Source organism: Bradyrhizobium oligotrophicum (assembly GCF_051168495.1).
In the GTDB taxonomy this organism is placed as follows: domain Bacteria; phylum Pseudomonadota; class Alphaproteobacteria; order Rhizobiales; family Xanthobacteraceae; genus Bradyrhizobium; species Bradyrhizobium oligotrophicum_A.
The window spans coordinates 395,331-626,016 of the sequence record NZ_JBNPVB010000002.1 but is presented as its reverse complement, the minus strand read 5'-3'; the positions used below and the strand labels follow the sequence as shown (position 1 = coordinate 626,016).

Sequence of the window (230,686 nt, the reverse complement as noted above, 5' to 3'; positions counted from 1 at the left end):
TCGGGCGTCCGCTCGGCATGTTCACCAGCGCGGTCGGCCCATTGAACCAGATCGTGCATCTCTGGGGCTTTGCCGACATGGGCGAGTTCGAGCGCCGGCATGCAGCGCGCGACAGGGATCCCGATTGGCCCGCCTATCTCAAGGCATCGGAGGATCTGATCGTTGCGCAGGAGAACCGGCTGATCCGCAGGATCGCGCTGCCGTCGCTTGCCGGCCTGGCGAGCTGAAGCACGCATTCTTCCATCTTCACGCTTTCGGGGTTTGCCATGGCATGGATTGATCTCGCCGCGAAGGTCGCGGTGGTCACGGGGGGCGGCGCGGGCATCGGACGCGGCATCGCGCTGGGGCTCGCCGCGGTCGGTGCCGATGTGGTCGTGCTGGATCGCGACGAGGCAGCATCGGCAGTTGCAGCCGAGATCCGAGACCAGGGTGGCCGCGCGGCGTTCTTCCCCTGCGATGTCACGAGCGATGACGAGGTCGCGCGCGTCGCCGAGCAAATGGCGGCAAAGGTCGGGCCGCCGGCGATTCTGGTCAACAATGCCGGCACGATGCTGCCCGGCGGCCTCGACGGCATGACCATGGCGGAATGGGATCGTGTTCTGTCGCTCAACCTGACCGGCTATCTGCGCTGCGCGCGGGTGTTCGGTGAACCGATGTTGGAACGGAAGGCGGGGGCAATCGTCCACGTCGCCTCGATCTCGGCGTCCTGCCCGCAGAGCTACAGCGGCGCCTACAGCGTCAGCAAGGCCGGTGTCGTCATGCTGTCCCGCCAGCTTGCCGTGGAATGGGGGCCGCGCGGCGTGCGCAGCAACGTCGTGAGCCCCGGCATGATCCGTACGCCGATGACCGAGGGAATCTATCAGGCACCGGGCGTTCTGGACGCGCGACGCAGGCTGGTGCCTGCGCAGCGCATCGGCCGGCCGGAGGACATTGCGGATGCCGTGGTGTTCCTCGCCAGCGAACGTGCGAGCTACATTACCGGCGAGGAGATCATCGTCGATGGCGGTTTCACCAAGACGCTGATGGGCGTCATTCCCCGCCCCGGTTTCGAGCCGGGCTGAATCTCGGGCAATGCCCGCCGCGGCCATGGAGTGAAATCGATGCTGCTGAAGGACAAGATCGCCGTCGTCACCGGGGCCGGCTCCGGGATTGGAGCTGCGATCGCGCGCCTGTTCGTGTCCGAGGGCGCCAAGGTCATGATCGGCGATCTCGCTGACAGCGGCGGAGTCCTTGCAGCAGACCTCGCGGCGCAAGGCTTCGAGGCCGCCTTCCAGCGCGTCGATGTGACCGATGAGGCGAGCGTCGCCAGATTGATCGAGACGGCAGTGTCGCGCTTCGGCCGGCTCGATTGTCTCGTCGCCAATGCCGGTATCCCCGAGTGCAAGTCGCCAATTCACGAGCTCGACCTCGCGAACTGGCGGCGCGTGATCGACATCGATCTCACGGGGGTGGCGATCTGCAACAAGTTTGCCGCCCGCGCCATGCGCGCGACCGGCGGAGGCGCGATCGTCAACATGGCCTCGATCCTCGGCCATGTCGGCCAGGAGAACAGCAACGCCTATTCGGCCGCGAAGGCCGCGGTGGTCAATCTCACACGCTCGGTCGCGCTGACCTATGCGCGCAGCGGCATCAGGGCCAATTGCGTCTCGCCGGGCTATGTCGACACGCCGTTGCTCGCGAGGCTTCCGGAGGCGACGCGCCAAGCCATGCTGGTGCGCCAGCCGATCGGGCGCCTGGCCCGGCCCGAGGAGATTGCGGAGGTGGTCGGTTTTCTGGCGAGTGACCGCGCCTCGATCGTGACCGGCGCGTGCATCAACGCCGACGGCGGCTATACGGCAATCTAGTTCGCGCGCCATTGCCGGCGCCGATTGGATGTTGATGATCGAGTTGGGCGATCGCGACGGCGCGCCGCTCACGCCTTCCAGATCACCGATTGCTCGTGGCGCCGGATCAGGTCCGAAAGGCTCGCGAAGCCTTTCGCGACGGAGTCGGAGAACGCCGCCACGGCCGGTGATTGCGGGCTGCCGGCGAGCCGGAGAATGCCGAGCGCGCGTTCGGGGTGAGGCACGCGCAGCGGCAGCGCGGTGATCTCGCGCTCCTTGCGATAGGCGAAGACGACGCCGTGCGGCAGGATCGTGAGCGCGTCGGTCCGTTTCAGGTAGTTCATCGCGCTCGCCAGCGAGCCGCCGACATAGGGGACGCTGACGCCGGTCGATCCGAACGACAGCAGCAGCGCGCGCATGTCGGCCTGCAGCGGACTGTTCGGCGGCGGCGCGATCCAGGGATAGTCCAAGATCTCCGATCCCCTGAGCTTGCGCTTCAGCAGCAGCGGGTGGGTGACGCGGCAGGCGACAACGTTGCGGCCGGGCAGGATGCGCTGGAATTCGAGATCGTCGCCGTCGAGGACGTCGACCGGGCAGATCGCCAGATCGATCCGGTCGGCGCGGATCGCCTCCTGCAGGTCGGGCATGTAGCCGTAGCTCTGGATCACGCGTACGTCGGGATGGGCGTTGTGGAACTCGGCGATCAGGCCCGAGATCAGCCCGTCCATGAAGAACTGGGTGCCCGCGACCCGCACGGTGCCGGCGCGGCCGAGGCGGAAATTGTCGACGAGCTCGGAGGCCTTGCGGGAGGCGAGCAGCATGGCCTGGCCGTGATCGGCCAGCGCGCGGCCGAACGGCGTCGGGCGCAGCGGCCGCCGGCCTTTCACGAACAGCGGCTCGCCCAGCCGCTTTTCCAGCGCGGCGAGCGTGCGGGAGACGGCAGGCTGCGTCATGCCGAGCAGCGCAGCGCCCTCTGTGACCCCGCCCGCATTGATGACGGCCGCGAGCTGGACCAAATGGCGTTCGTCGATCTTCATAGCGATTCGCTATATTATGTCACAGATAAATCATCAATGCTCCAGCCGCGCCCTGCTACCGTGCCTCAAAATGGGAAACGCGTTTGGGGAGGAGCGATGCGGCAGGAACTGCCCATCGATCGTGGCGGCGAGCGGTCGAGCGACGCCGTGGCGGAGCGCATTGCGCGCGCCGGCAGCGGGAGGCTCGCGACCGGCTTGATCGCCGTCGTCGGCCACGTCCATCAGCTGATCCGCGAGCTGCGCCCGACCAGGGCCGAGTGGCGCGAGGTGATGGCCTATCTGGCCGCCGTCGGCGATGCGACGACCGACAATCGTCAGGAATGGGTGTTGCTGGCCGATCTGATCGGCGCGACCGCGCTGGTCGAGGACATCAACAGCCGCCGTCCTCCGGGCGCGACGCCGAACGCACCGCGCGGGCCGTTCTATCGTGCAGACGCGCCGCGCCGGGCCAATGGCGCGAACATCTGTCTCGACGGGGTCGGCGAGCCGCTCGCAGTTCAGGGCCGGGTGGTCGATCTCGACGGCCACCCGATTGCCGGTGCTATCGTCGAGACGTGGCAGGCCAACGGGCAGGGCTTCTTCGAGAACCAGCAGCCGGACGAGCAGCCCGACTGCAATCTCCGCGGCATTTTCACCACCGATCCCAATGGCTCGTTCAACTATGTCACCATCAAGCCGGCGAGCTACGCAGTCCCCACAGACGGCCCTGCGGGCAAGCTGCTCGGCAGGCTCGGCTGCCCGCTGCGCCGGCCGGCCAACATCCACTTCATCATCTCGGCGGACGGCTTCGAGCAGATCACGACCCAGCTGTTCGACCGGGCCGAGGCTGCGGCCACCGAAGATGCGCTGCATTGCGTGAAGCCGACTCTGCTCGCCGATTTCGAGCGCACCAAGCGCAAGGACGTTCCCTGGCGCCTTTCTTTCAGCTTCGTGATGGCGCGCGCGCCGAGGACGAGGAACATGATATGACCAGCGCCCGCGCCTTCGTCTTTCCTGGCATCCGGTCGCGTGTCGTGTTCGGATCCGGCACGCTGGCGCAACTCGCTTCTGAAATGGATCGGCTGGGCCGCAAGCGCGCGCTGCTGCTCGCGACGCCGCAGCAGCGCAAGGACGTCGAAGCGCTGGCCGATCGCCTCGGCAGCGCGACCGCCGGCGTGTTCGCCGGCGCGGTGATGCATACGCCGGTCAACGTCACGCGCGCGGCGATCGCCGCTTTCGAGCAGAGCAGGGCCGACTGCGTCATCGCGCTCGGCGGCGGCTCGTCGATCGGCCTCGGCAAGGCGATTGCGTTGCGCACCGGCGCCGATCAGATCGCGATCCCGACCACCTATGCCGGATCTGAGATGACCGACATCCTGGGCGAGACAAGCGGCGGCGAGAAGACCACGCGGCGCGATCCAGCGATCCTGCCGGAAACGGTGATCTACGACGTCGACCTGTCCCTGACGCTGCCGAAGGAGATGACGGTGTCGTCGGGCCTGAATGCGATCGCGCACGCGGCGGAGGCGCTCTATGCGGCCGATCGCAATCCGATCCTGTCGCTGATGGCCGCCGATGCGATCAGGGCGTTCGCCAGCGCGTTGCCTGCGATCTTGGCAAACCCCGCGGCCAAGAGCGCCCGCGCCGACGCGCTCTATGGCGCGTGGCTCTGCGGCGCTGTGCTCGGAGGCGTCTCGATGGCGCTGCATCACATGCTCTGCCACACGCTCGGCGGCGGCTTTGATACGCCGCATGCGCAGACGCATGCGATCCTGCTGCCGCACACCATCGGCTTCAACGCTGCTGCCGTCGGTGATCTCCTGAAGCCGGTGTCCGACGCGCTCGGCGGCGCCACGCCCGGCAAGGCACTGCATCGCTTTGCGGCTCGGCTTGACGCGCCAACCAGGCTGCGGGATCTCGGCCTGACCGAGTCCGATCTGGATCGCGCCGCCGCAATCGCGGCGCGGAATCCTTATTTCAACCCACGCCCGTTCGGCATGGCCGAGATTCGCACAGTGCTGCAGGATGCGTGGGCAGGCACTGAACCACCGTTCTAGAACGACCGGCATCCAACAATAAAACAGGAAGGAAACGAGACATGATCACGCGACGAAGGCTCCTCGAGACGGCCGCCGTGGGCGGCCTGCTCTCCGCCACCGATACGCTCTTCCAGCCCGCGCTCGCCGCGGGCAAGGCGGCGAAGATCGGCTATGTCAGCCCGCAGAGTGGGCCGCTGGCTGCGTTCGCCGAGGCCGACAAGTTCATCATCGACGGCTTCCTCTCGGCAGCGAAATCGGCCGGGCTTCAGGTCCAGGTCGTCGTGAAGGACAGCCAGTCCAATCCCAACCGCGCTGCCGAGGTCGCCAAGGAGCTGATCGTCAGCGACAAGGTCAATCTGATGCTGGTCGCCTCGACGCCGGAGACGACCAATCCGGTGTCGACGACCTGCGAGTCCGAGGGCCTGCCGTGCATCTCCACTGTCGCGCCTTGGCAGCCCTGGTTCATCGGCCAGCAGGGCAATCCCGGCGATCCGGCATCATGGAAGCCGTTCAGCTCCAGCTATCATTTCTTCTGGGGCCTCGAGGACGTGATCGCCGTCTTCACCAACATGTGGGCGCAGCTCTCGACCAACAAGCAGGTCGGCGGTCTCTTTCCCAATGACGGCGACGGCAATGCCTGGGGCGACGGCAAGGTCGGCTTCCCGCCGGTGCTGACCGAGAAGGGCTACAAGCTGATCGACCCAGGCCGCTACCAGAACCTGTCGGACGACTTCTCCGCGCAGATCAACGCGTTCAAGTCCGGCAATGTCGAGATCGTCACCGGCGTGATGATCCCGCCGGATTTCACCACGTTTTGGAATCAGGCCAAGCAGAAGGGCTTTACGCCGAAGATCGCTTCGATCGGCAAGGCGCTGCTGTTCCCGCAAGCCGTGGAAGCCTTGGGCAAGCAGGGCCACAACCTGTCCTCCGAAGTGTGGTGGACGCCGAGCCATCCATTCAAGTCGTCGCTGACAGGCGCGTCGGCCAAGGAGCTCGCCGACGGCTTCACGGCGGCAACGAAGCGGCCCTGGACGCAGCCGATCGGCTTCGTACACGCGCTGTTCGAGATCGCGGCCGACGTGCTCAAGCGGGTCGATGATCCGACCAATGCCGACACGATGATTGCGGCGGTCGCGGCGACCAAGCTCGATACGATCGTCGGCCCGATCGCTTGGAACGGCGCCAAGCTGCCGCCCTTCGCGGCGAAGAACGTGTGCAAGACGCCGCTGGTCGGCGGACAGTGGCGCCTCAAGGACGGCGGCGGCTACGACCTCGTCATCACCGACAACAAGACCGCGCCGAACATCCCCGCGGGCGGGAAGATGGAGCTGATCGCCTGACGATCGAATGCGGAGCATCCGACGTGCCCATCCTCGAGCTCGATCATGTCGCCAAGCGTTTCGGCGCGCTGAAGGTCACGGACGACGTGACCTTCAGCGTCGCGCCGGGCGAGGCGCTGGGCATCATCGGGCCGAACGGTGCCGGCAAGTCGACGCTGTTCAACCTGATCACCGGCAATCTCCGCGTCGATGCCGGCCGCGTCGCCTTCGACGGGGCCGACGTCACGCGGATGCCGCCGATGGCGCGTTGTCACTCCGGCGTCGGACGCACCTTCCAGATCCCGCAGCCGTTCGAGAAGCTCACCGTGTTCGAGAATCTCGTGGTGGCAGCAAGCATGGGATCACGCAAGGCAGAGTCGGAGGTGACCGACCGTTGCGCCGAGATCCTGGTGAAGACCGGACTGATCGATCGCGCCAATATGCTCGCCGGCGGCCTCGGCCTCCTGCAGAGGAAGCGGCTCGAACTGGCCCGCGCGCTCGCCACAGATCCGAAGCTGCTGCTGCTCGACGAGATCGCAGGCGGTCTGACCGAGGCCGAATGCCAGTCTCTCGTCGAGACGGTGCGCAGCATCCACGACACCGGGGTCACCATCGTCTGGATCGAGCACGTGCTGCATGCGCTGAACGCCGTGGTGCAACGGCTGCTGGTGCTCAATTTCGGCAAGGTCATCGGCATCGGCAAGCCTGAGGAGATCATGGCCTCCAGCGCGGTGCGCGAGATCTATCTGGGGATCGAGGTCTGATGGCGCTGCTCGCAACCCATGGGCTGACGGCGTTCTACCGCGATTTCCAGGCGCTGTTCGGCGTCGATTTGATGCTGGAAGCCGGTGAGACGATCGCCATCGTCGGCGCCAACGGGGCCGGCAAGTCGACCCTGATGCGTTCGATCTCCGGCGTGCTGCGCAATGGCGCGGATCAGATCCTGTTCGAGGGCCGTCCGATCGGCGCGATGAGCGCGCCGCAGGTGATGGGGCTCGGCATCGCGATGGTGCCGGAAGGACGCAAGCTGTTTCCGTCGCTCTCGGTAGAGGAGAACCTGCTGATCGGCCGTTACGGCCGCGCTACCGATGGGCCGTGGTCGCTGGAGACGATCTACCAGCTGTTTCCCGTGCTGAAGGAACGGCGCAATACGCCGGGCACCGCGCTGTCCGGTGGCCAGCAGCAGATGGTGGCGATCGGGCGGGCGCTGATGTCGAACCCGCGCGTGCTGCTCTGCGACGAGCTCAGCCTCGGGCTGGCGCCGATCATCATCAAGGACATCTACGCGGCATTTCCAGCGATCCGCGCCAGCGGCGCATCGATCGTGATCGTCGAGCAGGATATCGGCCAGGCGATGAAGGTTGCCGACCGGCTGTATTGCATGATGGAGGGGAGGGTGACTCTGACCGGGCGCCCGGCGGAGTTGAGCCGCGACGCGATTCATGCCGCCTATTTCGGAGCGCATGCATGAACTGGGCGGACACCATCCTGCAGGGCGTGCTGCTCGGCGGCCTCTACGCGCTGTTCGCCGCTGGCCTGTCGCTGGTGTTCGGCATCATGCGGCTGGTCAATCTGGCGCATGGCGACCTGATCGTGCTCGCGGCCTATCTGATCCTCGTGCTCGTCAGCACGCTCGGCCTCCACCCGTTCGTCGCCGTTCTGATCGCAATGCCGGTGATGTTCGGCATCGGCTGGCTGCTGCAATCCTACGTGCTCAACCGCACCCTCGGTCCCGACATCCTGCCGCCGCTGCTCGTGACCTTCGGTCTTTCTGTCGTGCTTCAGAACGGGCTGCTGCAGGCCTCCTCGGCGGACAGCCGTCGCATTCCTTCGGGTGTTCTGGAGACCGCATCGGTCGCCATCGGGCCCCTCAATATCGGCGTGATGCCGATGCTGACCTTCGCGTCCGCCGTCGCCGTGATCCTGATCCTGAACCGTGTGCTCTACGGCACCGAGCTCGGCCGCGCCTTCCGTGCCACGTCGGATGACGCTGTCACGGCCGGCCTGATGGGGATCAAGCCGCATCGCACCTTCGCCGTCGCAACCGGCATCGCCATGGCGATCGTCGCCATCGCCGCGGTGTTTCTCGGCACCCGCGCCAATTTCGACCCGACCATCGGTCCGGCCCGCCTGATCTACGCCTTCGAGGCTGTCATCATGGGCGGCCTCGGCTCGCTCTGGGGCACCTTGGCCGGCGGCGTCGTCCTTGGCGTCGCGCAAACGATCGGCGGCGCGATCAATCCGGAATGGCAGATCCTCGCCGGACATATCGCCTTCGTGCTCGTGCTGTTGGTCCGTCCGCGCGGCTTCTTCCCGCGCGCGGTCGATTAGGAGCACGACGATGCACGGACGGACCATCCCCTGGCGCGTCGAGACGAGGACCAAGGCCTCGACGGTCTTCGCTCTGATCGCAACGCTGATCGTCGTCGCCGGCGCAATCGCGCCGGTCTATCTGTCGCGCGCGATCCTGCAGGATCTGTTCTTCATCCTGACCATGCTGGTGCTGGCGCAGAGCTGGAATCTGCTGGCCGGCTACGCGGGGCTGGTCTCGGTGGGTCAACAGGCGTTCGTCGGCGTCGGCGCCTACTTGATGTTTGCCGGCGTCATCCTGCTCAGGCTCGATCCGCTCCTTGCGATCCTGCTCGGCGGCGTCGCCGCGGCGCTGCTCGCCATCCCCGCGGGCTTCTTCGTCTTCCGCCTGCAGGGCGCCTATTTCGCGATCGGCACCTGGGTGGTCGCCGAGATCGTTCGTCTCGTCGTGGCGCAGTGGAAGACGCTCGGCGGCGGCACCGGCACCTCGCTGCCGGGCACGGCCACGCGGGCCATGTTCGGCACCGATTTCGTGCAGCGCCTGCTGGGCGTCCGGCCGGCGCAGGCGGTGGACGTGATCTGCTATTGGCTGGCGCTGCTGCTCGCTGTCGCGACGATCTTCACGGTCTATCGTCTGTTGCGCTCGCGCCATGGCCTCGCGCTGGCCTCCGTGCGTGACAATCAGGAGGCCGCGCGCGCGATCGGCGTCGATGCGCGGCGGCTGAGAGCGATGGTCTATCTGACCAGCGCCTTCCTGACCGGACTGGTCGGCGCGCTGATCTATGTGCAGAAGGCAAGGATCTCGCCGGACGCCGCGTTCTCGGTGATCGACTGGACGGCCTATGTCATCTTCATCGTCGTCATCGGCGGCATCGGTACCATCGAAGGCCCGATCGTCGGCGTGCTGATCTTCTTCGCACTGCAGAAGCTGCTCGCCGATTTCGGCTCGATCTATCTGCTGGCGCTGGGGCTGATCGGCATCGTCATCATGCTGTTCGCGCCGCAAGGATTGTGGGGCCTGTTCGCGAGCCGGACCGGCATCCAGCTGCTACCGGTCCGCCGCCTGCTGCGCGGCGGATCATTCGACAACTGACAACAAACGACAGGGAGGGCCCGATGGCCGACATCACGACAGACGTTCTCATCATTGGCACCGGCCCGGCCGGCTCTGCGGCTGCGGCGCTGTTGTCCACCTACGGCGTCGAGAACATGGTGGTCAACCGCTACCGATGGCTGGCGAACACGCCGCGCGCCCACATCACCAATCAGCGCACCATGGAAGTGCTGCGCGACCTCGGCCGCGACGTCGAGGACGAGGCCTACATGTTCGCCTCGGAGCAGGACATCATGGGCGAGAACGTGTTCTGCACCTCGCTGGCCGGCGAGGAGATCGGCCGGCTGAAGACGTGGGGCACCCATCCGCTGTCGCGCGCCGAGCATCAGCTGTCCTCGCCGACTGAGATGAACGACCTGCCGCAGACCTATATGGAGCCGCTGCTGTTCAAGACCGCGTGCTCGCGCGGCACGCAGGCGCGCATGTCCACGGTCTACGAAAGCCATGTGCAGGATGCGGACGGCGTCACGACGACGCTGCTCGATCGCCTGACCGGCAAGACGCTCACGGTGCGTTCGAAATATCTGCTCGGCGCCGACGGCGGCAATTCGCTGGTGGCTCAACACGCCGAGCTGCCGTTCGAGGGCAAGATGGGCGTCGGAGGCTCGATGAACATCCTGTTCAAGGCGGATCTGTCGCGCTACGTCGCGCATCGGCCGTCCGTGCTGTATTGGGTGGTGCAGCCCGGCGCCGATGTCGGCGGCATCGGCATGGGGCTGGTGCGCATGGTCCGACCCTGGAACGAGTGGCTGATCGTGTGGGGCTACGACATCAACCAGCCGGCGCCCGACGTCGACGAAGCCTTCGCGATCAAGGTGGCGCGCGACCTCGTCGGCGACCAGGAGCTCGAGATTGAGCTACAATCGGTGTCGACCTGGACCGTCAACAACATGTATGCGACGAAGACCTCGAACGGACGCGTGTTCTGCATGGGCGATGCGATCCACCGCCACCCGCCGTCGAACGGGTTGGGGTCCAACACCTCGATCCAGGACGCCTTCAACCTCGCCTGGAAGCTCGCTTATGTGATCAAGGACCGCGCCGGCCCGAAGCTGCTCGACAGCTACACGGTTGAGCGCGCGCCGATCGCCAAACAGATCGTCACCCGCGCCAACAAGTCGATCGAGGAGTTCGGCCCGATCTTCCAGGCGCTGGGCCTGCTCGACTCGATTGATCCGGTGAAGATGCAGCAGAACATGGATGCGCGCTGTGACCGCACCGACAACGCCGAGCAACAGCGCGCCCGGATCCGCGAGACCATCGCCAGCAAGGTCTACGAGTTCGATGCGCACGGCGTCGAGATGAATCACCGTTACCGCTCCGAGGCGATCGTGACCGATGGTCAGACGGAACCAGGGTTCAGCAAGGACCCCGAGCTGCATTTCCAGCAGACGACGTGGCCCGGCGCCCGGCTGCCGCACGCCTGGCTGTTCGGCAGGGATGGCGAGAAGATCTCGACGCTCGACCTCGCCGGGCACGGCAAATTTACGGTGCTCACCGGCATCGGCGGCGAGGCCTGGGCCGCGGCGGCCAAGACGGTCGGCAAGGAGCTCGGCATCGAGATCGACGCCCATGTGATCGGGCCGCGGCAGACGTGGCAGGATCTCAACGGCGACTGGTGTCGGCTGCGCGAGGTCAGGGACGGCGGCATCGTGCTGACGCGTCCGGATCAGCACGTGGGCTGGCGGCGCGAGACCCTGGCCGAGGATCCGGTCGCGGAACTGCGCCGTGTCTTCAAGCAGATTCTTTCAAACTGAGGCGGAAAGGAAAAACTCATGGATGATCATGAGCAGGGCTATTTCACGGAAGAGAACTCTGCCGAGATCGTGATCGGACGCAACAAGAACGCCAAGGACGCCCGGCTCAAGGAGGTGATGGCCGTCATCACCCGCAAGCTGCATGAAGCGGTGAAGGAGATCGAGCCCACGCAGAAGGAGTGGTTCGAGGCGATCATGTTCCTGACCCGGACAGGGCAGATGTGCACCGACTGGCGCCAGGAGTTCATCCTGCTGTCCGATACGCTCGGCGTCTCGATGCTGGTTGACGCAATCAATCACCGCAAGCCGGCTGGCGCCTCGGAGAGCACCGTGCTCGGGCCGTTCTATGTGCACGATGCGCCGGAACTGCCGCTCGGCAGCAACATCTGCCTCGACCACAAGGGCGAGGACATGGTGATTTCCGGCATCGTCCGCGACACTGCAGGACGCCCGGTCCCGAACGTCAAGCTCGACGTCTGGCAGACCAACGATGACGGCTTCTATGACGTGCAGCAGAAGGGCCTGCAGCCGGACTTCAATCTGCGCGGCGTGTTCCGCACCGACGATGCCGGCCGCTACTGGTTCCGCGCGGTGAAGCCGCGCTTCTATCCGATCCCCGACGATGGCCCGGTCGGCCAGCTGCTGGGCAAGCTCGGACGGCATCCCTTCAGGCCCGCGCACCTGCACTTCATCATATCCGCGGACGGCTTCGAGACGCTGACGACCCACATCTTCGATCCTGACGATCGCTACATCGACTCGGACGCGGTGTTCGGCGTCAAGAAGAGCCTGCTCGCGACGTTCGAGAAGGTCGATGATCCCGAACGGGCGCGGCAGTTCGCGTTTGCCAATCCGTTCTGGGAGACGCAGTTCGACTTCGTTCTCGCGGCCGAAAAGTCATAGGCCCGAGAATTGCCCTCTGCGTCCTGCTCGAACGCTGCGTGACAACCAGCGCATTCGGGCAGAGACGTCCTGCAGCTTGCCGCTTTTCCGTCCGGCGGAAGTTCGCATTGCCGGGTTTCCAACAATCCGCCCCACGCCGAACACCGAAGCGCTCGCCTTGCGCATGTGACGTGCGCCGGGGCGGCCATATTTCATGCGCTACCTTAAAGGTATTCCAGTCGTGACAGCCCCGAATCCATTTGATGCGTTGCGCGAGGCTCAGCATGATGCAGGCTCACGATTGATTTGAGCGGCGGACGTCCTTGTCGTTTTGACAGCTCCAGGACACGCCATCAGCGCCTCAGAGGAGGTCGAGCGTCCTGCGCCTGTCGGGCGCAGGATTTTGCTTGTCTGCTCGTTTCCGGATCTTGCCGTTTTTCAATCGTGGCCGACGGATCGATATCGAACGAGTCGACTGGCGCGGTCTGATCCCAGGCGGCGTGGTGGTGAAGCAGGGTGGGTTCGAGCGCAATGCGGCTGTGGGTTCAGGTTCATACATGGACGTCGCTGATCAGCATGGTGTTCATGCTGATGTTGTGTCTGACAGGGCTTCCGCTGATCTTCCATGAGGAGATCAGTCACTATCTCGAGGACGAGATCTCCGCGCCTGCGATGCCGCCGGGCACGCCGGTGCTGCCGCTCGATCGCCTGATCGCCTCGGCCAGGCAGCAATTGCCGGACCAGCATGTGATGTTCGTGGCCGTGAAGCAGGCCGAGCCAGTGGTGGTGGTCGCGATGTCGCCGACGGCCATCCCGGTGCCGGGCCAGTTTCATCGCCTGACCGTGGATACGCGCACGGGCGCCATCCTGGGCGAAGAGGCGCCGCACCAGGATGTCATGGACGTCATCCTGCGCATCCACCGGGATATGTTCACCGGCCTTCCGGGTGAACTGTTTCTCGGCCTGATGGGGTTGATCTTCGCAGCGTCCATCGTCTCCGGCATCGTCGTCTATTGGCCGTTCATGCGGCGCCTGCAGTTTGGAACGGTCCGTGATCGCTCGGCGCGGCTGAAATGGCTCGACCTGCACAATCTGCTCGGCATCGTCACGGTGAGCTGGGCGCTGGCGGTCGGCGTGACCGGCACCATCAACACGCTCGCCGTTCCGCTGTTCGATCTCTGGCGTGCGCAGACCCTGCCGGCGCTGCTCGCGCCCTATCAGGGCAAGCCGCTCGCCGAAGCGAAGTCCGTCGAAGCCGCGGTCGCCGCCGTCCGCGCCGCTTTGCCGGATCGATTGGTCGCATCCGTGACCATGCCGACCACGGCGCGGTTCGGCAGCCCGCAACATCTGATCGTCTGGACCAAGGGCAGGACGCCGTTCACGGCGCGCATGTTCACGCCCGTGCTGGTCGACGCCCAGGACAGCACCAAGATGGTCGCGCCGGGATTGGCATGGTATCTGCGCGCCCTGCAGGTGTCGCGGCCGCTGCATTTTGGCGACTACGGTGGGCTCCCGCTGAAGATCATCTGGGCCCTGCTCGACGTGATCACCATCATCGTGCTCTGCAGTGGTCTCTATCTGTGGGTGGCGAAGCGCCGGGGCAGCAGGCGCAAGGTTGCGGCCGTCGTTGCATCCGGCGCGCCGGCCGTGGTGTCGCCATGAGGTCTTCGGCAGAGCCGTCGCGCGTTCCGCAGCTCTCGACATGGCAGGTGTTTCGCGCGCCGCTGCTGGTCGGTCTCGTCGCGGCGGCCGGCCTGGCGTTCGGGTTGTTCGGTGATGGTGTCTGGGACGGTCTGTGCTGGCTCGGGCTATCAATTCCGATCGTGCTGTCGTTGATCTATGGCGCGAGGCGGAAGGTCGGCCTCAAGTCGGCGCCGTCGAGCGTTCAGGCCGAGGCAAGGGACGCTCCGCTCCGGGTGATCGGGCCTTCCCGCATTGAAGGCAAGCATCCGTAGCCTCGTTGGCGCCTCGTCGCAGCGCTCCGGCCTTGCGACGAAGCTCGGCGCGACCGCGTGCCGCAGGCAAAGGCATGGCGATCGATCCGTCGAACTCCCTTGCTCGATCGATCATGAGCGGATGCGCGCCGTCGTGCGTCGCCGGCCGCGGTGCGGCCTCGTCAATCGATTCCACGAGCGCTCCGTCCCGAAAAAGGGGGCGATTGCTCGTGTCTGTTCGTGGCCGCGAAACAATCAGAAACGTCGGATGCCTCCTACCGTCGCAATGGTGAGCGCGGCTGATCGGGTGTGTGGCGCGCGCGAAGCAAAATTCAATCAGAAATGTGTGGACTGATTAGTAAAAAGGGTTCAGGAGACTTGCGCCCCTGATCCTGATCGATCCGACGCGCACTCGCGAATTTGAGTGATGACGGATCGTCGCCGAGTGATGCCCGAGAGACGCGGCGATGTCGCTGGTCTCTGCGCTTCTTTGGAAGGCTTCGAAGAACGATCTGCGGCAAAAATCTCGCTTTAACTACAATCTCTTGAATCGCATGCGCGTACTATGCCGTCTCTCGTTAGACGAGTTCTACGCGCCGTGACGCCATCCTCGATTACCTGTGTGTTAGGAGCGCCGACGAACCAAGTTGGAACTTGGAATGATGGGGTGTCGGAATGATTTGTCGCGTGAAGGATAGAGACGTCAGATTGACGATTTCGTTGGGCGTCGTGAGTTCATTGGCGCTCACGCTGGGTATCGGGGGCGTTCAGCAGGCATTCGCTCAGACCCAGCTTCCTGACGTGACGGTTGACGCACCGAAACCCAAGACCCGGCAGACCGTCCAGCGAGCACAGGCGACGCCGACCCGCAACGCGCAGCGGCGCGTCGCCACCCGCAATCTGCCTCCCAGAGCTCCGGTTCCCTACGTGACGCCGTCGACAGGCACGATCGGCGCCCCGCCGTCACCCTATGCCGGCGGCCAGGTCGCCAGCGGCGGCGGGCTCGGCCTGCTCGGCAATCGCGGCGTGATGGATACGCCCTTCAACCAGACGAGCTTCACCTCGCAGCTGATCCAGAACCAGCAGGCCCGCACGATTCGCGACGTGCTGATCAATGATCCCTCGGTACGCACGATCATGGCCGCCGGCGGTGGCGCGGACGGCCTCTTCATCCGCGGGTTTCAGTATGATAGTGGCGACTATGCGCTCAATGGGCTGGCCGGCATCGCTCCGAATTATTCGACGTCCGCCAACTTTATCGAGCGGGTGGAGTTGCTCAAGGGACCGGCAGCTTTGCTCAACGGCATGACCGTGGGTGGCACGGGCGGGTCCAGCGGTGGTGCCGTCGGCGGAAGCGTCAATCTGGTGACCAAGCATGCGCCTGAGGCGGATATCACGCAGTTGACGACGACCTACGTCTCAAAGTCGCAGTTCGGCGAGCAGATGGACGTCAGCCGCCGGTTTGGTGAGCGCAAGGAGTGGGGTGTCCGGTTCAACGGCGGCTACTCGAACGGAGACACACCTTGGAATCGGCAGACCGATGAGTTGGGCAACGCTCATCTTGCGGTTGACTATCATGGCGAAAACGTCCGCATTGATGCCGATGTGGGATATCAGGCCCACAATCTGAGGCCGCCGCTGAGATTCTTTGGCGTGGACACAACCAGAGTTACCAGCATTCCGGCGCCGCCCGCAGCGGAAACTAACGTCCAAGTGCCGTGGGCGTACTACGTACCGACGGATTTCTATTCGACGGTTAAAGGAGAGGTGGATCTAAACGACAAGATCACGGCCTATGCCTCGTTCGGGTATCACGATAGTAATATCAACTACAGATTTCCGTCGCCGAATCTGGTCAGCAACACAGGCAACCTTACCGTACTGAATCCCGGAACGGGCAGCGAACGGTATGAAACGCTGGCAGGCGAGGCAGGGATCCGCGCGACCGTAGATACGGGACCTGTGAACCATGCGGTCAACGTAGGCTATTCCGTCACCGATCGCACCTACGGTCAGCACCTTGTGACCGGCTCTTCGCGTTCGTGGAACCTCTACACCGAACCGACCAGCGTGACCATGCCGGCTTTCACGAACCTGACCGAACAGATCATCGGCGCGAATCTCTGGAGTATCGGTGTTTCCGATACAATGTCCATCCTCAACAAGCGGATCCAGCTGACGGTGGGTGTGCGTCGCCAGACCGCAGGGACCGAGGTGACGAACCTGGTCTCGCCGAATGGAAGCCGGCCGTTCTCCGATACGTCCGTCTGGACGCCGGCCTACGCGCTGGTCGTAAAGCCGGTTGAGCATGTTTCGCTTTATGCCAACTATATCGAGGGTCTGCAGACGCCTGTCGTGGTCCCCGCCACCGGCTATTCGAATTCCGGCACGGTGTTTCCGCCAGGGCAGACCAAGCAGGTCGAGACCGGCATCAAGGTCGACTTCGGTCGCATCACCACGACGGTTAGCGCTTTCGATATTTCAAAGCCGAGCGTCATTACCACCTCGACGGCTGGAGTGCTCACTCAGGAAATGAACGGGATCCAGCGCAACACCGGCGCCGAGTTCAACGTCTTCGGCGAGGTGATGCCCACGCTGCGGCTGCTCGGCGGCGTCGCCTATATCCACGGCGTGCAGGAGAAGACTTCGGGCGGCGCCACCGACGGCAAGCGCGCGGTCGGCGTGCCAGAACTCACGGTGAATCTCGGTGCCGAATGGGATACGCCGTTCGTGAGAGATCTCACCTTGACGGGGCGCGTCGTCTACACGGGGGCGCAATATGTCGACACGAAGAACACGCTCTCTCTTCCCGATTGGACGCGCGTCGACCTTGGCGCGCGCTACACCTTCACCTCGCCCTGGAACGGCAAACCGATCGTGTTGCGGGCGAGCGTCGAGAACGTCTTCAACAAGGCGTATTGGGCGTCCGCCTATAGCGGCGTGATCACCTTGGGAGCGCCGCGGACCTACCTCGTGTCCACGACGTTCAATTTCTAAGTCGGCGATGTGAGTTGACGATGAGGAGGCCGCCGCAAGGCAATGTGCGGCGGCCCCGTTCGTCCGATCGACGCGAGTGTGTTTGATTTAAATTTTTAGTAAGAGCGGCGCGATCGAGGTCGATCGCATTGGTGTGACCCGCAATCGTCGACGCAACGTGGGGACGGTCGGAGCGATGTATCATTGGGTTGGCATCGATACATCCTCATGTTGAATCGTCGTCGACGCCTCACCTTGGAGGGATTAAAAACTTGGATCGACGGTATCCTTTTGACTGTCACTATCAACTGCATTACTCGTAGTTAACCGCCGTCGCTTGTTAGTAGGAGTAGCCGGGCATGATGGTCTTCGACAGAGACGACGTCACCTTCACCGTCGTCGTGAACCACGAAGAACAATATTCCATCTGGCCGACGTTCAAGGACGTTCCCAACGGGTGGACGGCCATAGGCGTCACCGGAAGCAAGAAAGAGTGCCTGGACCATATCGAGCAGGTATGGACCGACATGCGGCCGCTGTCGCTGCGCAAGTTCATGGAGGACAGCTCTCTCGCATCGGCCGGGTCCTGACGAGAGGGAGACGGCTGCGATGCGGCTCATCTGTTTGCCCTATGCCGGCGGCAGCGCCACGATCTACGCGCGCTGGAAGCGAAGCCTGCCGTCCTGGATCGATGTCGTTCCGCTGGAGCTGCCAGGGCGCGGCGCGCGGATGGACGAACCGTTGCACGAGGATCCTGCTGCGTTGGCCGATCAGCTTGCGGCCGAACTGGTGGATGCAACGCTGGCGTCGCCCTTTGTCCTGTTCGGGCACAGCCTCGGCGGCCTGATCGCCTTCGAGATCGCTCATCGTCTGCTCGGGCTCGGCGTTCAGACGCCGCAGATGCTGCTGGTGGCAGGAACGGAAGCGCCGGCGATGCGCGACGACAGCCGATGGCGCGTGCCGCTCGGCGACGACGCCTTGCGGGCCGAACTGCTGCGGCTGAACGGAACGCCGCAGGAGGCGTTGCAGAGCCGGGAGATCATGCAAGCGGCCTTGCCGGTTCTCCGGGCCGACTTCCTGATGTGCGGAAACTACGTTCATCGGCGACGGCGGCCTTTGCCTTGTCCGATCCGCGTCTTCGGCGGCGATCGCGACGAGACGCGCGCGGAGGCATTGCAGGCGTGGCGTGGCGAGACGTCGGCGTCATTCGGGCTCGACATGCTGGCGGGAGACCACTTCTTCATCCATGGCCGGCAGGCCGAGCTGTTGAACCTGATTGCTGCCGTGCTGGCGCGTCAGGAGCGGCCGCAACTCGCTGCCGCCGGCGTGTGACATCGCGCAGCGTGCGCTGAATGAAGGGCCGGCCGTCGGCCGGTGACGGGACTTCGGTGCTGAACAACCAAGGGCGAGGAGACATCATGTTCGCGACACAACTTAAGATAGAGGATGACGCGTTGCCTTTCGTCCTGCGGGCGAAGCGCAAGCAGGAGCCGTTGACGGAGGCCGTTGCGGAGGTCCGTGACATGATCGAGCGTCAGCTATCCATCTGCGGCGGAATTCTGTTTCGCGGCTTTCACCTCGGCGGCGCCGAAGCATTCAGGGCCTTCGCCGGCAGCTTCGGCCATCCGCTGCTCTCCTACGAATTCGGTTCGACGCCGAGATCGCAGGTCAGTTCAGGCGTCTACACATCGACGGAATATCCGCCGCATCAGCGCATTCCGCTGCACAACGAGCAGGCCTATACGCGCGATTGGCCGATGAAGATCTGGTTCTATTGCGAGCAGGCGGCGCAGCAGGGCGGCGAGACTCCCGTCGCCGACAGCAGGCTGATCTACCGTGACATGCCCGCCGCAATTCGCAACCGGTTCGCCGAGCAGGGAGTCATGTATGTCCGCAACTATGGCAGCGGACTCGATGTCGACTGGCGGCAGGTGTTCGGCACCGACTCGAAGGCCGAGGTCGAGGCCTATTGTGCGGCTCATGCGATCGTCTGCGAATGGAAGGATGGCGACGAGCTGCGGACGCGGCAGGTCTGCCAGGGCACCGCGGTGCATCCGTTCACGGGGGACGCGGTCTGGTTCAACCAGGCGCATCTGTTCCATGTCTCCAGTCTTGCGCCGGAGGTGCGTGAAAGCCTGCTCGACATCGTCGGCGATCCGCTGGAATTGCCGCGCAACGCCTTCTATGGCGACGGCTCGCCGATCGATGACGAGACGCTGGCCGCGGTCCGCGGCGTGCTCGACCGGCACAAGATCATCTTTCCTTGGCAGACGGGCGACGTCGTGATGCTCGACAACATGCTCACGGCGCATGCGCGCGAGCCGTTCAAGGGGCCGCGCCGGGTCATCGTCGCGATGGCGCAGGCGCATCGGCTGAATTGAGCGCACGGGATCGTCGACCTCCTGATCGAACGCCAAGTTACGACCGGATATCCAGAACATGACGCCAGACACTCTCGTCGAACGGCTGCGTGAGCACGCCACTCTGCGCGCCGACCATCCGGCGCTGCGCTTTATCGCAGGCGATGATGTCGTCGAAGAGCTGAGCTACGCGGCACTGGATCGGCGCATTCGCGCGCTCGCCGCTCATCTGCAGGATCTGGCCGGCGCGGGTGAACGTGCGCTCATCCTGCTGCCGAGCGGCCCGGACTATGCCGTGGCGTTCTACGCCTGTCTCTATGCAGGCGTCATCGCGGTGCCGGCCTATCCTCCGGAAGGCGCCAAGGAGCGCTACGCCGGCCGCCTCGACGGCATCCTGCGCGACGCCGCGCCACGGTTCATCCTGACGCTCGCGAGCCTTCGCGACAGCATTGCTGCTTCGCTTGAACCATCCGTCTCCCATGTGGTTGCGGTGGACGCCATCGGAAGCGATGCCGCCGACTTGTGGCGGGAGACGGAACTGAAAGGCGACGCGATCGCGTTTCTTCAATACACGTCCGGTTCGACGTCGCAGCCGAAGGGAGTCTGCGTTACCCATCGTAACCTCGTCGCGAACGAGACGGCGATGGAGGCCGTCCTTGGTGGGACCCGCGAGGACGTCTTCATCAGCTGGTTGCCGCTGTATCACGACATGGGGTTGATGGGCGGATTGCTCAATCCGCTGTTCACCGGCTTCACGGCGGTGCTGATGTCACCGCGCAATTTCCTGGAGCAGCCGCGGCGCTGGCTCGAGGCGATCCATCGCCATGGCGGCACCTGCAGTGGCGGGCCGGACTTTGCCTTCGCGCTCTGCGCGGACCGTGTGTCCGACGAGGCAATTGGGCGCCTGGATCTTAGCCGATGGCGGTTGGCGTTCTCAGGCTCGGAATTCGTGCGCCGTGCGACGCTCGACCGGTTCGCGGAGCGCTTCGAGCCGGCGGGGTTCGATCGACGCGCATTGACGCCGTGCTACGGGCTTGCCGAGGCCACACTGCTGGTCACCGCCAGCAGCTGCGCGAGCGAGGCCGCGTGCCACACACTCGATACGGCCATGCTTGCCAGCGGGCGCGTGGCCGATGCCAGCGAAGGCTCGGATCTGATGGAGTGCGGCGCCGTGCCCGAAGGCCACGCCGTCAGGATCATGAGATCGGATGGTTCGCGCGACGCTGATGCGGACGAGATCGGCGAGATCTGGGTCGCAGGCCCGAGCGTGGCCCAAGGCTATTGGAATAACGCTCAGGCGACGCGGCAGACGTTCGTGGAGAGAGATGGCGCGCGCTGGCTGCGGACCGGTGACCTCGGCTTCATCCGTGACGGCGCATTGGTCGTCACCGGCCGGCTCAAGGATCTGCTGATCGTTCGCGGCCAGAACATCTATCCGTTCGACCTGGAGCAGGCGGTCGAGACGGAAGTGAGTTCGGTTCGGAAGGGACGCGTCGCGGCGTTTCCGGTCGAGGTCGATGGTGCCGAGGGCATCGGCATCGCCGCGGAGTTCAGCAGGACGGTCCTGCGGCGGACTCCATCCGATGTCCTGATCAAGGCCATCCGTGACGCGGTCATGGGGCAGGCACAGCAGCATCCGGCGGTGGTCGTGCTGCTGAACCCGCAGGGCATGCCGCTGACCACCAGCGGTAAGCTGCAGCGCTCGGCCTGCCGCACCGGTTGGATGCAGGGGACGCTCGACAGCTTCATGGTGTTCGAGCGGCGCCGAGAGGCGCCCGGCGCATCGCCGGAATCCGACCTCATCACGGAGACCGAACGCCGTCTCGCGATGATCTGGCAGGAAGTGCTCCGCATCGCGAAGGTGGGGCGCAACGACGACTTCTTCATGCTCGGCGGCAATTCGATCGCGGCCGCGCAGATTGCTGGCATGGTGCGCGAGCGCCTGCAGGTGGACATCGATCTGCACAGCTTCTTCGATGTGCCCACGCTCGCTGCTCTGGCGGCTCATGTCGATGCCGCGGGCAGCGTCGTCGAAGCCTTGCCGCCGCTGCAGCCCGCGGCGCCCGGCTCGCGCCTGCTGCTGTCGCCCGCGCAGGAGCGGCTCTGGTTTCTCTGGAGCATGGACCCGGCCAGCACGGCCTACACGGTCGCCTGCACCCTGGCGTTCGAGGGAGCGCTCGATCAGGGGCTGCTGGTGCAGGCGCTGACCGAGATCGTCGCCCGCCACGAGGTCCTGCGCACGACCTTTGCGTCTCACGACGGCCGGGCCATACAAGTGATTCACGACGCGCCGGAGTTGCTGGTTGCCGTCGACGACCTGCGGCGCTGCGCCCCGGCAGATCGCGCCGCGCGGACCGCGGCGCGCCGCCGGGAGGAACTGGCGAGGCCGTTTGACCTCATCAACGGCCCGCTGCTGCGCGCCGTCCTGATTCAGCTCGCCGACGATCGGCACGAACTGCTGCTCTCGGCCCATCACATCGTGGCCGATGGCCTGTCGCTCGACGTGCTCGTGACCGAACTCTCGGCGCTCTACGACGCGCTCCGGCGCGGTGCCGGAACGTCGCCTCCGCCGCCGTGCATCCAGTACGCGGACTATGCGGCCTGGCAGCGGACGTGGCTCACGACTCCCGAGGCGGATCGGCAGCTCGCTTATTGGTGCCGACGGCTCGGCGAGACCCATGCGCCGCTCGCGCTTCCATTCGATCGGCCGCGCCAACCCGTGCAGAGCTATCGCGGTGACACGATCCATGTCGAGATTCCGCGGGATCTGGCCGCGAAGCTGCGGGCGCTGGCCGGGCAGCAGCGTGTCAGCATGTTCATGCTGCTGCTCGCAGCCTATCAGTTGCTGCTGTTCCGCTACTCGGGCCAGTCGGATCTGCGGGTGGGCGTGCCCGTCGCCGGCCGACGACAGGCCGAACTGGCGCCGCTGATCGGCTGCTTCGTCAACACCCTCGTCTTGCACGCCGACGTTGCCGACGACATGAGCTTCGCCGATCTGCTGAGGCAGGCGAGGGAAGAGGTCATCGCCGCACTCGCGCACCAGGATCTGCCGTTCGACCGGCTGGTCGATACGCTGAAGCCGGCGCGCTCGGGCGCTTACAACCCGCTGTTTCAGGTCAAGTTCAACTATATGGCGGAACCGCGCGGCTTCAGCGCCGTGGATGGCCTGCGCGCCGAAACCCACATCATGGATCTCGCCGGCTCGCATTTCGACCTCGCGCTCGACGTCGTCGACGGGGCTGCGGCGATGAGCGCAAGCCTCAACTACGCAACCGACCTGTTCGATGCGGCCACCATCGAACGGATGGCCAGCCAACTCGTCGCATTCCTGCAGCAGGTCACCGACGGCATTGACCGGCCGCTGGCCGATTTCGCGCTCGCGTCTGATGTCCGTCAGGTGGTGGCCCAGGAGGTCCGGAGTTTTCCGTTCACCGATATCGTTGATCTGATCGCCGCGGCGGCGGTCGGGGGTGGCGATCACGTCGCGCTCCGGCAAGGAAACGTCGAGGTCAGCGTCGCTGAGCTCCAACGCTGGTCGGATCGGATCGCTGCCATGCTCGCGGCCCGCGGTGTCGGCCCCGAAGTGCCGGTGGCGCTGTGGATCGAGCGGTCGCCGGCTTTCGTTGCAGCGCTGCTCGGCGTGTTGAAGGCAGGCGGCGCCTATGTGCCGCTCGATCCGGCCTGGCCCGTGGCGCGCGTGCAGCGCATCCTCGGCGATGGTGGCATCCGGACGCTGATCGCGGCCGGCGATCGCCTCGATGCGGCGCGGGATCTGGAGTGCGTTTCGCTCGACGCCGAACTGAGCGACGAGGCGAGCTCCGAGCGGTTCGTTCGCCGCGCAGCTCATCCCACGCAGACCGCCTACATCATCTACACATCGGGCTCGACCGGTGCACCGAAGGGCGTTGCCGTGTCCCACGGCGCGCTGGCGAACTATGTGCAGGCGCTGCTGACGCGGGTAGAGCCGAAGGCCGGCGCCGGCATGGCGATGGTCTCGACCGTTGCCGCCGATCTCGGTCACACCGTGCTGTTCGGCGCGCTGGCGGGCGGCGTGACCCTCAACCTGGTGTCCGCTGATGCAGCCTTCGATGCCGATGCTTTTGCGCGGGCCATGCGCGAGGGGGAGGTCGGCATCTTGAAGATCGTCCCGAGCCATCTGCGCGGTCTGCTGCAGGCGCGCCGTGCGGCCGACATGCTGCCGAGAGACGTGCTGGTGCTCGGCGGCGAGCCCTGTGATCCGCGGCTGATCGCAGACGTCCGTCAACTGCGCCCGCAATGCCGGATCATCAATCACTACGGTCCGACCGAGACCACGGTGGGCATCGCCACCCATGAATGGACGGAGTCCACCGGCGGCGCGGCAGTCCCCGTCGGTCTGCCCTTGGCGAACATCCGCGCGTATGTGCTGGACGATGTGTTGAACGTGGTGCCGTGCGGGGTCGCCGGAGAGCTCTATGTCGGCGGCGCAGGTGTCGCGCGGGGCTATCGCGGTGCCCCCGGCCAGACCGCGGAGCGCTTCATTGCCGATCCATTTGGACCGGAGGGCGAACGCCTCTATCGCACCGGTGATCGCGTACGCTGCGATCAGCAGGGGCGGATCGTTTTCCTCGGCCGGCGCGACGATCAGATCAAGCTCCGCGGCTACCGCGTCGAGCCGGCCGAGATTGCGCGGCTCGTCACCTCGCTGAACGGCATTGCCGATGCAGCGGTCGTGACGCGCGCGATCGATGTGGACCAGGATCGCCTGGAGCTGGTGGCGTATTGCGTACCGGCGCCGGGCGCGAAGCTGCTGCCGGAGACGCTGCGTGAGCAGCTGTCGGCGCTGGTGCCCGACTACATGGTGCCGTCGCGATTCATCATGCTCGATCGCCTGCCGCTGACGGCCAACGGCAAGCTCGACCGGGCAGCACTTCCGGAGCCCGCCGATGACGTCGCCGTTTCCTACGCCGATCCCGTCGGAGAGGTCGAGCAGACCATCGCCTCCGTCTGGCAGGAGGTTCTCGGGCGGGATCGCGTCGGCCGCGACGACAATTTCTTCGAGCTCGGCGGCGATTCCATTCTCAGCCTGCAGATCATTGCACGGCTGCGCAGGCGCGGCGTGGTTCTGACGCCGAAGCAGATGTTTGCGCAGCAGACGATAGCGGCCCTGGCCGGTGTGGTTGCGACCACCTCCGCACCTGCCGTGGCGCCGCTGGCAGCAGCACGCAGCGCCGTGAACGCCGGCGCTGCGGAGCTGCTGCCGATCCAATTGCGATTTTTCGCCGAGACGATCACCAACCGCGATCACTTCAATCAGGCGGTGTTGCTGATTCCGCGCGATCGGATCACATGGAGCATGCTGCAGGGCGCGCTCGCGGCGGTCGTGATGCATCATGATGCGCTCCGCATGACCTATCGTCGGGTGGGAGAGCTTTGGCAGGCGTTTTCGTCCGGAGGGCCGTTGGCGTCGGACCTGCTGTGGATTCGAAGCGGCGTCCAGCCGGATGGAATCGGCGCGATCGCGTCCGCGGCCCAGGCCAGTCTGTCGCTGGCGTCGGGGACCTTGCTGCGTGCTGTCGGCTTTGAGCTGATGGACGGCAGCCAACGTCTGCTGATCGCAATTCATCATCTCGCCGTCGATGGTGTGTCGTGGCGTATCCTGCTCGAAGACATCGCTTCGGCGTACGCGCAACTTTCCAGCGGAGTGGTTGCGGTCAGCCTCCCACCGAAGAGCGAGCCGCCATCGTCCTGGGCGCAGCGGCTGCGCGCGCATGCAGACTCCGAGCGGCTGGCGGCCGAGATGCCGTTCTGGCTCGCGGCGTCCGCGCGCGGCGAACTGCCCTGCGATGACGACCATGGCGGCGTCGATGTCGAAGCCGAGGCCGAGGAGGTGGAGCTCAGCGTCGATGCCGAGTTGACGCGGCGGCTGCTGGAGGCCGCCCCAGCGACCTACCGCACCCGGATCAACGACCTGCTGCTCGCCGCGCTTTCGCGCGCGGTCTGGAACTGGAGCGGTCGCGATGACGTCGTGATCGAGCTCGAGGGCCACGGCCGCGAGGATATCTTTTCCGATGCGGACATCACGCGGACGGTGGGATGGTTCACGAGCGCGTTTCCGTTTCGTCTGGACGGGGGCGCCGAGGCCGACGGCGCGCTCATCAAGCGCGTGAAGGAAGCGCTGCGCGCCGTTTCCGATCACGGTCTCGGTTATGGCGTCCTGCGCTATCTCGGCAGGCCGGAGCATCGCGAGGCGTTGTCGCGGACCGCGAGCCCGCGCATCGTCTTCAACTATCTCGGCCGCTTCGATCAGGAGCTGGGCGCTTCGGCCCCGTATCGGATCGCAGCGGAAGATCCCGGCCCGATGCGGGCCAAGGACACGCCGCTGCGGGCCTGGCTCACGATCACTGGAGAGGTGCGCGACGGCCGGCTTCGCCTGGCCTTCCGCTATGGCCGGCAGCGCTATCGGCGCCCGACCGTCGAACGGTTGGCGGAGCTCTACGGCGCAGCGCTGCGCAGTCTGGTCGATCATTGCATGGACGCCGCGGGAGGGCTCACGCCCTCCGACATACCGCTCTCGAAACTCGATCAGGCGACGCTCGATCGTCTCTGTGCGACGCTCGATGTCTGCAACGTCGAAGACATCTATCCGCTGTCGCCGATGCAGCAGGGCCTGCTGTTTCACGCGCTTCGCGACGGCAAGGACGATGCCTATGTCAACCAGCTCGCGGTCGAGCTGCGCGGCGTGACGCCGGCGCAGGTGTCGGCGGCGTGGCAGGCGGCCAGTGCGCAGCATGCCGTGCTGCGGACCGGATTTGCGTGGCAGCAATTATCAGACGCGGCGCAACAGGTCGTCTATCGCCGGCTGGATGTTCCCATCGTCGAGGAGGATTGGCGCGGCCGCGTTGCGTCGTTCCGCGAGGGGGCCGATCTCGATGCCGCACTCGTCGAGGTGGGACAGCGCGAGCGTGCGCTCGGCTTCGATGTCACTCGGCCGCCATTGCAGCGATTGCGCCTGATCCGGCTCGACGACAGTAGGCTGTGGCTGATCTGGACGCACCATCACATCGTGCTCGATGGCTGGAGTTCGGCACGGCTGCTTGCCGACGTGCTACAGCGGGCCGGCGGCTCGACGGCGCCCGCCCCGCAAGGCAGATATCGCGACTACATCGCCTGGCTCCAGACGCAGGATCGGATTGCGGCGACCGATTTCTGGCGCAGCGCCTTGAGCGATCTCGGCGAGCCCACGCTGCTCGCTGATGCGCGGCGCGCGAGAGGCCCGATCGTCCCGGATGTCGGACATGGAAGGCTGACGCTGGCCGTGGACCGCGACCTCGCTGCACGCCTGAGGCGGTTCGCCACGCAGCAGCGGCTGACGATGAACACGCTGCTGCAGGGAGCCTGGTCCCAACTGCTCCGGCACGAATGCGGACAGGACACGGTTTGCTTCGGTGTGACCGTGGCCGGGCGCCCGGCCGAGCTTGCCGGCGCAGAAGACATGGTCGGTCTGTTCATCAACACGCTGCCGCTGATCGACGCACCGCATCCGCAGGCGGCCGTCGGCGACTGGTTGCGCGCGCTGCAGGCGCGCAATCTCGCAGCGCGCGACTATGAGTGGATGCCGCTGCACGAGATCCAGCGCCTCGCCGAACATGGCGGCCGGCAGCTGTTCGACAGCATCATGGTGTTCGAGAACTATCCGATCGATCGATCGCTTGTGGACCGCGGCGGCGCGGGGCCGCGCGTGGGGCGCGTCGAACATGTGACGCCGACGAACTATGCGATGGCCGTCGCCGTGTTCGATGGACCCGAAGGCCTGCGGCTCGACTTCAACTATGATCGGACACAATTGGACGAGCGCGCAGTCCAACAGCTGAGCGCGGCGATGCAGGACTGGTTGGCACGGATCTCGGCCGATGCAGCTCGCGCGACCGGGACCTTGCGAGCGGTCAGTGGCGATACGCTCGCGCGCGTCCTGTATTGGGGCAGGGGAGCCGCCGCCGACCTCACGTCCGGACGAGCGTTGAGCCTCGTGGAGCAGATCGAGGCGCAGGCGGCCCGAAAGCCCAACGCGGTCGCGATCGTCTGCGGCGAGCGACGGATGAGCTACGCCGAGCTGAATGCGCGGTCGAACCGGCTGGCGCAGCGTCTCAAAGAGCGCGGGATCGGCCCTGACGTCGTGGTCGGCCTGGCGCTGGAGCGCTCGCAAACAATGATGATCGCGCTGCTCGCCGTGCTGAAGGCGGGTGGAGCCTACCTGCCGCTCGATCCGGACTATCCGGCTGATCGGCTCGCGCACATGCTGCGCGACAGCGGCGCGAGGCTGCTGCTCACACAGGCGACGCTGCGCGATCGGTTTGCGCCGGCGCTGGCCGACGGCGGAGCCGAGGCCTGGCTGCTCGACGATACGACCGGTCGAGGTGACGACCACGCCGGCAATCTCGGCCTTTGCATTCATCCCGAGAGCCTCGCCTATCTGATCTACACCTCCGGCTCGACTGGGCTGCCCAAGGGCGTGATGGTGCGCCACGGCGCGGTCACGAATTTCCTGGCCACCATGGCGGAGCAACCGGGGATCACGGCCGATGATCGCGTGCTCGGCCTGACGTCGTTGTCGTTCGACATCGCAGTGCTGGAACTGTGGCTGCCGCTGGCGCACGGCGCCAGGATCGTGCTGGCCGATCGCGCCACGGCGCATGATCCGGCGGCGCTGAAGGCGATGGTGACCGAACATGGCGTGACGACGATTCAGGCGACGCCATCGAGCTGGCGGATGTTGCTCGATCACGACAGTGAGCAAGCTTGGCTACCCGAGCGCTGCCGGGTGCTGAGTGGCGGTGAGGCGCTCGCGCCGGATCTGGCGCAGCGGCTGCGTGCGATCAGCAAGCAGGTGTGGAATCTCTACGGTCCGACCGAGACCACCGTGTGGTCGGCGCGCCGCCGTCTCGATGCAGCAGAGTCGGCGCCGTCGCTGGGCGGCCCGATCGGCAACACGGCGTTATATGTGCTCGATGCCAACTTCAACCCGGCGCCGGTCGGCGTAGCCGGTGAGCTCTTCATCGGCGGCGAGGGGCTCGCACGCGGCTATTGGGGCCGCGAGGGGCTGAGCGCGGAACGCTTCGTCCCAGATCCGTTCGCAGCCGCCGGTGCGCGGCTGTACCGGACCGGTGATCTCGTGCGTTGGCGTCCCGATGGCATGCTCGACTATGTCGGCCGCGCCGATCACCAGGTGAAGATCCGGGGCCATCGGATCGAGCTGGGCGAGGTCGAGGCGCGACTGCGCGCGCAGCGCGGGGTGCGCGACTGTGTCGTCGTGGCGCAGGAATTCGTCGGGGGCCCGCAACTGTTCGGCTATGTCAGCGGCGATGATGCGCTCGATGGCGCGGACCTGCGCGCGGCCCTCAAATCGGTGCTTCCCGACTACATGGTGCCCTTGCAGGTGATGGTGCTGCCGCAGCTGCCGCTGACGCCGAACGGCAAGATCGACCGGCGCAAATTGCCAGCGCCATTTCAAGGCCAAGCGGGCGGGCGCGATCACGCGGTTCCCGTGGGCGAGATCGAGATCACGCTAGCGGCCATCTGGGAGGAAGTGCTCGGCGTCGATCGTGTCGGCCGCAACGATCGCTTCTTCGACCTTGGTGGTCATTCGCTGCTGGCGGTGCGGCTGATGAGCCGCGTCTCGCAGGAATTCGGCACGTCGATCGCGTTGTCGAAGCTGTTCGCTCATCCGGAATTGGAGGAGTTCGCGCGGGTCGTCTCGATCAGCCTGATCGAGCAGCAATTCGAGGAGCGTGAGCTTCAGGAACTGATCGAGGCAGAGTTGTGATGAGCGGACAATCAGCCAGGCCGAGCCTGCGGGATCTCGATCCGGAAGCCTTGCAACGCTTGGCGCTGGCGGCGCGAGCCCGCGGCCGCAACGCCGGCAGGCGCGAGGCCGATGCGATCCCGGTCGTCGATCGCACGGGCATGCTGCCGCTGTCCCACGCCCAGCGGCAGCTATGGCTGGTGACGCAGCTCGACGGCGCGAGCACGAACTATCATATCGAGGTCCTGCTGCGGCTGCGGGGACGGCTCGATGTCGCCGCATGGCGCCGCAGCCTCGATCATCTGCTTGCGCGCCACGAGGCGCTGCGGACGGTGTTCGTCGCAACGCAGGGCGAGCCGCATGTGCAGCTGTTGCCGCCCGACACGGCGCTCCCGGTGGCGCTGCATGATCTGCGTGGCAGGCCGGATCGCGAGCAGTACTTGCGCGACCTGCTCGATGAAGCCCGACGCGTGCCGTTCGATCTTGTCCGGGGACCGCTGATCCGCAGCGACCTGGTCCGGCTCGATGACGACGAGCATGTCGCGCTGCTCTGCCTGCATCACATCGTCGCCGACGGGTGGTCGATGGGCGTGATCATGCGCGAGCTCCAGGCGCTGTATGGTGCGTTCGCCGCGGGCGAGGCGAATCCGTTGACGCCGCTCGCGATCCAATATCCGGACTACGCCGCGTGGCAGCGCCAGTCGCTGACGCAGGAGCGGATGAAGCGTCAGCTCGATCATTGGACGACCGCGCTGGCCGGGGCGCCGCTATTGTTGACCCTGCCGACGGATCGTCCGCGAACGGCGCCGCGATCCGTCGCTGGCGCCTCCGTGCCCGTCGAGATCGACCATGAGCTGTCCGGCGCGATCCGGCAGCTTGGCCTGACGCTCGGCGTCACGCCGTTCGTGATCGTGCTGTCCGCCTGGGCGGTCGTGCTGTCGCGGCTTGCCGGTCAACAGAATCTGGTGGTCGGTACGCCGACCGCAAACCGCACCCAGGCGCAGGTCGAAGGGCTGGTCGGCTTCTTCGCCAACATGCTGGCGCTGCACGTCGACCTCTCGGCGGCACCGAGCGTCGCCGAGTTGATCGAGCGCGTGAACAAGACGGTTCTTGCGGCTCAGGACCGTCAGGACCTGCCCTTCGAACATCTCGTCGAAGCGCTTCAGCCGGCGCGATCTCCGCAATACACGCCCATCTTTCAGGTCGTCTTCGCGTGGCAGAGCAACGACGTCGGCCAGCTCACGCTTCCCGGTATCGACGTCGAGCGCCTTGCGCTCGATCAGCGCGAGATCAAGTTCGACCTCGAACTCGATCTCAGCGAGTCGGCCGGTCGCATCGCCGGGAAGCTGAACTATGCGACGGCCCTGTTCGACACAGAGACCGCGTTGCGCTACAGCTCCTATCTGTTGGCCGCACTGCGGGCGATGGTCGTCGATGTCGGCCGGCCGGTGCATCGGATCGATCTTCTGTTGCCGGCGGAGCGGTCGCTGCTCCTGGACGATTGGAACCGAACGGATCTGTTCACCCCGCCCGATCGCTGCATCCAGGAGCTGATCGCCGACCAGGCCCAACGGCGGCCCGCTGCCGTGGCGCTGGTCCACGGTGACGAGCGATTGACCTATCGCGAGCTCGAGGCAAAGGCCAATCGCCTTGCTCATCATCTCATCGCGCATGGCGCAGGTCCTGATCGGCTCGTTGCGATCTGTCAGCAACGCGGCATCGATGTGATCATCAGCATTCTCGCGGTGCTGCGGGCAGGAGCGGCCTATCTGCCACTCGATCCGGTCTATCCAGCACAGCGGCTCCGGGAGATCGTAGCTGATGCCGAACCCGGGCTGCTGCTCTGTGACGAAGCGGGTGCCGGCAGTCTTGGCGAAGTCGCATGCCCCGTGATCGATGTGAAGCGCGATGCGTCGGCTTGGCAGGGACAGCCGGACCTCGCGCCCGATGTCGCCGCATGTGGCCTGACGTCGCGCCATCTCGCCTATGTGATCTACACGTCGGGCTCCACGGGCAAGCCGAAGGGCGCGATGATCGAGCATCGTGGTCTCGTCAATCTGGCGCTGGCGCAGATCGCCTTGTTCGACGTCAGCGAGAATAGCCGTGTCGTGCAGTTCGCGTCGCTCAGTTTCGATGCGAGCGTGTGGGACATCGTCATGGCGCTCTGCTCCGGCGCCGAACTGCATCTGATCGGAAGCGGCGAGCACCGCGACGGATCGGCGCTCTTCGGCTATCTGACCGATCACAGGATCACGCATGCGACGCTGCCCCCTGCGATGCTGCAAGGGCGATCGGACCTGGCGCGTCTCGGTGGGCTTCAGGTTCTCGTGCTGGCCGGCGAGCTGCCGAAGCCGGAGCTGATTGCGGCGGTGCCGCCGGGCGTCACCGTCTTCAACGCCTATGGTCCCACGGAGGCGACGGTCTGCGCCACCGCATGGCGTCGTCCCCCGGGCTTTGCCGACGGCGTCGTTCCGATCGGACGTCCGATCGCCAACGCGCGCATCTATCTGCTCGACGAGGAAGGCCTGCCGGTGCCGCGCGGCACGGTCGGCGAGATCTGGATCGGCGGGGCGGGGATCGCGCGCGGCTATCTGCGCCGGCCTGATCTGTCCACGTCGCGCTTTGCGGCCGATCCGTTTGCTCCGGCCCCCGATGGCCGGATGTACCGCACCGGAGATCTCGGCCGCCATCTTCCCGATGGCAACATCGAGTTTCTCGGACGCAACGATCATCAGGTGAAGATTCGCGGCTTCCGTGTCGAGCTCGGCGAGATCGAGGCGCGCTTGAGTGCGCTGGCCGGCGTGCGTGATTCCGCTGTGCTCGCACAGCGCAATGCCGTTGGCGACACCACGCTCGTCGCCTATGCGGTGCCGGTCGGGGACGTCGACGATGCCGCGCGATGGAGCGCGCAGCTGCGCGCCGATCTGCAAGCCAGCCTCCCCGACTACATGGTGCCATCGGCCATCGTATGCCTCGAGGCTCTTCCGCTGACGCCGAACGGCAAGGTCGACCGCCGCGCGCTGCCCGCCCCGGATGACGACGCCTTCGCGCGCCGGGCCTATGATCCGCCGCAGGGCGAGGTCGAGCTGATGCTTGCGGCGATCTGGAGCGAGCTTCTGGGCGTCGATCGCGTCGGACGGAACGATCATTTCTTCGAGCTCGGCGGGCAGTCTCTGCTGGTCGTGCGGCTGCTGGACCGCCTGCGACGCCGCGGCTTCACGACGAAGGCGCAGACCGTGTTCGTAAAGCCGGTGCTGCGCGAGCTCGCGGCCAGCCTTCGTCGTGCAGACGAGATCGCCGTTCCCGCGAACCTCATCACGGCGCAGACGACGCGGATCACGCCGGAGCTGCTGCCTTTGATTGCGCTGAGCCAGCCGGAGATCGACCGCGTGGTCGCCCAAGTGCCCGGGGGCGTTGCCAACATCCAGGACATCTACGCGCTGTCGCCGCTGCAGGAAGGCATCCTGTTTCATCATCTGCTGGCGGTCGAGGGCGACCCCTACGTGCTGGCGGCGCAGATGGCGTTTCTGTCGCGCACTCTGCTCGACCGCTATCTGGCTGCGGTCCAGCAGGTGATCGACCGGCACGACGTGCTGCGCACATCGATCGTCTGGGACGGCCTGTCCGTTCCGGCACAGGTGGTCTCGCGGCGCGCGCTTCTCGATGTCACGGAGGTCGTGCTCGACGGTGACGGGCCGGCCCATCTGCAGCTCGCCAGCCGATTCGATCCGAGATCGTGCCGGCTCGATCTGACCAAGGCACCGCTGCTGCGGTTCATCGTTGCGCGCGATCCCGAACACGATCGGATGCTGCTGCGCGTCCTGCTGCATCATATGATCGGTGATCATTCGACCCTGGAGGCAATTCATCGCGAGGTGGGGGCCATTCTATCGGGACACGCTGACGCCCTGCCGGCGCCGACGCCATTCCGCAATCTCGTGGCGCGAACCCGTGAGGCCGCGCGGCAGGAAGTGCAGCAAAGCTTCTTCCGCAGCATGCTCGCCGACATCGATGCGCCGACCGCGCCGTTCGGATTGATGGAGGTCCGCAGCGACGGCGACGGTGTTCGCGAAGCTAAGCTCGCGATCCCGCCGGACCTCGACACGCGGCTTCGCGCCCAGGCCCGGCGTGTCGGCGTCGGTCTTGCGACGCTCTGCCACCTTGCCTGGGGACAGGTGCTCGCGCGCAGCAGCGGACGCGAGCAGGTCGTGTTCGGCACGGTGCTGTTCGGCCGCATGCAGGCCGGCACCGAGACCGATCGCAGCCTCGGCCTGTTCATCAATACGCTGGCGCTGCGGCTCGATCTCGACGGCAGCTCGGTCGAGGACAGCGTGCGCGCGGCGCATGCGCGGCTGGCGGAGTTGACGACGCATGAGCACGCATCATTGGCGATGGCACAGCGCTGCAGCGGCGTCGCGCCGCCCGCGCCGCTGTTCTCCGCGATCCTGAACTACCGCCACAGCCGCAGACAGCAGCATCAGGCTGAAACGAGGATCGCGGGCCCGTTGCAGGAGATCGAATGGCTCGGCGCGGAGGAGCGCACCAATTATCCGCTGATGCTCGCGGTCGATGACGACGGCGATGCGCTACGCCTGACGGCCCAGGTCACGGCTTCTGTCGCGCCGGAGCGGATCTGCGCGACGATGCGGCAATCTCTCGCTCAATTGGCTTCGGCGCTTGAGACTGATCCGCACATGCCGGTGCGGCGGCTCGACGTCGTTCCCGCGGACGATCGTGCGCGATTGCTCGAGGCATGGAATGCGACAGCCAGAAAGCTCGACGCGCCGTGCCTGCATCGCCAGTTCGAAACCCAGGCCGCGCGTGCACCCGAAGCAATCGCGCTGGTGCATGGCGAGGCGACGATCAGCTATGGCGAGCTGAACGCGCGGGCGAACCGTCTGGCGTCGCGTCTCAGGGCGCACGGGATCGGCGCCGATGTCGTGGTCGGTCTGGCGCTGGAGCGCAGCGTCACCATGATGGTGGCGCTGCTCGCGGTGCTCAAGGCCGGCGGCGCCTATCTGCCGCTCGATCCGGACTATCCGGCCGAGCGGCTCGCCCACATGCTGAGCGACAGCGGTGCAAAGCTGCTGCTGACGCAGGCGGCGCTGCAGGAGCGCTTCGCGGCGGTGCTGGAGCGCAGTGACGGCGAGGCCTGGCTGCTCGATGCGATGACGGATGAAAGCGACGCATCGAACCCCGACATCGCTAGTGATCCGGAGAACCTCGCTTACGTCATCTACACTTCGGGTTCGACCGGACTGCCCAAGGGCGTGATGGTGCGCCATGGCGCGGTGACGAACTTCCTGGCGACGATGGCCGAGCAGCCGGGGATCATGGTCGAGGACCGTGTGCTCGGGCTGACCTCGCTGTCGTTCGACATCGCGGTGCTGGAGCTGTGGCTGCCGCTGACGCATGGCGCGCGCGTCGTGCTGGCCGATCGTTCTGCCGCGCTTGATCCGGCGGTTCTGAAGGCGATGGTCGCCAAACACGGCGTGACCATGATCCAGGCGACGCCGTCGAGCTGGCGCATGCTGCTCGATCATGACGAGGGCACCGCATGGCTGCCGCGTGGCTGTCGTCTGCTGAGCGGCGGCGAGGCGCTGGCGCCGGATCTGGCGCGCCGGCTGACGGCGCTGAGCGGCGAGGTCTGGAACCTGTATGGGCCGACCGAAACCACGGTGTGGTCGGCGCGCCATCGGCTCGATGCGGGTGATCCGTCGCCGATGATCGGCGGCCCGATCGGCAACACCACGCTGCACGTGCTGGACGCTGATCTCAACCTTGCGCCGGTCGGCGTCGCGGGCGAACTGTTCATCGGCGGCGAGGGCCTCGCACGCGGCTATTGGAACCGCGCGGCGCTGAGCGCGGAGCGCTTCATTCCCGATCCGTTCGGAGCCGCCGGTGCGCGGCTGTACCGCACGGGCGACCTGGCACGCTGGCGAGCCGATGGCGTGCTCGACCATGTCGGCCGCGCTGATCATCAGGTCAAGATCCGCGGCCATCGCATCGAGCTCGGCGAGATCGAGGCGCGGCTGCGGGAATGCCCCGGAGTGCGCGACAGCGTCGTCGTGGCGCAGGACCTCGGCGGCAGCCGGCACCTGGTCGGCTATGTCAGCGGCGACGACGCGCTCGATAGTGCGGCCTTGCGTGCATCGCTCGCCTCCGTTCTGCCGGCCACCATGGTGCCGTCGCGGGTGATGGTTCTGCCGAAACTGCCGCTGACGCCGAACGGCAAGATCGACCGCAAGGCGCTGCCGCTGCCCGACGCCCGGCCTGCCGAGGCGCAGCGGGTCGCGCCGCGCAATCCGACCGAGGCGGCACTCGCTGCGGTCTGGGCCGAACTGCTGCGCCAGCAGGATGTCGGCGTCACCGACAATTTCTTCGAGCTCGGCGGCGATTCCATCATCTCGCTGCAGGTGGTGAGCCGCGCGCGCCGCGCCGGCCTCGTGCTGGAGCCGAGGGATGTGTTCCGGCACCAGACGATCGAGCAGCTCGCGCCATTCTGTCGCGCAGCGCAGAGCGACCAGCGCAGTGCGGTCTTGACCCGCGGCGCGCTGGCGGGCCTCGCGGACGCAGAGCTTGCACGGCTGGGACTCGACTGGGATTGCATCGAGGACATCTATCCGCTGTCGCCGATGCAGCAGGGCATGCTGTTCCACAGCCTGCGCGACGCCGGCAGCGGCGTCTATGTCAACCAGATCAGCGTCGAGATCCGCGGGCTCGATGTCGAGCGCCTGCGCGCGGCGTGGCACGACGTCTCCGCGCGGCACCCGATGCTGCGCACCGGCTTCCTCTGGCGCGAGCTGTCGGGCTCGCCGTTGCAGGCCGTCTATCATCAGGCGATCGTCCCGTTCGAGACCGACGACTGGTGCGGGCAGGCGATCGACGAAAACAGGCTGTCGGCGGCACTGGCCGGCGAGCGGGATGCGGAGTTCGATCTCACGCGGCCGCCATTGCAGCGGGTCCGCCTGCTGCGCGTAGCGGACGATTGTCATCGCCTGATCTGGACCCATCATCACATCCTGATGGATGGCTGGAGTTCGGCCCGCTTCATCGGCGAGATCCTGCAAACCTACGCCGGGCGCATGCCGGCGCCAAACCCGTCGCATTATCGCGACTATATCGCATGGCTCGTGGCCCAGGATGCAAAGGCCGCCGAGCGCTTCTGGCGCGGACATCTGGCCGCGTTCGATCAGCCGACGCAATTGGCCGACGCGTTCGGCGCACGCCGCCACGACGCGCACGGACACCGGCGCTGCTACACGCGGCTCGACCAGGACGCGACCACGGCCGTGAAGGCGTTCGCCCGCCGCGAGCGCATCACCCTGAACACGCTCATCCAGGGCATCTGGACGCTGCTGCTGCAGCGTTACACCGGGCAGCAGACCGTCAGCTTCGGCGTCACGGTGGCCGGCCGTCCCGCAGGACTCGATGGCGCCGAACAGATGATCGGTCTCTTCATCAACACGCTGCCGATGATCGAGACGCCGTCGCCGGCCTCCACCGTCGGGGATTGGCTGCGCGCGATGCAGAGCCGCAACGCCGCGATCCGCAACTACGAGCAGACGCCGCTCTACGACATCCAGAGCTGGGCCGGCCGCCCCGGCGAGACGATGTTCGACAGCATCATCGTGTTCGAGAATTACCCGATCGACCGCGGCCTGTTACAGGCTGACGAGTCGCTGCAGTTCGGCGGCATGCGCAATGTCGACGTGACCAACTATCCGATGGACCTGTCGGTCATGGTCGAAGACACGCTTCAGGTCGAGTTCACCTATATGCCCAGCCATTTCACGCCGGAGCAGGCGGAACGGATCAGGGCGCAGTTCGAGCATCTGTTCGCGGCATTGACGCGGGATTCCGCAGCGCTGGTCGGCGCGGTCGCTGCAGCCACCGTCGAGGACACGGCGCGTGCGCTCGCCTGCAACGCGCATGCGGTGCCCGCGGCATCGAGGCCGCTCGTGCACCAGGCAATCAGCGGGCATGCGCTGGCCGATCCGGAGCGCATCGCGCTGACGATCGGCGGCAACAGCCTGTCTTACGGCGCGCTCGAGCAGCGCGCCAATCGCCTGGCGCATCATTTGATCGCCCGCGGACTCGCGCCGGACCAGCGCGTCGCCGTCGTGGTCGAACGCACCGAGGCGACGATGCTGGCGCTGCTCGCCGTGCTGAAGGCGGGCGGGGCCTATGTGCCCGTTGATCCCGAGCTGCCGCCCGAGCGGATCGCCTACGTGCTGCGCGACAGTGGTGCCGCGTTCCTGCTCGCCGGGGCAGGTGACGTGGCCGCACCGGATGGCGTTGTGCGCATCGATCTCGCCGGCTTCGATTTCGACGAGGGGCCGGATCATCCGCCGCAGCCGCGCCTCCATCCGGAGAATCTCGCCTACGTGATCTATACATCCGGCTCGACCGGACGGCCCAAGGGCGTTGCGGTCGCGCATGGACCGCTGGCCATGCATTGCCGCGCGACCGCTGCGCTCTACGACATCGATGCCCAATCCTGCGAGCTGCACTTCCTGTCGCTCGCCTTCGACGGCGCCCATGAGCGATGGCTCACGGTGCTGTCGCAGGGGGCACGGCTCGTGATGCGCGATGCGGAGTTGTGGACACCGGAGCAGACCGTGGAGACGGCGCGCGCGCACGGTGTCACCCATCTCGGTCTGCCGCCGGCCTATCTGCAGCAGGTCGCCGACTGGGTCGAGCAGACCGGCAATCCGCCGCCGGTGCGGCTGTATTCGTTTGGTGGCGAGGCGATGCCGAAGGCGGGCTTCGACAAGGTGAAGCGGACACTTGAGCCGCAGATCCTGATCAACGGTTACGGCCCGACCGAGACGGTGGTGACGCCATTGGTCTGGAAGGTCGATGGTCGTGCCGAATGCGACAAGCCATATGCGCCGATCGGCGTTCCCGTCGGCAACCGTACGGCCTACATCCTCGACGATCACCTCAACGTCGTTCCAGCGGGCGCGCCAGGAGAACTCTATCTTGGCGGCTTCGGTCTCGCGCGCGGCTATCACGCCAGGCCGAGCCTGACGGCCGAGCGCTTCATACCCGATCCGTTCGCGTCAGATCCTGGCGCGCGCCTGTATCGCACCGGTGATCTGGCGCGTTGGGATGCGGATGGGGTGATCGAATATCTCGGGCGCGGTGATGACCAGGTCAAGGTCAGCGGCTTCCGCATCGAGCTGGGCGAAATCCAGTCGGCTCTGCTCTCGGAGCAGCCGGTCGCGCAGGCCGCCGTGCTCGCCGTGCCTGGCGCCGGAGGCAATCAGCTCATCGCCTATGTGGCGCCGAACAATGCCGCGGATGCTGCAGGCCGCTCGGCCGAGCAGTTGTCCGCGAGCCTCGCGGCGTCGTTGCGCCGGAGCCTGCCGGCCTACATGGTGCCGGCGCGGATCATCGTGCTCGACCATCTGCCGACGCTGTCGAGCGGCAAGGTCGACCGCAAGGCGTTGCCGGCGCCCGACACTGCCGCGCGCGCCTTCATCGCGCCGGAAAGCCCGGCCGAGATCGCGATGGCCCGGTTGTGGTCCGATGTTCTCGGCGTGGCGCAGGTCGGCGTCACCGACAATTTCTTCGAGCTCGGCGGCAATTCGATCCTGAGCCTGAAGGTGATCGCACGGCTTCGCCGGGAGCCGGTGTTCGGCAGCGAGATCAAGCTGCGCGATCTGCTGCAGAAGCCGACGATCCGCGCCTTGCTCGGCACGCCGGCAAGCCAGCCCACGCGCCCATCGGCCCTGCTGCCGCTGAATGCGCCGGTCCCGGGCATGGCGCCTGTGTTCTGCGTTCATGGCGGCTTCGGCACCGTCTTCGACTACGCGCCGCTGGCGCGCTGCATGGAGGGGCGGCGTCAATTGCTTGGGCTGCAATGCCGCAGCTTGATCGCCCCGTCCTTCGCCGATGAATCGCTGGCGGCGATGGCGGTCGACTACGCCGACGAGATCGTGAAAGTCCAGGGCAGCGGACCTTATCATCTGATCGGCTGGTCGCTCGGCGGGCTGATCGCATCTCTGGTCGCGGCCGAACTGGAGCGGCGCGGCAAAGAGGTCGTTTGCCTCGGACTGATCGACAGCTTCGTTCCACATCCGCAGCGCCGCGCGGCGAGAGACAGCGAGCGGCATTGGACCGACGACCTACTTGGACTGCTGTCCGTGGCCGCGCCCGGCGTGAAATTGTTCACGATCAGCTCGCAGGTCGCGGCGCTCCGCGATGCCGATACGCCTGACACCGACGAGGCGATCAGGCGTCTGGTGGCGAGTGCGATCGAAACGGCATCGGCGCAAGTGCGCGATCGCCTGCTGGGCATCGACGACATCGTCGGCGCCTTCAGGGTGGGCCGGCACCTCGCGCGGCTCGCCTCCGCGGCCGACTGGCCTGCAAATCTCGTCGCCGAACCCGCGTGCTGGTGGACCTCCGGGCGCCTGGATCAGCGCGACTTGCTGGAGGCGCGGCTGACCGGGGCGGTGGATCTCGGCGTGGTCGGCGACGATCACTTCTCGATCCTCGGCAACGAGACGTTCCTCTCGGCCATCAGCTCATGGCTGGAGCCGCGCGGCGTAGCGCCGACGGCGCACGCGCTTCAACACGAACCGGCAGAATGAGGTGATCATGAGCGTTCATCCCGACATCGCGGCGCTGCTCGACATGATCCAGCTGGGAACGGAGTCCGGCGCGCGCATTCCGTTTCCTCAGCTCACGCCTGCGCAGGCGCGTGCCGACTTCGAGGCCTCGTCTCCGCTGCTGGATGTCGATCCGCCACCGCTCGCGCATGAGCGACACTTGGCCTTGCCGATGCGCGACGGAACGCAGATAGCTGCGCGGCTCTACGCGGAACGGACGCCTCACTGTGCCGAGCCGCTGCCCGTATTGCTCTACATGCATGGCGGCGGCTTCGTCGTCGGCAGTCTCGATTCGCATCAGCCGCTGTGCCGCGGGCTTGCTGTCGACAGCGGTGCGGCCGTGCTCTCGATCGCCTATCGGCTCGCGCCGGAGCATCGGTTTCCGACGGCGTTCGAGGATTGCGTCGATGCGCTCGCCTGGATCGGACGCGAGGGGCCTGCTGCAGGCCTCGACCCGCAGCGTATCGCCATTGGTGGCGACAGCGCGGGCGGCACGCTGGCGGCGGCGCTGGCCATCGCGGCCCGCGACGATCGCTCCTTGCCACAGCCTCTGCTCCAGGTGCTCGCTTATCCCGGCCTCAGCCCACAGCAGGTCAGCGAGTCCTATGCCAAATACGGCTCCGGCTTTCTGCTCGAACGCGAGACCGTGGACTGGTTCTTCAAGCATTACCTGCGGGAAGACGCCGATCGCCAGGATTGGCGGTTCGCGCCGCTGGCCGCCCCCGACCTCGCTGGTGTCGCGCCCGCGCTGATGCTGCTGCCGGAGTTCGATCCCTTGGTCGCAGAGGGCCGGGACTACGCGGCGCGGCTGCGCGCGGCCGGCGTCGCCGTCGATCTGAAGATCTATCCGGGCATGATCCACGAGTTCCTGCGCATGGGCAACATCGTGCCGGACGCGCTGCAGGCCCGCGCCGAGATCGGCACGAGACTCGCCGACATCTTTGCTCAGCAGATGGGAGCCGGCCGCTCATGACGACCTCATCCGATCCTGGGATCGTTCATGCCGGCAGCCTGTTGCGGCCTTACTGGAAGCTGATTCTCAGCGGAATCCTGCTTGGACTGCTCGGCGGCGGCAGCGTCGCCAGCCTGCTCGCCGTGGTGAACAGGGGCCTCTACGCCGGCGCCGGCGATGTCGGCAGCCTGGTTGCCTCGTTCGCCGGGCTCTGCGTCCTGATCGTGATCGGGTCGGTCGGCTCGGACATCAGCGCCAACGTCGTCGGCCAGCGCATCATTGCTTCGCTGCGCAAATCGCTGGCCGCCAAGATCCTGATGGCGCCGATCGATCAGCTGGAATCCTATCGGGCTCACCGGCTGATTCCGGTTTTGACCAAGGACGTCGATGCGATCAGCGATTTCGCCTTCTTCTTTCCGGCGTTCCTGGTCTCCGGCGTCATCGTCGCCGGCTGCCTGGTCTATCTCGCCGTGCTGTCGTGGCCGCTGTTTCTCATCACGGCAGCGTTGATTGCGCTCGGATCGTTCGCGCACTTCCGGGCGCGTCAGCGCGGAATGTCCGGCTTCAATCTCGCCCGCCAATACGAGGACGATCTGCAGAAGCACTACCGTACCATCGCCGAGGGCGCCAAGGAGCTGCGTCTGCACCGGCCCCGCCGGCATCACGTGCACGTCGACCTGATTCAGCGCACGGTCGAGAAGATCAGCGACGTGCAGATCGGTGCGATCAATCTGCTGGTCACGGCGCGCGCGCTCGGAACGGTGATGCTGTTCATGGTGATCGGGACGGCGCTCGTGCTGCGGCCGCTGCTGTGGCCGGACAGTCCGCCATCGGTCTCCAGCGGCTTCGTTCTCGTGTTGCTGTTCATGCGTGGGCCGATCGATCAGCTCATCGGCATGCTGCCGTCGCTCGGACGGGCGCAGGTCGCGATGCGGCGGATCGCCGAACTGTCGGAGCGGTTCGCCACCGCCGAGCAGGATCTGCTCGGCGACCCGGCCGAAGCCGCTGCCGAGCGGATCGAATCGATCGAGCTGCGTGGCGTCGCTTACGCGTTCCGCGCGGCCGGCGGCGACACATCCTTCGTGCTCGGGCCGATCGATCTGCGCATCCGGAGCGGCGAGACCGTCTTCATCGTCGGCGACAACGGCAGCGGCAAGACGACGTTGATCAAGCTGCTGCTGGGGCTCTACGTCCCCGATGATGGCGTGCTGCTGCGCGACGGCGTGCCCGTCGTCAGCGCGACCCGCGACGACTATCGCCAGCTCTTCACCACTGTGTTCGCCGACTACTTTCTGTTCGACACGCTGCTGCAACATGGCGGCCACACGCCCGAGTTCGCGCAGCGCTATCTCGATCGGCTCGAACTGGCCCACAAGGTCTCGGTCGAGAACGGCGCGTTCTCGACCACGGACCTGTCGACCGGCCAGCGCAAGCGCCTGGCGCTGGTCAACGCCTGGATCGAAGGACGTCCGGTGCTGGTGTTCGACGAATGGGCGGCCGATCAGGATCCGGCGTTCCGTCACGTCTTCTATACCGAGCTGCTCGCCGACCTGAAGCGGCTGGGCAAGACGATCATCGTGATCTCACATGACGATCGCTACTTCCACTGCGCAGACCGGATCGTGCGGCTCCGCAACGGACGGATCGAGGAGGAAGCGTCGGCGCCGCGGCGTGAGAGGTCGCGATCGAAGCGTTCAGCGAAAGCAAAAATGCAAGATGAGGTTGCGTCACACGCGCCATCGAGAGCGTGAGCTGAAACTTGTAACTAATCTAGTCTGCGCCGCGGCGGCCATGCTTGTCTTCGATGCGCCGACACTTTTACATCCTGAGCGGGAGCTGACCGCGGTCACATCAGTGCAAAGGCAATGAGGGGGAGACTCGCATGGATGCGAGCGCGAGCTTCGATGCAAGAGGCCGGACGTTCCGGGCCGGAACCGATACCGTGACGTCGGTCGTCCGCGACAATGAAACGGTTCGCGTAATCGCCGATGGTGCGGTGCTGTCGTCGCTTCGCCTCCATGGCGACCGGCTTGCTGTCGACGGCGGAGATCCGCGAGGGCTGGTCCGCGGTGTCGCGGCCGCGGCCGAAGCGCTGTTCGGCTGGCACCCGTCGCTCGACAGGCTCGTCCTCGAACTCGGAGACAGGCCGGCGGCGGCGGCGGCGCTCGCGCGCGAAGGCCTTGCGGTGATCATGGACGGCAAGCCGGTGCTGTGGCCGGAGATGCTGATGCAGCGGCGCGAGAGCTGGCTCGTGGATGCGGCGCGCCCGGCATTTCCATTGTCCTATGCCGTGACCGACGGCAAACGGCATCCGCGACGGCCGCCGAAGCCGGAAGGCCCTGTCTATTCCCGCTTCATCCCTTGGCTGTCCGACGTCATTAGTTTCCGTGTCGTCGACATCGCGCGCGATCTGGCGCTGGTTCACCGCTGGCTCAACGATCCGCGCGTGGATGCGTTCTGGAACGAGGCGGGCGACCTCGACAAGCACCGTCAGTATCTGTCCAGGCTCCTGTCGGATCCGCATATGCTGCCGCTGATTGGAAGCTTCGGGGAGCGTTCCTTCGGCTATTTCGAGCTGTATTGGGCCAAGGAGAACCGGATCGCGCCGTTCTACGACGCGGCCGATTACGACCGCGGCTGGCATGTGATCGTCGGCGAGGACGCGTTTCGCGGCCGCGACTTCATCACCGCCTGGCTGCCCTCGCTGATGCACTACATGTTCCTCGACGACAGCCGCACCATGCGCATCGTCGGCGAGCCCGCTGCGGCCCATGCCCAGCAACTGCGCAATCTCGACCGCGCCGGATTTGCCCGGATCAAGAATTTCGACTTCCCGCACAAGCGAGCGACCCTTGTCATGTTGCTTCGCGAGCGTTTCTTCGGCGACCGGCTGTGGCAGCCGGCGGCGAAGGACGCGACCCTCGACACCCAACGCTGACGGAGCATCACCCCATGTCGTCTCAACTCGCCCCGGACTATGATGTCGTCGGCGTCGGCTTCGGGCCATCCAATCTGGCGCTCGCGATCGCGCTCGACGACAGCACGAGACAGCGGCGGCTGAATTGCCGCGCGCTGTTCGTGGAGCGGCAGCCGGACTTCAGATGGCACGGCGGCATGCTGCTCCCCGGCAGCAACATGCAGATTTCCTTCCTCAAGGACCTGGTGTCGCTGCGCGACCCGACCAGCCCGTTCACCTTCATCAACTATCTGCACAAATCCGGCCGGCTGCTCGATTTCACCAATTGCAGGACGTTCTATCCGAGCCGGATCGAGTTCAACGACTATCTGCGCTGGGTCGCGGGCCAGTTCAGCGCGATGGTCGAATATGGCGAGACGGTCGTCGCGGTCGAGCCGGTGACCGCCGGCCAGTCGGTGGCGGCGCTGCGTGTGGTGACGCAGACCGGGCGGGGCGAGCAGCAGTCGCGCACGGCACGGAATCTGGTGGTCGCCGTCGGCGGCGTGCCGCATGTCCCGGCGATGTTCCAGGCGATCGCGGCTGACCGGCGGGTCGTGCACACCAGCGGCTATCTCGATTCTACCGTCATCGCCGAGATGAGCGGCCGGGCGCCGCGCGTGGCCGTCATCGGCGGCGGTCAGAGCGCGGCCGAGGTCACCCTCGATCTCAGCGAGCGGCTTCCGGAGGCCCATGTCGATCTCGTCTTCCGCGCGCACGCGCTCAAGCCGTCGGACAGCAGCCCGTTCGTGAACGAGATCTTCAATCCGGACTATACCGACTATTTCCATTCGCGCGAGGAGGGCCAGCGCGCGGCGATCATCCGCAGTTTCCGCAACACCAACTATGCCGTCGTCGATCCGGATCTGCTCGACCAGCTCTATCGCCTGACCTATCAGCAGCGGGTCTCGGGGGCGCGGCGGCTGGCGCTCCATCCCCGCAGCGAGATCGTCGGTGCGGAAGCCGGCCCCGCCGGAATAGACCTCGAACTCCTCAACAAGGACGAGGACGTTCGCCGCCGGGCGTCCTATGACGTGGTGGTGCTCGCTACCGGCTACGAGCGATCGCCGATCCCGGCGTTCCTCGATCCGATCAGCCGCTACGTCGAGTCGAGCGCGCTGGATCGGGACTATCGTCTCCAGACCAGTCCCGCCTTCCGTCCGCAGGTCTACCTGCAGGGATGCGCCGAGGTGTCCCACGGGCTGAGCGACACGCTGCTGTCGGTGCTGCCGATGCGCGCCCAGGAGATCATGGCCTCCCTGGCGTCGACTGCGGCGAAGCAGCGCAGTCCGGAGCAGGATCCGCAACTGACCGAACGCGTGTACTCGTGAGGGCTGGGCATCATGTCGTCGAAGGTGATGAATGACTGAGCCGGAGCAGGGAGCCTCCGTGATGGCCGCGGCGCTGATTGAGCGTCACGGCTGATGAGCATTGTTGATCGTCGTGTTTGCGAATGGTGGAGGGCCGGCGTCGTGGATCGGCAAGCAAGCACGGCGGAGCGTGGGAATGGGAAATGGGTGAGCCGCATTTACCTGAGCGGGTCGTGACTTTATTGGTATCGAGTGATCACGCGCGGCTCGTCGGCCGCACCATGTCGGAGCGTTACGACTACATCGTCGACATCGCGTCATTGCATACGCGCGACGAACTGATGCGGCGTCTCGATCTCGACCGCATCCTGGTGCGGCAGGTCGAGAAGTGGCTCGGCTTCCATGGACGCCGCCTGCGGCGGCCAGCCGAAAGCATCGATATTGCGATGTGCAGCCTGGAGTTTCGCAAGCGCCGCATCCGCCGGTCGCGTCTGGGGGCCCGGCGGCGCCGGCTCGATCCGAAGGCCCCTCCCAAGGAGCCGGGCTGACGATCTGCGGAGCCCGACCGTCGTCCGAAGGGGGATGTGGGGTGTCCGGCGCTCGAAGGTTCGCCGCCGTGGCAAGGCCCCGCTCAAGGGCGCTTCCTCGTCAGTCCGGGTTTTCGGATGGCCGCTGTCGCTGATTTCCGAGAGTCCGGACGCTCGACCGGCCGGCGGACCGGCCCATTCCCGTGATGGCTTGCAAACGGTAGCAAATCGAAGCACATGCGGCCGCCTCACGCCGCATCGCTTCGCTGGCACGAATACTGCTACGAGCCCCTCCAAACGAGCGCCAGCTCCAGAACAGTCGACGCGAGGGGACGTCCCGATGCCAGCCCACAGCCCACCCATTTCCTGAGAACGACCAGACAGGCGAGCCCGCCTGAGCAGCATCGCGCGTCCGCCCCTTTGCTGGCGGTGGCGCTCTTGGATATGGCGACTCGGCTCGGGATGCATTGGAGACGATGATGACGATTGCGGACACGAACACGCCGCCGGCGATCCGCGCATCGTCGACTGCACCGGCGCGGGGCAGCTCACGTCGATTCCGAAGCGTAGGACGGTGATCGGCCTCGGCCCCATGTGGGCGATCTCATCAGCGAGATCTGCCTGGCTGTCGGGATGGGCTGCGAGCCGGCCGAGATCGGCAAGACCATCCATCCACATCCGACGCTCGGCGAATCCATCGGGATAGCCGCCGAGGTCTTCGAAGAGTATTGCACCGACCTGCCGCCGCCGAAGCGGGCGTCGGCGCTTTGAGACGAGACGTAGACCGAGTGAGACCAGGGAGAAAAGATACGATGTCTGCAACCGCCACCGTGGAACCAAAAAAGCCGTTCTACCGCGTTCTCTATGTTCAGGTCCTGGTCGCCATCGTGCTCGGCGTCATCGTCGGATGGGTCTGGCCGGAGTTCGGCAAGAACGACTGGATCAAGGCGCTCGGCGACGGCTTCGTCAAGCTGATCAAGATGGTGATCGCGCCGGTGATCTTCTGCACCGTGGTGTCGGGCATCGCGCATGTCTCCGAGGTGAAGAAGGTCGGCCGCGTCGCCGTCAAGGCGCTGATCTATTTCGAGATCGTCTCGACCTTCGCCCTCGCCATCGGGCTGATCGTCGGCAATTTCATCCAGCCGGGGGCGGGCTTCCAGGGCCAGACCAACGCCGCGGCCGTCGCCAACTACGCCAAACAGGCGAGCGAGATGAAGTCGGTCGACTTCGTGCTCCACATCATCCCGGACACGGTGGTCGGCGCCTTCGCGCAAGGCGAGATCCTGCAGGTGCTGCTGTTCTCGATCCTGTTCGGCATCGCCCTGATGACCCTGGGTGAGCGCGGCCATACGATGCGCGCCTTCATCGACGACGCGGCGCATGCGATCTTCGGCGTCATCGCCATCGTCGTGAAGGCGGCCCCGATCGGCGCGTTCGGCGCGATGGCCTTCACCATCGGGCGCTATGGTCCGCAGGCGCTCGGCAACCTCGCCGGCCTGATCGCGACCTTCTATCTCACGGCGCTCGTCTTCGTCGTGGTCGTGCTCGGCATCATCGCCCGCATCGCCGGCTTCTCGATCCTGAAGTTCCTGAAATACATCAAGGACGAACTCCTGATCGTACTCGGCACCTCGTCGTCCGAGAGCGCGCTGCCGCAGATGATGGAGAAGCTGGAGCGGCTCGGCTGCTCCAAGCCCGTCGTCGGTCTGGTCGTTCCGACCGGCTATTCCTTCAATCTGGACGGCACCAACATCTACATGACCCTGGCGACGCTGTTCATCGCGCAGGCGATGAACGTACACCTCTCGTTCGGCGAGCAGATCACGATCCTCCTCGTCGCGATGCTGACCTCGAAAGGCGCCTCGGGCATCACCGGCGCCGGCTTCATCACCCTGGCCGGCACGCTCGCAGCCGTCAGGCCCGAACTGGTTCCGGGCATGGCGATCGTGCTCGGCATCGACAAGTTCATGAGCGAGTGCCGCGCACTGACCAATCTGTGCGGCAACGGCGTCGCCTGCGTGATCGTGGCGTGGTGGGAAGGCGAACTCGACCGCGACAAGCTGCGCATCGCGCTCGATCGCGACATCGACCCGGCCGACGTCGAGGTCGCGGTCACCACCGGCTAGCGCTGCGTATGTCGAGGAGGATAATGGATCGGGACCTGGGAGAAGCGACACGCGAACATCATCGCCTGCCAACATCTCGCGTCGTCTGTTAAGAATGGCGGCAGGGCTTGGGCCCGCCGTGGGAGGCGTCCTGTTCGTGCCGCAAAGCCGCCGTATATCCTGACGCCATCGTCGACGGTGCGGTGCATCGTCGACATGGCGGCGGGCGGCGTTCGGGATCTGGTGCACCAGCAGGCGTGCGGGCACCACGCGGCCATTCTTGGGGAGGTTGGATGATGGCCGGTGCGCAGTCGGGAGTTCCGCGTGTCGTGATCGTCGGCGGCGGCGCCGGCGGACTGGAACTCGCCACGCGCCTCGGCGACAAATACGGCCGCAAGGGCCGGATCGACGTCACCCTGGTCGAGCGCAACCGCACCCATGTCTGGAAGCCGAAGCTGCACGAGATCGCCGCCGGCAGCATGGACATCTCGGCCCACGAGGTCGACTATCTCGCCCAGGCCTATTGGCACGGTTTCCACTACCGCATCGGCGACATGATCGGCCTCGATCGCGACACGCGCGAGGTGCTGGTCGCGCCCTATCTCGATGCCGAGGGGCGCGAGGTCACGCCAAAGCGTACCATTCCCTATGATGTGCTCGTGCTCGCCATCGGCAGCCAGAACAATGATTTCGGCACGCCTGGTGTGGTCGATCACGCGATCAAGCTGGAATCGCAGCGCGACGCCAGCCGCTTCCACGAGCGCATGGTCAATGCGTGCATCCGCGTCCATGCCCAATCCTCGCCGATCGCCGCGCACCAGCTCAAGGTCGCGATCATCGGCGCCGGCGCGACCGGCGTCGAATTGGCTGCCGAGCTGCACCGCACGACACGGGAGGTGGTGGCCTATGGCCTCGACCAGGTCGACGCCGAGAAGGACATCAGGATCACGCTGATCGAGGCCGCGGGCCGGGTGCTGCCCGCGCTGCCGGATCGCGTCTCGCGCGAGACCGAGAAGCTGCTCGCGCGTCTGGGCGTCGAGGTCCTGGTGGGCGCCAAGGTCGCCGAGGTCGGAGCCGACAAGGTCAGCCTCGCCGATGGCCGTGTCATCCCGGCCGAGCTGATCGTGTGGGCCGCGGGCGTCAAGGCGCCGGACTTCCTCAAGGACATCGCGGGGCTGGAGACCAACCGGATCAACCAGCTCGTGGTCAAGCAGACCTTGCAGACCACGCGCGACGAGCGCATCTTCGCGATCGGCGACTGCTCGGCCTGCTCCTGGGGCGAGCGCGGCAACGTGCCGCCGCGGGCGCAGGCGGCGCATCAGCAGGCCTCGCATCTCACCAAGCAGATCCCGCGCTTCATTTGGGGCGCGGCGCTGACGGATTACCGCTATCGCGATTTCGGCTCGCTGGTGTCGCTCGGCGAGTTCTCAACAATCGGCTCGATGATGGGCGCGCTGGTCGGCGGCAATCTGGTGTTCGAGGGCTTGTTTGCGCGGATGATGTATCTGTCGCTGTACAAGATGCACGAATACGCGCTGCATGGCCTCGCCAAGGTCACCCTGGACACGCTCGCCCGCCTGATCACCCGCCGCACCGAGCCGCACGTCAAGCTGCACTGATGGGCGCCGGCCGGGGCGGGCGGCCGCGCTGCATTGCGGCGTCGCCGGCGGCCGATTTTGCTGTCGCCTATTCCAGCGCAAGTCTCTAGAGTTGCTGGCGAAAAGCGGGCGCGGTCGGCGCGGCCCGCCACACCTCGGATTTGCCTGGCTCAGGAGATGACGGACCTCCCCATCCGGATCCGCCTCGACGGACCTCCCGACGTCGCCGCGGTGGTCCCGGGGCGCATGGGCTGGCTCGTGCGCGGCCTCATGGCCGTGGCGCTGGTCGGGGCGGCGGCCTGGCTCGGCTATGCCATCGCCTTCTCGCGCGGGCTCGACCAGAGGCACGCCGCGGCTCAGCAGCGGCTCGCGGTCGAAGCCGCGCAGCTCGACGGCTATCTCTCCCGCTTCGAATATCTGCCCTCGCTGCTGGAGACCTCGCCCGACGTCGACCGGCTGCTCGGCACGCCGGATGACCGCGCGCTGCAGCAGAGCGTCAGCCTGTACCTGAAGTCCATCAATCTGCTGGCCGGCGCCGACAATCTCTATGTGCTGAACGTCGCCGGCGATGCGATCGCGGCGGCCGACTTCGACCAGCCGGGCACGCCGGTCGGCAGCAATTTGTCCTACCGGCCCTATATGCGCCAGGCGCTGGCGACCGGCCGCGGCGCCTTCTTCGGCATCGGCATCACCAGCGCGCGCGCCGGCTATTATCTGTCCTATGCGGTCAAGCGCGAGGGCCGGACGATCGGCGTCGCCGTGGTCAAGGTCAATCTCGATGCCTTCGAGCGCGAATGGCGCAACCGCGGCAGCGACATGGTGCTGGTCGACGCCCGCGGCGTGACCATCCTCGCCTCGCGCGACGAATGGCGCTTTCGCCCGCTGGCGCCGCTGTCGGTCGAGGCGCTGGAGGAGATCGCGACGTCGAAGCCCTATGGCAGCTCCAATCTCGCGCCGCTCGGCTGGATCTTCACGGAGGCCACCCATCGCCGCGGCGAGGTCGCGATCGAGCGCGGCGCGGTCTACAGCGTCGACGAGCGGCCTCTCAACGAGCGGCAATGGCAGTTGCTGCTGCTCGACGACGAGACGCCGATCCTGCGCACGTCCCTGGTCATCGGCACGCTCTCCGGGCTCGCCAGCATCGTCGCGCTGCTCGCCTTCGGCCTGCTGACGCAGCGCCGGAACGAGATCCGGCAACGTCTCGCGAACCAGGCCGCGCTGCAGGCCGCCAACGACCGGCTCGAGATGCGGGTGCAGGAGCGTACCGCCGAACTGCGCGCCGCGCAGGACGAACTCGTGCACGCCGGCAAGCTCGCCGTACTCGGCCAGATGTCGGCGGGCATGGTGCACGAGATCAACCAGCCCCTGGCGGCGCTGCAGACCGCATCCGACAATGCCGTGCAGTTCGTCGATCGCGGCATGGTTGCCGAGGCGCGCGGCAATCTCGTCCGTATCGGCGACCTCGTGCGCCGCCTCGCGCGCCTGACCGGCCAGCTGCGCGTCTTCGCCTACAAATCGAACGCGCCGCTCGATGCCGTCGCGGTCGAGCAGGCGGTGTCCGAGACGCTCATGATCCTCGGTGCCCGGGTGAAGGACGGCGGCGTCGAGGTGACCATCGATCTCGCGCTGGATCTGCATGTCCGCGCCGATCAGATCCGGCTCGAGCAGCTGCTCTGCAACATCGTCGCCAACGCGCTCGACGCCGTCGAGGGCGCCGCGCAGAAGTCGATCCAGATCCGCGCCGTGCGCGAGGAGGGCCAGTGCCGCATCGCCATCGGCAACAGCGGTCCCGCCATTGCCGCCGATGTTCTCGATCGCATGTTCGAGCCGTTCGTGACCACCAAGCCGGCCGGCAAAGGCTTAGGCCTCGGCCTCGTGATCGCCAACCACATCGCGCGCTCGTTCGGCGGCGAGCTGCGGGCGCGCAATCTCGAGACCGGCGGCGCCGAGTTCGTCGTGCTGCTGCCGCTGGCCGAGTGACGAGGTTTTTGCATGACACATGAGCAGCCGATCGGCGTGATCTATGTCGAGGACGACGAGGATGTGCGCATCGGCGCCGTCCAGGCGCTGCAGCTCGCCGGCCTCGAAGTCACCCCGTTCGGTTCGGTCGAAGCGGCGAGCGCATCCGTCCGCGCCGACATGCCGTTCGTGGTGGTCTCCGACGTGCGCCTGCGCGGCAGGAGCGGCACCGAATGGCTGTCCGAGCTGCACCGGTTCGACCCGGACCTGCCGGTCATCCTGGTCACCGGCCACGGCGACATCTCGATGGCCGTCGAAGCGATGCGCAACGGCGCCTATGACTTCATCGAGAAGCCGTGCTCATCCGAGCAACTCGTCTCGGTCGTGCGCCGCGCGCTCGACAAGCGGCGTCTGACGCTGGAAGTGCGCACCTTGCGCTCAGCGCTGGCCGACCGCCAGGGCATCGAGGCGAGCCTCCTGGGTCGTTCGCCGCAAATCCAGGAGGTGCGCCGGCTCGTCGCCAATCTCGCCTCGACCAATGTCGACGTCACGATCTATGGCGAGACCGGCACCGGCAAGGACGTCGTCGCCCGCTGCCTGCACAATCACAGCGTCCGCCGCGGCGGCAACTACGTCGCGGTGAATTGCGGCGGGCTGCCCGAGTCGCTGGTCGAGAGCGAATTGTTCGGCCACGAGGCCGGCGCCTTCACCGGCGCCACCAAACAGCGCATCGGCAAGATCGAATATGCCCATGGCGGCACCCTGTTCCTCGACGAGATCGAGAGCATGCCGCTCAGCGTGCAGGTCAAGCTGCTGCGCGCCCTGCAGGACCGCTCGATCGAGCGCGTCGGCTCCAACAAGCCGGTCGCGGTGGACTGCCGCGTCGTCGCCGCCAGCAAGGCCAATCTCTACGAGCTCAGCGAGAGCAAGCAGTTCCGCGCCGATCTGTATTATCGTCTCGGCGTCGCCTTCATCGAGCTGCCGCCCTTGCGCGAGCGGCGCGAGGACATCCCGATTCTGTTCGAGCACTTCACGCTGGAGGCCGCCAAGCGGTTCGAGCGCGACGCGCCGATCGTGGACGAGCAGACCATGTCGCTGCTGCTCGGCTATGCGTGGCCCGGCAACGTCCGCGAACTGCGCAACGTCGCCGACCGCTTCGTGCTCGGCGTACTCGACCGCAAGGTCCTCGGTCGCTCGGACGCGGCCGCCTCGGAGCTGTCGCTGCCCCGGCAATTGGAGAACATCGAGCGCTCGATCATCGAGGATGCGCTGCGCCGCAAGCTCGGCGATGTCCAGGCCACCGCGGCGCTTCTGAGCATTCCGAAGCAGACGCTGTACGACAAGATCAAGCGGCTCGCCGTCAAGGTCGAGAGCGTCAGAGAGAAGCACTGATGTTCGGAGGGCCAGCTCGCGGCGCGCCCTATCACGGACGCGAGGAACGAACGCTGCGGCAGCGCCGTTGATCCCCCATGACAGGCAGAGATACCCGCGACCAGCGCTCCGGCGCCTACGACCCCGTCAGCAAGACCGGCTTGCCGCAGCCGCACCAGGTCAAGGACGAAACCACGCCGCGCCAACGCGAGCAGTGGGGCGCCGACGTGCGCGCCGAGCCGCTGCCCGGCACCGAGCCGGTGCTGCCGGAAGGCCTCACGCGCGCGCGGCGCGCGCCGCTCAATCCCCGCACCGGCCGCCGCGACACTGCGTAGAGTGCCGCGGCCGCCTCAGCGGCTTACTTCGCCGCGATTACCATGATCTCGACCGTGAATTGCGGCGCGGCAAGCCCGGCCTCGACGGTGGCGCGGGCGGGCGTATTGCCGGCCGACACCCAGCCGTCCCATACTGCGTTCATCTCGCCGAAAGTCTTGATGTCGGTGAGATAGATCGTCGCGGACAAGAGCTTCGACTTGTCGGTGCCGGCCTTGGCGAGGTGACCGTCGATGATCGAGAGGATCTCTTCGGTCTGCTTGGTCACGCTCTCGCCGGCGGTCTTCTGCGCCACCACACCGGCGAGATAGACGGTATTGCCGTGCACGACGACCTGGCTCATGCGCGGGCCGGTTTCGAAACGCTGGATCGACATTGGAGAACTCCTTGGAAAGGTCAAATCGGGGCCTTTCCCTAGCGCGTGCAACGCGGCAGCGCCAGTCGGCTGAGGCAGGGCCGAGGCCGCAAATGAGCCGTTGTCCAGCGCGGATGTTTGCAGCTTGGCACCAGCGTGCCCTCCACCCGTCCTTCGAGACGCCAGCCTGCGGCGGGTTTCGGAACCCAAACCTCATGGTGAGGAGCGCCGCGCCCGTTCTGTTAATTCGAGGTAGCGTCGTCGATCGCGGCGCGTCTCGAACCATGAGGCCCCGGCGAGGCCTCGCCCTTCGAGACGACCGCCTTGAGGGCGGTCTCCTCAGGGTGAGGAGGGACGGTCGTTCAGGGCGATGGAGCGAGAAGATCCCTTCATGAGTACGCTCTTCGCGTTCATGGTCCGGTGTGCAGTGCCTCGGCTTTTGCCCCTCATGGTGAGGAGCGCCGCCTGCGGCGCGTCTCGAACCATGAGGCCAGAGTCACCGCAGGACGCGACCTTGCGTTGCCGCAGCCGACGAGACACACGGTCGGCGACAGTCTCGATGGCCGCCATCTCGCCGCGCTGCGAAGCTCGCCTTGCCCATGGCTGAGGCAAGGATGGGGCGTTTTCCGCGCTTGCACGGTTATTTGAGACATGAAACATTCTCCGCCAAGTTCCTGTTTTGAGTTCCTGTTTTGATGAGGCGGAGGGGCACGATGCGGAAGAAATTGATGCTGGCGGCATGGGCTGCGATCGCGTTGGGGACGAGCGCAGCGCCGGCGCTGGCGCAGCAGACGATCCGCGTCGGCTGGACCATTCCGGCGGAAGAATCCAAATACTGGATGATGAAGCGCCCGACCGAATTTCCGGATCTCGGCAAGACCTACAATATCGAATGGACCCAGTTCCAGGGGACGGCACCGATGACCCAGGCGCTTGCCGCAGGCGCGCTGGATTGCGCGACGCAGGCGCCGCTGTCGCTGTCGAACGGCGTCGTCGGCGGCGGGCTCAAGGCCTACATCGTCGCCCAGCACGTCTACGAGAAGCCGGGCGGGTTCTCGGTGTATTGGGCGGTCAAGGACGATTCGCCGATCAAGACCATCGCCGATCTCAAGGGAAAGACGGTCGGCATCTCCGTGATCGGCGGCGGCACGCAGGGGCCGTTCAACATGCTCCTGAAGCAGGCCGGGCTCGATCCCGCCAAGGACATCAAGCTGGTCGAGGTCGGCTTCGCGGTGTCGGAGGACGCGCTGCGCCAGGGCCGCGTCGACGCCGTCAACATGAACCAGCCGTTCGCCGCGCGCGCCGAGGCCAAGGGCGGCACCCGCAAGCTGTTCTCGCTGTCGGAGGCGATGCCGAACATCGTGCACATCCTCGAAGCCTGCCGCGCCGATTTCGTCGACAAGAATCCGGAGCTGGTGAAGGCCTATGTGCGCGACATCACCGCCGGCATGAAGAAGGCGCTCGCCAACCGCGACGAGACCTTGAAGGTCGTGTCCGAGGTGATGAAGGCGCCGGTCGCCGTCATCGACACCTATCTGCTCAAGGACAATGATTTCGGCCGCGATCCGGTCGCAGCCCCCAACTTCCCGGCGATCCAGAAGATGCTCGACATCTATGCCGAGACCGGCATGCTGCCGAAGCTCGACGTCGCGCAGTTCAAGCATCCCACGATCGTCGCGCCGATCCAGTAGGCGCTGGCAGCGCGGAGGTTGCCGTCGATGAAGAAGCTGCGCTCGCGCGTCACGGTGGAGGGGCTCGATCGCGCCCCGCACCGCGCCTTCATGCGCGCGATGGGCCTGGATGATGCCGACATCGCCAAGCCGATGATCGGAATCGTCAGCCAGAAGGGCGAGCAGACGCCCTGCAACATGACGCACGACTTCCAGGTCGAGGCGGCCAAGACGGGTGTCTCCGAGGCCGGCGGCACGCCGCGCGAGTTCGCGACCGTCTCCGTCTCCGACGGCATCAGCATGAACCACGAGGGCATGAAGTTCTCGCTGTTCTCGCGCGAGCTGATCGCCGATTCGATCGAGGCCGTGGTCCACGGCCTCGCCTATGACGCGCTGATCGGCTTCGGCGGCTGCGACAAGACTCTGCCCGGCGTCATGATGGGCACGGTCCGCTGCAACGTGCCGTCGATCTTCATCTATGGCGGCAGTGCGCTGCCCGGCAAGTATCAGGGCCGGACGCTGACGGTGCTCGATTCCTATGAGGCCGTCGGCAGCTACATGACCGGCGAGATCGACGCGGCCACGCTCGAAGGCATCGAACGCTCCTGCCTGCCGACCATCGGCGCCTGCGCCGGACAGTTCACCGCCAACACCATGGGCATGGTGTCGGAGGCGATGGGCCTGTCGATGCCTAACGTGTCGATGATCCCCGGCGTCTATGCCGAGCGCGCGCATGTCGCGCGGCACGCCGGACGTCTGATCATGCAGATGCTCCAACATGATGGTCCGCTGCCGCGCGACATCGTGACTCGGAAGTCGCTGGAGAACGGCGCTGCCATCGTCGCAGCCACCGGCGGCTCGACCAATGCGGCGCTGCATCTGCCGGCGATTGCCAACGAGGCCGGCATCCGTTTCACGCTCGATGACGTCGGCGAAGTGTTCGCACGCACGCCGCTGATCGGCAATCTCAGGCCCGGCGGCAAGTACACAGCCAAGGACGTCTATGACATCGGCGGTGCCGCCGTCGTGATCCGCGCGCTGATCGAGAGCGGCCATATCGACGGCTCGTGCATCACCGTGACAGGCCGCACGCTGGCTGAGGAATACGGATCGGCCCACGCGCCCGACGGCGAGATCGTCTTCAGTCCCACCAAGCCGATGATGGCCGATGGCGGCGTCGCCGTATTGAAGGGCAATCTCGCGCCCGATGGCGCTGTCATCAAGGTCGCCGGCCTCAAGAGCCTGGTGTTCGAGGGCCGTGCGCGCGTGTTCGAGGACGAGGAGGCCTGCGTCGCTGCCGTCCGCGCGCGCAACTATCAGGCGGGCGAAGTGCTGATCATCCGCAACGAGGGGCCGGTCGGCGGCCCCGGCATGCGCGAGATGCTCGGCGTGACTGCGCTGATCTACGGCCAGGGCATGGGCGAGAAGGTCGCGCTGATCACCGACGGCCGCTTCTCCGGCGCCACCCGCGGCCTGTGCATCGGCTACGTCTCTCCGGAGGCGTTCGTCGGCGGACCGCTGGCGCTGCTGCGCGACGGTGACCCGATCCGCATCGATGCGAAGGCGCGCACGCTCGACGTGATGCTCGACGAGCGCGAACTGGCGGCGCGCCGCAGCGCGTGGACACAACGGCCGCCGCGGCATCGGGCCGGTGCGCTGGCAAAATACGCCAAACTGGTTGGTCAGGCGCCGCTCGGCGCCGTCACCCATGAGGGGCCGGCCGAATGGCCCTGGTTCGATCAGGAGCAGGAATGAGTTGCGCCGTGGGCCGGTTGGCAGGGTTCTTGCTAATCTGCCACCGATCGTTTTGCCATCCTTCACGGAGCGTTTTCAGCGTGCTGCATCGGAAAGAGAAGCCGACATGGGCGTGACCCCGATCCGACCCGACCAGCTCGAGGGCGTCGCGCTCGGCCGCCATCCGGCTGGTCCGATCATCGAGATCGATCGCGTGTCGCAGGTCTTCAAGACCTCCTCACGCCGCGATCACACCGCGCTGTCGGAGATTTCGCTCGCGATCGAGGAGGGCGCCTTCGTCTCGATCCTCGGCCCCTCCGGCTGCGGCAAGTCGACCCTGCTCTACATCGTCGGCGGCTTCGTCAGCCCCACCAGCGGCACCGCCAAGATGAAGGGCAGGGCGATCACCGGCCCTGGTCCTGATCGTGGCCCCGTGTTCCAGGAGTTCGCGCTGTTTCCCTGGAAGAGCGTTCTCGGCAACGTCATGTACGGCCCGCTGCAGCAGGGGATGAAGCCTTCGAAGGCAGACGCCCTGGCGCGCGCGCTGATCGCCATGGTCGGGCTGACCGGCTTCGAGAAGTTCTATCCGAAGGAACTGTCCGGCGGCATGAAGCAGCGCGTGGCGCTGGCGCGCACGCTGGCCTATGGGCCCGAAGTGCTGCTGATGGACGAGCCGTTCGGCGCGCTCGACGCGCACACGCGCACGCGCCTGCAGAACGATCTGCTGGAGATCTGGGAGCGCGACCGCAAGACCGTGCTGTTCGTGACGCATTCGGTCGAGGAGGCCGTGTTCCTGTCCGACAAGGTCGTGATGATGTCGCGCTCGCCGGGCCGCATCCGCGAGGTGATCCACATCGACCTGCCGCGGCCGCGCCGCCGCGAGGAGCTGCTGCTCGATCCGCGCTATCAGAAATACATCGTCGAGATCGAGCGCATGTTCGACGCGTCCGGCGACAACGAGCTGCCGTCATGAAGGGGCTCATGAAGCCGCTGGCACCGGTGCTGGCCTGCTGCGGCCTGCTCGCGGCCTGGCAGCTCGCCTCGCTCGGGCTGCAGAACGACAGCTTCCCGACCGCGCTGGAATCGCTGCGCGCGATCCCGCCGATTCTCACCGACAAGGAATCGCTGATCAACATCCTGGCGTCGCTGCGGCGGATGGCGATCGGCTTCGCGCTGGCGCTGTCGTTCGCGATTCCGCTGGGGCTCTTGATGGGCCGCAGCCGGTCGACGGCCGCCTTCTTCAATCCGCTCTTGATGCTGATCTACCCGGTGCCGAAGGCGGCCCTGATGCCGATCATCATGCTGTGGCTCGGCGTCGGCGACATCTCCAAGACGCTGGTCATCTTCCTCGGCGTCAGCCTGCCGGTGATCTATCACAGCTTCGAGGGCGCCAAGGCGGTGGAGGAGAAGATGCTGTGGTCGGGCGCGGCGATGGGCCTGTCGCCCGCCGAGCGTCTGCTGCGCATCGTGCTGCCGGCCGCATTGCCGGAGATCCTGACCGGCTGCCGCACCGGAATCGTGCTGGCGCTGATCACGATGGTGACCAGCGAGATGATCGCGCGGCAGTCCGGCGCCGGCAACATCCTGTTCAACGCCCTCGACATGGGCCAGTACGACACGGTGTTCGCGATGATCATCATCATCGGCGCGATGGGCATCTGCCTCGATGCGGCGTTCGAGGTCATCCGGCGCTGGCTGGTGCGCTGGTCGGAGCCGCAGTTCGACATGCCCCTGAGCTTCTCATGACCGCACGCGCCACCAACGAGCTGCTGCTGGGTGCGGTGCCGATCGTGCTGGTGCTGCTGGGCTGGCATGGACTGGTGTCGTTCGGCTTCGCACCGGCGACGTTGCTGCCGCCGCCTGGCCAGGTGTTCCTGCGCATGGGCCAGCAGCTCTCCGATTCCACGTTTCAGCAGGACATCGCGGCGACCTTGTTCCGGCTGTTCGCCGGCTTTGCGATCGCGGTCGTGCTTGGTGTCTCCCTTGGCATTGCGGCAGCCGTGAGCCCGCCCATCAATGCCGCCGTCAAGCCGATCGTGCGGGTGCTGGCGCCGCTGCCGAAGGTGGCGCTCTATCCCGCCTTCCTGCTGCTGCTCGGCTTCGGCCACGAATCCAAGATCATGCTGGTGGCGGCGGACGCGCTGTTTCCGATCCTGCTGTCGACCTATTATGGCGCCACGACCGTCGAGCAGAAGCTGATCTGGTCGGCGCTCGCGGCCGGCACGCCGCCGCGCGACGTGCTGTGGAAGGTGGTGCTGCCGGCCGCGATGCCCTCGATCCTGACCGGCTGCCGCATCGGCCTCGTGATCTCCTGCATCGTGGTGTTCCTGGCCGAGATGATCACCTCCACCGACGGGCTCGGCCATGTGCTGGTCACCGCCGCGCGCACCTTCCAGGCCGTCGACATGTTCGTGCCGCTGATCACGATCTCGCTGCTCGGGCTCATTCTCAACGCCCTGCTGCAGGGCCTGCGCGCTTACCTGCTGCGCGGCTTCCCCTCGGTCTGATACAGAAGAAACAACAATCGGGAGAACGACCATGCTGGCGGATCGCATCGAGGCGAAATGGATCGACGCATTCTGCGAGATCTTCGAGCGCTGCGCCGTAAAGGCCGGTGATACCGCCGCGATCCTGTCCGAGACGCAGTCGCGCGCGCTCAACGTCCACCTCGCGGAATTGGCGCTGCTGCGCATGGGCGCACGTCCGTTCCACGTGGTGGTGCCGACCCCGCGCAACCCTCATCCCGTTCCGGTGCGCTCGACCGGCGCGTCTGAAGCCATCGGCAAGCTCGGCCCCGTCGTGACCGCGCTCCAGCAGGCGGGCTTCGTCGTCGACTGCACCATCGAAGGGCTGATGCACGCGGTGGAGACGCCGGAGATCCTCAAGGCCGGCGCGCGGATTCTCGTCATCTCCAACGAGCATCCCGAGGCGCTGGAGCGCATGCGGCCTGATTCCGCGCTGGAGAAGCGCGTCCGCGCCGCCGCCAAGATGCTCCGCAGCACCAAGCGCATGCGCGTGACCTCCAAGGCCGGCACCGATCTCGACGTGATCATGGAGGGCGCCTCCACCGTCGGCGTCTGGGGCTGGACCGACCGTCCCGGCACCCTGGCGCATTGGCCGGGCGGCATCGTCGTCAGCTTCCCCAAGAGCGGGTCCGTCAACGGCACCATCGTGATGGCGCCCGGCGACATCAACCTCACCTTCAAGCGCTATCTCACATCGCCCGTGACCATGACCATGCGCGACGACTACATCACCGCCTTGGAAGGCGAGGGCGCCGACGCCGCGATGATGCGCGCCTATCTCGCCTCTTGGGGCGACCGCGAGGCCTATGCGGTGTCGCATGTCGGCTGGGGCATGAATCCCGGCGCGCGCTACGAGGCGCTGACAATGTACGACCAGCGCGACACCAACGGCACCGAGCTGCGCGCCGTCCCCGGCAACTTCCTGTTCTCCACCGGCGCCAACGAATTCGCCGGCCGCTACACCGCCGGCCATTTCGACCTGCCGATGATGGGGACGACGATCGAGCTGGATGGCGTGGCCGTGATCAAGGACGGCGTGCTGCAGGACGTGTTCGGGTAGGCTTTCTGTTCGTGGGGGCGCGAGCGGGCGCACGCGGGCAGTCCGCTCCGCTCGCCGCAAGGGCTAGGTTTGAGCACACATCCCGAAGTTGGGATCCGTGTTGTTGAAGGCACGGGCGGTGCGCTCCCTCGCCCCGCAAGCGGGGCGAGGTGAAATCCCCGCGCCGCGAAGATGTGTTCTCACAATAGCCCCGCAAGGGCGGGGGAGCGCACCGTGATCGCAGGCGGCAGGTCGCTTCAAACGGCGAGGTGCGCTCATGTCCCGTTGCGCTCCAACGCATTCCGAAAAAAATAAATATCTTGCCATTTTTCGGAAATCATGGTTCTCTCCCTCCATCCCGCCTCACCGCAGAGGGGCGTTGCGCGCGATCGTCACGACACGCGAGGTGGGGATGCGATGGCCGCGAGAGATCGCAGCGTCTTCGGCAACGAGGGCGCGGACGAACGATCGCTCGCGGACGGTCAAGTCGCGTGGTCCTGGCCTCCCGATGCTGAGGTCAAGTTCGCGCTGGTGCTGACGCATCACGGGAACGACGGTGGCCAACAAGCCCGGCGCACCGGGGAGATCGCGAAGCAGCCGTAAACCCATCGCGCAGGGAAGGCCGGGTGTTTCCGGCTGCACCTGTGGTACCTGCCGCCTGCATTTTTTCAGCAGGCGGGCCGCAGGCGTCAGCCGACGCCTGGCCTTCCCTGCGCCCTCTGCACTCGAAGAGGGCCGACCAGATCGCAGACCTCGGGCGCAACGCGCCGCGAGAACGAGACATCATGCCGGCCGCTGTTTGACCCGTGTATCCGTTCCACCCAACACCGCCGTCCCTGACAAGCCGTGACGCCGCCAGCACGGCATGGCGCCGATCCGGGACGCCTATGCGCGGCAGGTGTTGTTGGCGAGATGAACCGCAGCATGAGGCCAGAGTCTCGCATGCACGCTCTTTTGCCCAGGCTTGACCGAGCGAATCAGTCAGCGTTCTGCTGCGCGATACAGCGCCCTCTCCCTTGTGGGAGAGGGCATGTACGGCCCATCGGCGTACGCGGTTGGGTGAGGGGTATCTCTCCGCGAGCAACGCTTGTGGAGGCATACCCCTCACCCGACCGAGTTTGCCGCGTCGTCCTACATGCCCTCTCCCACAAGGGGAGAGGGCGCATTCACGGGCACTCTGCTCATCGTCCATCTACTCCGAATGATGAGTTCAACTCCGCTGGAAACCGAAAGCGCCGCTGCCGTAGGGTGGGCAAAGCAGCCGCCCGCAGGGTGGTTGCGTGCCCACCGTGCATCTCCGCATGCGGAGCGGATGGTGGGCACGGCGCGTGAGAGAGCTCAGCTTGCAACGCACAGCGTGGCGCGCCTTTGCCCACCCTACGGCGCCTTCCTCAATCCACGACCGGCGGCCGGGCCAGCTTGAAATGCCTGAGCATCTCGACCAGCGCGCCGAGCCGCTGCTCGCGATACGCGGCGACATCCATCCCGGAATAGTCGAGGAAGCCCGCGCCTGTGCGCAGGCCGATGCGGCCTTCGGCCATGTTGCGCTCGATCACGTCAGGCGCACGGTAGCGGTCGCTGTGCAAAGCGCCTTCGAGATAGCGGCTCGCGTAGTACAGGATGTCGCCGCCGCCCCAGTCGATGAATTCGAGCAGGCCAAGCACCGCGTAGCGAAAGCCAAAACCGTAGCGGATCGCCTTGTCGATCTCCTCGGCGCTGGCGACGCCTTCGCCGACCATGCGCGCCGCCTCGTTCATGGCCAGCGCCTGGATGCGCGGCACGATGAAGCCCGGCGTCGCCGCGCAGACTACCGGCACCTTGCCGATGCCTTCGAGCAGCGCCTTCAGCCGCGCCGTGACGTCGGGATCGGTGGCCTTGCCCGGCGAGATCTCGACCAGCGGGATCAGATAGGCCGGATTGAGCCAGTGCGCATTGAGGAAGCGCGCTGGGTTCTCGATCGCGCCGGAGAGATCATCGACCAGGATCGTCGACGTCGTCGAGGCGATGATCACCTCGGGCGCGACGGCGCGCGACGCCGCACCCAGCACCTCGCGCTTGAGGTCGACGATCTCCGGCACGCCTTCGAACACCAGCGTGGTCCCGCCAAGCACATCGCTGCTCGCGCTGGCTGGCGTGACGGCGACCTTGCTCATCAGCCTGTCCGCGTCGGCAGCCTGCAGCATCCCGAGCCGCGCCAAGGTGGCGAACGTGGCCCGGACTTCGCCGAGCGCATCGCTCTCCAGCCTGGCGAACTCCTCCGGCGTGCGCGGCTTGATGTCGATCATCGTCACCGGATGGCCGGCATAGGCGAACGCCACGGCGATGCCGCGGCCCATGCGGCCGGCGCCGAGGCAGGCGATGTGACCGCGTGCGCTCATGCTGCAAATCCCTCGCGCAGCAGCGCCTGCAGCGCGGTCCGATCGAGGCCGCCGAGGCCGAGGCTTTCGAGCGTACGTCCCGTCGCCATGAAGTCCTCGCCGCAGATGGCGCCGCCGATCGACAGGAACGCGCGGGCGAGCGGCGTTGCTGTCCCGGTCAGTTCTGCAACCGAGATCAGGAACGACAGGCCGAGCCTGAGATCCTCGCGCATGTAGCGATGCTGCGTCAGCACCAGCTGCTCGCGCCAGTCGCCGGAATCGGTCAGCCGGTCATGCGAGCCGCGGCCGTACATCCAGATCTCGCCCTCCTTGGCGTAGTGATGCGCCAGCGGGAAATGCGGCGCGCCATAGCCGAGAGCCTCGCGCACCGCGATCCGTTCCGCATCGAGCGCATCGGTGACGCGACGGATGGAGGGCTGCGTGCCTTCCTTGTGGATGTCCCAGCGCTCGAAATGCTCGATCGGCCCCGCGTTCATGACGATCAGCGGCGGATGGATGATGCAGCCGGCATTCATCAGCGCGCCGGACAGCGCGTCGCCGCAGGGCTCGATCACGCCGGGAAAGGCGCGGCCGATGACGGCGAGCGCATGCTCGGCCGTCTTCGCAGGAAACACGCCGACCGGCAGCCGCTTGGCGCGGATGGTGATCGCGACCTCGAACGGGCCGTGCTTGCGCGTCAGCCAGGGCAGAGTGCCGGTCTCCGCGTAGCTGACGAGGGCCTTGTTGCCGGCGTCGCGCGCAGCGGCCGCGAAGATCATGGTGCCGAACGTGGCCGGCGGCAGGAACACGACCTGGCCGTCGGCGAGATGCGGCGCCAGCTGGCGCGCGATGTCGGCTTGCGCGAAGGCCGGCGCCGGGCAGAGGATCAGCTCGGCGCCGCGGACGGCCTCGCCGATGTCGGTCGTGACCAGCGCGAGCCTGGCCTCATGCCGGCCGTTGACGTCCTTGACGATGATCGACGCGCCCGCCGCTCGGTGCTGTGCCACGGCCTCCGCATCACGGCGCCAGAACCGCACCTCGTGGCCGCCAAGGGCGAAATCGCCAGCGGCCGCGAACGAGCCGTTGCCGCCGCCGAGCACTGCTATCTTCAAGAGCTGATCTCCCTATCGGTCATCTGGCATCTGGCGCAGCAGATGATGCTGTACCTTGCCGAGCGCGGTGCGCGGCAGGTCGTCGACGAAGATGATGTCGCGCGGCACCTTGAAACGCGCGAGCTGCGCCTGCAGATGCGCGCGCAGCGTATCGGTATCGAGCGCGCAGTCCTTGCGCTTGACGACGAACGCCACGGGCACCTCGTCCCAGCGCGGATCGGGCCGGCCGATCACGCCGCATTCGACGACGTCCGGATGCTCGCTCAGCACGCGCTCGATCTCGGCGGGATAGACGTTCTCGCCGCCCGAGATGATCATGTTGTTTTTGCGCTCGAGCACGAAGAAGTAGCCCTCGGCATCGCGCTGCGCGATGTCGCCGGTGCGGTACCAGCCGTCATGGATCGCCTGCTGGGTCGCTTTGGCGTTGCCCCAATATTCGAAGAACAGATTGGGCCCGCGCACCGCGATCTCGCCGGCCTGGCCTGCCGGAAGTTCATCGCCGTCGCGGTCGATGATCTTGGCCTCGCAGCACAGCCCGGGCAGGCCGGTCGAGCCGGCACGTGACAGGTCGCCGCCGAGCCGCGTGTAGACCGCGATCGGGCAGGTCTCGGTCGAGCCGTAGACCTGCAGCACCGGCACGCCGCGCGCGGTGATGCGATCGATCAGCGCCGGCGGCACGATGCTCGAGCCGGTCGATACGGCCTTGAGCGAGGACAGGTCCGCGCTGGCCCAGCCCGGGTGCTCGGTGATGGCCTGGATCGTCGCCGGCACCAGAACGGTCAATGTCGGCCTTTCGTTCACGATCGCCGCCAATGTCGTATCCGGCATGAAGCGCGCGTGCAGCGTGACGGTGGCGCCGTGATGCAGCGCCGGCGTGGTCTGGATGTTGAGGCCGCCGACATGGAACAGCGGCAGCACCGTCAGCACATGGTCGTCGGAGGTGAGGCCATGCATGTGCTGGCTCATCACCCCGTTCCACAGCAGCGCCTCCTGCCGCAGCACCGCGCCCTTCGGCCGGCCCGTGGTGCCTGAGGTGTAGACGATCAGGAGCGGGCAGGAGAGATCGATATGCGGATTGCGATCGTCGCCGTGGCCGCGCGCCAGCAGTTCGTCGATGTCAGGTCCGTTGCTTGGCGCAAAGTCGATGCCGACCGGAACGGTCTCCGGTGGCAGCTCTGTGAGCACCGCCGCAAAGGCCTGCTCCAGCGCCAGTACCTTCGCGGCGGCATCCGAGAGGATAAACACCTGCTCGGCGACGGCGAGGCGCCAGTTGAGCGGCACCAGGATCGCGCCGAGCCGGGCGCAGGCATAGAGCAGGACCAGATAGTCCGGCCGGTTGAGACTGAGGATCGCGACGCGATCACCGCGCCCGACACCGAACTCGGATTTCAGCGCCCGCGCCATTGACGCTATCCGCGCGCTGAAGTCGGCGTAGGTCAACGTCGCGCCTTCGAAGCGGATGGCCGGCTTGCCCGGCGTGAACGCAGCGTTGCGCTCGATCAGGCTGCAGAGGTCCACGCTCAGTCGTCCGTCTCGCCGGGCTCGTACAGCGCCTCGCGGCCGATGCGGTCGAGGCACAGCTCGGCCGTCCAGGGCAGCATCAGGGAGCCGCAGCGGCTGTCGCGATAGATGCGCTCCAGCGGCAGCGTCTTCAGCATCGACTGCCCGCCGCAGGTGCGGATGGCGAGCGCGGCGAGCTCGTTGGCGCCCTCCATCACCGAGTACTGCGCCGCATAGGCGCGCAGCACCTGCTCCTTGGTCGGGTTGGCGCGCGCCTCGGTGACCGCCTGGAACCAGATGCCCTTGATCTGCTCCAGCTTGATCTGCATCTGCGCGACCGCGATCTGCTTGGTCGGGTACATCCGCCGCTTGACCGGCGGCATGCCCGGCACCTCGCCACGCAGATATTTCAGGGTGAAGTCATAGGCCGCCTGCGCCAGTCCCATATAGGTCGGCGACAACGTCATGAACATGTGCGGCCAGCGCATCGCCGCCTGGAAGTAGACCCCGCGCGGCATCAGCGCCGCATCCTCGTCGACGAACACGTCCTTGAAGATCAACGTGCGCGACACCGTGCCGCGCATGCCCAGGGGATCCCAGTCACCGACCACGGACACGCCCTCGGTCTTGGCGGGGATCGCGAGGTAGAGCGTGTTGCGCCGAGACGCCTTCTCGCCCTCGCTGATCTCGGTGCACAGCACGCCATAATAGTCGGCGTGACCAGAGAGCGAGGCGAAGATCTTCTTGCCGCTGACCAGCCAGCCGCCTTTGACCGGCCTGGCCTCGGTGCCGAACGCGACGCCGCCAGCCGCCGCCGCGCCGCCTTCGGAGAACGGCTGCGAGTAGATCGCGCCGTCCTCGACGATGCGCTTGTAGTGGATGGCGCGCCGCCGCTCATGCGACGCACGCATCTCGTCGTTCATGTCGAGATCGTCGGCGAGCGGTCCCGACCACAGCGTCGAGCAGACGTGCATGTTCCAGGTCAGCGCGGTCGCGCCGCAATAGCGGCCGATCTCCGCGGCGGCGAGCGCGTAGGTCTGATAGCCGGCGCCAAGACCGCCGAGAGATTTCGGCACGGAGATGCCGAGCAGGCCCGCGCGATGCAGATCCTTGTAGTTTTCGGTCGGAAACGTCGCCTCGCGGTCCCAGGTCGCGGCGCGTCCTGCCAGCACGCTCTGCCCGAGTTGCCGGCCGCGGCTGATGATGTCGGCCTGCTCGGCCGTCAGCCGATACGCGGCCGGATCGAACATCGCGGCATCAAGCGCCTGGCCCGACGCCGCCGTTGTCTTCTGGACCGGGATCGTCATCATGCCTCCGCCGTCATTGCTGCTGAGTGTGCGTTCAGGAACGAAGCGAGCGCGGCGTTGAACGCGCCGGGCTGCTCGAGATTGACGAGATGGCCGGCGCCCTGGAGCTCGACATAGTCGGCCGAAGGGATGAAGCTCGCCATCTTCTCCATCATCGGCGCCGGTGCGTTGCGATCCTTCGAGCCCGAGAGGACGAGGGTCGGCACCTTGATCTCCTTCAGCGCCTGTCGCCGGTCGAAGCCGAGCAGAGCCAGCATGCTGGCGCGATAGCTCGCCTCGGGCACGCCGGCCATGCAGGAGGTCGCGAGCTCGAGACCCTGCGGATCCGGATGATCGCCGACCAGCTCTTTCACGAGGTCCGGCGCCAACGACGCCATCGTGGCGCCGCGGTCGAGCGGTCCGAGACGCGCATCGATGAATGATTTCTGCCAGTCGCCGTCGGCCTTGCCGAATGCCGGGCTGGTCTGTGCCAGCACCACGGCCGAGGCGGCCTGCGGGTGCGTCATCAGCCATTCCTGCACGATCATCCCGCCGATGGAATGGCCGACGAGAATCGGCCTCCTAGCCTCGATCTGAAGCAGGAAGTCGTGAAGCGCGGCGGCGAGCGTCGTGATGCTGACCTGCTCGAGCCGGGCCGATCGGCCATAGCCCGGCATGTCCCAGGCGACCGCATGAAAGCGCTCACCAAAATGTTCGAGCTGGCCTCGCCATGCGCGCGCTGCGCCACCGATGCCGTGCAGGAACACCACCGTCTGCTGCCGGGGCGCCCCCGACGCCTCATAGCCGAAGCGGCCGTCCTTCGTGGTCAGGATTTGCGAAGCAGGCACGCAGACCTCCGAAATACGCCCCACGCCGCAACGTCGCTCGCCCAGGGCTCGTGAACGCTAGCCACGGTGACAGAGGTGTCAAGCGGCTTCGGACGTGTTGTTGCAAAAATTTGAAGTTTAAAATAAATTCCAAACCGCGATCGTGTTGCAAGAGATGAGGAGGCGCGTGCATGTCTGGATTGCCTGCAGCTGTGCATGCAATGGTGACCGGCGGTGGGCGCGGCATCGGCCGCGAGATCGCGCGAACTCTGAAGCTTGCCGGCGCAACTGTGACGATCGTCGGCCGCAACGGCGCAACGCTCGATGAGGCGATCGCAGCCGGCTGCGCCGATGACGCCGCGATTGCCGATGTTGCCGACCAGGCCGCTTTGAATGCGGCGGTGACTGCTGCCGCCGCGCGCCGGCCGATCGATATCCTGATTGCCAATGCCGGAAGTGCGGAGTCCGCCCCGTTCCTGAAATCGGATGCCGCGCTGTTCCGTCGCATGATCGATATCAATCTCATGGGCGTCGTGCATGCTGTCCAGGCGGTGTTGCCCGCGATGAAGGCAAGGTCTTATGGCCGTATCGTTGCGGTCGCGTCCACGGCAGGGCTCAAGGGCTATCCCTATGTCAGCGCCTACACCGCCGCGAAGCATGCAGTCGTCGGCCTGACGCGCTCGCTGGCCCTGGAGCTGGCTGCAACGCCCGTGACCGTCAACGCGGTTTGCCCCGGCTTCACCGACACGGATCTGGTCGCCGACAGTTTCGACAACATCATGAAGAAGACCGGCCGCAGCCGGGAGCAGGCGGTCGCCGAGCTTGCCAAGCACAATCCGCAGGGGCGGCTCATCATGCCGCAGGAAGTTGCTGATACCGTGTTGTGGCTGTGCGGCAGCGGTGCCAGCGCGATCACGGGACAGGCGATCGCGGTCGCCGGCGGCGAGGTGTAGACCGCAACGCCCAACGATAAGATTCGAAGGAAGGACGCTACCATGTCGAGACATGCCAATCCCGTCACCGTGCCGTTGGCCGACTACAAGCCCAGCCATTTCCTGCTGACGGTCAAGGATCGCGTCGCGACCGTGACGTTGAACCGGCCGGAGCGCAAGAACCCGCTGACCTTCGAAAGTTATCGCGAGCTGACAGATTTCTTCCGTGCCTGCGCTTTTGACGATGACGTGAAGGTGGTGGTGGTCACCGGCGCGGGTGGCAATTTCTCGTCGGGCGGCGACGTGTTCGAGATCATTGGCCCGCTGGTCAAGATGGACACCAAGGGGCTGACGGCCTTCACCCGGATGACCGGGGATCTCGTCAAGGCGATGCGCGCCTGTCCGCAGCCGATCGTGGCGGCGGTCGAGGGCATCTGCGCCGGCGCCGGTGCCATCGTCGCGATGGCCTCCGACATCAGGCTTGCGGCAACCGGCGCCAAGGTCGCGTTCCTGTTCAACAAGGTCGGTCTGGCCGGCTGCGACATGGGCGCCTGCGCGATCCTGCCGCGTATCATCGGCCAGTCGCGTGCTTCCGAGTTGCTCTATACCGGCCGCTTCATGAGTGCGGACGAGGGCGAGCGCTGGGGCTTCTTCAGCCGCATCGTCGCGCCGGCCGACGTGCTGGCGCAGGCCATCGTCTTGGCAACCGAGATCGCAAACGGTCCGACCTTCGCGAACACGATGACCAAGCGCATGCTGGCGATGGAATGGGCGATGTCGATCGAGGAGGCGATCGAGGCCGAGGCAGTTGCCCAGGCCTTGTGCATGACCACCGAGGATTTCAATCGCGCGTTCGAAGCCTTCGCCGCCAAGTCGAAGCCGGTCTTCCAGGGCAATTGACGAGGCAATTGAGCAGTCGCAGGAACCGAAGGGGCTTGCCAGGAAATATTTTAGGTCTAAAATAATTTCCATTGGCTCGGCTCTCCAGTGGAGGCGCTCATGAAGATCGCGATCATCGGCGGCGGACCCGCCGGTCTCTATGCGGCGATATTGCTCAAGAAGCAGCGGCCCGGCGCCGACATCGCGGTCTACGAACGCAACCGCGCCGACGATACATTCGGCTTCGGCGTGGTGTTCTCCGACGCCACGCTCGACAATTTCGAGAAGCACGATCTTCCGAGCTATCAGCGCATCACCCAGGAATTCGCCTACTGGGACGATATTGCGGTGCACTTCCGCGGGACGGTGCATCGGGTCGGCGGCAACGGCTTCTGCGGCTGCTCGCGCCGGACGCTGCTGATGATCCTGCAGGAGCGGGTGCGCGAGCTCGGCGTCACCATGCAGTTCGAGGTCGACATCGACAATGAGGAGCTGTTCGAAGGCGCCGATCTCATCCTCCTCTCCGACGGCATCAACAGCCGTTTCCGCGACAAGCATATCGACCACTTCCAGCCCGAGGTCGACCTTCGCGCCAACAAGTTCGCGTGGATGGGATCGACCAAGCCGCTCGACGCCTTCACCTTCATCTTCCAGGAGACGGAGTGGGGACCGTTCATCGCCCACGCCTATCAGTACGAGGCGGGACACTCGACCTGGATCTTCGAGACGGATCCCGTGACCTTCGAAAAGGCCGGCCTGACGGGGCTCGACGAGCGGCAATCTGCCGACCGGATGAAGGAGATCTTCGGCTGGTTCCTCGGCGATCACCCGCTGCTGACCAACCGCTCGATGTGGCGGAATTTCCCGATGATCCGTAACAAGCGCTGGGTCAAGGACAACATGGTGCTGCTCGGCGACGCCAAGTCGACGGCGCATTTCTCGATCGGCTCGGGCACCAAGCTCGCGATGGAGGACGCGATCGCGCTGGCTGACGCCATGCAGCGCGCGCCGAATATTCCGGCCGCGCTCGATCTTTATGAGAATGGACGGCGCGAGGAGGTCGAGAAGACCCAGCATGCGGCCGATGTGTCGCTGGTCTGGTTCGAGCATCTCGACCGGTTCTGGGATTTCGATCCGGTGCAGTTCGCGTTCGGCGTGATGACGCGCTCGAAGGCAATCACCTATGACAATCTCACGCTGCGTGCGCCGGACTTCGTGACCGAGGTCGACAAGGCTTTCGCGCGACAGGTTCGCGCCAAGGGCTTCGATGTTGATGTCGACAAGCCCTTGGCGCCGATGTTCCAGCCGCTCAAGCTGCGCGAGATGGCGATTGCCAATCGCGCGGTGCTGTCGCCGATGTGCATGTACTCGGCCGAGGAGGGCGTGCCCGGCGATTTCCATCTGGTGCACTACGGCTCGCGCGCGATCGGCGGCGCCGGGCTGCTGTTCACCGAAATGACCTGCGTCAGCCGCGATGCCCGCATCACGCCCGGCTGCGCCGGTCTGTGGAATGATGCACAGGAAGCGGCCTGGAAACGCATCGTCGATTTCGTCCATGCCAATTCCAAAGCCAAGTTCGCGCTGCAACTGGGGCACGCTGGACGCAAGGGCGCGTCCAAGCTGATGTGGGACGGGATGGATCGTCCATTGGAGCAGGGCGGCTGGGAGATCGTCTCGGCATCGCCGCTGCCGTATTTCCCGGACAGCCAGGTGCCGCGCGAGCTTGACCGCGCGGCGATGGATGCAATCAAGGCGGACTTCGTCGCTGCGGCCCAGCGCGGCGACGCTTGCGGCTTCGACATGCTCGAGCTGCATTGCGCCCACGGCTATCTGCTGGCGAGCTTCATCTCGCCTCTGACCAACAAGCGCACCGATGCGTATGGCGGCTCGCTGGAGAACCGGCTGCGCTTCCCGCTGGAAGTATTTGCGGCGATGCGCGCGGCGTGGCCGGCGCACAAGCCGATGTCGGTGCGCATCTCGGCGACCGACTGGGCCGAGGGCGGCATCACCGGCGACGACGCGGTGATGATCGCCCGTGCGTTCGCGGAAGCCGGTGTCGATCTCGTCGACGTCTCGACCGGCCAGACCGTGCGCGAGGCCGAGCCGGTCTATGGCCGCATGTTCCAGACGCCGTTCTCCGATCAGGTCCGCAACGAAGCTGACGTCGCTACGATGTGCGTCGGCAACATCACCACGGCCGATCAGGTCAACACCATCCTCGCTGCCGGCCGCGCCGATCTCGTCGCGCTCGGCCGCCCGCATCTGGTTGACCCGGCCTTCACGCTGAAGGCGGCGGCCTGGTATGGCGCTGACATGTTCTGTCCGCCGCAATATCTGCCGGGCAAGGAGCAGATCTTCCGCAACAGCGTGCGGGAGCGGCAGGATTTCGAAGAGCTGAAGACTAAGGCTAAACCGAAAACGCGGGCCGAGCTGAAGGCCGAGGCTGCGAAGCCGCTTGCGGCGGAGTAATCCGTTGTGCAACGCTGCCCGGTACGTCCAGAACGAGTGGAGTAGAGGGCGATGAAGGCGATCATCGTTGGCGGTGGTATCGGCGGATTGACCACGGCGCTGATGCTGCGGGCACGCGGCATCGATTGTGAGGTGTTCGAGCAGGCGGATGCGATCCGCGAGCTCGGTGTCGGCATCAACACCCTGCCGCATGCGATCCGCGAGCTTGCTCAGCTCGGGCTGCTCGACCGGCTCGACGAGGTCGCCATCCGCACCTACGAGCTGTTCTATCTGACCCGGCGCGGCCAGGAGGTCTGGCATGAGACCCGCGGCGTCGACGCCGGCCATGACGTGCCGCAATTCTCGATCCATCGCGGCCGGCTGCAGAGCGTGATCCATCAGGCCGTGATGGAGCGGCTCGGGCCGGAGAAGGTCCATACCGGCTGCCGGCTCGGCTCCTTTACCCAGGACGAAGGCGGGGTCACCGCCTATTTCTTCGACCGCACCGGCGCCCACGTTCACACCGTCCGAGGCGACGTGCTGATCGGCGCTGACGGCATTCATTCCAAGGTCCGGCAGACGCTGTTCCCGAACGAGGGCGCCCCCTGCTGGAACGGTCTGATGCTGTGGCGCGGCGCCACCGACTGGCCGGTGTTCCTGACCGGGCAGTCGATGATCATCGCCGGCGGCCTCAACGCCAAGGCGGTGATCTATCCGATCGCCGAGGGCTCGAGCCCGGCAACGCGGCTCACCAACTGGGCCGTGCTGGTGCGCATCGGCGACGCCAATTCGACGCCGCCGCGGCGCGAGGACTGGTCGCGGCTGGGCCGGGCCGACGAGCTGATGCCGCATGTCAACGGCTTCTCGATTCCCCAGGTCGACTTCGCCGCGATGGTGCGCGCGACGCCGGAGTTCTGGGAATATCCCTGCTGCGACCGCGATCCGCTGCCGTACTGGTCGAGCGGCCGGGTCACCCTGCTGGGCGATGCCGCGCATCCGATGTACCCGGTCGGCTCCAACGGTGCCTCGCAGGCGATCCTCGATGCCCGCGCGCTCGCCGATGCGCTGGCCCGCTCCGAGCATCCGCGCCAGGCGCTGATGTCTTATGAGCAGAAGCGGCTGCCGATGACTGCGGAGATCGTCGCCTCGAACCGCCGTGGCGGACCCGAGGGCGTCATCGATGCCGTCGAGCAGCTCGCGCCGCAGGGTTTCACCGACATCAACACCATTCTCAACTACGAGGCCCGCGAGGGCATCGTGCGCGGCTATGCCAACCGGGCCGGCTTTGCCGCGCGGATGGTGACGCGGCAGGCGTCTTAACCTCGGCTTAAAGGCACACCGTTCGTGGGGCTGCCCCTCACCCCAGCCCTCTCCCCGTGAAGGACGGGGAGAGGGAGCGCTCTGTTTGCTGCGCGCCGGCTCGAGCAATGATGCTAGAGCTTGCTCACGCTCCCGGGGGCGGGGGCAGGAAGTGGATGTTGTGCTCGGCGGCGAGCTTCACGACGTCGTCCGGGTTCTGCTCGCGCATGTTGTGGATCGCCCAGAACAGCTCGTAGAGCCGCCGCGTTGGAGACACCCAGAACAGCGTCTTGGCCGTCTGCTGCGACTTGTTGAAGATGCCGTGCGGCTTGCCCATCGGCAGCCGCACGGTGTCGCCGGCGGTGGCATATTCCTCGGCGCCGTCGAGGAAGAAGTCGAGCCGGCCTTCGAGAATGTAGAGATACTCGTCCTGGTTGGGGTGGATGTGCGGCGGCACGAAGGTGCCGACCGGGAACGTCGCATGCCAGGAGAAGCTGTGCTCGGTGCGGTTCTTCGGCACGTAGATCTGGCCGAGGATGTTCCAGGAGATGCCCTGGATGCCTTCATTGGCCCGGGTGATGCCGGCGATTTCCGGATGGCTCATGGTGGTTTCGCTCCCTTTTCTTACTTGGCCGCGCAGTCCTTGGAATAGCGATCGGCGTAGTTCTCGAACACCTTCTGCACGATCTCGGTCTGGAACTTGCCGTCCGGCCGCTTGGCGACCTTGGTCAGATAGAAGTCCTGGATCGGATAACCGTTGGTGTTGAACTTGAAGTTGCCGCGCAGCGAGGCGAAGTCGGCCTTCTTCAGCGCCGCCGCCACCTTGTCCTTGTTGGAGAGGTCGCCACCGACCGCCTTGACGGCGCTGTCGATCAGCAGCGCGGCGTCATAGGCCTGCATCGCATAGGTGCCGGGCACGGTGTTGTAGGCGGCTTCATAGCCGGCGACGAACTTCTTGCTCTGCGCATTGTCGAAATTGGGCGCCCAGTTGGCGCCGCCGAACATGCCGACCGCCGCGTCCTGCTGCGCCGGCAGGGTGGATTCGTCGACCGTGAAGGCGGAGAGCACCGGAACGCTGTCGGCAAGGCCGGCCTGCTTGAACTGCTTGACGAGGTTTACGCCCATGCCGCCGGGCATGAAGGTGAACACGGCGTCCGGCTTCTGCGACGAGATCTTGGACAGCTCGGGCTGGAAGTCGAGCGTGTTGAGCGGAACGTAGGATTCCTCGACGATCTCGCCCTTGTAGTCGATCTTGAAGCCGGCGACGGAATCGCGGCCCGCCTGATAGTTCGGCACCAGCAGGTACATCTTCTTGTAGCCGCGGTCCTGCGCGACCTTGCCGAGAACCGCGTGCACCTGATCGTTCTGGTAGGACGTCACATAGAAATAGGGGCTGCACTCCTTGCCGGCATAGCTGGACGGGCCGGCATTCGGGCTGATCAGGAAGGTCTTGTTCTCGGTGACCGGGCGGTGGATCGCCTGCAGCATGTTGGAGAAGATCGGACCGACGACGAAGTCGACCTTGTCGCGCTCGAGCAGGCCCTTGGCCTTGGTGATCGCAGCGTCCGGCTTCAGCTCGTCGTCGGCGACGACCACCTCGACCTCCTTGCCGCCCATCTTGCCGCCGAGGTCCTTGATCGCGAGATTGAAGCCGTCGCGGACCTGACCGCCGAGCGCGGCGGCCGGACCGGACAAGGTGACGATGACGCCGATCTTGATCTTGTCGGCGGCCAGCGCCGGCTGGGCGAACAGGCTCGCAACGACGCCAAGACCAGCACCAAGACCAGCCAGTTTCGAACTCACTTTCATGACAACTCCCCGGATGCGGAAATTCAGGTTGTTTTTACACCTGATCAAATGATGGGTCAGGCCGCAGCTTGGTCTCAAGCCTAGTCTGATGACGCCCTCAGCCGCAAGCGAGCAGCCGGCGGCGAGCGGCAGTTTCGGCCGCATGCAAACACCGCGCCAATTGCTTGAAGGTTAAAAGAATTGCCGCTCCTTCTCCGCCATCGCGATGCCGGTACGTTTTTCCTTGCTCCCATGAGGTTCGGAAGGCCAAACTCATGAGCCTCGCCCGACGAGGCTGAACGTACCCCAGTGATTCCGTCATGACGCTTGATTCCGAAACCAAGGCTGTCGAGCTGCCCGAGGACCATGCCGAGGAGCTGCGGCTGTGGCTGCGCCTCCTCACCTGCACGACGCTGATCGAGGGCGAGATCCGCAGCCGGCTGCGCGAGCGCTTCGACGTGACCTTGCCGCGTTTCGACCTGATGGCACAGCTCGACAAGGCGCCTGACGGCATGACCTTGTCCGACGTTTCCAAGCGCATGATGGTGTCGAACGGCAACGTCACCGGGCTGGTCGAGCGCCTGGTCGAATCCGGCCATCTCGACCGCCGCACCTCCGACACCGACCGCAGGGTCCAGGTGATCCGGCTGACCAAGCTCGGCCGCGCCGAATTCCGCAAGATGGCGGCCGAGCACGAGACCTGGATCGCCGACATCTTCGGCGATCTCGCGGAAAGGGACGTGCGCGAGCTGATGCGTCTGCTGGCCAAGACCAAGGGGTCGGCGCAGAAGGCCGTGCAGCGCCGGCAGGAGTGAGAAGGGCCTGACAGCTCGTCGCAGGGCGGGCCACGCCGGCACGCACGTAGCAAACGCTCAAACAATTTGCGGGCAGTGCACAATCTTCGGCTCTCTTCTGCTCTTGCGCCGATATGTTTTAAGTCTAAAATGTTTAGGACTGAAACGTGCCGGACGTCCTTCCCTTCAGACAGGAGCGTGTGATGGCCACTGCCGCCAGTGTTCAGATCCACGACAAGGCTCAATTGCCGGACGGCGCAGGCGCGACGGCGCATAGCGCCCACATCGATACGTTTGCTCAGGACCATCTGCCGCCGCGTGAGCTGTGGCCCGACTTCGTGTTCAGCCGGCCTGAATTCCAGTATCCGGCGCGGCTGAACTGCGTGACGCATTTCGTCGATCGCTGGGTCGCCGAGGGGCGCGGCGATGCGCCCTGCATCATAAGCCCCGAGGTCAGCTACACCTATTCGGAACTGCAGGCGCTGGTGAACAAGATCGCCAACGTGCTGGTAGGCAGGCTCGGCCTCGTGACCGGCGGCCGCGTGCTGCTGCGTTCCGCCAACAACCCGATGATGGTCGCGACCTATCTGGCCGTCATCAAGGCCGGCGGCATCGTGGTTGCCACCATGCCGCTGCTGCGCGCAAAAGAGCTGTCCTATCCGATCCAGAAGGCGCAGATCGCGCTCGCGCTGTGCGACGGCAAGCTGGCCGACGAAATGGAAAAGACCCGTGCGGTCGCGCCGGCGCTGAAGCAGGTGGTCTATTGGGGCAACGGCCAGCCCGACGCGCTGGAAGCGCTGATCGCGGATGCGAGCCCGGAGTTCGCCGCCGTCGATACCGCCTCCGACGATCTCTGCCTGATCGCGTTCACCTCCGGCACGACGGGCGATCCCAAGGGCACGATGCATTTCCACCGCGACATGCTCGCGGTGTGCGACGGCTATGCCCGCAACGTGCTGCGCGCCAGCCAGAGCGACCGCTTCATCGGCACGGCGCCGCTGGCGTTCACCTTCGGCTTTGGCGGCGTGCTGTTCCCGATGCATATCGGCGCGTCCTACGTCGTGCTCGAAAAGACCTCGCCGGACGATCTGCTCGCCGCGATCGAGCGCTATCAGGCGACGATCTGCTTTACGGCGCCAACCGCTTATCGCGCGATGCTGAGCAAGCTCGGGGGACGCGACATCTCCTCGCTGCGCAAATGTGTGTCCGCCGGCGAAACCCTGCCGAAGCCGACCTTCGATGCCTGGCTGAAGGCGACGGGGCTGAAGCTGATGGACGGCATCGGCTCGACCGAGATGCTGCACATCTTCATCAGTGCGACCGAGGACGAGATTCGTCCGGGCGCGACCGGCAAACCGGTGTCGGGCTATGAGGCCAAGATCGTCGACGACGAGGGCCGCGACCTGCCGCCCGGTACGATGGGGCGACTGGCGGTGCGCGGGCCGACCGGCTGCCGCTATCTCGCCGATGAGCGTCAGCGCAAATATGTCCAGAATGGCTGGAACGTCACCGGCGACACCTATGTCATGGATAAGGACGGCTACTTCTGGTACCAGTCGCGCTCCGACGACATGATCGTGTCGTCCGGCTACAACATCGCCGGCACCGATGTCGAGGCGGCACTGCTGACCCATCCGGCCGTGGCCGAATGCGGCGTGGTCGGTGCGCCCGACGAGGCGCGCGGCATGGTCGTGAAGGCCTATGTCGTGCTGGCGCCGGGCGCGGAAGGCACTCCGGCGCTGGTGGCCGAGCTTCAGGAGCATGTCAAACGTGAGATCGCGCCGTACAAATATCCGCGCGCGATCGAGTTCGTCACGCAGCTGCCCAAGACCGAGACCGGCAAGCTGAAGCGCTTTGCCCTGCGGCAGATCGCCCAGGCTGCAGCCGCGTCTGGCACTGCCGCGTAGAACAGGCAAGGAGAGACGTTCGTGAGCACGACCAAGGCGCCCACGCTGGCGGCGGTGAAGCAGGATGAAGGCGAGGGCCTGCGCGTGCTGCAGCCGAGCGGCTGGCCGATGCCGAAGGGCTATGCCAATGGCATCAGCGCGCAAGGGCGCATCGTGGTCACCGGCGGCGTGATCGGCTGGGATGCGAACGAGAAGCTCGCCGACGGCTTCGTGGCGCAGGTCCGGCAGGCGCTGCAGAACATCGCGGCTGTCCTGGCCGAAGGCAACGCCCGGCCGGAGCATCTGGTGCGGCTGACCTGGTATGTCGTCGACATGGACGAGTATCTCGCCCACCTCAGGGATCTCGGCAAGATCTACCGCGAGATCTTCGGCAGCCACTATCCGGCCATGGCGCTGGTGCAGGTTGTCAGGCTGGTCGAGAAGGCGGCCCGCGTCGAGATCGAAGCCACCGCGGTGGTCCCGCGCTGAGGGGGAGGCAGAGAACCTCTTTGGCACGGAGGTCGCGAGATCATGTCCCGCTATAGGAACCAGACTCGCCTCAGCGCCTTCTCCTCGATGGCACGTTTGATTTTCAGTGACGTCCGGCAGCCGGCGGCCGCGGAGGCCTACGACATCGCGCTCGATTTTCTCTGGCGCACCGGGGCCGTTCGCGACGAGTTCGAGACCTATCAGTTCCTCGCGGCGGAGATATCCCGCATGGTCGACCGCGGCCAGAGCAGCCGGATCTGGATGGCCAATCTTGCCATCGCGGCCCATCAGCGCCACTTTGTCGATCCGGATGCGCGGGCCGTCAGGGCCTGATGGGTGAGGCGACGCCATCCGACACAATGACCGCGCATGGGCGTTTCTCCCTGGGCGCTTTTCGTACTCATCTAAGCGCGCGAGCGAATGTTCTCGCGGCGCAGATGCGCCCGAGCTTTACGAGGCGATCGCCCTCTTGGAAAATCGAGGGCGCAGGGAAGGCCGGGTGTCCACCACACCCGCGGCCCCCGTGCGACAGAAATGCACGGGGCAGGAACCACAGGTGGGCCGAACATTCCGGCCTTCCCTGCGCGATGTTTGACGGCTTATACGTGGTCTCCCTGGTGCGCCGAGCTTGTTGGCCACCATTGTCCGCATGATGCTTTGAGCATCGCCGCAAACGTGACACCAGCGTCGGGGTGTCAGGACATCACGACTTCACCGGACACCGCGCCATCACTCGTCCGCGCAAGAAGCGCATGATGCACGACGTCCACCGCAGCCTGCCTCACGTATCGTGACGACGCGTACGCCCCTCTTCGCCGAGGCAGGTTGGGCGCAACCATCGGTCTGATTTGCCCGACGACACAAGGCTCGCGCGCTGCGACATGGTAACGCGACGGGCAGTCACACAGGGGGGGTCACAGACCTCGTGTGGCGCCATTTGCGGAGCGAACAAATGTGGTCACCGTATGAGAGCCCTGCCGAACGATGGACTCAGCATTGCCATGTCACAGACAAGAACCTGTTCGAGCGTGGCCGCGCAATGGCAGTGAGAGCAGGGGGCGGATTTGGACTGGAAACTCTTCGTGACGACGGCGCTGGCTGCCGGCATCGGGGCTGCGGTCGGTGCATTGGCACTGGCGACCGCAAGCGGCGGCGGCATCGAGCATCAGGCCGACGCCAAGATGCTGGAGATCGGCATCGCCATTTTGCGCGAGCCGGCGCGGGTGGATGACGATCCGATGCGATCGTGGGCGGTGAGAGTCGTCGAGAAGAAGTCCGGCGTGAGCTTCAGCGATCAGCAGCGCACGGTGCTGCTGAAGCGGGCGGCGGGGGGACGATAGCGCCCCGGCACGAGAAGAGAGTAAGACGCGCTGCTCCATCGTCTCGTCATTGCGAGAAGCGCAGCGACGAAGTAATCCAGAATCTTTGCTTCGGCCCTGGATTGCTTCGCTGCGCTCGTAATGATGGGGTGAGAGCGGGGGCTACTGATAGGTGCGTAGATTCCATGGGGGAGCGGTGAGCGAGCCCTTCCGATAGGTTTGGGTTTCCACACTCGAACCCTCGGAGAGTCAGATGCAAGCATCGACCATTGGCACGCCCACCGCCGGAGATACTGGCACGATTTTCGTTGCGATTGAACTGAGCCAGAAGACTTGGCTGATCACGGTGCACAGTCCCGACCAGGGGCGAATGTCGCGATACAAGCTGGAAGGTGGCGATCACGCCGGGCTGCTGGCGTTGATCGCCAAGATACGGGCCCGTGCGGCGCAGAAGCTCGGATTGGAGCCGCGGGTCATGAGCTGCTACGAGGCGGGCTATGACGGCTTCTGGCTGCACCGGCTGCTGGTCGCGGAGGGGATCGGCAACCTGGTGTTCGACCCGGCCAGCATCGCGGTCGAGCAGCGGGCACGGCGGGCGAAGACAGATCGGATCGACGGCGAGCTGCTGCTGCGCACGCTGATGGCCCATTTGCGCGGCGAGCCCCGGGTGGTCCGGATCGTCCGGGTGCCGACGGTCGAGCAGGAGGACGCCCGGCGGGTCAGCCGCGAGCGCGACCGCCTGGTGACCGAACAGACGGCCCACACCAACCGGATCAAGGCGCTGCTGCGGCTGTCAGGCCTGGAGGTCGGCAGCCCGCGGCGCGGCAACTGGCTCACCTGGCTCGAGCAGCAGCGCGATTGGCAAGGGCAGCCGCTGCCGCCCCACGTGATGGCGGAGGTCAAGCGCGAGCATGCGCGCCTGATGCTGGTGCGTGAGCAGCTGGCAACGCTGGAGAAGAGCCTGGCGGCCGCGCAGGCGGCTGACGCTCCCGACGCGATGGCCAAGCGGCGGGAGCAGCTGCAACGCCTCAAAGGGCTCGGGCCGGCCTTCGCCACCACCTTGGTGGGTGAGCTGTTCTACAAGGACTTCCGCAACCGGCGCGAGGTCGCGAGCTATTGCGGCCTGACCCCGAGTCCGTGGAAGAGCGGCGGCATCGATCGCGAGCAGGGCATCAGCAAGGCGGGCAATCCGCACGTCCGCCTGAAGACGATCGAGCTGGCCTGGCTCTGGGTGCGTCATCAGCCGGGGAGCGAGCTCAGCCGCTGGTTCCAGACCCGCACGCTCAACGCCGGCAAGCGCGCCCGGCGCATCGCGATCGTGGCATTGGCGCGCAAGCTCGTCGTGGCGCTGTGGCGCTATCTCGAGACCGGCCTGGTGCCCGAGGAGGCGCTGATGAAGGCGTAAACGAACTTCGCGATCAGGCCCGCGGTTCGCCGCGGTCTTGCGAGGATGGATGACGACCGTGCCACCCTAGGGCTGTACCACCAGCCGTCTTGTAGATGGGTCTCATCCTCTTTGGCTTCTCGCCGCAAGCATGCGGAACAAGGGCCCGGATGCCAAGCATCCGACCGGATATGAGGTGATGCAGCGGACAGCTGCAGGATCTTCGCAAGCCAGTCCTCGACCGAGACCGACGATACCCAGGCCGGACATCGCCCTGCCCACCGCAAAGCCGCCGTCCGCTACGGCGCTATATCGAGAGCGCGCGGACGCCGGCTTCGCTCCACCGAACACACACACTCAAGGAAACCAACCGCCCCTCGAAAAAACAACCCGACCTATCAAACGAGACTTGACTCACAAGACCCCATATGAGGGTGGGCAAAGGCGCGCCCGCGCAGATGGTTGTCGTATGCGCTGTCTGACCGCGCCGTGCCCACCGTTCACGGCGATAGCGCGTTGGTGGGCACGCCATCGTGCGGCTTGCGCCGCCCGACGTCTTTGCCCACCCTACCGACTAACGAGAGGGCGTCACGGCGACGTTACTGATACGCCGACACGATGTCGCTCACCGCGCGCTCCAGCTGCTGCGCCGTGGCACACGGGCGGACGACGTTGCAGAAGGTCTGGTAGCGCGGCATTTCGGAGTCGCCCCAGCCCCAGGTCATGCGTCCCTCCGGATTGAGCCAGACGACGCGCTTGGCGCGTTCGGAGATGGCTTTCAGGATATCGGCGCGCGGGTCGAGCTTGTTGCTGCGGGCATCGCCGAGCACGATGACGGTGGTCTGCGGCGTCACGGACGCCATGAATTGCTTCTCGAAATCGACCAGCGAGGAGCCGTAGTCGGACGAGCCGAAGCCGACCTTGTCCATGATCTCGGCCATCGCTTCTTCTGCGGATTTCTGCTCCAGGATCTCGCTGACCTCGATCAGGTGGCCGGAGAAGGCGAAGGAGCGGACGTCGCTGACGACGTCGTGCAGGCTGTGGATCAAAAGCAGGAAGAAATCGGACACGCGCGCGACTGAGCCGGAGACGTCGCACAGCGCGACGATCTTCGGGCGGTCGCGATGCCTCCGCTTCCAGGCGGTGAGGAAGGGCACGCTGCCCCAGGCGGCGTTGCGGCGGAGCGTGCGGCGGACGTCGAGATGGCCGCGGCGCTGGCGCTTGCGAGGCTTGCTGTAGCGTTCGCGCAGGCGGCGCGCGATCTGGCGGATCAGCGCCCGCATCTCCGCGATCTGGCGCGGCTCGATCCGCGACAGCTGCGCGTTGCGCAGGATTTCGTGGCGCAGATTCTCGGTCTCCTCGCGGCCGTACAGCGCCAGCGCCTGCGCGACCGCGTCGCGCACGGTATCGCGCAGGCCGTCGAGCGCCGTCTGCAGCCGCTCGGCGAGTGCCGGGTTGGTTTCCGGCAGCGCGTCCAGATCATCGCGCAGGCGCTGGATGCCCATGGTTTCCAGCATGCGGCTGGAGAACAGGCCGCGCTGGGTGAAGTAGCGGATCTCGGACAGGCCGACGGCGCTGGAGGCGTTGGCGATCGCGGCGGAGATGTCAGCCGTGTTCTGCGCGAGCAGCATCCGGGCGAGGGGGCCGAGCTCGGCATTCGCGTCACCACCCGCCTGCTGTCCTGATGGCGACGCTCCCTGATTGTCGTTTGGTGCCGCGTCCTGCGGCACCTCGTCATTGGCCTCGGCCTGTGCCGGATCGACATGGGCGAAGAACAAATCGAAGCAGGCGCCGAGCGCCTTCTTCTCGTCCTCGCTCTTGGCCAAGGTCAGCAGCAGGCTGTCGCGCAGCACGGTGCGATCGGACAGGCCGACGCTGGCGACCGCGCGCATCGCGTCGATGCTCTCGGCCGGCGAGACGTGCACGCCGGCGCCGCGCGCCGCCCGGAAGAAGCGATGCAGGTTCTCCTGCATGGCGCCTACCCGAAGATGTTCTGGCGCTGCGCCTTGGCGACGAAGGTCGTCACCTGCGGCAGCGCCACCTCGATATCCGACTCGTATTTCAGCAGCACGTTGAGCGTGTCCTTGACCATCTCATGGCCGAGCTCGGCGGCCTGCAGCAGCACCAGCACGCGGGCCCAGTCGATGGTCTCACTGACCGAGGGCTGCTTCTTCAGGTCCAGTGTTCGGATGTCATGGATGAAGGCGACGAGCTGCCGCCGCAGCGTCTGCGAGATGTCGGGCACGCGGCTCTCGACGATGCGCTCCTCCAACCGCTGTTCGGGAAAGCCGATGTGCAGATGCAGGCAGCGCCGCTTCAGCGCGTCGCCGAGATTGCGCTCGGAGTTGGAGGTCAGGATCACGGTCGGCGGCTTCGCCGCGGCGATGCTGCCGAGCTCCGGGATCGTGACCTGGAAGTCGGACAGGATTTCCAGCAGCAGCGATTCGAATTCGGCATCCGACTTGTCGATCTCGTCGATCAGGAGCACGCAGCCATCAGGCTCGAGCAGCGCCTGCAGCAGCGGTCGCGGCTCGACGAATTCCTTGGAGAAGAACACGTCGCCGAAATCATGCAGCTGCGCCAGCGCCGCATGCAGCGTTTGCGCGCCGCCGAGTACCTCACCAAGCTTGTCCTTCAGGATCTGGGTGTAGAGCAGCTGCTTGGCGTATTTCCACTCGTACAGCGCCTTGGCCTCGTCGAGCCCCTCGTAGCATTGCAACCGGATCATCTTCAGCCCGCGCCAGGCGGCGATCGCCTTGGCGAGTTCGGTCTTGCCGACGCCGGCGGGACCCTCGACCAGGATCGGCTTGTCGATCGCCTGCGACAGATAGACGGCGGTGGCGATCTGGCGGCTGGCGATATAGCCCTGCGCGGCGAGGCCCGCTTCGACGGCCGCGATCGAGGCGATGGCTGAAGAGGGACCCTGCGAATCAGCCACTGTCGAACTCCGTTTCCTTCGGCCGGACCTGGAGCTGTCGTGATCGGCGTTCCGGTCCCTGCGATGCCGGTCAGGCGAAATCCCTGACATTTGCTGGCTTTGTGTTATGTCCTGGCTACGCGCCCGGCCGATCCTTGTCCAGTGCGGGCGCATCGGCACGGCAGCATGGCTGCCTGTCCTGGATCGACGACCCCGAAAATCACGCCGAGCGGAATATGAACCGATCCATCCTGCACCTCCTCGTCCTCCTGGTCCTCGTGGTCGGAGGCGGTTGGATCATCGGCGCCTCCAACCTGCCCGGCGCCTGGTACGGCTCGCTCAACAAGCCCTGGTTCACCCCGCCCGGCTGGTTGTTTCCGATCGCCTGGACGGTGCTCTACATCATGGTCGCAGTGGCCGGCTGGCGGACGTATGAGCGGGTGGTCAGCGGTGCCGTGATGCAGGTGTGGTGGGGCCAGCTGGTCTTGAACTTTGCCTGGTCGCCGGTGTTCTTCACCGCGCATCTAATGTGGCCGGCCTTCGTGATCCTCGCCAGCATGTTCGTGCTGATCGTGACGTTCATCGTCATGCAGTGGCGGCAAGACCGGATCGCGGCACTGCTGTTCGTGCCCTATGCGTGCTGGGTCGCGTTTGCGTCGGTGCTGAACTTCGCGGTGAACGTGCTGAATTGAGATGGGGCGGCTGATGGGGCGAAGCTGGATATCTGGGTGCGCGGCGCAGCCTCGAATTCCGCTGTCGTCCCTGCGAACGCAGGGACCCATAACCACCGGCCTCCGTTGTCTGCACAGGAAGGCGACGCCGAGTCCTTTCCGACCGCTCGCCGTCCGCGGTATGGGTCCCTGCGTTCGCAGGGACGACAGTTGGGGGTGGGGCAGGCTGGGCAGGCTCACGCTTGATGTTCGAGGCTTCCACGCATGAACCTCAAGCAGCTCGCATATTTCGTGCAGGTCGCCGAGCTCGGCTCGTTCAGCAAGGCGGCAAGCGTGCTCGACGTGGCTCAGCCGGCGCTGTCGCGGCAGGTGCGGGCGCTGGAATCCGAGCTGAAGCAGCAGTTGTTCGCGCGCAACGGCCGCGGCGTGGCGTTGACCGAGGCCGGCAAACGGCTGCTGGATCACAGCGTCGGCGTGCTGCAATTGGTGGCGCATGCGCGCGAGGATCTCGGCGCCAGCCGCGACGCGCCGGTCGGCCGCGTCACCATCGGCCTGCCGCCGAGCATCGCGCGGCAATTGACCTTGCCGCTGATCGACCGCTTCCGCAAGGAATATCCGGCGGCGCGGCTCGCCGTGGTCGAAGGCCTGTCGACGCATGTAGTGGAGTGGGTGACGACGGGCCGGATCGATGTCGGCATGGTCTACAATCCGGAAGCGGAGCCCGGCATCGAGATCACGCCGGTGCTGCAGGAGCCGTTGGCGCTCGTCAGCCACGCGCCCAAGGGCAAGCGCCGCGTCACGGCGCCGCTGCCGATGGCCGAATTGTCGCGCTACCAGCTGATCATGCCGGAGCGGGTGCATGCGATGCGGCGCCTGCTGGAGACGCAGGCCGCGCTTGCCGGCATCAAGCTCGACATCGCCTGGGAAGTGTCCAGCGTGCCCTCGATCATCGATCTCGTCTGCGCCGGCTATGGCCACGCCGTGCTGACGCCGAGCGGCGTCGCCGCGTCGGGGCGCGCCGGCGAGCTGGCGATCCGGCCCCTGACCGACCCCGCGCCGACCAGTGTGCTGTGCTTCGTCACCTCGGCCCACAAGCGGCCGACGCCGCTGGCGCAGCATACGATGAAGCTGGCGATGGCGCTGATCCGGAAGCTGCCGCGCTGATTGCAGCAATCCGTTTCGGCTCGGCCTGTGTCACCCTCCCCTGGAGGGCAGGGCTATCGCATTTGACGATCGACGTGTTGCACCCGTCTCCCTCCACGTCGTCATGGCCGGGCTCCGTCCCGGCCATCCACGTCGTCCGGCATGCTGAGAACGACGTGGATGCCCGGGACGGAGCCCGGGCATGACGATGAGGGGACAGTTTCGCGACAAATTCAGATTGGCCATATGCGATAGCCCTGCCCTGGAGGGGGAGGGTGGAGCCGCGGGGCGCCGCCGTCACCCGCAATCCGCTGCCCTGTCGCGTTGAGACCCATTCTAAAATCAGCATGGCTCATTTGATATTTTATGCCGTTTTGGAATAGCTGATAGATACCGTCGGCGCTGGCGCGTCCTGCCGCAGTCGGTCACATAGCCGGTCAAGCTGCCGGACGAGCAGGGCTGATCGCGCGTGGATCGCGCGCCCTGCCGATCTCGGTCAACGAGCCAGAACAACACCCCAAGGAAGCAGAAGCGATGCCCACGACCGCCCGCGTCGATGTCCAGGCCTTTCTCGACGATCACAAGTTCTCCGCCTTCCAGTGGCTGATCTTCGTGCTCGGCTTCGTCATCGTGCTGCTGGACGGCTTCGACACCGCCGCGATCGGCTTCATCGCGCCGTCGCTGCTGAAGGAGTGGGGGATCGAGAAATCGGCGCTGGGGCCGGTGCTGAGCGCGGCGCTGTTCGGCCTCGCCGGCGGCGCGCTGTTCGCGGGTCCCATCGCCGACCGTCTCGGCCGCAAGCTGGTGCTGGTCGGCTCGGTCCTCATTTTCGGCATTGCCTGCCTGGCCTCGGCGTTCGCGACCAACCTGACCGAGCTCACCGTGCTCCGCTGCATCACCGGCATCGGGCTCGGCGCGGCCATGCCGAACGCCGTGACCCTGCTCAGCGAGTATTGCCCGGGGCGGCTGCGCGCCACCATGACCAACCTGATGTTCTGCGGCTTTCCGCTCGGCGCGGCCTGCGGCGGCTTCCTCGCGGCCTGGATGATCCCGCAATGGGGCTGGCGCAGCGTGCTGATGCTCGGCGGCGTCACGCCGCTGGTGCTGACCGTGTTGCTGATCGCGATCCTGCCGGAGTCCGTGCACTACCTGTTGTCGCGCGGTGCCAGCGTCGAACGCGTCCGCAAGGTGATGCGCCGGGTCTCGGCCAAAGCCGCCGAGGTCGGCCAGTTCGTGATGCTGGAGCCGGAGCACGCCGAGACCACGCGGCGCGTCAATGCGACCGGCATCGGCATGGTGCTGTCGCCGGTGCTGCGTGTGGGCTCGTTGATGCTGTGGGTCACCTATTTCATGGGGCTGGTGATCTTCTACTCGCTGATCAACTGGATGCCGATCCTGTTCAAGGATGTCGGGCTCAATCCGCAGACCGCCACCCTGATCTCGGCACTGTTCCCGCTCGGCGGCGTCGGTGCGGTGTTCTTCGGTGTGCTGATGGACCGCTTCAACGCCAACCGCATCGTCGCAGTCGGCTATGCCCTGACCGCGGTCACGATCTTCCTGATCGGGCAGGCGGCCGGCAACATGGGCTTCCTGGTGGTGATCGTGTTCGTCGCGGGCGTCGTCATGAACACGGCGCAGTCGTCGCTGCCGGCGCTGGCCGCGGCGTTCTACCCGACCCAAGGCCGCGCGACCGGCGTGGCCTGGATGATGGGCATCGGCCGTTTCGGCGGTATTGCCGGCTCCTTCCTGGTGGCCGAGCTGACCGCCCGCCACCTGACCTTCAGCGAGATTTTCACCGTGATTGCGGTTCCCGGCTTGATCGCGGCGCTGGCGCTTGTGGTAAAGCAGGTCGTCGGACCTGGCGGCCGCGCCAGCGGCAAGGATGTCGGCAGCCCCGTGGTGGCGCATTGAGCGGCCTGCGTTGCCCGGCCCGAGACAAAATCTGAGGGAGAGACTGACGTGATCATCGACGTGCACGGCCATTACACGACGGCTCCGAAAGCGCTGGAAGAATGGCGCAACCGGCAGATCGCGGGCATCAAGGACGCTTCCGTGATGCCGAAGGCCTCCGAGCTCAAGATCAGCGACGACGAGCTGCGCGAGAGCATCGAGAGCAACCAGCTCAAGAAGATGAAGGAGCGCGGCAGCGATCTCACCGTGTTCTCGCCGCGTGCCAGCTTCATGGCCCACCACATCGGCGACTTCCAGGTCTCCTCGACCTGGGCCGGTATCTGCAACGAGCTGTGCTATCGCGTCAGCCAGCTGTTCCCGGAGCATTTCATCGGCGTCGCGATGCTGCCGCAGTCGCCGGGCGTCGAGCCTGCGACCTGCATTCCCGAGCTGGAGAAGTGCATCAAGGAGTACGGCTTCGTCGGCATCAATCTGAACCCGGATCCGTCCGGCGGCCACTGGACGTCGCCGCCGCTGTCGGACCGGCACTGGTATCCGATCTACGAGAAGATGGTCGAACTCGACATCCCCGCGATGATCCACGTCTCGACCAGCTGCAACGCCTGCTTCCACACCACAGGCGCGCACTATCTCAACGCCGACACGACGGCGTTCATGCAGTGCCTGACCTCGGACCTGTTCAAGGACTTCCCGACCTTGAAGTTCCTGATCCCGCATGGCGGCGGCGCGGTGCCGTATCATTGGGGCCGGTTCCGCGGCCTTGCCCAGGAACTGAAGAAGCCGCTGTTGAAGGATCACCTGCTCAACAACATCTTCTTCGACACCTGCGTGTATCACCAGCCGGGCATCGACCTTTTGACCGGCGTGATCCCGATCGACAACATCCTGTTCGCAAGCGAGATGATCGGCGCCGTCCGCGGCATCGATCCGGAGACAGGCTTCTACTACGACGACACCAAGCGCTACATCGAGGCCGCCAAGCTGACGCCCGAGCAGCGCCACCAGATCTACGAAGGCAATGCAAGGCGCGTGTTCCCGCGTCTCGACGCCGCGTTGAAGGCCAAGGGCAAGTGATTTAAGGGCAGACGAGCGATGAGCACCCCCATGAACAATCTCGGCATCGTCAAGAAGGGCATCACCCGCGCCGACAAGGCCGCGGTGGAGAAGCTGTCGAAATTCGGCGTCGCCACCATCCACGAGGCGATGGGCCGGGTCGGCCTGATGCAGTGTTACATGCGGCCGATCTATCCGACGGCGAAGATGTGTGGCACGGCGGTGACCGTGCTGCTGCAGCCCGGCGACAACTGGATGCTGCATGTCGCGGCCGAGCAGATCCAGCCCGGCGACGTCGTCGTTGCCGCCTGTACGGTGGAGAACACCGACGGCTTCTTCGGCGACCTGCTGGCGACCAGCTTCCGCGCCCGCGGCGCCCAGGGCCTCGTGATCGACGGCGGCGTGCGCGACGTGACCGACCTGACCGAGATGCAGTTCCCGGTGTTCTCGCGTGCCATCAGCGCGCGCGGCACGGTCAAGGCCACGCTCGGCTCGGTCAACATCCCGATTGTCTGCGCCGGCGCGGCCGTCAATCCGGGCGACGTGATCGTCGCCGATGTCGACGGCATCGTCGTGGTGCCGGCCGCGGTCGCCCACCAGGCGGCGGAAGCCGCCGCCGCGCGCGAGGCCAACGAGGCCGACAAGCGCGAGAAGCTGGCGTCGGGCGTGCTCGGCCTCGACATGTACAAGATGCGCGAGCCGCTGGCGAAGGCCGGCCTCAAATACATTGACTGAGGCGAAATGATCGCGGCGTCCAACCAGTGGCATGTCGGGCTGATCGGCTACGGCGAGGTCGGCAAGATCCTCGCCGAGGATCTGCGCAAGGAGGGCGTGCGCGTTTCGGCCTATGACGTCAAGCTGGCCGACTCTCGCGGAGACGCGATGCGCAGCCACGCCGACAGCATCGGCGTGACGCTGACCGGGTCGCATGCGGAGCTGGCGGCGCAGGCCGACTTCATCGTCTCCGCGGTCACCGCGAGCCAGGATGTCGCGGTGGCCGAGGCCTGTGCTGCGACGATCAAGCCGGGGGCCTGGTTCCTGGATTTCAACTCGGCCTCGCCCGGCGCCAAGCAGCGCGCGGCCGCGTTGATCGACGGCGCCGGTGGCCGCTATGTCGAAGGCGCGGTCATGACCTCGGTGCCGCCCTATCGCATCAAGGTGCCGCTGCTGCTCGGCGGCGCCGGCGCGCGTGAACTGGCGCCGCTGCTCAACGATCTCGGCTTTGCCGCCAAGCCTGCCAGCGACAAGCTCGGGGTGGCCTCGGCGACCAAGATGTGCCGCAGCATCATGATCAAGGGCCTCGAGGCGATGGTGATCGAGAGCTTCACCACCGCGCGCGCCTACGGCGTCGAGGACGCCGTGCTGGCGTCGCTGAAGGAGACCTTCCCCGGCATCGACTGGGAGAAGCAGGGCGCCTACTTCTTTCAGCGCGTGATCGAGCATGGCCGCCGCCGCGCCGAGGAGGTGAGGGAGGTCGCCGAGACCGTCCGTGACATCGGGCTGACGCCGTGGTCGGCGGAAGGCACCGCCGAGCGCCAGGCCTGGGTCGCCGATCTCGCCGATGACGGCCTGTTCGGTGCGCGCGGCACAAAAGAGTTCGCGCGCAGTCCCGACTGGCGTACCGAGGCCGATCGCATTCTCAACAAGATCAAGTCCAAGGAGTAGGGAACCTCATGGAGTTCCAGAAGACCCCCGGGTGGCTCGACTGGTACGACGGCCCGTCGAAGCCCCGCTTCAAGGTGCCGGCGGGATCCGTCGATGCGCACTGCCACGTGTTCGGCCCCGGCGCTGAATTCCCCTATGCGCCCGAGCGCAAGTACACGCCGTGCGACGCGTCCAAGCATCAGCTCTATGCGCTGCGCGACCATCTCGGCTTCGCCCGCAACGTCGTGGTACAGGCGACCTGTCACGGTGCCGACAACCGCGCCATGGTCGACGCGCTGGTGCATTCGAACGGCAAGGCCCGCGGCGTCGCCACCGTCAAGCGCAGCGTCAGCGACGACGAGCTGCAGGCGATGCACGACGCCGGCGTGCGCGGCGTCCGCTTCAACTTCGTCAAGCGCCTGGTCGACTTCACGCCGAAGGACGAGTTGGTCGAGATCGCCAACCGCATCAACAAGCTCGGCTGGCACGTCGTGATCTATTTCGAAGCCGTCGACCTGCCGGAACTGTGGGACTTCTTCACCTCCCTGCCGACCACCGTCGTCGTCGATCACATGGGCCGTCCCGACGTCACCAAACCGGTCGACGGTCCTGAGTTCGAGCTGTTCGTGAAATTCATGCGCGAGCACAGCAACGTCTGGTCCAAGGTGAGCTGCCCGGAGCGGCTGTCGGTCGCCGGCCCGCGGGCGCTGAACGGCGAGCAGAACGCCTATCGCGACGTCGTGCCGTTCGCGAAGCGCATCGTCGAGACCTTCCCGGATCGCGTGCTGTGGGGGACCGACTGGCCGCATCCGAACCTGAAGGACCACATGCCCGACGACGGTCTCCTGGTCGATTTCATTCCGCATATCGCCGTCACCGCCGAGCTGCAGCACAAGCTCCTGGTCGACAATCCGATGCGGCTTTACTGGCCCGACGAATCCTGAAGGAGGCAAGCGATGTCGCTCGACAAACCCTATACCGACGTTCCCGGCACGACCATCTTCGACGCGGACATGTCGCGGATGGGCTATCACCTCAACCAGTTCTGCATGTCCTTGATGAAGGCGGAAAACCGCGCCCGCTTCAAGGCCGATGAGCGCGCCTATCTCGACGAATGGCCGATGAGCGAGGAGCAGAAGCAGGCGGTGCTCGATCGCGACCTCAACCGCTGCATTGCGCTCGGCGGCAACATCTACTTCCTCGCCAAGATCGGCGCGACCGACGGCAAGAGCTTTCAGCAGATGGCCGGCAGCATGACCGGCATGACCGAAGAGCAGTACCGCGACATGATGGTGAAGGGCGGCCGCTCGGTCGAGGGCAACCGCTACACCGGGGAGAAGAAGTAAATGGCAAAAATCTCCGCAAGCGTTTTCACCTCGCACGTCCCGGCGATCGGCGCTGCGCTCGACCTCGGCAAGCAAGGCGAGGATTATTGGAAGCCGGTATTCGCCGGCTATGACTTCGCCAAGCAGTGGGAGAAGGAGCAGAAGCCGGACGTTGTGTTCCTGGTCTTCAACGATCACGCGACCGCCTTCAGCCTCGACATGATTCCGACCTTCGCGATCGGCACCGCGGCCGAATATCAGCCGGCCGACGAGGGCTGGGGCCCGCGACCCGTCCCGAAGGTGATCGGCCATCCGAAGCTCGCTGCGCATATCGCGCAGTCGGTGATCCAGGATGATTTCGACCTCACCATCGTCAACAAGATGGATGTCGACCACGGCCTGACCGTGCCGCTCAGCCTGGTGTTCGGCCAGGTCGATGCCTGGCCATGCCCGGTGATCCCGTTCGCGGTCAACGTGGTGCAATATCCGGTGCCGTCGGGCCGCCGCTGCTTCATGCTGGGCAAGGCGATCCGCAAGGCGATCGAGAGCTATGACGAGCCGCTCAACGTGCAGATCTGGGGCACCGGCGGCATGAGCCATCAGCTGCAGGGCCCGCGCGCCGGCCTGATCAATCGCGAATGGGACAACGCCTTCCTGGACAAGCTGATCAACGATCCGGAAGGCCTGTCCAAGGTACCGCATATCGACTACGTGCGCGAGGCAGGCAGCGAGGGCATCGAGCTGGTGATGTGGCTGATCGCGCGTGGCGCCATGAGCGACGTCAACGAGACCAAGAAGGGCAACGCACCGACCGTGCGCCACCGCTTCTACCATGTGCCGGCCAGCAACACCGCGGTCGGCCATCTGATCCTGGAGAACAACTAAATGGCCAATGACGGCTCGAAGACCATCAAGGTTGCGCTCGCCGGCGCCGGCGCCTTCGGCATCAAGCATCTCGACGGTATCAAGAACATCGATGGCGTCGAGGTGGTGTCGCTGGTCGGCCGCCGTTTCGACCAGACCAAGGAAGTCGCCGACAAATACGGCATCAAGCATGTCTCCACCGAGCTCGCCGACAGCCTGAAGCTGCCGGAGGTCGACGCCGTCATCCTGTGCACGCCGACGCAGATGCATGCGGCGCAGGCGATCGACTGCCTCAAGGCCGGCAAGCATGTCCAGGTCGAGATTCCGCTCGCGGACTCGCTGAAGGACGCGCAGCAGGTCGTCGAGCTGCAGAAGGAGACCAAGCTGGTCGCGATGTGCGGCCACACAAGGCGCTTCAATCCCAGCCATCAGTTCGTGCACAAGAAGATCAAGGCCGGGGAATTCCACATCCAGCAGATGGATGTGCAGACCTACTTCTTCCGCCGCACCAACATGAACGCGTTGGGCCAGCCGCGCAGCTGGACGGATCATCTCTTGTGGCACCATGCCGCCCACACCGTCGATCTGTTCGCCTACCAGGCGGGCTCGCCGATCGTGAAGGCCAACGCGATCCAGGGACCGATCCATCCCAATCTCGGCATCGCCATGGACATGTCGATCCAGCTCAAGGCCGCCAATGGCGCGATCTGCACCTTGTCGCTGTCGTTCAACAATGACGGCCCGCTCGGCACCTTCTTCCGCTACATCGGCGACACCGGCACCTACATCGCCCGCTACGACGATCTGGTCAACGGCAAGGAGGAGAAGATCGATGTCTCCAAGGTCGACGTCTCCATGAACGGCATCGAGCTGCAGGACCGCGAATTCTTCGCCGCGATCCGCGAGGGCCGCGAGCCCAACGCGAGCGTCGCCCAGGTGCTGCCCTGCTACCAGGTGCTGCACGACCTCGACGAGCAGCTCGCAAAGGGCTGAGACATTCCCTCCTCGCGTGCATGGCGCGCGGGGAGGGCGCCTCCGGCGGGGGCTGGAAGAACCGCCGACGAGCGTTGCGCTTGAGCGGCGGCTTCGCTTACCATCGGCTTCAGCAAGATGAGGCCGCCTTTGACCGTGCAATTGCCGCAACCGTTCCCGACCGAGACCTTCACCGACGCTTCGGCCGCAGTGGCCCGCCTCGAGGAGATCTACGAGCGCAACACCGCGTTCCTGCGCGGCCATTTCGAGGCCTATGCCAATGGCGTGGTGCCGGCAACGCGGATTCGCGCGACCTATCCCTTCGTGCGCCTGACGACCGCGAGCCATGCCCGGCTCGACTCCCGTCTCGCCTATGGCTTCGTCGCGGGGCCTGGCGTGCACGAGACCAGCGTGACTCGGCCGGATCTGTTCCGCTCCTATCTCACCGAGCAGATCCGCCTGCTGATCGAGAACCACGGCGTGCCGGTCGAGATCGGCGAGTCCGCCGAGCCGATCCCGGTGCATTTCGCCTATCGGCGCGACATCAACATCGAGACGGCACTGCCGCATCACGAGAGCCCGCTGGTGACGCGCGCGCTGCGCGACGTGTTCGATGCGCCGGACCTCGCGGCGATGGACGACGCCATCGCCGACGGCACGCTCGAGCTGAAGCCGGGCATGCCCGAGCCGCTGTCGTTGTTTCGCGCGGCGCGCGTCGACTATTCGCTGCGCCGGCTCTATCACTACACGGGCACCGATCCCGATCATTTCCAGAACTTCGTCATCTTCACGAACTATCAGTTCTACGTCGACGCCTTTGCGGATTGGGGCCGGCAGCAGCTTGCGTCGGGGCAGGCGGGGCCTGAGGCGTTCGTCGAGCCCGGCAATGTCATCACGCGCAATGTCAGCCTCGGCGGCGGCACGACGGGCGCCGCGCCGGCGCGCACGCCGCAGATGCCGGCGCTGCATCTCGTCGAGCCCGGGCATCAGGGTATCACGCTGATCAACATCGGCACCGGCCCGTCCAACGCCCGCAATGTCACCGACCACATCGCGGTGTTGCGGCCGCATGCCTGGCTGATGGTCGGGCACTGCGCGGGTCTGCGCAACACGCAGCGGCTCGGCGACTACGTGCTGGCGCACGGCTATGTCCGCGAGGACCATGTGCTCGACCAGGAGCTGCCGCCCTGGGTGCCGATCCCGGCGCTCGCCGAGGTGCAGGTCGCGCTGGAAGAGGCGGTCGAGGCCGTCACCGGCTATTCCGGCTTCGAGCTGAAGCGGGTGATGCGCACCGGCACCGTCGCCAGCGTCGACAACCGCAACTGGGAGATCTCCGGTCCCGCGGTGATCCGGCGCCTGTCGCAATCGCGGGCGGTCGCGCTCGACATGGAGTCGGCTGCGATCGCCGCCAACGGCTACCGCTTCCGGGTGCCCTATGGCACCTTGCTGTGCGTCTCCGACAAGCCGCTGCATGGCGAGATCAAGCTCGCGGGCATGGCGGGCAACTTCTACCGGCAGCGTGTCGGCCAGCATCTCCAGATCGGGCTGAAGGCGCTGGAGCTGCTGAAGCACCAGGAGTCGGAGCGGCTGCATTCCCGCAAGCTGCGCAGCTTTGCCGAGGTGGCGTTTCAATAGCGGCCGTGCGTGGTATCGCTCGGCGGCTCCGGCGTCCGTCGAAGCCCCGGCGGGCCTGCTCCCATATCGAAGCGGTTTCGACTGGCGTATTGACATCAGGCCGGCGCACGGTACCTCAACGGTTCCGAACGCAATGGAGCCGTGTGAATGTCCGATCTCGATACCAGCGTGCTGTTTCGTCCGTTTCGTCTGAAGACGCTGGAGCTGAAGAACCGCATCGTCATGGCGCCGATGACGCGCAACGCGGCGCCGAATGGCATCCCCGGCGAGGCCAACGCGGCTTACTACCGCCGCCGCGCCGAAGGCGGCGTGGGGCTGATCCTGACCGAGGGCACGGTGGTCAATCGCCCGGCCTCCAAGAACGAGCCCAACATTCCGTTCTTCCACGGTGAGGCCGCGCTGGCCGGCTGGCAGAGCGTAGCCAGCGCCGTGCACGCCGCCGGCGGCCGCATCGCGCCGCAGATCTGGCACACCGGTTCGACCAAGGGCATGAGCCGCTGGGAGCCCGATGCGCCGGTCGAGAGCCCGTCGGGTCTGGTCGCGCCGGACAAGCCGCGCGGCAACGTGATGACCGAGAGCGACATCGCCGACACGGTGGCAGCCTTCGCGCAGGCCGCGGCTGACGCCAAGCGCACCGGCTTCGACACGGTCGAGATCCACGGCGCGCACGGCTACCTCATCGACCAGTTCTTCTGGTCCGGCACCAACAGGCGCGAGGACCGCTATGGCGGCCCCACCATCAAGGAGCGCTCGCGCTTCGCCGGCGAGATCGTGGCTGCGATCCGCAAGGCGGTCGGCCCGGACTTCCCGATCATCCTGCGCGTCAGCCAGTGGAAGCAGCAGGACTACGCGGCGCGCCTCGCCGAGACGCCCGCGCTGATGGGCGACTGGCTGCAGCCGCTGGTGGATGCCGGCGTCGACATCCTGCACTGCTCGCAGCGCCGCTTCTGGGAGCCGGAATTCCCGGAGATCGACGGCGAGAAGGGGCTGAACTTCGCCGGCTGGGCGAAGAAGATCACGGGCGCGGCCACCATCAGCGTCGGCTCGGTCGGCCTTGCCGGCGACTTCTTCTCGGCGTTCGCCGGCAAGCCGTCGACGACAGCCGATCTCGATGCGCTGCTGGAGCGCATGGCGCGCGACGAGTTCGACCTCATCGCCGTCGGCCGCGCGCTGATCAGCGATGCCGACTGGGTCGCCAAGATCAAGTCGGGCGACAAGGCCGGGCTGAAGGGCTTCAACGCGGCTGACCTGGGGACGCTTGTTTGAGCATCTGATGGGCTCGGTCATACGGGCCTGTCGGTGTCCTCCTACAACGCTGTTTGATGTTAGTTAAGTCGGTCCATAGCCAAGCACTCGGTGCACCCTCTCCCCTTGTGGGAGAGGGTGCCGGAGATGCGAAGCATCGGAGGCGGGTGAGGGGTCTCTCTCCGCACGGGAACTCGTGGAGAGAGACCCCTCACCCGGCTCGCATTCGCTGCGCTCATGCGATCCACCCTCTCCCACAAGGGGAGAGGGTGCACCGTCTTCGCCGCGCAATTCTTCTCTCTCTTTCTCTCGGGTTCTGTTTCTTGCTGTCTCGTCCTCTGTCGTGGGCGAGACTTTGTAGATGCGGAGACGCAACAACTGTCTTCCCGCTTCTCCGACCGCTGTCGCAACTAATGCACCGTCAGCTCAAGATACATCGGGCTGCGGAAGGTCGATGACGGCATCCAGGGCAGTTGCTCCTGGGTGCGGCGATAGTCGGGGACGACCTTGTGCAGCTCGTCGAAGGCGATCTTGATCGCCATGCGGGCGATCGCCGAGCCAAGGCAGGCATGCACGCCGCCGCCGAAGCCGAGATGGCCGCGCGGCTTGCGGGTGATGTCGTAGACATCCGGGTTGGCGAACTGCCGCTCGTCACGGTTGCCGGAGCCATAGGCGAGGCAGACGAAGTCGCCCTCGCGCAAGGTCTGGCCGTGCAGAGTGACGTCTTTCTGCAGGCAGCGGCGGAAGCGCTGCGCCGAGGTGTTGAAGCGCAAGGATTCCTCGACTGCGTCCGCCAGCAGATCGGGATTGGCGACGACGGCGCGGCGCGCGTCGGCGTGGTCGGCCAGATTATACGCGAGCATCGACATGAAGCCGCCGAGCGATTCGATGCCGGCCATGATCAGCGTGGTCGTGGTCAGCAGCACCTCGCGTTCGTCGAGCTTGTCGCCGTCGATCTCGGCCATGCTGAAATGCGAGATCAAATCGTTCTGGGGCCGGGCGCGGCGCTCGGCGATGATGCCGCCCGCGTAGTCCTGCATCCAGTTGTAGGCGGCGATGTGCTGCGGTCCCTTGGCGCGGCTGACCGGATCGCTCTGCACCATCAGCACGGCCTTGTCGCGCACCGTCTGCTCGTCGCCGAGCGGCAGGCCGAGGGCGGCGAACAGCACGCGCACGGTGAACTTCGAGGAGAACGCCTCGATGAAGTCGAAGCGCTCCTGGCCGCGCAGCGCCTCGGCGCTGGCACGCGCGATGTCGCGGATCGGCCCGGACAGGCTCTCCAGGTTGCGCTTCATGAAGGCGTGCTGGACGAGGCCGCGCAGTCGGTCGTGGCGCGGCGGATCGGTGGTGCCGAGCGTCGCTCCGGCGCGGTTCGGCAGCTCGGTCATCAGGTTGCCCTTGGCCGAGGAATAGGTCTGCCAGTTCGAACCGGCCGAGACGATGTCGGCGTAGCGCGACAGGATCCACATCTGGGCCTGCTGGCTCCAGAAGCAGGGATGCTCGTCGCGCAAGGTCTTGTAGAACGGGAACGGGTCGGCATCGACCGCAGGCGAATACGGGTCGAACGTGAACATCATGGGCCTCCTCTCCATTGCGTGTTTGATCTTTGTTGTTCTTGCTCCTGGTCTAGCCGAGCCTTTGCCGCGGCGTGAGACACGAACGCCGGTCAAGACTTGTACTTTTCCGGCATTCGGGTTTAGCTGCCGGTCATGCCGCGGTTTCGCACCAAGCCCTCGATCCCCGCGTTCGCGCTGTACGGCGAAGCGTCCGCCGCGCAGCCGGACATGCTGCATATCGAGCCGATCCAGGTGCGCAGCCGGCTGTACCGCTGGGAGATCGAGGCGCATACGCATCAGGGGCTGCACCAGATCCTCTGGGTGGCCTCGGGCCCGGCCGAGATCGCCTTGGACGAAAGCCGTGCGCGCTGCACCGGCCCGGTCGCCGTGATCATTCCGCCCGGCGTGGTCCATGCCTTCCGCTTCTCGCGCGATACCGACGGCCATGTCCTCACCTTCAATCCGCGCGCGGTCGTCGAGGGCGACGTGCCGGCGACCGGCGAGGCGCTGCGCGATCTGTTCGCCGCAGCGCAAATCCTGCACCTGGAGCCGACGGCGGTCGCGACCAGCCGGATCGGCGCGCTGTTCGCCGACCTCGCCGACGAGTTCGCCGCCGCCGATTCCGCGGCCTCGCCGGTGCCGCATTGGCTCGGACGCTCGATCGTCTGGCGGCTGGCGCAGCAGAGCGCGCGGCAGTCGCAGGGCGCGCGGCGCGGCAGCGGGCAGGCGGCGCTGTTCACCCGCTTCATCGTGCTGGTCGAAGCGCACCATCGCGATCACTGGTCGGTGGCGCGCTATGCCGACGACCTCGGCATGACGCCCGAGCGGCTGAACCGGCTGACGCGGGCGGAGACCGGCCAGTCGGCGCTCGACATCGTCCATGCGCGGCTGGCGCGCGAAGCCTGCCGCCGGCTCACCTATATTGCAGCGCCGGTGTCGAAGCTGGCCTTCGAACTCGGCTTCAAGGACCCCGCCTATTTCTGCCGCTTCTTCAAGCGCCACACCGGGGCGAGCCCGCGTGACTACCGGCGCGCGATGGGCGTCGACGACGGCGCCGCGCCGGCGGTGCGCTGATCGGCAGCGTCCGATACCGTTGTGCCATGCTTTTTGCGCCGCGGCATGGTGTCGGAAAAGTGCAAGAGAATGCTGCGTCCATCCAAGTGACTCGGCCTGTTTCTTGGTAAAATTTGCGACCGAAAAGCAAACCCAACAAACCTGCCTGCGCGAATCCGGGAGAGATGCCTCATGAAAGTCCAAGTCTGCATCATCGGCGGCGGCCCTTCGGGCCTCATGCTGTCGCAGCTCCTGCACCTGCAGGGCATCGATACGATCATCCTGGAGAAGTCCAGCCGCGACTACGTGCTGTCGCGCATCCGCGCCGGCGTGCTCGAGCACGGCTTCGCCAAGCTGATGCGCGAGGCGCAGTGCGGCGAGCGCATGGACCGCGAGGGCGAGATTCATCACGGCTTCTACATCGCCCATGACGGCCGGCTCGACCGCGTCGATCTGCACAAATATTCCGGCGGCAATTCGGTGATGGTCTACGGCCAGACCGAACTGACGCGCGATCTCTACGAGGCCCGCGACAAGCTCGGCGGCAAGGTCGTGCACAACGCGGCCGACGTGACCCCGCACGACATCGCCTCCGACAAACCCTATGTGACCTATCGCAGCGGCGAGGAGGTCATCCGCGTCGACTGCGACTACATCATCGGCGCCGACGGCTTCCATGGCGTCAGCCGCAAATCGATCCCGCAGGACAAGCTGACGGAGTATGAGCGGGTCTATCCGTTCGGCTGGCTCGGCGTGCTGTCGCGCACCAAGCCGGTGTCGCCGGAATTGATCTATGCCAAGCATGAGCGCGGCTTCGCGCTGTGCTCGCTGCGCTCGCAGGTCTTGAGCCGCTACTATGTCCAGGTGCCACTCTCCGACAAGGTCGAGGACTGGAGCGACGACGCGTTCTGGGCGGAGCTGAAGCGCCGCCTGCCGGGCGAGGTCGCGGAGAAGCTGATCACCGGGCCGTCGATCGAGAAGAGCATCGCGCCGCTGCGCAGCTTCGTCGCTGAGCCGATGCGCTACGGCCGGCTGTTCCTCGCCGGCGACGCCGCCCACATCGTGCCGCCGACCGGCGCGCGCGGGCTGAACTCGGCCGCCTCCGACATCTACTATCTCTACCACGCGCTGCTCGATCACTACAAAAACGGTGACGACAAGGGCATCGACGGCTATTCGCAGCGCGCGCTGGCGCGGATCTGGAAGGCGCAGCGCTTCTCCTGGTGGATGACGACGCTGTTGCATCGCTTCCCCGACCGGCTGTCCTACGACGACAGGCTGCAGGACACCGAGCTCGCCTATCTGTTCTCCTCCGAGGCCGCGCAGCAGTCGCTGGCGGAGAACTATGTGGGATTGCCGTTCTGACGCAGCGATCGGTAGGGTGTGGCAAAGGCGCGCCAAGCTGCGTCGTCTGCTGCGCTCTTTCGCGCGCCGTGCCCACCATTGCCTCCGATTGCGCGGGTGCATGGTGGGCACGCGACCGCCCTGCGGGCGGCTGCTTTGCCCACCCTGCGGCAGCGTCGCTTGGATTCACGGCTCAAACAGCACGGAATATGACATCGCGATCTCGCGGCGCCTCGCGCCCGAGTCGTGCATCGAACATGACCCTCGCGAACAATGAGAGGGCGCAGGGAATGCCGGGTGAAGGCCTCACCCATGGCCCGCCTGCTTAAAAAAATGCAGGCGGCAGGTACCACAGGCAAAGCCGACAACCGGCATTCCCTGCGCGATGGTCTCACGCTTATACGCAGTCTCCCTGGTGCGCCGGGCTTTCTGGCCACCATGATCCGCAAGGCGCGTTGGCGCCGTCGCGAACGTAACACCAGCTTCGGGGTGTCAGGACGCTGCGACTTCACGTCCGCAAGGGATCGTTCGTCCGCATGCCCTCATCGGGCCTGCTGCGAACCCTCGCGGCCACCGCATCCCCGCCTCGCGTGTCGTGACGATCGCGCGCAACGCCCCTCTCGTTGAGGCGGGATGGCGGGAGATAAGCATACTTTCCGAAAAAGCGAAAGTAAAATCTTCTGGAAAGCGGAAATATCTTCTGGCTGTGCGGCGCGCCGCCGGGTCTGCCCGGAGATCGATCGCAGGTCCGGCGTCGTGATCGCGCGGCGTGCCGTTTGACAATCGGCGCGGAGGCGCATTCTATTCAAGCGTGTAAGTTGACGGGAGGACGCCATGCATCTTCGTCACTTGATGGTCGTGTCGGCATTGCTGGTCGCCTCGGGAATGGCGCCGCCGGTCTCAGCGCAGGACGCCTTCTCCACCAGCATCGATCGGCCCGGCGGCGACTATCGCAGCTTCGAGACGTTCGAGGATGCGCAGGCCTGCCGCCAGACTTGCAACCGAGAACGGCCGCGGTGTCGCGCCTGGACCTACGTCAAGCCGCCGACCCATTGGCGCGGGCTGCAGCAGCCGCCGGGGCGGTGCTGGCTGAAGCGCGTGGTGCCGCGGGCGCGCGCCAATCCGTGCTGCATTTCGGGCGTCTCGGGCGGGCAGAGGATCGACTAGGCGCGGTTTGTCCGGCGCAGTTCCACTCCCTCGGCCTGCTCGCTTTCACGTCGGCCCTCAGAAATGAGTTGCGTACCTCAAAAATCGCGCTAAGTTCCTCAACCCAAAGGGGAGGACCATGAACGCGCCGCTGACATTGCGGGACATCGCGCGGCAGGCAGGCGTCAGCCTGGCCACCGTCGACCGCGTGCTGCATAACCGGCCGGGCGTGCGCCCGGACACGGTGCAGCGCGTCAAGGAGGCGATGGCGCGCAGCGCGTTCCAGCCGCATGCGGCGGCCTCCGAACTCGCCCGCGCACGCTCGCGGCGCTTCGCTTTCGTGATGTCGTCCGGCATCAACCCGTTCATGCAGCAGATCCAGGCGCATCTCGGCGAATTGGCGGCCTGGATGGCCGCGCGCCGGGTGTCGGTCGACGTCGCCGCGACCGACGTGTTCGATCCGGCCGTGCTGGCCGGCAAGCTGGACGATCTTGTCGGGCGTGTCGACGGCGTCGCCGTGGTCGCGCTCGATCATCCGAGCGTGCGCGCTGCGATCAACGATCTCGTCGAGGCCGGCGCCAAGGTGGTGACGCTGGTGTCGGACGTGCCGTCGTCGCGACGGCACCATTATGTCGGCATCGACAACATCGCCGCCGGCCGCACCGCGGGCGCGCTGATCGGGCGCTTCGCCGGCGGCCGGCCGGGACGGATCGCGATCATGGCAGGCTCGCAGGGCTTGCGCGACCATGCCGAGCGGATCTTCGGCTTCACCCAGGTGCTGGCGGCCGAGTTTCGGCAACTCGAGGTTTTGCCCGTCGTCGAGGGGCATGATGCGGATGATCGCTCGGAGCGCCTCATGCGCGGGCTGCTGGCCGAGCATTCCGACATCATTGGTCTCTACAATGTCGGCGCCGGCACGGCCGGTGTCGCCAAGGCGCTGACCGACGCGAAGCGCGCCGGGGACGTCGCCTTCGTCGGGCACGACGTCACCGCGGTGACGCGCAAGCTGCTGTTGAACGGCGTGATGGATGCGGCGATCTCGCAGAATCCGGGACACGAGGCGCGCTCGGCGGTGCGGGTGCTGCTGGCGCTTTCGCGTGGCGAGCCGATCCTGAGCGAGCAGGAAGCCATCCGCATCGACATCGTGATGCGGGACAATCTGCCGTGAGCGGACGGCCGCGGCTGACGCGGCCGGAGCCGTCACGGAGGGAAAGAAGAGCAGGGCGCTGGTTTCGAGGCGACGCAGATCGCCCACGACCGGCGGCCCGTGTGGGAGGATGAGCAGTGTTTCTGGGACTGGATGTCGGCACATCCGGCGTGAAGGCCGTGCTGGAGGACGAGGCGGGCGCGCTGGTCGCGAGCGCCTCGCGTCCGCTGTCGCTGGCGCATCCGCAGCCGCTGTGGTCCGAACAGAATCCGGATCATTGGGTCGCGGCTGTCATCGGCGCGGTCGACGATCTCGCTCGCAGCCATCCGCACGAGCTGGCTGCGGTGCGCGGCATCGGCCTGTCCGGCCAGATGCATGGCGCGACCCTGCTCGATCGCGAGGGCCGGCCGCTGCGCCCGGCGATCCTGTGGAACGATGGCCGCTCGCAGGCAGAATGCGCCGAGCTGGAACGGCACTGTCCCCAACTGCATGCGATCGCCGGCAATCTCGCGATGCCCGGCTTCACCGCGCCGAAGCTCGTCTGGGTGGCCAAGCACGAGCCGAAGATCTTTGCCGACGTCGCCAAGATCCTGCTGCCGAAGGCCTATGTGCGCTATCGGCTGTCCGGTGAGATGGTCGAGGACATGTCGGATGCCGCCGGCACCTTGTGGCTCGATGTCGGCGCGCGGCGCTGGTCGGAGGCGCTGCTGGATGCGACCGGCCTGAACATCGGTCACATGCCGCGGCTGGTCGAAGGCAGCGAGCCCAGCGCGGTGCTGTCGCGCGACCTGGCGCAACGCTGGGGCATGAGCGGCGAGGTCGTGATCGCCGGCGGCGCCGGCGACAACGCCGCGAGCGCGATCGGGCTCGGCGCCATCACGCCCGGCGATGCGTTCCTGTCGCTGGGCACGTCCGGCGTGCTGTTCCGCGTGACCGACCGCTTCGCGCCGGCGCCGGAAGCCGCCGTGCACGCCTTCTGCCATGCGCTCGGCGGGCTCTGGCACCAGATGGGCGTGATGCTGTCGGCGGCGGCGTCGCTGTCCTGGCTGGCGCACGTGCTGGAGGCGCCCGAGGCCGCGCTGCTGGCGCCGCTCGGCGCGCGCGTCGAGCGCCCGAGCCCGGTGCAGTTCCTGCCTTATCTCGACGGCGAGCGCACGCCGCACAACGACGCGCAAGCGAGCGGCGCCTTCGTCGGCCTGCGCAGCGCGGCGTCGCGGAGCGATCTCGTGCAGGCGGTGCTGGAAGGCGTCGCGTTCGCCGCCCGCGACATGCTCACGGCGCTCGGCCGCAGCGCGCATGAGATCCGCGATCTCGATCTCGTCGGCGGCGGCTCGCGTTCGGTGCTGTGGGCGCAGATCATGGCCGACGTGCTCGGCGTGACCGTGCACCGCGTCGAGGAGGGCGAGGTCGGCGCCGCCATCGGCGCCGCACGGCTCGGCCGTCTCGCTGCGACCGGCGCGGCGCCCGCCGACGTCTGCCGCAAGCCGCAGCGGCTGCAGAGTTTCGAACCGCGCGCCGCGCAGCGCGAGGCATACGACATCGCCTATGCGCGTTGGCGCCAGCTCTATCCGGCTCTCAAGGAGTAAGCATCGTGAACGTCCAGGCTCCCTTCTTCCAGACCGGCGCGACCATCGCCTTCGGCGGCCCGGAGTCGCGCAGCCCGCTGGCGTTCCGCTGGTATGACAAGGACCGGATCATCAGGGGCAAGCGGATGGAGGATCATCTGCGCTTCGCGGTCTGCTACTGGCATTCGTTGTGCTGGCCGGGCAGCGATCCGTTCGGCGGTGAGAGCTTCCTGCGGCCGTGGCAGCATGGCGACGACGCGATGGCGATGGCGCGCGCCAAGGCCGACGTCGCGTTCGAACTGTTCCGCCTGCTCGACGTGCCGTTCTTCACCTTCCACGATGCCGACGCGGCGCCGGAAGGCGCGACGCTGAAGGAGTCGGTTGCGAACCTCAACGCCATCGCCGACCTGTTCGAGCAGAAGATGGCGTCGGCCAAGGTGCGGCTGCTGTGGGGCACGGCGAACCTGTTCTCGCATCGCCGCTACATGGCGGGGGCCGCGACCAATCCCGATCCGGACGTGTTCGCCTATGCCGCGGGGCAGGTGCGCGCCGCGCTCGAGGTCACGCACCGGCTGGGCGGGCAGAACTACGTGCTGTGGGGCGGCCGCGAGGGCTACGAGACCCTGCTCAACACCGATTTGAAGCGCGAGCTCGACCAGCTCGGCCGCTTCGTCTCGCTGGTCGTCGAGCACAAGCACAAGATCGGCTTCAAGGGTCCGCTCTTGATCGAGCCAAAGCCGAAGGAGCCGACCAAGCATCAGTATGATTTCGACGTCGCCACCTGCTACGGCTTCCTGCAGCGCTACGATCTGCTCGATGACGTCAAGCTCAACATCGAGCAGAACCACGCGATCCTCGCCGGCCATTCGTTCCAGCACGAGATCGCGCTGGCGCAGGCGCTCGGCGTGTTCGGCTCGCTCGACATCAATCGCGGCGACGATCTCCTGGGCTGGGACACCGATCAGTTCGCGATGAACGTGCCCGAGCTGGCGCTGGTGTTCCACGACATGCTCAAGGGCGGCGGCTTCACCACCGGCGGGCTGAACTTCGACGCCAAGATCCGGCGGCAGTCGATCGACCCCGACGATCTGCTGCACGCCCATGTCGGCTCGATGGACGCCTGCGCGCGGGCGCTGATCGCCGCCGACGACATGCTGAGGGACAGTGCGCTGACGGCGCCGCTGGCGCAGCGCTACGCCGGCTGGGACGGCGAAGAAGGGCAGGCGATCCTCGCCGGCCGCCGCTCGCTCGCCGAGCTCGCCGACAGCGCGGTCAATTCCGGCCTCGATCCGCAGCCGCGATCCGGCCGGCAGGAATATCTCGAAAGCGTGGTGAACCGTTATGTCTGACGACAGCCTGCGCGTGATGACGAGTGGAAGTGAGAGAGCAGCCATGAGTGCAGCCACGCAACCGGTGCTGGAGCTGAAGGGCCTCGGCAAGCAGTTCGGCGCGATCCGCGCGCTGCACGGTGTCGACCTGTCGATCGGCCCCGGCGAGGTCGTCGGCCTGATGGGCGACAACGGCGCCGGCAAGTCGACCCTGGTGCGCATCATCGCCGGCAACTTTCCGCCGAGCCAAGGCACCATCCATTTCGGCGGCCGCGAGGTGCATTTCCATCGTCCGATGGATTCGCGCAGCGTCGGCATCGAGGTCGTGTACCAGGACCTCGCGCTCGCCAACAATCTCACCGCCGCCGCCAACGTGTTCCTCGGCCGCGAACTGAAGCGCAATTTCGGCCCGCTGGTGCTGCTCGACCACAAGGGCATGGAGGCGCGCGCGCTGGAGCTGTTCCGCGAGCTGCGCTCGGAGACGCGGCCGCATGATCTGGTCAAGGACATGTCGGGCGGCCAGCGCCAGGCGGTGGCGATCGCGCGCACGCGGCTGTCCAATGCCAAGCTCGTGATGATGGACGAGCCGACGGCGGCGATCTCGGTGCGCCAGGTCGAGCAGGTGCTGAGCCTGATCCATCGGCTGAAGGAGCAGGGCATTGCGGTGATCCTGATCTCGCACCGCATGCCCGACATCTTCGCGGTGTGCGACCGGGTCGTGGTGATGCGGCGGGGCGAGAAGAAGGCTGACAAGCCGGTCGGCGCGACCAGCCCCGAGGAAGTCACCGCGCTGATCACCGGCGCCAAGGAGGCGGCGTGATGTCCGTTCCGTCCGAAACCCCGGTGCCGGAAACGGCCCCCGAGCTGCAGGTCACCTTCACCAATGTCGGCGCCACGAAATGGTGGAATCGCGGCCTGTTCGCCTCGCAGACCGCCTATGTCACCTTGGCGCTGCTCGCGCTCATCGTCGTGATGAGCTTCGCCAGTCCCTATTTCCTCACCGAAGGCAATCTGCAGAACGTCGCCAAGAACTTCTCCTTCATCGCGATCGCCACGCTCGGCATCACCTTCGTGATCATCACCGGCGGCATCGACCTCTCGGTCGGTTCGATGATGTGCTTCGCGGCGATGATCACCTCGATGGTGATGGCCAGCCTGTCGACGCCCGGCCTGCCGCTGTCGTCGCTGTTCGTGCATCTCGCCGCCGACGGCAAGACCGTGGTCGCCAACGTGCCAGGGCTGATCCTGATCGTGTCGGTGCTGGCCGGCCTCGCCGTCTCGCTGATCGTCGGCCTCGTCAACGGTGTCTGCATCGCCATGCTCGGCCTGTCGCCGTTCGTGACCACGCTCGGCATGCTGTCGATCGTGCGCGGCCTCTGCTACGTCGTCTCCAACGGCAAGGGCAGCTTCCCCGGCGGCCCGGACGCCGCGTACTTCTATGCGCTGACGCAGGGCGACGTGGCCGGCGTGCCCGCGCCCTTCATCTATCTCGTCGCGCTCGCATTGGTGATGGCGCTGGTGCTGCATCACACGGCGTTCGGCCGCCATGTGTTCGCGCTCGGCGGCAACGAGAAGGCGGCCGAGCTGACCGGCGTGTCGGTGCCCCGCGTCAAGATCGAGGTCTATGTGATCGGCGCGCTCGCCGCCGGCCTGCAGGGCATCATCATCTCCGGCTGGCTGGGATCGGCGCCCGCCAACATGGCGACGTCCTATGAGCTCAACGTGATCGCCGCCGCCGTGATCGGCGGCGCCAACCTCGCCGGCGGTCTCGGCGGCCCGCTCGGCGCCATCGTCGGCTGCGTGCTGCTCGAGGTGATCAGGAATGGTCTCGTGCTGGCGCAGGTCAACTCCTACTGGCAGCAGACCCTGGTCGGCGTGATCATCATCGCCGCCGTGCTGGTCGACCGCCTCCGCTCGCGGCTGTTGTGACGAGATACTGTCCGGGATGTGACTGATCAGGTCTATCCGCGCCCGGCACAGACAATCACGGATAGACATGGAGGAGGGAAACACCATGAAGAAATTGCTCTATGCGGTTGCGTCGCTCGCGATCCTGATGGCCCCGGCGCAGGCCGAAACCAAATACCGCTTCGCCATCGTGCCGAAGGCGATGAACAATCCGTTCTTCGACGTCGCGCGCGACGGCTGCCTGAAGCGTGCCAAGGAGCTCGGCAATGTCGAGTGCATCTACAAGGGCCCGGTCGAGCACGAGCCGGCGACCCAGGCGCAGATCATCCAGGACTTCATCACCCAGAAGGTCGACGGCCTCGCCATCTCGGTCGCCGACGTCCCGTCGATGACCAAGTCGATCGAGGCCGCGGCTGCGGCGGGCATCGCCGTCATCACGTTCGATGCGGATGCGCCGGGCTCCAAGCGCGCGGCCTATATCGGCACCAACAACAAGGATTTCGGCCTGGCGCTCGGCAAGCAGCTCGCGCAGCTGAAGCCGGAAGGCGGCAAGTACGCGATCGTCTCGGGCGGCCCCGGCGCCAAGAACCTGGCCGAGCGCGTCGACGGCGTGCGCGAATCGCTGAAGGGCACGAAGTGGGTCGAGGTCGCGGGCTCGCCGACCTTCTGCAACGACGATCCCGCGCTCGCGGTTCAGCAGATGTCCGATCTGCGCACCGCGACGCCCGATCTCGGCGCCATCGTGCCGATCGGCGGCTGGCCGATGTTCGCGCCCGAGGGCTACAAGGCCTTCGTCAACAAGAACCGCAAGGACATCGACGCCGGCAAGCTGACCTTGGTCGTCGCTGATACGCTGAAGATGCAGCTCGAACTGCTGCGCGACGGCTACTCCAACGCGCTGACCGGCCAGCGTCCGTTCGAGATGGGCGAGAAGGCGATGGATACGCTGCTCGCGCTCAAGAAGGGCGAGAAGGTGCCTGACGTGATCTACACGGGCCTCGACCTGGTCACCAAGGACAACGTCGCCAAGCTGTTGAACTAATCGAGTTCCTCCCGGGGAAAACCTGGCGGTCCGGCATCCGGCTTCGGCCGGCGGCTGGACCGTCCTTTTTGTCGGCGGGAGTGCCGGCGTGGCCGCAGGCGCGGCCTTCCGCGAGGCGTGTCGTCACCGCGGTGTGACGTCGCCGTTTGTTTTGCTCCGCTGTCATGCCCGCGAAGGCGGGCATCCAGTATTCCAGAGACGGCAGTGATCGATCGAGAGGCGGTGGCGTACTGGATCATCCGCCTGCGCGGATGATGACGGCGGTGAGTGGGGCTCTCTGCTACCACCCAATTGACAAGGGCATATTATCTGACCTAAGTCAGATATCATGCTCGATGCCGTTTCCCGCGTTCGCCGTTTCAATCGTGCCGTCACCTCGGAGGTCGGCGCGCTCGACACCTCGTTCCTCGGGCGCGGCCGGCCGCTCGGCGCCGCCCGCGTGCTCAACGCGATCGGCCATGGCCGCAGCGACGTCGCCGAACTGCGCGACTATCTCGCGCTCGATTCCGGCCTGATGAGCCGGCTGCTGCGCAGCCTCGAGGACGAGGGGCTGGTCACCACCAAACAGCATCCGGACGATGCACGCCGCCGCATCGCCAGGCTCACCGCCGCCGGCCGGCGCGAGTTCGAGGCCTATGAGACGCTCTCCAATGCGCAGGCCTCGTCGATGATTGCGCGCCACGGCCAGCCGGAGGCCTTGCTCGCGGCGATGGACATGGTCGCGGCCGCGCTCGGCCGCAACCGCATCGGCATCGACGCGGTCGATCCGAAGGGAGAGCAGGCGCGTTACTGCCTCGGCGAATATTATGCCGAGCTGTCGCGCCGCTTTGCGCGCGGCTACGACGTCGCGCTGTCGCGCGATCCCGATGCCGCGGACATGATGGCCCCGCGCGGCGCGTTCTTCGTCGCCCTGTCCGACGGCCTGCCGCTCGGCTGCGTCGGGCTGAAGGGCAGCGGCGGCGCGATCGCCGAGATCAAGCGGCTGTGGGTCGCGCCCTCGGCGCGCGGCCTCGGCCTCGGCCGCCGCCTGATGGACGCGGCAGAAGCCGCCGCGCGAAACCTGTCGATCGAGACGCTCAGGCTCGATACCAACAGCGCGCTCGCCGAAGCCCAGCAGCTCTATCGCAAGACCGGCTGGACCGAGATCGATCGCTTCAACGACGATCCATATCCGGACCTGTTCTTCGAGAAGAGGCTGTCGTCATGATCGCAGCAAAGTTCAAGATGTCGTCAACGCCACCTTCATGGAATTGGCCTCGTAGACACACGCGCCGTCCGCCAGCACGCGTCCATCGGCGATGCCGAGCACGAGGCGGCCGCGCTTGACCTGGCGCATGTCGACCTCGTAGCGCACGCATTTGACCGAGGGCGTGATGGCGCCGCGGAAGCTTACCTCTCCGACACCGGTGGCTCGGCCCTTGCCGGGCGAGCCGGACCAGCCGAGCCAGTAGCCGACCATCTGCCACATCGCGTCGAGGCCGAGACAGCCGGGCATCACCGGATCGCCGCGGAAGAGAGCTTCGAAGAACCAGAGTTCGGGCGTGATGTCCAATTCGGCGACGATGCGCCCCTTGCCATAGCGCCCGCCGTCGAGCTTCAGCTCGGTGATACGATCCATCATCAGCATCGGCGGCGCCGGCAGCTGCGCATTGCCCGGGCCGAAATAGCCGCCTTCGCCGGACCGGAGCAGATCCTCCTTGGTGTAGGACGTTTGCGGCACGTGAAAATCGCGGGGATCGGGCAAGCGCGGCTTCCTTCGGCTGAACATCGAACGTCGGAATGCGGCGATGTTCCGCTTCCTGCCGTCAGAGCATGGGAACTCCATCCCGCACATTCAAGCTGACGACGCCCGCGATTGCGCGCGGCGCGGCTACGACGAGCGGTGAGCGGTCCGAGCGATCGGCGTCGTCGGTGCCGGCGGCCTCGTCTCGCGAAATGATGCGGTCGGAAATCGCCATCGTTCCGTCATGCGTCCGCCGCGATCCGCGCGTGGATCGCATGGGCCATGTCATCGCCATGTCAGATCGCCATGTCGGAACCGGGTTCGCCTCACTTCACCCCAAGACATGATCGAGCGTATACATCGTGATGCGTCGCGGGCGCAGCGCGGGCGGAACAGCATTGGATATCGGGACAAGGCATGGTGACACGATCCACGGCGGCTCAGACCAGTGCAGCGATGCGGCGCTGGCAACCTGCCTTGATGACGCTTGCGACCCTGGTCGCGTTGGCCCTGCCGGGCTCCGCAGCAGACGCACGGCAGGCGCGGCCGGCTCCGGTGACCGAGGCGACGGCGCCGCGCCCGCATGGCGATCCGATCATGGCGATCGTCTCGATCAAGACCCAGAAGGTCACCTTCTACGATGCCGAGGGCTGGATCTGGCGGGCGCCGGTGTCGACGGGCGTGTCTGGCCGCGAGACCCCGGCCGGGGTGTTCGCCATCATCGAGAAGGACAAGGACCATCACTCGACGCTCTATGACGATGCCTGGATGCCGAACATGCAACGCATCACCTGGAACGGCGTCGCGCTGCATGGCGGACCGCTGCCCGGCTATGCCGCCTCGCACGGCTGCGTGCGCATGCCCTATGGCTTCGCGGAGAAGCTGTTCGACCGGACCTGGATCGGGATGCGGGTGATCATTGCGCCGAACGACGCGGCCCCGGTCGAGTTTTCGCATCCCGCTTTGTTCGTGCCGAATGCCGAGGCGATGGCCGCGGCGCCGTCGCGCGCGGCGACACTCGGCCGCGAGGCCGAGGATGCGGCGAAGGCGGCCGGCGAGACCAAGACCGCGGCGGCGGAGGCGGAGCGGGAGGCCAAGTCGCTGAAGGCGTCCTTGCGCAAGCTGGAGCAGGCCAAGGCGCGCAGTGAGGCCGAGTTGAAACTCGCCGACAGGAAGCTCGCCGCGGCCACCACCGATCAGGCCAGGGCGCAGGCCGACGACGCCAGGCAGAAGGCCGCGACCAAGGCGGCCGACGCGGCGGCGCAGCTCGATGCCGCCAAGTCGGACGCGGTCGCCAAGCTCGCAACGGCCGCGACGACCAAAGACGCCGCCAAGGCCGCCGCCGGCAAGAAGAGCGAGATCGCAAAGGCGGCCGAGGAGGCCAAGCTCGCGACCGAGCCGGTGTCGGTCTATATCAGCCGCTCGACGCAGATGCTCTATGTCCGGCGCAACACCCACAAGCCGGCGCGCGATGGCGGCGGCGAGGTGTTCGATACCTCGATCGAATCGCCGGTGACGATCCGCGATCCCGACCGGCCGCTCGGCACCCATATCTTCACGGCGGTGGCGCAGACCGGCACCGGGCTGCGCTGGACCGCGGTGACGATCGATGACAGCGACGATGCCAAGGATGCGCTCGACCGCATCACCATTCCGAAAGATGTGCTGGCCCGGATCGCGCCGACGGCGGTGCCGCGCTCCTCGATCATCGTCTCCGACGAGCCGCTGTCGAGCGAGACCAATTATCGCACAGAGTTCGTCGCCGTGCTGAGCAATCAGCCGCAGGGCGGATTCATCACGCGGCGGCCGACGACGAATGTCGACGTTGCAAGCGAAGACGGCTCCGATGACGGCTTCGGCAACTTCTTCCAGCGCAGCTGGGACGGCCAGCCTCTGGCCCAGCCGCGCCGGCGCAGCGGTCCGACCTATTACCGTCCGGTGCAGCCGGGCTGGTGGTAGCTGCCGGGCCATGGGTGACCGCGCGGCAGTGGCGCGGTCGGTCGTGTCCAGATAATTCGATCAGCGCGCGGTCAATGCCGGCCCGCGGGCACGACGGCAGGCCACTGCGCGACCAATGGCTGAGCGAGCTGCGGCTCGGCCTCCGCGGCGCGCGCGATGCGCCGGACGCGATGCTTGTGGGGGCGGGCGATCGAGCTGGTCGCCTCGCGGGCGGTCTCGATGCGGGCGACCTGCTGGCGGATTTCGCCCGTGGTCGTCCGGAGCTGATCGATACCGATCTCGCTCGTCGCCGCAGCGGCGCGCAGGCTGCTCAAGTCGACCGAAGTGTCCTCCTGCGCGGTGCGGAGGCGGATCGTCTGCCGCTTCAGCATCGCGAGCTCCTGCTCGATCTTGTCGGCCGTATCGCGGCGGAGGACCTCGGTCTCGTCAGCGGCGGTGCGCAGCGTCGCGAGACCGGTCTCGGCGCTGGAGAGGCTGGCGCGGAGCTGGATCAGCTCGCCGGAGGTATCATTCTGGCGATCGCGCAGCTGGGCGGTTTCCGCCCTGAGCTGGGTGAGCTCCGATGTCAGGGCGGCGACGCGCGTCTCCAGCGAGGGTGAGTCGCTCATCGCGAAGGAGAAGCTCTTGGCTCCGCCGCTGCTCCACCAGATCACTCCGGCGCTCGCCGCGAGCGCCAAGCTAAAGACTATGCGTAGAGAGGCTGTCCCGCTGCTCGGCGGGACATCCGGCGTGGTGGATTTGCGCATCGACAGGTCTCCGGGATTCGATTGAAACCATTGTGACCATATTAAGGTTGCGAATGTTCTAAGCGCATCATGTTCGCGCGACATTTGCTACACGTAGGTTTGCGGGGATGCGCGTGCTTCGTCCCCGCCCAGCTACAAAGTCCACCAGGATGGCGTCGCGAATCGTGAACACAATCATAGATTGTGAAGTTTCGTCTGAATAGCCTGTGGGCGATCACGGGCCGTCGGCATCGATGCTCGATCGTTCGCGCGGGGGATCGCGGAGGCGGCAAAAACACTTCGCTCGCCGTTGCGATCATGGTCTAAATCCCCGCCATGTCCGACCATGCAGCATCTCCGTCCTTCGATGAACTCGCCGAGGCGATCCGGCAGCGCCGCTCGGTCTACGGCCAAATCAGCGGGCTCAGGATGGACCGCTTCGCGCCCGGCGAAGCGTGGTCGACCTTGCCCTATCGTGCGGTGTTCGTCGGCGACAGCGACACCGGCGTGATCCATGGCGGCGTCGTCACCGCGATGCTCGACGAGAGCTGCGGCATGGCGGTGCAGCTCGCGCTCGACGGCAGCCGTGCGATCGCAACGCTCGATCTGCGCATCGATTATCAGAAGCCGGCCACGCCCGGCCTCGACATCAAGGCACACGCCGTGTGCTTCCGCGTCACGCGCTCGATCGCCTTCGTGCGTGCCACCGCCTATCAGGACGAGGAGAGCGCGCCTGTCGCCACCGCGACCGCCTGCTTCATGATCGGCGCCAATCGCACCAACATGTTGACCGACCGGCCTGCCTTCGACGGCGCGCCGCCGCCGCTCGACGCGCCGGAGGATCCGGCGGGGCCGTTCGCGACGAGCCCGTTCGCGCGCTGCCTCGGCATTCGTCTCGCCGACAACGGCACGCTGGTGATGCCGTTCTCGCAGCAGATCGTCGGCAATCCCGTGCTGCCTGCGATCCATGGCGGCATGACCGGTGCGTTCCTGGAGACCGCCGCGATCATCACCGTGATGCGCGATCTCGGCACGTCGGCGCCGCCGAAGCCGGTCGGGCTGACGGTCAACTATCTCAGATCCGGCCGAGCGCTCGACACCGTCGCCTCGGCCTCGATCGTCAAGCAGGGCCGCCGCGTCGTCGCCTTCGAGGCCCGCGCCTGGCAGGACGATGCAGACAAGCCGATTGCGACCGCCTTCGGCCATTTCATGCTGCGGCCGGAGGCGGGGCAGGAGCAGGACTGAGCACGATCAGGACTTGCGCAGGATCTTGTCCATTGTCTTTCCCCGCGCCAGCTCATCGATGAGCTTGTCGAGATAGCGGATCTCCCGCATCGTCGGCTCCTCGATCTCCTCGACGCGGACACCGCAGATCACGCCCTTGATCAGGGATCGCTCCGGATTCATCGCGGGCGCCTGCGCGAAGAAGGTCTCGAAATCAGTCCGTCGATCCAGATGGGTTTCGAGCTGCTTGCGGTCATAGCCCGTGAGCCAGCAGATGATCTGATCGACCTCCGCTTTCGTGCGCCCTTTCTTCTCGCCCTTGGCGACATAGAGCGGATAGACGCTTGCGAAGCTCGTTGTATAGATACGGTGTTTCGCCATGACTGCTCCCTCTCCGAGCTGCATATCATGGAGCAGCGCCGTCGTGCTGCGCCGGACGGGTGAACATATCGGGAGTGAGCGGGAGAGCCTCGTCACGCAAACCATGCGCGAGCGACTGGCCGTTGTCAGGATCGTTCGTGCTGGCGGTTGAGCGAGTCCAAGGCCCAGCGTAATTGCCGGTCGGTGGCGCGCAGCCGGAGCTCGTCTGATGCCAGCGCGGCGAGAGCGAGCAGCGTCTTTTCCTGCTCGGCGTCGAGCCTGCGCGGTTCGTAGTCGATGACGCACAGCGCGCCGACGGCGAAGCCGTCCGGATCGGTGACGGGAGCGCCCGCGTAGAAGCGAAAATGCGGTTCGCCGGCGACGGCGGGATTGGTGTCGAACGGGGCGTTGCGGGCCAGGTCGTTCACGGCGAAGACGCCCTTCTGCAGAATGGTGTGGTTGCAGAACGACCAGCTGCGCGGCGTCTCGATCATGTCCAGCCCAACGCGCGACTTGAACCATTGGCGGTTGTTGGTGAGCAGCGTCAACAGCGCGATCGGCGTGCCGAGGCTGCGGCTCGCCAGCCAGGTCAGGCGATCGAAGGCGTCCTCCGGCGCGGTGTCGACCAGGCCTGAGCGCTTCAGCGCCGCGAGACGCCGGCCTTCATTGGATGCAAACGGAAAGGACGCGCCGTCCACGACGATGTCACGCGGCGCCTCTTTGTCCTGCAACACGCCATGCAACGCTGTCGCCACCTGGTCGGGCGAGGTCACGGTCACGCGCCTCAAGCCGGCGAGATCGCCGCTCGCCTTCACGTCCGCGCTTGCCGCCGCAAAAACGGCGATCGAGCCGAATGCTGGATTCAAATCGATGTGCCTCAGGAACGCCAGCCGGTCGGAATAAGTGTCATCGAGGTCGACGATCACGGCGGCCGGCAGCCGTGAGCCGATGACGAAGGCCGCGGTGTGGGCATCCTCATGGATCGCGACGGTGCATTCCGGCACGCCCGCCAGCATCGTTTCGTAGACCGCTCGGCGGTCCGGCGAGCACACGACGATGACGAGCGAGGATTCCAGGACCGGGGCGGGCCTGGTGCGGGCGATGAGCGCTTCGACCTCGGTGCGGTAGACGCGGCGGTGTCCTCCCGGCGTCTTCCAGGAAGTCAGCGTGCCGCCCTCGATCAGCAATTGCGCCGTGCGCACGGAGATCCCCAGCAGCTTCGCTGCCTCGGATGTCGTCAAAACGTCCTTGTCCATGGACTGCACCGTATCGGCTGGCCAATTGGTTTGCAGCCCCTCGTGAACGATCCGTGCTCCCGCCTGGATCGCGCCAGAGCCGCTTGGGTTCAATCGCAAGCGCGTCATTTCGATCACAAAACTATTATATTTGTCATTATTGCTATAATTGATAGATTTGATAGAAGCAAATCCCGCAGCGCGGCATAGGGATACCGAAACCAAGTGTCATCTGGCCGCAAATGCACGCAGGGGATGTTTTGAATCCACTTTAAACGGAGAGGGAGTAGAGAATGGCGACCAATACCCGCGACCACGATCCGCTGCGGATCACCACGGCGAGGCCTGAAGACGGTTCGGGGCGATACGATTTCATCGTCTGCGGCGCCGGATCGTCCGGCTCGGTCGTGGCCGCACGGCTGGCAGAAGATCCGGCGGTTCGCGTGCTCCTGCTAGAGGCGGGCGGCAGCGATGACGTTCCTGAAGTCATGACCCCCGCGCAGTGGCCGCTCAATCTCGGCTCGGCGCGCGATTGGGACTTCAAGGCCGAGCCCAATCCGCATCTGAACGGACGGTCCATTCCGCTCAACATGGGCAAGGTGCTGGGCGGCGGCTCGAGCATCAATGTGATGGTGTGGGCCCGTGGCCATCGCAATGATTGGGAGCGTTTCGCTGCGGAGGCGCAGGATCCGGCGTGGGGCTACGAGTCCGTGCTGGAGATCTATCGCCGCATCGAAAGCTGGCAGGGTATTCCCGACTCGCGCCGCCGCGGCACCAGCGGGCCGGTCCATGTTGGCCCCGCGGCTCATCCGCAGCCGATCGCGCGGACGATGATCGAGGCTGCGCAATCGCTGGGACTGCCGGCGTTCGACAGTCCCAACGGCGCCATGATGGAGGGCCGCGGCGGGGCCGCCATCAACGATCTGATCATCAAGGATGGACGGCGCTCGTCGATCTACCGCTCCTATGTGCATCCGCGTCTCGGGCAGCCCAACCTCACGGTGCTGACGGACACGATGGTCACGCGGCTGATCCTGGACGGCAGCACCGTCGTCGGCGTGGAAGCAATGCGCGGGTCGAACCGCTGTCAGTTCATGGCGGACCGCGAAGTCGTGCTTTCCCTCGGCGCCATCCACACGCCGAAGGTTCTCATGCAATCCGGCATCGGGCCGGAGGACGAACTCCGGCGCCACGGCATTCCGGTGATTCAGCATCTGCCGGGCGTCGGCCGCAATCACCAGGACCACATCGCGTTCGCCTGCGTCTTCGAATATCGCGAGCCGCAGGAGGTCGGTCACGGCGGCTCGGAAGCGACGCTGTACTGGAAGAGCGATGCGGCCCTGGCCTGTCCCGACATGTTCCATTGTCAGGTCGAGTTTCCGGTGGTCAGCGCCGAGACGATGGGACCGGACGTGCCGGAGCATGGCTGGACCATGTTCGCAGGCCTCGCGCATCCGAAGAGTCGTGGCTCGCTGCATCTGTCGGGGCCTAATCCCGACGATCCGATCCGCATCGCGGCGAACACGCTGTCGCATCCGGACGACCTGGCCGCAGCCTACGCCAACATCGAGCTGTGCCGCGCCTTGGGCGCCGACCCGGCCTTCAACCGACTCGTCAAGCGCGAAGCCCTTCCGGGCAAGCGTGATGCGGCGGCGATGGAGCGCTTCGTACGCAACGCCGCAGTCACGTATTGGCACCAATCGTGCACGGCCAAGATGGGGCATGATGCGATGTCGGTCGTGGACGGCAGGCTGAAGGTCTATGGCATCAACGGGCTGCGCATCGCCGATGCGTCGATCATGCCGGAGATCACCAGCGGCAACACGATGGCGCCGTGCGTCGTGATCGGCGAGCGCGCCGCCGACATGATCAAGTCGACGCATGGCGTGAATTAGTTTCGCACGGCCGGCCCGTCATGCCGTGACGGGCCGGCCGTTTATTTTTCCCGGCGCCTGGTGCCGCGCAATCCGGTCCCGCCGGATTGCAGGGGCGCGCCCACGTCCGTCACGGACAGCTATTGCGAAGAGTATTTGAGATGACAAACGAGTTGACCCAGCTTGTCCTCCATGCCCGGATCTGGCTCGATCTGCGCGTTGCGCTGTATCTTCGGCGGCGCGCCGCGAAGCTCAAGGCGCGCGACAGCGTGACCGCGCACGAGGATGTTCGCCTGCTCGATGCCGAGAAGGTGCCGCTGTCCTCGGGCGCGCCAAGGCGGCTGATACTGGTTCTCATCTGACTGGATTGCGATGCGTCGCTGTCCATGCGCCGCCCCGCGGGCTCTTCGCGCGCTAGCCCGGCAGGAACATCGGGAACGACACGCCGAGCGACCACGCGAGGATCAGGCCGAGGCCGATGCCTTCGGCCAGCGGCGAGCAGGTCCTGCGGCCGACAGCGCCGCCGATCAGTCCGAACACGATGAAGAACAGCACGATGACGGGGATGATGATCAGCAGGAAGAACAGCCGCTTGATGTCGAGCGCGACGGCGCCGCCGAGCGAGGCCAGGAACACGGCGCGAATCCACAGTGTGCGCCACAGCGCGGCGTGTCCGCCCTGGTTGGCGATGCCGTCGGCCAGCATGGCCGGCACCGCGCCGGCGGCGATCGCGGCGATGATCGGCACGCGGGCCGCGATCGGCATGAAGGAGGCGACGTAGCGATCGAGCGCGCCGCCGAAGATGGCGATGCCATAGGCGGCGAGCGCCAGCGCAGCGACCCACGCCAGGCGGCCGAAGCGCACTCCCTGCAGGCGCAAGAGCGCGAGCGACAGCGCGCCGTAGACGAAGAGATGCACGGCGAGATAGTCCGCGACCAGCACGGGCAGGAAGCGCGTCTCGACGAACCTCAACAGGATCGGCGTCACCACCGCCGGCACCAGTGTGGCGATCGCCAGACTGCGCAGCGGAATTGTCGGCGGTGGCGCGTCGCCTTTCGGCAGCAGTTCGGCCAGCGGCCAGGCCAGCAGCACGATGCCGGCGAGCAGCAGCGCGATCGGACCGCCGGTCGCGGCCACCGGGCCGCTGCTGGTCCGGCCGAACACCCGGTCGAGCCAGTCGCGCGCCTCGCGTAGCGCCGTCGTCGAATACAGCACGCTGACGTGTTCGACCCCCGGCGCCACCACGGCGCGGCGTCCGCCGTTGCCGGCGGGATCGCCAACCGTGTCGCCCTCGCGCGCACTGGGGTCGGTGAGCTGCAGATTTCGCAAGCCATCCCGGCGCAGCGCCGTTTCCCATTCGCCCGTGATGATCAGGAGGTTGCACGGCGTGCTCGCCGTGGCGGCTTCGGAGAACATCGAGATCGCCACCGTCGCGGCGATGCGCGGGTCGGCCGTGGCCTGGCGCACGATGATGTCGGAGGCCATCGAGTGCCCGAGCAGGGCCACCCGGCCATCGGCTCCCGGCAACGCCAGCGCGGCGTCGGTGACGCGGCCGATCTCGCCCATCAGCTTTCGCGTCGTGCCGTCGACGCGCGTGACGTCGCCGGACATCGGCGTGGGATTGCGGCCATGGCCCTCGAAATCGAATGAGACGGCGAGATAGCCGGCCTGCGCCAAGGTGAGCGCATAGGCTTCCATGAGCTGGCGCGAGCCGGCGAAGCCATGGGCGATGACGACGACCGGCGATTGCGCCGCGCCGTCGCGGCGATAGACCGTCATCGGCGTCGTGCCGGCCTCGGTCCGTGTGATCGTGATGCGGGCCCGCGCAGCTTCGAGCTGCCAGGTCCCGGCGGCGCAGCAGGCGAGGCCGGCAAGGGCCGCGGCCAGCAAGGCCGCGTTGCGCAAGCCGATGGCGATGCGCTTGCGCGGCGGGATGTCGCCTGTCATGAGCTGCTCCGTTTCCAGCCGAGCCTAGCGCAGGGATGCGCCGGGTGACAGCGCCGGGGTTCGCAGCGGCCTGGACGTGGCCCGGCGTGTTCGAACGAAACGCGCGGCGCTTCGTTGACAAGGCCGCGCGTGACATATTCGGTGACTTGGCCGCGACGAAACGGAGGATGCATGAAACCGGAGGTGATCTGCCTGATGGCGTCGAGCGTCGATGGACGCACCCTGCCGAGCCGCTGGCGCCCGAAGAACTCGGGCGACCTGTTCGAGCAGGTGCACGAGCAGCTCGGCGGCGAAGCCTGGCTGATCGGCCGCGTCACCGGCCAGGAATTTGCCAAGGGCACCGCCTATCCGGCGACGACCAGCGAGCGTTTTCCGCGCGAGAACTGGATCGTGAAGCGCGACGCCAAGGCCCATGGCATCGTGCTCGATCCCCACGGCAAGATCTGCTGGGGCCGCGCCGACATCGGCGGCGATCCGATCGTGGTCGTGCTGACCGAGGCGGTGTCGGACGCGCATCTCGCGGGGCTGCGTAGCGAGGGCGTGTCGTACATCTTTGCCGGGCAGACGCAGCTCGACTTGGCCCTGGTGCTCGACATTGTCTCTCGCGAACTCGGGGTGAAACGGCTGCTGCTCGAAGGCGGCGGCGGCGCCAATGGCGCCTTCCTCCGCGCCGGCCTGGTCGACGAGTTCAACCTCGTGCTTTGCCCCGCGATCGACGGCGCCAAGGGCGCGCCGAGCGTGTTCGACTCGACGGAAAGCGAGGCCGGTCAGCGCGCGCCGGTCACGGCGATGACGCTGGAAAGCAGCACCGCGCTGGAAGGCGGGGCGCTGTGGCTGCGCTACAAGATCACCAACGGCTCCGCGTTGCCGCCCCAGGCCAGTCATGGTTGAGACGAAAGATCACATCATCATCGTCGGCGCCGGCGCTGCCGGCCTGATGGCGGCGCGCGAGCTTTCGCGCGCCGGACGCAAGGTGACGCTGCTGGAGGCGCGCGAGCGCTGCGGCGGCCGCATCCATCCGCTTGCCGAGAGCGCGTTCGCATACAGGGCCGATGCCGGCGCGGAGTTCATCCATGGCGAGGCGCCGGTCACCTATCAGCTGCTGGCCGAAACCGGATTGTCGGCGCAGCCGATCGAAGGCACGCGCTGGCATGTCGACAACGGCGTGGCCTCGCACACCGATCCGGCCGACCGGCAGCTCGGCCGGCTGCACGAGGTGCTGGCGAAGCTCGACGAAGACATGACCGTCACCGCGCTGCTCGACCGCCATTTCGCCGGTGCGGAGTTCGCGGCCTTGCGCGAGTCCGTGCTCGGCATGGTCAAGGGCTATGACGCCGCCGATCCCGACCGCGCCAGCGTGTTCGCGCTGCGCGACGAGTGGATGGGCGGCGACCGCGGCGGGCAGGCGCGCATCGTCGGCGGCTATGGCGCGCTGCTGGATCATCTTGTGGCGGAATGCCGCGCGCGCGGCGTCAGCTTTGTGTTTCAATCCGTCGTGACGGCGATCGAAAGCGCAGCCGACCGGGCTGTCGTCCGTTGTGCCGACGGCCGAACCCACCATGGTGACGTCGTCATTCTGACCGTGCCGCTGCCGCTGCTGCCGACGCTCGCGCTGCCGGCGGCCATGCACAGCCAGGTGGCGGCGAGTGCGGACATCGGTTTCGGCAACGTCATCAAGCTGCTGTTGCGGTTCGAACGGCGCTGGTGGACGGCGATGCAGGCTCACGATCTCTCGGACATGCTGTTCATGCTGTCCGACGCCGCGGTGCCGGTATGGTGGACGCAGCACCCGAACGATCATGCGGTGCTGACCGGATGGCTCGCCGGACCGCCGACGCGCGACTTCGCTGCGCTCGACGAGGCGATGCTGATCGAGACCGGACTTGCGGCACTCGCCGACATCTTCGCGAAGCCCGTGACCGTCTTGCGGCCCGCGCTCGTCGCAGCGCAGGCGATCGACTGGGCGAAGGACCCGTTCGCGCGCGGCGCCTATTCCTATGCGACGCTGGCGACACGCGATGCGCAGGACGTGCTGACGCAATGGGAGGGGGGCCCGGTGCTGATCTCGGGCGAGGCGCTCTATCGCGGCCGCGACATGGGCACGGTCGAGGCGGCGCTGGCGAGCGGCCTTGCGACGGCGCGTCGCATTCTCGCGGCTTGATCTCGCATGGCGTTGCGGTTGCGGGGCGACGGGCCTATCGTTGCCTCCTCGCGACAAGAGAGGATCGTCATGCTCGACCACGTCGGCTTTCCCGTCTCCGACTTTGCGCGCGCCAAGGCCTTCTATGCCGCCGCACTAGCGCCGCTCGGCTATGTCCTGATGATGGAAATCACCAATGAACAGACCGGCGGCCATGGTGATCACGCCGGCTTCGGCGACGGCCGTCCGGATTTCTGGATCGGCACCGGCGGGACGGCCGCGACCTCGACCCATGTCGCCTTCCGTGCCAAGGACCGCGCCACGGTGGACGCGTTCTATCAGGCGGCGATCGCGGCGGGCGGCCACGATAACGGCGCGCCGGGGCTGCGGCCGCATTATCACACCGACTACTACGGCGCGTTCGTGCGCGACGCCGATGGCAACAATGTCGAAGCGGTCTGCCACACGCCGGAGTGAACCGGACTGATCTCCTGCGGTCCGGCTATGCCATCGCCGGCATGTGCTCCGCGGCCGCGGCGAGGCTCGGCGCAACCACGATTTCGAGTTGCTGGCGCAGCCAGCGGTGCATCGGGTCGTCATGGTGGCGCAGGTGCCAGACCATGTACATCGGCATGACAGGGCAGGGGACCGGCACCGGTGCGACGGCGAGTCCGCGCAGCATGTAGGCGCGCAACAGGCTCGGCAGAGTCGCGATCATGCGGCTGCCGCGCAGGAACGGGCCGATGCCGCCGAAGCCCGGGACTTGCGCGGCGAAGCGCCTGACGATGCCGCGCTCCGCCAGCACCTCGTCGATATCGAGCCGGCGGCGCAGCTCGTACACCACCGTGACGTGGTCGCTGGCGAGATAGTCTTCGAGACTCTGCGGCGGCTCGCGCTGGCTGGAATCGTAGAACACCCGGTAGCTGTCCTCGAACAGCCGCTTCTGCAGGATGTCGCTGCCTTCGGGCGGCCGCGGCGTGATGATGAGCTGGCAGTGCTCCTCGCGCAGCATCTCCGGCACTGGCGCGCCGGAGGGGATCACGCGCAGGCTCAGGCCAGGGGCCTGCGCGCGGGCATAGCGGAGCAGGGAGGGAAGCAACAGGTCGCGCTGGAGGTCGTTGGCGGCGATCGTCACTTGCGCCGAGATCCTGGCCGGCTCGAACGCGGCCGCGTGCGAAAAGCTCCTGAGATCGTCGAGCAGGGCGCGGGCGCGCAGCGCCAGCAACTGCGCATGCGCGGTCGGCACGATGCCGCGGCCGGATTTGACGAACAGCGGATCGCCGGTGATGGCGCGCAACTTGTCGAGCAGATGACTGACGGCCGATTGCGTCACGCCGAGCCGCTGCGCGGCGCGCGTCACCGAGCCTTCCTCGATCACGGCGAGCAGCAGCTGCAGCAAATGGCCGTCGAGGTCCAAATGATCGAATTGGCTCATGGATCAGATCGGTCGGGCGGCCTTTATCGGCGATGTCATCGGGCGATACTGGCTTCATGCAACGCGCCGCCTTTGATCCAGATCAAGCGCGGTCGTTCGAAACACCATCAGGGGAGGCAAAGATGTCCACCACGTCAGCCCGGCAGCCTGTGCCCGGCACCACCATCTTCGACGGCGAACAGGCCCGCAAAGGCTATGCGCTCAACAAGATGTGCTACTCGTTCAACGACGCCGCCAACCGCAAGGCCTTCGTGGCCGATGAGGACGGCTATTGCGCCAAATACGGCCTCAACGAACAGCAGCGCGCGGCGATCAAGAACCGCAACGTGCTGCAGCTGATCGAGGCCGGCGGCAACGCCTATTACCTCGCCAAGTTCGCCGGCATCTTCGGGCTCGACATGCAGGACATCGGCGCGCAGCAGACCGGACTCACCAAGGACCAGTTCAAGGCCAAGCTTCTGGCGGCAAGGGGGTAATCATCATGGCAAAGATCGTCGGTTGCATCACCACGTCCCATGTCCCCGCCATCGGCGGCGCGATCGCCAAGGGACTGCAGCAGGATCCGTATTGGAAACCGTTCTTCGACGGCTTTCCGCATGTGCGCGAGTGGCTCGGCAAGGTGAAGCCGGATGTCGTCGTGCTGGTCTACAACGACCACGGCCTGAACTTCTTCCTCGACAAGATGCCGACCTTCGCCGTCGGCGCCGCCGACAGCTACGGCAATGCCGACGAGGGCTGGGGAATTCCGCAGACCGCGCCGTTCAAGGGCGACAGCGAATTGTCCTGGCACCTGATCGAGCACCTGGTGAAGGAGGATTTCGATCTCGTGACGTGCCAGGAAATGACGGTCGATCACGCGTTCACGCTGCCGATGGCGCTGTGCTGGCCGGACCAGAAATGGCCGGTGCGCGTGGTGCCCGTGGTCGTCAACACGGTGCAGGCGCCGCTGCCGTCGGCCGCGCGCTGCTACAAGCTCGGCCAGGCGCTGGCGCGGGCGATCGAAGCGTGGCCGAAGGACGAGCGCGTGGTGGTGATGGGCACCGGCGGCCTGTCGCATCAGCTCGACGGCGAGCGCGCCGGCTTCATCAACAAGGATTTCGACGAGAAGTTCATGGCCAGCATGGTCGATGATCCGGCCTGGGCGACGAAGTACTCGACCACCGAGCTGGTCGAGCTGTCGGGCACGCAGGGCGTCGAATTGCTGAACTGGATGGTCGCACGCGGGACCCTGCCGGAGCAGGTGCGCAAGGAGCATTCCAACTACCACATCCCGATCTCCAACACGGCGACGGGGCTGATGGTGCTGGAGCCGGCGTAGCGGCGTCTCCTCTCCCCGTGAAGAACGGGGAGAGGGAGTGCAGCTTCTGTGCGGCGCCAACATGAATCGCGATGCCGGTTGCTACGCATCCGCTCCTGGCTGATGCTGATGTCAGCTCGCGCCGTCGTCGTCGCCCTGAATTTCGGCGATGGCGCGGCTGAGGATGTCGCTGACGCGCTTCGCTTCCGCCTCGCTCCAACCGGGCCGGTGCATCTTCAGCGCCATCTTCAGCGTTTGCACGGTCTGCAGCACCTGCTCCGGCGGGTGCATGCCCCCCATGGCGCGGGCCATGATACGCATCCGGCTGAGCAGGCCCTCGATCGCGGCGGCGTCGTCCTTCAGGGCCTGGCGTCCGGCGTCGGTGATCGCGAACAGCTTCTTGCCGCCCTCGGCCGATGCGGCTTCGATCTGGCCCATGTCCTCGAGCAGGCTGAGGATCGGATAGACCGAGCCGGGGCTCGGCGAATAGGAGCCGCCGACCAACTGCTCGACCGCCTTGATCAGCTCGTAGCCATGGCGCGGCTTCTCGCCGATCAGCCACAGCAGCAGGCTGCGCAGGTCGCCGGGGCCGAAGAAGCGACCGCCGCCGCCACGCCCGAACTCGTCGCGGCCGCCGCGCCGGCCGTCGCCTTCGAACAGGCGCGGCCCGCGATGGCGGCCGAAGCCTGGACCACGGCCGGCCAGGCGAGCGTCGTCACTCGCCTCGTCGAAGCCGTGGTGTCGCTCACCGCGGCGATGACGACCCCAGCCGCGATGCTCGCGCTCCTCGTCCCAGCCGTGGCGATCGGAAGTCCAATGGTGATGTCTCATACGATATGATCTCCGTTGCGTACGAACGATATATCGTTTCAGTGTGTCTTTTGTCAATGGGGATCGGGCAGACACCTCGGATGCTGAGACAAGCTGCTGATTTACCGAGAATTTTTCCTGCTATTGAGCGGCCGGCACGGCGGTGTCAGCGGTCGTTTCGTGCGCGGTGCCTCGATGGGCGATCAGCGCATAGGCGACGGGGACCACGAACAGCGTGAACAGCGTGCCGATCGCCAGGCCGGTGGCGATGACGAGACCCATGTTGAAGCGCGACACCGCGCCGGCGCCGCTGGCGGTGATCAGCGGGATCACGCCGAGCACCATGGCGGCCGTCGTCATCAGGATCGGCCGCAGCCGGATGGTCGCGGCTTCGATGATCGCCTCGGTGCGGTCCTTGCCTTTCTCACGCAGCTCGTTGGCGACCTCCACCATCAGGATGCCGTGCTTGCTGACGAGGCCCATCAGGGTGACGAGGCCGACCTGGGTGTAGATGTTGATGCTGGCGCCGCCGATGCCGAGGCTGATGAAGATCAGCGCACCGGCCAGCGACAGCGGCACCGATACCAGGATGATGACGGGATCGACGAAGCTGTTGAACAGCGCGGCCAGCGCCAGGAAGATGATGATCAGCGCGAACACGAAGGTGGTGACGAAGCCGCCCGACTCCTGTTCGAGCTGCCGCGAGGCGCCGCCATAGTCGACCGAATAGCCCGTCGGCAGCGATGTGGCGATCTCCTTCAGCGCGGCGAGGGCGTCGCCCATCGCCACGCCCGGCATCGCCACGCCGGAAATGGTCGCGGCGTTGATCTGCTGGAAGTGATTGAGCTGCTCGGGAACCGTCTTGCGCTCGAGGTGGGCCACCGTCGACAGCGGCACCATCGTATTGCTGCTGGCGCGGATCGAATAGTCCAGGATTTGCGAGTCGGTCAGCCGGTCGTTCTGCTTGACCTGTGGGATCACCTTGTAGGAACGGCCATCCAGGCTGAAATAGTCGAGATAGCTGCCGCCCAGCATGGTCGCGAGCGCGCCACCGAGATCGCTCATCTTGAGGCCGAGATCGGCGGCCTTGTCGCGGTCGAACGCCACCGTGGTCTGCGGCTTGTCGATCTTCAGGTCGCTGTCGAGGAAGATGAACTTGCCGCTCGCCAGCGCCTTGGTCATGAACTCGCGCGAGACGTCGTTGAGCTCATTGAACCCGCCGGTGGTGCCGATCACGAATTGGACCGGCAGGCCGCTGCTGCCCGGAAGCGGTGACGGCTGGAACGCGACCGAGCGCGCGCCGGCGATGCCGTTCAGCAGCCGTTGGAATTCCGGCTGCAGGGTCTTGGTCGTCGCCTTGCGCTGGTCCCACGGCTTCAAGACCCAGCCGCCGATCACCTGTGTCGACGCATCGATCTGGAACACGGTGCGCGTCTCCGGCCGCTCGGCGATGAGATCATAAAGCTGCTGGCCGTAGAACAGGCGCTGCTCCAGCGTGGCCGAGGGCGCCGAGTAGGTCAGCGACAGCACGATGCCCTGATCCTCGTCCGGCGCGAGCTCGCTGGTCGAATGGACATAGAGCCAGGGGATCATCGCCAGCAGCAGCAGCGCGAACACCACCACCACCGACTTGGTCGCGAACACGCTTTCGAGCCCGCGGCGATAGCCGTGGGACAGGCGTTCGAGGACGTGGTCGATGGCGCGGACCAGCCGCGCCTCCAGCGTCGTCGCGTCACGCTCGGTCCGGCGCAGCAGCCAGGCGCAGTTCATCGGCGACAGCGTCAGCGCGATCACCGCCGAGACCGTGACGGCGCCGGCGAGCGTGAAGGCGAATTCGGTGAACAGGGCGCCGGTCAGGCCGCCCTGGAATCCGACGGGCACGTAGACCGCGATCAGGACCACGGTCATCGCGACGATCGGGCTCGCCAGCGCGCGCGCCGACTGGATCGCGGCCTCGACCGGCGGCACGCCCTCGTCGATCAGGCGGTGAACGCTCTCCACCACGATGATGGCATCGTCGACGACGAGGCCGATCGCGAGCACCAGCGCCAGCAAGGTCAGCAGGTTGATGGAGAATCCCATCAGCAGCATCAGGCCGAAGGTGCCGATCAGCGACAGCGGAATGGCGATCACCGGAATCAGCACCGAGCGCCACGACCCCAAGAACATGAACACGACGACGATCACGATCCCGATCGCCTCCACCAAGGTGTGGATCACCTCGTCGATGGAGGAATTCACGAAGTCGGTGGAGTCGTAGAGCACCGCGCTGGTGATGCCGTTCGGCAATTGCCGCTGCAGCTCCGGATAGACCGCCTTCACGCCGTTGATCACGTCGAGCAGATTGGCGGTCGGCGCCACCTGGATGCCGATATAGACCGCGGTTCTGCCGTTGAAGCGGGTCGCTGAATCGTAGTCGTCATTGCCGAGCGTGACGCTCGCGACGTCGCGCAGGCGGATGATGGCGCCGTTGACCTGCTTGACGACCAGGTTGCGATATTGTTCGAGCGAATGCAGGTTGGTCGCGGCGGCGAGGTCGACCTGGACCAGGCGGCCCTTGGTGGTGCCGAGACCGGAGATGTAGTCGTTGCCCGACAGCGCGGTCGACACGTCGGTCGCAGTCAGGCCATAGGCGGTGAGCTTGTCGGGATCGAGCCAGGCGCGCAGCGCGAATTTCTTGGCGCCGAGCAGTTCGGCGGTCTGCACCCCGGAGACGGCCTGCAGCTTCGGCTGCACCACGCGGGTGAGATAGTCGGTGATCTGGTTGGGCGCCAGCACGTCGCTGGCAAAGCCGATATACATCGCGTCGATGGTCTGGCCCACCTTCAAGGTCAAGGTCGGCTGCTGCGTGCCGCTCGGAAGCTGGTTCAGCACCGAGTTCACCTTGGCGTTGATCTCGGTCATCGCCTTGCCGGAATCGTAGTTGAGGCGCAGGTTCACCGTGATGGTGCTGCCTCCGGTCACGCTGGTCGAGGTCATGTAGTCGATGCCGTTGGCCTGGGCGATCGCGTTCTCGAGCGGCGTCGTGATGAACCCGGCGATGATGTCGGAATCGGCGCCGGCATAGGTCGTGCTGACCGTGACGATTGCGTTCTGCGTGCGCGGATATTGCAGGATCGCGAGCGTCGACATCGAGCGCAGGCCGAGCACGAGGATGAGTGCGCTGACGACGAGCGCCAGCACCGGGCGGCGGATGAAGATATCTGTGAAACGCATGGATGTTGGCTCTGACGTCGGAGGCTTGCGCGAACTACTGATCGACGACGTTCGGCGCCGCCTCGGCGACGGGCACGTGCGAGTTGTCGATCTTGACCGGACTGCCGTTGCGCAGCTTCAGCTGGCCGGCGATCACGACCGTCTCGCCCGATTTGACACCCTCGGTGATCGCGACCCGGTCGCCCTTGGCCGGCTTGCTCTTCACGAACATCTGCCGTGCCTTGCCCTGGCCGTCCTTGAGATCGTCGACGACGTAGACGAGATCGCCGTAGGGATTGCTGACAACGGCCGTCAGCGGCAGGGTGACGAGCTGTTCGGGGCTGCCGGTCGCGATCTCCACCTTGGCGAACATGCCCGGCAGCAGCCGGGCGGCGTCGTTGCGCAGGGTGGCGCGGACCTGGACGTTGCGGCTGGTGGAATCGACCTTGGCGTTGATCGCCGAGATCTGGCCGGTGAAGCGCTCGGCGGGGAACGCATCGAGGGTGACGGCGACGTCCTGGCCGATCCGGATAGCGGCGAGCGACTGCTGCGGCAGGTAGAAATCGACGAAGATGGGATCGAGGCTCTGCAGGGTCACGATCGTGGTGCCGGCGCTGAGAAACTGTCCGAGATCGACGGACCGGATTCCGAGCCGGCCGGCGAACGGGGCCTTCAGCGTCTTTTGTTCGACGATGGCCTTCTGCTGCGCCACCAGCGCCTGCGCATTCTTCAGGTTGGCGCGGTCGCTGTCGAGCGTCGCCTGGCTCACGGCGTTGAACTTGATCTGCTCCTCGTCGCGCTTGACGACGATGGCGTAGTTCTCGGCGGTGGCCTGCTGCGACTGCAGCTTGGCGATGTCGTCGGTCGCAACGAGCTGCAGCAGTTGCTGACCGGCCTCGACCGTATCGCCTGAATTGAACTGGATGCTCTGCACGATGCCGGCGGCCTGCAGCGCCAGATCGGCGCCGTTCACGGCACGCAGCGAGCCGACGGCGGTGAGGTTGGAGCGCCACGGCGCCGTGGCCGCGACCGCGGTCGAGATCGTCTGCGGCGGGTTGGCCATGGCGCCGATCGCCTTGGCGATCATGATGCCCTTGAAGGTCTGGAAACCGTAGAGGCCACCGAACAGAACGGCCATGACGGCCAGCATGATCGTCATGCGCTTCTTCATTACATCGCTTCCTGGATGGTCCGATTGGGGCCGGCGAAATAGCCGGGATTGGTGCGGGGCAGCGCCGCTGGTGTCTCGTCCTGGCGATTCCACCAGCCGCCGCCGAGCGCCTGGAACAGCGCCGCGGTGTCGGTGAACCGCGTCGCCTGCGACTTGATGCGGGAGACGCGTGCGTTGAGATAGGATTGCTGCGCGTTGATGACGTTGGCGTAGGGCACGGCGCCGCTCTTGAACTGCTCGACCGCCATGGCGAGACTGTCGGCGGTGGCCTTCTCGGCGGCGGCCTGGGCCCGCAGCGCCTCGGCGTCGAACTGGATGGCGCGGAGCGAATCCGCGACGTTCTGGAACGCGGTGATGACCGTGCTCTTGTAGAGCGACAGATCCTGCTCGAAGGTCGCGACGTCGGCTTCCTTGGTATGATACAGCGCGCCGCCGTCGAACAGCTTCTGGCTGACGCTCGAGGCTGCGTCCCAAACGAGGGTCGTCGGCGTGAACAGTCGTTCAGGGCCGCTCGCGCCGTAGCTGCCGGACAGGGTGACCTGGGGCAGCAAATTGGCGATGCCGACGCCGACCGTTGCGGTCGCCTGATGCAAGGTGGCCTCGGCTTGCCGGATGTCGGGACGCTGGCGGACGAGGGAGGAGGGCAGTGACACCGGGAGCTTGCGCGGCAACCGCAGCTCCGACAGGGTCACGTGCTCGCCGCGGTCCTGGCTCGGCAGTCGGCCGAGATAGGCCATCAACTGGTTGCGCTGCTGCGCGAGTTGCTTCTGCAGCGGCGCCAAGGTCGCCTTGGCCTGCGCGAGCGTTGCCTCCTGCGACAGCACGTCGGATTTGGAGATGGCGCCGACGTCGAACTGGTGCTGGATCCGGCCGAGCTGATCGGTCTCGGCCTTGATGATCTCCTCCGTCGCCGCAATCTGGTCGCGCAGCGAGGCGTCGGTGATCGCTGCCGTCACGACGTTGGCGGTGAGCGCCAGATAGGTCGCCTCCATCTTGAACGCTTGATAGTCGGCTTGAGCCTGCAGCGCTTCGACCTGGCGCCGCGTGCCGCCCCACAGGTCGAGCGCATAGCTGACGCTGACCGACGCGCCATAGAGCGTGTAGAGCGAGGTCTGGCCGGGCCACACCCCGTTCTGGGTCGTCGAAGCCTGCGTGCGTTCGGCGGATCCGCTCGCGCTCACCTGGGGAAACAGCGAGCCCTGCTGCGACAGCGCGTTCTCGCGCGCCGCGCGCAGTGCGAATTGGGCCGCTTCGATGTCCGGATGGTTGCGAATCGCCTCCTCGACGAAGGCGTTGATCTGCCGGGAATGAAACAGCGCCCACCACGTGCCGGTCAGGTCGTTTCCCGCTGCGAAGTTCTGCGCATTGCCGCCCGGGGTCGTGGCACTGGCGGTGGCAGCGAGGCGGCGCTCGCTCACATAGCCCGTTGCGGCCGGCGCATCGGGCGACGCGAAGTCCGGTCCCATGGCGCAGGACGCGAGCAGCACGCTGCAGCCGACGAGACCGAGCGGCGCGAACTTCCCGCCCCCTCGCGGAACCAGCCTGAGGCAGCCGCAAAACATTTCGACATGATTCGTCATAAAACTAAACCGTTTCGTTCCCGTTGAGGGAACATGCTTGGTGTGTCAGCCTGCAGTCAAGTCACGTTGACGATAGGGATCGGGATGGTCACATCTCCTACACACCCAGGCCGGACGGGAGCTGCCGCCGGCCGCGCCGAGTTCAAGCACGCTCAGATCCTCGACAGCGCGTGGACGCTGTTCCTGGAGGGCGGCTTCGATACGACGAGCATGGACGCGATCGCGCGCCACGCGGGTGTGTCGAAGGCAACGCTGTACGCGCATTTCACCGACAAGGATGCGTTGCTCCTGGCGCTGGTCGACGACTATTGCCGAAGCGGCGGCGAACCGCTGTGGATGGAAAACGATTGTGCCATCGACATCGAACGGGACATGCGTGAGATCGCGCGCCGTTTCCTGGCCCTGTTCCTGGACGACAGGGGGCTCGCGATGCATCGGCTGATCATGTCATGCGCCTCGCGCTATCCGGCGATCGCGGAAGCCTTCATGCGGTCCGGCCCGCATCGCTGTGATGCCGACGTCGCGGCCTTTCTGCGCGCGGCCCAGGCTCAGGGGTTGCTCGAAATCCCCAATGTCCGGCTTGCCGCAACGCAGTTTCTCACCTTGATTCAGGGCCGGTTGCCGTTGACGTGGGCCCTGTCGATGCAGGCCCCGAGCCCGGCCGAATACCGGGCTCAGCTCGAGGGCGGGATCCAGGTTTTCATCGCGGCCTATGGGCGCCGTGGCACGAGGCAAAGCGGGCGTTCCAAGACGCCGAAGAGCGTGCCAAGGCGTCCGCTGGGGTCTCCGGCCAGGCGGCCGTGACTGTCACGAGGCCGTCGGCGATGCCGCTGCGGGCTTCACCGGAAGCTCTCTGGTCCGCTTCGGACGGCGCAGCCGGCGCTGCGTCCAGATCAGCACGCCCGTGATCAGCAGCGCGAGCAGCACCACCGAGATCAGCACGTTGGCGGCGCTGCCGATCAGCGACCAGTTGCCCTCGTGCAGCAGCCGCGGCCAGTTGCGGGGCAAGGCGGAAAGGCCGTCGGGTGTCACGGCATAGGCGCGCAACTCGTCGCTCTCGACGATCCGCGCCATCATCCGCCCGCCGCGATTGCCGATCGAACTCACCGACGACAGATCATGATCCCTGGCGACGATGCCGACCGCCTCCGGCAGCGAGATCCGCTTGGCCGCGGCCGGCGGCGCGCGGCCTGCGAACGTCAGTCCGAATTGCAGGAACAGTCCGGTGATCGGGCTCAGCAGGATCAGCGGCAGCGTGAACCATGCCGCGCCCTTGTGCCAGCCGGACAGCGTGTTGCGCAGCCGCGGCAGCCCCATGAGGATGCCCATGATCATGACCACCAGCATCGCTGCGGTCGAGATCGCGGTGAGACCCGGAATTCCGATCAGGTGCTCGTGAGTCCTGCGCGCCCACAGGAAGACGCTCGACGTGGCTGGCTTGTCCGCAGTTGCGCCGGTCGTGATGTCGATCTCGGCGCCGGGCGCCCCCTGCAGCGTGACGTGCTGCGTGGATGCATCGATCGCCACGCCGCGCGCCTTGCCGTCCGGATCGAATTGCTTGATCAGCGCGACCACGCGCGCTGGATCGACGCTCCCGGGCCTGACGGCAGCGACCTGCGCCATCGGCTCGAACGACAGGATCAAACCGGTGACGATGATGACGAGCAGCGGCAGCGCGAAGGTCAGGCTGATCCAGCGGTGGAGTTTCAGCAGCAGCTGCTTGTTCATGATCGTCTCCGAATGATCGTCCCGCCCATGGCGTCGCGCGGCGGGTTGTTGTCCGCAGGCGCTCGCTCCGTGAATTTTCTGATCGTTTCGCTGACGATGCCGCGCGGTCAGTGCGCGTCCATCGCGCCGTCATTAAACGAGCGCAGCAGGGGGGCGAAAGCAGAGAACTATTAATTTTAGGTCATGCATCGTTTGATCGGCGTCAATGCGGTGAGCGCCGATTCGCGTCTGCGCCGATCATCTCAATTCGTATCGGACGCCGTCTTGTCGCCGTCGAGCACTCGCTTGAGCCGCGTCGAATCCAGCGCGTTCTCCCAGCGTGCGATGACGATGGTCGCGACCGCATTGCCGATCAGGTTGGTCGGCGTCAGTCCCTGCGACATCAGCCGATGGATGCCGAGCACCAGTGCGACGCTGGCGACGGGAATCGTCCCGGTGGCGGCCAGCGTCGCCGCCAGCACGACGAACGCGGCGCCGGCGATGCCGGCCGCGCCCTTCGACGTCACCAGCAGGATCAGCAGCAGCCCGATCTGGTGGCCGATGTCGAGATGGGTGTTGGTCGCCTGCGCGAGGAAGACGGCCGCGGTCGCGAGGTAGAGACAGGTGCCGTCCAGATTGAAGGAGTAGCCGGTGGGGATCACGAGGCCGACGATGCTGCGTTCGCAGCCCAGCGCCTCGAGCTTGACCAGCATGCGCGGCAGCACCGTCTCCGACGACGTGGTCGCGATGCAGACCAGCACCTCGTCGCGGATGTAGCGGATCAGCTTCCACAGGCTGAAGCCGGCGAAGGCGGCGATCGGGCCGAGCACGGCCGCGATGAAGATGAGGCAGGTTACGTAGAAGCTGCCGAGCAGCAGGCCGAGCTTGGCCAGCGAGCCCAAGCCGAACTTGCCGACGGTAAACGCAATGGCGCCGAAGGCGCCGAGCGGCGCTGCCCACATCACGATCTTGACCACGCCGAAGATCATCTGTCCGGCGACCTCGATCACGTCGGTGACGGCTTTGGCGCGGTCGCCGAGCCAGATCAGCGAGAAGCCGCACATCACCGAGATGAACAGCACCTGCAGGATGTTGCCTTCGGCAAAGGCGCCGACGAAAGTCTGCGGGATGATGTTGAGCAGGAACGGCACCAAGCCGACCGCCGCGGTCTGCTTGACGTAGGGCTCGATGGTGGCGGAGTTGATGGTCGCGGGGTCGACGTTCATGCCGGCGCCGGGCTGAAACAGGTTCACCGCCGCAAGGCCGATGATCAGCGCCAAGGTCGTGATCACCTCGAAATAGATCAGCGCCTTGATCGCGACACGGCCGACCTTGGCCATGTCGGCCATGTGGGCGATGCCGTTGACCACGGTACAGAAGATGATCGGCGCGATCAGCATCCGGATCGCCTTGATGAAGGCATCGCCCAGCGGCTGCATCTGCGCCCCGAGGTCTGGATTCACGGCGCCCAGCAGGATGCCGGCCGCCATCGCGATCATGACCTGAACCCACAGCTCCTTCCACCACGCACGGCTGCCGTCGCGGGTGCTGGTCGCGACAACCGGCGAACTCGAACTGCTCATCATCACGTCCTGTCGGGTCGTAGGCGCCGGCGTGGGCGGATCGCGGCGCAGAGGAAGGCTGCCACTGTCATGAAAGCTTCGGGCCGTCGCGTCAAATATGATCGGCGGGCAGACTGCGTTTGCAGTTTGTCCATGATTTTACGGATATCTTGATGGCGGTCGATCGGCGCACGGGCGCGCAACCGGTCCGGCATCCTTCCCGGCATTTCAATCCACGTGTGACGCGACAGGCGATTTGCCTCGCGCGGCCATCGACTTATGGCGACGTCTTCGCACCCTGCTTGCAGATATGTGAAAGCTGCGCGCTGCTCGTGGCGGCAGCGTGTCAGCGCGTTGACGTCGTGTTGCAGCGGACCGGCGCATCTCCTGCGCGAAGGCTCGTTCCACGGCGCGGAAAAGCGTTGCGGCTCAATAAGCTGGACCAGGGTGATTCAGGCCTGATGCGCAGTTGCGATGGTTGTCGAGCGCGACGGCGCAATGCTATCGACGCGGCAAGGACGGCCGCAGCGGCGGCCGCGACAGGGAGAGGAACATCATGGCCGACGCGCTGATCATCGACGCCTGCAGGACCCCGCGCGGCATCGGCAAGGCGGGCAAGGGCGCGCTCGCCGGGCTGCATCCGCAGCGCCTCGGCGCCACCGTGTTGCGTGCGCTGGCCGACCGCACCGGCATCGACACCGGCGATGTCGACGACATTATCTGGGGCTGCTCGTCGCAGCGCGGGCCGCAGAGCGGCGACCTCGGCCGCATGTCGGCGCTGGATGCCGGCTACGACATCCGCGCCTCCGGCGTGACGCTCGACCGCTTCTGCGGCTCGGGCATCACCAGCGTCAACATCGCAGCAAGCTCGATCATGGCCGGCCAGGAGGATCTCGTCATCGCCGGCGGCTGCGAGATGATGTCGATGGAGGGCCGGCGCGGCGAGGGGCCGCTGATGATGGATGCCGGCAACCTGCATCTGCGCGCGCTGCATCCGCAGTCGCACCAGGGCGTCTGCGCCGACGCCATCGCCACCATGGAAGGCATCACCCGGGCCGACGTCGATGCGCTCGGGCTGGAAAGCCAGAAGCGTGCCGCGGCCGCGATCGCCGCCGGCCATTTCAAGAGCAGCCTGGTGCCGGTGCATCGCGAGGACGGCAGCCTCGCGCTCGATCACGAGGAGTATCCGCGGCCGCAGACCACCGCCGAGGCGCTGGCCGGGCTGAAGCCAGCCTTCCCGGTGGTCGCCGACTACGCGCTCGATGACAAGGGCACGACCTATCGCGGCCTGATCCTGCAGCGCTATCCCGGCCTCGAGATTTCGTTCATGCATCACGCCGGCAATTCCTCCGGCGTGGTCGACGGCGCCGCCGCGATCCTGCTGGCGTCGCCGTCCTACGCCAAGGCTCATGGCCTCAAGCCCCGCGCCCGCGTGGTGGCGATGGCCAACATGGGCGACGACCCGACCCTGATGCTGAACGCCCCGGTGCCGGCGACCCGCAAGGTGCTCGCCAAGGCCGGGCTTGGCATCGACGACATCGACCTGTTCGAGATCAACGAGGCGTTTGCCGTCGTCGCCGAGAAATACATCCGCGACCTCCGGCTCGACCGCGCCAAGGTCAATGTGAACGGCGGCTCGATCGCGCTGGGGCATCCGATTGGCGCCACCGGTTCCATCCTGATAGGCACGGTGCTGGATGAATTGGAGCGGCGCGACCTCAAGCGCGGCCTGGTGACGATGTGCGCGGCCGGCGGCATGGCTCCGGCGATCATCATCGAGCGGGTCTGAGCCGTCCGTCTCCCCGATCAAGACCATCGGCGCCCGCTGCAGACAGGTTGCAGCGGGCGCGGTCGTTTCGGTCCGCGGCAGTTCCACTTTCCGGACCGGTCAACCACGTTTCGGTTAGGTCAGAATTCGCGCTTGTTCCGCAAATTGCAGCAGGTTATTGCCACGTAGAGGCCTCCTCGTAGAAGAAATGGCTCTCGTGCTGCTGACGCTGTCGCACATCATCGATCGCAAGGCTTCGGCCCGTGGCGTCACGCGGCTGCGGGCGCTGCTGCGCAGCAACGAATTCTACCTGATACCGCTGGCGCTGGTGATCGGCGTCGCCACCGGTGCGACCGTGACAGTGATGAGCCTGATCGCGCAGCTCGCCCACACGATCATCTACGGCATTCCGATCGACGTCCGGCTCAGCGCCAATGCCTGGGTCAATCCGGCCACTGCGCTGGTCGCGCCTGCGTGCGGCGGTCTCATCCTCGGCATCATGGAATGGCTGCGGCGGCGCTGGAAGATCGCGCCCGCCGTCGATCCGGTCGAGGCTAATGCGCTGCGCGGCGGGCGGCTGTCGATGCGCGACAGCATCGTGGTGAGCAGCCAGACCCTGATCTCCAACGGTTCCGGCGCCTCGGTCGGCCTCGAGGCCGGCTATACCCAGATCGGAGCGGGCATCGCTTCGCTGCTCGGCCAGTACCTCACGCTTCGCCGCAACGATCTGCGCCTGATCCTCGGCTGCGGCGCCGCCGCCGCCATTGCTGCCGCGTTCGGCGCGCCGATCACCGGCGCGTTCTATGCGTGCGAGCTGATTGTCGGCGTCTACTCCGTCGGGAGCGCGGCGCCGATCCTGGCGGCCTCGCTGGCAGGCGCGCTGACCTCGCAATATCTCGCCGGTGCGCCGTATTCCCTCGAAGTCCAGAAGGTCGGTGCGGTCGGTTTCGAGCAATACATCGCGCTGTTCGTGCTCGCGCTGCTCGTCGCCGGCATCGGCATCGTGGTGATGCGCGCCTCGCCGGCGGTGGAGCGGCTGTTCGTCCGCATCCCGGTCTGGCTGCGTCCCGTGATCGGCGGCGTCTGCGTCGGCGCCATGGCGATCGTGACGCCGCAGGTGCTGGCGGCAGGCCATGGCGCGATGCTGCTCGATCTGCATCGCGAGATGGCGGTCGGCATCATTGCCACCATCATCGTGCTCAAGCTCGCCGCCTGCCTGATCTCGCTGGCCTCCGGCTTCCGCGGCGGCCTTTTCTTTGCCTCGCTGTTCATCGGCAGCCTGCTGGGTAAGCTGTTCGCCGGGCTGCTCGCGATGGCCGGTCTCGGCGGCGCGCTCGATCCGATGGTCGCGATGCTGACCGGCATGGCGACGCTGGGTGTGGCGATCGTCGGCGGGCCGCTGACGATGTCGTTCCTGGTGCTGGAGATGACCCGCAGCGTCGACGTCACGGCCGTGGTGCTGGCCGCCTGCATCGTTACCTCGGTCTGCGTCCGCGTGCTGTTCGGCCATTCGTTCTCGACCTGGCGGCTGCATCTGCGCGGCGAGACCATCCGCAGCGCCAATGACGTCGGCTGGCTGCGCAACCTCACTGTCGAGCGCCTGATGCGCTCCGACGTCGCCAAGGTGCCGACCACGACCACGATTGCCGCCTGCCGGCGCGAATTCGCGCTCGGCACGCGTCAGGCCGTGGTGGTGGTCAACAACAGCGATGATTATTGCGGGCTGGTGTCCTTGCCCGATCTGTTCTCGGGCGAACTGGACTCGATCGCCGACGAGATCCAGGTGGTCGAGCTCGCCAAATATTTCGAGGTCGCGCTGTTGCCCGAAATGAACGTCAAGACGGCGATGAAGATCTTCGACGATTCCGGTGCCGAGGAGCTGGCGGTGCTGGAGTCTGAGAACAGCCGCAAGGTGATCGGCTTCCTGACCGAGTCGTTCGCGCGCCGGCGCTATGTCGAGGAGATCGACCAGGCGACGCGCGGCGTGCTCGGCGCGCTATCGTGATCGCGTCACGTCGCCGCGGCGCGTGATCTCCGGGCCGCGCACGGGGTAGGCTGCCGGCCGCTCGAGACGCGAGGAGACTGCATGACGAGACGGATGAAGGTGGCCGGGCTGGCGGTGACGGGCATGTTGGTGGCGACCGCCGCCGTTGCCGAGCCCGCGGTCCTCAAGGGCAAGGACGCCTTCGGCAACTGGCAGGCCGATACGCCCGGCACCGTCAGGCTGATCCGTCCCGAGGATCTGCCCAAGCCCGGCGCGACCGCCTCGGCCGCCAACGTGTCGCGCGTGGTGCAGCGGCCGGCCTCTGCCATTCCCAAGGTCGCCGATGGCTTCAAGATCGCGCTGTTCGCCGAGGGGCTGAACGGGCCCCGCATCATCCGCACCGCGCCGAATGGCGATATCTTCGTCGCCGAGACCCGGGCAGGGCGCGTCCGCGTGCTGCGCCCGAGCGAGGATGGCAGCAAGGTCGCGGGAAGCGAGATCTTCGCCGACCGGCTCGGCCATCCCTTCGGCATCGCGTTCTATCCGAGCAGCGATCCGCAATGGGTCTACATCGCGAGCACCGAGCGCGTCATGCGCTTTCCCTATCGCGCCGGCGACATGAAAGCGTCCGGACCGCTGCAGGCCATCGCCGACCTTCCTGCCGGCTACGGCCATTCGACCCGCGATGTCGTGTTCACCCGGGACGACAAGCGCATGCTGGTCTCGGTCGGGTCGGCCGGCAATGTCGGCGAAGCCCTGGGAGATCCCGCGGGCGGTCTCACCGCCTGGATCAAGTCCCATCCGCTCGGGGCGGCCTGGGGCGGCGAGACCGATCGCGCCGGCGTGCTCGCCTTCGATCCCGACGGCAAGAACCGGAGCCTGTTCGCGACCGGCATCCGCAACTGCGTCGGCCTCGCCATCCAGCCTGCGACGGGGGTGCCCTGGTGCTCGACCAACGAGCGCGATGGCCTCGGCGACGATCTCGTGCCGGACTATGTCACGCGGGTGAAGGAGGGCGGGTTCTATGGCTGGCCCTGGTACTACATGGGCGACAATGAGGACCCGCGACATCGCGGCGAGCGCGCCGACCTCAAGGGCAAGATCACCGTGCCCGACGTGCTGCTGCAGCCGCATTCGGCTTCGCTCGGCTTGACCTTCTACGACGCAACCTTGTTCCCTCCGGAGTATCGTGGCGACGCGTTTGCCGCTGAGCACGGCTCCTGGAACCGGTCGAAGCGCACCGGCTACAAGGTGATCCGTATTCGCCTGAAGGACGGCGTGCCCACCGGCGAATACGAGGACTTCGTCACCGGCTTCGTCGTCAACGACCGCGAGGTCTGGGGCCGGCCGGTCGGCGTCACCGTCGCGCGCGACGGCAGCCTGCTCATCTCCGAGGACGGCAACGGCACGATCTGGCGCGTGAGCCGCTGAGCGCCGCCTGGGGGGCCATCCATCTCTTCGCGAGGCGATTTCGCTCACGACCCGACGATTTCCAGCCAAGTCTATTGTTCCTTGCGCGGAACTTAGGAACCGGCGGCTTCCGGTGGTGTTCTGGCTCGGACCAGGGCCGGATAGCCGATGAACATTCTCGATCCGCAAGGGCCGATCGCTGCAGCCGAAAAGACCATTCTGCTGGGCTCGGTCGCCATCATGCTGGCGATCGTCGTGCCGACGATCTGTGCGATCTTTGCCTTCGCCTTCTGGTTCAGGCAGTCCAACAGCAAGGCTGAATATCGGCCCGAATTCGCCTATTCCGGACGCGTTGAACTGGTGGTGTGGTCGATCCCTGCGCTCACTGTGCTGCTGCTCGGCGGCGTTGCCTGGATCGGTGCGCACCAGCTCGACCCGGCACGGCCGGTGCCCGGCACCGGATTTCCGATCCGTATCCAGGTGGTCTCGCTCGACTGGAAATGGCTGTTCATCTATCCGGATCAGCGAATTGCGACGGTCAACGCATTGACGGTGCCGGTCGGCGCACCGCTGCGGTTCGAGCTGACATCCGGCAGCGTGATGAATGCCTTCTTCATCCCGCAGCTCGGCAGCATGATCTACACCATGAATGGCATGGTCAGCCGTCTGGAGCTGCGCGCCGACGAGGAGGGCACCCTTCAAGGTATCTCCGCGCATTTCAGTGGCGACGGCTTTCCCGACATGATGTTCGACACCCACGTCGTGTCGCCGGTGGCGTTCGACAGCTGGGCCGTGTCCACCCTGCAGGGCGACCAGGTGCTCGATGTCGACGCCTACAAAAAACTCTCGGAACAATCGATCGAGAAGACGCCGATGACCTATCGCCTGGGTGATCCCGAACTGTTCGGAAAGATCGCAAGCCAACAGACGCCGCCGGCTCCTGGGCCGAAATTGACCACCAACCCCGCGAAGCCGGAAAGCGCAGTCGGCAATGTTCGGTAAGCTGACGTTGAATGCGATCCCGCTGGGGCAACCGATTCCGCTGATCGCGGCCGGTGTGGTCATCCTTCTCGTCCTGGCCGTGCTGGCCTGGGTCGTGGTCAAGGGTCATCTGCCGTATCTCTGGAGAGAATGGATCACCAGCGTCGACCACAAGCGGATCGGCGTCATGTACATCTTCCTCGCCATGATCATGCTGCTGCGCGGCTTCTCCGACGCGCTGCTGATGCGCAGCCAGCAGGCGCTCGCCCTGCATTCGCAGGGATTCTTGCCGCCCGAGCATTACAACCAGATCTTCTCCGCCCACGGCACTATCATGATCTTCTTCGTGGCGATGCCGTTCATGATCGGGCTGATGAATCTGGTCGTGCCATTACAACTCGGCGTGCGCGACGTGGCGTTTCCGACCTTGAACTCGGTCGGTTTCTGGCTGACCGCGACCGGCGCGCTGCTGGTCAACGTCTCGCTCCTGGTCGGTGAGTTTGCGCGCACCGGCTGGCTGCCCTATCCGCCGCTGTCCGAATTGACCTATTCGCCCGGCGTCGGCGTCGATTACAACCTCTGGTCGTTGCAGATCTCCGGCGTCGGCACCCTGGTCTCGGGCATCAACCTGACGACGACGGTGCTGAAGTTGCGCACCAAGGGCATGACGCTGCTGCGGATGCCGATGTTCTGCTGGACCGCGCTGGCGTCCAACCTGTTGATCGTGGCGGCGTTCCCGATCCTGACTGCGACGCTCGCGATGCTGATCCTCGACCGTTACCTCGGCTTTCATTTCTTCACCAATGAGGCCGGCGGCAACGTCATGATGTTCATGAACCTGATCTGGGCGTGGGGCCACCCCGAGGTCTACATCCTTGTGCTGCCGGCGTTCGGTGTGTTCTCCGAGGTGGTGTCGACGTTTTCCGGCAAGCCGCTGTTCGGCTACCGTTCGATGGTGCTCGCCACCATGGCGATCTGCGTCATTTCGTTCACGGTGTGGCTGCATCACTTCTTCACGATGGGGGCAGGGCCCGACGTCAACGCGATCTTCGGCGTTGCCAGCATGATCATCGCCGTTCCGACCGGCGTGAAGATCTACAACTGGCTGTTCACGATGTATGGCGGCCGCATCCGCTTCACCCCACCGATGCTGTGGTCGCTGGGCTTCATGGTGACCTTCATCATCGGCGGCCTGACCGGCGTGCTGGTGGCGGTGCCGCCGGCGGACTTTCTGCTGCACAACAGCCTTTTCCTGGTCGCCCACTTCCACAACGTCATCATCGGCGGCGTGCTGTTCGGCGCCTTTGCCGGCTATACCTACTGGTTTCCGAAGGCGTTCGGCTTCCGCCTGCAGGAGGGATGGGGCATCGCGGCGTTCTGGTTCTGGCTGGTCGGCTTCTATGCCGCCTTCATGCCGCTCTATGTCGTCGGCCTGCTCGGCATGACCCGGCGCATGCAGCACTACGACGTGCCGGAGTGGCGGCCCTGGCTGCTGCTCGCCGGCATCGGCGCGATTCTGATCTCGATCGGCATTGCCTGCCAGATCGCCCAGCTCGTCGTCAGCATCGCCAGGCGCGAGCAGTTGCGCGACCGCACCGGTGATCCCTGGAACGGCCGCTCGCTGGAATGGGCCACCGCCTCGCCGCCGCCAGTGTTCAACTTCGCCGTCATGCCCGACGTCAGCGGCGAGGATGCCTATTGGTCGATGAAGGCGCGTGCCAAGCAGCAGGACCACGACAAGGGGATGCCGGACTACGGCGATATCGAAATGCCGCGCAACTCGCCGACCGGCTTCGTCTGCGCCTTCTTCGCCACGGTGACGGGCTTTGCCCTGATCTGGCACATCTGGTGGATGGTGATCGCGGGCATGCTCGGCGCCTTCGCGACCTTCGTGGTGTTCGCTTGGCGCGATCATGACGAGTACGTCATTCCGGCCACCGACGTGGCCAGGATCGACCGCATCAATCTCGACGAGCGCAGCAGGCTCCTGACCAGCGCGGGAGGCGCGTGATGTCGGTCGAACTGACGGCACACGCCGATCCGCACCGGCTGGGAAGCGTCGCGCACGCCGGGCCGGCGTCCAAGCGGATCGTGACCAGCTACGGTTTCTGGATCTTCCTCCTCAGCGACATCGTGATGTTCTCGTGCTTCTTCGCGAGCTTTGCGGTGCTGTCGGGACAGACCGCCGGCGGCCCCGGCGGGGCGCAGCTGTTCGACCTGAAGAACGTCGCGATCGAAACCGTGCTGCTGCTGTTGTCGAGCTTCACCTGCGGGATGGCCAGCATCGCGGCCGACATGCGCAACCGGATCTGGTTCCAGGTTTCGATGGCCGTCACGGGCCTGTTGGGAGCGGCCTTCCTGACGCTGGAAGTGATGGAGTTCGCCGATCTGGTCCAGCGCGGCGCGGGCCCCAGCCGCAGCGCTTTTCTATCTGCGTTCTTCACCCTCGTCGGCTGCCACGGCTTGCACGTGGCTGCGGGCATCCTGTGGCTGCTGACCATGATGGCGCAGGTCGTGGCCAAGGGATTTCGCGCCGACATCCAGCGCCGGATCCTGTGTTTTGCGCTGTTCTGGCACGCGCTCGACATCATCTGGGTCGCGGTGTTTTCCATGGTTTATCTGTTGGGGAGCGCGACATGAGCGAGCCTGCGCATGAAGCGGATCATGCTGATCTCGCGCCGGGTGAACAGGAGCACGGCAGCCTGCGCCTGCGGGTGCTTGGCTATCTGGTGGGACTTGCCGTGGCCGCGCTGCTGACGGGGACTTCGTTCTTCATCGCCGGCACCGATCTCGTCTGGCAGCCCAGCATTCCCGTTGCGCTGGTCGTCCTCGCGATTGCGCAGATGGGCGTGCATCTGGTGTTCTTCCTGCACATCACGACCGGACCGGACAACACCAACAACGTGCTGGCGCTGGCGTTCGGCCTGTTGATCGTGTTTCTGATCGTCGGCGGATCGCTCTGGATCATGGGCCACCTCAACACCAACATGATGCCGATGGATCAGCTGATGCAGATGCAGCGGTGAGGCGGCCGCCGATGGCTCTCGTGCGCAGCGACGTCGCATGGTGGAGCTTGCTTACTTTCCCTTCGGCGCCCGGCAGTTGAAGGCGCGGCGGAAGCCGGCGGCGCGGGCGTCGTCCTCCGAGCAGAACCAGCGATCGGGCTCCGTCGTGGCCGGATAGCTCGGACACCCCCGCAGATGATAGATGCCGATGTTGCCGGTCATGCGGGCGCGCACGGCGAACTTGCCCTTGATGGTGCAGCCGGGCGGCGCGCTCGGCGCATCCGGGAACAGCACGGCGCGGATCTCGCGGTCACGGTCTGCACGGCAGGCGGCGCCGAGCAGGGCGCCGTCCCTCTTGTTGGTGCGGAATTCGCCCGGCGCGACCAGGCAGCCTTTCCATAGCCCGCGCAGCGCCTCCTTCGCCTCGGCCACATCGTCCTTGGCGCGATACTTGACGGCCTGATCGGCGCTGACGGCATAGCCGGAGCGCGCCATCTGCTGGTTCAGGCTGATCTTGTCGCCATCGACGGTGCAGACACCGATCTTGTGGGTCTTCAGCGGCTTGTCGGGACCGAGATCGTCGCAGCGTACCGAGCGGCCGCCGATCAGCTTGGTGAGCTGCTCGCGTGCCTCGACGCCGCAGCTCCAGGAATCGGCCCGGTCGTCGATGCACAGCTGATCGACCTCCGGCGCATCGATGCCGTCGAGCCGGAACACCGTGTCGCCGAGCTGAAGGGTATCACCGCTCCGAACCACGGCGCCGGCAGCCAGCGCCGGGCTCGACGCCCCCGCGAGCGCCAGCGAGATCACTACAGCTGTCCGACCAACCGTCCGCCACGTCCGCATGCCTTGCCCTCGATCCCCAGGGGGCTGTCCTAGCATCCAGCGCCCCAGGTGATCAATTTTCATGCAGAGGACGACACGCGGTCGTGGTCTGCCGCAGCTGCGTCGCGTTTGCGCAGAGCCCCATGAGCCAATTGCATTCCACCGCAAGCAATTTCTTTTACGAATCTGTCTAAGGAGGGATCAGCTTCGGACCATCTGAAGCGAGTTTCGGCTGAGGGAACATGACTGACACCAACGATCGAGCGGCGATGCGCGCGAAGTTCGCGCCACCGACCGAGAAACCAAAACACTCGGGCATGTCGCGGCGCAGTTTGCTGGCGACGGCGGCGCTGCTGATCACGACCTCCGGCGCAACCGCCAAGGTCGTCACCAAGGTGCTGCCGTGGCGGCCGAACGAGGTCTATCCGGTGACCCCGGTCGTGCCGGGCGGCTGGCTGTTCTTCACCGCCGAGGAAGCCGCCGTCGTCGATGCGATCGTCGATCGGCTGATCCCGGCCGACGAACTCGGCCCCGGCGCCAAGGAGTCCGGCGTCACCACCTTCATCGATCGCCAGCTGACGGGTCCCTATGGCGGCCACGACTGGCTCTATATGCAGGGACCTTTCTCCTCCAACCCGCTGCCGACGCAGGGCTTGCAGTCGCCGCTGACGCCGCGCCAGCAATATCGCCAGGGCCTCGCGGCGCTCGCCGCCTATTGCAAGGCCAATTTCGGCGGCCGCGGCTTCGTCGAACTGTCCGCCGAGGACAAGGACAAGCTGCTCGCCGGCATGGAGAAGGGCGACGTGAAGTTCGACGGCTTCTCGAGCCGCATGCTGTTCAACGCGGTGCACGCCAACACCATGGAAGGCTTCTTCGCCGATCCGATCTATGGCGGCAACAAGGACATGGCGGGCTGGAAGCTGATCGGCTTCCCCGGGGTCCGCTACGACTTCCGTGACGTGATCGACAATCCGAACAAACCATACACGCTGCCTCCGGTCAGCATGCAGGGCCAGCCGGCCTGGGGAGTACGCTGACATGGCACGCCGTCTTCCACGCAAGGATGTTGCAATCGTCGGCCTCGGCTGGACCGGGTCGATCCTGGCGCTCGAGCTCTGCCGCTCCGGTCTCGACGTGGTCGCGATCGAGCGCGGTCCCTGGCGCGACACTGCGACCGATTTCAACATCGGCACGGCGCCCGACGAGCTGCGCTATGCGGTCCGTCACGACATCTTCTTGCGCACGCGTCAGGAAACGCTGACCATGCGCAACAATTCCTCGCAGACCGCGCTGCCGATCCGCCGCTGGGGCAGCTTCCTGCCCGGCAATGGCGTCGGCGGCGCCGGATCGCATTGGAACGGCCAGACCTGGCGGTTCCTGCCCGACGATTTCCGCATCCGCAGCCACATGATCGAGCGCTATGGCGAGGGCATCATGCCCGAGGGCCATCAGATCCAGGACTGGCCGATGAGCTATGACGAGCTCGAGCCGTTCTACGACAGGTTCGAGCAGGTCCTCGGCATCTCCGGCAAGGCAGGCAACATCAAGGGGCAGATCCAGCCCGGCGGCAATCCGCTCGAGGGCTGGCGTGAGCGCGAATATCCGACCCCGCCGCTGAAGCAGGGCTATTCGCAGGAGCTGTTCACGAAGGCGGCGAAGGAGCTCGGCCTGCACCCGTTCCCGCGGCCCTCGGCGAACCTCTCGTCGGCCTACACCAACCCGTACGGCTGCAGCATGGCGCCCTGCACCTATTGCGGCTTCTGCGAGCGTTTCGGCTGCTCGAACTACTCGAAATCCTCGCCGCAGACCTGCGTCCTGCCGGCGCTGGTGCGCGAGCCCAATTTCGAGGCCCGCACCGAATGCGAGGTCACCAGGGTCAAGCTGTCCGGCGACGGCAAGATGGCGACCGGCGTCGTCTATGTCGATGCCAACGGCGAGGAGTGGGAACAGCCGGCCGATCTGGTGCTGCTGTGCGCCTATGGCCTGTTCAACGTGCGGCTGATGCTGCTGTCCGGCATCGGCAAGCCCTATGACCCGAAGACGGGCGAGGGCGTGGTGGGCCGCAACTACGCCTATCAGACCGGCTCGGGCGCGACCGCGTTCTTCGACAACGTCAACTTCAACCCGTTCGCGGCCGCCGGCTCGCTCGGCGCCGCGCTCGACGACTACAACAGCGACAATTTCGACCATGGGCCGCACGGCTTCGTGGGCGGCGCCTCGATCACCAACGCCTACACCAACGGCCGGCCGATCATGTATCGCCCGACGCCGCGGGGCACGCCGACCTGGGGCTCGACCTGGAAGAAGGCGGTGCGCGAGACCTATCAACGCGTCACCAATGTCGGCGCGCAGGGCAGCGTGATGAGCTATCGCGCCAACTATCTCGACCTCGATCCGACCTATAAGGATCCGCTCGGCCGGCCCTTGATGCGGATGACGTTCGACTATCAGCCAAACGAGATCAAGATGGCCAACTGGATGGCCGAGCGCTGCAACGAGATCGCCAAGGCGATGGGCGCCAAGACCACCCAGCTCAACCGGCTCAACACGCCGTGGTCGACGGTGCCCTATCAGAGCACGCACAACACCGGCGGCACCGTCGCCGGCACCGATCCCAAGACCAGCGTCTTGAACCGCTATCTGCAAAGCTGGGATGTCCCGAACGTGTTCGTCATGGGCGCGTCGACCTTCCCGCAGAACGCCGGCTACAACCCGACGGGGACCGTTGGAGCGCTGGCGTATTGGGCGCTCGACGCCATCCAGAGCAAATATCTGAAATCACCTGGGGCCCTCGTGCAGCAATGAGTGCGAACGTGAACAAAAACTGGATCGGGCGCAGCCCGTGGCTGCGTCGGATGCCGGCGCGTGGGATCGTCGCGGCGGCGCTGCTTGCCATGCCCGCGGCCGCAATGGCCGACTCCGACACGTTCGTGGAGGCGAGCCGCGGCCGGGCGCTGGTGACCGCGGGCGACTGCGTCGCCTGCCACACCGCGCCGGGCGGCACGCCGTTCGCCGGCGGGCTCGCGCTGCAGACGCCGTTCGGGGCGATCATGACGCCGAACATCACGCCGGACAACACCACCGGCATCGGCAGCTGGACCGCGGACGATTTCGCCCGCGCCATGCATGAGGGCAAACGCCCGAACGGGACGCGGCTCTATCCGGCATTCCCCTACACTTATTACACCAAGGTGACGCGGGCGGATTCGGATGCGATCTTCGCCTATCTGCGGACGCTGGAGCCGGTCTCGAACAGCGTCGACCGCAACACGCTGCCGTTCCCGTTCAGCATCCGCAGCTCGATGGCGGTGTGGAACGGAATGTTTTTCACGGCCGGCGAGTTCAAGCCGGACCCGGGCAAATCGGAGGAGTACAACCGTGGCGCCTATCTGGTCGAAGGCCTCGGCCATTGCGGCGCCTGCCATACCCCGCTCAACGCGCTCGGCGCCAACAAGGCCGATCGCTATCTGCAGGGCGGCCAGATCGACAGCTGGACCGCGCCGAACATCACCAACGACATGCACGCCGGGCTCGGCAAATGGTCGATCGATGAGGTCGTGCAATATCTCAAGACCGGGCAGGCGCGCGGTGTGATTGCCAGTGGTCCGATGAAGGACGTCGTCGAGAATTCGACGGCGAAGATGCCGGATGCGGATCTGAAGGCGATGGCGGTCTATCTCAAGGACCGCGGCGCAGCCGGCACGCCGGCTCCGAACCCGGTTGCTGCGAGTGACGGCCGCATGAAGGTCGGCGAAGCGATCTTCGTCGACACTTGCGCGGCCTGCCATGTCCGCTCCGGCGAAGGCATCGACCGCGTGTTCCCGAAGCTCGCAGGCGCGACGGTCGTCACGCAGGAGGATCCGGCCTCGCTGATCCATGTCGTGATCACAGGCGGGCAGGCGGCGGCAACGGCGACGCATCCGACCGCGCCGACCATGCCCTCGTTCGGCTATCGCCTGAACGACGAGCAGATCGCGGCGGTCGTCACCTATGTCCGCAACAGCTGGGGCAATGCGGCGTCTCCCGTGACGGCGGATGCCGTCAAGACCATCCGCGGCAAGGTGACCGGCGCGGCGGACTAGCGGCCGGATGAGCGGCCATGGCCGGCGCTTGCGCCGGCGTGGCCCGCTACCCATCTGATGTGGCGAAGGAAATTTCGCCATGTTGGACTTTACCTCCGATCTCGCCGGCGACTCGCTGTCGCCGGCGCAGGCGTCTCAATCGGCAGCCCCCGACGATCGGGGCTTGCTCGACGCCTATTCCAATGCCGTCATCGACGTCACCGAGCGCGTCGGTCCCGCCGTCGTGCGCGTCGAGACTGGCTCCAAAGCCGGCTCGCGCGCGGAGCGCGGCGGGCTCGGCTCGGGCATCGTGATCTCGCCGGACGGCCTCGTGCTGACCAACAGCCACGTGGTCGGCACCTCCAAGTCGATCCGGCTGCGTGACATTGAGGGCGTCGTCACCGACGCGCAGGTGCTCGGCGTCGATCCCGACACCGACCTGGCGCTGCTGCGCGCCAACCATGCCCGTGACCTGCGCTACGCGTCGCTCGGCAATTCCAAGAGCCTGCGCCGCGGCCAGCTGGTGGTCGCGATCGGCAACCCGCTCGGCTTCGAATCGACGGTCACGGCCGGCGTCGTCTCGGCGCTGGGCCGCTCGATCCGCTCGGTCTCGGGCCGGATGATCGAGGACGTCATCCAGACCGACGCCGCGCTCAATCCCGGCAATTCCGGCGGCGCGCTGGTGTCGTCGGCCGCCGAGGTGATCGGCATCAACACCGCCATCATCCAGGGCGCGCAGGGCATCTGCTTTGCGGTCGCCAGCAACACCGCGCAATTCGTGCTGTCGGAGATCATCCGCCACGGTTATGTCCGCCGCGCCTATGTCGGCGTGTCCGGCCAGACCGCGCCGGTGCCGCGGCGTCATGCGGTGCTGGCCGGCGTCGAGAACAAGATGGGCGCGCTCTTGATGCAGATCGAGCCGGACGGGCCCGCGGCACGCGCCGGCCTGTTGCCGGGCGACGTCGTGATCAGGCTCGACGGCGTCGACATCAACGGCGTCGACGACCTGATCCGCGTGCTCGACCGGGACCGCATCGGCCGCACCGTGGCCATGGACGTGCTGCGGCTCGGCCGGCTGCGCGGCATCGACATCCATCCCGTGGAGCGCAAGCCGGCGGCAAGAGGTTGATACATCGCGAGAGCATCGTGCTTGCGATGACCGGCACAGCGGGGCGCGCTGTTCGATACAGCGCCCTCGCCCCTTGTGGGAGAGGGCATGGACGGCCCATCCAAGCGCTCGCTTGGGTGAGGGGTATGTCTCCGCGAGTCGCGTTCGTGGAGAGATACCCCTCACCCGACCGAGTTCGCTGCACCGTCCTACATGCCCTCTCCCACAAGGGGAGAGGGCGCAATCATTGGCGTGCGGCATCTTCTCGAACAGTTCGTAGTTCGTAGTACGTAGGGTGGGCAAAGCAGCCGCCCGCAGGGCGGTCGCGTGCCCACCATGTTTTGGCGCGGGCAGAGGCGATGGTGGGCACGGCGCGCGATGGAATGTGGCTCGTCGCGCAGTTCGGCGGCGCGCCTTTGCCCGCCGAGAAGTTGGTCGGCGGCGCGTTGTTCGATACAGCGCCCTCGCCCCTTGTGGAGAGGGCATGGACGGCCCATCCAAGCGCTCGCTTGGGTGAGGGGTATCTCTCCGCGAGTCGCGTTCGTGGAGAGATACCCCTCACCCGACCGAGTTCGCTGCACCGTCCTACATGCCCTCTCCCACAAGGGGAGAGGGCGCAGTCATTGGCGTGCGGCATCTTGAACAGCTCGTAGTTCGGGTGGGCAAAGCAGCCGCCCGCAGGGCCGTCGTGTGCCCACCATGTTTCGGCGCGGGATGTTTCGGCGCGGGCAGAGGCGATGGTGGGCACGGCGCGCGATGGAGTGTGGCTCGTCGCGCAGTTCGGCGGCGCGCCTTTGCCCGCCCTACGGCAGCGTCGCTCGGCGTTGTCTGGTTCACGGTCTCAAACAGCACGTACGTGTCAGCGCGTTCTCGCGGCACGTCATGCCCGAGGCTTGCGATCAGTTCGTCCCTCGCAAACGGTGCAGAGGGCGCAGGGAATGCCGGGTGAAGGCCTCACCCATGGCCCGCCTGCGAAAAGAATGCAGGCGGCAGGTACCACAGGCAAGGCCGATCATCCGGCATTCCCTGCGCGACGGTCTTCACGCTTATACGCAGTCTCCCTGGTGCGCCGGGCTTGTTGGCCACCATGCCGCGACAATGCTTGCGCATTGCGCGGGTGATACCAGCGTCGGGGTATCAGGACGCTGCGACTTCACGTCCACGGTCCAACCGTTCGTCGGCGCGCCCGAAGACACGCTGCGGCAGACCGCGGCCATCGCATCCCCACCTCGCGTGTCGTGACGATCGCGCGCTACGCCCCTCTGCGGTGAGGCGGGATGGGCGGAGATAATCATGAATTCGGAAAAATAGCAAGACATTCTTTTGCGGAAATTCTCTGCTCGATCTTTACGAGCTTGTCGGCGCCGCGTCTGCGCGTAGCCAATGATTGTGCCCTCTCCCCTTGTGGGAGAGGGCTACACCGTCGGTAGCCACAGACACGTTCGGGTGAGGGGTTCGTGCCACACACGCATGCCTCAGCCCGTGGCAACCCCTCACCCGGTTTCCATGCTCCGCATGGAAACCACCCTCTCCCACAAGGAGAGAGGGTGCACCGCATTCGCGGCGCGAGTTGTTTCGATGTCAGGCGCCACCAACTTCGTTCTCATCGCATGCGATTGTCGTAACTGGCGGAGACGGTGCATGCGCGGCAGGGCGCGTGACTCACGGGATCGACGCGCAGGTCGTCCGCCCGCGTCTACCCCCCGACATCCGCGCTGATGATGTCGCCGAACAGGTCCCATTTGCCGCCCTTGAACTGCATCATCTTGAGCTGCTCGATCGGGGCGAAATCGTTGGGGCCGGTGTTGACCTTGATGCCGGGGATCAGGGTGTCCGGCGCGAAATCCTTCAAGGAGGCGGCCTGCTTCATGACGTTCTCACGGGTGAGGTTGTCGCCGCACTGCTTCAGGGTCTGCACCATGGTCTGCGCCGCGGCATAGCCATAGGCGAGGTTGGCGTCGGAGATGTTGGCGCCGGGCATGTACTTGTCGATGAAGGCCATGAACTTCTTCATGCCCTCGTCGTCCTTCCACTGCGGATCCGACGGGTCCTTGAGATATCCGGCGGACAGCACGCCTTCGGAGGCGTCGAGGCCGGCCGGCTTCATCACGGCGCCGATCGAGATCGAGACGTCGGTCATCAGGTGCATCGGCTTCCATTCCAGCTCGGCGATCTTCTTGATCGCCTGGGCGGCGAATTTCGGCGTGGAGATGTTGACGAACACGTCGGCGCCGGTGCCCTTGAGCTTGACGATATGCGAATCGATCGACGGCTCGGTGGTCTCGTAGCTTTCCTCGGCCACGATCATCGTCTTGGCCTTGTCGCCCAGCACTTCCTTGATACCGAGGACGTAGTCCTTGCCGAAATCGTCATTGGCATAGAAGATCGCGATCTTCGCGTTCGGCTTCTCCTTCAGGATGTACTTGGCGAAGATCCGCGCCTCGACGCGGTAGCTGGGCTGAAAACCCATGGTCCAGGGGAATTCCTTCGGGTCGTTCCACTTGCTGGCGCCGGTCGCCAGGAACAGCTGCGGCACCCTCTTGGCGTTGTGATATTTCTGCACGGCGGTCTGGGTCGGCGTGCCCAGCGCGTTGAACACCAGGAACACCTCGTCGCTCTCGATCAGCTTGCGCACCTGCTCGACCGTCTTCGGCGGGCTGTAGCCGTCGTCATAGGAGATGAAGTTGATCCGGCGGCCGTTGATGCCGCCCTGATCGTTGATCATCTTGAAATAGGCTTCCTCAGTCTTGCCGATGATGCCGTAGGCCGATGCCGGGCCGCTATAGGCCTCGACATTGCCGATCCTGATCTCGGTGTCGGTGGCGCCGGTGTCGTATTTCTTCTGCGCAAGCGCGCCGTGACTGGCGAGGACGGAGAGGGCGGCTGCGGCCGCAAAAGAGAGCAGAGTCCTGGTCGTGATCGGCGACATTCCCTGGGCTTCCTCTTGGTTGGTTTTGTGATTGCCGTTTCTTGGTCTTGAATTGCTTCTTCGGCTTGCTTCTTTGGCTTGTTTCCTGGCCTGTGGCAGCGGCGACCATGGATGGCCGCTGGTCGGGAGCAAGTGGGCAGATGTGTGCGATGCACTGTCTTGCGTCCAGGCGCTGGCTCCGGGAAGCGGCGGGGCCATCCGCCGAGTCTGCAGGTGATTTCGCCGGTCAGCCACTCGACGCAAGTTGATACCGTCGCATCCAGCGCATCTTCTTCAGCGCACGAAGCAGGACCCCGACAGCGCCATGACCAAGAGCCCGTTCTACACGGCCGAGCACGAGGCCTTCCGCGACGTCGTCAGGCGCTTCGTCGACAAGGAGATCGCGCCGTTCGCGAACGCCTGGGACGAGGCTGGCGAGTTTCCGCGGGCGCTGTATGCGAAGGCGGCCGAGATCGGCCTGCTCGGCCTCGGCTTCCCCGAGGAGTTCGGCGGGGTGCCGTCGGATCAATTCATGCACATCGTCGCCTCGCAGGAGCTGGCGCGGGCCGGCTGCGGCGGCGTCAGCGCCAGCCTGATGAGCCATTCGATCGGCGCGCCGCCGATTGCGCGCGCCGCCAAGCCGGAGGTGAGGGCGCGGGTGCTGCCGGAGATTCTCGCCGGGCGGAAGATCTCGGCGCTCGCCATCACCGAGCCGAGCGGCGGCTCGGATGTGGCGAACCTCAGGACCAAGGCGGTCCGCGATGGGGACCATTACGTCGTCAGCGGCGAGAAGACGTTCATCACCTCGGGGATGCGCGCGGACTACATCACCGTTGCGGTGCGTACCGGCGGGCCGGGCGCGGCCGGCGTCAGCCTGCTGCTTGTTTCCGGCGACACGCCCGGGCTGACCCGCACCAGGCTCAACAAGATGGGCTGGTGGGCGTCGGATACCGCGACCTTGCATTTCGACGGCTGCCGTGTTCCGGCGGAGAACCTGATCGGCGAGGAGGGCCAGGGCTTCAAGCTGATCATGCACAATTTCAATTCTGAGCGCATGGGCATGGCGGCGAGCTGCACGGCGTTCGCCCGCGTCTGCCTCGACGATGCGATCGGCTACGCGAAAGAGCGACAGACCTTCGGCAAGCCCCTGGCGCAGCACCAGGTCATCCGGCACAAGCTGGTCGACATGGCACAGCGCGTCGCGGCGTCGCAGGCGATGCTGGAAATGCTGGCGTGGCGGCTCGGGCAGGGCGACAATCCCGTCGCCGAGATCTGCATGATGAAGAACCAGGCGACGCAGACCATGGCCCATTGCGCCTCCGAGGCGGTGCAGATCTTCGGCGGCGCCGGCTTCATGCGCGGCATCCGGGTCGAGCGGATCTATCGCGAGGTCAAGGTCAATGCGATCGGCGGCGGCACCGAGGAGATCATGAAGGACCTGGCCAGCCGGCAGATGGGATTGTGATAAGGGATTTGCTGTGGAGACTATCCCGATGTAGCCGTCCTTCGAGACGCCCGCCTCCGGTGGGCTCCTCAGGACGAGGACTTTCTTTGTGGCGAGCAGCAGACCCTCATGGTGAGGAGCGCCACCTTGGCGCGTCTCGAACCATGAGGCCCGAATGTATCTTGAGGTCTGCTGACCTCGCCCCGGAATGACAGGGAATGAAACATGCTCTTCACCGCCGACCATGACGAACCGCGCCGCATCCTGCAGAAGTTCATCGCCGCGGAGATCAACCCCCATGTCGATGAATGGGAGGAGGCCGGCATCTTCCCGGCGCATGAGCTGTTCAAGAAGCTCGGCGATCTCGGCTTTCTCGGCCTCAACAAGCCGGTCGAGTTCGGCGGCCAGGGGCTGGACTATTCCTACGCGCTGATGATGGCGGAGGAGCTCGGCGCCATCAATTGCGGCGCGATTCCGATGGCGATCGGCGTGCAGACGGACATGGCGACGCCGGCGCTGGCGCGGTTCGGCTCCGACACCGTGCGCAAGGAGTTTTTGGCGCCGGCGATCTCGGGCGACTACGTCGCCTGCATCGGCGTCTCCGAGCCCGGCGCGGGCTCCGACGTCGCCTCGATCAAGACCCAGGCGCGTGGCGATGGCGATGACTACGTCATCAATGGCGGCAAGATGTGGATCACCAACGGCACCCAGGCGGATTTCATCTGCCTGCTCGCCAACACCAGCGACGGGCCTGTTCACCGCAACAAGTCGCTGATCTGCGTGCCGATGAAGAGCAAGGGCGTGCAGGTCGCGCGCAAGCTCGACAAGATGGGCATGCGCTCGTCGGACACGGCGCAGATCTTCTTCGACAATGTCCGAGTCCCGAAGCGCAACCGCATCGGCGAAGAGGGGCAGGGCTTCACCTATCAGATGATGCAGTTCCAGGAGGAGCGGCTGTGGGCCGGTGCCGCCTGCCTGAAGGCGCATGAAGCGATCATCAATGCGACCATCGAGTACACCCGCAACCGCAAGGCATTCGGCCGCTCGATCCTCGACAACCAGGTCGTCCACTTCAAGCTCGCGGAGATGCAGACCGAGGTCGAGCTGCTGCGCGCGCTGACCTATCAGGCCGCCGAGGCGCTGATCGCGGGCGAGGACGTGACGCGGCTCGCGACCATGGTCAAGCTCAAGACCGGCCGGCTCGGGCGCGAGCTCACCGATGCCTGCCTGCAATATTGGGGCGGCATGGGCTTCATGAACGAGACGCCGGTCAGCCGCGCCTATCGTGATTCGCGCCTGAGCTCGATCGGCGGCGGCGCCGACGAAGTCATGCTCACCATCCTGTGCAAGATGATGGGAACGTTGCCGGGCCCGGCCAAGGGGAATGCCTGATGATCACGCTTTATCATTGCGACGGCGCCCGCTCGTTCCGCCCGCTGTGGATGCTGGAGGAGCTGGGGCTGGCGTATGAGTTGAAGATGCTGCCGTTCCCGCCGCGGGTGTTCGCCAAGGAGTACCTGGCGATCAATCCGCTCGGCACCATTCCCTTCCTGATCGACGGCGAGACGAAGATGACGGAGTCCTCCGGCATCTGCCATTATCTCGGCGTCAAGCACGGCCCGACGCCGCTGATGGTCGGGCCCGACGAGGCGGCCTACGGCGCGTTCCTGAACTGGATGTATTTCTCCGACGCCACGCTGACGTTCCCGCAGACGCTGGTATTGCGATACACGCAGCTCGAGCCGGAGGAGCGGCGCTCGGCGCAGGTCGCGACCGACTATGCCAAATGGTTTCTCGGCCGGCTGCGCGCGGTGGAGGCAGCCACGGCCAATGCCGAGTTCTTGTGCGCCGGCCGTTTCACGGCCGCCGACATCGTGATCGGCTATGCGTTGCGGCTGGCCGATACGCTCGGGCTTGCCAAGGATTTCGGCCCGAATGTGGCGGCGTATTGGGCGCGGCTGCAGCAGCGTGACGGCTACCAGCGGGCCCTCGCGGCCGAGCAGCGCGCCGGCGCGGAGCAGGGCATCCCGCCGCGGGTCCGCGGTTGAGCAATTCTGACCACGCGGGCCCTTAACCGCGACAATAATTGACACGTGATCGCCGATGACAGCGGCGCGAATTGCGCTATGGTTCGTTCCCAAAGAAGCGGCCGACAGAGCCGCGTCTCAGGAGGAAGACCATGGATGTGACCCGCCGGGACTCCGGCCATCTCATGCTGATCACGCCCGAGCGCGTCTTCTACGCCGGGCTGCTCGGCCGTCCCCGCCAGCGCTGCTCGGGCGCGTTCCATATCTATGTCGCGCTGACCGGCAGTCTGCGGCTGCTGGCCGACGGCGCCGAACCGCGCAGCGGCGAATTGCTGGTCGTGCCGCCGAACAAGCCGCACACCATCGAGAGCGATTATCGCACCGTCATCGTCGTGACCATCGAGCCGGAGAGCGTGCCGATCGGCACGCTGGACCGCTTCGCCAGCAAGGTCACCCGCGAGGCCGAGGCCTTCGCCTGCCGCATCCGCGCCGCCTATGAGGAGCTGGTGCAGCGGCCGCTCTCCGGCGACGTCACCAGCGCGATCTTCGACCGGCTATGCTTCGGCGAGGTGCTGCCGCAGCGGACGCTCGATCCGCGCGTGGTCAAGGCGATCGGCCTGATCAGCCGCTTCTCCGGCGAGCCGGCGACCGCCGAGAGCTGCGCCGCCGCGGTGGGCTTGTCGACCTCGCGCTTCCTGCATCTGTTCAAGGAGGAGACCGACATCTCCTTCCGCTCGTTCCGGGCCTGGAAGCGCGCGCGACATCTCTTGAACTATGCCAACCAGGATCTCAACCTCGCGCATCTCGCGCAGGACATCGGCTATCCCGATTCGACGCATTTCAGCCATTCGATCCGCCGCTTCTACGGCCTGAAGCCGCGCGCGATCTTCTCGGGCTCGCGCGATCTCGCGATCTATCGCAGCGGCGAGGCCGCCTTGACCTGAGCCGGCTTCGCTGCGCGCCGCGTCAGCGCCGCGCGCAGCGGAAACTTCGACAGTTCGAGCACGATCAAGGTGGCGAGGCCGGCGCCGACGGTCACCGCGAGATCGTCGGCATGCAGAGGGCCGAACCGGAACAGGGCCGCCGCCACCGGCCAGGTCAGGCTGGTCGCGAGCACGGCGACGACGATCGCGATCACCAGCAGCAGCACCCGGTTGGGCCGCGTGAAGGCGTCGCGCAGCGAGCTCGAGAACGAGCGGTTGACGAAGACGAGGCTGACGATCACGAACACCAGCGCGAAGAACACCAGCGCGCGGATCTCGTCCTCGGGCATGCCGGCCCGGCTCGCCATCAGCAGCACACCGGATGTCGCGAGCAGCGCCAGAATGCCCTGCAGCGCGCCCCACAGCACGAGCGCGCGCGGCAGCAGCGGCTCCAAGGGATCGCGCGGCGGCCGCTGCATGACGTCGTGCTCCTCGATCTCGGCCTCGAACACCAGCGAGCAGACGGGATCGATGATCATCTCCAGGAAGGCGATGTGCACGGGGCCGAGCAGCAGCGGCAGCCCGGTCACGAGCGGCAGCAGCGCGAGGCCGGCGATCGGAAAATGCACCGCGAGGATGAAGCACATCGCCTTGCGGAGGTTGTCGTAGATCCGCCGGCCCAGCCGGATCGCCTTCACGATCGAGCCGAAATCATCGTCGAGCAGCACGATCGCCGAGGCCTCGCGCGCAACATCGGTGCCGCGGCCGCCCATCGCGATGCCGATATGCGCCGATTTCAGCGACGGCGCGTCGTTGACGCCGTCGCCGGTCATCGCGACGATCTCGCCATCGGCCTTGAGCGCGTCGACGATGCGCAGCTTCTGCTCGGGCATGATGCGCGCGAACGCCGTCGGCGTGCGCGCCGCTTGCGCCAGGGCGTCGTCGTCGAGGGTCGAAAGCTCGGCGCCGGTGATGACACGCTCCGGATCGAGTCCGGCCCGCCTCGCGATCGCGGCGGCGGTCGCCGGATAGTCGCCGGTGATCATGATGATGCGGATGCCGGCGGAGCGGCATTCGGCGACGGCGGCGGGCACCTCCGGCCGCAGCGGATCGGCAAAGCCTGCGAGGCCGCAGAGCGTGAAGGGAAACGCCTGCTGCGCCTCCGGCAATTCGGCCTCGTCCCAGCTGGCCCACGCAATGCCGAGGACGCGCAATCCGTCGGCGGCCATGGTCTCGACCTGCGCCTGCAATTCGGACAGCGCGGCGCCGGTGATGCCGCAGAGACCGGCGATGGCCTCCGGCGCGCCCTTGGCAGCGGCCACGACCTCGCGTCCGCCTGAGGACCACACGTTGGTCATCGCGAGCAGCTCGGGACGCAGCCCGTAGCGCCGCAGCAGCTTCGTGCCTGGGATCTCGGCGCCGATCGCCTGCAATGCCTTCTCCATCGGATCATGCGACTGCGGATCGCAGGCCAGCACCGCCGTGGCGACGAGGTCGCGGAATTCCGGCGTCACGGCGTCCGGCGATGCGGCTGTGGGCGCGAGCACCGCGCCGTCGCGCCGCATCAGGCTCGCCACCGTCATCCGGTTCTGCGTCAAGGTGCCCGTCTTGTCGGTGCACAGCACCGTGGCCGCACCGAGCGACTCGATCGCCGAGGCGCGTCGCGTCAGCACCCGCGCCTGCGAGATGCGCCAGGCGCCCATCGCCATGAACACGGTGAGCACCAGCGGGAATTCCTCGGGGAGCATCGACATGCCCAGCGCAATGCCCGCGAGCACGCCGTCGAGCCAGCCGCCGCGATACACCGCATAGAGCACGACCGTGATCGCAACCACGATGCCGCCGCCGATCGCGAACACCGTGACCAGCCGCGTGGTCTGCTGCTGCAGCCGCGGCGTTTCCGTCTCCACGGCGGTCACCGCCTGGCCGATTCGTCCGATCGCCGTGTGCGGCCCGGTGGCGGTCACCTCGGCGAGGCCCGTTCCGCGCACCACGAGGCTGCTGGAGAACACCAGCGGCTGATCGTCGCCGCCCGCGGCCTGGCTCGCGACGGTCTCCCCGCCCGCGGCAGCGCGCTTGCGCACCGGAACCGACTCGCCGGTCAGCAACGACTCATCGGTCAGCAGATCGTCGCATTGCCGCAGCACCGCATCGGCGGCGACGCGGTCGCCCTCTGTGAGCACGATCAGGTCGCCGCGGACGACCTCGCGGCCGGCGATGCGCATCTGCTCGCCGTCGCGGATCACCAGCGCGCGCGGGCTGGAGAGATCGCGCAGCGAGTCCAGCACGCGCTCGGTGCGCGCCTCCTGCACGATGGTGATGACGATCGAGGCCGAGGCAAAGACGCCGAGCAGGATCGCCTCGGCGTGGTCGCCGAGCAGCAGATAGATGCCGGCGCCGGCGAGCAGCAGCGCCAACATCGGCTCCTTCAGCACGTCCGCGATGAGACGGAGGACCGAGCGGCTCCGGGCCTGCTGCAGCTCGTTGAAGCCTTCGGCCTGCAGGCGCGCGGATGCCTCGGCCGCGCTCAGCCCGACCGGGCCGATGGAAGCAGTCTGTAAGCCGGCTGGCATGGCACCCTCGATGACGGTCGTCGCAACTGCATAGCGCGGCCCCTCGCCCTGGGCTTGACGCAAAGCAATATCGGCAGGGTTAGTTCCTGTCAGCCAGTCAACGCAAGCAGATCGACCGCAATATTCCCATGCTGCGGATCATCAGCGCATCCGGTGTTGCGCGCGTCAGACCGAACGAGTGCCATGAGCGACAAAGCCGTCATCACCTGCGCGCTCAACGGCGTGCTCACCGATCCCAGGCAGCATCACGTGCCGGTCACGCCGGAGGAGATGGCGCGCGAGGCGCGCCGCGCCTATGACGCGGGTGCGTCGATCATGCACATCCATCTGCGCCAGCAGGCGCCGGGCAAGGGACATCTGCCGTCGTGGGAGGTCGCGGTCTCGCGCGAGATCCAGCAGGCGATCCGCGAGGCCTGTCCGGGCGTGGTCATCAATCACACCTCGGGCGTCTCCGGGCCGAACTATCAGGGCGCGCTCGACTGCATCAGGGAGACGCGGCCAGAGATTGCCGCGTGCAACGCCGGCTCGCTCAACTATCTCAAGGTCAAGGCGGACAACAATTGGGCCTGGCCGCCGATGATGTTCGACAACTCGGTCGAGAAGATCCAGGACTATCTGGCTGTCATGAAGGACGCGCGGACGATTCCGGAGTTCGAATGCTTCGACGTCGGCATCGTGCGCTGCGTCGGCATGTATCGTCAGACCGGGATGTACGCAGGTCCGCTCGAGTATAATTTCGTCATGGGCGTCGCCTCGGGCATGCCCGCCGATCCGGAGCTGTTGCCGATCCTGTTGAAGCTGAAGCTGCCGGAGGCGCATTGGCAGGTCACGGCGATCGGCCGCGCCGAGATCTGGCCGCTGCACCAGCGCTGCGCCGAACTCGGCGGCCATCTGCGCACCGGGCTCGAGGACACGTTCTATCTCAGCGACGGCACCAAGGTGAGCTCGAACGGCCAGCTGATCGAGGCGATCGCCGCCTGCGCGCGCCGCGCGGGTCGCGAGATCGCGAGCCCAGCCGAGGCGCGGCAGATGTTTGGGGCAATCAACTGACGCCGGATACTCCGTCATTGCGAGCGCAGCGAAGCAATCCAGAGCTGCGTGTGACGCCCCTGGATTGCTTCGTCGCCTTCGGCTCCTCGCAATGACGCGGATGGAGAGGGACTAAAGCCATGACCAACCTCGATGCCACCGGCGGCGTAGTCGGGCCGGGCCGGATCGGCCGGGTCGCCATCGGCGATCTCCTGAAGCGCGCGGCGCGGCGGTTTCCGGATCGCGTCGCGATCACCGATGGTGGCCGGCAGGTGACCTTCACCGAGCTGGAGCGCGATGCCAACCGGTTCGCCAATTATCTCGTGGCGAAGGGGCTCAAGCCGGGCGAGAAAATCTCGACGGTCTGCAACAATTCGGTCGAGTTCGTCAAAGCGCTGTTCGGCATCCATCGCGCCGGTCTCGTCTGGGTGCCGGTCAATACCATGCTCGGACCGGCCGACATGGACTACATCCTCGGCCACGCCGAAGTCCGCTTCGCTGTTATCGACGACAATCTGCACGCCCAGCCGGAGCGCCGTGCGGCGCTGGAGAAACGCGGCGTCGAGCTGGTCGCGGTCGACCTCACCGGCACGGCCAGGGACGCCGGGCTCGCCAGTTTCAACGACCTCATCCAGGGCCAGTCGGAGATCGAGCCGGAGATCGAGATCAACGATCGCGATCTCGCGATGATCATCTACACCTCCGGCACCACGTCGCGGCCCAAGGGCGCGATGCATTGCCATCTCGCGGTCGTCATGGCGGTCATGAGCAACTGCATCGAGATGCAGCTGTCGCGCGACGACGGCATCACCGGGCAGTTCCCGCTGTTCCATTGCGCCGGCCATGTGCTGCTCTTGAGCTATCTCTCGGTCGGCGGCCGCATGGCGCTGATGCGCGGCTTCGACCCGGTCGCCTGCATGGCGGCGATCGTGCGCGACCGCCTCACCGTGTTCGTCGGCCTGCCGCTGATGTACCAGGCGATCCTCGATCATCCCCGCCGCAAGGAGTTCGATCTCTCTCATCTGCGCACCTGCCTCTACACGATGGCGCCGATGAGCCGGCCGCTGCTGGAGCGCGCGATCAAGGAGCTGTGCCCGAATTTCGTGCTGACCAGCGGCCAGACCGAGATGTATCCGGCGACGACGATGTCGCGCCCCGAGGTGCAGCTCAACCGGTTCGGCAATTACTGGGGCGAGTCGCTGTTCGTCAACGAGACTGCCATCATGGACGATGCCGGCCATCTGCTGCCACCGGGCGAGATCGGCGAGCTGGTGCATCGCGGGCCCAACGTGATGATGGGCTACTACAAGGATCCCAAATCGACCGAGGAGGCCCGCAAGTTCGGCTGGCACCACACCGGCGACCTCGCCGTCATCGACAAGGGCGAGGTGCTGTTCCTCGATCGCAAGAAGGACATGATCAAGTCCGGCGGCGAGAACGTGGCCTCGGTCAAGATCGAGGAGACCCTGCTGGCGCATCCGGCGGTGCAGAACGCCGCCGTAGTCGGCCTGCCGCATCCGCAATGGGGCGAGGCGGTCTCGGCCTTCGTCAAGCTCAAGCCCGGCGCGCAGGCAAGCGAGACCGAGCTGCTCGAGCATTGCCGCAAATCGCTCGGCGGCTTCCAGGTGCCGAAGCTGGTGCGCGTGCTCGAGGAGATGCCGATGACCGCCACCGGCAAGCTGCGCAAGGTCGAGCTGCGCCAGGCCTATGGCGAGCATTTCACGGCGACGAGCGCGTGAGGCGTGCCACAAATTCCATCGTCATTCCGGGATGCCCCAAGGGCCAGGCCCGGAATCCATACTCACGATCGTGGTTATGGATTCTCCGACGCGCAAATGCGCGTCGTAGCTCGCGCTTCGCGAGCCCCGGAATGACGATTAATAGCGAGATCGTTGCCCATGGCCATTATCGACAACACCATCTCTCCCACCGGCGCGGCCTTCCAGGCCAATCGCGACGGCATGCTCGGGCTGATCGCGCGGATGCGCGATCTCGAGGCGCGGACGCGCAATGCGTCCGCCGCGGCGAAGGACCGCTTTCACCAGCGCGGGCAGTTGCTGCCGCGTGAGCGCGTCGCGCTCGTGCTCGATCCCGGCGCGCCGTTCCTGGAACTGTCGACCTTGGCCGGCTACATGTTCGACACGCCGGATCCGGCCAGGAGCGTCCCGGGCGGCGGCGTCGTCGCCGGCATCGGCTTCGTCTCCGGCGTGCGCTGCATGGTCTCGGCCAATGATTCCGGCATCGATGCCGGCGCGCTGCAGCCCTATGGGCTCGACAAGACGCTGCGGGTGCAGGAGCTGGCGCTGGAGAACAAGCTGCCTTATTTGCAGCTGGTCGAGAGCGCGGGCGCCAATCTCCTTCGCTACCGCGTCGAGGATTTTGTCCGCGGCGGCAACATCTTTCGCAACCTGGCGCGACTGTCGGCGGCGGGCCTTCCCGTCGTCACGGTGACGCATGGCTCGTCGACCGCGGGCGGCGCCTATCAGACCGGCCTGTCGGACTACATCGTCATGGTGCGCGGCCGGACCCGGGCGTTCCTGGCCGGACCGCCGCTGCTGAAGGCTGCCACCGGCGAGATCGCCACCGAGGAGGAGCTCGGCGGCGCCGAGATGCACACCGCGATCTCCGGCCTTGGCGACTACCTCGCCGAGGACGACCGCGATGCGCTGCGCATCGCGCGCGAGATCATGGGCAAGCTCAATTGGGATCGGCCGCCGCATGACGCATCCCCGGCGAAGCCGCCACGCTACGACCAGGACGAGCTGCTCGGCATCATGCCGCTCGACCACAAGCGCCCCGTCGACATGCGCCAGGTCATCGCGCGCATCGTCGACGATAGCGACTTCGTCGAGATGTCGCCGAATTACGGCCCGGCCACGGTCTGCGGCCATGCCCGCATCGAAGGCCAGGCGATCGGCATCGTCACCAACAACGGCCCGCTCGATCCGGCCGGCGCCAACAAGGCGACGCATTTCATCCAGGCCTGCTGCCAGAGCCGCACGCCGATCCTCTATCTCAACAACACCACCGGCTACATGGTCGGCCGCGCCTATGAGGAGGCCGGCATGATCAAGCACGGCTCCAAGATGATCCAGGCGGTGACCTCGGCGACGGTGCCGCAGATCACGATCTATTGCGGCGCCTCGTTCGGCGCCGGCAATTACGGCATGTGCGGCCGCGGCTTCCATCCGCGCTTCTGCTTCTCCTGGCCCAATGCCAAGACGGCGGTCATGGGCGGCGAGCAGGCCGCGGAGACGATGGCGATCGTGACGGAAGCGGCCGCCGCACGCCGCGGCAAGCCGGTCGAGCGCGACAAGCTCGACGCCATGAAGGCGCAGATCATCGGCGTGTTCGACAGCCAGATGGACGTGTTCGCGACCTCGGCGCGCCTGCTCGACGACGGCGTGATCGATCCGCGCGACACCCGCGCCGTGCTCACGGAGGTGCTGGCGGTCTGCCGCGAGGCGGAGGCGCGTGAACCGCAGCGCATGCAGTTCTCGGTGGCCCGGCCATGAGTGGAGAGAGGCAGACGATGTCGCGCAGGCCGTTCCACAAAGTGCTGATCGCCAACCGCGGTGAGATCGCGTTGCGCGTTATGCGCACCGCGCGCCGGCTGGGCTATGGCGTGGTGGCGGTCTATTCCGACGCCGATGCCGACGCTCCGCATGTGCGGCTTGCCGATCAGGCGGTCCGCATCGGTGCGCCGCCGCCGGCACAGTCCTATCTCAACATCGCGGCGATCATCGCGGCCGCCAAGGCGACCGGTGCGGACGCCGTGCATCCCGGCTACGGCTTCCTCGCCGAGAACGAAGACTTAGCGAAGGCCTGCAGGGAGGCCGGGCTGGTCTTCATCGGTCCGTCGCCCGAGGCGATCAAGGCGATGGGCAACAAAGCCGGCGCCAAGGTGATCATGAGTTGCGCCGGCGTGCCCTGCGTGCCCGGCTATCAAGGCGAGGATCAGGGTGACGAGGCGATGTTGCGCGAGGCGCGGCGTATCGGCTTTCCGGTCATGATCAAGGCGGTTGCCGGCGGCGGCGGCCGCGGCATGCGGCTGGTGACGGATGCGGCTGCGTTCCCCGATCTGCTGCGCAGCGCGCGCTCGGAAGCTGCGGCTGCGTTCGGCGACGGCACCGTCATCCTGGAGAAGGCGATTGCCAATCCGCGCCATATCGAGATCCAGGTGTTCGGCGATGTCAGTGGCAACGCCGTGCATCTCGGCGAGCGTGACTGCTCGGTGCAGCGGCGGCATCAGAAGCTGATCGAGGAGGCGCCGTCGCCGGCGGTCGGGCCGGAGCTGCGGGCGCGCATGGGCGCGGTGGCGGTGCAGGCGGTCAAGGCGCTCGGCTATGAGGGCGCCGGCACGCTGGAGTTCCTGCTCGACGGCGACGGCCAGTTCTACTTCATGGAGATGAACACGCGGCTGCAGGTCGAGCATCCCGTGACGGAGGCGCTCACCGGCCTCGACCTCGTCGAGTGGCAGCTGCGCGTCGCCGCCGGTGAGCCGCTGCCGCTGCGCCAGGACGAGATCAGGCTCGACGGCCACGCCATCGAGGTGCGGCTTTGCTCGGAGGATGCGGCGAACGACTTCATGCCGCAATCCGGTCGGATGGCGCTGTGGCGGATGCCGGGTGCGATCCGCGTCGAGCATGCGCTGGAGTCCGGCGCGCAGATTCCGCCCTTTTACGACTCGATGATCGCCAAGCTGATCAGCCATGGCGCTACCCGGGACGAAGCGCGGGCAAGGCTGATTGCCGGCTTGGAGCAGGCCGCCGCGCTGGGCGTGACGACCAACCAGGCCTTCCTGCTATCATGCCTGCAGCATCCGGCCTTCGCGGCGGGCAAGGCCACCACCGCCTTCATCGGCGCGCATCGGGACGAACTGCGCGCCGCGGCCGTCGATGCAGAGGCCATCGCGCTCGCCGCGCTGCTGCTCTCGGTCAGCCACCCGCTGGCGCATCCGGTCCGCGGCGGCCGTTCGTTGGCGGCGGCTTTTGCAACGCCGCTCCGCTTCGAGATCGGCGGCGAGGTGAGGGAGTGCGAGCTGCTGCGCGAGCGCGACGGGAGCTATTGCGTGGCCTACGACGGGGCCGAGCATCGCTTCGATGTCATGGCGTTCGAAGGCGATACGCTTCGCGTCCGTCACGCCGGCATCGCGGAGAGTTTGCGCTTCGTGCGAGACGGTGACCGGCTGTTCGTTCAGCATCGGGGCCAGACGCTGGCGCTGCGCGATCTGACGCTGGCCGCGCCGCAGTCCGCGGCCGTTGCCGGCGGCGATGGCAAAGTCCGCGCGGCGCTCAACGGTCGCGTCGTCGCGGTGCTGGTGAAGCCGGGCGATCGCGTCGCGGTGGGACAGCCCGTCGTCACGCTCGAAGCCATGAAGATGGAGCACGTCCACGCCGCCGGCATCGCCGGAACGGTCGCGACGATCGACGTATCCGAGGGCGACCAGGTGACCACGGGCCGTATCGTGGCGGAGATCGCGGGGTGATTGCTGGACCGAGCGGCTGGGTTGCGGGCCAGATCTGCGCGAAGCCACGACCGGCTGGTCGCAGCGCCTGTGAGGCCACATCTCGTGGCTTGCCCGTTACAACTCGTCCCGGATGCGGGCGACGTCATTGCGGTTTCCAACATCGGCGCCGGCGCAACGCCGCCGCCTCTTCCCGCATGTTGACATCATCGCCGTCCCGCCGATGATACCCCCACAACAATGACGACCGGGGAAGACACGCCATGACGCAGCCAGATCTCGTGATCCGCGGCGGAACCATTGCTGACGGTTCGGGCGGCGAACTCCATGAGGCCGATGTTGCGATCGCGGACGGCCGCATCATCGCGGTCGGCAAGGTCGGCGTGAGCGGCCGCGAGGAGATCGACGCGAAAGGAAAGCTGGTGACGCCCGGCTTCGTCGACGTCCACACCCATTATGACGGTCAGGTCACCTGGAGCCACGACATCTCGCCCTCGTCGCAAAACGGCGTCACCACCGCGATCATGGGCAATTGCGGCGTCGGCTTCGCGCCCTGCCGGCCCGCCGATCATCAGCGGCTGATCCAGCTGATGGAGGGCGTCGAGGACATTCCCGAGCCGGTGCTCGAAGCCGGCATTCCCTGGGAATGGGAAAGTTTTCCGGACTACATGGAATGGCTCGGCAAACGCACGTTCGATCTCGACATCGGCGCGCAATTGCCGCATGCGGCGCTGCGCGTCTATGTGATGGGCGAGCGCGGCGCACGGCGCGATCCGGCCACAGCGGAGGACAACCGCGCCATGGCGGCGCTGGCGCGCGATGCGGTCACCGCCGGCGCGCTCGGCTTCTCGACCTCGCGCACGCTCAATCACCGGACATCGACCGGCGACTACACGCCGACGCTCAAGGCCGGCGAGGACGAGCTGACGACCATCGCGCAGGCCATGCACGGCGCCGGCCGCAGCGTGCTGCAATTCGTGCTCGACATCTCCACCATCCACGAAGACCTGCCGATGATGCTGCGCATCGCCGAGCAGACCAAATGCCCGATCTCGTTCTCGGTGACGCAGAACGACCGCGCGCCGCAGCGCTGGCGGCAGACGCTGGCCGAGATCAACGCGGCCGCCGCGCGCGGCCTGTCGGTGACGGCACAGATCGCGGCGCGCCCGGTCGGGCTGCTGCTCGGGCTCGAGCTGTCGCGCAACCCGCTGCAGACGCATCCGAGCTACCAGGCGATCGCGCATCTGCCGCTGGCGGAGCGCGTCGTTCGGATGCGCGATCCGCAAGTGCGCGCGGCGATCCTGAGCGAGCAGGCCAGCGCCACCGACGATCCGCTGTTCTTCAAGCCGAACTACGACAAGATGTACCTGCTCGGCGATCCGCCGGATTACGAGCAACCGCCGGAGCAGGCGCTGGGCGCACAGGCACGTGCGCGCGGCTGCCGGCCGGAGGAACTGGCCTATGATGCGATGCTGTCGGACCAGGGCCGCGGCATGCTCTACGTGCCGTTCCTCAATTATGCCGACGGCAATCTCGACGCCACATATGAGATGCTGCGCGATCCCAGGAGCGTGCCCGGTCTCAGCGACGGCGGCGCGCATTGCGGCATCATCTGCGATGCCAGCTTCCCGACCTATCTGCTGACGCACTGGACGCGGGACCGCAAGCGCGGCGACAGGCTGTCAATTCCTTTCGTCGTCGCCGCGCAGTCGCGCAAGACCGCGCTCTCCGTCGGCCTCGACGATCGCGGCCTGATCGCGCCCGGCTACAAGGCGGATGTGAACGTCATCGACTATGACCGGCTGCATCTGCATCCGCCCAAGGTGCATTACGACCTGCCGGTCGGCGGCCGCCGGCTGATGCAGCAGGTCGACGGCTATGAGGCCACCATCGTCTCCGGCGTGGTGACGCGCCGGCACGGCGAAGCCACGGGGGCACGGCCGGGGCGGCTGGTCAGGGGCGCACGGGCCGGCGTGCATTGAAGGCTCGATCTTACTTGGCTGTCAGGCCCGAGCGGCCATCAAGTCCTCAGGTGTCGTCCCGGACAAGTGCGCGGTACGCGCGCGCCGATCCGGGACCCATAACCCCAGGGAGTTGTTCGGGGCACGATACCGGCTCCATCTCGCCCGGCCACGACCGCCGCGGCGTATGGATCCCGGGTCGGCGTCCGCCAACGCTTTCGCGTTGTCGGACTTGCCCGGGACGACACCGGTTGTAAGGCCCGTGTCGGTGTAGACCGGCGCGACGCCAACGGCCGACGGGGCCTCTCGTAGAGGGCTGGCGATCAACGTTGCGCAGCGACAGTTCACGCGAATTCCGGCGCCACACCTTGCTGCGCGTGCAGGCGGGCGCGTTCGGTGTTCGGCCACAACAGCGCGAGGCCAAGCAGGCCGGACAGCACCATGATCACGGCGTTGATGGTGTAGCCGGACAGGTAACCTTCGAGCACGCTCTCCGAGGTCTGGATCATCCTGCCCATCACCACCGGCGCGATGATGCCGGCGAGCGTGTAGAGCGCGCCGTAGATCGCCATGACGGCGCCTCGCTGCGTCACCGGCGTGAACTCGCCGATCATCGGCGGACAGACCACATAGATCGATCCGCACAGGCCCCCGCCGACGACCAGCAGCGCGATCCGCGCCGTCGCGCTTTCCACATGCGGCATGCACGCGAGGAGGATGCCGCCCAGGATCAATGGCGTCGCGCCGAGCACGCCGCGGGCCATGCGCGTGGAGACGCCGCGCGCCATCAGCAACTGTGACAGAAAGCCCGTGGTCAGCACCACGCAGGCGCCGAAGATCCAGGGCAGGATCGAGATGAAGCCGGCCTGCTGCTGTGAGAAGCCGAGGCCCTTGATCACGAACGGCGTCATCCAGGTCAGCCCCAGCGACAGCGCCCAATAGGCGCCGAAGGTCGCGGCGACGCAGCCGACGAAGGTGCGTGAGGTCAACAATCGCAGATAGGGCACACGCTGCTCGCGCAATGCGGCCGTCTCGATCTCGGCCAGCGGTCCCTCCTGGCCGAGCCACAGCCACGCTGCACTCCAGATCAGGCCGACGATGCCGAGCGCGCCGAACGCATAGTGCCAGCCGTAGTTCACGATCACGAAGTTCAGCGCGGGCACCGCAAGGATCACGCCGAAGGCAGAGCCCTGCGACAGGATCGCCGTGGGCATCGCGCGCTTCTCGTCCGGAAACCATTTGTAGATCGCGTGCACGGCGACCGACGCCGCAGGACCTTCGCCGGCACCGAGAATGATGCGGCAGACCAGCAAGGTGGTGAAGCCGACGGTGCCGACCATCGGGAATTGCGCCACCGCCCAGATCAGCGCCAGCACCAGCAGCACCCAGCGCGTCGGCACCTTGTTGACGACGAAGCCTATGATGATGGCCGAGATCGAGAACAGGAAGAAGAACGACGAGCCGAGCAGGCCGAACTGCTCGGCGTCGAGGTTCAGCTCGGTCATGATCGGCACGCCGGCGAGCCCGACCACGATCTTGTCGGCGAAGTTCACCAGCATGAACAGGAACAGCAGGAAGGTGATCTTCCAGGCGCCCTTCGGCGTGGACGGCGAGCTTGCGCGGGCTTCGAGCGACATTGGCGCGGCCATGGTCCTTCCCCGTCCTTTTGTGATCCGCCCCTGTCGTCCGGGCGTTTCGACGATGCTACCAACGAAGCGGCCGGACAAGCAACCGGCGTGACGCGCAAGTCGTTGCTGCAACGCGAGAATCCGCCTCCAATGGCTGCAGGGCGGCAGGCCCGCAACCGCGTCACGAGAGAGATGTGATCACATGACCAGCGCCGTGGAGGGAACGCGCAGGTGATGTTCGCGTCTGCTCCTGATATGCTGTGACGCAACAACCTCGATCATGCTCGTGCTCAGCGTCCGTCACCTCACAAAGTCCTACCGATCCGGCGGTGAGCCGATCAAAGTCCTGCGTGGCGTCGACCTCGACGTTACCTCCGGCGAACGCGTGGCGCTGACAGGCGAATCCGGCTCAGGCAAGAGCACGCTGCTGCATCTCATTGCCGGGCTCGATGCGGCCGACGGCGGCGAAATTCTGCTCGATGGCGCATCGGTCGGCGCGCTCGACGACGCCAAGCGCGCCGCGATCCGGCGCGACCGGCTCGGTCTGGTGTTTCAGCAGTTCAACCTGGTGCCGAGCCTGTCGGTTCAGGACAATCTCAGCTTCCAGGCCCGTCTCGCCGGCCGCCACGATCCGGCGTGGCATGCCGAGCTGGTGGAGCGGCTCGGACTGAAGACGCTGCTCAAGCGCTATCCCGAGCAATTGTCCGGCGGCCAGCAGCAGCGCGTCGCGATCGGCCGCGCGCTGGCCGTCAAGCCGGTCCTGCTGCTCGCCGACGAGCCGACCGGCAATCTCGACGAGGACACCGCCGACGAGGTGATGGCGCTGACGCGCGACCTCGTCGCGCGCACCGGCTGCGGCTTCCTGATGGTGACGCACAGCACGCGGCTGGCCGCGATGCTCGACCGCCACGTTCATCTGCATGCCGGGCGCGTCGCATGAGGCGCGCGCTGTGGGTTCTGGCCGTGCTGCTCAGTCACTGGCGCCGGCATCCGATGCAGCTCGCGACCTTGCTGATCGGATTGATCTCGGCCACCGCGCTGTGGAGCGGCGTGCAGGCCCTGAATCAGCAGGCGCGCAGCTCGTATGACCGGGCAGCGGCGATCTTCGGCGGCGCGCGCACGCCGATGCTGGTCGCGACCGACGGCAGGATGCTGCCCTCGAGCGTATTCGCCGAGTTGCGCCGCGCCGGCTGGCCGGTGTCGCCCGTGGTCGAAGGCCGCGTGCAGATCGACGGCCGCTCGATCCGGCTGCTGGGCATCGAGCCGTTCAGTATCCCGAAGGAGGTCGGCGACGCACCGACGGTCGGGCGCAGCGAGCTCGAGGCGTTTCTGACGCCGCCGCATCGGACGCTGATCTCGCCGGAGACGCTGGACGATCTCGGACTGAAAAACGGCGCGGCGCCCCGGCTCAGCAATGACGCCGCACTGCCGCCGCTGATGGCGCAACAGCAGCTCGCGCCCGGCGTGCTCGTGGTCGACATCGGCGACGCGCAGCGGCTGCTCGGCAAGCCCGGCCAGATCTCGCGGCTGCTGGTCGGCAAGATGTCAGCCAAGCTGCCGCCGTTGCGGGAGTTTGCAGCCGGCCGGCTGCAACTGGTGCAGCCAGAAGCCGAGACCGACCTGGAACGGCTGACCGACAGCTTTCATCTCAACCTCACCGCGTTCGGCCTGCTCTCGTTCGTGGTCGGCCTGTTCATCGTCAACTCCGCCATCGGCCTCGCCTTCGAACAGCGCCTGCCGGTGCTGCGTACCTTGCGCGCCTGCGGTGTCTCGGCGCGCCAGCTCAACGGCGTGCTGATCGGCGAGCTCATCGCCTTCGCGCTGGTGGCGGGCCTCGTCGGTCTCGTCTGCGGCTATGTCATTGCCGCGGCGCTGCTGCCGAACGTGGCGGCGTCGCTGCGTGGTCTCTATGGCGCGCAGGTGCCGGGCGAACTCAACCTGCGGCCGGAATGGTGGATCGCGGGCCTCGTGATCAGCGTCGCCGGCGCGCTCGTGGCCGCCACCACCAGCCTGATCAAGGCGATGCGGCTGCCGATCCTCTCGACCGCGCTGCCCTACGCCTGGCAGGAGGCGCAGCGGCGCTGGCTGCGGCTGCAGAGCGCGGTCGCGCTCGCCTTCTTCGCAGGCGCCGGCCTGCTGCTGTGGTTCGGACAGTCGCTGCTTGCGGGCTTCGGCGTGCTCGCCGCGCTGATGCTGGGCGCGGCGCTGCTGCTGCCGGCCGTGCTGCAACTCGTACTGCGGCTCGGCGAGCGCGGCGCGCGCGGGGCGCTGGCGCAATGGTTCTGGGCCGACAGCCGCCAGCAGATATCGGGCCTGTCGCTGGCGCTGATGGCGCTGCTGATGGCGCTCGCCGTCAATGTCGGCGTCGCGACCATGGTGGAGACCTTCAGCCGCACCTTCCTGGTCTGGCTCGACGGCCGGCTTGCCGCAGACATCTACATCAGCGCGGCTGACGAAGCGCAGGCGCGCGACCTTCAGGCCTGGCTGCGCGCGCGGCCCGAGGTGCAGGCGGTGCTGCCGGGCGGCCGCGCGGAGGCGCAACTGGCTGGTGCGCCGATCGACGTGCTCGGCTTGCCCGATCACGACACCTATCGCGACCACTGGCCGCTGCTGCAGGCCGGCGACGACGCGTGGAAGCAACTGGTGCGCGGCGATGCCGGCTTCGTCAGCGAGCAGCTGGCGCGGCGGCTCAATCTCTCGCTCGGCGACAGCCTGGACATTCCCGCGCCAACCGGCGACTGGCACATCAATGTCGCCGGCATCTATGCCGACTACGGCAATCCGAAGGGACAGGTCACCGTCAACGTCGCCGCGCTGACCCGGCGCTTCCCGGCGACGCCGATGACGCGCATGGCGGTGCGCGCGGCGGCCGCCGATGTCCCGGGGCTGATCACGGCTCTGACCGACACATTCGGGCTCGACGGCCGCAACGTCGTCGACCAGGCAACGATCAAGCAGGAGTCGAAGCAGATCTTCAACCGTACCTTTGCAGTGACCGGCGCGCTCAACACGTTCACGCTCGGCGTCGCCGCGATCGCGCTGTTGACCAGCCTGCTCACCTTGGCCAATTCGCGGCTGCCGCAGCTCGCGCCGTTGTGGGCGATCGGGCTGACGCGGCGGCGGCTGGCCGAGGTCGAATTGTTGAAGACCTTGTCGCTCGCCGGTCTCACCGCGCTGCTGGCGCTGCCGCTCGGGCTCGTGGTGGCCTGGTGCCTGATCGCGATCGTCAATGTGAAAGCGTTCGGCTGGCGGCTGCCGTTCGACGTGTTTCCACTGCAGCTGATCAGGCTGTTGATCGTCACGCTGTTTGCGGCGCTGATCGCCTCGCTGCTGCCGGTGCTGCGGCTGGCGCGGATGCAGCCGGCCGATCTTGTGAGGACCTTCACCATTGAGCGCTAGAGCCACCCTCTCGCGGCGCGGATTGATCGGCGGCCTCGGCCTGCTGGCGCTGCCACGCATCGCCCGCGCGCAGGGCTTTGCCGGCCTCAGCGACAGCGCCGACGGCTTTGCGCCTGTCGTGCCGGGCAAGACCTTCAGCTTCCCGGCCGACCACGGCCCGCACAACGATTTGCGCATCGAATGGTGGTACGTCACCGCGAATCTCAGCGACTCCAGCGGCAAGGCCTATGGCCTGCAATGGACGCTGTTCCGCTCGGCGGCGCGGCCGGGGCCGCAGGGCGAAGGGTTTGACAATCAGCAGCTGTGGATGGCGCATGCCGCCGTCACCCGCGCCGACAGCCATCGCGCGACCGAGAAGTACGCGCGCGGCGGCGTCGGGCAGGCCGGCGTCGAGGCCACGCCGTTCCAGGCCTGGATCGACAACTGGCAATTGCGCGGCTCGGCCGCGACCGACGATCAGGCGCTGACGCCGCTCGACATGACGGCAGCGGCGTCCGACTTCTCCTACGCGCTGCATCTGGAGACCGATCGTCCCGTGGTGCTGCAGGGCATCGGCGGCTACAGCCGCAAATCCGAGCGCGGCCAGGCGTCCTACTACTACAGCCAGCCGTTCTACCGCGCCCGCGGCCATCTCACCTTCGACGATCAGCCGGTCGAGGTCACGGGGCAGGCGTGGCTCGATCGCGAATGGAGCAGTCAGCCTCTGGCTTCTGACCAGAGCGGCTGGGACTGGTTCGCGCTGCATTTGTCCGGCGGCGAGAAGCTGATGCTGTATCGGATGCGGCAGGGCAACGGCGATTACACCTCCGGCACCTGGATCACGGCGGACGGCACGTCGCGCGCGCTTGGTCCCGAGGGCATCGCAATGACTCCGACGGAGGTCGTCGCAATCGGCGAGCGCAAGCTGCCGGTCGGCTGGCGCGTCGCGATATCGGCGCTCGGCATCGCCATCGACACCGCGCCGCTCAACGCCAGGGCCTGGATGGGCACGCGCGTGCCGTATTGGGAGGGCCCGATCAGCATCAAGGGCAGCCACACGGGGGTGGGCTATCTCGAGCTGACCGGCTATTAGAAGGCCCTCACAAGGGGGGAATCGCGCATGTATCACTTCACCGCACTCGTCACCGTGCTGGCGTTGATGCTGTATTTCTACATGGCCGTGCGTGTCGCGCAGGCCCGTGCCAGGTTCGGCGTCAAGGCGCCCGCGACCACCGGCAATGCCGATTTCGAGCGCGCCTTCCGCGTGCAGATGAACACGCTGGAATGGCTGCCGATCTTCGTGCCGGCGCTGTGGCTGTTCGCGATCTACATCAGCGACGTCATCGCCGCACTGATCGGCCTGGTCTGGATCGCCGGCCGCGCGATGTACATGGTGGCCTACAGCAAGGACGCCGCGAAGCGCGGCCCCGGCTTCGGCGTCCAGGCCCTGGCAGGCTCGGTCCTGCTCGTCGGCGCGCTCGTCGCGATCCTGTGGCGGATGCTGCATGGCTAGGCTGCCGCCCTGCCGTCGTCCCTGCGAACGCAGGGACCCATAGCCGCCGGCGGATGTTTGTTGCGCAGCGGGTCGACGTGCAGGCCTGCTATCGCGATAGATCACGCGGTATGGGCCCCGGCTTTCGCCGGGGCGACACCAATGGTTTGGCCGATCACTTCGTCAGCGGACAGCCGCTCTCCTTGGCGGAGAAGAACGCCTTGTCGCCGGGCACGGTAGCGAGCTGCTTGTAGTAGTCCCACGGCTTCTTGGATTCCGACGGCTTCTTGACCTCGAACAGGTACATGTCGTGGACCATGCGGCCGTTGGCGAGCACCTTGCCCTGCGCGAAGGCGTCGTCGACCGGCAGCTCCTTCAGCTTCGCCGCGACGGCTTCGGAGTCCTTGGTGCCAGCGGCCTTGACCGCCTTCAGATAGGACAGGGTTGCCGAATAGGTGCCGGCGTGAATCATGCTGGGCATCCGCGAGGTGCGCTTGAAGAAGCGCTCGCTGAAGGCGCGGGACTTGTCGTCACGGTCCCAGTAGAAGCCCTCGGTCAGCACCAGGCCCTGCGCCGCCTCCAGCCCGAGGCCGTGCACCTCCGACAGGGTCATCAGCAGGCCGGCGAGCTTCTGGCCGCCCTTGACGATGCCGAACTCGGCCGCCTGCTTGATCGAGTTGGTGGTGTCGAGGCCGGCATTGGCGAGCCCGATGATCTTGGCCTTCGAGCTCTGCGCCTGCAGCAGGAAGGACGAGAAGTCCGACGAGTTGAGCGGGATGCGCACCGAGCCGAGCACCTTGCCGCCCTTGGAGGTCACGATGTCGCTGGTGTCCTTTTCCAGCGCGTAACCGAAGGCATAGTCGGCGGTCATGAAGAACCAGGTATTGCCGCCGGATTCGACCAGCGCGCCGCCGGTGCCGACCGCGAGCGCACGGGTGTCATAGGCCCAATGGAAGCCGTAGGGCGTGCAGGCATCGCCCGTGATGCGCGAGGTCGCGGCGCCCACCACGATGTCGATCTTCTTCTTTTCCTTCGACAGGTCCTGGATCGCGAGCGCGACCGAGGAGGTCGTCAGCTCGGTGATCATGTCGACACCCTCGGTGTCGTACCAGCGCCGCGCGATCGACGAGGCCAGATCCGGCTTGTTCTGATGGTCGGCGGTGACGAGTTCGACCTTCTGCCCCAAGACCTCGCCGCCGAAATCCTCGATCGCCATCTTGGCGGCCTCGACCGAATATTTGCCGCCGTAATCGGCATAGACGCCGGACTGGTCGTTGAGGATGCCGATCTTGACCTGTGCCGACGCCGGCGCCGCCACCAGCAGCGCACCCGCAGCAGCAAAAGCCAAAAAGCCCGATTTCATATGTTCTCTCCCGATTGTTCCTGCCTGATTGTTCTTGGTTCATTCATCCTGGAATGCCACGTCATGATAGGCCAGAACCCCGGCCGCGCCCATCCCTTCCCGCGGCGATGGTCGCGCCCGAGTGCGGGGCCGGGCTCCGGCTTTTGCTTGGAGAGCTAGGACGCCGGCTCGGTACGCCTCGATCCGTCGGCGAGGTTGCGGACCACGACGTAGAAGATCGGCGTGAAGATCAGGCCGAACAGCGTCACGCCGAGCATGCCGAAGAACACCGCGACACCGACCGCCTGGCGCATCTCCGATCCCGACCCGGAGGAGACGACCAGCGGCAGCACGCCGAGGATGAAGGCGAACGACGTCATCAGGATCGGCCGCAGCCGCAGGCGGCAGGCCTCGATCACGGCCTCCAACCGCGGCCGGCCCTCGCGTTCGATGTCACGGGCGAACTCCACGATCAGGATCGCATTCTTGGCCGCGAGCCCGACCAGCACCACGAAGCCGATCTGGGTCAGGATGTTGACGTCCTGCCCCATGATCCGCACGCCGATGGTGGCGGCGAGCAGGCACATCGGCACGATCAGGATGACCGCGAAGGGCAGGCTCCAGCTGCCATATTGCGCCGCCAGCACCAGGAACACGAACAGCACGCAGATCGGAAACACATAGAGCCCCGAATTGCCGCCGGTGACCTGCTGATAGGACAGGTCCGTCCATTCATACGAGAAGCCGCTCGGCAGCGTCTCGTCCGCGAGCCGCTTCATGATGTCGATCGCGGCCGCAGAACTGGTCCCCGGCAGGGTGTCGCCCTGCACTTCAGATGATGGATAGAGATTGTAGCGCGCGACGCGATCGGGCCCGGAGACGTCCTTGAAGCCGACCACGCTGCCGAGCTGCACCATGTCGCCGGCGGCGTTGCGGGTGCGCAGGCGGGCGAGATCCGCGGTCTCCTTGCGGAACGGCAGGTCGGCCTGCGCCGTGACGTGGTAGGTGCGGCCGAACAGGTTGAAGTCGTTGACATAGGCCGAGCCGAAATAGGTCTCGATCGTCTCGGTGATGTTGGCGATGGGCACGCCGAGCTTCTGCGCCTTGACCCGGTCGATGTCGACGAACACCTGCGGCGTGTTGGCGCTGTAGGGCGAAAACACCGCCGTCAGTCCCGGGGCCCTGCGTGCGGCGGCGACCACTTCATCGGTCGCGGCCGCGAGCAGGGCGCTGCCGCGGCCTTGGCGGTCCTGGATGCGCATCGTGAAGCCGCCGCCCGTGCCGATGCCGGGGACCGCCGGCGGCGGGATCACGATGATGAAGGCCTCCTCGATGGCGGACAACCGCTTGCGCAACTCCGCGGTGATGGCGTTGGCCGTCAGTCCGTTCCTGGCGCGGACCTCGGGCTCGTCGAACACCGGAAACAGCGCCGCGGCATTGCTGGACTGGGTGCGCGTGGCGCCCGACAGGCCCGCCAGCGCCGGAACGCGCACGACGCCCGGCGTCGCCAGCGCGATGTTCTCGATCTTGCGCACGACCTCGGTGGTGCGGGCCAGCGAGGCGGCGCCCGGCAGCTGCACCGCGACGATGACGTAGCCGCGATCCTGCGCCGGAATGAAGCCTTGCGGCGTGGTATAGAGCAGCCAGCCGGCGCTGCCGATCAGAGCAGCGTAGAGCAACAGCATCAGGACGGCGTGGCGGATCACGAAGCCCGCCGCGCGCGCATAGCCATCAGCCAGCCGGTCGAAGACGCGGTTGAACAGGCCGGTGAAGGCGCCCCAGCCGCGCGCGATGACGTTCCAGCGCGCCGGCGGCCGTTTCTCGCCATGTGGCTGCAGCAGTTGCGATGCCAGCGCCGGCGACAAGGTCAGCGAACAGAAGCAGGAGATCGCGGTCGCGACCGCGATGGTGACGGCGAACTGCTGGAAGAATTGCCCGGAAATGCCGCCGAGGAACGCCGTCGGCACGAACACGGCGCACAGGACCAGCGCGATCGAAACCAGCGCGCCGCCGACTTCCTCCATGGTCCTGAGCGCGGCGTCGCGCCGGCTCATGCCGTGCCCGAGATGCCGCTCGACGTTCTCGACCACGACGATGGCGTCGTCGACCACGATGCCGACCGCGAGCACCAGGCCGAACAGCGTCAGATTGTTGATCGAGAAGCCGAGTGCGGCCATGACCGCGAAGGTGCCGACCAGCGAGACCGGAATCGCGACGATCGGAATGATCGCAGGCCGCCAGCCCTGCAGGAACACCAGCACGACGATCACGACCAGCACCATCGCCTCGTAGATCGTCTTCACCAGCTCGCTCACCGACTGCGCGATGAATTCGGTCGGGTTGTAGCCGATATTGTAGTCCAGCCCCCTGGGGAAGTTGGCCTTGAGACCGGCCATGGTGTCGGAGATGCGCTTGGCGGTGGCGAGCGCATTGGAGCCGGGGCGCTGGAACACCAGCAGCGCCGCCGCCGATTTCCGCAGCAGGAAGCCGTTGGTCGAGAAATCCAGCGCGCCGAGCTCGATCCGGGCGACGTCGCGCAGCCGCACCGTGCGGCCGTCGGTGCCGGCCTTGACGACGATGTCCTCGAATTGTCCGGGCTCCTTCAGCCGGCCGCTGAAGGTCAGATTGGGCTGGAAGGCGCGGTCGGCGATCGGCGGCGAGGCGATCTGGCCGCCGGTGATCTGCAGGTTCTGGGAGCGGATCGCCGCGATCACATCGCCCGCGGTCATGCCGAGATTGGCGATCTTGTCGGGGTCGAGCCATAGCCGCATCGAATAATCGCGCGCGCCGAAGATCGTGATGTCGCCGACGCCGTCGAGCCGTAGCAACTGGTCGCGGACCTGCAGCAGCGCGTAGTTCGAAATGTAGGTCTGGTCGAAGGTGTCGTCCGGCGACAGCATGAACACGACCATCATCAGGTCCGGGCTGTTCTTGCGGGTGACGACGCCGTTGCGCTGCACCTCCTCCGGCAGGCGCGGCTGCGCGATCGCGACGCGGTTCTGCACCAGCACCTGGGCCTTGTCGAGATCGGTGCCGAGCTTGAAGGTCACCGTGATGTTCAACTGGCCGTTCGACGTCGCCTGGCTGTACAGATACAGCATGTCGTCGACGCCGTTGATCTCCTGCTCGATCGGGGCTGCGACCGTGTCGGACACGGTCTGCGCCGAGGCGCCGGGATATTGCGTTGTGACGACGACCGTCGGCGGCACCACCTGCGGATATTCCGAGACCGGTAATGTCGTATAGGCGAGGCTGCCTATGATCAGCAGCACGATCGACAGCACCATCGCCAGGATCGGCTGATTGATGGAGAGCCGGCCGAGATTCATGTCTTGTCACCGGGCTTGCCGCCGTTCGAGGCGGCTGCGGGATGCGGACTGACCTTGGCGCCGACACGGGCGCGCTGCAGTCCCTCGACGATGACGCGGTCCTCCGCCCTGAGGCCTTCGCGGATCACGCGCAGGCCGTCAGCGAGCGGCCCGAGCATGACCGGCCTGGCCTCGACGGTGTCGTCGTCCTTGACGACGAACACGATCTTGCGCGACTGATCGGTGGCGACGGCCGTGTCCGGCAACAGCAGGGCCTCATATGGCGCGCTGCCGATCAGGCGCACGCGGCCGAACTGCCCCGGCAGGATCGACAGATCCTTGTTGGGGATCACCGCGCGGCTGCGCAGCGTGCCGGTGGAGACATCGAGCCGGTTGTCGAGGAAGTCCATCTTGCCGTCATGCGAGGGCTTGGTCTCGCCTGCGAGTGTCACCTCGACGGGGTTCGGCGTGTCGCGGGAACTCGGCCGCTTGCCCTCGAACCAGAGCCTGTTGTTCTTGAGATAGGTCGCCTCGTCGACATCGAAATAGATGTAGATGGGATCGACCGACACGATCGTGGTGAGCAGCGTGGAGGTGCCGCTGTCGCTGCCCTGCACGAGATTGCCGGGGGTCACGAGATGGCGGCTGACGCGGCCGGTGATCGGCGCCACCACATGCGTGAACTCGACATTGAGTCGCGCCGCCTTCAATGCGCCCTCGGCCTGCATTTCGGCCGCATGCGCCGCCTGCAGCGCTTGACGGCGCTGGTCGACGACGGCTTCCGTGACGGTCTGATTCAGCGTCAGGGACAGCGCGCGATCGAGCTCGCGCTTGGCCAATTCCACCTTCGCACGGGCATCCGCCAGCTGGCCATCGGCCTGGGTGGCGACCGCCTCGAACGGGCGGGGGTCGATCACGTAGAGCAGGTCGCCGGTCTTGACCATGGCGCCGTCACGGAACTCGACGCTGTTCACATAGCCCCCGACCCGCGCCCGCACCTGGACTTCCTCGACCGCCTCGAAGCGCCCGGTAAACTCGTCCCAATCGGTGACCGTCCGCTTGGTCGGCTGCGCCACGGTGACCGGCGGAGCGGCCGGGGCCGCCGCGGCCGGCTGCGACGGCTTCTCGCTGCAGCCCGACAGGCCCAGCAGGAGCAGCACGACCGGCAGCCCGATCGCGCGCACGCGCCGGGGGCTGCGATCTGCGGCTTGGCGTGAGGGAACAGGGGAGCAGGTCGCGCTCAAGGTCGTCTCCTTTGCACCAGGCCGCGATCGGCGCGATGGGCCACAGGCGTTCGAGAGCATCGTCGTTCGATAGCATCGTCGCTCAATAGCATCGGTCGATGAAATCCGTGCATCGCCACTCATGGTCAGATCGTCGACGGCACGCACCCTGCCACAATCTCACATGGGCGGTCGTTTTGTAACAGAGAAACAAACGTGCTGACTGCCGGTAAATTCACCAGCGCCGGCCGATTTGATCTCTTGATCTCGGGACAAGGACCCGGCCGAGTGCGAAAAGATGACGCATGTCATGCCTCACCAGCGAACTGACTTGGCGAGCCGTCTCGGTTTTTTTGCGGCGCAAAATGGCGTAGCAACAGCGCGCAAGGACGGAGGACTTCAGACATGACGGCCTCGATTTGCTCCGTTACACTGCTGCGCAAGACCAAGAACCGGATCCCCGGGAGGACGAGGCGTCGCATGTACACCGGCAAGCACGCCCGGCTGCGTCCGCTGCAGCCCGCCTTCATCATGGCCTCCACCGGCGAGGCCGTGACCTATCGCGAGCTCGAGGCGCGCAGCAACCGGCTGGCGCATCTGTTCCGCAAGCGCGGCTTGAGGCGGCTCGACCACTATGCGATCTTCATGGAGAACAACGGCCGCTATCTCGAGGCGTGCGGCGCCGGCGAGCGCTCCGGGCTCTATTTCACCTGCGTCAACTCGTATCTCACGCCGGGCGAGCTCGCCTACATCCTCAACAACAGTCAGTCGCGGCTGCTGATCACCTCGGTCGCCAAGCTCGACATCGCGCGCGAGGCGCTGAGGGAAGCGCCCAACGTCGAACTCTGCATCGTCGCCGATGGGCATCAGGATGAATTTGGCGAGAGCGCGCGGATCGTCGGTCTCGCGGAGGCGACGGCCGGATTGCCGGCGACGCCGATTGCCGACGAATGCGTCGGCACCGCAATGCTGTACTCGTCCGGCACAACGGGCCGGCCGAAGGGCATTCTGCGGCCGCTGCCCGAGCAGCCGCCGGTGCAGCAGCTGCCGATCTTCGACTTCCTCGAAAAGCTGTGGCGCTACCGCGAGGGCATGATCTATTTGTCGCCGGCGCCGCTCTATCACTCCGCCCCGCAGGCCGCCGTCAACCTCACCATCCGCATCGGCGGCACCGTCATCATCATGGAGACGTTCGACCCCGAGCGCTATCTCGCACTCGTCGCGCAATGGGGCATCACCCATACGCAGCTGGTGCCGACGATGTTCTCGCGCATGCTGAAGCTGCCTGAGGAGGTTCGCAGCCGCTACGACCTGTCGACACTGGAGGTCGCGATCCATGCCGCCGCGCCCTGTCCGGCGCAGGTCAAGGACGACATGATCAAATGGTGGGGACCGATTATCCACGAATATTACGGCGCCACCGAGGGCCTCGGCTTCACCGCCTGCGACAGCGAGCAATGGCTCGCGCATCGCGGCACCGTCGGCAAGGTGCTGTTCGGCGACCTGCATATCCTCGACGACAGCATGCAGCCGTGCCCGGTCGGGACCGCCGGCACGGTGTGGTTCAAGACGGGATCGCCATTCGAATATTTCAACGATCCCGAGCGCACCCGGGAGGCGCGCTCCGCCGACGGCACGATGAGCACGGTCGGCGACGTCGGCCATGTCGATGCCGACGGCTATCTCTACCTCACCGACCGCGCCACCTTCATGATCATTTCCGGTGGCGTGAACATCTACCCGCAGGAATGCGAGAACCTGCTGATCACCCACCCGAAGGTCGCTGACGCCGCCGTATTCGGCGTGCCCAATGCCGATCTGGGCGAGGAGGTGAAGGCGGTGATCCAGCCAATGCCCGGCATCCCGCCAGGCCTGGAGCTGGAAGAGGAGCTGATCACCTTCTGCCGGCAATCGTTGTCGCGGCAGAAGGTGCCGCGCTCGATCGATTTCGAGACGGAGCTGCCGCGGCTGCCGACCGGCAAGCTCTACAAGCGCCTGCTGCGCGACCGCTATTGGGGCAACAGGACCTCGCGGATCGTGTAGCTGGCCCCCGCACCTCGCTTGATCCTCGTCAAGCCCGGGCGGGCCGGCACGGCTATCATGACCGGATCGTGACGGCAGCAGTTCCACGAGACATGCCCATGCGCGCGCATCAAATCATGACGAGGTCGGTGATCACCGTGACGCCGGGCACGCCGGTGGCCGAGGCGGCACGGATCATGCTGCGCAACCACATCGGCGGGCTGCCGGTGGTCGACGCCTCGGGTACGCTGGTCGGTATGGTCACCGACGGCGACTTCCTGCGCCGGGCCGAGCTCGGCACCGAGCGCAAGCAGGGCCGCTGGCTCGACCTGCTGGTCGGACGCGGCCGCATCGGCGCCGACTTCGTCCATTCCCACGGCCGCACCGTCGGCGACATCATGAGCCGGCCTGCGGTCACCGTCAGCGCCGATGCCGGCCTCGCCGAGATCGTCGAGACCATGGAAAAGCACAACATCAAGCGTCTGCCGGTCGTGAGCGGTGACAAGCTGGCCGGCATGGTGACGCATACGGACTTCGTCCAGACGGTGGCCGATCTCGCGACGGTCGTGCCCGGTCCGACCCCCGACGATGACGGACTGCGCAGCGCCATTCTCGACGCCCTCGACCATGCCGCCTGCAAGCATTGCCGCTTCAACGTCGTCGTTCGCAACGGCGTCGCGCATCTGACAGGCGCCGTGCGCCACGACAAGGAGCGGGTCACCGCGATCGTCGCGGCCAAGAGTGTGCCCGGCGTCAGGGACGTGCGCGACCACATGTGGGTCTACCCGCCTCCGGAGGACGAGTTCGGCGGCGGAGACATCGTCTCGTTGCAGGACGAGCCGTCGACCGACGACGACCAGCCGCTGTGAGGCCGTCCGTGCGTCATGCAATCGCGTTGTCGGTCCTGCTGCTGATCCCTCAGGCGGTTGCCGCGGCCGAAGATCTCGACCACGGCCGGCGGCTCGCCGAGCGCTGGTGCGCCGAGTGCCACGCCGTGGGCACCGAGCCGGGCAGGTTTCGGCGTGCCAGGCCGTTCGTCGCAATTGCGGCCAAGGACGGCCTGACCAGGGACATGCTGGTCAAGTTTCTGCTGCTTCCGCATGCGACCATGGCCAACAACCTGCTCGGTCCGTCCGATGCAGCCGATCTGGCGAGCTACATTGTCAGTCTGCGCAAGTAATCCGATACGCCGTCGGCGCGCCGGAGGTCTGGGCGTTGTTCGCGCCCGACGGTCGCCGACGAGGCGGACGAACCCGCGGCAGGACGGCTGGAAGGCGGTGTTCCCGCAGGCCTGCGGGTTGACGGCGCGGAACCAAAATCCGACGTCGACGTTTGCTGTAATCGCCCCGGAGGATGAAGCACGCGGCACGATCCCGACGGGTCATCCCGGCGCTCGGTCCCTCGTCCCCGGAATAACCAATAAGAAACATGCCTGCGAGATGGCCCTTGCATTCGTACACGAACAAGTTGCTAATCTTTCCCGCGGCGTCTTCTCTGTTGTCCTGTTAGCAAGGAGCATGCGACGTGCACGGAACGCCCGGCGCCTCCCCCGACCAACGCGTAGCCGATGACGAGGCGGCCTATCTGGCAGCCATCGTGGACTCATCCGCTGACGCCGTGCTCGGCACGGACAACGACGGCGTCATCCGCAGTTGGAACCGGGCGTGCCAGCGGATGCTCGGGCATGGCGCGGCCGAGATGATCGGCACCTCCGTCTTCGACATCATTCCCCCCGAACTGCGCGAGGAAGCGCGCGCCATTCGAGCGCGGGTCAGTCAGGGGGAATCGATCGAAGGCCTCGAGACGGTGCGCATGACGAAGCAGGGCCGTCCGATCGAAGTCTCGATCACGTTTTCGCCCATTCGCGGCAAGGCCGGCAACATCATCGGGATCTCCGGCATCGTCCGCGACGTGAGCGAGTCCAAGAAGGCAGAGCGTAGCGCGGCGATGCTCGCAGCCATCGTCTCGTCGTCGTCCGACGGGGTGGTCAGCAAGACGTTGGACGGGACGGTCACCAGCTGGAACAGGAGCGCAGAACGAATCTTTGGATTCTCCGACTCCGAAATGATCGGCGCGTCGATCCGCAGGATCATTCCTCCGGAACGCCAGGCCGAAGAGGATCGCATCCTGGCGACCATCATCTCCGGCGCGATCGTCGACAATTTCGAGACGGTCCGCATCCGCAAGGACGGCGCGCTGATCGACGTCTCGGTGACGGTCTCCCCGGTGCGCAACGCCGCCGGCCGCATCATCGGCGCCTCCAAGATCGTGCGCGACATCACCGACAAGCGCCAGACCCGCGAGCAGTTGCGGACCCTGCTCGCGGAAGTCAACCATCGCAGCAAGAACCTGCTGTCGCTGGTGCAGGCCATCGCCCGGCAGATGACCCGCCATGGCCGGCCGCTCGACCTCGGCCGCTTCCTGGAACGGCTGCAGGCGATCGCGAACAATCAGGATCTCCTGATCCAGAACGACTGGCGCTTCATCCCGCTCGGCGGCCTCGTCCGCTCGCAGCTCGGCGCCTTCGGCGACCTGATCGGCAATCGCATCGCCATCGATGGCCCGCCGATCGAATTGACGCCCGAGGCCGCCCAGTCCATCGGCATGGCGGTCCACGAGCTCGCGACCAACGCTGCCAAATATGGCGCGCTGTCGAACGATGACGGGCAGATCGCGATCCGCTGGAGCACCGACGGAACGGCCTTCGACATGAGCTGGACGGAGAATGGCGGCCCGCAGGTCGCACCGCCCACGCATACCGGTTTCGGCAGCCGCGTGATCTCCGACATGGTGCGGTCCGGGCTGGATGGGACGGTGGAGGTGCTGTTCCCGGTGTCCGGCCTGCGCTGGCATCTCACCTGCTCCCTGCAACGCCTCAGCCGCAGCAGACTCAATGCGCATCGGTGAGAAGATCCACATTCTGGTCGTCGAGGACGATCCCATGATCGGCTTCGACCTGGCGGTCGAACTGGAAGATGCAGGCTTTGCGGTGGTCGGCGTGGCGCCGACGGTGGCCAAGGCGCTCGATCTGCTGGAGCGCCATGCCTGCGACCTCGCGGTGCTCGACGTCAACCTCGGACACGAAACCTCAGCCCCGATCGCTCGCGCCCTCGTCGCCGCCGGCGTGCCCTTCGTCGCCGTGACCGGTTACTCCGTCGATCAATGTCCGGAGGAATTTGCCCGCGCGCCGCTGCTGTCGAAGCCGTTCCAGACCGCCCGGCTGGTTGCGGCATTGAAGCGGCAATTGCATGAGTGATGGCGTCGGCGCGTTGCAAACAGCCGGAGACGAGACGCGAGACGCGAGGCGCGCGTTGCATCTGACGATGCGCTTCCACCTCGCGCCGCAGGCCGGGCGAGGTGGACTGGGCCTGCGGAGCGATGCCGGGCTCCACGCGAAAGGTCTATGCCGCCTTGGCCTTCTTCGGCTCGGTGAAGAATGCGAGCACGATGGTCAGCAGCATGAACACGACCGAGGCGCCGAACACCCAGCGCGGCGCGTTCATGTCCATGATCCAGCCGAACAGCAACGGGCTGAACACGCCGGCGACGTTGAAGCCGGTCGAGACGATGCCGAAGGCGCGGCCGGCGGCGCCCGGAGGGGCAGCGTTGCGCACCAGCATGTCGCGCGATGGCGCGATGACGCCGCTCATGAAGCCTGCCGTCAGCATGATTGCGACCAGCAGCACGGCCGGCAGGTTCATGAAGGTGATGAGCAGCACCAGCACGGTGTTGATGGCATAGGCGACTGCCGCCACCAGATTGTGGTGACGGATTCGGTCGGCGAGATAGCCGCCGGCGAGCACGCCGACGGCGCTGGCGCCGAGGAAGGCGGTCAGTGCGATGTTCGCGGTCGCGAACGAGATGCCGTAGCCGTTCATGAGGGCCACGACGCCGAAACTGGAAATGCCGATATTGGACAGGCTGAGCAGCATGAAGAACACCGTCAGCAGCATCAGCATCGGTGTCACCAGGTTCGGCTGCTTGGCCGTGCTGCCGTCGGCGCGGACCGGATGCGGGTGCTTCGGCACTTCCGGCACGTTGCCGGCGAGCAGCAGCAGCGCGGCGAGCGGGCCGACGAGGCCGGTGGCGATCAGCGCACCGGAGCCGCCCACGGTCGTGACCAGGGCCGCGACCACCGCGGGCGCGACGGCGCCGCCGAGATAGCCCGAGAAGGTATGCACGCCGAAGGCGCGGCCCATCCGCTTCTCTTCGATATGGGCCGACAGCAGCGCGTAGTCGGAGGGATGATAGACCGCATTGGCCAGGCCCATCAGCACCGCCGCCGCCATCAGGCTGGCGTAGCTCAGATAGACGCCGAGCATGGCGAGCGAGACGCCGCCGAGGGTGAGGCCGAGCAGCAGAATGCGGCGCGCGCCGACGCGGTCGACCAGATAGCCGACCGGCGCCTGGGTCAGCGCCGAGACCACCGCGAACACGGTGAGCGGAAGACCAAGCTCGACATAGCCGACGCCGAGCTTCTCCTTGAGATAGGGAAACAGCATCGGCAGCACGTACATGTGCAGGTGGCTGACCCAATGGGCCAGCGAGATCAGCGCCAGCGTGCGCACCGACGATGCGGCCCGGACCGGAGCCGAGGTGTGTTGCGATGCGGCAAGAACGTCAGCCATGGTCGATCCGTTTGGCTCCGGGCGTCAATGATGGACCTGAAGGGCGCGTTGCCGGCGAACCGCCGAGGCTCCCGCAATGAAGGCTCCCGCAATGAGGGCGCGCGACACAACGCCACACTATCGGATGACGGTTCATTGTCCATGAACGCCGGTGCATGGCACCTGCGCGCGCCGTCCGGCAGTTGTCGGCTGGGTGTTGCTGGCATGTTGGGTGATGTGCCGGCGGGAGGCACAAGGCTCACGACCAAGGGTGTCATCGGCGAACGCCGGACGAGCGCCGGGCCGCTCACGATTGCGACGCAAACCCCGGATTGCCGTCGACGCCGGACAGCGTGACCTTGTTCGGTCCGGTCAGCACCAGCTGACCGTTGCGCAGATGGTTGGCGACGACGTCCCACACCGGCTTGCCGTCCTGCGCGTTCATCGACGCCCAGCCGGCGACCTTGTAGCTCTTGCCGGCCTCCAGCGGGCGGCCATCGTCGCGCGTGAGATCGGAGATGCGGCGCCCGATCGGCTCCGACGGGGTGCAGCGGTAGGAGAAGCCGCCGGTGCGCACCATGTCGCCGCCCTGCTGCAGATAGGGGTCGGCGTTGAAGAGGTTGTCGCAGACGTCCTCGAGCACGTCCTTGATGGCGGCACCGGTCATCCGCTGCACGTAGGTTTCGGGATAGCTGATCGCGGTCTGCGCCAGCACGTCCTCCAGCAGGATGGATTGGCCGGAGAGCAAGGTCGGACCCCAGCGGAATCCCGGCGACAGCGCGATCTCGGCATCGAGCTCGCGGCGCAACGCGGCACAGATCAGATCGTCCGTCGTGCCCTCGAAATTGCCGCGGCGGTAGAGCAGCCGGTCGGATGTCGCGAGCTTTTCGCTCCAGGCGGCGACCTGCGGCTGCTGCGTCTGGTCGATCAGCGCCTGCATCGCCGCATCCGGCTTCAACAGTTCCGAATAGACCGGCAGCAGCCGGTAGCGTGCATCGGCGACACGGCCCTTGCCGACATCGAGATCGAGCACGGCGAGAAATTTGCCGTTCGAGCCGGCGTTGGTCACCAGGGTCGCGCCCTTGGCGTTGCTGACCGCGACCGGTTGCGGAATCGCGTCATGCGTATGGCCGCCAAGGATGACGTCGATGCCGGTGACGCGGCTCGCCAGCTTGAGGTCGACGTCCGTGCCGTTGTGCGACAGCAGGATCACCGCATCGACCTTGTCGGCGCCGCGCAAGGCATCGACGAGCTTCTGCAGCTCCTCCTCGCGGATGCCGAACGTCCAGTCCGGCGTGAAGCGGCGCGGATGGGCGATCGGCACGTAAGGGAAGGCCTGCCCGATCACGGCGATGCGCGCGCCGCCGATCTCCTTGATGGTGGCGGCCTTGAACACGCGCCCGGAGCCGGGATCGAACGCCTTGGCGTCGTTGAAGGCGGCCTCCTCGGTGAGGAAGACGTTCTGCGCCAGGAACTCGCCCTTGAAGCGGGCGAGGTTGGCGCGCAGCGCCTCCTCGCCATAGGTGAACTCCCAATGCCCGGTCATGGCGTCGATGCCGAGCAGATTGGCCGCGCTCACCATGTCGGCGCCGTGCATCGCGTTGGCGAGGCCGGTGCCCTGCCAGAGATCACCGCCGTCGAGCAGCAGCGAGCGGTGGTCGCCGGCATCGGTGCGCAGCTTGTCGATCAGGGTTTTCAGATGCGCGAAGCCGCCCATCCGCCCGAAGCGAACGGCGTATTTTTCGAACTCGAAGGAGGTGAAGGCATAGGCTTCGGCGCTGTCGGAGCGGATGCCGTAGCGGTCGAGAAAGGCGCGCTCGACCAGATGCGGCGGCCGTCCCCACATCTCGCCGATGCCGAGATTGACGCTCGGCTCACGGAAATACACCGGCCGCAACTGCGCATGCGTATCCGTCATGTGCAGGATGCGCGCATTGCCGAATTTTTCGATGTCGTAGAGGCTGACGGTGTCGACGGCGGCAGCGCTGCGCAGCAGCGCCGGCGCGGCGAATGCCACGGCACCTGATGCTTTCAGAAAATCCCGGCGCCGCATCGTCATGGCCAGCGTCCTAGCGGATCTCCATGTCCTTCCAGCGCTGCTTCTCGCTGGTGGCCTGGACGATCGAAGCCTTGGCGAGCGCCTCGGCCTCCTGCGCCGATGTCAGCGCAGACTCGAAATTGCCGGACTCCGCCGCCTTCTTCGCAGCAGTGAGAGCAGCCTGGGTCACGGTCCATTGGTTGCGCAGACGTCCGGCTTCCTTGTTGGCGCTCTCGGCCGCCGCGACAGCCGCGAGGTAGTCGGCTTCCGACGCGGCCCGCGCGGAGCCGGCGCCGACCGCTGACACCATCATGGCGAACACGATCTTTTTCATGACGTGTGTTGTTGCGATATTTCTCATGGCCGCGCTCCCGGTCCTGAAACCGGCAGGCCGTTCGACACGTAGGAGAGGTAATATTCGAGGTTGCGGTATTCGTCCGACTGCGGCTCGACCGGCACGGCGCGGGTCTGGCTGTTGCAGGTGACGAAGCGGCGGCTGATCGTGCCCATGCCGCTCCATTCGGAACGGTAGATCGGCATCGCGTTGAGGATGCCGAGCGCCGGCGCCAGGATCTCGGCGCGGATGCGCTCGCCCGGGCTCTGCACGTGGCAGCTTGCGCAGGAGAAATTCAACTGGCCGCGGCGGGTGTAGAAATACTCCTTACCCTTCTCATAGGCCTCCAGCGCTCGCGGATCATCGGGAATCCTGATGTCGAAGCGCTTGCCGCGCGAGGTGAACGCCATGTAGGCGGTGAGCTGCGCCATCTCGTCCTTGACGTAGGAATAAGGCTGCTCGCCATTGGCCTCGCGGCACCTGTTCAGTGCCAGTTCGAGGGTGATGACCTTGCCTTCCTTGTCGTCGAAATAGGGATAGGTCTGGCGGATGCCGATGCCGCCGTTCGGGAAACAGTCGGCATAGGTCTTGCCATTCTTGAACGGCTTCGAAAACATCTCCTTGCCGGCTTCGAGCGCGAACTCGTAGGGCGGAAACTGCTCCTTCTCCTCCCACTGCCGGCGCATGTCGGCGTTCATCGAATAGGGGCCGTTGACGAAATCGTCGAACGCGACCTTCGGGAACTTGTTGACGAAGAACTGCTGGAACGCCTTGGCGTCCTTGGCCGGGTCCGGCTTGTCGGCCGCCGCAACGCCGGATGCGCCGAGCGCGAACGCGGCCGTGACGGTCAGCGCGAGGCGCTTTGCGCTCATTGGATGGTCGCCGTCAGGCTGTCGGTCGCGCCCTTGTTGTCGACCCAGCTCACCTTCAGCTCATCGCCCTTGGCCGCGCCCTTGAAGGCGAACTTGACATAGGGGTCCTTGGAGACCGCGGTGCCCCAGTCCGCCAGGAACACGGTCTTGTCCTTGTGCGTGAAGGTCAGTTGCTGGATGTAGTGCGCCGGGATCAGCTCGCCCTTGGCGTCCTTGACCAGGCCGGTGTCCATCGGGTGCTGGATCAGTGTCTGCACCTCGGTGATGTCGCCGTTCAGGATTGCGCGGACGCGGATGCTCGATGCCATGATGATCTCCTGCCCTAGCCGCCGCAGCCGCCGACGGTGACCTTCACTTCCTTGGTCGCGCTGTAGAGCTTGCCGCCGGATTCGACGAGCGCGATGACGCTGGAGGTCTTGGCCATCTTCAGCCGGTTCGCCACCGCGGGCACGGTGCCTTCAGGGATCTTGTACGACGCCGCCAGCGCGTTCGGATTCTCGGCGACGATGAAGGCGATCGAGGTGACGTTCGGCAAGGTCGTGGTCACCGCGATCGGCACCACGCCGCCATTCTCGGCGATTTCAGGCGCATCCAGCTTGATCTTGTCGGATACCTCGTGATCGCGACCGTACAGCGCCTTGACCGCATCGGCGGCGTTCTTCTGCTTGAAGGCGTCTTCCGGATATTTGTTGTCGTTGGTCGCGGCGAAGGCGGGCGCTGCGTGCAGCACCGCGTTGCCGAGGCCGATCAGCGCGACGAGGCCCGCGCCTTTCAGGATCAGGCGGCGGTTGGCCGACGGGCCGAACGAGGCAGTCATGGGTGTCTCCTAACGGAATCAGAGGGTCTGCAGGAAATCGACGATGGCGCTGATTTCCTGCTCGGTCAGGATGCGGTTGCGGCCGAACGGCGGCATCACGGTCAACGGATTGCGCGTGGTCTCGTCATTGAGAATCGCGGTCAACTCGGCGCGGTCGTATCGTCCTTTGAGGTTCTCCAGCTTCGGCCCGATCGAACCCGGCAGGTCGCCGCCCTTGATCTCGTGGCAGGTCAGGCAATTGCCCTTGCCGCGGTCGAAGGCGAGCTTCCGGCCTTCCGTGGCGGCGGACTGGGCGTGAGCGGCCGTGGCCACGGCGAGCAAAAGCCCCAGCGCCAGGGCGGTACGCATGACGGATGTGATCAAAGGTGAAGTTCCGAAGTCCCGGTGATCCCGGCAATATAGAGGCTGGAAAGCACAAACACCATCGGCTGACAATGCGGGTATGGTGGCGGGCGTAACGCGGTTAACGAGGGCCGTTCAGCTGGACGGCCGGGAGAATTGGTATGGCTGAGTATGTCGTGGAGTTCGGCCGGGATGGCCGGCCGGTGGAACCGGACGGACGGCTGGATGCAGCCGCGTTCCACCGCAACCACCAGCCGATCTGGGCGGTGCTGGCGCGGCTGCTCGACCGCAAGGCGGGCAACGTGCTGGAGGCCGGCAGCGGCACCGGCCAGCATATGGTGCATTTCGCCTTCCAGCGGCCCGATCTCGTGTGGTGGCCGAGCGACCTCAACGACAATCACCTGGCGAGTATCGCGGCGTGGCGGCAGCATGCGGGGCTGTCCAACATCGCCGACGCCCGGCGCATCGACCTGTCCGATCCCAACTGGGCCGCTGCATTCCAGGCTGAGGGGGGGCCGCAGCGGCTGACCGCGATCTTCTGCGCCAACGTGATTCACATCGCGCCGTGGGCGGTGGCGGAGGGATTGTTCACGGGCGCGGGCAAGGTGTTGTCCCCTGACGGCCTGCTCGTGCTCTACGGCCCGTTCAAGCGCGACGGCCGGCACACCGCGGTCAGCAACGCCGTGTTCGACACCTCGCTCCGCGAGGGCAATCCCGACTGGGGCGTGCGCGACATCAGCGATCTCGAAGCGCTGGCCGCGCGCAACGGCCTCGCCTTGCGCGAGACCGTGGAGATGCCGGCCAACAACATGATCCTGGTGTTCGCCCGGACGGTTTGACGTTTTCTCCGTCATCCCTGGTCTTTTCGCGCGTCGATCTGTTCAGCCTGCGGGTAGCTGCGCGACGACGACGAGCACCTCGGCCCCCGCTTCATCGCGACCGCGTGCTGTCACCCTACGAGCGTGAGCGCTGTCTGATGGCCTGCGTCGATGGCTGTGCTTCGGAGAGGCTGGTTCTCGATCTCTGACAATCCGGCACACGGGCTGCTTCAGTCGCGACGAGTTCCTCTGGAAACATCCGGACAAGGAGCCGTCTCGTTTGTACACAAACGACGGCTCTCGACGCAAATGGTTCGACGCCGTTGTGGCGCGATGCGCACACGCGCCAATCCAATCTGTTCTCTTAGAGAGATTCAAACCGCCGCCGGGCTGTGCGGCGAGTGCACCATGATAAGCAGCGCTGCAATCGAGTGAGGACGAGGAGAGAAGACATTCTCTCATTAGTCAAATTCTAACGTGCGAGGCGATGCGATGATCACGATGCGATGGCGAGCGACGGGATGGGGACTCGCGTCAGTGTCGATCGTCACGCTCTGTCTCACCACTGGTGGGGCTGCGGCGCAGAGCGCGGATTCCGGTGCCGCCAAACCCAGCGACCTGCCGGCGGTCACCGTCGATGCGCCGAAGCCACGGGCCGCGCGTGCCGTGACGGCTGCGGCAAGCCGCCGCTCGGCGAGCACGACCGCGCGCGGCCGCCGCGAGCGGCAAGGCGCCAGCGCCGCAACGGACGTGGCGAGCAGGTCTCCGGTTACAAACGGTCCGACAGCGGGGCAGGACCCGCGCGGCCCGATCAACGGCTACGTGGCCAGCCGCTCGATGACGGGCACCAAGACCAACACGCCGATCATGGAGACGCCGCAGGCCATCTCGGTGGTCGGAGCGGAGGAGATCCGCGACCAGAAGCCGGCCAGCCTGGCCGAAGCCCTGCGCTACGCGCCTGGCGTCGGCGCGCAGACCTTCGGATCCGATGTCCGCAACGATTGGTTCAAGATCCGAGGCTTCGACGCCCAGGATGTGGGTTTCTTTGCCGACGGGCTGCAATTGTTCAGCACGGCCTTCGCGACCTGGAAACTGTACCCGGCTGGTCTGGAGCGGATCGACATCCTGCGCGGACCGTCGGCCGTTCTCTATGGCGGTAGCGGTCCGGGCGGACTCATCAACGCCATCAGCAAGGTGCCATCGGCCACGCCGTCCAACAGCGTCGAAGTCGGCGTCAACTCATTCGGCAACGCCTACACCACCTTCGACTCCACCGGTCCGTTCATGGCCGCCAGCGGCCCGAGCCATGAACTCACCTACCGGCTGATCGCCTCGGTGAAGAACGGGGGCACCCAGACCGCGTTCACGCCCGACAACGCCTATTTCTTCGCGCCGTCGGTCACCTACCAGCCCGATCTCGACACCAAGTTCACGGTGCTGGCCTCGGCGACGAAGTATGAGACGCGGCCGCAGAACTTCCTGCCTTATACCGGCACCGTGGTCGACGCGCCCTTCGGCCGTATTCCGACCCGGCTCTACGCCAGCGATCCCGCCAACGACAAATTCGCGCGCGAGCAGGAGATGGTCGGCTATCAGTTCGAGAAGAACCTGACCGACAGCCTGACGTTCCGCCAGAACGCGCGCTACGCCCATGACGACGTCACGCTGCAGCTGTTGCTCGGGAATGGCTATGACAGCAGCAATGCCGCGACGGCCAGCCTGTCGCGCTTCAACAGCTTCTCGCACGACATCGCCAACCAGGCCAATCTCGACAACCAGCTCGAATATCGCTTCAACACCGGCGGCATCCAGCACACGGCGCTGGTCGGCGTCGATCTCAAGCACTATCGGATCGACGATCTGCAATCCTTCGCATTCGGGACGCCGTCGCTGAACCTGCTGGCGCCGAGCTACGGCTATGATGGCGGGTTTCCGAGCACGGTCTTCCTGAACCGCACCATCACCCAGAAGCAGGCGGCCGTCTATGGCCAGGAGCAGATGAAGATCGGCCAGCTCACGCTGGTACTCTCGGGGCGCAACGATTGGGTCGACACCGACCTCAACAACCGGATCGGCACGAGCCTGAGCCGCGACGACAGCCGCTTCAGCGGCCGCGTCGGCGCCATCTACAACACGGCGGTCGGCATTGCGCCTTACGTCTCCTACGCGACGAGCTACAATCCGGTGATCGGCACGAATGCGGCGACCGGCCAGCTCTACACGCCGGAGACCGGGCAGCAGACCGAGGTCGGTGTCAAGATCCAGCCGCACGGCCTGGACGGCCATTTCGCCGCTTCCGTGTTCGACCTGAAGCGGCAGAATGTTCTCACCACCGATCCGACCAATGTGCTGCTCTCGGTGCAGACGGGCGAGGTCACGTCGCGCGGCGTCGAGCTCGAGGCGGTCGCCAACATCACGCCCGAGTTGAAGCTGACGGGTTCGTACACCAACTTCCGCATCTTCGTGACCAAGGACCTGGATCCCACGCTGATCGACAAGGTGCCGACCAACACGCCGAGCGAGATCGCGTCGGTCTGGGGCGACTACACGTTCAAGTCCGGCTGGCTCACCGGCTTCGGGTTCAGTGGCGGTGTTCGCTACAATGGCCGGTCATATGCCGACAATCTGAACACGCTGGTGGTGCCGTCGTTCTTCGTCGGCGACGCAGCGCTGCATTACGAAGTCGCCAACTGGCGCTTCGCGCTCAACGTCAGCAACATCACCGACAAGATCTACGTCGCCGGCTGCAGCAGTGCGACCGCCTGCTTCTACGCCGACCGGCGCCGTGCGACGCTGAGCGCGTCGTACAAATGGTGAGCGGGATGACGGAGAGCCGCAGGTCGTGACGGCGCGTACGGTTCGGATCTGGCGGCTGGTTCATCAGTGGACCAGCCTGATGTCGACCATCTTCCTGCTGCTGTTGTGCGTCACCGGACTGCCGCTGATCTTCGAACACGAGATCAACGAATGGCTCGGCTATGCGCCGCAGGCGCGCGCCCTGCCGGCCGATGGGCGAAAGGCCAGCGTCGACGAGATCGCCAAGGCGGCCTTGGCGCATGCCCCGGGCAAGGTGCTGCAATATCTCGCCTGGGATCGCGACGAGCCCGGGCTCGTGACGGCTTACACCGGCGATGCGGTCGATGGTCCGCCCAACGAGACCAAGCTGGCTGCCTTCAACCTGGCCGATGCGAGCGTGGCCGGCGCGGTCGGCACCGGGCCGATGCTCGTGTTGTTGCGGCTGCACACCGACATGTATGCGGGGCTCCCCGGCAAGCTGTTTCTCGGTGCGATGGGACTCCTGTTCATGGTCGCGATCGTCTCGGGCGTGGTGCTGTATTGGCCGTTCACACGACGGCTCGATTTCGGCAGCCTGCGCCGCAAGGCGTCATCGCGCGTGCTGTGGCTCGACTGGCACAACCTCATCGGCAGCACCACGTTGGTCTGGGCGGTGGTGGTCGGCGGCACCGGGGTCATCAACACCTGGGCCGAGTTGATGCTGATGCGCTGGCAGGCCACCGAGCTTGCCGCGATGGTGGCGCCTTATGCAGGGCAGCCCAAGCCGGAGCATCTGGCTTCGCTCGACCGCGTCGTGGCGAATGCCACGGCGGCCGCACCCGGCATGACGGTTTCGTTTGTGGCATTTCCCGGGACGCCGTTTGCGAGCGCGCATCATTTCGCGGCGTTCATGCGCGGCGACCAGCCGCTGACGTCGCGGCTGTTGAAGCCGGTGCTGCTCGACGGCGCCACCGGAGACCTGACCAACACCGCCGAGCTGCCGTTCTATCTCACGGCATTGTTCGTGTCGCAGCCGCTGCATTTCGGCGACTACGCCGGCATGCCGCTCAAGATCATCTGGGCCGTGCTCGACGTCTTCACGATCGTCGTGATCGGCAGCGGGCTTTATCTGTGGATCGCGCGCATCAGGCGGCCGCAGCGCGCCCGCTCATCGGTGCCCGTCAGGGAGCAGGAGGCATGAGCCACGAGGCCGTCCGCAAGCCGAGCGTCATCCGCGTGTTCGGCGCGCCCTTCGTGCTCGCTGTGATCGCGGCGTTCGGCCTGGTCGCGGCGTTCGGCTTCGGCTTGACCGGCCAGATCCTGTGCTGGCTGGGCGTCGGATCGCCCATCGCCGTGGTTGCCTGGTTCGGCCTGCGGGACCGCTTTCGTTGACGCCGGCCGCTGACTTCATCGATATGGCCGGGGAGATCGGCCGGATTCTCGTAGACGCGAATGGCTCTCAGCCCAGACGATCTGTCGTAGCGCGATCACTGCGAGCGAAGCGAAGCCATCCAGATTGACTTCCTGGCCCGGGGTTGCTTCGTCGCCTTCGGCTCCTCGCAATGACGACAGAGAGTGTGCTCACCCCATCTCCAGCCCGACATGCCGCGCCAGGAACCGCGTGCCGAGCGTGATGAAGGTCGCGCGCTCGCGGTTGTCGGTGCCGTAGCCATGGCCGCCGGCGGTGGGCTCGTAGAAATAAGTGTCGTAGCCCATGGCCTGCAGCTTGGCCGTCATCTTGCGGGCGTGGCCGGGATGCACGCGGTCGTCGCGCCGTGTCGTTGCGATCAGGATCGGCGGATAGGCTTGCCCGGGCTTCGCCATGTGATAGGCCGAGTATGTCTGCAGCCAGCCCCAATCCTCGTCCTTGTCTGGATCGCCATATTCGGCGATCCAGCTCGCGCCGGCGAGCAGCCTGGTGTAGCGGCGCATGTCGATCAGCGGGATGGTGCAGAACAGCGCGCCGAACCGCTCGGGATAGCGCACCAGCATGTTGGTGATCAGGATGCCGCCATTGGAGCCGCCTTGGGCCGCGATGCGCTTCGGCACCGTGACGCCGCGGCGGACGAGATCGGCGGCGACGGCGGCGAAATCATCATGCGCGAGCCGTTTGCCGGCAAAGCGGCCGGCATCGTGCCAGGCGGTCCCGAACTCGCCGCCGCCGCGGATATTGGCCTCGACCAGCGTGCCGCCGCGCTCGAGCCACAGCTTGCCCAGCGCGGCGTTGTAGGCCGGACGGATGCTGTGGCCGAACCCGCCGTAGGCGCTCATGTATACCGGCGCATCGCCGGTCACCTTTGCCGGCCCGGTCTGTGTATACGGAATTCGTGCGCCGTCGACCGAGATCGCCTCGTGCCGCGTCACGACGAAGCCTTCGGCCGTGAAGGTGCGCGGCGCCTGCTTCAGCACATTGGGCGCGCCGAAGCCTTCGATCAGCTGCAGCGCCGACGGCGTCAACGGATCCTGAACATTGGCGAGCAGGTCGCCATTGCTTTCCGCCTCGTCATGGTCGAGACGCCAGACGTCGACCGTCGCGATCTCGGGCAATCCGGGCAGCTTCGTGCAGCCCCAGCCGCCCGTCGCTGGTGTCCACACCTCGAACTGCGGCCGGAGCTCGTCGAGGATCGACAGCACCAGCCGGCCGTCGGCCCAATAAAGGCCCTGCAGCGCCCGGCGCGGTCCCGGCTCGAACAGCCGAACGACGTCGCGCGCGCCCGCAACAAAGGCCGACAGCCCGATGCCGAGCACGACATCCGCGGGATGGGTGACCTCGCCCACCGTCCAGGGCGTGCGCAGCTTGACCGCCATCCAGTCGCCATCCGCCGTCATCCAGCAATCGGTCGGCAGGTCGAGCCTGGTGCGCGCGCTGCTCGCGTCGCCGAGCCACAGATGATGGTTGAAGAAGTCGAGGCCCTCGGTGAACCACACCCGCTCAGGCGTCACGCTGCGATCGATCCCGACATGCACCCAGGTCGATTGGCTGCCCTCGGCGGCGAAGATCATTTCGGCCCCGCCGACCGGCTGGCCGCGCCGCCATCGCCGCACGGTGCGCGCATAGCCCGACGGCGTCGCCATGCCCTCGCCGAACGCGCTCGCCAGCAGCAGCGTATCCGCATCGAGCCAGTCGACGCTGCCCTTGGCTTCGGTTAGCGTGAAGCCGCCGTCGACGAAGCGCTTGGTCACGAGATCGAACTCGCGCAGCACCACCGCGTCGCTGCCGCCGCGCGACAATGCCAGCATCGCGCGCTCATGCGTGGGCGGCAGGCTCGAGACCCAGTTCAGCGCCCAGTCCTCGCCTTCATCGGCGGCGAGCCGGTCGAGGTCGAGCAGCACCTCCCATTGCGGCTCGGCCTTGCGGAACTCATCCATCGTCGTGCGCCGCCACAGGCCGCGCGGATGCACGGCGTCCTTCCATTGATTGTACAGCAGCCCGCCGCGCCGGCTGACGAACGGGATGTTGTCGGGCCGGTCGAAGATCGCGGCCAGGGTGTTGCGATCGCGTTCGAAGCCGGCATCGCCGTACGCGGCGAGCGTGCGCTGGTTCTGTGCCGCCACGAAGGCCAGCGCGCGGTCGCCCTCGATCTGCTCGAGCCAGAGATACGGATCGTCATCGGGGGCTGCGAGGGTCGGGCGATCGTCGATTGACATGGCTCAAGCTCCGCGAGCGGCTTTGACGCGAGAATACCGTCGGCCTGATTAGCCGCGCCGGCCGGGGCTGTCGAATCACGCTCCCTCGCGAGACCTGCTGCATGGCTTATCTCCGTTCGGGCCGGTTGCCTCGGGCTTGCCGTTCCCGCAATAGTGCGGCCACACCAAGCGAGATGCAGGCGCGCGCCCGTGCATCCGGACACCCGAGATGATCGACCTGACCGTGAGCGAAGACACCTCCGACGATGCCCGCGCCCGCCGTAATGTGGCGCGGCTGGCCGCCGCGCAGGCGCTGACCGGCGCCAATTCGGCCGTGATCTTCGCCACCGGTGCGATCGTCGGCGTCACCATCGCGCCCAGCGTCGGGCTCGCGACCGTGCCGATCTCGATGTACGTCGTCGGCCTCGCCGCCGGCACTTTGCCGACCGGCGCGATCTCGCGCCGCTTCGGCCGCCGCGCGGCCTTCCTGATCGGCACCGGCTTCGGCGTTCTCACCGGCCTGCTCGGCTGCCTCGCCATTCTGCGCGGCTCGTTCGCGCTGTTTTGCCTCGCCACGTTCCTCGGCGGCCTCTATGGCGCCGTCGCACAATCCTACCGCTTCGCGGCGGCCGACGGCGCCAGCGTCGCGTTCCGGCCCAAGGCGGTGTCGTGGGTGATGGCCGGCGGCATCTTTGCCGGTCTGCTCGGTCCGCAGCTCGTGCAATGGACCATGGACGTCTGGCAGCCTTATCTGTTCGCCTTCAGCTATCTGGTGCAGGCCGCGGTCGCGCTGGTCGCGATGGGCATCGTCGCCGGCGTCGATCTGCCGAAGCCCGCGGCCGCCGATCTGCATGGCGGCCGGCCGCTCGGCGAGATCGTGCGCCAGCCGCGCTTCATTGCGGCGGCCCTGTGCGGCACCATCGCCTATCCGGTGATGAACCTGGTGATGACCTCGGCGCCGCTGGCGATGCAGATGTGCGGGCTCACCGTGTCGGATTCCAATTTCGGCCTGCAATGGCACATCGTCGCGATGTACGGCCCGAGCTTCTTCACGGGATCGCTGATCGCGCGCTTCGGCGCGCCCGTCATCGTGGCGCTCGGACTCGCGCTGGAGGCGGTCGCGGCCATCATCGGCCTGTCCGGCCTGACCGCGATGCACTTCTGGGCGACCTTGGTGATGCTCGGCGTGGGCTGGAATTTCGGCTTCGTCGGCGCCTCCGCGCTGGTGCTGGAGACGCATACGCAGGCCGAACGCAACAAGGTGCAGGCCTTCAACGATTTCCTGATCTTCGGCCTGATGGCGCTGGGCTCGTTCTCGTCGGGACAGCTGCTCGCCAATTTCGGCTGGTCGGCGGTCAACCTCGTGGTGTTTCCGCCGGTGCTGCTGGGCCTGTGCGTGCTGACGCTGGTGTGGTCGTCGAAGCGAAGGCTTGCGACGGCGGATGGAGCGGAGCGGGGATAGCAGCTTCGCTCTGCGAAAAGACACACCGTCGAGCCACTCGGGCGGTGCACCCTCTCCCCTTGTGGGAGAGGGTGGCTTTCATGCGCAGCATGAAAGCCGGGTGAGGGGTTGCCGCGAACTCAGACCCGAGCTTGGGGCACCAATCCCTCACCCAAGCGAGTTTGTAGCTGTCAGCGGTGTAGCCCTCTCCCACAAGGGGAGAGGGCGCAGCAATTGGCACCGTGATGGAAGAAGCGTTGTCTCTGCTCTTGATCACTTCAACTCCGACACCTCGCCCTCCGGCAGATCGAACTCGAACGCATTCAGCGTCATCGAGACCATCGTGTAGTAGCCGCACAGGCCGATGATCTCGACCACGCCGCGCTCGCTCAGCAGCGCGGTGGCCTCCGCATACAGCGAGTCCGTCAGGCCATGCCCCTCGTGCAGCGACTTGGCGACGTCGTAGATCATCTGCGCCTTGGCATCGGAAAATTCCGGCGTGCGGCGGTCGCGGATGGCGTCGATGATCCTGATGTCCAACCCGCCTGCCAGCGCGAGGCGCTTGTGCGCATACCATTCGTAATGCGCGGTCCAGTGCCGCGCCGTCACCAGGATCGCGATCTCCGACAAGGCCGCCGGAAACATCGTGTCGTAGCGCAGGACGGCGCCGAGCCGGGTCGCATGCCGCGCCATCTCCGGGCTGTTGAGCCAGGCCATCATCGGCGGCGGCGGCGAGCCGCGCTTGCTGGCGATCGACTCGTCATAGGTCTGGCGCTGGTCGGCGCTCATTTCGCCAGGCGAAAGAAGTTTCAGGCGCATGGTCGTGTCCTCATATTTCAGGCGGCGGCATCATGCCCATAGAACGCCAGGTAAGGCGAGGGCGGAGCCCGATGCGGCGACATCGATGTTGAATTCCAGGAAGCGCTGAGGTTAGGTCGTCCCAACGACAGCCATCATGGAAACGCGCGAGGACTGGGCATGGCCGATCTCGACACATTCCGCCGCGAAACGAGGGCCTGGCTGGAGGCCAATTGTCCGGCGGAGATGCGCCGGCCGATGACCTCGGACGAGGACACGTTCTGGGGCGGCCGCAATGCAAAATTCTCCTCCGAGCCGCAGCGCATCTGGTTCGAGCGCATGCGCGACAAGGGCTGGACGGTGCCGCACTGGCCGAAAGACTATGGCGGCGGCGGCCTCGACGGCGAGGAAGCCAAGATCGTGCGCCAGGAGATGGCGGCGATCGGCGCCCGCGCTCCGATCACCTCGTTCGGGATCTCGATGCTGGGGCCGGCGCTGCTGAAATACGGCACCGACGCGCAGAAGCGCGAGCACCTGCCGAAGATCACCGCGGGTCTCATCCGCTGGTGCCAGGGCTATTCCGAGCCGAATGCCGGCTCCGATCTCGCCTCGCTGCAGACCCGCGCCGAAAGCGACGGCGACGACTACATCATCAACGGTCAGAAGATCTGGACCTCCTACGCCAACTACGCCGACTGGATCTTCTGCCTGGTGCGCACCGATCCCGCGGCGAAGAAGCATGACGGCATCAGCTTCATCCTGTTCGACATGACATCGCCGGGCGTCACGACCAAGCCGATCCTGCTGATCTCCGGCCGCTCGCCGTTCTGCGAGACCTTTTTCGACAATGTCCGCGTGCCCAAGGCCCATGTGCTCGGCACCGTCAACCGCGGCTGGGATGTCGCGAAATATCTGCTGCAGCACGAGCGCGCCATGATCTCCGGCATGGGCGAGCGCGGCGGCAGCCGGCCGCTCGGCCAGGTCGCGGCCGACTCGGTCGGCAGCGATGCGCAAGGCAAGCTCGACGATGCGCTGCTACGGGCGCAGATCGCGTCGTTCGACGTCGACGAGGCCGCGCTCGCCGCGGCCGCCGAGCGCATGGTCGATCTCGCCAAGGCGGGGCAGGGCCATCCGGCGTTCTCCTCGGCGATGAAGTATTACGGCACCGAGCTCAACAAGCGCCGCCACGAACTGCTGATGTCATCAGGCGGGATCAATGCGCTGGAATGGGAGAGCGAACGCTCCGGCGAAGGCGCCCGTCCGCGCGCCTGGCTGCGCACCAAGGCCAACTCCATCGAAGGCGGCACCTCCGAGGTCATGCTCGGCATCGTCGCCAAGCGCATCCTCGATCTGCCGGGGGCGTAGTTCAGGACCCTCATCCTGAGGAGCGCGCCCCTTGGCGCGCGTCTCGAAGGATGAGGCCCCGACATTGGCCTCATGGTTCGAGACGGCGCAAGTGCGCCTCCTCACCATGAGGGTCGCGAGCGAACCGGTCAGACGCAGTTTTCAAGGAAATCGTCCCATGCCTCTCCTCCTCACCGAAGAACAATCCATGCTGCGCGACAGCGCGCGCGGCCTGATCTCCGATCACGCGCCGGTGGCGCATCTGCGTACGCTGCGTGACTCGCGGGATGAGACCGGCTTCTCGCGCGAGCTCTGGGCCACCTTCGCCGAGATGGGTTTCGCCGGCCTGCTGGTGCCGGAGGAGCACGGCGGCTCCGGCCTCGGCGCCGTCGAGGCCGGCGTCGTCATGGAGGAGATCGGTCGCACCTTGATGCCGTCGCCATTTTTCGCTACCGCGGTGTTGTCGGCCTCGGCGCTGACGCGCGCGGGCTCGGCGGCGCAGAAGTCGGAATATCTGCCGAAGATCGCGAGCGGCGCGCTGCTATCAGCGCTCGCGCTCGATGAGGGCGCCAAGCATCGGCCGTTGCACACGGCCCTGCAGGCCGTGCGCTCGGGCAACGGCTTCAAGCTCTCCGGCGCCAAGGCGATGGTGGTCGATGGCCATGTCGCCGATCTGCTGCTGGTCGTCGCGCGCAGCGCCGGCGCCCCGGGTGAGCGCGACGGCCTGACCTTGTTCCTCGTCGATCCCAAGGCCAAGGGCGTTGCGATCGAGCGCACCATCATGGTCGACGCGCACAACGCCGCGCGGGTCACGCTTGACGCTGTCGAGGTCAACGCCGATCACGTGCTGGGGGATGTCGATGGCGGTGCTGCCGTGCTGAGCGGCGTGCTCGATCTCGGACGCGGCGCCGTCGCCTCGGAGATGGTGGGGCTGAGCGAGGAGGTGTTCAGCCGCACTGTCGCGTATCTCAAGGAGCGCAAGCAGTTCGGCAAGGCGATCGGCGAATTCCAGGCGCTGCAGCATCGCGCGGCGCAGCTCTACATCGAGATCGAGATCACCCGCGCCGCGGTACTGAAGGCGCAGCAGGCCCTCGATGCCGACCCTGCCGGTGCTGCCGCAGCCGTGGCCGTGGCCAAGGCCCGCGCCGGCGCGACGGCAACCCGCGCGGTGCAGGAGGGCGTGCAGATGCATGGCGGCATGGGCATGACCGACCAGTTCGACATCGGCTTCTTCATGAAGCGCGCGCGGGTGTGCGAGGAATTGCTGGGTGACGCCAACTACCACGCCGCGCAGTTGGCGGAGCTGAGGGGGTATTGAGCGAAAGCTGTTGTTGCCGCACTGTCGCGACACTCTCAGCTGTCATCGTCCGCGAAGGCGGACGATCCAGTACGCCGAGGCAGTCGTGACGGATCGAGGAGCCGCGGCGTACTGGGTACCCCGCCTTCGCGGAGTACGACAGTCTTTGTAGATCGCGGCAGAGAATCCTCGGCAAAGAGCGCGCCGTCATCGACGACGCGCTCTCGTATTGTTAGTGATGCGTCGCCGTCTTTGCCGGCGGCAGCAGCACCTTGTCGATGACGTGGATGACGCCATTCGAGGCCATGATATCGGCCTGCACCACATGCGCGTCGTTGACCTGCACGCCGAACATGGTGCCGTCGACGGCAACGGCCTGACCTTGCGCGGTCTTGACGTTGAGCTTCTTGCCGGCGACGTCACCCGCCTTCACCGCGCCCGGAATGACGTGATACTTCAGAATCGCGGCGAGCTTGCCCTTGTTCTTCGGCTTGAGCAGATCCTCGACGGTGCCCGGCGGCAACGCGGCGAACGCGGCGTCTGTCGGCGCGAACACGGTGAAGGGCCCCTTGCTCTTCAGCACCGGCACGACGCCCGCCGCCTTGGCGGCAGCGACCAGCGTGGTGAACTGGCCCGCACCGACGGCGGTGTCGACGATATCGGCGGCGCGAGCCGCCGTTGCTGACATGGAGAGCGCGCCCAGCATCAACGCGCCGGCCGCGAACGAACGAAATCCCAGCGTCATTCGAATTTTTCCCTGTGAACTGAACTGATGAGTTGGCTGATGCACAAAAGGGATTTGCGGCCCTTGTTCACCCTGTCGTCCAGGTCGCATCACCCTGACCGGATTGGTCAGGTTCGTTACGATCGGTGTGCTTGGATGGATTTTCGGATGCGTTCACGAACTCGTGAGCATGCCCGTCCGTGCGGTATAGGGAGGCCGCGATCCGCATGAATCGGCTGAACTAATGACCCGATCTGCGCCGGCGCAGTGCCCGTCGTGCCAATTTGTCGCAATCCGACGGGCGTAGGGTCGTCGGGCAAATCACCGGTACATTCCCTGCCGTCTTGGCCCACAAGAGGGACGCTTCGCGGTCGTCACGAGTGTCGGGCTGATGATGCGATGGCCGTATCGGATCGCAGCGTGAGCTGATCGCGCCGACGAACGATTACGATGCGGACGTGAAGACGCGTGGTCCTGGCGCCCCGATGCTGGCGCCAAGTTGGCGGGGGATGATGATCCTGCCGGCGACGGTGGCTAACAAGCCGGACACCGGGGAGAGCGCTGCATAAGCGTTAAGACCATCGCGCAGGGAAGGCCGGGATGCTCCGGCTGAGCCTGTGGTTCTGCCGCCTGCATTTTTTTACGCAGGCGGGCCGCAGGTGCCAGTCGGCACCTGGCCTTCCCTGCGCCCTCTGTTTGAAGAGGGTTGAGAATTTGCAGAGCTCGGGCGCGAAAGGCGTCGCGAGGCTGATGGCTGTTCGACTTCAAACACCAGAAGTGCAGCAGGCGCGATGCCCATGAATGCGCCCTCTCCCCTTGTGGGAGAGGGCTACACAGCAGTCAACTACAAACTCGCTTGGGTGAGGGGTTCGTGCCTCACACTCAGGTCCGAGTTCGCGGCAACCCCTCACCCGGCTTTCATGCTGCGCATGAAAGCCACCCTCTCCCACAAGGGGAGAGGGTGCACCGTTCGTGTTGCAAGATGGGTTGCGCCAGTTGAAGAGAGGCTGACACTCGGAATCTGCCGCCTACCTGATCGGCGGCGCATATTGAACGCCGCCGGCGTTCCAGAGCTGGTTCATGCCGCGCGGGATCTTCAGCTTGGATTCGCTGCCGACGTTGCGCTCATAGACCTCGCCGTAATTGCCGACGTGGCGGATGATGCGCGCGGCCCAGTCCTTGGTCAGGCCGAGGTCCTGGCCGTAGCTGCCCTCGTTGCCGACCAGCCGCATCACGTCCGGCTTCTTTGACTTCAGCGCCTCGTCGATGTTCTTGGAGGTGATGCCGAGCTCTTCGGCATTGATCATCGCGTACAGCGTCCACTTCACGATCATCATCCAGTCGTCGTCGCGCTGCCGCACCACCGGCGCCAGCGGCTCCTTCGAGATCAGGTCGGGCAGGATGTCGTGATCGCCGGGCTTCGACAGGGTCAGGCGCAACGCATAGAGCTGCGAGACGTCGGCGGTGAAGGTGTCGCACTTGCCGCCGTCATAGGCCTTGATGACGTCGTCGAGCTTGGCAAGCTTGACCTCCTCGTACTTCATGTTGTTGGCGCGGAAGTAGTCGCCGACATTGAGCGCGTTGGTCGTCGCATCCTGCACGCAGACCTTGCTGCCGTTGAGGTCGAGCGCGGTCTCCAGCTTGCGCGCGCGGGGCACCATGAAGCCCTGGCCGTCATAATAGGCGACCGCCGGGAAATACAGGTCGTAGTTCTGCTCGCGCGCCATGCTCCAGGTGGTGTTGCGCGACAGGATGTCGACCTTGCGGCTCTGCAGCTCCTTGAAGCGCTCATTGGCGTCGAGCGGAACGAACTTCGCCTTCTTCGGGTCGTCGAAGATCGCGGCGGCCACCGCGCGGCAGAAGTCGACGTCGAAGCCGGTCCAGTTGCCCTTGTCGTCGGGGATCGAGAAGCCGGGCAGGCCGGCGTTGACCCCGCAGAGGACCTCGCCGCGGCGAACGGTCCGCTTCAGGGTGCGGGTGTCGTACATCTCATAGGTGACGGCGAGCGCCGCCACGAGGACGGCGACGGCGAGCCCGATCAACAGGCCGCCTCGGAAAGTGCGCATGGTCAATCTCTTTCGAAAAATGTCAGGACAAAGCGATGGCTGGACATCCGGCGGGGGGCGCCGCCGTCACAGTTCCGGCTTCTGTCGCACCACGATCTTGGTGCCGACGGGCACGCGGTCGTAGAGATCGGCGACGTCGGCATTCACCAGGCGGAAGCAGCCGGAGGAAATCTTGGTGCCGATGGTCCAGGGCTGGTTGGTGCCGTGGATGCGGTACACGGTGGTGCCCAGATACATCGCGCGCGCGCCGAGCGGATTGCCGGGCCCGCCCGCCATGAAGCGCGGCAGATAGGGCTGGCGCTGGATCATCTCCGGCGGCGGCGTCCAGTCCGGCCACTCGGCTTTCTTGGTGATCGAGAGCAGCCCCTGCCACTGGAAGCCGTCACGGCCGACGCCGATGCCGTAGCGGATGGCACGGCCGCCGGGCTGAACCAGATAGAGGTGACGCTCGGAGGTGGACACGATGATGGTGCCCGGCGGCTCCGTGGTGCGGAAATAGACCACCTGCTTGCGCCATTCGGGATCGAGCTCGTAGCCGTCATCGGCGACGAGGCCGGGCTGATCGCCGGGGTCCTCGGATTGTGCAAGAGCGTGCGATGCGGACAGCGCCAGCGCGATGATGGCACTGGTGGCACACAGCAGGCGACGGAAACTCGGCATTCAAAGCTCTCCTCAACGGACCCCTGCGAAGCTCGCCCGATTAAAATCACCCGCCAAATTTCAGGGGCATCTTGGCCGCAAAGTCAAGGTGAGCGACGAGGCCGGCGCGTCATCCGAGCTTCATCCAGAGCCGCAGCAGGAAGGCGACCGTGCCGACCGTCGCCACGCCGGCAAGCCATAGGCCTGCGAACCAGGCGAGACGTTTCGCGAGCGGGGCGGGCTGCTCGGAGGGCATCAATGATAGCCGGCGTCGTGCCCGACCTTGCCGCGAAACACCCAATAGGCCCAGGCGGTGTAGCCGAGGATCAGCGGCACCAGCACGACCACGCCGGGCAGCATGATCAGCTGGCTGCGCTCCGGTGCCGCCGCCTGCCAGATGGTGACGCTCTGCGGCACGATATAGGGATACATGCTGATGCCGAGGCCGGCATAGGACAGCAGGAACAGCGCCAGCGCGAGAAAGAACGGCCAGACGTCGTGCTTCTGGGCGAGGTTCTTCAAAAAGAGCACGGTGACGCCGATAACGGCGAGCGGCACCGGTGCGGTCAGGAAAATCGCCGGCGGTTCGAACCAGCGCTGCGCGTATTGGTGGGTCAGCAGCGGTGTCGCCAGGCTGACCGCGGTGATCGCGAGCAGCATCGCGAACAGCAAGTACCAGGTGATGCGATAGGCCTTGTCGCGCAGGTCGCCTTCGGTCTTCAGGATCAGCCAGGTCGCGCCGAGCAGCGCATAGCCGACCACGAGCGAGACGCCGGTGAGCACGCTGAACGGCGTCAGCCAATCCCACCAGCCGCCGGCATAGTGGCGGCCTTCGACGCGCACGCCCTGCAGGATCGCGCCGAGCGCGATGCCTTGAGACAGCGCCGCGACCCAGGAGCCGCCGGCGAAGGCGATGTCCCAGAGATTGCGTTGGGCGCGGGTGCGCCAGCGGAATTCAAAGGCGACGCCGCGGAAGATCAGCCCGACCAGCATCGCGATCAGCGGCGCGTACAGCGCCGGCAGCAGGATCGAATAGGCCAAAGGAAACGCGGCCATCAGCCCGCCGCCGCCGAGCACCAGCCAGGTCTCGTTGCCGTCCCACACCGGCGCGACGGTATTGGTGATGACGTCGCGGTCTTGCTTGCCCGGAAACAGTGGGAACAGGATGCCGAGGCCGAGATCGAAGCCGTCCATCACGACATAGATGAACACGGCGAGCGCGATGATGAACGCCCAGAGCACGGTGAGGTCGAAGGCGATGGTCATGACCCGGCTCCCTGCGCGACGCCTGCGGCCGGCGTGATGCCCGCGGTGCGGGTCGGCTGCTCGCCGCTCGGGCCTTTCTCGCCGGCGTGCGGTGGCTCGGCCATCAAGCGCAGGATGTAGAGCACGCCGGCTGCGAAGATGATGAAATAGACGATGATGAAGGCGATCAGCGAGGTTCCGACGGCCGGTGCGGCCAGCGGCGAGACGGAGTCCGCGGTGCGCAGCAGCCCGTACACGGTGAAGGGCTGGCGGCCGGTCTCGGTCGTGACCCAGCCGGCGATCACGGCGATGAAGCCGGCCGGTCCCATCGCAATCGCAAACCGGTGCAGGCCGCGATTGACATACAGCCGGCCGCGCCAGCGCTCCCACAGGCTGAACAGGCCGAGCGCCATCATCAACAGGCCGAGGCCGACCATGATGCGGAACGACCAGAACGTGATCGGCACCGGCGGCCAGTCCTTCCGCGGCACGGTGTCGAGCCCGGCCATCGGCGCGTCGATCTGGTGCTTGAGGATCAGCGAGCCGAACTTCGGAATCCCGAGCGCCCATTTCAGCTCGCCCTTGGCCTGGTCGGGCCAGCCGAACAGGTACAGCGGCGCGCCGTCCTTGTGGCTCTCGAAATGGCCCTCCATGGCCATGATCTTCACCGGCTGGTGCTCGAGCGTGTTGAGCCCATGCTGATCACCGGCCAGAATCTGCAGCGGCGCCACCAGCGCGGCCATCCACATCGCCATCGAGAACATCACCCGCGGCCCCGGCAGATGCGGGTTGCGCAGCAGGTGCCAGGCGCCGACCGCGCCGACCACGAGCGAGGTGGTGAGATACGCCGCCAGCACCATGTGCACAAGGCGGTAGGGGAAGGACGGGTTGAAGATCACCGCGAGCCAGTCGACCGAAACGAACTGGCCCTCGGCATTGACGGCGTAGCCGGCCGGCGTCTGCATCCAGGAATTGGCCGAGAGGATCCAGAACGCCGAGATCAAGGTGCCGATCGCCACCATCAAGGTGGCGAGGAAATGCAGCTTCGGCCCGACGCGCTTGAGGCCGAACAGCATGACGCCGAGGAAGCCCGCTTCGAGGAAGAACGCGGTCAGCACCTCATAGGCCATCAAGGGGCCGATCACCGGTCCGACCTTGTCGGAATACACCGACCAGTTGGTGCCGAACTGATAGGACATCACGATGCCCGAGACGACGCCCATGCCGAAGGCGATGGCGAAGATCTTCAGCCAGTAATTGAAGACGTTGAGATAGACGTCGCGGCCGGTCCACAGCCACAGCGCTTCGAGCACCGCGAGGTAGGAAGCGAGCCCGATCGAGAAGGCGGGGAAGATGATGTGGAAGGTGACCGTGAAGGCGAACTGCGCGCGCGCCAGTTCCACCGCGTCCAAACCGAACATCCGCACCGTCCGTCATTGCGGGGCGCGCCCGGCCCCTCGGCGCGGACAATTGCACCGGGGCGGAGCGATATCAAATGGTCAAATCGCCCTACGACGGCGTCGTGGTCCACCAACGACGAAGACCCGGCGGGGGGCATCCGCCGGGTCTTCGGAGCAACCTTGGAAAATGGAGGTGTCCTTGAATTTGCTCGGTCAAGACTGAGGCCAGCTGGGGGACTGACGTTCAGCCGATACAGAAATTTGTAGCAGGCAATGTTTTCGCGGTGATTTCACGGATTGTTTCAATTGTTTCGTTCAGCGACTTTCCACGTGTCGTCGGAACCCGGCGCGACACCAGCTTTCGACGAGGGACGTTCAGGCCGCCAAACTGTGAACGCCGGCGCCGCGCAGCAGTTCCGCGAGGTGCTTGCGGGCATAGAACATGCGCGTCTTCACCGTGCTCTGCGGGATGCCGATGATCTGGCCGACCTCTTCGACCGACTTCTCATGGTAGTAGATCAGGGTGATGATCTCGCGATGGGCCGGCGACAGCTTGGCGACGCAGGCGCGCAGGATCGCGCTGGTCGTGGAACGCTCGAGCGAGGTCTCCGGCGTATCGCTGTCGTCGGCGATCTCGCGCACCTCGTCCTGGTCGATGTCCTCGAAGCGGCGCTGGCGCAGCGCGGTCAGTGCCTTGAAGCGGGCAATCGACAGCAGCCAGGTCGAGACCTGCGAACGGCCCTCGAACTGCTTGGCGGTACGCCAGACGTCCAGGAACACCTGGCTGACCAGGTCCTCGGCGATCGTGGTGTCGCGGACGATGCGCAGGATGAAGCGATAGACCCGCACATTGTGCCGCGCATAAAGCGTGTGCATCGCGGTGCGATCGCCATCGGCAATGCTCTCCAGGAGCATGTCGTCCGTGGTCGCCTGGGCCGCGATGATGCCCTGGCTGGCTGCGGAATTGATGGCAACGACGTTCTGCATGGCGCTCTCCCGTTCCGCCGCCCCCTTGCGGCGTTTCGACGGGTGGGATTGTTAAGGAGTGCCGGTTTCGGGACGTCTGCACCAAAACAGGAAAATGGTTTCGTCGCCTGGCAGAAATGTTTCGTCGCACCGCACATCGCGAAACAGTCGTGGCGGAATTGTGCCTTATTCCGAGCTGGGGGAATTCAGGTTCCAGAAAATGGGAGTGCCGGGCGGGTCGCTCGCGGGCACGAAGCGTCCTTTCGGCCGATCTCAGGCCTTGTCGCCTGCCGGCGAAAACAGGTAGCCGCCGCCGCGAATGGTCCTGATCACGGCCGGCTTGGTCGGATCCGGCTCGATCTTGCGGCGGATTCGCATGATTCGCAGGTCTACGGCGCGGTCGAACGCTTCGGCATCCCTGGCATTGGCGAGCTCCAGCAGCCGCTCGCGCGACAGCACCCGCTTCGGGTTGGCGGCGAACACCTTGAGCAGGCCGAATTCGGACGCCGTCAGCGGATGCTCGTTGCCTTCGTCGTCGCGCAGCGCCTGGGCGTCCAGATCGAGCCATTTGGTGCCGAACCGGACCAGTTGCGGGTCCTGGGCCTTGACGGCTGCGGGTTCGCTGAGCGCGGCCGCTGCGGCGGCCTTGGCAGGGACGCTGCGGCGCAGGACGGAGCGGATACGGGCCATCAATTCGCGCAATTCGCACGGCTTGGCGACGTAGTCGTCGGCGCCGAGCTCGAGGCCGACCACGCGGTCGATCGGGCTGGCGGTCGCCGTCAGCATGATGACCGGGATGTTGGTACGGCCCTTGAGGTCGCGGATGATCGACAATCCGTCCTCTTCGGGCATGTTGAGGTCGAGCACCACGAGATCGGCGGGGCCGGTCTCGATGGCGCTGCGCAGGCTCTTGCCGCCATCGCACAGCGTCACGGTGAAACCGTGCATCTTGAGGTAATCGCCCACCATCTCGCGGGCAGGCGCCTCGTCGTCGACGATGATGATGTGCTGGCTCTGACTCATGACAATTCGGCCGCAGGAAGTGTGATGGTGAAGGTTGACCCCGATCCCGGCCCATCGCTCTTGGCCGTTACCTCGCCACCATGCATGTCGACGATGCGTTTGACAATCGACAGGCCGAGCCCGGTCGAGCTCTCGCCGGCGGTCGGTTTGGCCGACAGCCGCTGGAAGCGGCCGAACAGCCGCCCGAGATCTTCCGGCGACAGCCCCGCCCCCTGGTCGGTGATGCCGATGATCGTGTTGTCGCCATCGCCGCCGACATTCACGCCGATCCGGCCGCCGATCGGGCTGTACTTGATGGCGTTGCTGAGGAGATTGTCGATCGCCTCGCGGATGCGGTCGATGTCGCACATGGTCGGCAGTTGCGGCGGCGCTGCGACCGCGATGATTTGCTGCTTGTTGAGCGCCAGCGGCTGGTTGGCTTCGACCACCTCGCGGACCAGGGCTGCGATGTCGACCGGCTCGCGGCGGATGGTGATGTCGAACGCATCGGCCATCGCGTCCGAGATCAGATGGTCGACCATCGAAGTCAGCCGCCTGGCGGCGTCACGAATGTGTCCGACCTGGCTGGTGATGCCCTCGGCTGAAGCGCCGGTCGCGATCAGCTCGGTCAGCATCTCGGTGCGGCCGAGGATGACGCCAAGCGGATTCTTCAGGTCGTGGGCGACGGTGCCGAGGATCTCGTTCTTGAAGCCGTTGGCGCGCTGCAGCCGCAGCCACTGCGCCGACAGCCGCCGATTGGCCTGCATCAGCGCGCGGGTGCGCTGGGCGACGCGGTCCTCGAGCTGGGTGTTGGCCTCGTGCAGCTGCTGATACAGGATCACGTTGTCGAACGCGATCGACAGCCGGCTGGAGAAGATCTCGACCAGCGAGCGGTCGGTCTCGGACAGCGGCCGCTCCGCCTGCAGCAGCACCACGACCTCCCGGCCGGAGCCCGTGCGGACATAGAGCACCGTGCGGTGGTCGGCGAATTCGTTGCTGCGCTGGCGGAAGGCGGCCTCGACCATGTCGCGCAGCTCGGGATCGAGCGAGCGCGAGGTGACGGCGCCGGAGAAGCGGCTGTAGCAGCCGGAGCCGGCCAGCACCGAGAAGTCCTCGGTCTGGCTGCCGTCGTCGCGCAGCACCAGCATCCCGGCGCAATCGACGTTGAGCAGCGATGCGATCTGGGTCAGCACGCCCTCGGCCAGCCGCTGCATCGATTTGAAGTCGTACAGGGTCGAGGCGGCGTCGATGATGATCTCGAGGCCGCGCCTCGTCTGCACCATGCGCTCCAGCTGCTGATAGCTGCGCAGCGCCGCGGTCAGCGAGGTGAACAGCTTGTCTGCGGTGAGCTCGGTCTTGGCCTTGTAGTCGTTGATGTCGTATTGGACGATGACCCGCCGCTCCGGCGCCTGGCCGGGCTGGCCGGTGCGCAGGATGATGCGGACGGTCTCGTTCCTGATCTCGTTGCGGATGTATTCGACGAGCTCGAGGCCGGCGACGTCGGTCTCCATGATGACGTCGAGCAGCACCGCGGCGATGTCGGTGTGCTCCCGCATCAGGGTGCGGCCCTCGGCCGCCGAATAGGCGGAGAGGATTTCGAGCCCCTGGCCGTTGAGGCTGTAGTCCGACAGCGCAAAGCGCGTGCCTTCGTGCACGGCATGGTCGTCGTCGATGACGGCGATCTTCCATTTCCGGGCCGAGTGGTCGTCCTCGTCGAAGCCGGTGTCGTCGATCAGGTGGAGGACATCGTCCTGTTCGGCCATTGCGTCGTTCCGTCACCCATTGCGGTCTCGGTATCGCCCTTGGCGACCCGCGGCATGATAATCCGAAAAGTCGTGCCTTGTCCCTCGCGGGATTCCAGCATCATGCGGCCGCCCAGCTGCTGCGTCACGAGATTGTAGACGATATGCAGTCCCAATCCCGTCCCGCCCTCGTTGCGGCGCGTCGTGAAGAACGGATCGAAGGCCTGGCGCTGGACGTCCGGGGTCATGCCGGCGCCGTTATCGGCGAAAATGATCTCGATGTCATCTGTGCCACGCGGCCGCGCGGTGATCGAGATGGTCCCCGAGCGGCCGTCGGCAAAGGCGTGGTTGACGGCATTGAGGAACAGGTTGGTCAGGATCTGGCCGTAGAAGCCGGGATAGCCGTCGATGAAAAGTCCCTCGGGGACATCGACCGAGAGCGTGATCGGGGCGCGCTTGAGCACCGGCTTCAGGCTGGTGATGATCTGGTCGGTCGCCTCGCTCAGCACGAACGCCCGCCGCTCCGCATGCGAACGGTCGACGGCGACCTGCTTGAACGACTGGATCAGCTCGCCGGCTCGGTGCAGATTGGCGACCAGCTGCTCGGACGCGTCGCGCGAGGTGCGCACGAACTCCTCGAGCTGCGACCGGCGCAGACCGCCTTCGGGCGATCGCAGGGCTGCTTCGAACATCTCGACGCGGCGCGCGAAGCTCGAGGCCACCGTCAGGCTGATGCCGATCGGATTGTTCACCTCGTGCGCGACGCCGGCGACGAGCCCGCCGAGCGCCGCGAGCCGCTCGGCGTCGATCAGATTGCGCTGCGCGGCATTGAGTTCGAGCAGCGCGCTCTCCGCTTTTTCCTTCGACGTGCGCAGTTCGTCCTCGGTCTTGCGCTTGGCGATGGCGTTCTCGCGGAAGATCTCCACGGCGCGGGCCATCGCGCCGACCTCGTCGCGCGCCTCGGTGCCCTGGACCTTGCGGTCGTAGTCGCCCAGCGTAATGGCGCGCATCGAGGCCATGATCTGCTGCAGCGGCAGCCGGATCGACAGCGCGATCAGCACGCCGGCGGAGAGGATGATGCCGAGGAAGATCACCGCGATCGACAGCACGCGCCGCGAAATGTCGCGCAGCGTCCTGTCGAAGGTCGCCTGCGCCTTCTGCTCGTGCTGGCGCATCTTCACCGACAGGCCGTCGATGGCGCCGATGGTCTCGGCCTGGCTCGCATCGATGGTGTTGCGCAGCAGTTCCGTGCGGTTGCTCAACTGATCCGTGAGCTTGGCAAAGCCCGCGCGCAATGCCGCGGTCCGAGCGGACAGCCGCTGCAGCGCCAGCCGCTGCAGATCGTTGTCGGCGAGGCCCGACATCGCCGGAATGGTCTTTTCGATCGTCTCGATGTTGCGGCGTGCGTCTTCCGCGGAGGCAGGAGCGAGCGAGAGATAATAGGAGTTGGCCGCGACCAGCATCGCCGTGAAGGCTTCGCGGGATTTGCCGAGCGACGGCCAGATCTGCGCGTCACGGTGTCCGGTCGCCCCTTCGATCACCGAGTACAGCCCGGCGATGTCGCGGGCGGGGCCGAGCACCTCCTCCTCATAGGTCTTGGAGATCGTCGCCTGCAGCGCCCGCAGCTCGCCGAAGCCGTCCAGGAAGCGGACGGTGACGCGCTCCAGCTCCTCGACCGATCCCGACAGCATCGGGTCTGTCGAGGCGCGCGTCGTCAGCGTGCCCAGCACGGCTTCGCGCAGCAGCAGGATCTCGGCGAACAGCTCCGAGCTCGGCTGATTGATGTAGCGATGGATCAGGTTCTGCAGCCGGCTGGTCTCGCTTTCGAGCAGAGCCAGAACCTTGTCGGATTCGCGGACCTGGCGGACGTCGTCCCAGGCCGTGCCCAGCACCTGCGCGCCGTTCCAGATCAGTGCGGCGAGCACGATCACCACCGCCGAGTTCAAGGCAGCGATGGAGAGGATGCGCCAGCGGATCGGCACCGCCCGGAGCGCACGCACGACACGTGCCCGGCCCAGCACCGCCAGGCTGAGCGGCTGCTCGACCGATCCTCGCTGAATGGATCGCGCCACGATCGCTACCTCGGCTCGCCAAGGGGGAAAAAAACCGGGCGCGATCTGTTGCGCGCAACCAAGCTCCTGTGCGGCAGCGCGGTTCGCCGCGCCGTGGAGCGCGCGGCGCGCGATCGGACGCGGGAGGACGGCGACAGGCAGCACCACGAGCCCGCCACGGCCCGCGTCAGCATCCGCCTGGCGTCCACTCTCGAAATCGACGAAAGACGGGCGCGGTCCACAGGCAACACTTTCCCCTTGATGATGAGGTCGGCCCGGACACGAAAAGGTTCAACGCAATCCCAGCCGAGTGCTATAAGGCCATTCTGACGCTGAAGCGGTGCGCGTCAATGGTTTGCTGACAATTTGTTGCAGCTTGGGGTTGCCGGACCGTCATTTTGGTCCGATTGCGATGGCGACCCGGGCAGATTCATTGATTGAATTGGAGATGGCCTCCGGTGACGGTCTTCTTGCGTTCTCTTACCTTCGGAATCCTTGTCTGTGCGGCTCTGTCCGCCGCCACGGCCCATGCCGCGACCGAGATCATGTGGTGGCACGCGATGTCCGGTGAGCTCGGCAGGCAGGTCGACAGGCTGGCGGCCGACTTCAACGCCTCGCAGTCCGACTATCGCATCGTGCCGAGCTACAAGGGCAGCTACACGGAAACCGTGACGGCGGCCATCTTCGCGTTCCGCTCGCGCGGCCAGCCGGCCATCGTGCAGGTCAACGAGATCGCGACCGCGACGATGACGGCGGCGAAGGGCGCGATCTATCCCGTCTTCGAACTGATGCGCGACGAGCAGGAGAGCTTTTCGCCATCCGCCTATCTGCCCGTGGTCGCGGGCTACTATGCCGACGCCGACGGCAACATGCTGTCGTTCCCGTTCAATGCCTCGACGCCGATCCTGTACTACAACAAGGACCAGTTTCGTGCGGCCGGGCTCGATCCCGCGGTGGCGCCGAAGACCTGGCCGGAGCTTGGAGACGCTGCCAGGCGGCTGCGCGACAACGGCGTTGCCTGCGGCTTCACCACGTCCTGGCCGGCCTGGATCCACGTCGAGAATTTCTCGGCCTTCCACAATCTGCCGATCGCCACCCGCGCCAACGGCTTCACCGGCCTGGACGCCGTGTTGACCGTCAACAATCCGCAGGTCACCCGCCACATCGCCCAACTGGCGGAATGGCAGAAGAGCAGGCTGTTCGACTATGGCGGACGCGGTCAGGCGGCTGAGCCGCTTTTTCAGAACGGCGAGTGCGGCATCTTCATCGGCTCCTCGGCGACGCGTGCCGACATCAAGGCGAATTCGAAGTTCGAGGTGGGTTACGGCATGATGCCGTACTGGCCCGACGTTGGCGGTGCGCCGCAGAATTCGATCATCGGCGGCGCGACGCTGTGGGTGCTGCGCGGTCGCCCGGCCGCAGAGTACAAGGGCGTCGCCAAGTTCTTCGCCTATCTGTCGCGACCCGACATTCAGGCCGCCTGGCACCAGAACACGGGCTATCTGCCGATCACACGCGCCGCGTTCGATCTGACGCGCGCGCAAGGGTTCTACGATCGCACGCCGGGAGCCGCGATCTCGATCGAGCAGGTCACGCTGCATCCGCCGACCGAGCATTCGCGCGGGCTCCGGCTCGGCTCGTTCGTGCTGATCCGTGACGCGATCGAGGACGAGATGGAGCAGGCCTTCAGCGGCCGCAAGCCGGCCCAGGCGGCACTCGATGCCGCCGTCGAACGCGGCAACCGGCTGCTGCGCCAGTTCGAGCGCGCGAGCCCCGACCGTTGAACATGGCATTGCCCTCAGTTGCGGGAAGTGCCGAGCTGCAGTGCCTGCGTGCCGATACGGCGCGCTGGCTGCCGGCCGCCTCCGACATTGCTCGCGGTCATGGCTACGACGAGGCCCCGCCGGTGCCGTTCGCCACGGGCACCAATCTCGTGGCTGCGCTGAATGGTGAGCTGATCCTGAAGATCTTCCCGCCGTTCCTCCGGCGTCAGTTTGTCTCCGAGCGGACGACGCTGCGCGTGCTGGCCGGGGGCGTCGGTGGTGTCAGAACCCCGGAGCCGCGCCACGAGGGGGAGCGCGACGGCTGGTCCTATCTGATCATGACCCGGCTCGACGGCGTTCCGGCTTCGGATGTCTGGGGGCAGATGCCGGAGCAGAACAAGCAGACCTTGCTCGGCGAGATCGGTCGCCTGATCGCCGCCGTGCAGCGCGTCCCGCCCGGTGAGTTGCTCGCGCTCGATCCGCGCTGGCTGGATTTCTTGCAGAAGCAGACGGCCGGATGCCATGCGCGCCACCAGCGGCTCGGCCTGCCTGCGGCGCTGCTCGCCCAGCTTGACGATGTCCTGCAGGAGGCCTCGGCCTTGCTGCCGTCGAATCCGCCCTTGGTCATCCTGACCGGCGAGTACATTCCGGAGAATTTCCTCGTCGCGCGCAGCGGCGATGGCTGGCATGTGAGCGGCCTGTTCGACTTCGGCGACGTCATGACCGGTTTTGGCGAATACGACCTGCTCGGACCGAGCGCCTTCATGGCGGCAGGCCGTCCCGGGCGCGTCCGCGCGCTGCTCGAAGGTTATGGATTTGCAGCGACGGACATCACCTGGCAACTGAAGCGACGACTGCTGGCGCTGATGCTGCTGCATCAGGCCAGCGATCCCCTCCGGCACATCTGCATTCCGGATTGGGCGGCCCGGGTCAGCAGCTTCGACGATCTGCAGGCGCTGATCTGGCCGGACTGACCAGGTTCATCAGCCCTTGGTCTGGATCAGCTTGGCCGCACGCGCGAGCACGTCGGAGACGGCGGCCAATCCTGATCCTGCTCCGGCGCCGCCACCCCAGCCGGCGACATAGCCGCCGCCCAGCGCCCGCACCTTCGCCAGCGCGCTCGTGATCAGCGCCCGGCACTGCGTGACGGCGGACAGCGCCTGTGCCTTGCTCGTCGCAGCCCGCAGCTTGGCTGCCGCGTTGCTGAGCGCGCGGCGCGTCTCCGGCACACCAGGCGCGGTGATGTCGTTGCTCAATTTGTCCAGGACATTGGCGACGCAGTCGTAGAGCGCTTTGCCGGTGTTGGCGGCGCAGGCGGACAGGCCGCCATTGGCCGTCATCGCTGCGGCGGCCATTCCGGCGTCCGCGCGCGCCGGAGGGCTGCCAAATGCGGTGACGCCCATGACGATGAGCAGCAGCGCGAGCGATCTGATCGAACGAAGCTGTCGCCGAAGCACGATCGTTGCGATCTCCACCGGCTCAGCCCTTGCTCTGGATCAGCTGGATGGCGCGCGACAGCACGCCCGAGATCGCGCTCACGCCGGCATAATCGCCACCGACGGCACGAGCTCGTTGGATCAAGGCGGATATGGCCGCCTTGCAGCGCGCAAGAGCGGAGATGGCCTGCGTCTTGGAATTGGCGGCGCGCAGCCCCTCGGAGGCCGCCTGCAATGCGCGATGCGTCTCCGGGACATTGATGGATGCGATGCGGGAGTTCAGCCGGTCAAGGACGTCGGCGACGCAGTTGTAAAGGTCTTTGCCCTTGTTGTTTCCGCAGGCGCCGAGTCCGCCGACGGCCTCGTTGGACGCGGCGATCAAGGCGGCTGATGCCATGGCCGGTCGCGCCGGCAGGGCGCCGACGAGCATGACCAGCGCCAGCATCGCCATGAGCAGCCAACGCCTCGATTGTGTCGTGGATCTGCCGGCCGCCGTCTCGAAAATACCGCCGATCGTCATGTCGTCCCCATGTGTTTCGCCGCGTTCACGGAGCGGCTGATGGCGTGATCGCGTTGCCCACGAGGAATTCGCACGGCACCGTCGCCATCTTCGGATCTCCCTTGAGCGCAAATAGTCGCTCCCACTGTGATCTACGGCACACAACGCCGCTTGGGGCATCCTCGACGATCACGACAGCATAGAGCCGGTCGCGCTTTTCGAACGCCTTGAGGCTGGTGTCGTCGGGAAAGGTCTGCAGCAGCGTCAGGATACCGTGGCCGCTGTCATTGTCGGCGGCGATTCCGGCGATGCCGCTGACCATGCGCGGCTTGCCGTTCTCGATTGACGTGCTGATGAAGACGCCTTCAGCGACGGTGCTGCGCAAGATCTTCTGCTTGATGAAATCCGGACCAAGTTCGGGACTTGTCCGCAGCTTGTTCTTCAAGGTGGCGGAGAAGAAAAGTTTGTCGGTGCCGCCTTGGAAGACGATCGTGGTGCCCTCCGGACCGCCGGCCAGCAGGTTCTGGAATTCACGGCCGCTCAGAACCTCGGCAGCAGCCGGAGCGCTGCAAACAAGGAGACCGATCAGGAGGATGACGGAAGACCGCGACATCGGGAGCGTTGCGCGAGGGATGAGAACAAACGGAAACACACAGCCGGACCGCCGTCAATTCGATGACGGTGGTGGGCTGCCGCCGCTTCGTTATAATGCGAACATGCAAACAGTATTTTTTCGGCGGGCGGCGAGGCACATTGCGGATCTCATCCTGCTTGTCCCGCTCCTCGTTCTTGCTGGGCCTGGCGCGAACTTGGCGGCCGAGACCCAGCGCAAGCCGGTGCCGAGCGCTGCGCCGCGCGTCGCGCTGGTCATCGGCAATGCCGCCTATTCCCGGCTGAACCCGCTCGAAAATCCCGGCAAGGACGCCGACCTGATCGCGGACAAGCTGCGACGCCTCGGCTTCGAGGTGACGCTGAAGGCAAATCGCGATCTGAAGGCCATGGGAGACGACGTCGAGGCGTTCGGGCTGGCCATCAAGCAGCGCGGACCCGACACCGTCTCCGTCTTTTATTACGCCGGGCATGGTCTGGAGAGCGACGGGATCAACTACCTCGTTCCGGTCGATGCCGACATCAAGCGCAAGGCGGACGTCGCCGGTCGGGCCGTCAGCGTCAAGCGCATTGCGGACCGGCTGGCGTCGGCTGGCAATCGCGTGAACATTCTCATCCTCGATGCCTGCCGCGACAATCCGTTTCCTGATGGCGCGGCGACAACCAATGCTCTGCTCGGCCTGGCGCCGATGGGGGCGGTGTATGGCGCCTTCATCGCCTCAGCCACCGGCTCGGGCAAGGCCGCCTTCGACGGTGAGAACGGCCACAGCCCCTACACGCTCGCGCTCGCCCAGGCGATCGGCACGCCGGGCGAAAAGCTGGAGGACGTCTTCAAGAGCGTGCGCCGCCAGGTCCGGCTGGCGACGAGCGAGCAGCAGATTCCATGGGAGTCCACCTCAATCGAAGCCGACTTCTATTTCGTGCCGCCGGCGCCGCCGCCGAGCCCGGCCGCGCAACTGCTCGCCGCGGCCACCGAGACGGACAGCCTCGCTCTGTTCGAACTGCTGGTCGACCGATTCCCCGGCAGCGAGGAAGCCGCTCGGGGACGGAGCGTTCTGGCGCAGCGCCAGCGCGCTGAGGCGAAGCAGGCCGGGGCATCCGGCGCCGGCGAGGTCTTGGCGCGGGCCCGCCAAGTGCGCACGCCCGACGCGTTCGACTTGGTGGCATCGCTGTTTCCGGATTCGCCCGAAGCAGCGGAGGCCCGCGCTTCGGCGTCGCGGCTGCGCGAAACAGCCGTGCTCGACAGCGCAGGGCCAACCTTCGAGGGGCGCGAGCTGATTTCCCGGCTTCAGGAGGAGCTGACCCGGCTCGCTTGTCTCGGCGGATCGCCGAACGGAGCATTCGATGCGCCGACGGTCGGTGGCCTGCGGCGCGCATCGCTGCTGACCGACGAGCATTATCTCTGGCACCGGCCGACCATGGCCGCGCTGCGGGCGCTAAAGAAGATCGACAGTCGGGACGGCTGTGCGCGGCAGAAGGTCGCGGCGAGCCCGCGATGCCTGCGCATCAACAACGAGGACTTTTGCCAGTAGAAGGCCATGCCGATTGGCGGAGCAGTGCGGATTTTCTGCCCATAAGTTGATCAAATTTCTCGATATGTATGCAATGAAGATTGCGGCAGCGTTGCCCGACTCCTGGAAAGTGCTTCCGCTTCAAAAGCTTGGCTCTTGCCTGCGATTGGCATGAAGCTTGCGATCATTGTTCCTGCCGGCCGTTGTCCGTGGGAGCATTTGATGAAGCGTCGTGATTTTCTGAAATCCGTATCCGGTCTTGCTGCAGGCGCCGCGCTGCCGATGGCGCCGGCGGTCATCTCCTCCGCCAAGGCCGATGCGCGGTCCGAAACGCTTCTGATCGTGTCGGAAGGCGGCCCCAACAATCTCGATATCCACGGCGTCGGCACCAACGTGCCCGGCTACGAGGTGTCTTGGAATTGCTACGACCGTCTGATCAGCCACGAGATGAAGACCGGCCCGGGCGGCGTGCCGTATTACGACCGCGACAAGTTCAAGCCCGAACTCGCCGAAGACATGACCATCAGCGACATGTCGGCGACCTTCAAGCTGCGCAAGAACGCCAAATTCCACGACGGCACGCCGGTGACGGCGAAGGACGTCAAATGGTCGCTCGACCGCGCCGTCAGCGTCGGCGGCTTCCCGACCTTCCAGATGAGCGCCGGCTCGCTCACCAAGCCCGAGCAGTTCGTCATCGTCGATGACCACACGGTGCGCGTCGACTTCCTGAAGAAGGATCGCCTGACGATCCCGGATCTCGCCGTCATCGTGCCCTGCGTCGTCAATTCGGAGCTGGTGAAGAAGAACGCCAGCGAGAAGGATCCCTGGGGCCTCGAATTCACCAAGCAGCAGACCGCGGGGTCCGGCGCCTACAAGGTGACGAAATGGACCGCCGGCACCGAAGTCATCATGGAGCGCAACGACGACTGGGTGTGCGGCCCGCTGCCGAAGATCAAGCGCGTGATCTGGCGCATGGTGCCGCAGGCCGGCAACCGCCGGGCGCTGCTGGAGCGCGGCGACGCCGACATCTCCTATGAGCTGCCGTTCAAGGATTTCCAGGAGATGAAGGCGAACGGCAAGCTCAACGTCGTGTCGCTGCCGTTCTCCAACGGCATTCAATATATCGGCATGAACGTCACCAAGCCGCCGTTCGACAATCCCAAGGTGCGGCAGGCGATGGCCTATGCCATGCCCTATCAGAAGATCATGGACGCGGTGCTGTTCGGCCTCGGCAATCCGATGTTCGGTGCGCCGGCCGACAAGGCAACCGAAGTGGCCTGGCCGCAGCCGACCAAATATTCCACCGACATGGAGAAGGCCAAGGCGCTGCTGGCGGAAGCCGGCTATGCCAATGGCTTCGAGACGACGATCTCCTTCGACCTCAACTTCGCGCAGGTCAACGAGCCCCTGTGCGTCCTGGTGCAGGAGAGCCTCGCCCAGCTCGGCATCAAGACCACGATCAACAAGGTGCCCGGCGCCAACTGGCGCACCGAGCTGAACAAGAAGGAGATGCCGCTCTACACCAACGTGTTCTCGGGCTGGCTCGATTATCCCGAGTATTTCTTCTACTGGTGCTATCACGGCAACAATTCCGTGTTCAACACGATGAGCTACAAGTCGCCGGCGATGGACAAGCTCATCGACGGCGCCCGCGATGCCGCCGCGACCGGCGACAAGGCGACCTACGATTCCGACGTGAAGGGCTTCGTCGATCTCGCCTTCGCCGAGGTGCCGCGCATCCCGCTGTATCAGCCGTTCGTCAACGTCGCGATGCAGAAGAACATCTCCGGCTATCAGTACTGGTTCCACCGTCGGCTGGATTATCGCGCACTGGTGAAGGGGTGAGATGGGCGAGTAGCGAATGGCGAGTAGGGAATAGCGAGGTGAAGGTGTGAACGTTCATGATGGATGCCCAGGTGAGGGCTACTATTCGCTACTCGCCACTCGCTATTCGCCGGCGCACCGCGAGGAGCGCCTGGCATGATCGCCCTCATCGCCAAGCGCCTCGCCTTCGCCATTCCCTCGCTGATCGGGGTCGTGATCGTCACCTTCCTGCTCACCCGCGCCTTGCCCGGCGATCCCGCGGCGTATTTCGCCGGTCCCGCCGCGACCAAGGAGGCGGTGGAGCAGATCCGCAAGAAGCTCGGCTTCGACAAGCCGCTGGTCGAGCAGTTCTTCCGCTACACCGTCGACCTCGCGCATGGTGATCTCGGCAGCTCGCTGACGACGGGCCAGCCGGTCGCCACCGAGATCCGCAACCGCCTGCCGGCCTCCGCCGAGCTCACGCTGCTCGGTCTCCTGGTCTCGGTCGCGATCGCGCTGCCGCTCGGCGTGCTCGCCGCGACGCGGCCGGGAGCATGGATCGACCACACCTGCCGCGTCGTCACCACGGCGGGCGTCTCGCTGCCGGTGTTCTTCACCGGGCTGGTGCTGGTCTATGTGTTCTATTTCCGGCTCGGCTGGTCGCCGGCGCCGCTCGGCCGGCTTGACGTGTTCTACAGCGCGCCGAACAATGTGACCGGCTTCTATCTGATCGACACGCTGATCGCCGGTGATGGCGAGGCATTCCGCTCGGCGTTGAGCCAACTGATTCTGCCCGCGGCGACCCTGGCGATCTTCTCGCTGGCGCCGATCGCGCGCATGACGCGGGCCTCGATGCTGTCGGTGTTGTCCTCTGAGTTCGTTCGCACGGCGCGCGCGTCAGGCTTGTCGCCCTCGACCGTCACGGTGACCTACGCGTTCCGCAACGCGATGCTGCCGGTCATCACCACGCTGTCGATGGTGTTCTCCTTCCTGCTCGGCGCCAATGTGCTGGTCGAGAAGGTGTTCGCCTGGCCAGGCATCGGCTCCTACGCGGTCGAGGCGCTGATCGCCTCCGACTTCGCGCCGGTGCAGGGCTTCGTGCTGACGATGGCCATCATGTACGTCGTCCTCAACCTCGTCATCGACATTCTCTATGGCGTCATCGACCCCCGTGTGAGGCTGGAAGGATGAGCACTGTCGCGCCGACCCTCGAACCCGCCGCCTCCGCCCGCACGTCCGGCCTCATGGCCCTGATCGGCCACACGCGCTATGTGCTCGCCGAGAACAAGGTCACGGGCTTTGCCGTTGGGCTGCTGGTCGTGATCCTGTTCGCGGCGATCTTCGGGCCGTGGATCGTGCCCTATGATCCGTTGGCCAGCGACACCGCCTCGGCGCTGAAGCCGCCGTCGGCGGCGCACTGGTTCGGCACCGACCAGCTCGGCCGCGACATCTTCAGCCGCGTCGTGGTCGCGACCCGGCTCGATACGTTCATTGCGGTTGCGTCCGTGGCGCTGGTGTTCTTCATGGGCGGCCTTGCCGGTGTCGCCGCCGGCTTCTTCGGAGGCTGGACCGACCGCATCGTCGGCCGTATCGCCGATACGATCATGGCGTTTCCGCTGTTCGTGCTGGCGATGGGCATCGTCGCTGCGCTGGGCAACACCGTGCAGAACATCATCATCGCCACCGCGATCGTGAACTTCCCGCTCTATGCCCGCGTCGCGCGCGCCGAGGCCAATGTCCGCCGCAATGCCGGCTTCGTCCAGGCAGCGCGTCTGTCGGGCAACAGCGAGATGCGCATTCTGCTCGGCCACATCCTGCCCAACATCATGCCGATCATGATCGTGCAGATGTCGCTCACCATGGGCTACGCCATCCTCAATGCCGCGGGCCTCTCCTTCATCGGGCTCGGCGTGCGGCCGCCGACGGCCGAATGGGGCATCATGGTCGCCGAGGGCGCGTCCTTCATGGTGTCGGGCGAATGGTGGATCGCGCTGTTTCCCGGTCTCGCGCTGATGATCGCCGTGTTCTGCTTCAATCTGCTCGGCGACGGTCTGCGCGACATCGTCGATCCGCAGCGCAGGACGTGAGGCGATGAGCAATAGGACCGCAGTCGGAGCTCTCTTAACCTCTCCCCGCTTGCGGGGAGAGGTCGGATTGCATCGAAGATGCAATCCGGGTGAGGGGGTACAGGTCTCAACATTTTGCACTGATCGGGCGTCTGCCCCTCACCCCAACCCTCTCAGCGCGAGCGCAGCTCGTCGCGGCCCCGTAAGAACGGGGAGAGGGAGCGCACTGAACTTGCGGAGCCATGCATGACCGCACAGCCGCTGCTCGACGTTCGTGACCTCACCGTCGAATTCTCCACCCGCCGCGGCATCGTCAAGGCGGTGCAGCATGTCGACATCTCCGTCGCCAAGGGCGAGACGCTGGCGATCGTCGGCGAGTCCGGCTCGGGCAAGTCGGTGACGTCCTACGCCGTGATGCGCATTCTCGACCGCGCCGGGCGCATCGCCGAGGGCTCGGTGATGTTCTCCGGCGTCGACGTCAAGTCGGCCGAGGAGAGCGCGATGCGCGACCTGCGCGGGCGCGAGATCTCGATGATCTTTCAGAATCCGCGCGCCGCGCTGAACCCGATCCGGAAAGTGGGCCACCAGATCGAGGATGTGCTGAAGCAGCACGCCCAGGCGGCTGCGGCCGACCGCGCCGAGAAGGCGATCGCCGCGCTCGAGCAGGTCAAGATCGCCCGTCCCCGCGAGCGCTATCACGCCTATCCGTTCGAATTGTCCGGCGGCATGTGCCAGCGCGTCGTCATCGCGCTGGCGCTGGCCTGCAATCCGCAGCTCCTGATCGCGGACGAGCCGACGACGGGACTCGACGTCACCACGCAGAAGGCGGTGATGGATCTCGTGGTCGAGCTGACCAAGAGCCGCGGCATGTCGACGATCCTGATCACGCATGACCTCGGTCTCGCGGCAGCCTATTGCGATCGCGTCGTCGTCATGGAGAAGGGCCGGGTGGTCGAGACCGCCAACGCCGCCGACATCTTCGCCAATCCGCAGCACCCTTACACGCGCAAGCTGATGCGCGCGACGCCGCGGCTCGGCGTGTCCCTCAGGGAATTGCTGCCGGAGGAGGAGACGGCTGCCACTTCAACCTCTCCCCGCTTGCGGGGAGAGGTCGGATCGCACAGCGATTCGGGTGAGGGGGCCTCACCGCGAGTCGTCCTTTCCGAGAGAGCCCCTCACCCCGACCCTCTCCCCGCAAGCGGGGAGAGGGAGAAGAAGCCGCTTCTTCTGATCGACAAGCTGGTCAAGGAATATCCCCGCCAGGGCGCCTCGGCGACGTTGTCGAAACTGTTCGGCCGGAGGCCTGCGGTCGAGCCGGACATGTTCCGCGCGGTCGACGGCATCAGCTTCACCGTCGGTCATGGCGAGAGCGTCGGCCTGGTCGGCGAATCCGGCTGCGGCAAATCGACCACGTCGATGATGGTGATGCGGCTGCTCGACCAGACCTCGGGCCGCATCAGCTTCGATGGCGAGGAGATCGGCAACATTCTGCCGCAGGCGTTTGCGCGGCTGCCGCAGCGCAGCCGCATCCAGATGGTGTTTCAGGATCCGACCGACAGCCTCAATCCGCGCTTCACCGCCATTCGCGCCATCGCCGACCCGATCCTGCAACTGGGCGACATCAAGGGCCGCGACGCGCTTCGAGCTCGCTGCGAAGAGCTCGCGACCATGGTCGGCCTGCCGCTGAACCTGCTCGACCGCTTTCCGCACCAATTGTCCGGCGGCCAGAAGGCCCGCGTCGGCATCGCACGCGCGATTGCGCTGCACCCCAAGCTCGTCATCCTCGACGAGCCGACCGCGGCGCTCGACGTCTCCGTGCAGGCGGTCGTGCTCAATCTGCTGCAGGATCTCAAGCAGCAATTAGGCATGAGCTATCTGTTCGTCTCCCATGATTTGAATGTAGTGCGGCTATTGTGCGATCGTGTGATCGTGATGCGGTCGGGCCGAATCGTCGAGCAGGGGACGTCCGAACGTGTGCTAGGTGATCCGCAGGATGCCTATACGCGCGAGCTGCTGACCGCGATTCCGCACCCGCCGCTGCCGGCGCATTGAACGGCAGGGCTTGAGAGGACAACGGATGGCCGAGCCATTGGACGACTACATCGACGCCGTCGGGCGCGCGCTCGGCCTGCCGATCGAGGACGCTTGGCGCGCCCCGATCCGCGCCAATCTCGAGGTCTCGCTGAAGATGGCGAAGCTGGTCGACGAATTCTCCTTAGCCGATGAAGCCGAGCCCGCCAGTGTCTTCACCGCTTGATCCCGCCGACATGACCGCGAGCGCCATCGCCGCCGCGGTCGCCACCCGCAAGCTCCCGGCCGTCGAGGCCACCGACGCCGCGCTGGCGCGGATTGCAGCCCGCGATGGCGTGCTCAACGCGTTCACGGACGTCACCGCCGAGCGGGCGCGCGCGAAGGCGCGTGCCGTCGACGCCGACATCGCTGCCGGCAAGCCCGTTGGCCCGCTCGCCGGCGTGCCGTTCGCGGTGAAGAACCTGTTCGACGTCGAAGGCCTGCCCACGCGCGCCGGCTCCAAGATCAATCGTGACCGCACTCCGGCCACCCGCGATGCGACGCTGATCGCGCGCATGGAGGCCGCCGGGGCCGTGCTGGTCGGCGCGCTCAACATGGGCGAATACGCCTATGACTTCACCGGCGAGAACGTGCATGACGGCCCGTCGCGCAATCCGCATGATCCGACGCGCATGAGCGGCGGCTCGTCGGGCGGCTCGGGCAGCGCCGTCGGCAGCGGCCTGGTGCCGATCGCGCTCGGCTCGGACACCAACGGCTCGATACGCGTGCCGTCGTCGTTCTGCGGCATCTTCGGCCTGAAGCCGACCTATGGCCGGCTGTCGCGCGCGCGCTCGTTTCCGTTCGTGATGAGCCTGGATCACCTCGGCCCGTTCGCGCGCTCGGTCGAGGATCTTGCGCTCGCTTACGACGTGATGCAGGGGGCGGATGCCGATGACGCCGCGTGCACGACGCGCGCGCCCGAGCCGGTCTCCGGCCTGCTGTCGCAAGGGCTCGACGGTCTGCGTATCGCCATCGCCGGTGGTCACTTTCAGACGAATCTGTTTCCCGAGGCGGCCGAAGCCGTCAGCCGCGTTGCGACGGCGCTCAGGGCGAACGAGGTGATCGAAGTGCCGGAAGCCGCGCGTGCCCGCGCTGCCGCCTACGTCATCTCAACGACGGAAGGCGCCTCGCTGCATCTCGACCGCTTGCGCACGCGTCCCGGTGATTTCGATCCGGCCGTGCGCGACCGCCTGATTGCGGGCGCGATGATTCCGGCGCCGATGGTCGACCGCGCGCAGAAGTTTCGTCGCTGGTATCGCGCGAAGGTGCTGGAGCTGTTCAAGTCGGTCGATGTGCTGATTGCGCCCGCGACGCCGTGCGTTGCGCCGAAGCTCGGCCAGGCGACGTTCGTGCTCGATGGCGTGGAGCTGCCGGTGCGGGCGAATATCGGTATTCATACCCAGCCGATCTCGTTCATCGGACTCCCCGTCGTCGCTGTTCCGATTCCGCTGGAGCCGATGCCCATCGGTGTGCAGATCATCGCTGCACCCTGGTGCGAACATGTCGCATTGCGTGTGGCCCACGCCTTGCAACAGCTTGGTGTCGCCGCTGCGCCGGCCCCGAGAGGAGTTCTGGAGAATGGAAGTCGATCTGCCTGACGTCGTTGCCGAGGTCACGGCGCAGTTCCAGCGCTATGAACAGGCGCTGGTCGGCAACGATGTCGCCGTGCTCGATGAGCTGTTCAAGCAGGACTCCCGCACGCTGCGCTATGGGATCGGAGAAAATCTCTACGGCTATGGCGAGATCGCGGCCTTTCGCGCCGCGCGCTCGCCGGCCGGTTTGATGCGTCGCACTGCGCGCACCGTGATCACGACCTATGGCCGCGACACCGCGGTTGCCTCCACGCTGTTCTATCGCGATACCGCGCCCGGCAAGGTCGGGCGCCAGATGCAGACCTGGGTCCGGTTTCCGGAGGGGTGGAGAATCGTGGCCGCCCATGTCAGCATCATCGACGAAGCAAAAGGCGGCTGAGGCATGAGCCTGGACGATCTCCCGCCGCGGACACGCGCGCGGGTCCTCCGTGAATCCGATGTGCAGCGCACCGATCGCGCGCCGCCGGCGGTGGCGAAGATCACGCGCGCCGAGGAGTTGCGCCTGCAGCTTGCCGACGACATCGTGCGCGGCACGCTGGCGCCCGGCGCGCCGCTCGACGAGACCGAGATCGCCAAGCGCTTCAACGTCTCGCGCACGCCGGTGCGCGAGGCGCTGCGGCAGCTTGCGGCGTCCGGCCTGATCGAGGCGCGCGCGCATCGCGGCGCCGTGGTGGCGCGGCCGTCGGCCGAGCGCCTCACCGGCATGTTCGAGGCGATGGCGGAGCTAGAGGGTCTGTGCGCGGGCCTTGCGGCACAGCGCATGACGCCGGTCGAGCGTCAGCGGCTGGAAGCCATTCATGACGAGCTGCGCACGCTCAGCCACGCCGGCAACCCCGAGCGCTTCCACGAGGTGAACGAGCGCTTTCACAACGCGATCTATGCCGGCGCGCACAACGCCTATATCGCCGAGATCACCTTGGCGACGCGGGTCCGCGTGCAGCCGTTCCGCCGCGCCCAGTTCCGCAATCTCGGCCGCCTCGCCAAGTCGCATGCCGAGCATGATCGCGTCGTGGTCGCCATCCTGCGCGGCGACAAGGTCGGCGCGGCGGGCGCCATGAAAGCCCATATCGAACTGGTCCGCGGCGAGTACGAGATCTACGCAGTGTCGGTGTAGTTCTTCGTTCGAAGGGTGGGCAAAGCAGCCGCCGTCAGGCGGCAGCGTGGCCACCGGCTGTCAGATACAGCGCCCTCTCCCCTTGTGGGAGAGGGCATGTAGGACAGAGCGGCAAGCTCGGTTGGGTGAGGGGTCTCTTTCCACGAGCGTCGCCGGCGGAGAAATACTCCTCACCCAACCGCGTTTGTTGAGAGGCCACACATGCCCTCTCCCACAAGGGGAGAGGGCGCATCAATGAGCACCGCACTTATCTTCCGACGATCATGAGCGGTGATGAGCTTATTAGTTGCTAAGACTTCGCCGTGATCGCAATGACGAGAGCTCTCAGCCCTTCTGCGCCATGTAGGCGCGCCAGCCGCCGAACTCGGAGATGTCACGCGCGCCTTCGAGCGCGGCGGGCTCGACGAGGAAGCCCTTTGCCGTGCGGCCGTCGGCGAGCCGGATCGTGCCGATCGACAGCGGCGGTGGAATCAAGTCGACGAACTTGCCGAAGCTGGCCGCCGACAGTGCCCAGAGCTCGACCGCCATCGCGCTCCCCTTGCCGTCGTCGATGCGCAGCATGCCCGGCTTGGGCGGCGTGGTCGATAGCGCATAGAGCTTGTAGTCGGGCGCGGTGGTCGTCGCTACCAGCAGGCGGCCGCCGAGGCTCGTCAACTCGTGGTTCAACGCCATGCCGGAGAGATGCGCGCCCACCACGACGATGGCGATCTCGTCGCCGTGCAGCGACGGTGACTCCGGCGCCAGCGCCGGCTGCGGGACGGACTTCGCGCCGACCGGCAGCGCCGTGTCCGCATGAAACGCGCGTCCGAGACTGGCGAGCGCGGCATCGCGTCCGGCCGGCGCCAGCAGCGTGATGCCGAACGGAATGCCGTCGTCGCGGATCGCGGCCGGCACGGCCAGCCCGCACAGGTCGAGCAGGTTGACGAAGTTGGTGTAGGTGCCGAGCCGGCTGTTGAGCAGGATCGGGTCGGCAAGCACCTCTGCGGTGGTGTAGGCGGTCGGCGCCGTCGGCAGCAGCAGCGCATCGACGTGCGCGAAGGTGCGCTCGGCGACCTTGCGCAGGGCCTGCAGGCGATACAGCGCAGCGAATGTGTCGGCTGCGCTGCCGCGCGCGCCGCCGATGGTGATCTCGCGCGTCACCGGATGGATCGCGTCGGGGTCGGACGCGAGGAGATCGCGGATGACGAGGTAGCGCTCGGCGACCCATGGCCCTTCATAGAGCAGCCGCGCCGTCTCGTAGAACGGCTCGAGGTCGAATTCGACGAGCTCGGCGCCGAGCTTGACGAAGCGCGCGGCGGCCGCGCCGAAGGCTGCTTCGGCGGCCTTGTCGCCGAAGA

General features: G+C 66.2%; 181 protein-coding genes and 1 pseudogene (2 of these 182 only partly in view). 127 read left to right on the top strand and 55 right to left on the bottom strand.

Annotated features, from left to right (window positions below; translation table 11 throughout):
• The 3 genes in view from ACQR1B_RS06275 to ACQR1B_RS06265 are tightly spaced (at most 39 nt apart) and all read left to right on the top strand, a layout consistent with a single transcriptional unit that may run on beyond the window.
• Positions 1 to 227: the 3' portion of an NIPSNAP family protein gene (locus ACQR1B_RS06275; RefSeq protein ID WP_434837149.1), read on the top strand. It extends 112 nt beyond the left edge of the window; only the last 227 of its 339 coding nucleotides appear in the window; its start codon lies beyond the left edge, outside the window; it ends in the stop codon at positions 225 to 227.
• A gap of 39 nt (positions 228 to 266) precedes the next feature.
• Positions 267 to 1,061, top strand: a complete 795-nt coding sequence (locus ACQR1B_RS06270) for an SDR family NAD(P)-dependent oxidoreductase (protein WP_434837148.1) — start codon at positions 267 to 269, stop codon at positions 1,059 to 1,061.
• Between the two features lie 39 nt (positions 1,062 to 1,100).
• Positions 1,101 to 1,844 carry an SDR family NAD(P)-dependent oxidoreductase gene (locus ACQR1B_RS06265; RefSeq protein ID WP_434837147.1) on the top strand — a complete coding sequence of 248 codons (744 nt, stop codon included), beginning with the start codon at positions 1,101 to 1,103 and terminating at the stop codon, positions 1,842 to 1,844.
• 68 nt (positions 1,845 to 1,912) lie between these two features.
• Here the strand turns inward: ACQR1B_RS06265 and ACQR1B_RS06260 are convergent, their stop codons facing one another.
• Positions 1,913 to 2,860, bottom strand: coding sequence for a LysR family transcriptional regulator (locus ACQR1B_RS06260; protein ID WP_434837146.1), 948 nt, complete (start codon positions 2,858 to 2,860; stop codon positions 1,913 to 1,915).
• Between the two features lie 96 nt (positions 2,861 to 2,956).
• Here ACQR1B_RS06260 and ACQR1B_RS06255 point away from each other — a divergent pair, with 96 nt between their 5' ends.
• The 28 genes and pseudogenes from ACQR1B_RS06255 to ACQR1B_RS06120 all read left to right on the top strand — a co-directional run bounded on the left by ACQR1B_RS06255 (position 2,957) and on the right by ACQR1B_RS06120 (position 53,040).
• The gene (locus ACQR1B_RS06255) at positions 2,957 to 3,829 is read left to right on the top strand and encodes a dioxygenase (RefSeq protein WP_434837145.1); all 873 of its coding nucleotides are present in this window, start codon (positions 2,957 to 2,959) and stop codon (positions 3,827 to 3,829) included.
• Positions 3,826 to 4,896: a maleylacetate reductase gene (locus ACQR1B_RS06250; RefSeq protein ID WP_434837144.1), complete on the top strand. Its 1,071-nt coding sequence runs from the start codon at positions 3,826 to 3,828 to the stop codon at positions 4,894 to 4,896. Before ACQR1B_RS06255 ends, ACQR1B_RS06250 begins: the two co-directional genes overlap by 4 nt.
• Positions 4,897 to 4,937: 41 nt before the next feature.
• The gene (locus ACQR1B_RS06245; RefSeq protein WP_434837143.1) at positions 4,938 to 6,218 is read left to right on the top strand and encodes an ABC transporter substrate-binding protein; all 1,281 of its coding nucleotides are present in this window, start codon (positions 4,938 to 4,940) and stop codon (positions 6,216 to 6,218) included.
• Positions 6,219 to 6,241: 23 nt separating this feature from the next.
• On the top strand, positions 6,242 to 6,961 hold the full coding sequence (locus ACQR1B_RS06240; protein ID WP_434837142.1) for an ABC transporter ATP-binding protein: 720 nt from the start codon (positions 6,242 to 6,244) through the stop codon (positions 6,959 to 6,961).
• Complete coding sequence (locus ACQR1B_RS06235; RefSeq protein ID WP_434837141.1) at positions 6,961 to 7,668, top strand: ABC transporter ATP-binding protein; 708 nt, start codon at positions 6,961 to 6,963, stop codon at positions 7,666 to 7,668. Before ACQR1B_RS06240 ends, ACQR1B_RS06235 begins: the two co-directional genes overlap by 1 nt.
• Positions 7,665 to 8,528, top strand: a complete 864-nt coding sequence (locus ACQR1B_RS06230; RefSeq protein WP_434837140.1) for a branched-chain amino acid ABC transporter permease — start codon at positions 7,665 to 7,667, stop codon at positions 8,526 to 8,528. Before ACQR1B_RS06235 ends, ACQR1B_RS06230 begins: the two co-directional genes overlap by 4 nt.
• A 10-nt stretch (positions 8,529 to 8,538) precedes the next feature.
• Entirely contained in the window at positions 8,539 to 9,600 is a 1,062-nt protein-coding gene (locus tag ACQR1B_RS06225; RefSeq protein ID WP_434837139.1) for a branched-chain amino acid ABC transporter permease, read from the top strand.
• Between the two features lie 23 nt (positions 9,601 to 9,623).
• Positions 9,624 to 11,378 carry an FAD-dependent oxidoreductase gene (locus ACQR1B_RS06220; protein ID WP_434837138.1) on the top strand — a complete coding sequence of 585 codons (1,755 nt, stop codon included), beginning with the start codon at positions 9,624 to 9,626 and terminating at the stop codon, positions 11,376 to 11,378.
• Between the two features lie 18 nt (positions 11,379 to 11,396).
• A complete protein-coding gene (locus ACQR1B_RS06215; RefSeq protein ID WP_434837137.1) occupies positions 11,397 to 12,281 on the top strand; it encodes an intradiol ring-cleavage dioxygenase in 885 nt (294 codons plus the stop codon).
• Positions 12,282 to 12,791: 510 nt separating this feature from the next.
• Complete coding sequence (locus ACQR1B_RS06210; protein ID WP_434837179.1) at positions 12,792 to 13,922, top strand: PepSY-associated TM helix domain-containing protein; 1,131 nt, start codon at positions 12,792 to 12,794, stop codon at positions 13,920 to 13,922.
• The gene (locus ACQR1B_RS06205) at positions 13,919 to 14,215 is read left to right on the top strand and encodes a hypothetical protein (RefSeq protein WP_434837136.1); all 297 of its coding nucleotides are present in this window, start codon (positions 13,919 to 13,921) and stop codon (positions 14,213 to 14,215) included. Before ACQR1B_RS06210 ends, ACQR1B_RS06205 begins: the two co-directional genes overlap by 4 nt.
• Positions 14,216 to 14,869: 654 nt before the next feature.
• Positions 14,870 to 17,191 (top strand): TonB-dependent receptor, encoded by a 2,322-nt coding sequence (locus tag ACQR1B_RS06200; protein ID WP_434837135.1) that lies wholly within the window; start codon positions 14,870 to 14,872, stop codon positions 17,189 to 17,191.
• A gap of 338 nt (positions 17,192 to 17,529) precedes the next feature.
• A complete protein-coding gene (locus ACQR1B_RS06195) occupies positions 17,530 to 17,760 on the top strand; it encodes an MbtH family protein (protein WP_434837134.1) in 231 nt (76 codons plus the stop codon).
• A gap of 19 nt (positions 17,761 to 17,779) precedes the next feature.
• Positions 17,780 to 18,502: a thioesterase II family protein gene (locus ACQR1B_RS06190; protein WP_434837133.1), complete on the top strand. Its 723-nt coding sequence runs from the start codon at positions 17,780 to 17,782 to the stop codon at positions 18,500 to 18,502.
• Positions 18,503 to 18,588: 86 nt separating this feature from the next.
• Positions 18,589 to 19,551, top strand: a complete 963-nt coding sequence (locus tag ACQR1B_RS06185) for a TauD/TfdA family dioxygenase (RefSeq protein WP_434837132.1) — start codon at positions 18,589 to 18,591, stop codon at positions 19,549 to 19,551.
• Positions 19,552 to 19,609: 58 nt separating this feature from the next.
• Positions 19,610 to 29,332: an amino acid adenylation domain-containing protein gene (locus ACQR1B_RS06180; RefSeq protein ID WP_434837131.1), complete on the top strand. Its 9,723-nt coding sequence runs from the start codon at positions 19,610 to 19,612 to the stop codon at positions 29,330 to 29,332.
• Positions 29,332 to 39,912 (top strand): amino acid adenylation domain-containing protein, encoded by a 10,581-nt coding sequence (locus ACQR1B_RS06175; RefSeq protein WP_434874899.1) that lies wholly within the window; start codon positions 29,332 to 29,334, stop codon positions 39,910 to 39,912. Before ACQR1B_RS06180 ends, ACQR1B_RS06175 begins: the two co-directional genes overlap by 1 nt.
• 7 nt (positions 39,913 to 39,919) lie before the next feature.
• A complete protein-coding gene (locus ACQR1B_RS06170; protein ID WP_434835407.1) occupies positions 39,920 to 40,903 on the top strand; it encodes an alpha/beta hydrolase in 984 nt (327 codons plus the stop codon).
• Entirely contained in the window at positions 40,900 to 42,633 is a 1,734-nt protein-coding gene (locus tag ACQR1B_RS06165) for a cyclic peptide export ABC transporter (protein ID WP_434835406.1), read from the top strand. The genes ACQR1B_RS06170 and ACQR1B_RS06165 overlap by 4 nt, the downstream gene beginning before the upstream one ends.
• Before the next feature lie 131 nt (positions 42,634 to 42,764).
• On the top strand, positions 42,765 to 43,820 hold the full coding sequence (locus ACQR1B_RS06160; RefSeq protein WP_434835405.1) for a GNAT family N-acetyltransferase: 1,056 nt from the start codon (positions 42,765 to 42,767) through the stop codon (positions 43,818 to 43,820).
• A 14-nt stretch (positions 43,821 to 43,834) separates the two neighbouring features.
• Entirely contained in the window at positions 43,835 to 45,166 is a 1,332-nt protein-coding gene (locus tag ACQR1B_RS06155; RefSeq protein WP_434835404.1) for a lysine N(6)-hydroxylase/L-ornithine N(5)-oxygenase family protein, read from the top strand.
• A 212-nt stretch (positions 45,167 to 45,378) separates the two neighbouring features.
• Entirely contained in the window at positions 45,379 to 45,693 is a 315-nt protein-coding gene (locus ACQR1B_RS06150) for a hypothetical protein (RefSeq protein ID WP_434835417.1), read from the top strand.
• A gap of 570 nt (positions 45,694 to 46,263) precedes the next feature.
• Positions 46,264 to 46,443, top strand: a pseudogene (locus ACQR1B_RS06145) (dihydrolipoyl dehydrogenase); the annotation flags it as partial.
• Positions 46,444 to 46,484: 41 nt separating this feature from the next.
• A complete protein-coding gene (locus tag ACQR1B_RS06140; RefSeq protein ID WP_434835403.1) occupies positions 46,485 to 47,798 on the top strand; it encodes a dicarboxylate/amino acid:cation symporter in 1,314 nt (437 codons plus the stop codon).
• Between the two features lie 275 nt (positions 47,799 to 48,073).
• Positions 48,074 to 49,396 (top strand): NAD(P)/FAD-dependent oxidoreductase, encoded by a 1,323-nt coding sequence (locus tag ACQR1B_RS06135; RefSeq protein WP_434835416.1) that lies wholly within the window; start codon positions 48,074 to 48,076, stop codon positions 49,394 to 49,396.
• 156 nt (positions 49,397 to 49,552) lie between these two features.
• Entirely contained in the window at positions 49,553 to 51,355 is a 1,803-nt protein-coding gene (locus ACQR1B_RS06130) for a sensor histidine kinase (RefSeq protein ID WP_434835402.1), read from the top strand.
• Positions 51,356 to 51,367: 12 nt separating this feature from the next.
• Entirely contained in the window at positions 51,368 to 52,726 is a 1,359-nt protein-coding gene (locus ACQR1B_RS06125) for a sigma-54-dependent transcriptional regulator (protein WP_434835401.1), read from the top strand.
• A 77-nt stretch (positions 52,727 to 52,803) separates the two neighbouring features.
• Positions 52,804 to 53,040, top strand: coding sequence for a hypothetical protein (locus tag ACQR1B_RS06120; RefSeq protein WP_434835400.1), 237 nt, complete (start codon positions 52,804 to 52,806; stop codon positions 53,038 to 53,040).
• A gap of 23 nt (positions 53,041 to 53,063) precedes the next feature.
• On the opposite strand, the gene ACQR1B_RS06115 is transcribed toward ACQR1B_RS06120, so the two are convergent.
• Complete coding sequence (locus tag ACQR1B_RS06115; RefSeq protein ID WP_434835399.1) at positions 53,064 to 53,414, bottom strand: RidA family protein; 351 nt, start codon at positions 53,412 to 53,414, stop codon at positions 53,064 to 53,066.
• Positions 53,415 to 54,106: 692 nt separating this feature from the next.
• On the opposite strand from ACQR1B_RS06115, the gene ACQR1B_RS06110 reads away from it, so the two are divergent.
• The 7 genes from ACQR1B_RS06110 to ACQR1B_RS06080 all read left to right on the top strand — a co-directional run bounded on the left by ACQR1B_RS06110 (position 54,107) and on the right by ACQR1B_RS06080 (position 60,964).
• Positions 54,107 to 55,084 (top strand): ABC transporter substrate-binding protein, encoded by a 978-nt coding sequence (locus ACQR1B_RS06110; protein WP_434835398.1) that lies wholly within the window; start codon positions 54,107 to 54,109, stop codon positions 55,082 to 55,084.
• Positions 55,085 to 55,111: 27 nt separating this feature from the next.
• Positions 55,112 to 56,818, top strand: a complete 1,707-nt coding sequence (gene ilvD / locus ACQR1B_RS06105; RefSeq protein WP_434835397.1) for a dihydroxy-acid dehydratase — start codon at positions 55,112 to 55,114, stop codon at positions 56,816 to 56,818.
• Positions 56,819 to 56,924: 106 nt separating this feature from the next.
• Positions 56,925 to 57,770: an ABC transporter ATP-binding protein gene (locus ACQR1B_RS06100; RefSeq protein ID WP_434835396.1), complete on the top strand. Its 846-nt coding sequence runs from the start codon at positions 56,925 to 56,927 to the stop codon at positions 57,768 to 57,770.
• On the top strand, positions 57,767 to 58,543 hold the full coding sequence (locus ACQR1B_RS06095) for an ABC transporter permease (RefSeq protein ID WP_434835395.1): 777 nt from the start codon (positions 57,767 to 57,769) through the stop codon (positions 58,541 to 58,543). Before ACQR1B_RS06100 ends, ACQR1B_RS06095 begins: the two co-directional genes overlap by 4 nt.
• Positions 58,540 to 59,304 carry an ABC transporter permease gene (locus ACQR1B_RS06090; protein WP_434835394.1) on the top strand — a complete coding sequence of 255 codons (765 nt, stop codon included), beginning with the start codon at positions 58,540 to 58,542 and terminating at the stop codon, positions 59,302 to 59,304. The genes ACQR1B_RS06095 and ACQR1B_RS06090 overlap by 4 nt, the downstream gene beginning before the upstream one ends.
• 31 nt (positions 59,305 to 59,335) lie before the next feature.
• Positions 59,336 to 60,382: a peptidase M29 gene (locus tag ACQR1B_RS06085; RefSeq protein ID WP_434835393.1), complete on the top strand. Its 1,047-nt coding sequence runs from the start codon at positions 59,336 to 59,338 to the stop codon at positions 60,380 to 60,382.
• A 396-nt stretch (positions 60,383 to 60,778) separates the two neighbouring features.
• Entirely contained in the window at positions 60,779 to 60,964 is a 186-nt protein-coding gene (locus tag ACQR1B_RS06080; RefSeq protein ID WP_434835392.1) for a hypothetical protein, read from the top strand.
• A 788-nt stretch (positions 60,965 to 61,752) separates the two neighbouring features.
• On the opposite strand, the gene ACQR1B_RS06075 is transcribed toward ACQR1B_RS06080, so the two are convergent.
• The 5 genes from ACQR1B_RS06075 to ACQR1B_RS06055 are packed head-to-tail and all read right to left on the bottom strand — an operon-like array spanning position 61,753 to position 67,464.
• Positions 61,753 to 62,739 (bottom strand): 3-hydroxybutyryl-CoA dehydrogenase, encoded by a 987-nt coding sequence (locus ACQR1B_RS06075; protein WP_434835391.1) that lies wholly within the window; start codon positions 62,737 to 62,739, stop codon positions 61,753 to 61,755.
• Entirely contained in the window at positions 62,736 to 63,830 is a 1,095-nt protein-coding gene (locus ACQR1B_RS06070; protein WP_434835390.1) for an NAD/NADP octopine/nopaline dehydrogenase family protein, read from the bottom strand. The genes ACQR1B_RS06075 and ACQR1B_RS06070 overlap by 4 nt, the downstream gene beginning before the upstream one ends.
• 12 nt (positions 63,831 to 63,842) lie before the next feature.
• The gene (locus ACQR1B_RS06065; protein ID WP_434835389.1) at positions 63,843 to 65,348 is read right to left on the bottom strand and encodes a class I adenylate-forming enzyme family protein; all 1,506 of its coding nucleotides are present in this window, start codon (positions 65,346 to 65,348) and stop codon (positions 63,843 to 63,845) included.
• A gap of 2 nt (positions 65,349 to 65,350) precedes the next feature.
• The gene (locus ACQR1B_RS06060; RefSeq protein ID WP_434835388.1) at positions 65,351 to 66,637 is read right to left on the bottom strand and encodes an acyl-CoA dehydrogenase family protein; all 1,287 of its coding nucleotides are present in this window, start codon (positions 66,635 to 66,637) and stop codon (positions 65,351 to 65,353) included.
• Entirely contained in the window at positions 66,637 to 67,464 is an 828-nt protein-coding gene (locus ACQR1B_RS06055) for an alpha/beta fold hydrolase (protein ID WP_434835387.1), read from the bottom strand. The genes ACQR1B_RS06060 and ACQR1B_RS06055 overlap by 1 nt, the downstream gene beginning before the upstream one ends.
• 170 nt (positions 67,465 to 67,634) lie before the next feature.
• On the opposite strand from ACQR1B_RS06055, the gene ACQR1B_RS06050 reads away from it, so the two are divergent.
• The 4 genes from ACQR1B_RS06050 (at position 67,635) to ACQR1B_RS06035 (ending at position 73,022) form a co-directional block, all read left to right on the top strand.
• The gene (locus tag ACQR1B_RS06050; RefSeq protein WP_434835386.1) at positions 67,635 to 68,396 is read left to right on the top strand and encodes an SDR family NAD(P)-dependent oxidoreductase; all 762 of its coding nucleotides are present in this window, start codon (positions 67,635 to 67,637) and stop codon (positions 68,394 to 68,396) included.
• Between the two features lie 42 nt (positions 68,397 to 68,438).
• A complete protein-coding gene (locus ACQR1B_RS06045) occupies positions 68,439 to 69,275 on the top strand; it encodes an enoyl-CoA hydratase family protein (protein ID WP_434835385.1) in 837 nt (278 codons plus the stop codon).
• Between the two features lie 99 nt (positions 69,276 to 69,374).
• Positions 69,375 to 71,723: a bifunctional salicylyl-CoA 5-hydroxylase/oxidoreductase gene (locus tag ACQR1B_RS06040; RefSeq protein ID WP_434835384.1), complete on the top strand. Its 2,349-nt coding sequence runs from the start codon at positions 69,375 to 69,377 to the stop codon at positions 71,721 to 71,723.
• Between the two features lie 51 nt (positions 71,724 to 71,774).
• On the top strand, positions 71,775 to 73,022 hold the full coding sequence (locus tag ACQR1B_RS06035; protein ID WP_434835383.1) for a flavin-dependent oxidoreductase: 1,248 nt from the start codon (positions 71,775 to 71,777) through the stop codon (positions 73,020 to 73,022).
• Between the two features lie 124 nt (positions 73,023 to 73,146).
• Here ACQR1B_RS06035 and ACQR1B_RS06030 read toward each other — a convergent pair whose 3' ends face one another.
• Together ACQR1B_RS06030 and ACQR1B_RS06025 are read right to left on the bottom strand one after the other, a co-directional pair.
• Positions 73,147 to 73,605, bottom strand: a complete 459-nt coding sequence (locus ACQR1B_RS06030; protein WP_434835382.1) for a cupin domain-containing protein — start codon at positions 73,603 to 73,605, stop codon at positions 73,147 to 73,149.
• 20 nt (positions 73,606 to 73,625) lie between these two features.
• The gene (locus ACQR1B_RS06025) at positions 73,626 to 74,810 is read right to left on the bottom strand and encodes an ABC transporter substrate-binding protein (protein ID WP_434835381.1); all 1,185 of its coding nucleotides are present in this window, start codon (positions 74,808 to 74,810) and stop codon (positions 73,626 to 73,628) included.
• Between the two features lie 299 nt (positions 74,811 to 75,109).
• On the opposite strand from ACQR1B_RS06025, the gene ACQR1B_RS06020 reads away from it, so the two are divergent.
• The 6 genes from ACQR1B_RS06020 (at position 75,110) to ACQR1B_RS05995 (ending at position 80,682) form a co-directional block, all read left to right on the top strand.
• A complete protein-coding gene (locus ACQR1B_RS06020; protein ID WP_434835380.1) occupies positions 75,110 to 75,604 on the top strand; it encodes a MarR family winged helix-turn-helix transcriptional regulator in 495 nt (164 codons plus the stop codon).
• A 182-nt stretch (positions 75,605 to 75,786) separates the two neighbouring features.
• Positions 75,787 to 77,490: a benzoate-CoA ligase family protein gene (locus ACQR1B_RS06015; protein WP_434835379.1), complete on the top strand. Its 1,704-nt coding sequence runs from the start codon at positions 75,787 to 75,789 to the stop codon at positions 77,488 to 77,490.
• Positions 77,491 to 77,511: 21 nt separating this feature from the next.
• Positions 77,512 to 77,958, top strand: a complete 447-nt coding sequence (locus ACQR1B_RS06010; protein WP_434835378.1) for a RidA family protein — start codon at positions 77,512 to 77,514, stop codon at positions 77,956 to 77,958.
• 42 nt (positions 77,959 to 78,000) lie between these two features.
• Positions 78,001 to 78,291, top strand: coding sequence for a hypothetical protein (locus ACQR1B_RS06005; protein ID WP_434835377.1), 291 nt, complete (start codon positions 78,001 to 78,003; stop codon positions 78,289 to 78,291).
• A gap of 731 nt (positions 78,292 to 79,022) precedes the next feature.
• A complete protein-coding gene (locus ACQR1B_RS06000) occupies positions 79,023 to 79,298 on the top strand; it encodes a hypothetical protein (protein ID WP_434835376.1) in 276 nt (91 codons plus the stop codon).
• A gap of 232 nt (positions 79,299 to 79,530) precedes the next feature.
• The gene (locus ACQR1B_RS05995) at positions 79,531 to 80,682 is read left to right on the top strand and encodes an IS110 family transposase (RefSeq protein WP_434833420.1); all 1,152 of its coding nucleotides are present in this window, start codon (positions 79,531 to 79,533) and stop codon (positions 80,680 to 80,682) included.
• 578 nt (positions 80,683 to 81,260) lie between these two features.
• Here ACQR1B_RS05995 and ACQR1B_RS05990 read toward each other — a convergent pair.
• Both ACQR1B_RS05990 and ACQR1B_RS05985 read right to left on the bottom strand, forming a co-directional pair.
• Positions 81,261 to 82,634: a vWA domain-containing protein gene (locus tag ACQR1B_RS05990; RefSeq protein WP_434835375.1), complete on the bottom strand. Its 1,374-nt coding sequence runs from the start codon at positions 82,632 to 82,634 to the stop codon at positions 81,261 to 81,263.
• A 5-nt stretch (positions 82,635 to 82,639) separates the two neighbouring features.
• Positions 82,640 to 83,599, bottom strand: coding sequence for an AAA family ATPase (locus ACQR1B_RS05985; RefSeq protein ID WP_434835374.1), 960 nt, complete (start codon positions 83,597 to 83,599; stop codon positions 82,640 to 82,642).
• A gap of 257 nt (positions 83,600 to 83,856) precedes the next feature.
• Here ACQR1B_RS05985 and ACQR1B_RS05980 point away from each other — a divergent pair, with 257 nt between their 5' ends.
• The 12 genes from ACQR1B_RS05980 (at position 83,857) to ACQR1B_RS05925 (ending at position 96,062) form a co-directional block, all read left to right on the top strand.
• Positions 83,857 to 84,270, top strand: a complete 414-nt coding sequence (locus ACQR1B_RS05980) for a TspO/MBR family protein (RefSeq protein ID WP_434835415.1) — start codon at positions 83,857 to 83,859, stop codon at positions 84,268 to 84,270.
• 243 nt (positions 84,271 to 84,513) lie between these two features.
• Entirely contained in the window at positions 84,514 to 85,413 is a 900-nt protein-coding gene (locus tag ACQR1B_RS05975) for a LysR family transcriptional regulator (RefSeq protein WP_434835373.1), read from the top strand.
• 513 nt (positions 85,414 to 85,926) lie between these two features.
• Positions 85,927 to 87,303, top strand: a complete 1,377-nt coding sequence (locus ACQR1B_RS05970; RefSeq protein ID WP_434835372.1) for an MFS transporter — start codon at positions 85,927 to 85,929, stop codon at positions 87,301 to 87,303.
• A 48-nt stretch (positions 87,304 to 87,351) separates the two neighbouring features.
• A complete protein-coding gene (locus ACQR1B_RS05965) occupies positions 87,352 to 88,377 on the top strand; it encodes an amidohydrolase family protein (protein ID WP_434835371.1) in 1,026 nt (341 codons plus the stop codon).
• An 18-nt stretch (positions 88,378 to 88,395) separates the two neighbouring features.
• Positions 88,396 to 89,091 carry a 4-carboxy-4-hydroxy-2-oxoadipate aldolase/oxaloacetate decarboxylase gene (gene ligK, locus ACQR1B_RS05960; protein WP_434835370.1) on the top strand — a complete coding sequence of 232 codons (696 nt, stop codon included), beginning with the start codon at positions 88,396 to 88,398 and terminating at the stop codon, positions 89,089 to 89,091.
• Between the two features lie 6 nt (positions 89,092 to 89,097).
• Positions 89,098 to 90,021, top strand: a complete 924-nt coding sequence (locus ACQR1B_RS05955; RefSeq protein WP_434835369.1) for a DUF1932 domain-containing protein — start codon at positions 89,098 to 89,100, stop codon at positions 90,019 to 90,021.
• An 8-nt stretch (positions 90,022 to 90,029) separates the two neighbouring features.
• Positions 90,030 to 90,944 (top strand): amidohydrolase family protein, encoded by a 915-nt coding sequence (locus ACQR1B_RS05950; protein WP_434835368.1) that lies wholly within the window; start codon positions 90,030 to 90,032, stop codon positions 90,942 to 90,944.
• Positions 90,945 to 90,956: 12 nt separating this feature from the next.
• The gene (gene ligA, locus ACQR1B_RS05945; RefSeq protein WP_434835367.1) at positions 90,957 to 91,346 is read left to right on the top strand and encodes a protocatechuate 4,5-dioxygenase subunit alpha; all 390 of its coding nucleotides are present in this window, start codon (positions 90,957 to 90,959) and stop codon (positions 91,344 to 91,346) included.
• Positions 91,347 to 92,210, top strand: coding sequence for a class III extradiol dioxygenase subunit beta (locus ACQR1B_RS05940; protein WP_434835366.1), 864 nt, complete (start codon positions 91,347 to 91,349; stop codon positions 92,208 to 92,210).
• The gene (locus ACQR1B_RS05935; RefSeq protein ID WP_434835365.1) at positions 92,211 to 93,182 is read left to right on the top strand and encodes a Gfo/Idh/MocA family oxidoreductase; all 972 of its coding nucleotides are present in this window, start codon (positions 92,211 to 92,213) and stop codon (positions 93,180 to 93,182) included. It abuts the gene before it with no gap.
• 117 nt (positions 93,183 to 93,299) lie between these two features.
• Entirely contained in the window at positions 93,300 to 94,796 is a 1,497-nt protein-coding gene (locus ACQR1B_RS05930) for an AMP nucleosidase (protein WP_434835364.1), read from the top strand.
• A 147-nt stretch (positions 94,797 to 94,943) separates the two neighbouring features.
• Entirely contained in the window at positions 94,944 to 96,062 is a 1,119-nt protein-coding gene (locus ACQR1B_RS05925; protein WP_434835363.1) for an NADH:flavin oxidoreductase, read from the top strand.
• Positions 96,063 to 96,451: 389 nt separating this feature from the next.
• Here the strand turns inward: ACQR1B_RS05925 and ACQR1B_RS05920 are convergent, their stop codons facing one another.
• Positions 96,452 to 97,615 (bottom strand): cytochrome P450, encoded by a 1,164-nt coding sequence (locus ACQR1B_RS05920; RefSeq protein WP_434835414.1) that lies wholly within the window; start codon positions 97,613 to 97,615, stop codon positions 96,452 to 96,454.
• Between the two features lie 135 nt (positions 97,616 to 97,750).
• Here ACQR1B_RS05920 and ACQR1B_RS05915 point away from each other — a divergent pair, with 135 nt between their 5' ends.
• From ACQR1B_RS05915 to ACQR1B_RS05870, 10 genes are all read left to right on the top strand, one after another.
• Positions 97,751 to 98,671, top strand: a complete 921-nt coding sequence (locus tag ACQR1B_RS05915; protein WP_434835362.1) for a helix-turn-helix domain-containing protein — start codon at positions 97,751 to 97,753, stop codon at positions 98,669 to 98,671.
• A gap of 171 nt (positions 98,672 to 98,842) precedes the next feature.
• A complete protein-coding gene (gene pobA, locus ACQR1B_RS05910) occupies positions 98,843 to 100,015 on the top strand; it encodes a 4-hydroxybenzoate 3-monooxygenase (RefSeq protein WP_434835361.1) in 1,173 nt (390 codons plus the stop codon).
• 813 nt (positions 100,016 to 100,828) lie between these two features.
• Positions 100,829 to 101,161, top strand: coding sequence for a PAN domain-containing protein (locus ACQR1B_RS05905; protein ID WP_434835360.1), 333 nt, complete (start codon positions 100,829 to 100,831; stop codon positions 101,159 to 101,161).
• Between the two features lie 118 nt (positions 101,162 to 101,279).
• On the top strand, positions 101,280 to 102,308 hold the full coding sequence (locus tag ACQR1B_RS05900) for a LacI family DNA-binding transcriptional regulator (RefSeq protein ID WP_434835359.1): 1,029 nt from the start codon (positions 101,280 to 101,282) through the stop codon (positions 102,306 to 102,308).
• A 116-nt stretch (positions 102,309 to 102,424) separates the two neighbouring features.
• Complete coding sequence (gene xylB, locus ACQR1B_RS05895) at positions 102,425 to 103,873, top strand: xylulokinase (RefSeq protein ID WP_434835358.1); 1,449 nt, start codon at positions 102,425 to 102,427, stop codon at positions 103,871 to 103,873.
• Between the two features lie 5 nt (positions 103,874 to 103,878).
• A complete protein-coding gene (gene xylA / locus ACQR1B_RS05890; protein ID WP_434835357.1) occupies positions 103,879 to 105,201 on the top strand; it encodes a xylose isomerase in 1,323 nt (440 codons plus the stop codon).
• A 43-nt stretch (positions 105,202 to 105,244) separates the two neighbouring features.
• Entirely contained in the window at positions 105,245 to 106,000 is a 756-nt protein-coding gene (locus ACQR1B_RS05885) for an ATP-binding cassette domain-containing protein (protein ID WP_434835356.1), read from the top strand.
• Positions 106,000 to 107,109, top strand: a complete 1,110-nt coding sequence (locus ACQR1B_RS05880; protein ID WP_434835355.1) for an ABC transporter permease — start codon at positions 106,000 to 106,002, stop codon at positions 107,107 to 107,109. Before ACQR1B_RS05885 ends, ACQR1B_RS05880 begins: the two co-directional genes overlap by 1 nt.
• Positions 107,110 to 107,194: 85 nt before the next feature.
• Complete coding sequence (locus ACQR1B_RS05875; protein WP_434835354.1) at positions 107,195 to 108,130, top strand: sugar-binding protein; 936 nt, start codon at positions 107,195 to 107,197, stop codon at positions 108,128 to 108,130.
• A gap of 328 nt (positions 108,131 to 108,458) precedes the next feature.
• The gene (locus ACQR1B_RS05870; RefSeq protein WP_434835353.1) at positions 108,459 to 109,337 is read left to right on the top strand and encodes a bifunctional helix-turn-helix transcriptional regulator/GNAT family N-acetyltransferase; all 879 of its coding nucleotides are present in this window, start codon (positions 108,459 to 108,461) and stop codon (positions 109,335 to 109,337) included.
• A 12-nt stretch (positions 109,338 to 109,349) separates the two neighbouring features.
• On the opposite strand, the gene fabA is transcribed toward ACQR1B_RS05870, so the two are convergent.
• Positions 109,350 to 109,874 (bottom strand): bifunctional 3-hydroxydecanoyl-ACP dehydratase/trans-2-decenoyl-ACP isomerase, encoded by a 525-nt coding sequence (fabA, locus tag ACQR1B_RS05865; protein WP_434835352.1) that lies wholly within the window; start codon positions 109,872 to 109,874, stop codon positions 109,350 to 109,352.
• Positions 109,875 to 109,935: 61 nt separating this feature from the next.
• The gene (locus ACQR1B_RS05860; protein WP_434835351.1) at positions 109,936 to 110,088 is read right to left on the bottom strand and encodes a hypothetical protein; all 153 of its coding nucleotides are present in this window, start codon (positions 110,086 to 110,088) and stop codon (positions 109,936 to 109,938) included.
• 182 nt (positions 110,089 to 110,270) lie between these two features.
• On the opposite strand from ACQR1B_RS05860, the gene ACQR1B_RS05855 reads away from it, so the two are divergent.
• A complete protein-coding gene (locus ACQR1B_RS05855) occupies positions 110,271 to 111,812 on the top strand; it encodes a L,D-transpeptidase (protein ID WP_434835350.1) in 1,542 nt (513 codons plus the stop codon).
• 71 nt (positions 111,813 to 111,883) lie between these two features.
• On the opposite strand, the gene ACQR1B_RS05850 is transcribed toward ACQR1B_RS05855, so the two are convergent.
• Complete coding sequence (locus tag ACQR1B_RS05850; protein WP_434835349.1) at positions 111,884 to 112,558, bottom strand: hypothetical protein; 675 nt, start codon at positions 112,556 to 112,558, stop codon at positions 111,884 to 111,886.
• 315 nt (positions 112,559 to 112,873) lie between these two features.
• Here ACQR1B_RS05850 and ACQR1B_RS05845 point away from each other — a divergent pair, with 315 nt between their 5' ends.
• On the top strand, positions 112,874 to 113,782 hold the full coding sequence (locus ACQR1B_RS05845) for a PaaI family thioesterase (RefSeq protein ID WP_434835348.1): 909 nt from the start codon (positions 112,874 to 112,876) through the stop codon (positions 113,780 to 113,782).
• Positions 113,783 to 113,788: 6 nt separating this feature from the next.
• On the opposite strand, the gene ACQR1B_RS05840 is transcribed toward ACQR1B_RS05845, so the two are convergent.
• Positions 113,789 to 114,142 (bottom strand): DUF2200 domain-containing protein, encoded by a 354-nt coding sequence (locus tag ACQR1B_RS05840; RefSeq protein WP_434835347.1) that lies wholly within the window; start codon positions 114,140 to 114,142, stop codon positions 113,789 to 113,791.
• Between the two features lie 125 nt (positions 114,143 to 114,267).
• Positions 114,268 to 115,377 carry an excisionase family DNA-binding protein gene (locus ACQR1B_RS05835; protein WP_434835346.1) on the bottom strand — a complete coding sequence of 370 codons (1,110 nt, stop codon included), beginning with the start codon at positions 115,375 to 115,377 and terminating at the stop codon, positions 114,268 to 114,270.
• A 272-nt stretch (positions 115,378 to 115,649) separates the two neighbouring features.
• On the opposite strand from ACQR1B_RS05835, the gene ACQR1B_RS05830 reads away from it, so the two are divergent.
• Both ACQR1B_RS05830 and ACQR1B_RS05825 read left to right on the top strand, forming a co-directional pair.
• Positions 115,650 to 117,251: a GMC family oxidoreductase gene (locus ACQR1B_RS05830; protein ID WP_434835345.1), complete on the top strand. Its 1,602-nt coding sequence runs from the start codon at positions 115,650 to 115,652 to the stop codon at positions 117,249 to 117,251.
• Positions 117,252 to 117,403: 152 nt separating this feature from the next.
• Entirely contained in the window at positions 117,404 to 117,592 is a 189-nt protein-coding gene (locus tag ACQR1B_RS05825) for a hypothetical protein (protein ID WP_434875126.1), read from the top strand.
• Positions 117,593 to 117,644: 52 nt separating this feature from the next.
• Here ACQR1B_RS05825 and ACQR1B_RS05820 read toward each other — a convergent pair whose 3' ends face one another.
• Complete coding sequence (locus ACQR1B_RS05820) at positions 117,645 to 119,177, bottom strand: dienelactone hydrolase family protein (RefSeq protein ID WP_434835343.1); 1,533 nt, start codon at positions 119,175 to 119,177, stop codon at positions 117,645 to 117,647.
• Between the two features lie 171 nt (positions 119,178 to 119,348).
• On the opposite strand from ACQR1B_RS05820, the gene ACQR1B_RS05815 reads away from it, so the two are divergent.
• The 3 genes from ACQR1B_RS05815 to ACQR1B_RS05805 all read left to right on the top strand — a co-directional run bounded on the left by ACQR1B_RS05815 (position 119,349) and on the right by ACQR1B_RS05805 (position 121,794).
• Positions 119,349 to 120,068, top strand: a complete 720-nt coding sequence (locus ACQR1B_RS05815; protein ID WP_434835342.1) for a RibD family protein — start codon at positions 119,349 to 119,351, stop codon at positions 120,066 to 120,068.
• Positions 120,061 to 121,338 carry a flavin monoamine oxidase family protein gene (locus tag ACQR1B_RS05810; RefSeq protein WP_434835341.1) on the top strand — a complete coding sequence of 426 codons (1,278 nt, stop codon included), beginning with the start codon at positions 120,061 to 120,063 and terminating at the stop codon, positions 121,336 to 121,338. The genes ACQR1B_RS05815 and ACQR1B_RS05810 overlap by 8 nt, the downstream gene beginning before the upstream one ends.
• 69 nt (positions 121,339 to 121,407) lie before the next feature.
• Positions 121,408 to 121,794: a VOC family protein gene (locus ACQR1B_RS05805; RefSeq protein WP_434835340.1), complete on the top strand. Its 387-nt coding sequence runs from the start codon at positions 121,408 to 121,410 to the stop codon at positions 121,792 to 121,794.
• Between the two features lie 25 nt (positions 121,795 to 121,819).
• Here the strand turns inward: ACQR1B_RS05805 and ACQR1B_RS05800 are convergent, their stop codons facing one another.
• Positions 121,820 to 122,752, bottom strand: coding sequence for a LysR family transcriptional regulator (locus ACQR1B_RS05800; RefSeq protein ID WP_434835339.1), 933 nt, complete (start codon positions 122,750 to 122,752; stop codon positions 121,820 to 121,822).
• A 122-nt stretch (positions 122,753 to 122,874) separates the two neighbouring features.
• Between ACQR1B_RS05800 and ACQR1B_RS05795 the strand changes: the two genes are divergently transcribed.
• Both ACQR1B_RS05795 and ACQR1B_RS05790 read left to right on the top strand, forming a co-directional pair.
• Entirely contained in the window at positions 122,875 to 123,228 is a 354-nt protein-coding gene (locus ACQR1B_RS05795; RefSeq protein ID WP_434835338.1) for a protocatechuate 4,5-dioxygenase subunit alpha, read from the top strand.
• A 5-nt stretch (positions 123,229 to 123,233) separates the two neighbouring features.
• Complete coding sequence (locus ACQR1B_RS05790) at positions 123,234 to 124,070, top strand: class III extradiol dioxygenase family protein (RefSeq protein WP_434835337.1); 837 nt, start codon at positions 123,234 to 123,236, stop codon at positions 124,068 to 124,070.
• Positions 124,071 to 124,181: 111 nt separating this feature from the next.
• Here ACQR1B_RS05790 and ACQR1B_RS05785 read toward each other — a convergent pair whose 3' ends face one another.
• The 4 genes from ACQR1B_RS05785 to ACQR1B_RS05770 form a co-directional block, all read right to left on the bottom strand.
• Positions 124,182 to 124,880, bottom strand: a complete 699-nt coding sequence (locus tag ACQR1B_RS05785) for a PadR family transcriptional regulator (RefSeq protein WP_434835336.1) — start codon at positions 124,878 to 124,880, stop codon at positions 124,182 to 124,184.
• Between the two features lie 120 nt (positions 124,881 to 125,000).
• On the bottom strand, positions 125,001 to 128,075 hold the full coding sequence (locus ACQR1B_RS05780; RefSeq protein ID WP_434835335.1) for an efflux RND transporter permease subunit: 3,075 nt from the start codon (positions 128,073 to 128,075) through the stop codon (positions 125,001 to 125,003).
• Positions 128,076 to 128,109: 34 nt separating this feature from the next.
• A complete protein-coding gene (locus ACQR1B_RS05775) occupies positions 128,110 to 129,225 on the bottom strand; it encodes an efflux RND transporter periplasmic adaptor subunit (protein ID WP_434835334.1) in 1,116 nt (371 codons plus the stop codon).
• Complete coding sequence (locus tag ACQR1B_RS05770; RefSeq protein WP_434835333.1) at positions 129,225 to 130,805, bottom strand: efflux transporter outer membrane subunit; 1,581 nt, start codon at positions 130,803 to 130,805, stop codon at positions 129,225 to 129,227. The genes ACQR1B_RS05775 and ACQR1B_RS05770 overlap by 1 nt, the downstream gene beginning before the upstream one ends.
• A 33-nt stretch (positions 130,806 to 130,838) precedes the next feature.
• On the opposite strand from ACQR1B_RS05770, the gene ACQR1B_RS05765 reads away from it, so the two are divergent.
• Complete coding sequence (locus ACQR1B_RS05765; protein WP_434835332.1) at positions 130,839 to 131,609, top strand: TetR/AcrR family transcriptional regulator; 771 nt, start codon at positions 130,839 to 130,841, stop codon at positions 131,607 to 131,609.
• A gap of 3 nt (positions 131,610 to 131,612) precedes the next feature.
• Here the strand turns inward: ACQR1B_RS05765 and ACQR1B_RS05760 are convergent, their stop codons facing one another.
• Together ACQR1B_RS05760 and dctA are read right to left on the bottom strand one after the other, a co-directional pair.
• Positions 131,613 to 132,533, bottom strand: coding sequence for a PepSY domain-containing protein (locus ACQR1B_RS05760; protein WP_434835331.1), 921 nt, complete (start codon positions 132,531 to 132,533; stop codon positions 131,613 to 131,615).
• 242 nt (positions 132,534 to 132,775) lie between these two features.
• Positions 132,776 to 134,095, bottom strand: coding sequence for a C4-dicarboxylate transporter DctA (dctA, locus tag ACQR1B_RS05755; RefSeq protein ID WP_434835330.1), 1,320 nt, complete (start codon positions 134,093 to 134,095; stop codon positions 132,776 to 132,778).
• Positions 134,096 to 134,630: 535 nt separating this feature from the next.
• Between dctA and ACQR1B_RS05750 the strand changes: the two genes are divergently transcribed.
• From ACQR1B_RS05750 to cyoD, 7 genes are all read left to right on the top strand, one after another.
• The gene (locus ACQR1B_RS05750; RefSeq protein ID WP_434835329.1) at positions 134,631 to 135,863 is read left to right on the top strand and encodes an acetyl-CoA C-acetyltransferase; all 1,233 of its coding nucleotides are present in this window, start codon (positions 134,631 to 134,633) and stop codon (positions 135,861 to 135,863) included.
• Positions 135,864 to 136,050: 187 nt separating this feature from the next.
• Positions 136,051 to 137,847, top strand: coding sequence for a chloride channel protein (locus ACQR1B_RS05745; protein ID WP_434835328.1), 1,797 nt, complete (start codon positions 136,051 to 136,053; stop codon positions 137,845 to 137,847).
• A gap of 81 nt (positions 137,848 to 137,928) precedes the next feature.
• Positions 137,929 to 139,257, top strand: coding sequence for a PQQ-dependent sugar dehydrogenase (locus ACQR1B_RS05740; protein ID WP_434835327.1), 1,329 nt, complete (start codon positions 137,929 to 137,931; stop codon positions 139,255 to 139,257).
• A 147-nt stretch (positions 139,258 to 139,404) separates the two neighbouring features.
• Positions 139,405 to 140,238, top strand: a complete 834-nt coding sequence (locus tag ACQR1B_RS05735) for a cytochrome ubiquinol oxidase subunit II (protein WP_434835326.1) — start codon at positions 139,405 to 139,407, stop codon at positions 140,236 to 140,238.
• Positions 140,228 to 142,228 (top strand): cytochrome o ubiquinol oxidase subunit I, encoded by a 2,001-nt coding sequence (cyoB, locus tag ACQR1B_RS05730; RefSeq protein WP_434835325.1) that lies wholly within the window; start codon positions 140,228 to 140,230, stop codon positions 142,226 to 142,228. The genes ACQR1B_RS05735 and cyoB overlap by 11 nt, the downstream gene beginning before the upstream one ends.
• Positions 142,228 to 142,857 (top strand): cytochrome o ubiquinol oxidase subunit III, encoded by a 630-nt coding sequence (gene cyoC, locus ACQR1B_RS05725; RefSeq protein WP_434835324.1) that lies wholly within the window; start codon positions 142,228 to 142,230, stop codon positions 142,855 to 142,857. Before cyoB ends, cyoC begins: the two co-directional genes overlap by 1 nt.
• Positions 142,854 to 143,243 carry a cytochrome o ubiquinol oxidase subunit IV gene (gene cyoD / locus ACQR1B_RS05720; RefSeq protein WP_434835323.1) on the top strand — a complete coding sequence of 130 codons (390 nt, stop codon included), beginning with the start codon at positions 142,854 to 142,856 and terminating at the stop codon, positions 143,241 to 143,243. Before cyoC ends, cyoD begins: the two co-directional genes overlap by 4 nt.
• 51 nt (positions 143,244 to 143,294) lie before the next feature.
• Here cyoD and ACQR1B_RS05715 read toward each other — a convergent pair whose 3' ends face one another.
• Positions 143,295 to 144,068 (bottom strand): thermonuclease family protein, encoded by a 774-nt coding sequence (locus tag ACQR1B_RS05715; protein WP_434835322.1) that lies wholly within the window; start codon positions 144,066 to 144,068, stop codon positions 143,295 to 143,297.
• 221 nt (positions 144,069 to 144,289) lie between these two features.
• Between ACQR1B_RS05715 and ACQR1B_RS05710 the strand changes: the two genes are divergently transcribed.
• From ACQR1B_RS05710 to ACQR1B_RS05695, 4 genes are all read left to right on the top strand, one after another.
• Entirely contained in the window at positions 144,290 to 145,084 is a 795-nt protein-coding gene (locus ACQR1B_RS05710) for a gluconate 2-dehydrogenase subunit 3 family protein (protein ID WP_434835321.1), read from the top strand.
• A 1-nt stretch (position 145,085) separates the two neighbouring features.
• Positions 145,086 to 146,852 (top strand): GMC family oxidoreductase, encoded by a 1,767-nt coding sequence (locus ACQR1B_RS05705; protein WP_434835320.1) that lies wholly within the window; start codon positions 145,086 to 145,088, stop codon positions 146,850 to 146,852.
• A gap of 8 nt (positions 146,853 to 146,860) precedes the next feature.
• Complete coding sequence (locus ACQR1B_RS05700) at positions 146,861 to 148,129, top strand: c-type cytochrome (RefSeq protein ID WP_434835319.1); 1,269 nt, start codon at positions 146,861 to 146,863, stop codon at positions 148,127 to 148,129.
• Positions 148,130 to 148,208: 79 nt separating this feature from the next.
• Positions 148,209 to 149,237: a S1C family serine protease gene (locus ACQR1B_RS05695; RefSeq protein WP_434835318.1), complete on the top strand. Its 1,029-nt coding sequence runs from the start codon at positions 148,209 to 148,211 to the stop codon at positions 149,235 to 149,237.
• Positions 149,238 to 150,912: 1,675 nt separating this feature from the next.
• Here ACQR1B_RS05695 and ACQR1B_RS05690 read toward each other — a convergent pair.
• The gene (locus tag ACQR1B_RS05690) at positions 150,913 to 152,145 is read right to left on the bottom strand and encodes an ABC transporter substrate-binding protein (protein ID WP_434834263.1); all 1,233 of its coding nucleotides are present in this window, start codon (positions 152,143 to 152,145) and stop codon (positions 150,913 to 150,915) included.
• A gap of 304 nt (positions 152,146 to 152,449) precedes the next feature.
• Here ACQR1B_RS05690 and ACQR1B_RS05685 point away from each other — a divergent pair, with 304 nt between their 5' ends.
• From ACQR1B_RS05685 to ACQR1B_RS05670, 4 genes are all read left to right on the top strand, one after another.
• Positions 152,450 to 153,589, top strand: coding sequence for an acyl-CoA dehydrogenase family protein (locus ACQR1B_RS05685; RefSeq protein WP_434834264.1), 1,140 nt, complete (start codon positions 152,450 to 152,452; stop codon positions 153,587 to 153,589).
• A 204-nt stretch (positions 153,590 to 153,793) separates the two neighbouring features.
• A complete protein-coding gene (locus tag ACQR1B_RS05680; RefSeq protein WP_434834265.1) occupies positions 153,794 to 154,960 on the top strand; it encodes an acyl-CoA dehydrogenase family protein in 1,167 nt (388 codons plus the stop codon).
• The gene (locus ACQR1B_RS05675) at positions 154,960 to 155,616 is read left to right on the top strand and encodes a glutathione S-transferase family protein (RefSeq protein ID WP_434834266.1); all 657 of its coding nucleotides are present in this window, start codon (positions 154,960 to 154,962) and stop codon (positions 155,614 to 155,616) included. The genes ACQR1B_RS05680 and ACQR1B_RS05675 overlap by 1 nt, the downstream gene beginning before the upstream one ends.
• Positions 155,617 to 155,747: 131 nt before the next feature.
• Positions 155,748 to 156,539 carry a helix-turn-helix domain-containing protein gene (locus ACQR1B_RS05670; protein ID WP_434834267.1) on the top strand — a complete coding sequence of 264 codons (792 nt, stop codon included), beginning with the start codon at positions 155,748 to 155,750 and terminating at the stop codon, positions 156,537 to 156,539.
• Here ACQR1B_RS05670 and ACQR1B_RS05665 read toward each other — a convergent pair.
• The gene (locus ACQR1B_RS05665; RefSeq protein ID WP_434834268.1) at positions 156,509 to 159,091 is read right to left on the bottom strand and encodes a cation-translocating P-type ATPase; all 2,583 of its coding nucleotides are present in this window, start codon (positions 159,089 to 159,091) and stop codon (positions 156,509 to 156,511) included. The two genes, ACQR1B_RS05670 and ACQR1B_RS05665, sit on opposite strands and share 31 nt — an antisense overlap.
• Positions 159,092 to 159,274: 183 nt before the next feature.
• On the opposite strand from ACQR1B_RS05665, the gene ACQR1B_RS05660 reads away from it, so the two are divergent.
• From ACQR1B_RS05660 to ACQR1B_RS05640, 5 genes are all read left to right on the top strand, one after another.
• Positions 159,275 to 160,141: a 3-keto-5-aminohexanoate cleavage protein gene (locus ACQR1B_RS05660; protein WP_434834269.1), complete on the top strand. Its 867-nt coding sequence runs from the start codon at positions 159,275 to 159,277 to the stop codon at positions 160,139 to 160,141.
• A gap of 119 nt (positions 160,142 to 160,260) precedes the next feature.
• A complete protein-coding gene (locus tag ACQR1B_RS05655) occupies positions 160,261 to 161,859 on the top strand; it encodes an AMP-binding protein (RefSeq protein WP_434834270.1) in 1,599 nt (532 codons plus the stop codon).
• A 159-nt stretch (positions 161,860 to 162,018) separates the two neighbouring features.
• Positions 162,019 to 163,635 (top strand): acyl-CoA carboxylase subunit beta, encoded by a 1,617-nt coding sequence (locus ACQR1B_RS05650; RefSeq protein ID WP_434834271.1) that lies wholly within the window; start codon positions 162,019 to 162,021, stop codon positions 163,633 to 163,635.
• A gap of 17 nt (positions 163,636 to 163,652) precedes the next feature.
• Positions 163,653 to 165,608: an acetyl-CoA carboxylase biotin carboxylase subunit gene (locus ACQR1B_RS05645; protein WP_434834272.1), complete on the top strand. Its 1,956-nt coding sequence runs from the start codon at positions 163,653 to 163,655 to the stop codon at positions 165,606 to 165,608.
• Between the two features lie 242 nt (positions 165,609 to 165,850).
• Complete coding sequence (locus ACQR1B_RS05640) at positions 165,851 to 167,569, top strand: N-acyl-D-amino-acid deacylase family protein (RefSeq protein WP_434834273.1); 1,719 nt, start codon at positions 165,851 to 165,853, stop codon at positions 167,567 to 167,569.
• Positions 167,570 to 167,892: 323 nt separating this feature from the next.
• Here ACQR1B_RS05640 and ACQR1B_RS05635 read toward each other — a convergent pair whose 3' ends face one another.
• Positions 167,893 to 169,197 carry an MFS transporter gene (locus tag ACQR1B_RS05635; protein WP_434834274.1) on the bottom strand — a complete coding sequence of 435 codons (1,305 nt, stop codon included), beginning with the start codon at positions 169,195 to 169,197 and terminating at the stop codon, positions 167,893 to 167,895.
• Between the two features lie 259 nt (positions 169,198 to 169,456).
• On the opposite strand from ACQR1B_RS05635, the gene ACQR1B_RS05630 reads away from it, so the two are divergent.
• From ACQR1B_RS05630 to ACQR1B_RS05615, 4 genes are read left to right on the top strand one after another with little or no spacing between them, the layout of a single operon-like run.
• A complete protein-coding gene (locus ACQR1B_RS05630; protein WP_434834275.1) occupies positions 169,457 to 170,116 on the top strand; it encodes an ABC transporter ATP-binding protein in 660 nt (219 codons plus the stop codon).
• The gene (locus ACQR1B_RS05625; protein WP_434834276.1) at positions 170,113 to 172,575 is read left to right on the top strand and encodes an FtsX-like permease family protein; all 2,463 of its coding nucleotides are present in this window, start codon (positions 170,113 to 170,115) and stop codon (positions 172,573 to 172,575) included. The genes ACQR1B_RS05630 and ACQR1B_RS05625 overlap by 4 nt, the downstream gene beginning before the upstream one ends.
• Positions 172,565 to 173,647: a lipocalin-like domain-containing protein gene (locus ACQR1B_RS05620; protein WP_434834277.1), complete on the top strand. Its 1,083-nt coding sequence runs from the start codon at positions 172,565 to 172,567 to the stop codon at positions 173,645 to 173,647. The genes ACQR1B_RS05625 and ACQR1B_RS05620 overlap by 11 nt, the downstream gene beginning before the upstream one ends.
• Before the next feature lie 27 nt (positions 173,648 to 173,674).
• The gene (locus tag ACQR1B_RS05615; RefSeq protein ID WP_434834278.1) at positions 173,675 to 174,067 is read left to right on the top strand and encodes an MAPEG family protein; all 393 of its coding nucleotides are present in this window, start codon (positions 173,675 to 173,677) and stop codon (positions 174,065 to 174,067) included.
• 154 nt (positions 174,068 to 174,221) lie between these two features.
• On the opposite strand, the gene ACQR1B_RS05610 is transcribed toward ACQR1B_RS05615, so the two are convergent.
• From ACQR1B_RS05610 to ACQR1B_RS05600, 3 genes are all read right to left on the bottom strand, one after another.
• Positions 174,222 to 175,409 (bottom strand): ABC transporter substrate-binding protein, encoded by a 1,188-nt coding sequence (locus tag ACQR1B_RS05610; RefSeq protein WP_434834279.1) that lies wholly within the window; start codon positions 175,407 to 175,409, stop codon positions 174,222 to 174,224.
• 155 nt (positions 175,410 to 175,564) lie between these two features.
• Positions 175,565 to 178,717, bottom strand: a complete 3,153-nt coding sequence (locus ACQR1B_RS05605; protein WP_434834280.1) for an efflux RND transporter permease subunit — start codon at positions 178,715 to 178,717, stop codon at positions 175,565 to 175,567.
• Positions 178,714 to 179,880 carry an efflux RND transporter periplasmic adaptor subunit gene (locus ACQR1B_RS05600; protein ID WP_434834281.1) on the bottom strand — a complete coding sequence of 389 codons (1,167 nt, stop codon included), beginning with the start codon at positions 179,878 to 179,880 and terminating at the stop codon, positions 178,714 to 178,716. The genes ACQR1B_RS05605 and ACQR1B_RS05600 overlap by 4 nt, the downstream gene beginning before the upstream one ends.
• A 519-nt stretch (positions 179,881 to 180,399) precedes the next feature.
• On the opposite strand from ACQR1B_RS05600, the gene ACQR1B_RS05595 reads away from it, so the two are divergent.
• From ACQR1B_RS05595 to ACQR1B_RS05575, 5 genes are all read left to right on the top strand, one after another.
• A complete protein-coding gene (locus ACQR1B_RS05595) occupies positions 180,400 to 181,962 on the top strand; it encodes an AMP-binding protein (RefSeq protein WP_434834282.1) in 1,563 nt (520 codons plus the stop codon).
• A gap of 98 nt (positions 181,963 to 182,060) precedes the next feature.
• Entirely contained in the window at positions 182,061 to 182,810 is a 750-nt protein-coding gene (locus ACQR1B_RS05590; RefSeq protein WP_434834283.1) for a CBS domain-containing protein, read from the top strand.
• An 8-nt stretch (positions 182,811 to 182,818) separates the two neighbouring features.
• Positions 182,819 to 183,121, top strand: a complete 303-nt coding sequence (locus ACQR1B_RS05585) for a c-type cytochrome (RefSeq protein WP_434834284.1) — start codon at positions 182,819 to 182,821, stop codon at positions 183,119 to 183,121.
• Between the two features lie 344 nt (positions 183,122 to 183,465).
• Positions 183,466 to 184,848: a sensor histidine kinase gene (locus tag ACQR1B_RS05580; protein WP_434834285.1), complete on the top strand. Its 1,383-nt coding sequence runs from the start codon at positions 183,466 to 183,468 to the stop codon at positions 184,846 to 184,848.
• Positions 184,835 to 185,197 carry a response regulator gene (locus ACQR1B_RS05575; RefSeq protein WP_434834286.1) on the top strand — a complete coding sequence of 121 codons (363 nt, stop codon included), beginning with the start codon at positions 184,835 to 184,837 and terminating at the stop codon, positions 185,195 to 185,197. The genes ACQR1B_RS05580 and ACQR1B_RS05575 overlap by 14 nt, the downstream gene beginning before the upstream one ends.
• A 145-nt stretch (positions 185,198 to 185,342) precedes the next feature.
• On the opposite strand, the gene ACQR1B_RS05570 is transcribed toward ACQR1B_RS05575, so the two are convergent.
• The 7 genes from ACQR1B_RS05570 to soxX all read right to left on the bottom strand — a co-directional run bounded on the left by ACQR1B_RS05570 (position 185,343) and on the right by soxX (position 190,957).
• Positions 185,343 to 186,569 (bottom strand): MFS transporter, encoded by a 1,227-nt coding sequence (locus ACQR1B_RS05570; RefSeq protein WP_434834287.1) that lies wholly within the window; start codon positions 186,567 to 186,569, stop codon positions 185,343 to 185,345.
• 286 nt (positions 186,570 to 186,855) lie between these two features.
• Complete coding sequence (gene soxB / locus ACQR1B_RS05565) at positions 186,856 to 188,607, bottom strand: thiosulfohydrolase SoxB (protein ID WP_434834288.1); 1,752 nt, start codon at positions 188,605 to 188,607, stop codon at positions 186,856 to 186,858.
• Positions 188,608 to 188,617: 10 nt separating this feature from the next.
• Complete coding sequence (locus ACQR1B_RS05560) at positions 188,618 to 188,920, bottom strand: hypothetical protein (protein WP_434834289.1); 303 nt, start codon at positions 188,918 to 188,920, stop codon at positions 188,618 to 188,620.
• A gap of 23 nt (positions 188,921 to 188,943) precedes the next feature.
• Positions 188,944 to 189,792: a sulfur oxidation c-type cytochrome SoxA gene (gene soxA / locus ACQR1B_RS05555; protein WP_434834290.1), complete on the bottom strand. Its 849-nt coding sequence runs from the start codon at positions 189,790 to 189,792 to the stop codon at positions 188,944 to 188,946.
• Entirely contained in the window at positions 189,789 to 190,100 is a 312-nt protein-coding gene (gene soxZ / locus ACQR1B_RS05550) for a thiosulfate oxidation carrier complex protein SoxZ (RefSeq protein WP_434834291.1), read from the bottom strand. Before soxZ ends, soxA begins: the two co-directional genes overlap by 4 nt.
• Positions 190,101 to 190,114: 14 nt before the next feature.
• On the bottom strand, positions 190,115 to 190,609 hold the full coding sequence (gene soxY / locus ACQR1B_RS05545; RefSeq protein ID WP_434834292.1) for a thiosulfate oxidation carrier protein SoxY: 495 nt from the start codon (positions 190,607 to 190,609) through the stop codon (positions 190,115 to 190,117).
• Positions 190,610 to 190,627: 18 nt separating this feature from the next.
• Entirely contained in the window at positions 190,628 to 190,957 is a 330-nt protein-coding gene (gene soxX / locus ACQR1B_RS05540; protein WP_434834293.1) for a sulfur oxidation c-type cytochrome SoxX, read from the bottom strand.
• 155 nt (positions 190,958 to 191,112) lie between these two features.
• Between soxX and ACQR1B_RS05535 the strand changes: the two genes are divergently transcribed.
• The 4 genes from ACQR1B_RS05535 to ACQR1B_RS05520 all read left to right on the top strand — a co-directional run bounded on the left by ACQR1B_RS05535 (position 191,113) and on the right by ACQR1B_RS05520 (position 195,936).
• Positions 191,113 to 191,790 carry a DUF938 domain-containing protein gene (locus tag ACQR1B_RS05535; protein WP_434834294.1) on the top strand — a complete coding sequence of 226 codons (678 nt, stop codon included), beginning with the start codon at positions 191,113 to 191,115 and terminating at the stop codon, positions 191,788 to 191,790.
• A gap of 480 nt (positions 191,791 to 192,270) precedes the next feature.
• A complete protein-coding gene (locus ACQR1B_RS05530; RefSeq protein ID WP_434834433.1) occupies positions 192,271 to 194,586 on the top strand; it encodes a TonB-dependent siderophore receptor in 2,316 nt (771 codons plus the stop codon).
• Positions 194,587 to 194,611: 25 nt separating this feature from the next.
• Positions 194,612 to 195,745: a PepSY-associated TM helix domain-containing protein gene (locus ACQR1B_RS05525; protein WP_434834295.1), complete on the top strand. Its 1,134-nt coding sequence runs from the start codon at positions 194,612 to 194,614 to the stop codon at positions 195,743 to 195,745.
• Positions 195,742 to 195,936: a hypothetical protein gene (locus tag ACQR1B_RS05520; RefSeq protein WP_434834296.1), complete on the top strand. Its 195-nt coding sequence runs from the start codon at positions 195,742 to 195,744 to the stop codon at positions 195,934 to 195,936. The genes ACQR1B_RS05525 and ACQR1B_RS05520 overlap by 4 nt, the downstream gene beginning before the upstream one ends.
• A gap of 189 nt (positions 195,937 to 196,125) precedes the next feature.
• Here the strand turns inward: ACQR1B_RS05520 and ACQR1B_RS05515 are convergent, their stop codons facing one another.
• On the bottom strand, positions 196,126 to 198,192 hold the full coding sequence (locus tag ACQR1B_RS05515; RefSeq protein ID WP_434834297.1) for a prolyl oligopeptidase family serine peptidase: 2,067 nt from the start codon (positions 198,190 to 198,192) through the stop codon (positions 196,126 to 196,128).
• 208 nt (positions 198,193 to 198,400) lie between these two features.
• On the opposite strand from ACQR1B_RS05515, the gene ACQR1B_RS05510 reads away from it, so the two are divergent.
• Positions 198,401 to 199,633, top strand: coding sequence for an MFS transporter (locus tag ACQR1B_RS05510; protein WP_434834298.1), 1,233 nt, complete (start codon positions 198,401 to 198,403; stop codon positions 199,631 to 199,633).
• Positions 199,634 to 199,885: 252 nt separating this feature from the next.
• Here the strand turns inward: ACQR1B_RS05510 and ACQR1B_RS05505 are convergent, their stop codons facing one another.
• Complete coding sequence (locus tag ACQR1B_RS05505) at positions 199,886 to 200,431, bottom strand: carboxymuconolactone decarboxylase family protein (RefSeq protein WP_434834299.1); 546 nt, start codon at positions 200,429 to 200,431, stop codon at positions 199,886 to 199,888.
• A gap of 159 nt (positions 200,432 to 200,590) precedes the next feature.
• Between ACQR1B_RS05505 and ACQR1B_RS05500 the strand changes: the two genes are divergently transcribed.
• Both ACQR1B_RS05500 and ACQR1B_RS05495 read left to right on the top strand, forming a co-directional pair.
• Positions 200,591 to 201,775: an acyl-CoA dehydrogenase family protein gene (locus tag ACQR1B_RS05500; protein WP_434834300.1), complete on the top strand. Its 1,185-nt coding sequence runs from the start codon at positions 200,591 to 200,593 to the stop codon at positions 201,773 to 201,775.
• 157 nt (positions 201,776 to 201,932) lie between these two features.
• Entirely contained in the window at positions 201,933 to 203,072 is a 1,140-nt protein-coding gene (locus ACQR1B_RS05495) for an acyl-CoA dehydrogenase family protein (protein ID WP_434834301.1), read from the top strand.
• Positions 203,073 to 203,283: 211 nt separating this feature from the next.
• On the opposite strand, the gene ACQR1B_RS05490 is transcribed toward ACQR1B_RS05495, so the two are convergent.
• The 10 genes from ACQR1B_RS05490 to ACQR1B_RS05445 form a co-directional block, all read right to left on the bottom strand.
• Positions 203,284 to 203,739 carry a fasciclin domain-containing protein gene (locus tag ACQR1B_RS05490; protein ID WP_434834434.1) on the bottom strand — a complete coding sequence of 152 codons (456 nt, stop codon included), beginning with the start codon at positions 203,737 to 203,739 and terminating at the stop codon, positions 203,284 to 203,286.
• A 1,064-nt stretch (positions 203,740 to 204,803) separates the two neighbouring features.
• Positions 204,804 to 205,841, bottom strand: coding sequence for an amino acid ABC transporter substrate-binding protein (locus ACQR1B_RS05485; protein ID WP_434834302.1), 1,038 nt, complete (start codon positions 205,839 to 205,841; stop codon positions 204,804 to 204,806).
• Positions 205,842 to 205,907: 66 nt separating this feature from the next.
• Positions 205,908 to 206,501, bottom strand: coding sequence for a L,D-transpeptidase (locus ACQR1B_RS05480; protein ID WP_434834303.1), 594 nt, complete (start codon positions 206,499 to 206,501; stop codon positions 205,908 to 205,910).
• Positions 206,502 to 206,610: 109 nt separating this feature from the next.
• Positions 206,611 to 206,736 carry a DUF2474 family protein gene (locus tag ACQR1B_RS05475; RefSeq protein ID WP_434834304.1) on the bottom strand — a complete coding sequence of 42 codons (126 nt, stop codon included), beginning with the start codon at positions 206,734 to 206,736 and terminating at the stop codon, positions 206,611 to 206,613.
• Positions 206,736 to 207,746 carry a cytochrome d ubiquinol oxidase subunit II gene (gene cydB, locus ACQR1B_RS05470; RefSeq protein WP_434834305.1) on the bottom strand — a complete coding sequence of 337 codons (1,011 nt, stop codon included), beginning with the start codon at positions 207,744 to 207,746 and terminating at the stop codon, positions 206,736 to 206,738. The genes ACQR1B_RS05475 and cydB overlap by 1 nt, the downstream gene beginning before the upstream one ends.
• The gene (locus ACQR1B_RS05465; RefSeq protein WP_434834306.1) at positions 207,743 to 209,146 is read right to left on the bottom strand and encodes a cytochrome ubiquinol oxidase subunit I; all 1,404 of its coding nucleotides are present in this window, start codon (positions 209,144 to 209,146) and stop codon (positions 207,743 to 207,745) included. Before ACQR1B_RS05465 ends, cydB begins: the two co-directional genes overlap by 4 nt.
• Before the next feature lie 354 nt (positions 209,147 to 209,500).
• A complete protein-coding gene (locus ACQR1B_RS05460; protein ID WP_315801638.1) occupies positions 209,501 to 210,112 on the bottom strand; it encodes a sigma-70 family RNA polymerase sigma factor in 612 nt (203 codons plus the stop codon).
• Positions 210,113 to 210,364: 252 nt separating this feature from the next.
• Positions 210,365 to 211,114: a response regulator gene (locus ACQR1B_RS05455; protein ID WP_434834307.1), complete on the bottom strand. Its 750-nt coding sequence runs from the start codon at positions 211,112 to 211,114 to the stop codon at positions 210,365 to 210,367.
• Positions 211,111 to 212,856, bottom strand: a complete 1,746-nt coding sequence (locus tag ACQR1B_RS05450; protein WP_434834308.1) for an ATP-binding response regulator — start codon at positions 212,854 to 212,856, stop codon at positions 211,111 to 211,113. The genes ACQR1B_RS05455 and ACQR1B_RS05450 overlap by 4 nt, the downstream gene beginning before the upstream one ends.
• Positions 212,826 to 214,817, bottom strand: coding sequence for an ATP-binding protein (locus tag ACQR1B_RS05445; RefSeq protein ID WP_434834435.1), 1,992 nt, complete (start codon positions 214,815 to 214,817; stop codon positions 212,826 to 212,828). The genes ACQR1B_RS05450 and ACQR1B_RS05445 overlap by 31 nt, the downstream gene beginning before the upstream one ends.
• 527 nt (positions 214,818 to 215,344) lie before the next feature.
• Here ACQR1B_RS05445 and ugpB point away from each other — a divergent pair.
• Complete coding sequence (gene ugpB, locus ACQR1B_RS05440) at positions 215,345 to 216,670, top strand: sn-glycerol-3-phosphate ABC transporter substrate-binding protein UgpB (RefSeq protein WP_434834309.1); 1,326 nt, start codon at positions 215,345 to 215,347, stop codon at positions 216,668 to 216,670.
• Between the two features lie 2 nt (positions 216,671 to 216,672).
• The gene (locus tag ACQR1B_RS05435) at positions 216,673 to 217,623 is read left to right on the top strand and encodes a phosphotransferase (protein WP_434834310.1); all 951 of its coding nucleotides are present in this window, start codon (positions 216,673 to 216,675) and stop codon (positions 217,621 to 217,623) included.
• 9 nt (positions 217,624 to 217,632) lie between these two features.
• Here the strand turns inward: ACQR1B_RS05435 and ACQR1B_RS05430 are convergent, their stop codons facing one another.
• The 3 genes from ACQR1B_RS05430 to ACQR1B_RS05420 all read right to left on the bottom strand — a co-directional run bounded on the left by ACQR1B_RS05430 (position 217,633) and on the right by ACQR1B_RS05420 (position 218,906).
• Complete coding sequence (locus tag ACQR1B_RS05430; RefSeq protein ID WP_434834311.1) at positions 217,633 to 218,106, bottom strand: hypothetical protein; 474 nt, start codon at positions 218,104 to 218,106, stop codon at positions 217,633 to 217,635.
• Positions 218,107 to 218,128: 22 nt separating this feature from the next.
• Positions 218,129 to 218,536 (bottom strand): hypothetical protein, encoded by a 408-nt coding sequence (locus ACQR1B_RS05425; protein ID WP_434834312.1) that lies wholly within the window; start codon positions 218,534 to 218,536, stop codon positions 218,129 to 218,131.
• A 94-nt stretch (positions 218,537 to 218,630) separates the two neighbouring features.
• Entirely contained in the window at positions 218,631 to 218,906 is a 276-nt protein-coding gene (locus ACQR1B_RS05420; RefSeq protein WP_434834313.1) for a hypothetical protein, read from the bottom strand.
• Between ACQR1B_RS05420 and ACQR1B_RS05415 the strand changes: the two genes are divergently transcribed.
• The 9 genes from ACQR1B_RS05415 (at position 218,893) to ACQR1B_RS05375 (ending at position 229,349) form a co-directional block, all read left to right on the top strand.
• A complete protein-coding gene (locus ACQR1B_RS05415; RefSeq protein WP_434834314.1) occupies positions 218,893 to 220,725 on the top strand; it encodes a caspase family protein in 1,833 nt (610 codons plus the stop codon). The two genes, ACQR1B_RS05420 and ACQR1B_RS05415, sit on opposite strands and share 14 nt — an antisense overlap.
• Before the next feature lie 201 nt (positions 220,726 to 220,926).
• Entirely contained in the window at positions 220,927 to 222,549 is a 1,623-nt protein-coding gene (locus ACQR1B_RS05410; protein WP_434834315.1) for an ABC transporter substrate-binding protein, read from the top strand.
• Between the two features lie 135 nt (positions 222,550 to 222,684).
• On the top strand, positions 222,685 to 223,698 hold the full coding sequence (locus ACQR1B_RS05405) for an ABC transporter permease (RefSeq protein ID WP_434834316.1): 1,014 nt from the start codon (positions 222,685 to 222,687) through the stop codon (positions 223,696 to 223,698).
• A complete protein-coding gene (locus ACQR1B_RS05400; RefSeq protein ID WP_434834317.1) occupies positions 223,695 to 224,594 on the top strand; it encodes an ABC transporter permease in 900 nt (299 codons plus the stop codon). The genes ACQR1B_RS05405 and ACQR1B_RS05400 overlap by 4 nt, the downstream gene beginning before the upstream one ends.
• Before the next feature lie 225 nt (positions 224,595 to 224,819).
• On the top strand, positions 224,820 to 226,625 hold the full coding sequence (locus ACQR1B_RS05395) for a dipeptide ABC transporter ATP-binding protein (RefSeq protein ID WP_434834318.1): 1,806 nt from the start codon (positions 224,820 to 224,822) through the stop codon (positions 226,623 to 226,625).
• A 25-nt stretch (positions 226,626 to 226,650) separates the two neighbouring features.
• Positions 226,651 to 226,830 carry a DUF4089 domain-containing protein gene (locus tag ACQR1B_RS05390; protein WP_434834319.1) on the top strand — a complete coding sequence of 60 codons (180 nt, stop codon included), beginning with the start codon at positions 226,651 to 226,653 and terminating at the stop codon, positions 226,828 to 226,830.
• 10 nt (positions 226,831 to 226,840) lie between these two features.
• Entirely contained in the window at positions 226,841 to 228,241 is a 1,401-nt protein-coding gene (locus tag ACQR1B_RS05385) for an AtzE family amidohydrolase (RefSeq protein WP_434834436.1), read from the top strand.
• Positions 228,222 to 228,614, top strand: a complete 393-nt coding sequence (hpxZ, locus tag ACQR1B_RS05380; RefSeq protein WP_434834320.1) for an oxalurate catabolism protein HpxZ — start codon at positions 228,222 to 228,224, stop codon at positions 228,612 to 228,614. The genes ACQR1B_RS05385 and hpxZ overlap by 20 nt, the downstream gene beginning before the upstream one ends.
• A gap of 3 nt (positions 228,615 to 228,617) precedes the next feature.
• Positions 228,618 to 229,349 carry a GntR family transcriptional regulator gene (locus ACQR1B_RS05375; protein ID WP_434834321.1) on the top strand — a complete coding sequence of 244 codons (732 nt, stop codon included), beginning with the start codon at positions 228,618 to 228,620 and terminating at the stop codon, positions 229,347 to 229,349.
• A gap of 324 nt (positions 229,350 to 229,673) precedes the next feature.
• Here the strand turns inward: ACQR1B_RS05375 and atzF are convergent, their stop codons facing one another.
• Positions 229,674 to 230,686, bottom strand: the 3' portion of a protein-coding gene (gene atzF / locus ACQR1B_RS05370) for an allophanate hydrolase (RefSeq protein ID WP_434834322.1). Its footprint extends 778 nt past the window's final position; only the last 1,013 of its 1,791 coding nucleotides appear in the window; its start codon lies beyond the right edge, outside the window — the gene reads right to left on this strand; the stop codon is at positions 229,674 to 229,676.

What these genes read in the sequence shown, in the direction of transcription:
- ACQR1B_RS06270 (WP_434837148.1), top strand. Translation starts at nt 267, where the DNA reads ATGGCATGGATTGATCTCGCCGCGAAGGTCGCGGTGGTCACGGGGGGC.
- ACQR1B_RS06265 (WP_434837147.1), top strand. Translation starts at nt 1,101, where the DNA reads ATGCTGCTGAAGGACAAGATCGCCGTCGTCACCGGGGCCGGCTCCGGG.
- ACQR1B_RS06260 (WP_434837146.1), bottom strand. Translation starts at nt 2,860, where the DNA reads ATGAAGATCGACGAACGCCATTTGGTCCAGCTCGCGGCCGTCATCAAT.
- ACQR1B_RS06255 (WP_434837145.1), top strand. Translation starts at nt 2,957, where the DNA reads ATGCGGCAGGAACTGCCCATCGATCGTGGCGGCGAGCGGTCGAGCGAC.
- ACQR1B_RS06250 (WP_434837144.1), top strand. Translation starts at nt 3,826, where the DNA reads ATGACCAGCGCCCGCGCCTTCGTCTTTCCTGGCATCCGGTCGCGTGTC.
- ACQR1B_RS06245 (WP_434837143.1), top strand. Translation starts at nt 4,938, where the DNA reads ATGATCACGCGACGAAGGCTCCTCGAGACGGCCGCCGTGGGCGGCCTG.
- ACQR1B_RS06235 (WP_434837141.1), top strand. Translation starts at nt 6,961, where the DNA reads ATGGCGCTGCTCGCAACCCATGGGCTGACGGCGTTCTACCGCGATTTC.
- ACQR1B_RS06230 (WP_434837140.1), top strand. Translation starts at nt 7,665, where the DNA reads ATGAACTGGGCGGACACCATCCTGCAGGGCGTGCTGCTCGGCGGCCTC.
- ACQR1B_RS06225 (WP_434837139.1), top strand. Translation starts at nt 8,539, where the DNA reads ATGCACGGACGGACCATCCCCTGGCGCGTCGAGACGAGGACCAAGGCC.
- ACQR1B_RS06220 (WP_434837138.1), top strand. Translation starts at nt 9,624, where the DNA reads ATGGCCGACATCACGACAGACGTTCTCATCATTGGCACCGGCCCGGCC.
- ACQR1B_RS06215 (WP_434837137.1), top strand. Translation starts at nt 11,397, where the DNA reads ATGGATGATCATGAGCAGGGCTATTTCACGGAAGAGAACTCTGCCGAG.
- ACQR1B_RS06210 (WP_434837179.1), top strand. Translation starts at nt 12,792, where the DNA reads ATGCGGCTGTGGGTTCAGGTTCATACATGGACGTCGCTGATCAGCATG.
- ACQR1B_RS06205 (WP_434837136.1), top strand. Translation starts at nt 13,919, where the DNA reads ATGAGGTCTTCGGCAGAGCCGTCGCGCGTTCCGCAGCTCTCGACATGG.
- ACQR1B_RS06200 (WP_434837135.1), top strand. Translation starts at nt 14,870, where the DNA reads ATGATTTGTCGCGTGAAGGATAGAGACGTCAGATTGACGATTTCGTTG.
- ACQR1B_RS06195 (WP_434837134.1), top strand. Translation starts at nt 17,530, where the DNA reads ATGATGGTCTTCGACAGAGACGACGTCACCTTCACCGTCGTCGTGAAC.
- ACQR1B_RS06190 (WP_434837133.1), top strand. Translation starts at nt 17,780, where the DNA reads ATGCGGCTCATCTGTTTGCCCTATGCCGGCGGCAGCGCCACGATCTAC.
- ACQR1B_RS06185 (WP_434837132.1), top strand. Translation starts at nt 18,589, where the DNA reads ATGTTCGCGACACAACTTAAGATAGAGGATGACGCGTTGCCTTTCGTC.
- ACQR1B_RS06180 (WP_434837131.1), top strand. Translation starts at nt 19,610, where the DNA reads ATGACGCCAGACACTCTCGTCGAACGGCTGCGTGAGCACGCCACTCTG.
- ACQR1B_RS06175 (WP_434874899.1), top strand. Translation starts at nt 29,332, where the DNA reads ATGAGCGGACAATCAGCCAGGCCGAGCCTGCGGGATCTCGATCCGGAA.
- ACQR1B_RS06170 (WP_434835407.1), top strand. Translation starts at nt 39,920, where the DNA reads ATGAGCGTTCATCCCGACATCGCGGCGCTGCTCGACATGATCCAGCTG.
- ACQR1B_RS06165 (WP_434835406.1), top strand. Translation starts at nt 40,900, where the DNA reads ATGACGACCTCATCCGATCCTGGGATCGTTCATGCCGGCAGCCTGTTG.
- ACQR1B_RS06160 (WP_434835405.1), top strand. Translation starts at nt 42,765, where the DNA reads ATGGATGCGAGCGCGAGCTTCGATGCAAGAGGCCGGACGTTCCGGGCC.
- ACQR1B_RS06155 (WP_434835404.1), top strand. Translation starts at nt 43,835, where the DNA reads ATGTCGTCTCAACTCGCCCCGGACTATGATGTCGTCGGCGTCGGCTTC.
- ACQR1B_RS06140 (WP_434835403.1), top strand. Translation starts at nt 46,485, where the DNA reads ATGTCTGCAACCGCCACCGTGGAACCAAAAAAGCCGTTCTACCGCGTT.
- ACQR1B_RS06135 (WP_434835416.1), top strand. Translation starts at nt 48,074, where the DNA reads ATGGCCGGTGCGCAGTCGGGAGTTCCGCGTGTCGTGATCGTCGGCGGC.
- ACQR1B_RS06130 (WP_434835402.1), top strand. Translation starts at nt 49,553, where the DNA reads ATGACGGACCTCCCCATCCGGATCCGCCTCGACGGACCTCCCGACGTC.
- ACQR1B_RS06125 (WP_434835401.1), top strand. Translation starts at nt 51,368, where the DNA reads ATGACACATGAGCAGCCGATCGGCGTGATCTATGTCGAGGACGACGAG.
- ACQR1B_RS06120 (WP_434835400.1), top strand. Translation starts at nt 52,804, where the DNA reads ATGACAGGCAGAGATACCCGCGACCAGCGCTCCGGCGCCTACGACCCC.
- ACQR1B_RS06115 (WP_434835399.1), bottom strand. Translation starts at nt 53,414, where the DNA reads ATGTCGATCCAGCGTTTCGAAACCGGCCCGCGCATGAGCCAGGTCGTC.
- ACQR1B_RS06110 (WP_434835398.1), top strand. Translation starts at nt 54,107, where the DNA reads ATGCGGAAGAAATTGATGCTGGCGGCATGGGCTGCGATCGCGTTGGGG.
- ilvD (WP_434835397.1), top strand. Translation starts at nt 55,112, where the DNA reads ATGAAGAAGCTGCGCTCGCGCGTCACGGTGGAGGGGCTCGATCGCGCC.
- ACQR1B_RS06100 (WP_434835396.1), top strand. Translation starts at nt 56,925, where the DNA reads ATGGGCGTGACCCCGATCCGACCCGACCAGCTCGAGGGCGTCGCGCTC.
- ACQR1B_RS06095 (WP_434835395.1), top strand. Translation starts at nt 57,767, where the DNA reads ATGAAGGGGCTCATGAAGCCGCTGGCACCGGTGCTGGCCTGCTGCGGC.
- ACQR1B_RS06090 (WP_434835394.1), top strand. Translation starts at nt 58,540, where the DNA reads ATGACCGCACGCGCCACCAACGAGCTGCTGCTGGGTGCGGTGCCGATC.
- ACQR1B_RS06085 (WP_434835393.1), top strand. Translation starts at nt 59,336, where the DNA reads ATGCTGGCGGATCGCATCGAGGCGAAATGGATCGACGCATTCTGCGAG.
- ACQR1B_RS06080 (WP_434835392.1), top strand. Translation starts at nt 60,779, where the DNA reads ATGGCCGCGAGAGATCGCAGCGTCTTCGGCAACGAGGGCGCGGACGAA.
- ACQR1B_RS06075 (WP_434835391.1), bottom strand. Translation starts at nt 62,739, where the DNA reads ATGAGCGCACGCGGTCACATCGCCTGCCTCGGCGCCGGCCGCATGGGC.
- ACQR1B_RS06060 (WP_434835388.1), bottom strand. Translation starts at nt 66,637, where the DNA reads ATGACGATCCCGGTCCAGAAGACAACGGCGGCGTCGGGCCAGGCGCTT.
- ACQR1B_RS06050 (WP_434835386.1), top strand. Translation starts at nt 67,635, where the DNA reads ATGTCTGGATTGCCTGCAGCTGTGCATGCAATGGTGACCGGCGGTGGG.
- ACQR1B_RS06045 (WP_434835385.1), top strand. Translation starts at nt 68,439, where the DNA reads ATGTCGAGACATGCCAATCCCGTCACCGTGCCGTTGGCCGACTACAAG.
- ACQR1B_RS06040 (WP_434835384.1), top strand. Translation starts at nt 69,375, where the DNA reads ATGAAGATCGCGATCATCGGCGGCGGACCCGCCGGTCTCTATGCGGCG.
- ACQR1B_RS06035 (WP_434835383.1), top strand. Translation starts at nt 71,775, where the DNA reads ATGAAGGCGATCATCGTTGGCGGTGGTATCGGCGGATTGACCACGGCG.
- ACQR1B_RS06030 (WP_434835382.1), bottom strand. Translation starts at nt 73,605, where the DNA reads ATGAGCCATCCGGAAATCGCCGGCATCACCCGGGCCAATGAAGGCATC.
- ACQR1B_RS06025 (WP_434835381.1), bottom strand. Translation starts at nt 74,810, where the DNA reads ATGAAAGTGAGTTCGAAACTGGCTGGTCTTGGTGCTGGTCTTGGCGTC.
- ACQR1B_RS06020 (WP_434835380.1), top strand. Translation starts at nt 75,110, where the DNA reads ATGACGCTTGATTCCGAAACCAAGGCTGTCGAGCTGCCCGAGGACCAT.
- ACQR1B_RS06015 (WP_434835379.1), top strand. Translation starts at nt 75,787, where the DNA reads ATGGCCACTGCCGCCAGTGTTCAGATCCACGACAAGGCTCAATTGCCG.
- ACQR1B_RS06005 (WP_434835377.1), top strand. Translation starts at nt 78,001, where the DNA reads ATGTCCCGCTATAGGAACCAGACTCGCCTCAGCGCCTTCTCCTCGATG.
- ACQR1B_RS05995 (WP_434833420.1), top strand. Translation starts at nt 79,531, where the DNA reads ATGCAAGCATCGACCATTGGCACGCCCACCGCCGGAGATACTGGCACG.
- ACQR1B_RS05990 (WP_434835375.1), bottom strand. Translation starts at nt 82,634, where the DNA reads ATGCAGGAGAACCTGCATCGCTTCTTCCGGGCGGCGCGCGGCGCCGGC.
- ACQR1B_RS05975 (WP_434835373.1), top strand. Translation starts at nt 84,514, where the DNA reads ATGAACCTCAAGCAGCTCGCATATTTCGTGCAGGTCGCCGAGCTCGGC.
- ACQR1B_RS05970 (WP_434835372.1), top strand. Translation starts at nt 85,927, where the DNA reads ATGCCCACGACCGCCCGCGTCGATGTCCAGGCCTTTCTCGACGATCAC.
- ligK (WP_434835370.1), top strand. Translation starts at nt 88,396, where the DNA reads ATGAGCACCCCCATGAACAATCTCGGCATCGTCAAGAAGGGCATCACC.
- ACQR1B_RS05955 (WP_434835369.1), top strand. Translation starts at nt 89,098, where the DNA reads ATGATCGCGGCGTCCAACCAGTGGCATGTCGGGCTGATCGGCTACGGC.
- ACQR1B_RS05950 (WP_434835368.1), top strand. Translation starts at nt 90,030, where the DNA reads ATGGAGTTCCAGAAGACCCCCGGGTGGCTCGACTGGTACGACGGCCCG.
- ligA (WP_434835367.1), top strand. Translation starts at nt 90,957, where the DNA reads ATGTCGCTCGACAAACCCTATACCGACGTTCCCGGCACGACCATCTTC.
- ACQR1B_RS05940 (WP_434835366.1), top strand. Translation starts at nt 91,347, where the DNA reads ATGGCAAAAATCTCCGCAAGCGTTTTCACCTCGCACGTCCCGGCGATC.
- ACQR1B_RS05935 (WP_434835365.1), top strand. Translation starts at nt 92,211, where the DNA reads ATGGCCAATGACGGCTCGAAGACCATCAAGGTTGCGCTCGCCGGCGCC.
- ACQR1B_RS05930 (WP_434835364.1), top strand. Translation starts at nt 93,300, where the DNA reads ATGAGGCCGCCTTTGACCGTGCAATTGCCGCAACCGTTCCCGACCGAG.
- ACQR1B_RS05925 (WP_434835363.1), top strand. Translation starts at nt 94,944, where the DNA reads ATGTCCGATCTCGATACCAGCGTGCTGTTTCGTCCGTTTCGTCTGAAG.
- ACQR1B_RS05920 (WP_434835414.1), bottom strand. Translation starts at nt 97,615, where the DNA reads ATGTTCACGTTCGACCCGTATTCGCCTGCGGTCGATGCCGACCCGTTC.
- ACQR1B_RS05915 (WP_434835362.1), top strand. Translation starts at nt 97,751, where the DNA reads ATGCCGCGGTTTCGCACCAAGCCCTCGATCCCCGCGTTCGCGCTGTAC.
- pobA (WP_434835361.1), top strand. Translation starts at nt 98,843, where the DNA reads ATGAAAGTCCAAGTCTGCATCATCGGCGGCGGCCCTTCGGGCCTCATG.
- ACQR1B_RS05905 (WP_434835360.1), top strand. Translation starts at nt 100,829, where the DNA reads ATGCATCTTCGTCACTTGATGGTCGTGTCGGCATTGCTGGTCGCCTCG.
- ACQR1B_RS05900 (WP_434835359.1), top strand. Translation starts at nt 101,280, where the DNA reads ATGAACGCGCCGCTGACATTGCGGGACATCGCGCGGCAGGCAGGCGTC.
- ACQR1B_RS05885 (WP_434835356.1), top strand. Translation starts at nt 105,245, where the DNA reads ATGAGTGCAGCCACGCAACCGGTGCTGGAGCTGAAGGGCCTCGGCAAG.
- ACQR1B_RS05880 (WP_434835355.1), top strand. Translation starts at nt 106,000, where the DNA reads ATGTCCGTTCCGTCCGAAACCCCGGTGCCGGAAACGGCCCCCGAGCTG.
- ACQR1B_RS05875 (WP_434835354.1), top strand. Translation starts at nt 107,195, where the DNA reads ATGAAGAAATTGCTCTATGCGGTTGCGTCGCTCGCGATCCTGATGGCC.
- ACQR1B_RS05870 (WP_434835353.1), top strand. Translation starts at nt 108,459, where the DNA reads ATGCTCGATGCCGTTTCCCGCGTTCGCCGTTTCAATCGTGCCGTCACC.
- ACQR1B_RS05860 (WP_434835351.1), bottom strand. Translation starts at nt 110,088, where the DNA reads ATGGCGATTTCCGACCGCATCATTTCGCGAGACGAGGCCGCCGGCACC.
- ACQR1B_RS05855 (WP_434835350.1), top strand. Translation starts at nt 110,271, where the DNA reads ATGGTGACACGATCCACGGCGGCTCAGACCAGTGCAGCGATGCGGCGC.
- ACQR1B_RS05850 (WP_434835349.1), bottom strand. Translation starts at nt 112,558, where the DNA reads ATGCGCAAATCCACCACGCCGGATGTCCCGCCGAGCAGCGGGACAGCC.
- ACQR1B_RS05845 (WP_434835348.1), top strand. Translation starts at nt 112,874, where the DNA reads ATGTCCGACCATGCAGCATCTCCGTCCTTCGATGAACTCGCCGAGGCG.
- ACQR1B_RS05840 (WP_434835347.1), bottom strand. Translation starts at nt 114,142, where the DNA reads ATGGCGAAACACCGTATCTATACAACGAGCTTCGCAAGCGTCTATCCG.
- ACQR1B_RS05835 (WP_434835346.1), bottom strand. Translation starts at nt 115,377, where the DNA reads ATGGACAAGGACGTTTTGACGACATCCGAGGCAGCGAAGCTGCTGGGG.
- ACQR1B_RS05830 (WP_434835345.1), top strand. Translation starts at nt 115,650, where the DNA reads ATGGCGACCAATACCCGCGACCACGATCCGCTGCGGATCACCACGGCG.
- ACQR1B_RS05820 (WP_434835343.1), bottom strand. Translation starts at nt 119,177, where the DNA reads ATGACAGGCGACATCCCGCCGCGCAAGCGCATCGCCATCGGCTTGCGC.
- ACQR1B_RS05815 (WP_434835342.1), top strand. Translation starts at nt 119,349, where the DNA reads ATGAAACCGGAGGTGATCTGCCTGATGGCGTCGAGCGTCGATGGACGC.
- ACQR1B_RS05810 (WP_434835341.1), top strand. Translation starts at nt 120,061, where the DNA reads ATGGTTGAGACGAAAGATCACATCATCATCGTCGGCGCCGGCGCTGCC.
- ACQR1B_RS05805 (WP_434835340.1), top strand. Translation starts at nt 121,408, where the DNA reads ATGCTCGACCACGTCGGCTTTCCCGTCTCCGACTTTGCGCGCGCCAAG.
- ACQR1B_RS05800 (WP_434835339.1), bottom strand. Translation starts at nt 122,752, where the DNA reads ATGAGCCAATTCGATCATTTGGACCTCGACGGCCATTTGCTGCAGCTG.
- ACQR1B_RS05795 (WP_434835338.1), top strand. Translation starts at nt 122,875, where the DNA reads ATGTCCACCACGTCAGCCCGGCAGCCTGTGCCCGGCACCACCATCTTC.
- ACQR1B_RS05790 (WP_434835337.1), top strand. Translation starts at nt 123,234, where the DNA reads ATGGCAAAGATCGTCGGTTGCATCACCACGTCCCATGTCCCCGCCATC.
- ACQR1B_RS05785 (WP_434835336.1), bottom strand. Translation starts at nt 124,880, where the DNA reads ATGAGACATCACCATTGGACTTCCGATCGCCACGGCTGGGACGAGGAG.
- ACQR1B_RS05780 (WP_434835335.1), bottom strand. Translation starts at nt 128,075, where the DNA reads ATGCGTTTCACAGATATCTTCATCCGCCGCCCGGTGCTGGCGCTCGTC.
- ACQR1B_RS05775 (WP_434835334.1), bottom strand. Translation starts at nt 129,225, where the DNA reads ATGAAGAAGCGCATGACGATCATGCTGGCCGTCATGGCCGTTCTGTTC.
- ACQR1B_RS05770 (WP_434835333.1), bottom strand. Translation starts at nt 130,805, where the DNA reads ATGACGAATCATGTCGAAATGTTTTGCGGCTGCCTCAGGCTGGTTCCG.
- ACQR1B_RS05765 (WP_434835332.1), top strand. Translation starts at nt 130,839, where the DNA reads ATGCTTGGTGTGTCAGCCTGCAGTCAAGTCACGTTGACGATAGGGATC.
- ACQR1B_RS05760 (WP_434835331.1), bottom strand. Translation starts at nt 132,533, where the DNA reads ATGAACAAGCAGCTGCTGCTGAAACTCCACCGCTGGATCAGCCTGACC.
- dctA (WP_434835330.1), bottom strand. Translation starts at nt 134,095, where the DNA reads ATGAGCAGTTCGAGTTCGCCGGTTGTCGCGACCAGCACCCGCGACGGC.
- ACQR1B_RS05750 (WP_434835329.1), top strand. Translation starts at nt 134,631, where the DNA reads ATGGCCGACGCGCTGATCATCGACGCCTGCAGGACCCCGCGCGGCATC.
- ACQR1B_RS05745 (WP_434835328.1), top strand. Translation starts at nt 136,051, where the DNA reads ATGGCTCTCGTGCTGCTGACGCTGTCGCACATCATCGATCGCAAGGCT.
- ACQR1B_RS05740 (WP_434835327.1), top strand. Translation starts at nt 137,929, where the DNA reads ATGACGAGACGGATGAAGGTGGCCGGGCTGGCGGTGACGGGCATGTTG.
- ACQR1B_RS05735 (WP_434835326.1), top strand. Translation starts at nt 139,405, where the DNA reads ATGAACATTCTCGATCCGCAAGGGCCGATCGCTGCAGCCGAAAAGACC.
- cyoB (WP_434835325.1), top strand. Translation starts at nt 140,228, where the DNA reads ATGTTCGGTAAGCTGACGTTGAATGCGATCCCGCTGGGGCAACCGATT.
- cyoC (WP_434835324.1), top strand. Translation starts at nt 142,228, where the DNA reads ATGTCGGTCGAACTGACGGCACACGCCGATCCGCACCGGCTGGGAAGC.
- cyoD (WP_434835323.1), top strand. Translation starts at nt 142,854, where the DNA reads ATGAGCGAGCCTGCGCATGAAGCGGATCATGCTGATCTCGCGCCGGGT.
- ACQR1B_RS05715 (WP_434835322.1), bottom strand. Translation starts at nt 144,068, where the DNA reads ATGCGGACGTGGCGGACGGTTGGTCGGACAGCTGTAGTGATCTCGCTG.
- ACQR1B_RS05710 (WP_434835321.1), top strand. Translation starts at nt 144,290, where the DNA reads ATGACTGACACCAACGATCGAGCGGCGATGCGCGCGAAGTTCGCGCCA.
- ACQR1B_RS05705 (WP_434835320.1), top strand. Translation starts at nt 145,086, where the DNA reads ATGGCACGCCGTCTTCCACGCAAGGATGTTGCAATCGTCGGCCTCGGC.
- ACQR1B_RS05695 (WP_434835318.1), top strand. Translation starts at nt 148,209, where the DNA reads ATGTTGGACTTTACCTCCGATCTCGCCGGCGACTCGCTGTCGCCGGCG.
- ACQR1B_RS05690 (WP_434834263.1), bottom strand. Translation starts at nt 152,145, where the DNA reads ATGTCGCCGATCACGACCAGGACTCTGCTCTCTTTTGCGGCCGCAGCC.
- ACQR1B_RS05685 (WP_434834264.1), top strand. Translation starts at nt 152,450, where the DNA reads ATGACCAAGAGCCCGTTCTACACGGCCGAGCACGAGGCCTTCCGCGAC.
- ACQR1B_RS05680 (WP_434834265.1), top strand. Translation starts at nt 153,794, where the DNA reads ATGCTCTTCACCGCCGACCATGACGAACCGCGCCGCATCCTGCAGAAG.
- ACQR1B_RS05675 (WP_434834266.1), top strand. Translation starts at nt 154,960, where the DNA reads ATGATCACGCTTTATCATTGCGACGGCGCCCGCTCGTTCCGCCCGCTG.
- ACQR1B_RS05670 (WP_434834267.1), top strand. Translation starts at nt 155,748, where the DNA reads ATGGATGTGACCCGCCGGGACTCCGGCCATCTCATGCTGATCACGCCC.
- ACQR1B_RS05665 (WP_434834268.1), bottom strand. Translation starts at nt 159,091, where the DNA reads ATGCCAGCCGGCTTACAGACTGCTTCCATCGGCCCGGTCGGGCTGAGC.
- ACQR1B_RS05660 (WP_434834269.1), top strand. Translation starts at nt 159,275, where the DNA reads ATGAGCGACAAAGCCGTCATCACCTGCGCGCTCAACGGCGTGCTCACC.
- ACQR1B_RS05655 (WP_434834270.1), top strand. Translation starts at nt 160,261, where the DNA reads ATGACCAACCTCGATGCCACCGGCGGCGTAGTCGGGCCGGGCCGGATC.
- ACQR1B_RS05650 (WP_434834271.1), top strand. Translation starts at nt 162,019, where the DNA reads ATGGCCATTATCGACAACACCATCTCTCCCACCGGCGCGGCCTTCCAG.
- ACQR1B_RS05645 (WP_434834272.1), top strand. Translation starts at nt 163,653, where the DNA reads ATGTCGCGCAGGCCGTTCCACAAAGTGCTGATCGCCAACCGCGGTGAG.
- ACQR1B_RS05640 (WP_434834273.1), top strand. Translation starts at nt 165,851, where the DNA reads ATGACGCAGCCAGATCTCGTGATCCGCGGCGGAACCATTGCTGACGGT.
- ACQR1B_RS05635 (WP_434834274.1), bottom strand. Translation starts at nt 169,197, where the DNA reads ATGGCCGCGCCAATGTCGCTCGAAGCCCGCGCAAGCTCGCCGTCCACG.
- ACQR1B_RS05630 (WP_434834275.1), top strand. Translation starts at nt 169,457, where the DNA reads ATGCTCGTGCTCAGCGTCCGTCACCTCACAAAGTCCTACCGATCCGGC.
- ACQR1B_RS05625 (WP_434834276.1), top strand. Translation starts at nt 170,113, where the DNA reads ATGAGGCGCGCGCTGTGGGTTCTGGCCGTGCTGCTCAGTCACTGGCGC.
- ACQR1B_RS05615 (WP_434834278.1), top strand. Translation starts at nt 173,675, where the DNA reads ATGTATCACTTCACCGCACTCGTCACCGTGCTGGCGTTGATGCTGTAT.
- ACQR1B_RS05610 (WP_434834279.1), bottom strand. Translation starts at nt 175,409, where the DNA reads ATGAAATCGGGCTTTTTGGCTTTTGCTGCTGCGGGTGCGCTGCTGGTG.
- ACQR1B_RS05605 (WP_434834280.1), bottom strand. Translation starts at nt 178,717, where the DNA reads ATGAATCTCGGCCGGCTCTCCATCAATCAGCCGATCCTGGCGATGGTG.
- ACQR1B_RS05595 (WP_434834282.1), top strand. Translation starts at nt 180,400, where the DNA reads ATGTACACCGGCAAGCACGCCCGGCTGCGTCCGCTGCAGCCCGCCTTC.
- ACQR1B_RS05590 (WP_434834283.1), top strand. Translation starts at nt 182,061, where the DNA reads ATGCGCGCGCATCAAATCATGACGAGGTCGGTGATCACCGTGACGCCG.
- ACQR1B_RS05575 (WP_434834286.1), top strand. Translation starts at nt 184,835, where the DNA reads ATGCGCATCGGTGAGAAGATCCACATTCTGGTCGTCGAGGACGATCCC.
- ACQR1B_RS05570 (WP_434834287.1), bottom strand. Translation starts at nt 186,569, where the DNA reads ATGGCTGACGTTCTTGCCGCATCGCAACACACCTCGGCTCCGGTCCGG.
- soxB (WP_434834288.1), bottom strand. Translation starts at nt 188,607, where the DNA reads ATGACGATGCGGCGCCGGGATTTTCTGAAAGCATCAGGTGCCGTGGCA.
- ACQR1B_RS05560 (WP_434834289.1), bottom strand. Translation starts at nt 188,920, where the DNA reads ATGAAAAAGATCGTGTTCGCCATGATGGTGTCAGCGGTCGGCGCCGGC.
- soxA (WP_434834290.1), bottom strand. Translation starts at nt 189,792, where the DNA reads ATGAGCGCAAAGCGCCTCGCGCTGACCGTCACGGCCGCGTTCGCGCTC.
- soxZ (WP_434834291.1), bottom strand. Translation starts at nt 190,100, where the DNA reads ATGGCATCGAGCATCCGCGTCCGCGCAATCCTGAACGGCGACATCACC.
- soxY (WP_434834292.1), bottom strand. Translation starts at nt 190,609, where the DNA reads ATGACTGCCTCGTTCGGCCCGTCGGCCAACCGCCGCCTGATCCTGAAA.
- soxX (WP_434834293.1), bottom strand. Translation starts at nt 190,957, where the DNA reads ATGCGTACCGCCCTGGCGCTGGGGCTTTTGCTCGCCGTGGCCACGGCC.
- ACQR1B_RS05535 (WP_434834294.1), top strand. Translation starts at nt 191,113, where the DNA reads ATGGCTGAGTATGTCGTGGAGTTCGGCCGGGATGGCCGGCCGGTGGAA.
- ACQR1B_RS05530 (WP_434834433.1), top strand. Translation starts at nt 192,271, where the DNA reads ATGCGATGGCGAGCGACGGGATGGGGACTCGCGTCAGTGTCGATCGTC.
- ACQR1B_RS05520 (WP_434834296.1), top strand. Translation starts at nt 195,742, where the DNA reads ATGAGCCACGAGGCCGTCCGCAAGCCGAGCGTCATCCGCGTGTTCGGC.
- ACQR1B_RS05515 (WP_434834297.1), bottom strand. Translation starts at nt 198,192, where the DNA reads ATGTCAATCGACGATCGCCCGACCCTCGCAGCCCCCGATGACGATCCG.
- ACQR1B_RS05510 (WP_434834298.1), top strand. Translation starts at nt 198,401, where the DNA reads ATGATCGACCTGACCGTGAGCGAAGACACCTCCGACGATGCCCGCGCC.
- ACQR1B_RS05505 (WP_434834299.1), bottom strand. Translation starts at nt 200,431, where the DNA reads ATGCGCCTGAAACTTCTTTCGCCTGGCGAAATGAGCGCCGACCAGCGC.
- ACQR1B_RS05500 (WP_434834300.1), top strand. Translation starts at nt 200,591, where the DNA reads ATGGCCGATCTCGACACATTCCGCCGCGAAACGAGGGCCTGGCTGGAG.
- ACQR1B_RS05495 (WP_434834301.1), top strand. Translation starts at nt 201,933, where the DNA reads ATGCCTCTCCTCCTCACCGAAGAACAATCCATGCTGCGCGACAGCGCG.
- ACQR1B_RS05490 (WP_434834434.1), bottom strand. Translation starts at nt 203,739, where the DNA reads ATGTCAGCAACGGCGGCTCGCGCCGCCGATATCGTCGACACCGCCGTC.
- ACQR1B_RS05485 (WP_434834302.1), bottom strand. Translation starts at nt 205,841, where the DNA reads ATGCGCACTTTCCGAGGCGGCCTGTTGATCGGGCTCGCCGTCGCCGTC.
- ACQR1B_RS05480 (WP_434834303.1), bottom strand. Translation starts at nt 206,501, where the DNA reads ATGCCGAGTTTCCGTCGCCTGCTGTGTGCCACCAGTGCCATCATCGCG.
- ACQR1B_RS05475 (WP_434834304.1), bottom strand. Translation starts at nt 206,736, where the DNA reads ATGCCCTCCGAGCAGCCCGCCCCGCTCGCGAAACGTCTCGCCTGGTTC.
- cydB (WP_434834305.1), bottom strand. Translation starts at nt 207,746, where the DNA reads ATGACCATCGCCTTCGACCTCACCGTGCTCTGGGCGTTCATCATCGCG.
- ACQR1B_RS05465 (WP_434834306.1), bottom strand. Translation starts at nt 209,146, where the DNA reads ATGTTCGGTTTGGACGCGGTGGAACTGGCGCGCGCGCAGTTCGCCTTC.
- ACQR1B_RS05460 (WP_315801638.1), bottom strand. Translation starts at nt 210,112, where the DNA reads ATGCAGAACGTCGTTGCCATCAATTCCGCAGCCAGCCAGGGCATCATC.
- ACQR1B_RS05455 (WP_434834307.1), bottom strand. Translation starts at nt 211,114, where the DNA reads ATGAGTCAGAGCCAGCACATCATCATCGTCGACGACGAGGCGCCTGCC.
- ACQR1B_RS05450 (WP_434834308.1), bottom strand. Translation starts at nt 212,856, where the DNA reads ATGGCCGAACAGGACGATGTCCTCCACCTGATCGACGACACCGGCTTC.
- ACQR1B_RS05435 (WP_434834310.1), top strand. Translation starts at nt 216,673, where the DNA reads ATGGCATTGCCCTCAGTTGCGGGAAGTGCCGAGCTGCAGTGCCTGCGT.
- ACQR1B_RS05425 (WP_434834312.1), bottom strand. Translation starts at nt 218,536, where the DNA reads ATGGCGATGCTGGCGCTGGTCATGCTCGTCGGCGCCCTGCCGGCGCGA.
- ACQR1B_RS05415 (WP_434834314.1), top strand. Translation starts at nt 218,893, where the DNA reads ATGCCGCTGACCATGCGCGGCTTGCCGTTCTCGATTGACGTGCTGATG.
- ACQR1B_RS05420 (WP_434834313.1), bottom strand. Translation starts at nt 218,906, where the DNA reads ATGGTCAGCGGCATCGCCGGAATCGCCGCCGACAATGACAGCGGCCAC.
- ACQR1B_RS05410 (WP_434834315.1), top strand. Translation starts at nt 220,927, where the DNA reads ATGAAGCGTCGTGATTTTCTGAAATCCGTATCCGGTCTTGCTGCAGGC.
- ACQR1B_RS05405 (WP_434834316.1), top strand. Translation starts at nt 222,685, where the DNA reads ATGATCGCCCTCATCGCCAAGCGCCTCGCCTTCGCCATTCCCTCGCTG.
- ACQR1B_RS05400 (WP_434834317.1), top strand. Translation starts at nt 223,695, where the DNA reads ATGAGCACTGTCGCGCCGACCCTCGAACCCGCCGCCTCCGCCCGCACG.
- ACQR1B_RS05395 (WP_434834318.1), top strand. Translation starts at nt 224,820, where the DNA reads ATGACCGCACAGCCGCTGCTCGACGTTCGTGACCTCACCGTCGAATTC.
- ACQR1B_RS05390 (WP_434834319.1), top strand. Translation starts at nt 226,651, where the DNA reads ATGGCCGAGCCATTGGACGACTACATCGACGCCGTCGGGCGCGCGCTC.
- ACQR1B_RS05385 (WP_434834436.1), top strand. Translation starts at nt 226,841, where the DNA reads ATGACCGCGAGCGCCATCGCCGCCGCGGTCGCCACCCGCAAGCTCCCG.
- hpxZ (WP_434834320.1), top strand. Translation starts at nt 228,222, where the DNA reads ATGGAAGTCGATCTGCCTGACGTCGTTGCCGAGGTCACGGCGCAGTTC.
- ACQR1B_RS05375 (WP_434834321.1), top strand. Translation starts at nt 228,618, where the DNA reads ATGAGCCTGGACGATCTCCCGCCGCGGACACGCGCGCGGGTCCTCCGT.